The organism is Sessilibacter sp. MAH1, from assembly GCF_054658315.1.
The window spans coordinates 1-168,656 of the sequence record NZ_BAAGIC010000011.1 but is presented as its reverse complement, the minus strand read 5'-3'; the positions used below and the strand labels follow the sequence as shown (position 1 = coordinate 168,656).

132 protein-coding genes and 1 other RNA gene are annotated in these 168,656 nt (G+C 41.2%); 36 read left to right on the top strand and 97 right to left on the bottom strand.

Going from position 1 to position 168,656, the window contains the following annotated elements; genetic code table 11:
• Positions 1–190 (top strand): hypothetical protein (locus ACYQ28_RS12460; protein WP_460164715.1); only part of this gene is annotated, 190 nt, incomplete at its 5' end.
• 656 nt (positions 191–846) lie between these two features.
• Here ACYQ28_RS12460 and ACYQ28_RS12455 read toward each other — a convergent pair.
• Together ACYQ28_RS12455 and ACYQ28_RS12450 are read right to left on the bottom strand one after the other, a co-directional pair.
• Positions 847–1,314, bottom strand: a complete 468-nt coding sequence (locus ACYQ28_RS12455) for a hypothetical protein (protein WP_460050702.1) — start codon at positions 1,312–1,314, stop codon at positions 847–849.
• Positions 1,315–1,790: 476 nt separating this feature from the next.
• Entirely contained in the window at positions 1,791–2,060 is a 270-nt protein-coding gene (locus ACYQ28_RS12450) for a hypothetical protein (RefSeq protein ID WP_460050701.1), read from the bottom strand.
• A gap of 334 nt (positions 2,061–2,394) precedes the next feature.
• Between ACYQ28_RS12450 and ACYQ28_RS12445 the strand changes: the two genes are divergently transcribed.
• Complete coding sequence (locus ACYQ28_RS12445; RefSeq protein WP_460050699.1) at positions 2,395–3,399, top strand: integron integrase; 1,005 nt, start codon at positions 2,395–2,397, stop codon at positions 3,397–3,399.
• Between the two features lie 91 nt (positions 3,400–3,490).
• On the opposite strand, the gene ppc is transcribed toward ACYQ28_RS12445, so the two are convergent.
• Together ppc and ACYQ28_RS12435 are read right to left on the bottom strand one after the other, a co-directional pair.
• Positions 3,491–6,163 (bottom strand): phosphoenolpyruvate carboxylase, encoded by a 2,673-nt coding sequence (gene ppc, locus ACYQ28_RS12440; protein ID WP_460050697.1) that lies wholly within the window; start codon positions 6,161–6,163, stop codon positions 3,491–3,493.
• A 126-nt stretch (positions 6,164–6,289) separates the two neighbouring features.
• A complete protein-coding gene (locus tag ACYQ28_RS12435; protein ID WP_460050695.1) occupies positions 6,290–6,859 on the bottom strand; it encodes a phosphoribosyltransferase in 570 nt (189 codons plus the stop codon).
• 86 nt (positions 6,860–6,945) lie between these two features.
• On the opposite strand from ACYQ28_RS12435, the gene ACYQ28_RS12430 reads away from it, so the two are divergent.
• Together ACYQ28_RS12430 and ACYQ28_RS12425 are read left to right on the top strand one after the other, a co-directional pair.
• Entirely contained in the window at positions 6,946–7,551 is a 606-nt protein-coding gene (locus ACYQ28_RS12430; RefSeq protein WP_460050693.1) for a phosphoribosyltransferase, read from the top strand.
• 16 nt (positions 7,552–7,567) lie between these two features.
• A complete protein-coding gene (locus ACYQ28_RS12425; RefSeq protein WP_460050691.1) occupies positions 7,568–8,371 on the top strand; it encodes an amidohydrolase in 804 nt (267 codons plus the stop codon).
• Between the two features lie 2 nt (positions 8,372–8,373).
• Here the strand turns inward: ACYQ28_RS12425 and ACYQ28_RS12420 are convergent, their stop codons facing one another.
• From ACYQ28_RS12420 to ACYQ28_RS12410, 3 genes are all read right to left on the bottom strand, one after another.
• Positions 8,374–8,931, bottom strand: coding sequence for a rhomboid family intramembrane serine protease (locus ACYQ28_RS12420; RefSeq protein WP_460050689.1), 558 nt, complete (start codon positions 8,929–8,931; stop codon positions 8,374–8,376).
• Between the two features lie 93 nt (positions 8,932–9,024).
• A complete protein-coding gene (locus ACYQ28_RS12415) occupies positions 9,025–9,951 on the bottom strand; it encodes a 5'-nucleotidase (RefSeq protein ID WP_460050687.1) in 927 nt (308 codons plus the stop codon).
• Positions 9,952–10,210: 259 nt separating this feature from the next.
• Positions 10,211–10,579: a hypothetical protein gene (locus tag ACYQ28_RS12410; protein ID WP_460050686.1), complete on the bottom strand. Its 369-nt coding sequence runs from the start codon at positions 10,577–10,579 to the stop codon at positions 10,211–10,213.
• Between the two features lie 161 nt (positions 10,580–10,740).
• Here ACYQ28_RS12410 and ACYQ28_RS12405 point away from each other — a divergent pair, with 161 nt between their 5' ends.
• On the top strand, positions 10,741–11,667 hold the full coding sequence (locus tag ACYQ28_RS12405; protein WP_460050684.1) for a cupin domain-containing protein: 927 nt from the start codon (positions 10,741–10,743) through the stop codon (positions 11,665–11,667).
• A gap of 1,643 nt (positions 11,668–13,310) precedes the next feature.
• Positions 13,311–14,279 carry a glutathione S-transferase family protein gene (locus ACYQ28_RS12400; RefSeq protein WP_460050682.1) on the top strand — a complete coding sequence of 323 codons (969 nt, stop codon included), beginning with the start codon at positions 13,311–13,313 and terminating at the stop codon, positions 14,277–14,279.
• A 104-nt stretch (positions 14,280–14,383) separates the two neighbouring features.
• Here the strand turns inward: ACYQ28_RS12400 and ACYQ28_RS12395 are convergent, their stop codons facing one another.
• The 9 genes from ACYQ28_RS12395 to ACYQ28_RS12355 all read right to left on the bottom strand — a co-directional run bounded on the left by ACYQ28_RS12395 (position 14,384) and on the right by ACYQ28_RS12355 (position 25,628).
• Positions 14,384–16,273: a V-type ATP synthase subunit A gene (locus tag ACYQ28_RS12395; RefSeq protein WP_460050680.1), complete on the bottom strand. Its 1,890-nt coding sequence runs from the start codon at positions 16,271–16,273 to the stop codon at positions 14,384–14,386.
• A gap of 70 nt (positions 16,274–16,343) precedes the next feature.
• Complete coding sequence (locus ACYQ28_RS12390; protein WP_460050678.1) at positions 16,344–17,045, bottom strand: hypothetical protein; 702 nt, start codon at positions 17,043–17,045, stop codon at positions 16,344–16,346.
• 12 nt (positions 17,046–17,057) lie between these two features.
• Positions 17,058–17,744 (bottom strand): hypothetical protein, encoded by a 687-nt coding sequence (locus ACYQ28_RS12385; protein WP_460050676.1) that lies wholly within the window; start codon positions 17,742–17,744, stop codon positions 17,058–17,060.
• Positions 17,745–17,748: 4 nt separating this feature from the next.
• Entirely contained in the window at positions 17,749–18,201 is a 453-nt protein-coding gene (locus ACYQ28_RS12380; RefSeq protein WP_460050674.1) for an ATP synthase subunit C, read from the bottom strand.
• Positions 18,194–20,023, bottom strand: coding sequence for a V-type ATP synthase subunit I (locus tag ACYQ28_RS12375; RefSeq protein ID WP_460050672.1), 1,830 nt, complete (start codon positions 20,021–20,023; stop codon positions 18,194–18,196). Before ACYQ28_RS12375 ends, ACYQ28_RS12380 begins: the two co-directional genes overlap by 8 nt.
• Before the next feature lie 3 nt (positions 20,024–20,026).
• Positions 20,027–20,617: a V-type ATP synthase subunit D gene (locus ACYQ28_RS12370; RefSeq protein WP_460050670.1), complete on the bottom strand. Its 591-nt coding sequence runs from the start codon at positions 20,615–20,617 to the stop codon at positions 20,027–20,029.
• Between the two features lie 18 nt (positions 20,618–20,635).
• Positions 20,636–21,982, bottom strand: a complete 1,347-nt coding sequence (locus ACYQ28_RS12365; protein WP_460050668.1) for a V-type ATP synthase subunit B — start codon at positions 21,980–21,982, stop codon at positions 20,636–20,638.
• Between the two features lie 656 nt (positions 21,983–22,638).
• The gene (gene rlmKL, locus ACYQ28_RS12360; protein ID WP_460050666.1) at positions 22,639–24,786 is read right to left on the bottom strand and encodes a bifunctional 23S rRNA (guanine(2069)-N(7))-methyltransferase RlmK/23S rRNA (guanine(2445)-N(2))-methyltransferase RlmL; all 2,148 of its coding nucleotides are present in this window, start codon (positions 24,784–24,786) and stop codon (positions 22,639–22,641) included.
• Between the two features lie 503 nt (positions 24,787–25,289).
• The gene (locus ACYQ28_RS12355; protein ID WP_460050664.1) at positions 25,290–25,628 is read right to left on the bottom strand and encodes a lipocalin-like domain-containing protein; all 339 of its coding nucleotides are present in this window, start codon (positions 25,626–25,628) and stop codon (positions 25,290–25,292) included.
• 1,146 nt (positions 25,629–26,774) lie between these two features.
• Between ACYQ28_RS12355 and rmf the strand changes: the two genes are divergently transcribed.
• The gene (gene rmf / locus ACYQ28_RS12350; protein ID WP_460050662.1) at positions 26,775–26,978 is read left to right on the top strand and encodes a ribosome modulation factor; all 204 of its coding nucleotides are present in this window, start codon (positions 26,775–26,777) and stop codon (positions 26,976–26,978) included.
• Positions 26,979–27,490: 512 nt separating this feature from the next.
• On the opposite strand, the gene ACYQ28_RS12345 is transcribed toward rmf, so the two are convergent.
• The 3 genes from ACYQ28_RS12345 to ACYQ28_RS12335 form a co-directional block, all read right to left on the bottom strand.
• The gene (locus tag ACYQ28_RS12345) at positions 27,491–28,513 is read right to left on the bottom strand and encodes a quinone-dependent dihydroorotate dehydrogenase (protein ID WP_460050660.1); all 1,023 of its coding nucleotides are present in this window, start codon (positions 28,511–28,513) and stop codon (positions 27,491–27,493) included.
• A gap of 154 nt (positions 28,514–28,667) precedes the next feature.
• Complete coding sequence (locus tag ACYQ28_RS12340) at positions 28,668–28,898, bottom strand: DUF2835 family protein (protein ID WP_460050658.1); 231 nt, start codon at positions 28,896–28,898, stop codon at positions 28,668–28,670.
• Between the two features lie 247 nt (positions 28,899–29,145).
• Positions 29,146–34,113 carry an NAD-glutamate dehydrogenase gene (locus ACYQ28_RS12335; protein ID WP_460050656.1) on the bottom strand — a complete coding sequence of 1,656 codons (4,968 nt, stop codon included), beginning with the start codon at positions 34,111–34,113 and terminating at the stop codon, positions 29,146–29,148.
• A 341-nt stretch (positions 34,114–34,454) separates the two neighbouring features.
• Here ACYQ28_RS12335 and ACYQ28_RS12330 point away from each other — a divergent pair, with 341 nt between their 5' ends.
• From ACYQ28_RS12330 to ACYQ28_RS12305, 6 genes are all read left to right on the top strand, one after another.
• Positions 34,455–35,414: an AAA family ATPase gene (locus ACYQ28_RS12330; RefSeq protein ID WP_460050654.1), complete on the top strand. Its 960-nt coding sequence runs from the start codon at positions 34,455–34,457 to the stop codon at positions 35,412–35,414.
• A gap of 46 nt (positions 35,415–35,460) precedes the next feature.
• Positions 35,461–36,393, top strand: a complete 933-nt coding sequence (locus ACYQ28_RS12325) for a DUF58 domain-containing protein (RefSeq protein WP_460050652.1) — start codon at positions 35,461–35,463, stop codon at positions 36,391–36,393.
• A gap of 185 nt (positions 36,394–36,578) precedes the next feature.
• The gene (locus ACYQ28_RS12320) at positions 36,579–37,172 is read left to right on the top strand and encodes a DUF4381 domain-containing protein (RefSeq protein ID WP_460050650.1); all 594 of its coding nucleotides are present in this window, start codon (positions 36,579–36,581) and stop codon (positions 37,170–37,172) included.
• Positions 37,165–38,256: a vWA domain-containing protein gene (locus tag ACYQ28_RS12315; protein WP_460050646.1), complete on the top strand. Its 1,092-nt coding sequence runs from the start codon at positions 37,165–37,167 to the stop codon at positions 38,254–38,256. Before ACYQ28_RS12320 ends, ACYQ28_RS12315 begins: the two co-directional genes overlap by 8 nt.
• A 74-nt stretch (positions 38,257–38,330) precedes the next feature.
• A complete protein-coding gene (locus ACYQ28_RS12310) occupies positions 38,331–40,214 on the top strand; it encodes a VWA domain-containing protein (RefSeq protein ID WP_460050644.1) in 1,884 nt (627 codons plus the stop codon).
• Between the two features lie 194 nt (positions 40,215–40,408).
• On the top strand, positions 40,409–42,145 hold the full coding sequence (locus ACYQ28_RS12305; protein WP_460050642.1) for a BatD family protein: 1,737 nt from the start codon (positions 40,409–40,411) through the stop codon (positions 42,143–42,145).
• A 240-nt stretch (positions 42,146–42,385) separates the two neighbouring features.
• On the opposite strand, the gene ACYQ28_RS12300 is transcribed toward ACYQ28_RS12305, so the two are convergent.
• Together ACYQ28_RS12300 and ACYQ28_RS12295 are read right to left on the bottom strand one after the other, a co-directional pair.
• The gene (locus tag ACYQ28_RS12300; protein WP_460050640.1) at positions 42,386–44,158 is read right to left on the bottom strand and encodes a hypothetical protein; all 1,773 of its coding nucleotides are present in this window, start codon (positions 44,156–44,158) and stop codon (positions 42,386–42,388) included.
• A gap of 821 nt (positions 44,159–44,979) precedes the next feature.
• Positions 44,980–45,363 carry a hypothetical protein gene (locus ACYQ28_RS12295; protein WP_460050639.1) on the bottom strand — a complete coding sequence of 128 codons (384 nt, stop codon included), beginning with the start codon at positions 45,361–45,363 and terminating at the stop codon, positions 44,980–44,982.
• Between the two features lie 190 nt (positions 45,364–45,553).
• On the opposite strand from ACYQ28_RS12295, the gene ACYQ28_RS12290 reads away from it, so the two are divergent.
• Entirely contained in the window at positions 45,554–46,447 is an 894-nt protein-coding gene (locus ACYQ28_RS12290) for an N-acetylmuramidase family protein (RefSeq protein ID WP_460050637.1), read from the top strand.
• A 6-nt stretch (positions 46,448–46,453) separates the two neighbouring features.
• Positions 46,454–46,945, top strand: coding sequence for a hypothetical protein (locus tag ACYQ28_RS12285; protein ID WP_460050635.1), 492 nt, complete (start codon positions 46,454–46,456; stop codon positions 46,943–46,945).
• 202 nt (positions 46,946–47,147) lie between these two features.
• Here ACYQ28_RS12285 and ACYQ28_RS12280 read toward each other — a convergent pair whose 3' ends face one another.
• The 9 genes from ACYQ28_RS12280 to cydP all read right to left on the bottom strand — a co-directional run bounded on the left by ACYQ28_RS12280 (position 47,148) and on the right by cydP (position 60,143).
• The gene (locus ACYQ28_RS12280) at positions 47,148–51,041 is read right to left on the bottom strand and encodes an alkaline phosphatase PhoX (RefSeq protein ID WP_460050633.1); all 3,894 of its coding nucleotides are present in this window, start codon (positions 51,039–51,041) and stop codon (positions 47,148–47,150) included.
• A 437-nt stretch (positions 51,042–51,478) separates the two neighbouring features.
• Positions 51,479–53,536, bottom strand: coding sequence for an FG-GAP-like repeat-containing protein (locus tag ACYQ28_RS12275; protein ID WP_460050631.1), 2,058 nt, complete (start codon positions 53,534–53,536; stop codon positions 51,479–51,481).
• Between the two features lie 320 nt (positions 53,537–53,856).
• A complete protein-coding gene (locus tag ACYQ28_RS12270; protein ID WP_460050629.1) occupies positions 53,857–54,837 on the bottom strand; it encodes a GGDEF domain-containing protein in 981 nt (326 codons plus the stop codon).
• Between the two features lie 9 nt (positions 54,838–54,846).
• Positions 54,847–55,902, bottom strand: a complete 1,056-nt coding sequence (locus tag ACYQ28_RS12265) for a response regulator (protein WP_460050627.1) — start codon at positions 55,900–55,902, stop codon at positions 54,847–54,849.
• A 651-nt stretch (positions 55,903–56,553) separates the two neighbouring features.
• Positions 56,554–56,913 carry a cyd operon YbgE family protein gene (locus tag ACYQ28_RS12260; protein ID WP_460050625.1) on the bottom strand — a complete coding sequence of 120 codons (360 nt, stop codon included), beginning with the start codon at positions 56,911–56,913 and terminating at the stop codon, positions 56,554–56,556.
• Positions 56,914–56,922: 9 nt separating this feature from the next.
• The gene (gene cydX, locus ACYQ28_RS12255; protein WP_460050623.1) at positions 56,923–57,039 is read right to left on the bottom strand and encodes a cytochrome bd-I oxidase subunit CydX; all 117 of its coding nucleotides are present in this window, start codon (positions 57,037–57,039) and stop codon (positions 56,923–56,925) included.
• A gap of 158 nt (positions 57,040–57,197) precedes the next feature.
• Positions 57,198–58,334, bottom strand: coding sequence for a cytochrome d ubiquinol oxidase subunit II (gene cydB / locus ACYQ28_RS12250; protein ID WP_460050621.1), 1,137 nt, complete (start codon positions 58,332–58,334; stop codon positions 57,198–57,200).
• Between the two features lie 10 nt (positions 58,335–58,344).
• The gene (locus ACYQ28_RS12245) at positions 58,345–59,937 is read right to left on the bottom strand and encodes a cytochrome ubiquinol oxidase subunit I (protein ID WP_460050619.1); all 1,593 of its coding nucleotides are present in this window, start codon (positions 59,935–59,937) and stop codon (positions 58,345–58,347) included.
• A gap of 20 nt (positions 59,938–59,957) precedes the next feature.
• Positions 59,958–60,143, bottom strand: coding sequence for a cytochrome oxidase putative small subunit CydP (gene cydP / locus ACYQ28_RS12240; RefSeq protein ID WP_460050617.1), 186 nt, complete (start codon positions 60,141–60,143; stop codon positions 59,958–59,960).
• Between the two features lie 443 nt (positions 60,144–60,586).
• On the opposite strand from cydP, the gene ACYQ28_RS12235 reads away from it, so the two are divergent.
• A complete protein-coding gene (locus tag ACYQ28_RS12235) occupies positions 60,587–61,972 on the top strand; it encodes a sigma-54 interaction domain-containing protein (protein ID WP_460050615.1) in 1,386 nt (461 codons plus the stop codon).
• 422 nt (positions 61,973–62,394) lie between these two features.
• Here ACYQ28_RS12235 and ACYQ28_RS12230 read toward each other — a convergent pair whose 3' ends face one another.
• The 12 genes from ACYQ28_RS12230 to ffs form a co-directional block, all read right to left on the bottom strand.
• Positions 62,395–62,835 (bottom strand): YqaA family protein, encoded by a 441-nt coding sequence (locus tag ACYQ28_RS12230; RefSeq protein WP_460050613.1) that lies wholly within the window; start codon positions 62,833–62,835, stop codon positions 62,395–62,397.
• Positions 62,836–62,864: 29 nt separating this feature from the next.
• On the bottom strand, positions 62,865–64,265 hold the full coding sequence (der, locus tag ACYQ28_RS12225; protein ID WP_460050611.1) for a ribosome biogenesis GTPase Der: 1,401 nt from the start codon (positions 64,263–64,265) through the stop codon (positions 62,865–62,867).
• 247 nt (positions 64,266–64,512) lie between these two features.
• Entirely contained in the window at positions 64,513–65,652 is a 1,140-nt protein-coding gene (gene bamB, locus ACYQ28_RS12220) for an outer membrane protein assembly factor BamB (RefSeq protein ID WP_460050609.1), read from the bottom strand.
• Between the two features lie 5 nt (positions 65,653–65,657).
• Entirely contained in the window at positions 65,658–66,341 is a 684-nt protein-coding gene (locus ACYQ28_RS12215; protein WP_460050607.1) for a YfgM family protein, read from the bottom strand.
• Between the two features lie 120 nt (positions 66,342–66,461).
• Positions 66,462–67,745 carry a histidine--tRNA ligase gene (gene hisS / locus ACYQ28_RS12210; protein WP_460050605.1) on the bottom strand — a complete coding sequence of 428 codons (1,284 nt, stop codon included), beginning with the start codon at positions 67,743–67,745 and terminating at the stop codon, positions 66,462–66,464.
• A gap of 44 nt (positions 67,746–67,789) precedes the next feature.
• Positions 67,790–68,899, bottom strand: coding sequence for a flavodoxin-dependent (E)-4-hydroxy-3-methylbut-2-enyl-diphosphate synthase (gene ispG / locus ACYQ28_RS12205; protein WP_460050603.1), 1,110 nt, complete (start codon positions 68,897–68,899; stop codon positions 67,790–67,792).
• A gap of 27 nt (positions 68,900–68,926) precedes the next feature.
• The gene (locus ACYQ28_RS12200) at positions 68,927–69,937 is read right to left on the bottom strand and encodes a RodZ domain-containing protein (protein ID WP_460050601.1); all 1,011 of its coding nucleotides are present in this window, start codon (positions 69,935–69,937) and stop codon (positions 68,927–68,929) included.
• Positions 69,930–70,721, bottom strand: coding sequence for a type IV pilus biogenesis/stability protein PilW (pilW, locus tag ACYQ28_RS12195; protein WP_460050599.1), 792 nt, complete (start codon positions 70,719–70,721; stop codon positions 69,930–69,932). Before pilW ends, ACYQ28_RS12200 begins: the two co-directional genes overlap by 8 nt.
• A gap of 199 nt (positions 70,722–70,920) precedes the next feature.
• Complete coding sequence (gene rlmN, locus ACYQ28_RS12190; protein WP_460050597.1) at positions 70,921–72,069, bottom strand: dual-specificity RNA methyltransferase RlmN; 1,149 nt, start codon at positions 72,067–72,069, stop codon at positions 70,921–70,923.
• A gap of 212 nt (positions 72,070–72,281) precedes the next feature.
• Positions 72,282–72,707, bottom strand: a complete 426-nt coding sequence (gene ndk / locus ACYQ28_RS12185; RefSeq protein WP_460050595.1) for a nucleoside-diphosphate kinase — start codon at positions 72,705–72,707, stop codon at positions 72,282–72,284.
• A gap of 205 nt (positions 72,708–72,912) precedes the next feature.
• Complete coding sequence (locus tag ACYQ28_RS12180; protein WP_460050593.1) at positions 72,913–74,064, bottom strand: IscS subfamily cysteine desulfurase; 1,152 nt, start codon at positions 74,062–74,064, stop codon at positions 72,913–72,915.
• A gap of 171 nt (positions 74,065–74,235) precedes the next feature.
• An RNA gene (gene ffs, locus ACYQ28_RS12175) (signal recognition particle sRNA small type) lies at positions 74,236–74,332 on the bottom strand.
• Positions 74,333–74,739: 407 nt separating this feature from the next.
• Here ffs and ACYQ28_RS12170 point away from each other — a divergent pair.
• Both ACYQ28_RS12170 and ACYQ28_RS12165 read left to right on the top strand, forming a co-directional pair.
• Positions 74,740–75,573, top strand: coding sequence for a 6-carboxytetrahydropterin synthase (locus tag ACYQ28_RS12170; protein ID WP_460050591.1), 834 nt, complete (start codon positions 74,740–74,742; stop codon positions 75,571–75,573).
• A gap of 462 nt (positions 75,574–76,035) precedes the next feature.
• Positions 76,036–77,001 carry an AEC family transporter gene (locus tag ACYQ28_RS12165; RefSeq protein ID WP_460050589.1) on the top strand — a complete coding sequence of 322 codons (966 nt, stop codon included), beginning with the start codon at positions 76,036–76,038 and terminating at the stop codon, positions 76,999–77,001.
• A gap of 131 nt (positions 77,002–77,132) precedes the next feature.
• On the opposite strand, the gene ACYQ28_RS12160 is transcribed toward ACYQ28_RS12165, so the two are convergent.
• From ACYQ28_RS12160 to ACYQ28_RS12115, 10 genes are all read right to left on the bottom strand, one after another.
• Positions 77,133–77,582: a YHS domain-containing (seleno)protein gene (locus ACYQ28_RS12160; RefSeq protein ID WP_460050587.1), complete on the bottom strand. Its 450-nt coding sequence runs from the start codon at positions 77,580–77,582 to the stop codon at positions 77,133–77,135.
• 1,209 nt (positions 77,583–78,791) lie between these two features.
• Entirely contained in the window at positions 78,792–79,970 is a 1,179-nt protein-coding gene (gene prpF, locus ACYQ28_RS12155) for a 2-methylaconitate cis-trans isomerase PrpF (protein ID WP_460050585.1), read from the bottom strand.
• Positions 79,971–80,086: 116 nt separating this feature from the next.
• Positions 80,087–82,690 carry a Fe/S-dependent 2-methylisocitrate dehydratase AcnD gene (acnD, locus tag ACYQ28_RS12150; protein WP_460050583.1) on the bottom strand — a complete coding sequence of 868 codons (2,604 nt, stop codon included), beginning with the start codon at positions 82,688–82,690 and terminating at the stop codon, positions 80,087–80,089.
• A 396-nt stretch (positions 82,691–83,086) separates the two neighbouring features.
• Positions 83,087–84,214 carry a bifunctional 2-methylcitrate synthase/citrate synthase gene (prpC, locus tag ACYQ28_RS12145; RefSeq protein ID WP_460050581.1) on the bottom strand — a complete coding sequence of 376 codons (1,128 nt, stop codon included), beginning with the start codon at positions 84,212–84,214 and terminating at the stop codon, positions 83,087–83,089.
• A 48-nt stretch (positions 84,215–84,262) separates the two neighbouring features.
• Positions 84,263–85,138, bottom strand: coding sequence for a methylisocitrate lyase (prpB, locus tag ACYQ28_RS12140; RefSeq protein WP_460050579.1), 876 nt, complete (start codon positions 85,136–85,138; stop codon positions 84,263–84,265).
• Positions 85,139–85,148: 10 nt separating this feature from the next.
• A complete protein-coding gene (locus tag ACYQ28_RS12135) occupies positions 85,149–85,820 on the bottom strand; it encodes a GntR family transcriptional regulator (RefSeq protein WP_460050577.1) in 672 nt (223 codons plus the stop codon).
• Positions 85,821–86,533: 713 nt separating this feature from the next.
• Positions 86,534–87,430 (bottom strand): DUF2167 domain-containing protein, encoded by an 897-nt coding sequence (locus ACYQ28_RS12130; RefSeq protein WP_460050575.1) that lies wholly within the window; start codon positions 87,428–87,430, stop codon positions 86,534–86,536.
• 295 nt (positions 87,431–87,725) lie between these two features.
• The gene (locus ACYQ28_RS12125; RefSeq protein WP_460050573.1) at positions 87,726–88,241 is read right to left on the bottom strand and encodes a metal-dependent hydrolase; all 516 of its coding nucleotides are present in this window, start codon (positions 88,239–88,241) and stop codon (positions 87,726–87,728) included.
• Positions 88,242–88,837: 596 nt separating this feature from the next.
• Positions 88,838–89,455: a hypothetical protein gene (locus tag ACYQ28_RS12120; protein ID WP_460050571.1), complete on the bottom strand. Its 618-nt coding sequence runs from the start codon at positions 89,453–89,455 to the stop codon at positions 88,838–88,840.
• Between the two features lie 1,093 nt (positions 89,456–90,548).
• Positions 90,549–91,031: a GNAT family N-acetyltransferase gene (locus tag ACYQ28_RS12115; RefSeq protein WP_460050569.1), complete on the bottom strand. Its 483-nt coding sequence runs from the start codon at positions 91,029–91,031 to the stop codon at positions 90,549–90,551.
• Positions 91,032–91,744: 713 nt separating this feature from the next.
• Here ACYQ28_RS12115 and ACYQ28_RS12110 point away from each other — a divergent pair.
• Positions 91,745–93,478 (top strand): vanadium-dependent haloperoxidase, encoded by a 1,734-nt coding sequence (locus tag ACYQ28_RS12110; protein ID WP_460050567.1) that lies wholly within the window; start codon positions 91,745–91,747, stop codon positions 93,476–93,478.
• Positions 93,479–93,587: 109 nt separating this feature from the next.
• Here ACYQ28_RS12110 and ACYQ28_RS12105 read toward each other — a convergent pair whose 3' ends face one another.
• The 3 genes from ACYQ28_RS12105 to ACYQ28_RS12095 form a co-directional block, all read right to left on the bottom strand.
• Positions 93,588–95,090, bottom strand: coding sequence for an SLC13 family permease (locus tag ACYQ28_RS12105; protein ID WP_460050565.1), 1,503 nt, complete (start codon positions 95,088–95,090; stop codon positions 93,588–93,590).
• Positions 95,091–95,476: 386 nt separating this feature from the next.
• A complete protein-coding gene (locus ACYQ28_RS12100; RefSeq protein ID WP_460050563.1) occupies positions 95,477–96,832 on the bottom strand; it encodes a sigma-54-dependent transcriptional regulator in 1,356 nt (451 codons plus the stop codon).
• Between the two features lie 22 nt (positions 96,833–96,854).
• On the bottom strand, positions 96,855–98,657 hold the full coding sequence (locus ACYQ28_RS12095) for a sensor histidine kinase (protein ID WP_460050562.1): 1,803 nt from the start codon (positions 98,655–98,657) through the stop codon (positions 96,855–96,857).
• Between the two features lie 615 nt (positions 98,658–99,272).
• On the opposite strand from ACYQ28_RS12095, the gene ACYQ28_RS12090 reads away from it, so the two are divergent.
• Positions 99,273–100,586: an OprD family outer membrane porin gene (locus ACYQ28_RS12090; protein WP_460050560.1), complete on the top strand. Its 1,314-nt coding sequence runs from the start codon at positions 99,273–99,275 to the stop codon at positions 100,584–100,586.
• Positions 100,587–100,670: 84 nt separating this feature from the next.
• Here ACYQ28_RS12090 and ACYQ28_RS12085 read toward each other — a convergent pair whose 3' ends face one another.
• The 31 genes from ACYQ28_RS12085 to fliE all read right to left on the bottom strand — a co-directional run bounded on the left by ACYQ28_RS12085 (position 100,671) and on the right by fliE (position 136,179).
• Positions 100,671–101,240, bottom strand: a complete 570-nt coding sequence (locus ACYQ28_RS12085; protein WP_460050558.1) for a DUF2802 domain-containing protein — start codon at positions 101,238–101,240, stop codon at positions 100,671–100,673.
• 137 nt (positions 101,241–101,377) lie between these two features.
• Positions 101,378–101,866 (bottom strand): chemotaxis protein CheW, encoded by a 489-nt coding sequence (locus ACYQ28_RS12080; RefSeq protein ID WP_460050556.1) that lies wholly within the window; start codon positions 101,864–101,866, stop codon positions 101,378–101,380.
• 401 nt (positions 101,867–102,267) lie between these two features.
• Positions 102,268–104,016, bottom strand: a complete 1,749-nt coding sequence (locus tag ACYQ28_RS12075) for a chemotaxis protein CheW (RefSeq protein ID WP_460050554.1) — start codon at positions 104,014–104,016, stop codon at positions 102,268–102,270.
• Complete coding sequence (locus ACYQ28_RS12070) at positions 104,009–104,824, bottom strand: ParA family protein (protein WP_460050552.1); 816 nt, start codon at positions 104,822–104,824, stop codon at positions 104,009–104,011. The genes ACYQ28_RS12075 and ACYQ28_RS12070 overlap by 8 nt, the downstream gene beginning before the upstream one ends.
• A 487-nt stretch (positions 104,825–105,311) precedes the next feature.
• Positions 105,312–106,514 (bottom strand): flagellar motor protein MotB, encoded by a 1,203-nt coding sequence (locus ACYQ28_RS12065; RefSeq protein WP_460050551.1) that lies wholly within the window; start codon positions 106,512–106,514, stop codon positions 105,312–105,314.
• Positions 106,515–106,697: 183 nt separating this feature from the next.
• The gene (locus ACYQ28_RS12060) at positions 106,698–107,438 is read right to left on the bottom strand and encodes a flagellar motor protein (protein ID WP_460050549.1); all 741 of its coding nucleotides are present in this window, start codon (positions 107,436–107,438) and stop codon (positions 106,698–106,700) included.
• Between the two features lie 97 nt (positions 107,439–107,535).
• Positions 107,536–108,630: a protein-glutamate methylesterase/protein-glutamine glutaminase gene (locus tag ACYQ28_RS12055; protein WP_460050547.1), complete on the bottom strand. Its 1,095-nt coding sequence runs from the start codon at positions 108,628–108,630 to the stop codon at positions 107,536–107,538.
• A 425-nt stretch (positions 108,631–109,055) separates the two neighbouring features.
• Positions 109,056–111,839 carry a chemotaxis protein CheA gene (locus tag ACYQ28_RS12050; RefSeq protein WP_460050545.1) on the bottom strand — a complete coding sequence of 928 codons (2,784 nt, stop codon included), beginning with the start codon at positions 111,837–111,839 and terminating at the stop codon, positions 109,056–109,058.
• A gap of 62 nt (positions 111,840–111,901) precedes the next feature.
• Positions 111,902–112,693 (bottom strand): protein phosphatase CheZ, encoded by a 792-nt coding sequence (locus ACYQ28_RS12045; protein ID WP_460050543.1) that lies wholly within the window; start codon positions 112,691–112,693, stop codon positions 111,902–111,904.
• Between the two features lie 21 nt (positions 112,694–112,714).
• The gene (cheY, locus tag ACYQ28_RS12040) at positions 112,715–113,098 is read right to left on the bottom strand and encodes a chemotaxis response regulator CheY (RefSeq protein ID WP_460050541.1); all 384 of its coding nucleotides are present in this window, start codon (positions 113,096–113,098) and stop codon (positions 112,715–112,717) included.
• Between the two features lie 748 nt (positions 113,099–113,846).
• Positions 113,847–114,590, bottom strand: coding sequence for an RNA polymerase sigma factor FliA (locus ACYQ28_RS12035; RefSeq protein WP_460050539.1), 744 nt, complete (start codon positions 114,588–114,590; stop codon positions 113,847–113,849).
• Positions 114,591–114,592: 2 nt separating this feature from the next.
• Positions 114,593–115,420 carry a MinD/ParA family protein gene (locus tag ACYQ28_RS12030; RefSeq protein ID WP_460050537.1) on the bottom strand — a complete coding sequence of 276 codons (828 nt, stop codon included), beginning with the start codon at positions 115,418–115,420 and terminating at the stop codon, positions 114,593–114,595.
• 247 nt (positions 115,421–115,667) lie between these two features.
• Positions 115,668–117,494 (bottom strand): flagellar biosynthesis protein FlhF, encoded by a 1,827-nt coding sequence (locus ACYQ28_RS12025; protein ID WP_460050535.1) that lies wholly within the window; start codon positions 117,492–117,494, stop codon positions 115,668–115,670.
• A gap of 58 nt (positions 117,495–117,552) precedes the next feature.
• A complete protein-coding gene (gene flhA, locus ACYQ28_RS12020; RefSeq protein WP_460050533.1) occupies positions 117,553–119,781 on the bottom strand; it encodes a flagellar biosynthesis protein FlhA in 2,229 nt (742 codons plus the stop codon).
• Between the two features lie 220 nt (positions 119,782–120,001).
• On the bottom strand, positions 120,002–121,135 hold the full coding sequence (flhB, locus tag ACYQ28_RS12015) for a flagellar biosynthesis protein FlhB (protein WP_460050531.1): 1,134 nt from the start codon (positions 121,133–121,135) through the stop codon (positions 120,002–120,004).
• Between the two features lie 6 nt (positions 121,136–121,141).
• Positions 121,142–121,915 carry a flagellar biosynthetic protein FliR gene (gene fliR / locus ACYQ28_RS12010; protein ID WP_460050529.1) on the bottom strand — a complete coding sequence of 258 codons (774 nt, stop codon included), beginning with the start codon at positions 121,913–121,915 and terminating at the stop codon, positions 121,142–121,144.
• A 43-nt stretch (positions 121,916–121,958) separates the two neighbouring features.
• The gene (gene fliQ, locus ACYQ28_RS12005) at positions 121,959–122,228 is read right to left on the bottom strand and encodes a flagellar biosynthesis protein FliQ (protein WP_460050527.1); all 270 of its coding nucleotides are present in this window, start codon (positions 122,226–122,228) and stop codon (positions 121,959–121,961) included.
• A gap of 30 nt (positions 122,229–122,258) precedes the next feature.
• Entirely contained in the window at positions 122,259–123,131 is an 873-nt protein-coding gene (gene fliP / locus ACYQ28_RS12000) for a flagellar type III secretion system pore protein FliP (protein ID WP_460050525.1), read from the bottom strand.
• A gap of 11 nt (positions 123,132–123,142) precedes the next feature.
• Positions 123,143–123,922, bottom strand: a complete 780-nt coding sequence (gene fliO, locus ACYQ28_RS11995) for a flagellar biosynthetic protein FliO (RefSeq protein WP_460050524.1) — start codon at positions 123,920–123,922, stop codon at positions 123,143–123,145.
• Positions 123,923–123,936: 14 nt separating this feature from the next.
• On the bottom strand, positions 123,937–124,374 hold the full coding sequence (fliN, locus tag ACYQ28_RS11990; RefSeq protein WP_460050522.1) for a flagellar motor switch protein FliN: 438 nt from the start codon (positions 124,372–124,374) through the stop codon (positions 123,937–123,939).
• Entirely contained in the window at positions 124,367–125,413 is a 1,047-nt protein-coding gene (fliM, locus tag ACYQ28_RS11985; RefSeq protein WP_460050520.1) for a flagellar motor switch protein FliM, read from the bottom strand. Before fliM ends, fliN begins: the two co-directional genes overlap by 8 nt.
• A gap of 16 nt (positions 125,414–125,429) precedes the next feature.
• A complete protein-coding gene (locus ACYQ28_RS11980) occupies positions 125,430–125,954 on the bottom strand; it encodes a flagellar basal body-associated FliL family protein (protein WP_460050518.1) in 525 nt (174 codons plus the stop codon).
• Between the two features lie 501 nt (positions 125,955–126,455).
• Complete coding sequence (locus tag ACYQ28_RS11975; RefSeq protein ID WP_460050516.1) at positions 126,456–127,736, bottom strand: flagellar hook-length control protein FliK; 1,281 nt, start codon at positions 127,734–127,736, stop codon at positions 126,456–126,458.
• A 437-nt stretch (positions 127,737–128,173) separates the two neighbouring features.
• A complete protein-coding gene (locus ACYQ28_RS11970; RefSeq protein ID WP_460050514.1) occupies positions 128,174–128,569 on the bottom strand; it encodes an Hpt domain-containing protein in 396 nt (131 codons plus the stop codon).
• Positions 128,570–128,591: 22 nt separating this feature from the next.
• Complete coding sequence (locus ACYQ28_RS11965) at positions 128,592–129,488, bottom strand: TIGR01777 family oxidoreductase (protein WP_460050512.1); 897 nt, start codon at positions 129,486–129,488, stop codon at positions 128,592–128,594.
• Between the two features lie 562 nt (positions 129,489–130,050).
• Positions 130,051–130,488: a flagellar export protein FliJ gene (locus tag ACYQ28_RS11960; protein ID WP_460050510.1), complete on the bottom strand. Its 438-nt coding sequence runs from the start codon at positions 130,486–130,488 to the stop codon at positions 130,051–130,053.
• Positions 130,489–130,826: 338 nt separating this feature from the next.
• On the bottom strand, positions 130,827–132,158 hold the full coding sequence (gene fliI / locus ACYQ28_RS11955) for a flagellar protein export ATPase FliI (RefSeq protein ID WP_460050508.1): 1,332 nt from the start codon (positions 132,156–132,158) through the stop codon (positions 130,827–130,829).
• A gap of 33 nt (positions 132,159–132,191) precedes the next feature.
• A complete protein-coding gene (locus tag ACYQ28_RS11950) occupies positions 132,192–133,085 on the bottom strand; it encodes a FliH/SctL family protein (protein WP_460050507.1) in 894 nt (297 codons plus the stop codon).
• 15 nt (positions 133,086–133,100) lie between these two features.
• On the bottom strand, positions 133,101–134,120 hold the full coding sequence (gene fliG / locus ACYQ28_RS11945) for a flagellar motor switch protein FliG (protein ID WP_460050505.1): 1,020 nt from the start codon (positions 134,118–134,120) through the stop codon (positions 133,101–133,103).
• Positions 134,113–135,771 carry a flagellar basal-body MS-ring/collar protein FliF gene (gene fliF, locus ACYQ28_RS11940; RefSeq protein ID WP_460050503.1) on the bottom strand — a complete coding sequence of 553 codons (1,659 nt, stop codon included), beginning with the start codon at positions 135,769–135,771 and terminating at the stop codon, positions 134,113–134,115. The genes fliG and fliF overlap by 8 nt, the downstream gene beginning before the upstream one ends.
• A gap of 45 nt (positions 135,772–135,816) precedes the next feature.
• Positions 135,817–136,179, bottom strand: coding sequence for a flagellar hook-basal body complex protein FliE (fliE, locus tag ACYQ28_RS11935; RefSeq protein ID WP_460050501.1), 363 nt, complete (start codon positions 136,177–136,179; stop codon positions 135,817–135,819).
• 482 nt (positions 136,180–136,661) lie between these two features.
• Here fliE and ACYQ28_RS11930 point away from each other — a divergent pair, with 482 nt between their 5' ends.
• Positions 136,662–138,869, top strand: coding sequence for a methyl-accepting chemotaxis protein (locus ACYQ28_RS11930; protein ID WP_460050499.1), 2,208 nt, complete (start codon positions 136,662–136,664; stop codon positions 138,867–138,869).
• Between the two features lie 370 nt (positions 138,870–139,239).
• Here ACYQ28_RS11930 and ACYQ28_RS11925 read toward each other — a convergent pair whose 3' ends face one another.
• Together ACYQ28_RS11925 and ppsA are read right to left on the bottom strand one after the other, a co-directional pair.
• Positions 139,240–139,902: an alpha/beta fold hydrolase gene (locus tag ACYQ28_RS11925; RefSeq protein WP_460052722.1), complete on the bottom strand. Its 663-nt coding sequence runs from the start codon at positions 139,900–139,902 to the stop codon at positions 139,240–139,242.
• A 136-nt stretch (positions 139,903–140,038) separates the two neighbouring features.
• Positions 140,039–142,408 (bottom strand): phosphoenolpyruvate synthase, encoded by a 2,370-nt coding sequence (gene ppsA, locus ACYQ28_RS11920; RefSeq protein WP_460052719.1) that lies wholly within the window; start codon positions 142,406–142,408, stop codon positions 140,039–140,041.
• 94 nt (positions 142,409–142,502) lie between these two features.
• Here ppsA and ACYQ28_RS11915 point away from each other — a divergent pair, with 94 nt between their 5' ends.
• The gene (locus tag ACYQ28_RS11915; protein ID WP_460052717.1) at positions 142,503–143,321 is read left to right on the top strand and encodes a pyruvate, water dikinase regulatory protein; all 819 of its coding nucleotides are present in this window, start codon (positions 142,503–142,505) and stop codon (positions 143,319–143,321) included.
• A 1,490-nt stretch (positions 143,322–144,811) separates the two neighbouring features.
• Positions 144,812–146,200, top strand: coding sequence for a leucyl aminopeptidase family protein (locus tag ACYQ28_RS11910; RefSeq protein ID WP_460052714.1), 1,389 nt, complete (start codon positions 144,812–144,814; stop codon positions 146,198–146,200).
• 972 nt (positions 146,201–147,172) lie between these two features.
• Here ACYQ28_RS11910 and ACYQ28_RS11905 read toward each other — a convergent pair.
• Entirely contained in the window at positions 147,173–147,568 is a 396-nt protein-coding gene (locus ACYQ28_RS11905) for a hypothetical protein (protein ID WP_460052712.1), read from the bottom strand.
• Between the two features lie 487 nt (positions 147,569–148,055).
• Between ACYQ28_RS11905 and moaC the strand changes: the two genes are divergently transcribed.
• From moaC to ACYQ28_RS11860, 9 genes are all read left to right on the top strand, one after another.
• Positions 148,056–148,535 carry a cyclic pyranopterin monophosphate synthase MoaC gene (gene moaC / locus ACYQ28_RS11900; protein ID WP_460052709.1) on the top strand — a complete coding sequence of 160 codons (480 nt, stop codon included), beginning with the start codon at positions 148,056–148,058 and terminating at the stop codon, positions 148,533–148,535.
• Positions 148,536–148,546: 11 nt separating this feature from the next.
• Complete coding sequence (gene moaD, locus ACYQ28_RS11895; protein ID WP_460052706.1) at positions 148,547–148,810, top strand: molybdopterin converting factor subunit 1; 264 nt, start codon at positions 148,547–148,549, stop codon at positions 148,808–148,810.
• Between the two features lie 87 nt (positions 148,811–148,897).
• Positions 148,898–149,350 carry a molybdenum cofactor biosynthesis protein MoaE gene (locus ACYQ28_RS11890; protein ID WP_460052704.1) on the top strand — a complete coding sequence of 151 codons (453 nt, stop codon included), beginning with the start codon at positions 148,898–148,900 and terminating at the stop codon, positions 149,348–149,350.
• A gap of 1,383 nt (positions 149,351–150,733) precedes the next feature.
• Entirely contained in the window at positions 150,734–150,805 is a 72-nt protein-coding gene (gene pqqA / locus ACYQ28_RS11885) for a pyrroloquinoline quinone precursor peptide PqqA (RefSeq protein WP_460052724.1), read from the top strand.
• Positions 150,806–151,139: 334 nt separating this feature from the next.
• The gene (pqqB, locus tag ACYQ28_RS11880; protein ID WP_460052701.1) at positions 151,140–152,060 is read left to right on the top strand and encodes a pyrroloquinoline quinone biosynthesis protein PqqB; all 921 of its coding nucleotides are present in this window, start codon (positions 151,140–151,142) and stop codon (positions 152,058–152,060) included.
• Positions 152,061–152,113: 53 nt separating this feature from the next.
• The gene (gene pqqC / locus ACYQ28_RS11875) at positions 152,114–152,875 is read left to right on the top strand and encodes a pyrroloquinoline-quinone synthase PqqC (protein ID WP_460052699.1); all 762 of its coding nucleotides are present in this window, start codon (positions 152,114–152,116) and stop codon (positions 152,873–152,875) included.
• The gene (gene pqqD, locus ACYQ28_RS11870; RefSeq protein WP_460052696.1) at positions 152,872–153,144 is read left to right on the top strand and encodes a pyrroloquinoline quinone biosynthesis peptide chaperone PqqD; all 273 of its coding nucleotides are present in this window, start codon (positions 152,872–152,874) and stop codon (positions 153,142–153,144) included. Before pqqC ends, pqqD begins: the two co-directional genes overlap by 4 nt.
• Positions 153,141–154,331, top strand: coding sequence for a pyrroloquinoline quinone biosynthesis protein PqqE (pqqE, locus tag ACYQ28_RS11865; RefSeq protein ID WP_460052693.1), 1,191 nt, complete (start codon positions 153,141–153,143; stop codon positions 154,329–154,331). Before pqqD ends, pqqE begins: the two co-directional genes overlap by 4 nt.
• A gap of 597 nt (positions 154,332–154,928) precedes the next feature.
• Positions 154,929–155,123, top strand: coding sequence for a hypothetical protein (locus ACYQ28_RS11860; protein ID WP_460164714.1), 195 nt, complete (start codon positions 154,929–154,931; stop codon positions 155,121–155,123).
• A gap of 32 nt (positions 155,124–155,155) precedes the next feature.
• Here the strand turns inward: ACYQ28_RS11860 and ACYQ28_RS11855 are convergent, their stop codons facing one another.
• Positions 155,156–155,971, bottom strand: a complete 816-nt coding sequence (locus ACYQ28_RS11855; protein ID WP_460052688.1) for a class I SAM-dependent methyltransferase — start codon at positions 155,969–155,971, stop codon at positions 155,156–155,158.
• A 117-nt stretch (positions 155,972–156,088) separates the two neighbouring features.
• Between ACYQ28_RS11855 and ACYQ28_RS11850 the strand changes: the two genes are divergently transcribed.
• Positions 156,089–157,435: a substrate-binding domain-containing protein gene (locus ACYQ28_RS11850; RefSeq protein ID WP_460052685.1), complete on the top strand. Its 1,347-nt coding sequence runs from the start codon at positions 156,089–156,091 to the stop codon at positions 157,433–157,435.
• A 240-nt stretch (positions 157,436–157,675) separates the two neighbouring features.
• On the opposite strand, the gene ACYQ28_RS11845 is transcribed toward ACYQ28_RS11850, so the two are convergent.
• Entirely contained in the window at positions 157,676–158,194 is a 519-nt protein-coding gene (locus ACYQ28_RS11845; RefSeq protein WP_460052683.1) for a hypothetical protein, read from the bottom strand.
• A gap of 380 nt (positions 158,195–158,574) precedes the next feature.
• On the opposite strand from ACYQ28_RS11845, the gene ACYQ28_RS11840 reads away from it, so the two are divergent.
• Positions 158,575–159,135, top strand: a complete 561-nt coding sequence (locus ACYQ28_RS11840; RefSeq protein WP_460052680.1) for a leucine-rich repeat domain-containing protein — start codon at positions 158,575–158,577, stop codon at positions 159,133–159,135.
• 221 nt (positions 159,136–159,356) lie between these two features.
• Here the strand turns inward: ACYQ28_RS11840 and ACYQ28_RS11835 are convergent, their stop codons facing one another.
• From ACYQ28_RS11835 to fabV, 6 genes are all read right to left on the bottom strand, one after another.
• Positions 159,357–159,644: a PilZ domain-containing protein gene (locus tag ACYQ28_RS11835; RefSeq protein ID WP_460052677.1), complete on the bottom strand. Its 288-nt coding sequence runs from the start codon at positions 159,642–159,644 to the stop codon at positions 159,357–159,359.
• Positions 159,645–160,411: 767 nt separating this feature from the next.
• Positions 160,412–161,170: an MBL fold metallo-hydrolase gene (locus tag ACYQ28_RS11830; protein WP_460052674.1), complete on the bottom strand. Its 759-nt coding sequence runs from the start codon at positions 161,168–161,170 to the stop codon at positions 160,412–160,414.
• 20 nt (positions 161,171–161,190) lie between these two features.
• Positions 161,191–162,375: an outer membrane protein assembly factor BamC gene (bamC, locus tag ACYQ28_RS11825; protein WP_460052671.1), complete on the bottom strand. Its 1,185-nt coding sequence runs from the start codon at positions 162,373–162,375 to the stop codon at positions 161,191–161,193.
• A 72-nt stretch (positions 162,376–162,447) separates the two neighbouring features.
• Positions 162,448–163,323, bottom strand: a complete 876-nt coding sequence (gene dapA / locus ACYQ28_RS11820) for a 4-hydroxy-tetrahydrodipicolinate synthase (RefSeq protein WP_460052668.1) — start codon at positions 163,321–163,323, stop codon at positions 162,448–162,450.
• Between the two features lie 69 nt (positions 163,324–163,392).
• Positions 163,393–164,331, bottom strand: coding sequence for an LpxL/LpxP family Kdo(2)-lipid IV(A) lauroyl/palmitoleoyl acyltransferase (lpxL, locus tag ACYQ28_RS11815; RefSeq protein ID WP_460052665.1), 939 nt, complete (start codon positions 164,329–164,331; stop codon positions 163,393–163,395).
• Between the two features lie 270 nt (positions 164,332–164,601).
• A complete protein-coding gene (gene fabV, locus ACYQ28_RS11810; protein WP_460052663.1) occupies positions 164,602–165,786 on the bottom strand; it encodes an enoyl-ACP reductase FabV in 1,185 nt (394 codons plus the stop codon).
• Positions 165,787–166,193: 407 nt separating this feature from the next.
• Here fabV and ACYQ28_RS11805 point away from each other — a divergent pair, with 407 nt between their 5' ends.
• Positions 166,194–166,766 carry a MiaE family protein gene (locus ACYQ28_RS11805; RefSeq protein WP_460052660.1) on the top strand — a complete coding sequence of 191 codons (573 nt, stop codon included), beginning with the start codon at positions 166,194–166,196 and terminating at the stop codon, positions 166,764–166,766.
• A gap of 79 nt (positions 166,767–166,845) precedes the next feature.
• Positions 166,846–168,582 carry an arginine--tRNA ligase gene (gene argS / locus ACYQ28_RS11800; RefSeq protein WP_460052658.1) on the top strand — a complete coding sequence of 579 codons (1,737 nt, stop codon included), beginning with the start codon at positions 166,846–166,848 and terminating at the stop codon, positions 168,580–168,582.
• Positions 168,583–168,656: the final 74 nt, after the last annotated feature.

Sequence of the window (168,656 nt, the reverse complement as noted above, 5' to 3'; positions counted from 1 at the left end):
GAACAAGTACAAAAATAGCGATTTTGCAGTGTTAAAGGTGTACCACCAAACATTTAAGTTACCTTACTTTCTGCGACTAAATTTGCCAATTTCAGCCACGAAGAACGAAACTGCACTGCCTTACGCAACCACTTTACTCATTGAAACTAAGAAGAGCAAAACTGCCCAACGTAAACAAACCTTTTACTAAAAATTAGCTGCCACGATTTAGTAGCTGTCAACTTTTTACACCTTACTTAAAAATACCAAGAACCAGAACTTCCAGTTTACATAACACTTAAAATTTACCACTTATGAAACCCCAGAACAGTTCTAACGCTTTGCTTTGCGGCGCGCGTTAGCGCGTCCGGTGGAGGCCACGCTTTTTGTGGCCGGAACGAATAAGAGCAACTTGTTAGAACAACCGCGAAGATAGCTATTTTGCGTTGCTAAAAGTGTACTACTAAACATTTAAACTACCTTACTTTCTGCGACTAAGTTTGCCAATTTCAACCACGAAGAACGAAACTACCAAACGTTACGTGCCACGTTACTAATTGAAACCGCGAAGAACAAAACTGCTCTGCCTCACGCAACCACTTCACTCATTGAAACTAAGAAGAGCAAAACTGCCCAACTCACATCTACCTTTTACTAAAAATTGGCTACCACGATTTTGTAGCTGCCAACCTTTTACACCTTACTTATAAATACCAAGAACCAGAACTTCCAGTTTACGTAACACCTAAATTTACTACTGATAAAACCGCAAAATAGTTCTAACGCCTTGCTAAGGGGCTGACCAAGCGTAGCTTGGGCAGTCCCGCGGAGCCAGCCTTGGCTGGCGGAGTGTACTTGAGCAACTTGTTAGGCCCCACGACCATAACGCACAGTTTGTCCGTTTATGGAATATGGCAAAACATATAGATCTGCGTAGGGCTCTTTATCGGGCTTTCCATCAAAGTCCCACGTCACAGGAACATGCTTACCTAACAGGCAGAGAACTTTATTAGGTTGTAGATTAACTTTAAGTTCATTGCATTCATCATAAGGAGGAGCAACCCAATAGACTTTGCGGCGATTATCGTATGCAACCGTAAATATAAAGAATTTATCTTCACTTATTCGGGTTATGAAAACCTCCGCAGGATATGCTATGTCAGGGGTTGTCTTTGTTTCCCCAACTTCGATCCAGTTGGTTTTGAATGATGGTACTTTGGCATTTGCTTCATACGAAGGATTCATCGAAGCCACAAACGGATATGTAGCGAAAATAACCCCAAGGGTACATAAACCTAGCAGAGAATATTTCAAAAAGGTGCGCATGTTTCTCATAGGCCTAACGCTTTGCTTTGCGGCGCGCGCTAGCGCGTCCGGTGGAGGCCACATTTTGTGGCCGGAACGAATAAGAGCAACTTGTTAGAACAACCACGAAGATAGCTATTTTGCATCGCTAAAAGTGTACCACTAAACATTTAAGCTACCTTAGTTTCTGTGACGACATTTGCCAATGTTAAGCCACGAAGAACGAAACTACCTATCCCTACGCAGCTACATTACTAATTGAAACCACGAAGAGCAAAACTGCCCAACGCAAACCTACCTCTTACTAAAAATTGGCTACCACGATTTTGTAGCTGCCAATATTTTGCACTTTACTTAAAAATACTAAGAACCAGAATTTCCAGTTTACGTAACACCTAAAATTTACCACTGATAAAACCACTGAGCAGTTCTAACGCCCAAAGCAGCGGCGCGCGATAGCGCGTCCAGCCCGCAGGGCGATGCTGCCTTTGCTTGTTAAGTGTTTGCTATATAGTTTCATACAATTCTTGTGAAGATGCATGATGTTTATTAATAGCTTCAATCGCATTTTCAATGTCTGCTACTTTATTGGACTCACAAAAGTACAACGTGTATTTACCTGACTTTTCATCTTCGATCAGGTATTCATAGTCAATATCAAAGTGCTCGACCAATACATCTTCAATGTAATCTCGATGATTCCAGTCATCTAGCTCCAAAACTGGTCCTTGCACTGGATCAATTCGTAGCTCTAATTTTCGTCTTAGATCGCTCATGCTCGATTGACACTTAACAGTTTAATAGATGTCTTAACGACGTATGTTTCCCCAATTTACCGTCGTTGTGACATCTATCTGGGGTGAATTTTTCTCAACGCTATCTCGAAAGCTTTGTCACGTCAATATTTCAGCTAATTTGGCACAAATTTCATCTTTGGATTTTGTATCACAGTGAAATCTATCTCAGAAAAAACCATGTTCAGGTAACTTATTGAATTTAATTAATTTTTGAAACATATTAGAAAACTATTTAGATAAGCATACTTAGGTTGATTTTTATGTTGGGTTATTTTAGATAGGATATTTGAAATTTTCTAACAAGGTTTTTGATGTGGATGATATACCCATTCCTATTCCAAAAAATCCAACACGGTTGATGGATCAGTTACGGGCTTTTATTCGCTCGAAGCGCTTATCTTATAAAACCGAGAAAGTCTATTGCTTTTGGATTTTACGTTATATCCGTTTTCATGACCGTCAGCACCCAAATAATTTAACGGTTGATCACGTAAATCAGTTTTTATCGAGTTTGGTTTTACAAGAAAATGTTTCTGTTAATACGCAGAAAACAGCGTTAAACGCTTTGGCATTTTTATACAATCAATTCTTATCCAAACCGCTAGAAGGCGTTGAATTTACGCCAAGTTCTAAACAACGACATATTCCTACTGTTTTTTCGCATCAAGAGGCGATGTCGATTATCAATGAATTATCCGGTATTTATAAGTTAATTGTATCTCTGATGTACGGCTCTGGATTACGCGTGATGGAGTCGGTTCGTTTACGCGTACAAGATGTGGACTTTAGTAATGGATGTTTAATTGTTCGAGAGGCAAAAGGCAATTATTGGCGAAGAACCCTATTACCCAGTTCTTTAATTGACGATTTACAAAATCAAGTAAATTTCGTTTTAGCTCAGCATCAGAAAGACTTGGCAGATGGTTGCGGCTCGGTTTATTTACCTTTTGCTCTAGAAAGAAAATATCCGAATGCGTCAACCTCACCGGGCTGGCAATATTTATTTCCAGCACCACACTATTCTATTGATCCGAGATCGAATATAAAAAGAAGGCATCACTTAGGTGAACAATCTGTGCAGCGCGCAGTAAAAGCCGCAATTAAGCGTGTGGGCATTCTTAAGAAAGCAGGCTGCTATACTTTTAGGCATTCATTTGCTACGAATTTATTGAGAAACGGAACCGATATTCGTGCCATTCAGGAAATGTTAGGCCACAGAGATATTTCAACCACGCAAATTTACACCCATGTTGTAGGCCTGCATGAAAGAGGTGTTACCAGCCCGTTGGATTTTTCGAACTCAAATTCGTATCAATAAAAAGGCTTTGAATTATCTCAAAGCCTTTTATTTTTTCTTACTCAAAAAATTGTATTAATTTCTTAAGAGTTAATCAGAGGTTTCTACAGCCCTAACCGGTATTTCTTAAACCAGCGGCTACACCAGCAATGGTTACCATAAGTGCTTTTTCGAGTGTCGTGCCGCCACACACTTCACCGCATTCCCGCATACGTTTTAACAATTCAACTTGCAAGATGTTTAGCGGGTCTATGTAGGGGCTGCGCACTTTTATTGATGCTTGAATTTGTGGGTCTGCCTGCATGAGTTTGCTGTGTGGAATTAAATCAACCACTTGTGCAATTGCGTTGGCCAGGTTTGCTCGTAATGTTTCGCCCCAATGTTGCTGTTCAATGGGAACGAGTTTTTCATCATATAAAGCCGCAAGCCACGGATCAGCTTTTGAAAAAACCATTTCGAGCATGGATAAACGCGCTTTAAAAAACGGCCAGTTTTCAAACATTTCTCGCAATGTAGATTCGTGCTCTTTACGCGCAGCTTCTAATGCTTGCCCAGTGCCTAACCAAGCAGGAAGCATCATGCGATTTTGTGACCATGCAAATATCCATGGAATTGCTCGTAGTGTTTCTACGCCACCGCCGGGTTTACGTTTGGTCGGTCTTGAACCTAGCGGTAATTTACCAAGTTCTTGCTCGGGTGTTGCCGCACGAAAATAGGCAACAAAATCTTCGCTTTCACGCACAACACCGCGATAGGCTTTGCACGATACGTCGCTGAGTTTCACCATGGTTTCACGCCAAGCAGGCTTAGGCTTGGGTGGTGGCAATAAATTACCTTCTAAAATGGCCGATGCAAAACGCGACATGGATTGCACGGCGATGTCTGGCAGGCCGTATTTGAAGCGAATCATTTCGCCTTGCTCGGTTACACGTAAGCCACCCTGCAAGCTACCCGGCGGTTGCGATAACAATGCACTGTGCGCAGGAGCACCGCCGCGACCAACGGTACCACCGCGGCCATGGAATAATACTAATTTTAGGCCGTTGGCCTCTGCCAGATTAACCAATGATTCTTGCGCGTGATATTGCGCCCAGCCAGCGGCAAAAAATCCGGCGTCTTTAGCTGAGTCTGAGTAGCCAATCATGACATACTGGCGGCCTTGTAAATAGCCACGATACCAATCGTGCTTGAGCAATTCGCTGATGATACTTTCGGCGTGCTCTAGGTCATCGAGGGTTTCAAATAAAGGAGCAACCGGCATACGATGTTGGCAACCACACTCGCGCAATAATAATTGCACCGCCAATACGTCGGAGGGTTTTCTCGCCATTGAGATAATGTATATACCCAAGGCTTGGGGATCGGTTTTTGCGACTAGGCGGCAGGTATCTAAAACTTCTTGCACGTCGGCACTTGGGCGCCAACTTTGAGGAATTAGCGGTCTTCTTGAGGCTAATTCTGTGAATAAAAAGTTTTGCTTATCGGATTCGGCCCATTGTCCGTAATCCCCTAAACCTAAATAGCGGGTTAATTCCGACCACACCTCGGTATGACGTTCGCTGTCTTGACGAATGTCGAGTTTAACCAGAGGTACACCAAATGCATGCACTCGCCAAATAGTGTCGCGCAATAGGCCATTAGCAATACTTTCTAGGCCAACCTCTACCAATGAGCTGTAGCACATTTCTAAAGGTGCGCGTAATTGCTCTGTATGGGTAATTAAATCTTTTGCGGCATTTGGTTTGCCGGTTAATTCTGCTGTTAAAGCGTCGCGAGTTTCTTCAATTTGATCGCGCAATTGTTTTAACAGAGTTCGGTAGGGTTCGCTGCTATCACCAACAACCGCACGCAATTCATCGCTGCAAGGCGTTACCGAAATTTCTGAGCAGAGTCGATCGAAATCGCGCAAATATAAATCCATGGCTTCCCAGCGACTGGTAAGCAGGACTTCACGAGTTACTTTTGCGGTTACAAATGGATTGCCGTCTCGGTCGCCGCCCATCCAAGATACAAACGACAGCGGCATCCAGTTTAACGGCATGGTGATGTCGGATTCCGTTTTAAGCATTCGATGGAATCGACGCATAAATAACGGCACGGCATGCCAAAGCGATTGCTCGATAACCGCAAAACCCCATTTAGCTTCGTCTACCGGTGTTGGTCGGCGCTCACGAATTTCATCGGTATGCCAAGCTTGCGCGATAAGCTCCTCGATACGTGCCTGAATATCCGAACGCTCATGAGAATCAATGGTTCGATCCATCTCTGCCAAGCTATCGTTCAGTAATTGATGTTTCTGGATCAAGGTGCGGCGAGAGACTTCGGTTGGGTGCGCGGTAAAGACCAATTCAATGGATAATTCATTGAGCGCTTTATGAAAATCTACGGGATTAATCGACGTTTTTGCGGTAGCTAAAAATTCTTTTAACGAACGCTCACCGGCGTGGGCGGTGATTTCACCCGGAGCAACGGTTTGATATTGCTCCGCAATGTTGGCGAGATTTAAAAATTGGTTAAAGGCACGGGCAACAATCAACATTTGTTCGTCGCTTAACGAACTCAATAGTTGCGTTAATTGTGAGCGAGCCTGTTCATTGCCTTTACGTGAATCGCGAGCCATCTTACGAATGGCTTCAACTTGATCGAGTACCTCTTGGCCGTGGGTTTGACTGATGGTGTCCCCCAAAATACGCCCAAGCATGCGAATATTGTCGCGTAATGAGTCGGAAGTACTTTCGTTAAGAGGTTTCGCCTCTTTACTTAGAGTTGGTTCTTTAACCGACATAAAAAACTCCGCAAATGAAAATAATCAGTTCGCGCTACACTAACACTTTAATGCGGAGTTTTTAATTGATATTGCCTATGACAATCAAATAATAATTTCTGATACCTAAAAACTATTTTTAATACATTAATCAGGTATCAAGTCACCGATAATGTCGTGTATTTGGGGACGATTCTTTACCACTTCATCTTTGGTTAATCCCTCTAAAGAGAAGGGAAACTTCAACCATCGTTCGGTTTCGTGCAAATAATAGTCAGGAACACGATCGGTTAGGTTCGATTTAGGCTTGTAGTAAGGCACCGCTACTCGAATATCTTTTGGGCAGTTTTTACGGGCCTTGCTTTGCAATTCTTTAATTAAGGCGTCAATGGTTCGGCCAGTGTCAAAAACGTCGTCCACAATCAATAATGGATCGTCGTAATTAAAGTTTTTGAGCAGATAACTTAAGCCATGAATACGAATGTTATCGGAGCGTTGACCAATGCCCGAATAGGACGAGGTTCGAATCGCAATGTGGTCAGACTGGCAACCACCGTAGTGATCAATAAACTCCTGAACAGCAATCCCGATGGGTGTACCACCGCGCCACAGGGCAATAATAACTTTCGGTCGAAAACCGCTCGCCAGAACCTTAGCGCCGAGTTCAAACGAGTCTTCTAATAATTGTTGAGAAGAGATGTAATACTTGTCTGCCATTAACTGCTACTCAATTTTTGTCTTGTCAGTCAATTATTATATACTGGCAAATCCTATTTCCGCGACCATACATGGCATTTGATTAAATGATCAAAAAATATTTAGATGCAGAAACCGTACTTTTAGATTCATACCGATTAGCCGAAATCATTTATCGCAGTGGTTTTCGCCCTGATTTTATTGTTGGATTGTGGCGCGGTGGTAGTCCTGTAGGTATAGCTGTGCAGGATTGCCTCGAATTTTTAGGCATTAAAACAGATCACATCTCTTTGCGAACCTCTTACCGAGGACTCAGCAGTTACAATTCTATGGTCGAGAAACACGAAAATATTCGTGTTCACGGCACACAGTATCTGTTAGACAATCTTGAGTCACACCATAAACTCTTGATCGTTGATGACGTTTACAGCACGGGCTTAAACGTACAAGCGGTGTTAAATCGTCTGCAAAAAAAGACTCGCCGCAATATGCCAGAAGACGTCAAAATCGCTACGCTTTGGCGTAAACCTTCCCTTGAACGAGTGGAAAGAAAACCGGATTTTTACGTGCATGAAACCGAAGATTGGTTGGTCTTTCCCTACGAATTGGATGGCCTAACAGAGCAAGAAATTGGTCAAGAAAAATCCTTTGTACATAAAATTTGCGAAAAATATAACATTGCCAAAGTCAGTGCGACCGAACCTAAAGCCTAAATTTACGAGCATTTAAATGTCTGAAGATTTGCGTGTTACGTTAATTCAAACCGATTTAGCCTGGCATCAACCTGCGCTAAATCGCGCCAATCTCGCAGACAAAATGGCGCCCCTCAAAGGGCAAACCGATTTGATCGTATTGCCAGAAATGTTCACCTCTGGCTTTACGACCGAACCCGATTCGCTCAGCCTATCAGCGTTAGATTCTACCGGCTCAAATCCAACTTTGGATTGGATGCAGGCTCAAGCAAACGAACTTAATGCAGCCATTTGTGGCAGTACGGTTTTCGATACTGGCGCGGGTCACACCAACAGACTGTGGTTTGTAACACCGTTTAAAGCGCCGGTTTATTACGACAAGGTTCACTTGTTTCGTATGGGTGATGAACACAAGCGCTATTTACCTGGCGATAAGCGCGTTTGTATTGAATATTTAGGCTGGAATATTTTGCTGACCGTCTGCTACGACCTACGCTTTCCTGTGTTTTGTCGTAACCAAAACGATTATGACCTAATGCTCTGCGTGGCCAGCTGGCCAAAACCAAGACGCCTACCCTGGCGCTCTTTGCTTATAGCCCGAGCCATCGAAAATCTCGCCTACGTTGTGGGCGTTAATCGCATTGGTGAAGACGGTAAAGGTTGGCAGTACAGCGGTGATTCGCTTGCTGTTGATTTTAAAGGTCAACTGATGGTTGATGAACCAGAAGACAGCTCGTTTGAGATTACACAAACACTGAGCAAAAGCGATCTTCTGGAGTTCCGTGAAAAGTTTCCAGCATGGATGGATGCGGATTTATTCGAACTTACCTTAAAAAAATAACATTACCGCGCCCAAGACTTTTTACCGAACAAATACGCAAATAAAGCTCCGGCAATTGCACCAAATAAATGAGACTCGTAAGAAATGCGTTTATCGGTAGGTAACACACCAAAAATCATTCCCCCGTAAAAAATCAGCACTAAAATAGCAATGGCAATACTGCCAAATCGGCGATCAAACCAACCCATTAAAATAATCAACGACCAAAGCCCAAATACCCAACCGCTGGCACCCACATGAAGGGTTGCCCTGCCTAAAGACCAGGTTAAAAAGCCACCAAGAGTAATAATAAAAAAGCTTGCGTAGATAAAAAACTTGGTAGAGCGCATTAAACATAAGGTGCTAAAAATTAATAAACCAATCAGATTATTAATTAAATGGCCCCAGCTACCATGAATAAAAGGCGCGGTATAAATGTGCCACAGGGTATTTACGTTTCTGGGTCCGATGCCTAAATACACCAACTGACCATTGGTATAAACGTTGTACGCATGCACGGCCACAAGCGTTAAAGACATAAAGATGAGAAGTTTAAAATGCTGACTTATCTTATGAATCACAAATACACTCTCGCATTAATACTAAAACCGCAAAGATACCGAGATTTAGGATCAATGCAAACGCAGAGTTATCAGTGAGAAACACAGATAATGTTATTGATTGGCAATACCAAATGGAATGTGTACCGAAGGTACATAAGAAGATGCGCGTTCTAAATGCAATTTTTGATCGTCAAAAAAGATATGAGGTTTCATAACTTCTAGAACGGTCGATTTATCAACACCTCCCATAAAATAGGCTTCATTTACCATAATTCCCCAATGACGCATCGTATTAATAACACGCTTATGCGAAGGCGCATTTCTGGCAGTAACAATGGCGACTCTTAAAATAGGCTTATAAGTTGGGTCTTGTTCTTGTTTGATCAGCTCCAACGCTTGAATTGTAGAAATACGCGCTAAAAACTTTTTTAATGGACCTGGACTGTGAGGAATATTGGCTTTCGCAACTTCGTGACCATGAAAATCATCAAGATTATTGGATCGCTTAAAAACAGTTTCTGACTCGTCGTCAGCAATAACGCCGTCAAAGTCGAAGGCAATGCGTAATTGCGAATCTTCGTTATCATCGGTAAAACTGCCTTTTAATATTTGCCCGGCGGGATATCCGGCAATAATGGCCTGTTTTACATCCACTTTATCGGCAGACAAAAACAGTTCGATATCAAAAGCCGGAATATAAACATGTGGAGATGTGCCCTGTAGAAACACCGCGCGAGTAATGGGTAACCCATAGTGCTCTATGGAGTTCATAACTCTAAGACCAGTATCTGGATCATTTCTCGATAATAAAATGACTTCTACGGGAGGGTTTTCGGGATTCATCTTATTAAGAGACAGTAAACGTCGTATAAACGGATAAGCTACACCTTTATTTAGTGGTTTATCTTGGTGTTCAGATTGGTAGCTTCGATATGCTCGTTCACCTTTGGAGCGAAACACCTCGTCTGATTCTTCTAAATCGAATAAAGCACTGGATGCCAAGCCAACAACAAGACGCTCACTAAGATCAAACGACACAACAGTAACCTTTAGTTAAAATCAGAAGTTTAGAAATCTCTCATCAACCTTCTATGGATTCAAGCTAAAAATTGTAAGTCATCTTCAAAATATTTTTATCACTAAATTAATTGATCTGTTGAAAGCGAACATTAAAAAATATTTTTTGTGGCTAAAAAAAGAAAATGCACCGTTCATTGTAATAACAAACGATGCATTTCGTACTTTAAACAGTAGTTAAGAGTAGTACTACAACCTTAACTAACTTGTTTAAAACAACTTACTTGATAACGTCAACATCGTACCAAGGAGTTGGGTTAAGTGGGCAACGGAAACGTACGCCATCTTTACCCACTTCAACTTTAGAAGTACGAGTTTCGCCTGGTTCTAGCGGGAACATATCTAGGTTTTCTTTGCTAGAAAGATTTTGAATTTGGAAACCAACTAATTTGTCTGATTTATTGGTTACAACGAATTCGTAGTCACCTGGTTTTAGGCTCGCTAGAGTTTCGTGTGCAGAGAAATAACCTGAGTATTCATCTAAGTGAATTACAGTAACACCGTCACTATTCTTTTTAGCAACTTCAGCTTGCGCAAAACCTGCAAAAACCACACATAAAGCAATTACAAAATGTTTTAAAGTATTCATTTTTTCCCCCATGAGGACTTCATAAAAAGCTATATCTAATATCCGCAATGATTAGTGTGTATCAAACCAAGGCAGACAAAAAAACTACTGGTGACTCTCAACCAGTGACGATACTATAGTCCACTAACCTAATACTTATAGACTCAATTCGTACAATATTCATGTCCAAACGTACAGAATACTCACTTGAAGAGCCGGATGCGTTAAGTTCGGTCGTTTCTAAACTAGACCTGCGGGCAGAAGTTTATTTAGAAGGCCATTTTTGCGGCAACTGGGCTGTAAATACTTCCGGTTTGCGAAAAATACCCTTTCACTTAATTGCTTACGGAGAGGCGTGGTTGCATTTGGATAATCAGCCACCTAAGCGTATGTCTGCCGGAGATATGGTCATTTTTCCGACTGACGACGAACACATAATCTCCAATGCGATTGAAATTGCACCAAATCAAAAGTTTAATCAGATTCCTGAACCGGTAGAAAACCTCGGAGAAATTCGAGATACCGGCATGATTTGTGGTTTCTTTGAATTTAAACATCAAGTTAGCTGGCCGCTGCTCGATTCTTTAGATCCCGTGATTTTGCTTGGCCTGCAACAATTGAGCGAAACACCATCGTTACGCTTATTGATCGATTTATTACTGAATGAATTAAGGCGCCAAGAGGCCGGATTTCACGCCTGTGTAAATCAAATTTCGTATCTATTGTTTATTGAAATACTTCGCTTACAAATTCAGCAAGGTAAAGTAAAAGAAGGCATGCTTGCAGCACTGTTCGATCCAAAAATCAATGGCACACTCGCGGCGATTCACAATCAACCCGATAAACCTTGGACACTAGAACAACTTGCCAAACATGCACTCATGGGCAGATCAACGTTTGCTCAATATTTTCACGAAAAGGTTGGAATGCCGGCCATGCAATATTTAGCACAATGGCGAATGGCAAGAGCAACCAATTTGCTTAGAACAACAGAATTATCGATCGCTCAAATTGCTGAAGCCGTTGGCTATGAAACGGAGTCTGCATTTAGAAAAGCCTATAAAAATCGAGTGGGTATACCACCGGGACAAGAAAGAAAATCCGGGTAGATAAATCGTTAAAATATAGCAAATAGTAGCTTGAAATCGCTTAAATAAAGCTTTTTAAAATGTTCAAGCGATTAGATGTTTTCAACGACACTAAAATACCAGCAAAAATAAAAACTCACTGTTATGAAAATAATTTAAAGGTAAATGAGATTTGACCAGAATAGAATGTATTCAGTAGAGTGTATTGAGGATTCAAACAATAGTTAATTTCCATCTTTGATATATTCCCGCCAGTACTCTTGTTGTAACACCATAAAATAGAGTGATTAAAATATTTTTCCAAGAATAATTTAGGCAGTGCTAATTTGTAACAGAAACTCGAACATCCTCTATGCTAAATACCAAATTTGTCTAAATTTGAACCTTTCTTATCTTGTTTGTTTATAGAAACTTCGAGCTGATTCTTCCATGATTTAATCAAAGAGCAGAAATTGAAAACAGGACTTATATTTTCTAAATAGTTTCAATCACTTATAACTCTTGCAATCGGCAACAGAGTCTATTATCACCAGAAACACTCGATCAACCAGAGTTTCCTGTATAAGCCTCTTCATCGTCTAACGTTACTTATCCGTCGCCATATAAAACCCGCTGCCGTCATTGATATAAATGTGTGAGTCCTATTCTGCAACTGAGAATAGACCTTCTTAAAAACATAACTGTATGAAATACATAGTAAAAAGTCTTTTCAGAACCAAGTTATACGCTAAAAAAGTCATCTCAAACGCGACAAATAAATACAATTCAGGTGAATGAACACCCAGGGTAAAACTGCCAGCGAACAGTAAAAAATTAAACCTTTATAGCAATTATAAATTTAAATTATTTAGAAGTTTTTCCAAAAAATAATACCTACAAATAACCTTTTTTTTATAAGTTGAATAATGAGAATTAATAACATCCAAGAAATTACAAACTTTCTTACTACTTTTTTCAACTTATTATTTGAATGTGAATTATTTTTCATGACTGTATTTTAACATTCGGTTAATTTGATGAAGTAATTTAAATTATTTAAATTTAATGAATTAACGAGAACCTCTACCTTGTATCCAACGGAAGCAAATCACACTTTGTGGAAGGCAATATTAAACACTTTAGTTGATTTAATATTGGGTCGAAACAAATTTCAGTGTCATGGTCCTTTTGCTTGCGTTTTAGTTTTTTGCTTTAGTATTTCCTTTTTACGTGAATTTTCTCAATCACCGACATTTAGTATGGGTAGTGCTAGATCAAGGTGAGACATTACAGATAGGCACGGATGCCTAATTTTTTCTCATACAACGGATTACCCGTCCTGTAAACCTCCTTCAAAAAACTGTATACATTCAACTCTTATTACTCTTTATCTCATTACAAATTATCTTATTGCAGACCGTTTTATTGCTTTCTTGAGTTCAAAACGCTAGATCAACGTTAAAGCGTCCTTAAATTAAATAAATCTCTGATCACCTCTGCATTTAAATAATAAAACTCAGCTCTTAATATCTCTAAATTAATCAAAACGTCCTTCAGACCGTGTTCCAGTGGTCTGAATCCTAAAAATACAAACATTTTGATGAATTGCATTAAATATTTCAGCTTGGGTCTGGAATTAAAGTTTCTTATAACATCCATTAAATTCAACAAGAAACGAGAACAACATGCTGGTTAATGGAACATGGCAGGCGAACTGGGACCCTGTACAAAAAAAAGACGAACAAGGTAGATTTATACGACAAAGCAGCTCGTTTAGAGATCGCATAAGTCCCGAAGAAATTGAAGCAATAAAAGATAAGCCCACTGCGTTACCTCGCCATTTCTCGCTCTATGTTGCCTATATCTGTCCTTGGGCCACCCGTGTTTTGATCGCTCGGTCATTGTTTGAATTGGAAAATGTTATCGATTTGAAAGTAACTCACCCAAGATTGAGTGATGAAGGTTGGTTTTTTGGAGAATATGCAAACGCAACGGCACCTAGCGACGTTGAATTTTCTCATATGCATCAACTGTATACACAAACTGATGCTAACTATACCGGCAGAGCAACAGTTCCTGTACTTTGGGATAACATTACTGGAAAAATTCGCAACAATGAGTCTTCTGATTTACTGAGAATACTCAATGAAGATTTTCGCCCACTTCACAACAGCTCATACAACATTGCGCCTATTGAGCTCTTACCCGAAATAGATGACTTCAACGAAAAAATATACAACACGTTTAATAATGGCGTTTACCGAGCGGGCTTTGCATCCACACAAGAAGCTTACGAAGAAGCATACAACGAGGTTTTTTCTACCTTAGAATGGCTAGAAACGCATTTGCAAGGCAAGGATTACGTGGTTGGTAATCAATTAACGGAAAGCGATATTAGACTGTTTGTAACCTTGGCACGTTTTGATTGTGCCTATTACGGAATATTCAAAACCAACAAAAAAATGATTCGTGATTACGTAAACGTTTCACGTTATTTTGAACAGCTGCTTGAAATAAAGGCCTTCAATGAGAATACCTTTATCGACCACATCAAAGCCGGTTATTACTCAATTAAAGCCTTGAATCCAACCGGTATTATTCCTAAAGGGCCGTATTTACCTTGGTATGGAAAGCTAAAAAATAAAGATGTTTAAGTGCGAAGCTTTAATTCAAGGACTTTAATTCAGAGACATTAATACCAAAATTCAGGCGTTGGAATTCTATTATCAGAACCAAGTATTTAAACCAACGAAAAAATTCAGTTCAATTTGGACTGAATTTTTTCTTGATACTGAAAATATTTTTCTGAATTTCTAGGTGTGTAGTTCAGATTTTTAAAGAGTCCAGACATTTCTGTATAAAAATTCCTGATTACATTTTTATCGTGTAAGTCGGGCAAATGTTGAATAACTGCTTCTAAAAGCGCTAAAAGCTCTATCTGCCGATCTAAGGGCACAGAAACATCAACCGCATCGAATGCATCTTGTTGAAGATACACCTGATCCAATAACATAGATTTTTGATAGACAATAAAGTCTTCCGTCGTTACACCTTCTTCACCGGTCACCTGCATCATTCTTTCTATTTCGTCGCCGCGGTGTAATAAATGCTTTAATGTTGCTACTTTTTGCGACCAGCCTTCACCAAGATTTTTATCAAACCATTTGTTAAGTTGATCAAAATATCGAGACCAAGATTGCAAAGGATCAACCGCAGGATAGAAACGTCGATAAGCACGTTCAGCAGAAAGACCCAAAAAGGTTTTTACCGTACTCAGGGTTGATTGGGTTACCGGTTCTTCAAAATTACCACCCGCCGGTGATACTGTACCAATCATGGTTAAGGTTCCGGTTAACGAAGATTCGTCTTCGCGAACCAATACTCCAGCACGTTCGTAAATTTCTTTAACCGCAGAGTCTAAATAAGCAGGAAACGCTTCTTCGCCAGGAATTTCTTCTAAGCGTCCAGAGGTTTCACGCATTGCCTGCGCCCAGCGCGACGTAGAATCCGCAATTAACAATACGTCATAACCCATTGCCTGATAATACTCACCAAGTGTAATACCGGTATAAATCGAAGCCTCACGAGCCGCGACAGGCATTGACGATGTATTGCAGATAATAATGGTGCGATCCATGAGCGTACCGCCGGTTTTTGGATCAACCAGTGACGGAAACTCGTGAATGGTTTCTACCACCTCACCCGCCCGCTCGCCGCACGCAACCACAATAACAATATCAACATTCGAATAACGAGAAATTAACCCCTGCAACACCGTCTTGCCAGCACCAAAAGGCCCAGGAATACAACCTGTACCACCTTTGGCAATGGGAAAAAATGTATCAATCAAGCGAATCGTGGTTGATAAAGGCTCACAAGGATAACCTCGTTGCGCCCTATTTTTTGCTGTTAAGGTTTTAGCGATAGAGGTTCGAATGGGCCAACGTTGAGACAGCGTAATTAATCGGCGAGTATTATTGTTGGTAACTTGGTTAAATTCGAGATCAGCATCATTTGTTGAAAGTTGTACCAATTCTATTACCGGCTCTGTAACCGTAAAACTGCCTTGCTGAACCCATTCAACTCGCCACACTCCTTGTAAATCAAACGGTGCCATAATACGGTGTTTAAATTTTGATTCGCTGACAAAACCTAAAATATCACCGGCCCTAACGTTGGTAAGCGTTTTTACGTTGGGCGTAAAAAGCCATTTTTTATCGGATTTAAGTGCGTTTATATCAACACCGCGCGGTAAAAAAGTACCGTAAGTAACTGCGATGTCTTCTAACGGATTTTGTAACCCGTCATAAACCATACCCAAAAGCCCTGGGCCTAGATCTACCGAGAGCATTTGATGCGTTTGCATAATGCCGTCGCCAACACCAACGCCAGAGGTACTTTCGTACACCTGTGCATCGGCCCTAATCCCAGAGATTCGTAAAATTTCGGCCTTAAGAAACTCTTGCCGACCAGAGGCAGTTTTACGAGACGGCAAAATATAAATAACTTCGTTTTTAGTTAACGGTAAAAAACCCTGCGAAGTCTCTACACTCTCTAGCGTGATTAAATCATCTTGTACGGCAACCACCCGAGCACTAACTTCAGATTTTGAGTCAACTTGATGATTATTCAATTCTACAGTTACCATTAACTTAAAACTCTGTATAAAACATTATTGTTTAATTTTGCTTAGAAATGCTGATTAATTCTTATATAACTTAATCAGAGCTTCCAATTAATTCTTCCGCCAACTCTTCGGTTACACTTATATTTGCAAGGTGTTTTTGCACATCCGCTTTTGTGTACTCTTGCCAGCTCGATACGATATTCCACTGAAACACATAGATAATGATGGAAAATAAATTAAATTGATGTCGATTTTCGCATCGATAACAAAGATTCCATTTCAACGACAACCTTAATTTCTCGGCTTCTAGAATTTCATCGTTTTCTAATAATGCTTTTATTTTAGCCAACCATGAAAATCGATTACCTAATCCAAAATTCTCTTCTTGCCAGTGCTTTAAAATTGTCTTTTTTAGGTCATTTTGTTGATCAAAAAACCAATGAATCTTCTCTAAATACGATTGTGGTTCGGGAACGGAATAGTATTTTAGCGATTTGGCTAAAAATAAATAATCGATTGTCCATTGCATGATTAAAAAATCGATTAAAGGCTTATTGGTAAGCGTTTTAAAACTTGAAGCCAAGTCCAAATTCAAAGCAGATGTAAAATCTGCGCCAACGGCTTTATGAAAATAAACACGTTCAAGGTGATAGACCAGCCTTTGTTCTTCTATCGGCAATATAGACAAACGTTTTTCTAAGGTTATTCTAGAGGGTATAAGCTGCGGAATTTCGTACGACGACCTAAACCCGGATAAACTCGACTTAACATAAATATAGGCATGATTCGTCATTGTTTATTACCGTTAATGTATGATGCCTTCGAGCACAGCTCTAAATCTTGGGTTTATGTATTCCATTAAAATTGCTTTAATAGATTCATCGGTTAAATCGACTTGAATTTGTTTTTCGACCAATCGAATTTGAATTCCTGAAGTACCCTTAACACCCTGCTTAAAAGTAATTCCCTTAGATAACATGTCTTTTTGAATGGAGAAGATAAAATCGGCCAACTCCCCTTTAGATGCACTTTCAGGGTCTTTAGTAATATCGTCGAGTTTCAGTAGTTGTTCTGGCAGCAGAATTTCATAGCTATCGTGCAATTCAAATTTATTTTCGCCCAATATTTTGTTGCATGCCGCCTGCACAAAAGATTTTATCATATCGGGATGGACCAGCGTTTCTTTAACCATACGTTCCACGTCGGACGAGAACTGAGTTTTTATATGATTTTTAATATCAATGATGAGATCTCGATAAGCAATCGCCATGGCATCATGAGCCGCGGACTGCTCTTTATCAATGCGCTCTTTTGTATTTTTTAAAATGGTTTCGGCGTTCTTTTTAGCGTCCGCAATTATACGCTCTGCTTCTGATCGAGCATTTGTAATGATACGATTAGATTCATCTTGTGCAGCCTTTACGCCTTCAATTTTAAGGCGCTGAATCAACTCATCAACACCGTTCGAGTTTTTTTCTGATTTATCATTCATAGATTCAACTCGCTGGAGAAAGACTACCAATTAACACCAAGGCGAAAATAAATACAAACACACCAAAACCTTCAACAATTGCTACAGGTGTGATTGATAAGCCAAAAACACTGGGCTTTTCTTTAATGGTATTAATCGCAGAAGCAGCGAGACGCCCCTGCCAAGAAGCGGCGTATAACAGCGATATTCCCGACAAAACACCAATAGCAAACAAGCCGGGTGCCTCTTCAGCGATGGCTACATTTTGTAACGAGAACATAAGCACAATGCCGTAAATAACAAATGTTGAAGGTAATACCGATAATCCAATATAGCGCCCATAACCTGAATCCGTATCAAGCAATGCTCCCACCGCCGCCTGTCCAGCGTAAGAACAGCCAAGTACACTGCCGATTGCTCCAAGTGCTACAGGTGCAAATATTCCTACCCAAGCGAGCAGTTCAAAAAATTCACTCATAATCAATCTCTTTCAAATAAAACGGTTTAAAAACATAGCCTTCTCCGGGATCAGACCAGTTGTAGAACTCGATAAAATTCAGACGTAAACCATGTACAACACCAGACATAACACCCAGCACAATATTAACCAAATGCCCGATAATAAAAATGATCGCGCCAAAGATGTATCCTATACCGGCCTCATTAAAAAATTGTGCCGACAAGTTATTAAAGGTAATTGCCAATGAGGCACTGGCCAAACCTAGGGCAAACAAACGCATATAACTCAAGGCGTCACCGAATAATTTGGTTAAATTACTCAGTGCTACAAACCCCGAAATTAATGACTTTTTAATGTCTTTACCACGAAAACTCTTTAATGGTTCGCTGAACACAAAAATCAATGCAAACCCCGCCGCCATCAACCATGAAAGAGAAGTCAAAAATTCTGTCTGATTCATAAACAGCCAATAGCAATAGCCACCGGTTGCCACCAAACACCAGCCCAGTTTTGACAATAGATTCAGCGAAAACTTTTCAGAATTTGTCAGTGAAGAAACAGCACTGGTAATATTTGCGAGAACGATATGAATAACACCGATACCTACGGATATTTTCATCATCCAATTGTAGTTATTCAAATCAATTATTTTTAAATCAATAACGGTAGATATGGCGCTCATTTCATAGCCGAAAAAACTACCAACCATCAGCCCCCAAATCGACGATGCCAAAAATATCGAAAACATTAATGAGTCAAACTGCTTAACGATGGAGTTTTTTCTATAAATGAAACCAATTGCTAAAAACAAAATACTAAGAACAAGCGCATAACCAACATCGGATAAGATAATGGCAAAGAATACCGAGAAAGACAGATATAAATGTATCGATGGGTCCCAACGGTTGTAATTAGGCGTTTGATAAATAGCCGACAGAATGGCACCTGCCGAAAAGAAAGACTGTGGAGCCAGTAGCGTTGGTGGCGTATCATTATCTGGCGGTGACTCAGCAATGAACGCGAATCCAACCTTGTCAGACAACAACTTAAGCTCGGCGAGCTTTTTAACAGGAATCCACGCTTTTAATACAAAAAATCCCGACTCGTCTTGAATACTCGCCAATGCTTTAGCAAACTGATTACGATTTTGAATTTCAGCGACTTTAGACTTTAGGACGAAAACGTATTTTGAAAGAGCGATTCTTTTTAAATTGCACTCTTCTATTTCTAATGTGATTTTTTCTTTTTGATTATTTAATTCAGACAAAGAAAGGCTGCCAAGATCATCTCTATGAGCCTTATCTATATTGGGCGTTTTCTGATCTTCGGAAATAACGACTACATAATAATATTTATGGGTTTTATTAACCATTTGCCATGGGTATTCAAGTTCATTCAACTGACGTTGGTTTTTCACCGGAAATCGATAAAACCATAACGTAAAATATTGATCGAACTTAGACTCTGGCAGGGTAAAATTACCCCACGGCTCTATCAGTTTGATTTGTTGATTAATTACATCCAACTGATCATTTTTATGCTTTAGATCGGCTTTTAACGTAATAATATCATCAAGAATAGTTTCAATCGTTACACTCGACAAGGTTCTCAATTGCGGCAGCGTTGCGACTGTATTGTGTAAAAACTGTATGGCTTCTTGGTATTTTTTTTCTAAATCACCAGTGTTTAACGAAATATTGGTGTTTAACGAAGTATTGGTTTGTGACGGTTCGGAGTCTATTATGTGCAAGCAACCAAAACGCTGTAGCTCTGCGACAACCGTATTTTTGTTTTCGTGACTGGCCGCGACGGTTAATTTTTTAAGTTTTTCAATAGCCATAATCTACTTATGTCTCGACTTAGCTATTTTAGAAGTCACAACCGCCTCTCTGGCTCGATCACCCAAATAGATTTGAATTTTACGAATATTCTCCACTGCCTCTGGAATGAGAATTTTTTCAAACAAATTAACTCGTTGGGTTACTTTTTTTAAAGCAGCCGTTAATATTAAAATATTCTCTTTTAAAACGCGTAACTCTAGTTGCAGGCGCAGAATAGCTTGTAACTGCTGAAGGTATCGAAAATACCAAAAAAACTCAGCATTTATAGGCGTATTTGGCTGAGAATAACGAATAGAATCAATCATCTTTAATTTACTACCTGCTACAACCCAAGGACGATACTCAACGTCTATCACCCGCAAATTCAGGTCATCGGCCATTGAATATACCGATACCATGGGAATATTGTCGTGCAACCAATTCACAGCTTGATCATAGTCACGATTTACATCATCTATTTTTCGTTCAAGCTCTTTAATGGCTAAGCGTAACTGCTGTCGTTTTAAATCTAACGCCGGTACAAATTTTTTGTACGACGCCAAATTATTTTTTTGTTGTGTTAAGGTCGATTTGGATAACAATAATTTTGTCATTTATGGCTATCGCTTAAGTCAGTGTTTAAGAGGTAAAAAATACTTATTCACCAAATCTTGTTTCATAAGCAGTTGGTGCTCGTCAAAACACTCCGCTAAGATGCTCCAACTTTTATCGAGCGCAGATTCAAGGCTCATGGATATGTCTAGCGACATAAAGTTATCTTTAAAGAGTTTGCCAAACTTAAGCAATTGCCAGTCAAAATCGCTCAGTTCGAAGGCCATGGCTTGTTTTTGTTCGGCTTCAAGACTGCCTGAATAAAATCGAATCATGGTATTCATGATTTGGCTGTGATCTTCTCGGGTTTGCTTGCCAATCACTAACTGTTTCAGTCGTGATAATGACCCGAAAGGATCTAACACACCGTTATGCAGATAAAACTGACCCTCCGTTATGTAACCCGTATTGTCGGGCACCGGATGGGTTACGTCATCACCGGGCATGGTAGTGACCGACAAAATAGTAACCGAACCACCTTTGGCGTAATCGCAGGCTTTTTCGTAACGTTTAGCAAGCTGCGAATACAAATCGCCAAGGTAGCCTCGGTTAGAAGGAACACGTTCGCTGGCGATGCCAATTTCTTTTAGTCCGTCTGCGTAGGCGGTCATATCAGTGAGTAAAACCAACACTCGTTTGTTTTCTTCTAACGCAAAATGTTCTGCTACCGCGAGCACTAGGTCTGGCACCAATAAACGCTCAACAATAGGATCGGACGCCTGATTTACAAACATAACCGATTTGGCAAGCATGCCTGCGTTTTCAAAGGCGGTTCGAAAATAATGGAAATCGTCAAACACCAAACCCATTCCGCCAAAGACAATCATATCGGCATCGGCCTGCACACCAATACGCGCTAAAAATTGATTGTAAGGCTCTCCAGATACCGAAAAAATAGGAATTTTTTGGCTTTCTACCAAACAATTAAACACGTCGATCATGGGCACATTGGTGCGAATAATTTTCGAAGCCAAGGTACGGCGCATGGGATTAACGGTAGGACCGTTGATGTTGATTTTATTGTCGAACTCTAACGATGGGCCTTTATCGATAGGCTGACCTTTACCATTAAAAATACGACCTAAAATGTTGTCAGACGCGGTTACTTGCATGGGATGGTTTAGAAAAGACACTCGCGCATTGGTTGCTAGGCCTTTTGTGGATTCGAAAACCTGTAGAGAAACAATATCGTCGCGAATGTCTAAAACCTGTGCTAAACGTGAGCTTGCATTATCTGAAGTTAAAACCGCTAAATCGTGCAAGCGAACGACGGGATTCTCACCCTTTTCGGGTACTGGAATTCTGACACGAACAATGTCGCCAACAATTTCGACAATAGAACTAAATGAACTACCAGAACCCAACATTCATGCCTCACTTTTGAGGAAAATTAAAAAAACTGTATCGCTCGTCTAAATAAAGATCTGCAATCTACTTAACACCAAGCGTTTCATTCGCGATATGCTTACTGCGAGTGCTCTTTTAGACAAGCCAGTAGACTTGATTTTTATAACATTTGTTCAGTTTACAGAAAAGCCTCTTTCGCAGAGTTTTAATGTATCTCAAATTTTTGGTGGAAAGATGCTCATATACGAAGAAACCACGAGTGCGCCTAGAGTTTCAATGACAAATACATGCAAACTTCGATACAGACCTGTTCTTAAAGGGCAGATTCTTAAAATTGTAAAGATATTGGAAATCGCATTTCCGATTCGCTAATCAACTCAACAATGAGCCAACCAGAGACTCACGGGTGTTGTGACAGGTGACTGGATTACTACTAAGGATTTGAATTGTAGAAACACGTACAGAAAAACGTTGTACATATTTAACAAAATATGAACAACCGGCAGATTAAAACATGAAGATGAAAATCGTCTTTTGATGCGTTTATTAACTCTTTCAGGCTTTAAATATAATAACTGCAATATAATATTGCCCATTCTAACACACATCCTTGTGTGGTTGAGACTTTAGATTCAGCACTTTTTATATGCAATTCTGCGGATATCTATTTACTGAGTTAGTGCTCAATTAACCAACAATGATGAATTTTGCTATTGCGCTTAAAGTCTGGATCGATACTCTCTTCTTTAAAATCGGTAACCTTGTAATGTGCAAGCTCTTCTTGGTTTAACTTAAAGCTTCGCAAATTATTCGAGAAAATTAAAATACCGTCTTTAGTCAATAAATCCATACAACGCTTAATCAGTCCAACGTGATCTCGCTGAATATCCAATATCGATTCGGTCTTCTTAGAGTTAGAAAAAGAAGGCGGATCAAGTAAGATTAAGTCGAAACCTTCACGGCAATTTTTTAACCACTCAAAACAGTCGGCTTGTTCAAAGCGATGTTTATTGCTGACTAATTTGTTTAATTGGAAGTTTCTTTTCGCCCAATTAATATAGGTATTCGATAAATCAACGCTTACCGTTTCGCGCGCGCCACCCAACGCAGCCTGCACACTTGCGGTACCGGTGTAGCAGAATAAATTTAAGAATTTTTTATCTTCCGCAATGTTGTAAATTTCTCGTCTTACAGGCCTGTGATCTAAAAATAACCCAGTGTCCAAATAATCCCACAGGTTTACTTCAAACGTAGCTGCACCTTCTTGAACCAAAATAAGCGGATGCTGGGATTTTTGATCGGTTAATTTTTGATACTGCTGAGTGCCTTTATTACGGCGACGCTGTTTTAGGCTGATTTTTGCTTCGTCGGTCTGAAAATCACATTCAACGGCCGAAACTATTTCTTCAAAGCGTGTTTGGGCTTTTTTCTCATCAACACTTTTTGGCGCTTGGTATTCTTGAATATGGTAATAGTCACCATATACATCAATAGCCGCAGAATATTCTGGAATATCGGCATCATAAAGGCGATAACATTTAATATCGTAATTTTTGATCCATTTACTTAATTGCTTTTTATTTTTATTCAGGCGATTAAGAACCATGGTCGCCCCCTCACTCAATTGGCGGCGGCGGGCCAAGTGCGGATCACGAATGGTATTAACAAAAAACTCTTCTTTAATATCAAACAGCAATAGCTCGGTAGCAAGACTACCGTTATTGAGTTTGTATTTTTTATGGGCCTTTAAACCCATGTTTTTTGCCGCTTCTAGGTTGCCGGTAAAAACACCCGCCTGCCAACCTTTAAAGTCGGCACGCATGGCTGTACCCAGTTCGCGGTATAAACCGCCCAACTCTGCAATTTCACCCAATCGCTCGCCATATGGCGGGTTGGTTAAAATCAAGCCGTGATCAATGTGTGTGTGCGTAGGCTTTTTAAAAGCAGACACAGGTTTTGTTATTACACGAACCTTGTCACCCAGCCCCGCTTTATGAATGTTGTGTTCTGCCGATTCTAATACGTGTTTATTGATGTCATACCCGCGAATTTCTGGAATTTTCTCCAGATCTATTGCCGCCCAAGCTTCTTCACGCAGGTCAAGCCATGCTGCTTTGTCGTAATTTAACCAACGTTCAAAGGCAAATCCCGCGCGACTAATGCCTGGCGCCATATTGGCCGCCATCATTGCACCTTCAATTAAGATGGTGCCCGAGCCACACATAGGATCAAGTAACGCAGCACCTTGTTGTGCCAACTCAGGCCAATTTGCTCGGTACAATAACGCTGCTGCTAGGTTTTCTTTGAGCGGTGCGGCACCTTGTTTTTGACGATAACCTCGCTTGTGTAAGCTTTCACCACACATATCCATATACAAGGTAAGCACACCCTTGTTTAGGCGAGCAATAATTTGCAAATCTGGATTATTTTTTTCAACAGATGGACGCTCAGAAAACAGGTTTCTGAAGCGATCAACAATACCATCTTTAACTTTTAAAGCACCGTATTGGCTGTTGCGAATTAGCTCGTTGGTGCCTTGAAAATCAACCCAAATGGTACCTGTCGGAGACAAATACTGCTCCCAAGCCACATCACGAGCCAAGGTGTAGATGTCGTCATCGGCTTTGATTTTGCCATTGCCAACCGGCTGCAACACCTTATTAGCAATTCTCGACCACAAGCAAACCTTGTAGGCGGTTTTTAGGTCAGCGTCGAACCACACTCCGCCCACGGTCTCGCGCTTAAACTCGGCGCCAATAGCTTTGATTTCTTGGATTAGGAGCTGCTCAAGCCCTTTGGGACAGGTTGCGTAATATTCGATCATCTGATTACTTATAGCGTAGAAAAAGTGGGCGATTCTACCTAAATCATGTACCAATTACGAACAGAAAGAAACACATTAAACACTCAACTCATAAAACCTCACATTGGGATTCGATAAAAGGTTCGGAATTGAGATTTACACATGAGGTAAAGACATGGCGCTCGGTTAAAACTGCAACCCCAGTTAGCTGTAGTGGTTACAGCTAAATAGAAATGTTCTCACTGGAATACATTTAGGAATCTTCGATTAACGCCTTCATATTTTTTATTAGGGTAAACAAATCAGAAATATGAACTTTAATTTCTTCAGACTATAAATCACTTACCGTTCTTAAAAATGGCGACCAATCCTTGTATTGCTGAAAACGTTAGATTGATCAGAGCTTCTTTTACATAAACGTCGATAACAAGATAAAAGCCCATAAACATCTGACAAATAATGACCTGAAAAACAAAAAAAGCCCAGCATTATGCTGGGCTTTTTTATAAGCTTTTAACTATTAATTAGAAGCAACTTTCTTTGCGTAATTTAAGTGTACTATCATTCATAAATACTGCGCGATGATCAGATACTGAAATTACTTTTTGCACGCCAATATCAGAAAGAATTAGGTTGTGCTCATCAACAGACCATGTACCAGATTTTTTGGTAAGGGTATCCATCCAATCGTAGGTACCGTCTTCGTTAAAAGTTAGGTTCACCTGCTGAGACTCTAGTTTACCGGCGCTTTCTTTTTCGTATAAGCACCAAGTTCCTACTAATTCGTCTGACTCAAAAGCAGATGCAGCCATAGAACCACATGCTAATAATCCGGCCAAAGCAAGTTTAGTTACATTTTTCATGAGGCGTTCTCCTTAAATACTATAAATTTTAAACTGGTAGAATTCTTTGGAAGTTGTAGGGTTGTACTCAAGCCTTGCTTTAAGGTAATACCAAAATAATTTGTTATAGTATTACAAGAAAAATAAGCTAAATATCATCAGACAAAAATTCCGAAACTCAAACTTCAACACCTAAATTAATTACTAGTATTAAGCATTTTACGTAGAATAAGTTTTGGCATTTACCTAAAAGCACTTCCGTCTTGCTATGGATGTACTATACCCCTGTGGAAGATTCAAAAATTGATTTAAAACAGATTTTATCTCTGTTTATAAATTTGTATTTATGAATACAAATTTAAAGAACGCTCGTTTTACGAAGTTATATTTTTTGATGAAGAAAACAAACATCTGGAATTTGGTAATTTTGGCGATAAAGCTAGGTGGCAATTTCGTAAAGTTCTTTAGAGCAGGCTCTTTATAAACGACCTTTTATAGAGAGCTCTTTATAAAGAAGAAACTTTAGGTTAAACAGTATTCTCACCACCAAAATCACTATCAATATAGTCACGATTACTAAATAAGCAAGAGAATCAAATCGTCGGTGGTGAGCTGGTTTTATTACAAATACTAATAGAAAACTCCAGTTAACAAGAGTTTGCAACAACTCAGGAAGTAGTTGTTAATTTCAAGAACAGTAAGTGATTGAAATTGAATAGAAATCGGTAATCACAGTGTCATATTTTCTCACTGATTCAATCGCGATCGAGTTAATTGAGCGGTTGCAATAGTTATTGATGCATTTATTTTAAAATATTAAAAACAATAAGGTTATTTGAACAACTTGTTTCTAAATTAATCACCCATGTATTAAACGCGTTTATTTTGCGAAAATAATACACCTACGTTAAACAAGTGATTTAAATTTTTATGGCCTATAGTCATATAACTGCAATCCTTTAGAAACATAAATTCATTCCCAATTGGTCAAATATTTGTTGTACTGGCAATCCGGCTTTCGAAAAGTTTATTTATTACCCTAGGTTAAAGTACCAAAATAAAACATAGCTGATTCGAAACTATTCTCTCATTCGGTTGTATTTTATTAAGCGTAATAAAATAAACGCGTCGGTAGTTACCATAACCAACCATGAGGTATACCAATATATGAAACGTCAGAAGCGCAACCCATCTGAACGAGCATTCATAAAAGGCTACATGGCAGGCTTTGAAGGAAAATCCAGAAGCTTGTGTCCGCATGAAACTCAAAAAACGCGGCACGACTGGTTAAATGGTTGGCGTGAAGGACGAAACGATCAATGGGATGGTTTTAATCGTCAGGCGTCAATGGAAAAAATTAACAACCTCTAAATTAAATACAACCAATTTATCTATTACTCATCGCATACAGCCTTTAAATTTGGCCGATCTGAGGTTTTAGAGCTTACCGATTTATTATAAACCTTGGATTTAAATGAACACTCTCACATTTTAAGGAGGTTCTTGTTATTCAATGGTGATACATATTTAAACCCAGCAGGTCTCGATAGAGACCCATGGAGCAGGTATTCCCTGCTCCAATTCTAGCCAAATGTACTTACAAGAAGTTTGGCGTTCAACCTACCTGCTGTTCAACACATTCAAAACATCTATCGATCAATCAATACATCTACCGTTCAACACATCTGAACATCTGAAAAGTCCCAAAAATTGATACTCAGATTGGAAATTGATAAATCCCTCTCACACTTATTGCTGTTGGCTCTATAGCTGTAAGCTCTTGGCAAAAAAAATCTTTTACAATTTCTAAATGTCTAGTAAGTAGTTGTTATTGACTAAAACCCTAGGTTAATTAGAGTTTTTGTTACAGAATTTGGCTGTGTTTATCTAGGCAGTCGATTTGTAAACTCCACTAACTCTTTTATAAGTTTTGGCCCTTGATAAATAAACGCAGAATAAATTTGTATTAGACTCGCACCAACTTCGAATTTTTCTTCGGCACTGTCTATATCGTGAATGCCGCCAACACCAATGACCGGTATGCTGTCATCAAGGTAGAATTTTAGTATTTTTAAGGTATCGGTAGATTTATCAAAAACCGGAATACCCGATAGACCGCCCGCTTCTTGGCCGTGGGCATCATCATCAACCGTAGATTTATCGATCGTAGTATTCGTAGCAATAACACCATCAATAGCTTGTTCATTAAAAGTTTCAGCAATGTCTTGAATTTCTTCCGGCGTCATATCGGGTGCAATTTTCACCAATATTGGTTTATAAATATTGTGAATTTCGGCAAGCTCTTTTTGCTTGAGTTTAATACCTGACAATAAGGTTTTTAATGCTTCACCAAATTGCAGATTACGCAGCCCCGGAGTATTTGGTGACGAAATATTTACCGTAATGTAATCGGCATAGGGATAAACGCGCTCCAAACAATAAATGTAATCATCCAAGGCGTTTTCTTCAGGGGTAATTTTATTTTTGCCAATATTGACCCCCAAAACTCCGCTATAACGGCGGTTTTTAATGCGTTCAACTAGATAATCAACACCCTTATTATTAAAACCCATTCGATTGATAATGGCTTCGTGGGTAGGTAGACGAAATAACCGAGGCTTATCATTACCTGCTTGAGGTTTTGGTGTAACGGTTCCAACTTCAATAAAACCAAATCCTAAATCACCTAATGCATTGTAATAATCTGCGTTCTTATCAAGACCGGCGGCCAAGCCAACGGCATTGGGGAACTCAATTCCGAACACCTCTACCGGTTGAGTATTTTCAGGTTTTGAAAGAAGCCCGGTAAGCCTTAAACGCTCTGCTGCGCCTAAAAAATCCAGTGATAATTCGTGAGCGTTTTCTGCATCAAGTTTAAACAACAGTTTTCTTACAAGTGAGTACATTGGTTTAGCCAAATTTTTGGGGGTTTTAAGTAAACATCTAAAAGCCTAATACAGCCGCCAGTATAAACTAATTTGGGTAATTTCCTGTGTTTTTGACAGTACGTGAAATGCGCACGTACAGATTAGCGACGAAAAATATTGACTAAGATATCAATTAAGATAGTTTTTGAACGTGTTTCATACGATTATTTTGATCAAAATAAAGTCTAAATTGACCATGAATGCCGGAATGAGTTAACCAGGGTTTTAGAAAAGCAGCGGGAAATTGTACTTTGCGACCATCAGTAGCCGTCGCGATAACAGGCGCCTGCCCACCGGAGGTGTACAGCTTTTGCAACTCTACGGGTGAGATATTGAGATTAAGATCGAGATACGCATCCATCATAGTTAGAGTTAAGCCCTCCAAACCTCAGTTGTCTAGGAGTCAATCCCTAGATACCGAGGCCTAAAGAGCTTAAACAATATCTAGGAACCTCTGATTAACTCATCCGCGGCTCAATCAGAGGGCAGAAATTGAACATGCGATTTCAAATTTCTTGACAATTTCAATGACTTACGGCTCTTGGAAATTGGCGATACATCCTTGTGTCGCAAGAAACTCTAGGTTAATCAGAGTTTCCTCTTGTTGATTATTACTGGTTATTAGCAACCAAAGCCAAAGAGCCGGTACACATTGGCGCGTCGTCGCCCAAACTTTGGCAAAAACTTGAAGCCTGAGCCAAGTCATACAACTCGCGCATAGCCACAGAGAACATAGCAAAGTCTGAAATATTGCTGCTTTGTAACTCTAACATCATAGAAACCCAGCGATCGTGCATTTCTTTGTGTTGTTTTGCCCAAAGGTTGTATGTTTCTTCGAGAGACATGTCATCCGGTCTGAGACGTACAAACGATTCTGTTAGTGAACGAACTTGTACTTCCATATCATCCAAGAAGGACTCTCTCGCCATTGCTTGCCAATAGTTTTCAACGGATACATCGGAAATTTGCTTAGAGAACCAGTTCAAACCGAGTCGATCGCTCAAATAAAAGAAGACATGTGCGACCTGTTGTAAATCAGCGTTGCAGTGTTTTGCCGCTTCAACGACACCTAACCCAGAATAAAGATTTGCAGGCAACGCCGATGCTTTCGCATACTGATCAGACAGCCCCAAGCTTGTTAAACGATCGTAAACTTCTTTCCATCGGTCTAATTCATCGCCCTCTAAAACATTCGGCATAATATCGCCAAGTTTTACCAAAGACCCAGAAAAGTGTTCGATCTCCTCGCTTGGATTTAAACGTGACCGACGATTACGCAAGAACCAACGTGTACCGCGTCTTACTCGGCGCACAAGATTATCTAACTCACCCAATTGAACAGCGGCATTTTGTTTGAAGTCTAGGTTTTCTATTTCTTTGCGTAGCTTCGGCATACTGAAAGCATCACGAGCGGTGATATACGCGCGCGCGATGGTCGTCGCTGGAGCTCCGGTTGATTCTAATAATCGATGGAAAAAGGTAATACCACCATTATTCACCAGATCATTTGCCAACTGAGTTGCAACAATTTCTTTACGTAAAACATGAGCGTAAATTTCGTTAGCAAATTTCTCTCTTAACTGCACCGGGAAAGCGGTTTCAATAATTTTTACGATGTACGGGTCGTTAGCAATTTCATCGTTGGCGAATAACTCTTTCAGAATGACTTTAACGTACGAAATCAGCACTGAAAGTTCGGGACGGGTTAAGCTTTTATTGTGTGTATGTCGCTCTAAAAGGGCTTCTTCATCGGGAAGGAATTCGAGTTTACGATTTAAACGCCCTTCCACTTCGAGTTGACTGATCAAACGTCGATATTCGGCAAATCGCTCCTCTGCGGTAAAATGAGCCAAACTAATGGCCTGCGTCTGTTGGTAATTATTCTCCAAAACTAATTGCGCGACCGAATCGGTCATATCAACCAGAAGCTTGTTGCGCTGCTTTGCGGTCATATCACCCTGAGCAACCAGTTTATCAATTAAAATTTTGATATTAACTTCGTGATCCGAGCAATCAACACCAGCTGCGTTATCGATAAAATCGGTATTACAAGCACCGCCGTTTAAACAAAATTCAACTCGGCCCAACTGTGTCATACCGAGATTGCCACCTTCACCAAATACCTTACAACGAAGATCTCGACCGTCAATGCGTAAGGTGTCATTGGCTTTGTCACCAACGTCTGCATTATTTTCTTCAGAGGATTTAATGTAGGTTCCTATACCGCCATTCCACACCAAATCAACGGGCGATTTTAAAAGCCGGTTAATTAAATCATTGGGCGATAATTTATCTTCGACAATACTAAAGCGCTCTTTCATTTGTGGCGTAATGGTAATGCTTTTTGCCGAACGCGAGAAAATGCCACCACCTTGGGAAATTAATTTAACGTTGTAATCCGACCAACCCAACTGTGGATTTTCAAATAAACGTTGTCGTTCATCAAAACTGGTTGCTGCATCTGGATTTGGATCAATAAAAATTGCTAAATGATTAAAGGCCGCGACCAAACGAATGTGTTTTGACAGCAACATACCGTTGCCAAACACATCACCACTCATATCGCCAATGCCAACAACGGTAAAGTCTTCCTCTTGAATATTAATGCCTTTTTCTTTGAAATGACGTCGCACCGAAACCCAGGCACCTTTGGCGGTGATACCCATGCCTTTGTGGTCGTAACCTTGACTGCCGCCAGAAGCGAATGCATCACCCAACCAATGGTTGTATTCCAGAGAAATTTCATTGGCGATGTCGGAAAATGTCGCCGTTCCTTTATCGGCGGCAACCACCAAATAAGGATCATCGCCATCGTGACGAACGACTTGCTCGGGCGCAATTGTCTCACCACCAACAAGATTATCGGTAATATCTAACAACCCTTTGATAAAGGTTTTATAGCAGCGTACGGCTTCGGCTTGCATTGCCTGGCGAGTTGCTTCTTTGGGCGGTTGTTTAACCACAAAACCACCCTTCGCACCATTTGGAACAATCACCGCATTTTTTACTTGCTGGGCTTTTACTAAGCCTAATACTTCGGTTCGATAATCTTGCAATCGGTCTGACCAGCGCAAGCCACCACGGGCAACTGGGCCGCCGCGAAGATGCACACCTTCAATTTGCGGCGAATACACAAAAATCTCGTACATGGGGCGAGGTTCAGGAATTTCTGCAATTTGGCGAGGCGCAAGTTTGAAAGAAATATAATCTTTAAAATTACCGTTTTTATCTTTTTGATAATAATTGGTGCGCAAGGTACCGCTCATTAGCTCTAAGTAACGGCGAATGATTCGATCGTCATTGAGATTATCAACACATTCTAACGCATCAATAATTTTGCTTTTTAACCGCTCTGTACGCGAACCATCGTGTTTATTCGATTGATTCATTCGCGGATCAAACTTACTCTTGAATAAAGCAATTAAATTACGAGTAATATCAACGTGGGTAGCCAATATATTCGCGATGTAACTGTGACCAAAATTGTTGGCTACTGTTTGTTTCATGTAACGTGAGTACGCACGCAGAATCGCAACTTCACGCCAATTAAGGCGAGCCCCTAAAACGAGTCGATTAAAGGCGTCACTTTCTACCTTACCCAACCAAATGGCTTCAAAAGCTTCCTGGAAAATTCGCTTGGTAGCGCTTACGTCGATATTATTTTTGCCGTCAAAAACCAGCTGAAAATCGTGCAACCAAATCATTTTCGAACCATCAGGCTCAATATCATAGGGAAACTCCCCTAAAACACGAAGGCCAAGATTTTCTAAAACCGGAACAACAGTTGAAAGCTCTAGTGCTTTACCGGCGTGAAACACTTTAAAACGAATTTCGTTAGGTTTAGCGTTGATGGATTGATAAAAACTCATCGCAACTGGAGTTTGCTCGTTCAATAAAGCAATGGTTTCAATATCGGCAACGGCAGAACGTGCATCATAGGATTCGCGATAAGCATCCGAAAATGCATTTTCGTAGACACGATACTCTCGTGTGCCACGCTCTTCACCCAAGGATTCTAATAAAGCGTTGAATAAATTTTCGTCCCAACCGCGGGTAATATCGATAATTTTGAGTTCAAGTTGACGAGCATCGTATTCAACTTTTGTGTTGGGTTTAATTCGGAAAACTAAATGAGCACGGGCGAGTATCGACTCAGAAAAATAGGTATTGAATTCGCATTCTTCTGCTTCAATTTCAGAGGCAATTAATTCTTGAATTTTTAATCGAACTTGCGTACTAAAAATATCGCGCGGTACATAAACTAAACAGTTAACGAATTTTCCATAAGGATCGGTACGCATAAACAAACGCACCTGAGCACGTTCATTAATTTGTGCCACGCCGGTACTGACCTTTAACAAATCTTCGCTAGAAATTTGAAACATTTCATCGCGGGGAAAGGTTTCTAAAATTCTGATGAGTGATTTGCCTTCGTATGAAACCGGGTCTGTTTCGGTCTTTACTAAAACATCGTTAAATTTGGTGCGAATTAACGGAATGGCTGCAACCTTATCGTCATAAACAGTACTGGTATATAAACCAATAAACCGGCGTTCGCCACACACCATTCCCGTAGCATCGTATTTTTTTACAACGACGTAATCTGAATACACGCCACGATGTACTTTTGAACGAGAACTGGATTTTGTAAAAGCAATACATTCAGAAGATTTATAGAACGCATCCATCCCTTGATTAAATTGATCCAGCGGCAAAGGATCAACTTTAGTATTAGATGTTACAAATATCCCTTTGCGACTTTTAGTAACTTCTTGCAAACGAAGAGAACTGGAAGAGTCATCGTTTTTTGAAGTATTGACGATATCGAATTCACTGTAGCCTAAAAAGGTGAAGTGTCCGTCGGCCATCCAAGATAAGAATGCTTGGGATTCTTCCACCAAATTCTTATCGGCGGCACTATTTTTTAGCGCAAAATCTAAATTTTTACGGGCAATTTCAACTTCATCACACATCGGATGATAATCATTTACAACCGCCGTCAAATCACGAATGGTGTTTACAATTGACTCTTTTAAGGCAATTAACTGACTTTGATCGGTATGTAAATTTATTTCGAAATACACTAAAGCAATTTTATCGACGACATTATTTTTTGTACTCGTATCGATTTTTTCATTACGATCGAGAACTTCCAGTAATTCGCCATTCGAATTTCTTACAGTTTGTAATACGTGGCTCTTAAGAAAATGAACTTGTATATTACGTCTATTTAGCTCTAATCGAATTGATTCGGTTAAAAATGGCATATCCTTAATACAAACTTGAATGACCGTATGCCCACACAACCAGCTGTATTCTTCAAGATTTGGGTTATACACAAAGACTTCTTTTTTGCTTTGTTTATACTCTTGAATAATTTTCCACCATCCCATTAAAAAACCGTAAATATCGGTGTAGGGTCGGCCTTGAAATTCATTAAGAGGGAACCGATTAAAATAACGCTTAGAAAAATTGATAAGTGCCACATTGTTGGTGGCAGGGGATTTTTCATTGATGACTTCTTCCAAACGTTGTAAAAACTGCTCCACGGAAGTTGTCATAACGGTATTAATTTCCACAATTTTCTCTCCGGAAAACTTTTTTGATGGGTCAAATGGGGTTTAATATTGTCTGACCGTTTATAAAGAACTTATGTTTTTATAGAACAATGATAGTACAGGTGTAATTTTTCGTATTTTGTAGACTCAATAAAAAAGATTTATCCCTGTTTTACACTGTTCTCTTTAGCAGGTGACGCTCAAAACTGGAACTTTCGCACAATCAATCAGTCCCTCTGGCACTACGAGTGTTGATATAATGGCGACTTTGTCCGTCAAATACTGAAATACCTTAAAAGCGTCAACATGCTTATGAGGACAGTAAAACACCAGCCAGCGTTCAATGTGGTACTTTAGTTTTTATGTTAAATCAGAATTCATTATTTGCTCTTAAAGATTGGCTGAATAAAAGTATTATTGGTCAACCTCATTTAATCGACCGTTTATTAATTGCGTTATTGGCTGACGGTCATTTATTAGTAGAAGGAGCTCCGGGACTTGCTAAGACCAAGGCAATCAAAACCTTATCTGAAGGATTAGAAGCGAGTTTTCATCGAATTCAATTCACTCCCGATTTATTACCCTCCGACGTTACCGGCACTGACATATACCGTCCTGAAAACGGTACCTTTGAATTTCAAAGCGGTCCTATTTTTCACAACCTAGTGTTGGCTGATGAAATTAACCGTGCACCGGCCAAAGTGCAGTCATCACTGTTAGAGGCAATGGCTGAACGCCAAGTGAGCGTGGGTAAAACGACCTATCCTCTGCCAGAGTTATTTTTGGTAATGGCAACCCAAAACCCGGTTGAACAAGAGGGTACTTATCCTCTTCCAGAAGCGCAACTTGATCGATTTCTTCTGCACGTCAATGTCGACTATCCGAACGCCGCTTCTGAGAAAAAAATTCTGCAACTCGCCAGAAGCGAAGCCAAACACGAAAATCTTGAAAAACCAACGCCTATTAGCCAAGAAGAATTATTCGCTGCTCGCAAAGAGGTGTTATCTGTGCACATGGCCGACAGTATTGAAGACTATATTGTTAATCTCACCTGTGCGACACGACGCCCCGCCGCGGTTGATATTGATCTCGCCAACTGGGTGGAATTTGGTGTTAGCCCACGCGGCACTATTGCCCTAGATCGCTGTGCCAGAGCCAATGCATGGTTGAACAGTCGAGACTATGTTAGCCCTGAAGACGTACATGCCGTTATTCACGATGTATTTCGCCATCGCCTAATTTTAAGTTTTGAATCAGAAGCCAGCGGTATTAATACCGATGAGGTTATTGATCATCTATTAGAGCTGATTGCCATCGCGTAATCGCCTACGACAATTTTCTAACAACAAACGTAATAGCGAAGTTATTTTGAGCGCGAGACAAGATTTTATACCTACCGGCGCCTATTCTGATTTACAAGCGCTATTGAATACTCGTTTTTTAGTTTCTGGTTTGAAATTGAAACTCGTCGGCCCGAGCAAAGGTATTGTCAACGGCCCTATTCGCACGCGTTTTCGTGGTCGAGGCATGGAATTCGAAGAAGTTCGAATCTACCAACCCGGTGACGATATTCGTACCATCGATTGGCGAGTGACTGCGCGTACCCGGGTTCCCCACACCAAACTTTTTACGGAAGAACGAGAACGTCCTGTTGTTATTCTGGTTGATCAGCGTTCGAATATGTTCTTTGGTAGCCAGGTGTGTTTTAAGTCGGTATACGCTTCTACATTGGGCGCCATGCTGGGCTGGATTGGACTTTCACAAAATGATCGCATCGGTGCGCTCGTCTTTAACGATAATGAGCAGTGTGACGTTAGGCCAAAGCGCGGCAAACACGCTCAACTAGAATTAGTGCACAGACTCAACGAGTTTAATCACAAACTGACGTCGCCAATTGCGCCTTCAGGCAGTCTTTCACTCTCAAACATGTTCAAAGAAACGCTAAGAATTGCACGACCTGGTTCGTTAGTGTTGATTATCAGCGACTTCCACGACTTTTCTGCGGAATGTGAGCAACAGCTAGGCAGTATTTCTCGTCACAGCGACATTACACTGTTTCATACCTTCGATCCTATCGAAACTCACTGGCCAGAGTCGGAATTAGTAGTCAGCGATGGCAAACAGAAAATGCGTGTTAGCGGTCGAGACAACGCATTCCAAAAGCAATACGAAGCTCAATTTAGAAATAACAAATCTAAGTTAACCCACTTTGCAAATAAGCATGCTATTCCCTTGGTTTCTATGGATATCACCACAGATCCTGCATCAGTGCTGCGAAGTATTTATTCGGGAAGAAAATAGTCTGAACAAAATTCAAACACCTAGATCTTAAATTGTGTTTAAACCTGGGTTTGCGGCAAATGCTTACATTGCAACGTGAACTTAACAAAAACAACGGTAATTTTTATATTTTTCAAGCGCTCATTGAAGATATCGCCACAAAAGCATAGAGCAATAAAAGGAAATACTGAGTACCCACTCTTATCATGGATACACAAAAACCAATCGCACCGACTCTAGACAATCTAACGCAAAATGCGCCTGTGGCTGCGCCTCAAACAGGTCTAGAACAATTAAACGACATTTTAGTCCCACAGACAGTCACGACCTATGTCATTACTCCAGGTTTGGTGATTTGCGCGGTTGCCATAGCCATTATGGTAATGGCTGCGTATTTGTTTTACCGAAAACATAAAAAGTCTAATGCCTATAAAAGTATTGCTATTGTCGAACTGCGCCAATGGATGAGCGAACAATCGCCCGACGCTACCATTAACAGTTCACAATTGAGTTATCTGAACGGATTGCTAAAACGAGTAGCAATGTCTCAAGAGGGTCGCCGAAAAGTAGCATCTTTATACGGCGCTAAATGGCAGGATTATTTGACTAGCACCGGTAATCTACCAGAACCTATTGCCGTAGTTCTAAGCGAAAACCAATACCAAAATAACCATTCAGAACACAAACTCAACGAACTTTGTGTGAGCGTCGAAAAATGGATTAAAAATTATCGACCACCAAAAGAGCTGGCGTCATCTAAAACTGTGCAGTCCGAATCCGCCGAGGTCAGCCATGCTTGAATTTTCTTGGCCTTGGGTGTTTGTTTTATTACCGCTACCGATTGTTGTGCGCTTTTTATTGCCCAAGGCACGGCAGCAACAATCTGCTTTGCTAGTACCATTCTTTGCGAACCTAGCGCCTATGGCAGAAACCCAAACCGCTCTCACTCAAACAAAATACGCAAAAATTGCGTGTTTAACCCTTATTTGGCTTGCAATGGTATGCTCAGCCGCCAAACCACAATGGTTGGGCCAACCCATTACCCTGCCAATATCTGGACGTGACCTACTACTGGCGGTGGATATTTCTGGCAGTATGGATACCCGAGACATGCAAGTGAGCGGGCAAACCTTAGACCGTTTAACTGTGGTGAAATACGTCGTTGGCGACTTCGTGGAAAGACGCAGTCAAGATCGTTTGGGCCTAATCCTATTTGGTACCAACGCCTACCTCCAAGCACCGCTAACCTTTGATCGCAATACGGTAAACACACTGCTGCAAGAAGCCCAGTTAGGTTTCGCTGGAGAAAAAACCGCCATCGGCGAGGCAATTGGTCTTGCTATTAAACGACTACAAGATCGTCCAGAGTCCTCTCGCGTTGTTATTTTATTGACCGACGGCGCCAACACCGCCGGTGCGGTAACGCCGTTGCAAGCCGCCGAGCTTGCTCAACAAGCCAAAGTTAAGGTCTACACCATCGGTGTGGGCGCCGAAGAAGTTACTATGCGTAGCTTATTTGATCCGCGCGGCCGCTCTTTTAATCCATCGAGAGATCTCGACGAAGAAACCTTAACTCAAATTGCCGAGATGACCGGTGGCAAGTATTTCCGAGCGAAGAACCCTCAGGAATTAATTCAAATTTACGAAACGCTCGACGAGCTAGAGCCTATTGAGCAAGACCCAGAAACCTACCGCCCTGTGCAAACATTATTTTACTGGCCTTTGCTCTGCGCTCTTATCATCAGTGTCATTTGGTCGTTGGTATTTTTGGTAATGAATCGCCAGAACTTAAGTTTTCGGTCACCCAGCAACCACGCCCATAACAATGCTTCACCAATAAATGCCCAACAAAAAAGTCGTGTTAAATCGCAAAACGCGGTTTAACCCAACCTATTACGCCCAAATATGCATTGATAATTTATGGTAAATCAATACTCAAACTTGAACAAAAACGTCAAATGATCAGCGAATTTCATTTTGTACGCCCCTATTGGTTGTTTGCACTTGTACCCTTGATCGTGATTGCGGTACTGATTGCTAACGCTCGAGTGAATCAATCGGATTGGAAAAAGTTTATCAATCCTAATTTGCTTAACCATCTACTCGAAGTTCAAGGCCAAAGCCAAGGTCGTTGGCCCTATTACGCCCTGCTCGTTATCTGGCTGACGGCAACGATTGCAGGTGCAGGCCCTACCTGGCAAAAAATTCCCCAGCCAACACTCAAAAAAGACCACTCACTGGTCATTCTTTGGGATATGTCACCGTCCATGCTTGCCGAAGATTTAAAACCCTCTCGGTTAGATCGTTCACGCTTCAAGTTGATTGATCTATTGCACACACGCAAAGAAGGCCAAACGGGTTTGGTGGTGTACGCCGGGGAGTCCTACGTTGTTACGCCTATGTCCGACGATACCAGTACCATCACCAGTCAGCTTTCTGCCTTAGAACCCGGACTCATGCCAATTCGCGGTAGTAATACCGAAATGGCCATCGAAGATGCTCTTAAATTGTTTCGCGACTCCGGTGTCGTAGCCGGTGATATTTTATTGATTACCGACGGTGTTGTGCCTTTAGCTGCTCAAACGGTTTCGAATCTTTTAGAATCAACGCCTCATCGATTATCGGTTTTGGGCGTAGGCACGCCAGAAGGTGCACCGGTGCCGTTTGGCGATGAATTTGCTCAAGACCAAAATGGTCAGGTGATTATCGATAAGCTCGATGTCTCAACACTTGAGACACTTGCCCACGAGAATTCCGGCATTTATGCAAGTTTGTCATCGAACTCAAGCGATATTGATCGCCTGTCAGCATTTTTTAACAACGAGCGCGATTTCAACGGAGACGCAGTGTTAAACGAAGATCGTGAATTCGACAGCTGGTACGAATTTGGCCCATGGGCAGTGTTATGCCTACTACCGTTGGTCGCGGTATCCTTCCGTCGCGGTTGGCTATTCGCCTTTGCAATGGTCATGAGTTCGACACTTTTTGTATCTGCATCCAATCCTGCTCAGGCCGCGTCTTGGAAAGACTTATGGTCTACAAAAGACCAACAAGCAAAAGCATTACTTGATGAAGGTAATGCCGAACAAGCCGCCGAACTGTTTAAAGATCAACAGTGGAAAGCGGTTGCAAATTATCGCAGCGAAAACTTTGAGAACGCCGCCGGTTTATTCAATGGTGACGATGCAGTATCTCATTACAACCGTGGTAACGCCCTAGCAAAAGCAGGGAAATTGGATGAAGCCATCGCTCAATACGATGAAGCACTTAAAATCGATCCAGATTTAACGGTTGCCCAAGAAAACAAAGAAATAGTCGAAAACTTAAAGCGACAACAGCAGCAATCCCAACAATCAGACCAAAACTCCGATCAAAATCAACAGAACAATCAAGATCAGCAAAACCAAGACTCTCAAAACCAAGACTCCCAAAGCCAAGAGTCACAAAATCAAGATTCTCAGAATCAGCAAGCAAACTCAGATCAACAACAGCAAGACGCCTCACAACAAGATTCACAGCAGCAAGATCAACAACAAGCCCAAAACGAGCAGCAAGAGCAAGAATCCAAGGAACAATCCGAACAACAGCAACAAGCTGCCAATGAAGAACAAAGTGACGAGCAGTCTGGCGAAGATGGTGAACAGGAGAGTGTAGCGGAGGTTTCTGAAGGCGATTTATCGGAAGAACAACAACAAGCTCTGGAACAATGGTTGAAACAAATTCCTGACGATCCGTCTGGTTTATTGCGTCGCAAGTTTCAACATGAATATCGGAAACGCGCTCAACAGTATCGTGCCGGACAGTGGCAGCCGCCAAGCAACAATGCGGCTTCAAGACTGTAATCATCAAAAAAAGTCAAACAAGCTCATTTCTTAACGCTTTATTTGAGGCTTTAATACAGAAAAAATAAGGCGAACAAACTTAAAAGTCGTGTAATTCACGGAAAAATACAGACGCATTTACGAGTAACGAAACCTATAGCGGCTGTGAGCGTCAAACCGCTCAGCATTTAGTTTAAGGATTTAACCAGTTCCACATGAATAATCGTCCATTAATATCCACACATGCTTTCTACTGGTTACTGCTATCGCTGGCCTTGTACGCCCTACTCCCTCTACAACTTGCGCACGCACAATCCGTAGAAGCGACGGTTGATCGAAACAGCATCAACCTTGATGAAACCCTGGTTCTTAGAATTCGCCAATCAAATACTACCAATGTCAAACAACCCGACCTTACAAATCTTGAAAAAAATTTCGAGGTACTGTCACAAAGCCAAACAAATCAGTTCATTTCAACCAATGGCCGCACAGAAAGCTCTTTAGAATGGACATTTATTATTGCACCTATTCGAACTGGAACATTGTTAATTCCATCGTTTGAATTGGATGGTCAATACACAACTCCCATCGAAATTAGGGTCAATAAACCCGAGAGCTTAAACATTGAAAAAGGTGAATTAAAAGACGTATTCCTAGAAATGGAAGTGTCTTCTGACAAGGTTTATGTGCAAGAACAATTGCTGGTTACCGTTCGCCTAAATACCAACCTACCCATTTCTAGTCTAGATCGCGGCGATATCGATTTACCAAACACTAAAACCGTTTTAGTCAGCGAAGAGAATCGTCTGCGCACCATTAATGGCAACCAATATTCTGTCGCCGAATGGGTTTATGCCGTTTATCCGCAGCAATCTGGCACCATAGAAATTCCAACATTAAATTGGCAGGTCGGAATTGGCTCCCGTTCGGTGTTTTCAAGAAGTTTCAGAAACCCAAATTCCGTACGCAGATTAACCGTAGAAGGCAAAACCATTGAGGTAGAAGCAAAACCAGACTCTTTCACCGGCACTATGTGGTTGCCCGCCAAGCAAATAGCACTCACAGAAAGTTGGAACGGTGATCTCACCAGTGTTAAACAAGGCGAGCCAATTACTCGCTCAATTATTGTTACCGCTGACGGCCTAACGGCTTCGCAGTTACCTGAAATTACTATCGAATACCCTGATAACTTAAATCACTACCCAGAACCGTTAAAATCGGAAGAACAAAAAACAAAGCAAGGTGTAACAACCATTATGAGCCAACGCCAAGCTGTCTTGGCTACTCAACCTGGTATTTACACATTGCCCGAGGTAAAAGTCAGTTGGTGGAATACCATAGACGACCGCGAAGAATCGGCCATTATTCCCGAGCGGTTAGTAAAGGTATTAGCGGCAGAAAATAGCATCGATAATACCTCGATTACCGATACCGAGAATAACAACCCAGACGAGACAGACAATGCAGAACCGAAAACCCCGACCACTAAATCTAAATCGGGATTAAGTATTTGGTTATTAGCGAGCAATCTAGCTACGGCTTTAATTGCTTTATTTTTTGCTTATCTTTGGTTTAAACGTCAACAACAAGGTACCACCCCAACTGATCAAGCATCACCCAAAGTTGAAAACTCAGTACCCTTAAAAACCCTCGTAAATGATATTTCCTTTGCCTGTGATGCGAACAATCATTTAGGCGTACGCAAGCTATTGCTGCAATGGGCAAAAAACAAATGGAGTACTGGACCTTATACTTTAGAACGCATTAAAAATAATTTGATCAGTGACGAGGCTAAACAAAGTATCGACTCACTGAACGCGCTACTTTTTAGTGACAATAAAGATCAAAAAAGAACGTCTTACGATGCACTTATCAAAGATTTAAAGATTTTAAGTAGCACTCAAAAAACTAAAGAAATGCCAAACAAACTGGCGCCCTTAAACCCTGTTTAATAAAACCTCTAAAAAATTATCGTCTTTACCACGTAAAAAAGCCGTTTTAAAAAACGGCTTTTTTATTATAGGAACCGCTGATTAGCCCGTCCCTAATTTAATCAGAGAACAGAAATTGAAAATACAATTTCCGGTTTCATCACAACGTCAATCACTTACCGTTCTTGAAATTGGTAACACATCCTTGTGCCGTAAGAAACTCCAGGTTAATCAGAGTTGCTTACAGATTTATTTTTGGTGTTATGGCCGTGACTCAACTTTAGGCGAGTTAGAGTTATCACCTGTTACACTCGACCAATCTAAACGAATATCAAACGCAGCTCGATATTCTGGTTCCAATGGTTCAATTTCGGTATCAATACTGCGATAAACATTGACCGCAGGCTTTATATTCGCATCACGGCCGTAAATATAATCTTGATCATCCACAATCGTCTTGTAAGCTTTATTCAAAGCGCGAGCACGCTCTGGTGATGGCGTAATTAATTCATACACATCGCGTACTGCCGCCAACGATGATTCATCAAGCTGACCGTGTTTAAAGTATCGAGCATCAATTTCTTCATTTTCACGAAATTCATTACCACCACCAACGCGCTCTAAATAGTCAAAATTAGCCGATTTATCGCTGCCAAACATGGGTACATTAGGCATACCTTTTAAATTTAGATAACCCCAACCTTTGGCGCCATCAATTTTACGAGCAAAGGCAAAGGTCTGGTCGATGGTAGAGCCAATAGTCGTGTGGCAGCCCATACAGAAAAAGTTTTCTTCAAATTTTTGTTGACGAAGCTCCCCGTTTTTATCTTCAATAAAACCGATTAACTGCCAACCAAATTTATTATCCAAACCTTTTTCGCCAAGACTTGCATAACGCGGCAAGTTGCCTTCAAGTTTATCTTTTTGTTCTTCGGCGTAAAATGCACCTAAGGTCGATTTACGATGCTCTTCGGTTTTTACCATGTAGCGAACTTCTTTCATTCGCGGCGGCGTGTAAATTTCACCATTTTCACGCACACCTACATAGCGAATGGTGTGTAAAAACTCTGTGTAACGTGGATACAAAAAAGACTTTACTTGAACATCTGAAGCGCCACCCAAATAATTACTTGGACGTTTTAATGTTGTTGTTTTCGATAATCGACCATCGCCATTTAAATCAAACCCAACGGTGTTTTCGTCGATTTCTGGAATTGTCAGCTCGGTAAAATTTTTAATCGCTGCCTCAACAATGGTTAAATTGAGCAGATAAATATCGCGATCAAATTCACCTTGTTGATTTTTCTGAAAATTTTCAGCCAAACGAATCATCACATCATCGGTAGCGCCATTGGTCGGCCAAAAAGTACTGGGCAATGGCATATAATTAAAAGCAACCCAACCACTACCATCTTTAGCAAAACCTTGGTCATCAAAGGCAGCTTCACTTAATTGCAGATTTTTTAAATCGGGATACCAAGCATCCCAACCTTGTGCCATTAAGCGATCCGCTAAACTCGAATAATTATCGTAATTTACGTACTCATCGATTTCGGCATCGGAGATTTTTGCCATACGCTCGGTGCGATCTTCAAAAAGATTCAGCCAATGATTGGTTGTACCCAAATCCGAAAATCCGTAATCGTCTTGTAATTCGCCATCGCCCATGCGATTGGCGCGGCCTTGATTGCGCGGCGTAAATTGATGACAGGTATAACAGGGGTTAAAATGGCCTTCGGTTTTGGTGTAACACTGGGGAGGAATCACCGCCTCGCGATTAAACATATCTGATTGACTGCTGACCGAAGACGCCAATAATTGTTGAACAAAGTCAGGATCTTGTTTTAGTACTTCTTCAACATGTGTTTCTGTCTTTTTGAGATCAACGGCTTTGAGATTAATAGCGGCGGTTTTTTCACTGTTATCAACGGCCGAGGCTTGAACATCTAAGTTAGATTCTTGCTTACTGCAAGCCGTTAAAACCGTAACCAGCGCAACCAACACCGGCCACTTCGATAAATTTGTACCAATCATTACACAACTCCCCCAATCAACGCTGAAGCAAAAACCTGCTTAAACAGCCAATAATTATCACTGGTGTATTCTTTTATTGGCCAAGCACAGTAAAGGAGAATTGTTACAATTTGCAGATAGATTCATAAATTAGACGCGAATTTGTCATAATTTATGATCTTAAATAAATGAGACAATAGCGATAAATTAAATACTTCTAATCATTGGAAGCTCTTTAACTTACAATTTTAAACTATAGGAAGCTCTGATTAACCCAGAGTTTACAGCGACACAAAGAAGCGTCGTCAATTTCAAAAATTCCATGTGATTGAAATTATGAAAAACTGGTATTCGGCTTTCAACTTCTGCCTTCTGATTAAATCCTAGATAAGTTAATCAGAGGTTTTTATAAAAAATTTTAATCCTTACGATCAATAAAAGATGTATTAATAGCTTTAGGAGCATCAATAACTTCTACGAATTTATTTTTATAATTAGACCCTATAACGGATATTTTTTGTGCATTAATTATTACAATTCGCATTATAACAGAGTCACTCTTTTGCACTGAACGATAGTATAGAGACATAGGTATTTTTATAGGAAACTCTGATTAACCTAGAGTTTCTCGCGACACAAGGATGTGTCGCCAATTTCAAGAACTGTAAGTGACTGAAATTGTGAAGAAATTGGAAATCGCATTTTCAATTTCTGTCCTCTGATTAAATCATGGATGAGTTAATCAGAGGTTCCTATAGTATCTAACATCACTTTTTTTAATTCTTCAAGGCTCAATTCGATCAAATATAAATTCATTATTTTGACTAAAAACTTAAGTTAATTTAACCTTTTAATCTATCAAAATCATGAGGACATCCAGTGTATTCCCATCCCATATCTTCAAAAGTCTGCTCAATATCATAATAATGGCTTTCTGGGAAATCCCGAGCATTTGGTTGACCATAAACGATATAATAAGCATATTCTGGCCTTTCACAACCAGGTAAAAAACCCAATTTTTCTAGATCTTCAATAACCTTTTTACGTCGCATTTTCGCTATAACTATATGCTCGCCGTCAGCAATAAAACCATTTGGGTTTTCATCTATCTCATTTTGACTCATAAAGTATTGATTATCTAAAAGTAACATGTCGTGAAAATCATCTACTTTTTCAGATTCAACATTATATTTTTCATCAATTGTAAAAAGAACACCTGGTGACATAAAGAACTTCCTAGCTATTAATTACAAATTCAGCTTCATTAATGTGACAAGCCACTAAAAATTTATCTAAAACATTGATCAAGTTAAAAATTTAGATATTACAAGACTTCAAAATAGAATTATTATTACAGTTAATCAAATTTAGATGATTTTCTCCAAAACAAACCAAGAAAGATAAAGGAGTATCACGTTGAAGCAAATTATCCTTCAAGATTCCGTAGGTATTTCAGGAAACAATTCTAATACCGATATAAAGACAGTTCAGGCAGCAATAAACGAACTTTTAGACCTAATTCCACCTACACAAAAGTTGGCAGTAGACGGAACCTTAGGTAAAAACCCTGAAAAATCTAAAACAGTAGCCGCAATCAAACAATTTCAAAAACTAGTGGTAAAAATGGCTGCACCAGATGGTCGTATTGATGCCAACGGTAAATCGCATAAATTACTAAATCAAAAACTTGCAGCTCGCAGTAAAACAATAGTAGGTTCACAACTACCTAAATTAAACGGAAAACTGGATATAGATGAAGAAGCTTATAGAAAAGCAGCAAACTTAATCGGCTGTGAAGTTGCAGCCATAAAGGCAGTTGCCGATGTTGAGGCATCTGGTAGCGGCTTTTTCTCATCTAAACAACCTAAAATATTATTTGAAGCTCATATTTTTTCTAGACAAACTAAACGTATCTATGACAAATCGCACCCACATATTTCATCTAAACGCTGGAATCGAGCACTCTATGCCGGAGATGAAAAAGAATATCCTCGATTGAAAGAGGCAATGAACCTTGACCGAAACGCAGCAATTAAATCAGCATCATGGGGTAAGTTTCAGATAATGGGGTTCAATTACAAAAATGCCGGTTCTAATAACTTAGAATTGTTCTTAACAGATATGTTCGAATCTGAAAGTAAGCAACTGAACGCCTTTGTTGCTTTTCTAAAAAGCCAAAAATTAGACGTGCCACTTAAAAATTTAGAATGGGCCAAGTTTGCACGCGGATATAATGGAGAGCAATATCAAAAAAACAAATACGATGAAAAATTAAACAAAGCCTACCTTAAGTACTCGAATTCAAAGTAATCCAAAATGAAAAAAATTATTTTAATTACCTCAATTCTATTTTCAGTTTCCGCTTGCTCTAGTGAGGTATTAGACCAAAGCGTAACTCAGAACAATACAACAGCTACAACCTCTTCGACGAATGCACAAATCGAAACATGTACAACAACTGCAACAATTTTTAACTGTAACTCAAATAGTGATCGATATTATCTGTGTATAAGCTCTGATGTCGGTTACATTTTTACAAACTTAAACGGCAATCAATCTAAAATTCTCTTCACAACTGATCAAAAATCAGATTTTGAATTTTCCAACTACCACCGTTTTAAGGTTAACCAAAATTCGTTGAGTTTTAGCAGTAAATATAAAAAGTTTGAGTTGTTTGATTATTACGATGAAGAGTCTCAACCGCCGGAGTCTGAGATTGGTATTGTGATTTCGGATTTAAAGGGAAATATTGAGGAAGAGATTTCTTGCGAGGCAGATTCGGTCAGTAATCTGGTTGAATTCGAATAATAAACTCTGATTAACCTAGAGTTTCTAGCGACACAAAGACATGTCGCCAATTTCAAGAACGGTAAGTGATTGAAATTGTGAAGAAATTGGAAATCGCATTTTAAATTTCTGCCTTCTAATTAAATCAGAGTTTCTTTTCTAAAAAAGGGCCTCAATTGAGACCCTTTTTTTGTTTAGCAATTCATTAAAATTGTGTTCACACTTATAAATCGCCAACGGTTGATGATTCGGCAAGTGGTCCTTCGAAGCCGAACAGTGCCGCAGAATTGCTGTGCAGGGTTGCTTCGTTGTTGGTACCAAAGCTTGAGAAATCAACGTTGGTGCTAAAGCCTTCGATGATCAACAGGTCGTCGGTGTCGTTACCGTCTAACAATGCTTCACCGTTTGCGTGTTGCAGTGACAGGTAAGCACGAGTGCCGTCTTGTGAAAAGCTAAAGCCTGTTGGCTCTGCGCCTTGAACCGCAATCGACAACATGCGTACACAGCCGTCGGTTTTTATATCGCGGTCGTCACCATCAGGCAAACACGCCCAAACGTCGCCATCGCTATCGTCTTCAATAACGTAGGCTATGCCGGTAACAGGTTGGAAGGCAAAGTTATCCGGAGCATTGAAGTCTTCGTCGCCTTCAACGAAACGATTCACCGAAACTGTCAAATCGCTACTGGCTGTTAACGGTGCCGAATCGATTCCACAAATAACCTCACCCACCTGACCGGAACCAGTTCGACCAGTGTTGGTCCAGCAGAAGCGAACTGCGTCTGGGTTAGTTGCATCAACGAACATCGGATCACGGTGCATGTCTTCTGGGCGGTAGTAGCCGGTGGCACCACGACCATTCGCTTGCACGCGTGCGTTAGCGGCGTCTACTTCAATCCAAGAGGCGTTACCCACTTCACAACCTTGGCCTGCTTGCTGACGGCTGCTTTGACAACTTACTTGCATTGCATAGGTACTACCGGCAACAAATGGTGAGTCGTTTAGGTTGGTGATTTGCGTATCGAGTGTACGTGGCGTCGCTGGTACAAACTTAAAGATCGCACCACCGTCGGTGTCGCTATTAACTAACAATGCCGAACCGTCGTCTTCGCCAGCAATGGTGCCGTCGGCTAAGAAGAATTGGTCGTAAGAACCTGGACGCAACTCATCACCACCCACAACCACACCGCTGTCGAGTACGAAGAGACCTTCCCAGGCCATGGTTGGCATTGCGGTACGTTTAACCACTAGGTTGCTTGCTTCTACCGAGGTAGGTACGCCGTTAGCGTCACCCTGTTCAATAGTTGCCGCCATTCCTGCATCGCCACGTTCAACAATGACTACGTTGGTGGTGGTTAATGGATCAAGAATTTCATAGGCCGCGCCATCGGCACTTTCTTCGGTAGCAAGCACGGTGCCCCAAGGTGTGGTACGAATACCGTCGCAGCGATCCATACCACGTGCAATGGTTTCAACAACACCAGTGGTTAGATTAACGCGCTGTACGCTCGGTTTGTATTTATTGGCGGTGCCATCATCAACAATACCGCGTGACTCTTCGATACAACCAATTAAATGGGTTGGATTATTTAACGGATAAAGATCGTGCTGATCCCACCATTCTGAGGCGGTGCGCGTTAAGAAGGTCGCCGACAATCCACCTGCTAAAGAGACATAAGCAGAGGCATCTTCACCGTTACCAAAACCGTTGCTCAGATCAGCGCCGTTAAGTGCGGTTGTGATATCGGCTTGGCGATCAACTGTGTTAGCGTTTGATGCTGTAATTGGTGTACCAAACCCAAATAGCGCTTGAGAGTTTTGCTCCGCCAGACTGGTAATGTCAGCTGCAATTGCAGTTGGTGCGCTAAAACCGGTAATGCGAACAATATCGTCGGTGCGATAGTTATTCACCAGTGGGAAAGCGTTATCGGAAGAATGCTGGATAGACACCCAAGCTTCGGTACCGTCGGCATTAAAACCAAAACCGGTTGGTTCGGCAGAGGTATCATTTAACGACAGAACACGAACACAACCGTCTGAGGTTAAACCTTGGTCGTCACCGTCCGGCAAACAGGCCCAAACATCGCCGTGTTGGTTGTCTTCAATTACATACAAAATGCCAGTGCCCGGTTGGAATGCTAGGTTATCAGGCGCATTAAGTTCGCTGTCGCCTTCAACAAAACGCACCAAAGTCACGTTACGGCCGGAGTCAGCCGGATTTGCATCAGTACCACAAATCACTTCACCGAAGTTGTCTGCACCACGATTGCCGGTGTTAGCAAAACAGAAGCGCACTTCATCGGCATTTTCTGGATTGGAAAAATCAGGGTCTAAATGCAAATCTTCTGGACGATAATAACCCGTCGCACCGGCAAGGTTCGCGTCTTCTCGGGCATTAACCGCAGAAACCGGAACCCAAAGCGCATCGCCAATTTCGCACCCTTGGCCGAACTGCACACCGCCGGTACATTGCACTTGCAACGCGAAGCTACTGCCGGAAACCAGCGGCGAGTTAGCAAGATCGGTAATTTCAGTACCATCAGAAAGATTGGTTGGAATAAATTTGAAAATCGCGCCGCCGTCGGTATCGCTACCAAAACTTACCGCAGTAGCGCCGTTATTCAACTCTAATTCATAACTGCCCGGACGCAGTTCATCGCCGCCAACCACCACACCGTTTTCAAGTACGAACAAACCCTCCCAAGCCATGGTTGGCATTGCTGTACGCTTAGCAACCACGCCAGAAGCATCTGCACCCGAAGCGTCGATAATAGTTGCAGCTTCACCGGCGCCACCACGATTAGTTATGGTTATGTTACTGGTAGAAAGCGGATTTAAAATTTCGTACACAGAGCCGTCAACGGTTTCTTCTGTGGCAATCACGGTACCCCAAGGTGTGGCGCGAATACCGTCGCAGCGATCCATACCGCTTAAGATTGTTTCAACGCTACCGTCACTTAAAGAGACACGCTGAACCGCTGGATTACGTTGGCCAGTCGCGGTATCTAGAACCTCAACATTGCCCTCAATACACCAAATTTGATGGGTAGGATTTTCTGCCGGGAACAACGCAAACTGGTCGGCATTGTGCGCGACATTACGCGTTAAAAATTCGGCTTGTAAGCCCGCGGCCAACTCTAAATGTTGCGCGGCCGAATGCAGTGGACTGCGCGAGGCAGTGGCTTGTCCGGCTGGTGTAACGACGTTATCCGCGGCCAAAGTAATAGCAGGAAATGCGTTAAGAATATCTGATGCGCTAGTTCCACCAGAGAACGTTGGCACCACAGAAATAATGGATGGAATTGCGGCATCAATAACGCCATCGGCTGCGTCTAGTGCATACGCCAATAAAATTTCTTCGCGAGAAAAATTCACCGCCGTGTCGCTAGCACCAGTTACCACTGATGCGCCGACACGAACAAATTCACCAAGTTCAGAAGAGGCTTGAGCAAGTAGATCGGAATCCAAACCGGTGATTGGGTTAGAACCTTCTGGCAGATCGCCATCGGTAGCATCAACCACGTTTTGAATCGATGAGTTCAACGCCACTTCGATATCGGCAACCGTGGCATCAGAGGTGGTTTGCGCGATGACCAATTGCGTAATGGCAGAGCTAAATGGGTTGACGTTGATCTGTTGGGTCTGACCAGACTCGGCAACAATGGCAATAGATTCCATGTTGATCGGCAAATCATTGAAGGTCGTATCAATAGCGCCTTCGTTGTCGAAGACTAAAAATACGGCTTGGCCTGCATTTTCTGCCGATAGGTTTAACAAGAAATTTTCACCATCGGCAAGATTGCGATTCTCTAAGGTAGCAATTGGGCTTGCAGCGGCAAGCGCAGCGGCACGAGAGGTGCCGGCAATTTCGGCGGCATCGGCAGCGGCTAGTGCAGCTTCAATGTTGGCGCGATTAAAAACATAAATGCTACCGCCCGCTACCGGGCCATCTTGCACAAAACCTTGCACCGCAACTGCAGCATTGGCTCCGTCTTGGCCATTGGCGCCGTTAGCACCGTCACGTCCGTCGTCGCCATCACAGGCCGCCAACACAAGAGCCGGAAGACCAACCAACAAAGCTTTGCGGATAAAGCTAGAAAGCTTGTTCCTCTCAAACATTCTGTTCTCCTATCGGGATAAGGTATCTGCAAATCACGATCAACTGCTATTTGCTAATTATTTTTTTGAATTAAACAGCACGAGTAATTCTGCGCCAGAGAGTACAAAAGTGAGGTTACGCCACAATGACTTAGTTGTTACGCTTATATGAAAGAAAAATTATAGGAGATATATTTAAAGAAGGGTCAATCAACAATATTTACTGCCAGCAGTATCGGCAATTGCAAGACAACATTTTTTATCTCCAAAATGCCATCGCTGGTTAAATCGAAGAAGAATAAAAAAACCTCCAATTAACGATAAAATTAAATTGGAGGTTTGAAATTTAAAACTCTTAAAAATTACTCAAATAATTTTGATACTTTTATCAGTATCTCATTTTCGAATTACTGAATTTTGATACATTCATAAATAAGTTAATCAAAGGTGTTTAAAGTTTAAAACTGAAAATACGTTAAATTTAAAATCAAACCGTTGGCCGTTACGTTACAAATAAAGCCACCTTCTGTTGAATCACAGCCATCCCAAAAACTGGAAATAAAAGGAATTGCTTCCTCTGGAACTTCTACCACTAAATCAAATGGCGTACCTACAGGAGCAACAACACTGCCTATACATCCGCCTGGATTATCGGCTAAGGTACAAATGAATTCACTCTGCCCATCTATTACAGCAACTAAATCACCCAAACCGATAAAATCACCTAGACCGACATCGTCAAAAAGAACATTGATGGTTGTTACAGAAGGAATATTAGGTGGTACATTTAAAACAGAAAGGTTATCAATGGCGATGTCACCCAAAAAACCACCAGCAGCTTCTGCACGTATGCGCACCTGAATATCACCAATGAATTCCGACAAGTTCACACGCGCGGTAAGCCAAGGATTGGTTTCATCTAATTGTTGTTGACCAGAAACCGACCATACACTTTCAAATAAAGTACCGTTGGCCAAAACATCAACGTGTAAACTGCCAATATCAGCACCATAGGCATGATAATCAAAAACCACATATCGATTTGGAGCCGCAGTTAATACGGGCGATTCTAAAATTGCAGTATTACCCGCAGAATTAGCAGAGCCGGTTGAGGTTTCAAAATAATAATAGGTTCTGCCTGTGGCAGCACGAAATGGACCGGTATTTCCAGAAGACGTCTGTGCTGTTCGTGGTCGCCAATCAATGGTGTCATCTTGCAATTGTGTCCAAACGCCAATTCCATTTTCAAAATTAGTATAAAAATCGTTAGGCAAAGTTATTGCAGAATAAAACTGGTTAGAAACACAACCAAAACAACCTTGACTGAGAGTGAAAGTACCCCCAGCAACATAAATATCTAAGTCACCATCAACATCAAAATCAATAGCATCTATAGTATTCAATTCAAATGCATCACGGTCTGGATCTATCAATTGTTGAGTGAAAAGCGGTAAACCTTCACCATCATTTAACCAAAGCGTTGGACTGCCAAAACTATTTGAAATAGTCGCAATATCAACATCACCATCCGAATCGAAATCTTCTAATTCAACATCATAAGCATTAGAACTGAATCTGTTTGGTAGGCTTGCCACCTGCACAAAATTACCAAGCGCTTGTGGATCATTGATATAAACGTTGGTCACACCGTCGGCACCGATAACAATATCCATTAAGCCGTCGTCGTTGAAATCTTCAGCTTCGCCCGAAAAACCCGCGCTAAAAGAGGTACTTTTTACTTCGGTAAATGCTGGAAGACTTTCGCCAGAATTAAGATACAGCTTTGATGGGCCATTTTCATTCACGACAAATAAATCTTGATGTCCATCATTATTGGCGTCAATAAAAAATACATCGTGAGATGAAACGCCATGATAGGCAACAATTTCAGGAATGCTAGTATTGAAGGTACCATCGCCATTATTTAACAACACATTGGCGCGGCCAGTGCCACTGTCAAAACAAAAACCCAAAACGGTTTGACCGATAGCAAAATCCAAAAAACCATCTTTATTGACATCAACAACATCAATATCAATGGGACAAAATGTTGTTTCTAGTTGATAACTCGGGCTTGATAACGAAAACCACGGTGCTTGCCTTAGATTTAAGTAAACCGATACCTGACGAATATCACCGTCGAACTCGGCTCGAATTAAATCCACATAGCCGTCATTATTTAAATCGGCTAAATCAGCATCAAAGGTACTGAGGCTCGCACCTTCATTAAGAAACTGCTCAGTAAAACCACTACCGTCGCTATTATTAAAGCGAATACTCGGGTTAGGAGCGTCAAATAACGTAGAGTTAGCATCAAATATATCGAGATAACCGTCAAGGTTAATATCGCCTATTGCAGCGTCTCCTGTTGCCTCATTATTTCTACCCAAGAACCCTGAAAGCTCACCACCACCACTATTTATTCGTGTCTCTTCTGTATAGGCAACTTGCGCCGTTGCTATTGAGGAAACTCCAGAACACAGCAATACAAAACTTACACCCAAGGTTTTTTTCATTTTTCATCCCGCCTCATTAGAAGTTACTAATGATAGTACCAAGCAAAAATTGAAAAATGTTTTTCGAATAAATTAAATCGCGGACTAATTCACAAACTCGAATATTAAGTGTTAAAAAATCATCATGTAACAGACTTTTAAATTATAAAAAAGCCAACATTAACACGATTAAAAAATTAGACATTTAATAATTAAGGATTACACAAAAAAGAAGAAGATATTCTTTATAAAAAAATATCTTTAAACAAAGACAGAAAGGATTATTTAATTATAGATAAGTAACCACTCAGACCAGAATAATATTTATTTTTTCAAATCCATCAAGACTCCATACCTTCCACAAAAATTGTCGTACGATTTCTACCACCTCGTTTTGACGCATAAAGTGCTGCATCTGCGCATTTAATCCAATCCGTGTGACATTCTTGTTGAGAGGATATTTCTGCGATTCCGAGGCTAATAGTGAATCGAATTTTATGATCATCAACTTCGATTAAAAGTTCTGAAATATTTTTTCGTAATCGCTCAGCGAAATAATACGCTTTTTCTGCATCGACACCGACAAGAATTACCCCAAACTCTTCACCACCGTAACGACCAGCCACATCGATATCACGTTTACTGTTTAACAATTCCTGCGCCACCGATTTAATGACAACATCACCGGGATGATGACCGTAGGTATCGTTCACTTTTTTAAAATGATCTATATCAAACATTATCAAGCTAGCCATTTCATTGTGGCGAGCATGTCTTTTGAATTCTTGCAGAAGACAATTTTCCCAATGAGATCGATTGTATAACCTAGTCATTTGATCGGTGATGCTAATTTCTTCGAGGGTTTTATTGGCCTTTTTTAAAGCCATTCGGTTTACAGCAATATCGGTTACATCGTAAACAACAATAGCAACATGAGAAGTTTCGCCGGATACCGATTTTAAGGGCAGTAGCGTTGTGTATTGATACATAAAATCGGCGGTACTGGTGATAGGACGATAATTTTTAAATTTAAAAACGTAAGGTCGCTCCTCCCAAATGGTGTAGGCACGGTTATCCAACAAAAACACTGAATCAATTTTGTGTTGAAACCAATCTTTTTGTATTTCTGGAAAAATATCAAATAGCGGACGATTACTAACATCTTGAGCGAGCTTGCCACTGTGATTTTCCATAAAGCTATTCCAAACGCAAATTCGGTAATCTTTATCAACCACCACAAGGCCTACATCGATGGTCTGGAGGATGTACATCATCCAGTGCCAATTTTCCATGCCTTCAGGCATATTTTTATCTTGTTTCATCGGTAATATTTATTCGTCGCTTAAAACGTAAGATAAACGTGAGTTGATAGACGCCATCGATTCCGCGGTAAACAGCAGCAATACATCGCAAATAATGTCGTGACTTTCGATAACGTAAGTAACTTCAATGGTGAGTGTTTTTGTCCACTTTCCGGTATTTGCTGAAATTAAATTACTAATGCTGGAGTGACGTCCTAAAACGGTTGGATAACCCTGACTGAACGACAAATCTAATTGCTCACCTAATCCATTTAGAATAGCGCCTAATAATGCGCCAGATAAATCGGTTAAGACTTCAATTTGTACCGATTCTGATTCACCGGGTTGCTTCATTAATTCGGCCATATTAGCGAAAGAACTGTCGCTGAATAACAGTAATGCTTCACCGGCAATACCTCGACTAATAAACCCCTGACACACAGCCGACACAGAATCATCATCGGCAAAGGCAAGTGCCATCAATAACTCACTGGCCTCAAGCATAGCAACTTTAGGAATGGGTAGACTTACAAACTCGCCGGTTAATCGTGCTAATAAATCTCCGGCCCGGCCCATGGCTACGTTGGTAATTTCTTGATAGCAGTCGAAAATTTCTGCTTGATCGGCAAGACTTAAACTGTCTTTTTTGGCGGTTTTAACGGTAGATGATTTTGACTCTTCCGGCTTTTTAGAAACATTAAGAGCAGCTTTTGGCGCCAACTTGTAGAGCTTATGGTCTAACAGTACTTTCTCAATTTGATCAGGAGTAGACGGCTTACGGATAAAATCCAATGCTCCTAGCTCCATAACCCGTCGTCTGGCCTCCTCTTGAATATCGCCAGACACCACTATCACATCGACGGTGATACATTGCTTTTTAATTTCGGCGAGGGTTCCAAAACCGTCGAGCTCCGGCATGGTTAAATCTAAAAATAGAATGTCACCCAAGCCGTCGTGCATTAAATCAAGAGCTTGTAAGCCATTTTCAGCAAAGTCGATCGACACCTCCCATTCTTTTGGCAAGCAGCGCGCCAGCTGTTTTCTCGCCATGTTAGAGTCGTCACAGATAATGACTGATACGGTCATAGGTTATGTAAAATCATCGTCGAAATTTAATACGGTAAATAGGGATATTCGACTCAATCTTTAATCTCATATTTAACCAAGCCACGCAAAAGTATCCCAATACTTAAATCAGTCTAGTAGATATTTGTAGGTTGACCACGAACTTAAAACACAAATTGTTAATATTTGCGAAACGATATGAAACAAGGGAGGAAGATTCGTTAAATAGTTACTTTAGGAACCTCTGATTAACTCATCCTTGATTTAATCAGAGGGCAGAAATTGAAAATGTGATTTCCAATTTCTTCACAATTTCAATCACTTACAGTTCTTGAAATTGGCGACACATCCTTGTGTCGCGAGAAACTCTAGGTTAATCAGAGTTTCCTTTAGAGAGATTATTAAACGAAGTTTGCGCGTAACAGCAAGAAATTAATCCAGAAATCTTAGCAATAGAAAACTCTGATTAGCACCGAATTTTCAGCAGTAAAAAAGAATTGCCGACTATCTCAAAAACCGTAAGTGATTGAAACTAAAAAAAATAGTACACAGCATTGCGAATTATGCCCTTGGATTAAATCACAAAAGCGTTAATCAGGGTTCCAGCATATGATCAGATATTTGGTAAGTCTCATTAAATTATGAAAACCTTAACCGGTAATGCAGTGCTAGTTAGAACCACCAATAGATGGATAAAAACAAGATAGGCCATGCCACAAATGGGCTGAACAGAGCCCACCAAAACCAGTGTCTTGGAACAAACCCCACTCCATGAATAAAACCGCCGGAAATACCGAGCATACTTAACATCAGTAAACTGTGATTAACTTCGTGGGCTTCTTCGGCAATAAGCTGGGGAACAATCATTGCTACCCCAGCTAATAATATCGCCAATACAAACGATACCAACCGAGCAAATCCGCCATAAAAAAATCGTATAACGTATGACTGATGACCAATTTCTTGGTTATCAGTACCTTGGTTATTAACGGTTTGGTTATCGATTTTTAAACCGCTGTCGGATTCGCTCATACGTTAAACCTAATTTTTTACATCAGAGTCGCGATCTAAGTTTTCGTTAACTTCCAACCAGAGGGCATTGATAATGCCAAAGGAACAAGCCAACAGAACACCTAAAATCCAAGCAAAATACCACATAATATTTACCTGTTTTCTTGCAGTTATTTAAGTTTTCAACCAAGTGAGTGGCACTCATTTCGAAAACTTAATGTTGTGTATTGGTGTATGTTTGTATTCTGGTTAATTCATCAACCCATTAACCAGAAAATTCTTACCCAAAAAAGTTGTACTCAAAGCTAGTAGGTACCAAATTTGTTGTCTTCAACAAACTTGGTTGAAACACGACCCCACATTTTGTAGTAACCCCACAAGGTGTAACTCAACACAATTGGCACAAAAATAATGGCCACCCAAAGCATAATGTTGAGCGTTTTTTGGCTTGAGACAACATCCCACATAGTCAAACTTACCGACGGATTAATGCTTGAAGGCATAATAAACGGAAAGAGACTAAACGCAGCGGTTAAGATAATTCCAGCAATAGCAATAGAGCTAAACGTAAAGGCAAAGCCCGGTTTATTCAGTTTTGATAAAAATGCAGTCGCTAATAAAGAAACTAGAGCGATTACAGGCGCAAGCATAAACAGCGGATATTTACCGTAATTAGCAAACCATCCAGACTCGACCTCAACCACGGTTTTCTGCAAAGGCGTTACCACACCGGCGGTCGTTTTAATATCGACGATATCCATACCGGGCATAAAGTAAACCCAGATACCCGCCAATATAAACAACACAAATGTAGCAAGAGCGGTAATTTGCGCTACCGATCGAGAACGCAAATAAACATCGTCTTCGGTTCGCATTTGCAAAAATACAGCGCCGTGCATTGCTAACATAATAACGCTGACCAATCCGCATAAAATAGCGAAAGGACTTAATAACTGCCAAAAAGAACCTTCGTAATAAGAGCGTAAATCGGCATCAATGGTAAACGGTAATCCTAAAAATAAATTACCAAAGGCAACACCAAACACTAACGCTGGAATTGCACTACCTGCGGTTAATAACCAGTCCCAATTGTTTCGCCAGCGAGCCGTTTCAATTTTTGATCGATACTCAAATCCTACTGGACGGAAAAAGAGCGCGAATAAGACCAACAATAACGCCCAATAAAGTCCACTAAAGGCAACGGCATAAACAATTGGCCAGGCAGCGAAAATTGCACCACCGGCGGTAATAAACCAAACTTGGTTACCGTCCCAGTGCGGGCCAACGGTATTTAGCATGACTCGGCGTTCGTTATCGGTTTTACCAACAATTTTTAGCAGGCTTAAAACGCCCATATCAAAACCGTCGGTAACCGCAAAACCAATCAATAAAACACCCACCAACAGCCACCAAATTATTTTTAATAACTCATAATCAAACATGGCTTACTCCTTAATGTGCGCCCGCGTTAGTTAGTGGTGCACCACCTTCGTGGGATTCAATTTCGTGATGGTAACGTCCGGTGTGTAGCGCACTTGGGCCAAGTCTTGCGAACTTGAACATCAAATACATTTCTACCACGAGCAGCCCAGAATAAAACACGATAAATCCGGTGAGACTCATCCAAATATCTGCCTCTGATCGAGTCGAAGCCGACAAGGCTGTTGGCAACACCTCACCAATTGACCATGGTTGACGACCAAACTCAGCCACAAACCAACCCATCTCACAAGCAATCCAAGGCGCAGGTAAACAAATCAACAAGGCTTTTAACAACCAGGTTTGTTTTTCTGCAGTGTGTCGAGTGGCAAAATAGAACGATAGGCCAATTAAGGTCAGCATTAATACGCCTAAACCCACCATGATTCGGAAGGTCCAGAACATGGGAGCAACTGCTGGAATGGTAGATTTTGCGGCAGCTTTAATTTCTTCGTCAGTCGCATTCTCGATGTCATCACGGATGCGTTTTAACAGCAATCCATAACCAAGATCGTCTTTTACGTCTTCAAAAGCGGCTTTGGTTTCTTCGCTCTCATCGCCAGCACGAAGTTGTTCAAGTAATCCGTAGGCACCAATACCCGAACGAATTCGATCTTCGTGTTCAACAATCAGATCTTTAATACCAGTGACTTCTTCGGTTATCGAACGTGTGGCGATTAATCCCAATAAATAAGGGATTTGAAGGGCGGCATCGGTTGTTTGCGTTTCTTCGTTCGGAAAACCAATTAACGTGAAAGCCGCCGGTGGTTCATGGGTCTCCCACTCAGCCTCAATGGCCGCTAATTTGGTTTTTTGTACGTCGCCAAGCTCGTAGCCCGACTCGTCGCCCAACAAAATTACCGACAAAATCGACGCTAATCCAAAACTGGATGCAATAGCAAACGACCGGCGGGCGAACGGTAAGTCGCGTTTTTTAAGCATGTAGTAGGCAGAAATTGCCAATACAAACATGGCTCCAGTTACATAACCCGCAGATACGGTATGCACGAACTTAACTTGCGCAACAGGATTTAGAATAATCTCGCTGAAGCTCACCATTTCCATGCGCATGGTTTCGTAATTAAACTCTGCGCCCACCGGATTTTGCATCCAACCGTTTGCAATCAAAATCCAAAGTGCCGATAAATTAGAGCCCAAGGCTACCAGCCAAGTCACAATAAGATGCTGAACTTTAGTGAGCCGGTCCCAGCCGAAAAAGAATAAACCAATAAAGGTAGATTCTAAGAAAAACGCCATCAGCCCCTCAATGGCCAGTGGCGCTCCAAAAATATCACCGACGTAATGTGAGTAATAAGCCCAGTTGGTACCAAACTGGAATTCCATGGTTAAGCCTGTAGTAACACCTAACGCAAAATTAATTCCGAACAGTTTTCCCCAGAATTTAACCATGTCCTTATAGATCTGCTTGCCTGTCAAAACGTAAACCGATTCCATAATGGCAAGAATAAACGTCATGCCTAAAGTTAAAGGCACAAATAAAAAATGATAAAACGCGGTAATCGCAAATTGTAGCCGCGATAAGTTAACAACCGATTCTTCAATCATAACTACCCCAATAAAGACACTTACTCAGGCTGACTTTCGGACTTATCTATTCCAAGGTGACTTTCAATCCCCAACTCTTGAGACTTAACATCCACCGGATCAGAAAAAAACATCCACTTAATGGCAAAAATAACAACAAGTTTAATGACTAAAACAACGGCCAACTCTTTAACTAAAGGTTGGGTTAACCAAGAGTTTTTGAACAAGAGAACACCTCTGAAATGCTCGTGACCTAACAGTGCCGAAATTGTCGTTCAATTAGACTTACGTCGTCTGTTAGAGCAATTACCGCTCCAATAAAAGTTGATATAAATCAATAGTTTTGAAGAGAATTTTAATGCATAAAATAAACACATATTCTATTTTTTGAATATCTCGAAAAATAAATAGTTATTTAATTTCAATAAGTTATGTTTTTTAATAAGGTTTCAAAAAAAACTTATCGAGAATCACTTTAAACAACACATTTGGCCTTTTTTGTTTAGCACAAAAAACAGACGTTTGCTTTTTATCAAAACCTTGTCGAATCTGGCAAACTATGTCATTTTTGACATAGCCAGTTCTGGATAGAGATATTTAAAATAACCACTCTTTAACTTATTCAGATTACGATTTTCAATGCGATTAGATTAAGCTCACGGATACACTCATGCCATTGCCGAAAACACCGCAAAAACTACAGCAGCAACTCGACGAACAAGAAACACCAGCTGCGTTGTTAAATAGCCAATACAAAATTATTGCCGTGAATGAATTATACGAGCAAGAATTTGGTACCCAGGCCGTAAACAGGTTTTGTTATGAGGTTTCTCACGGTTACAACAAACCCTGTGACCAGGCCGGTGAAAGCTGCCCGTTAAAATCGGCCATTGGCTCAGGGCAATCGCAACGGGTTCTGCACATTCACCAAACCAAACAAGGGCCAGATCACGTTGATGTCGAAGTCACGCCGGTAAATTCACCACGGCCCGGAAAATTATTTTTAGAAACCATGCGATTCGTAAATCGCGCAGGTGACGAACAACATAAAATTCTTGGCTTAAGCCCAACGTTTACCGAAGCACTCTCATTGCTCAATCGTGCAGCCAAGTCAAATATCAGTGTTTTACTACTGGGCGAATCCGGCACCGGCAAAGAACTCGCGGCGCGCTATTTACACTCACACAGTAAACGCAAAGACAAACCCTTCGTGGTGGTTGAATGCTCGGGATTATCAGAAACTTTGTTTGAGAGTGAATTGTTCGGTCACGAAAAAGGAGCTTTTACTGGCGCTATTCACAAAAAGCACGGACTGGTAGAAGCCGCAAACGGGGGTACGCTGTTTTTAGATGAACTTGGTGATGTGCCTTTGCCCTTACAGGTAAAACTATTGCGTTTAATTGAAACTGGTAGTTATCGCCCAGTGGGATCTATTACTGAGAAGCATGCGGATTTTCGATTAATATGCGCGACCCACCAAAACTTGGAACAATTAATTGCCGAAGGTAAATTTCGCAAAGATTTATTTTATCGCGTCAGTCCTTTTCCGGTAATTTTGCCGCCGTTAAAAGAAAGAACAGATGATATCGAATTACTCAGCAATCATCTTTTATCGCAAATGGAAGAACCATTAAAGCTTTCTCAAGCAGCTTTGAACTATTTAAAAACCCAAAGCTTTCCTGGCAATATTCGCGAGCTTAAAAATATTTTAGCGCGCGCAGCCATTTTATGCGACGGAGATTTAATCGAGGTAAAGCATTTAGACACCAATTTAAAGTCAAAAAAACAATTGGAAGACTTATCCGCACGTGCGACAGCAAATATTAATTTCAACTATGCCGCTAACAAGAATACAACGGGTGTCAATAATGGAATTAATAACCCAACAAACCCCTTTAATAGTGATCAGCTCGTAACCTTAGAAACACTGGAAAAATTATATTTAAAATACGTCAGCAGCCGCTATTCGGGAGACAACAAACACCTAGCAAAAGCGTTGGGTGTAAGTGAAAGAACTCTATATAGAAAACTGAGAGAAGCTCAAGAAAACGAATAAAAACGATGAATTAATACTTAAGAACCTCCGATTAATTCATCCGAAACTTAACCAAAACACATCCTTATGTTACTGGAAACTCCAGGAAACTCTGATTAACCTAGAGTCTCTCGCGACACAAGGATGTGTCGCCAATTTCAAGAACTGTAAGTAATTGAAATTGTGAAGAAATTGGAAATCACATTTTCAATTTCTTCCCTCTGATTAAATCAAGGATGAGTTAATCAGAGGTTCCTCTAGATTAATTAGAGGAAACTCAGATTAACCAGAGTTTCTCGCGACACAAGGATGTATCGCCAATTTCAAGAACTGTAAGTAATTGAAATTGTGAAGAAATTGGAAATCGCATTTTCAATTTCTGTCCTCTGATTAAATCATGGATGAGTTAATCAGAGGTTCCTAGAGTTTCTCTTGTCTTAAGACTAAGTATTACTCGCTATTAAATACGTAATAGCCGCATAGCGAGTAAATTTACCCGCTAACACCAAGATCAAAAATGGCAAAAACTTTATTCTGAGTACACCGGCAACAACGGTAATAGGATCGCCAATGATGGGTACCCATGCAAACAACAAAGACCAGTAACCATATTTTTGATAGCGTTGCTCAGCCTTCTTAAATTGTTCGGGCTTTAAACGTAGAACCTTCTCAACCAAATAATTACCACCGAAATAACCAAGGCCGTAATTTGTACAGGAACCCAATACATTACCCACGGTTGCGAACAACAATAACAACGCTCCACTATAGCCTTTCAGATACAACACCGACAGCAAGCCTTCGGAGCTAAAAGGTAAAATAGTGGCTGCTAAAAATGCGCTAAAAAATAAACCAAGATAAACCCATAAATCAGCTAATATCATGGTTTATGTTACGCAACTCGTACTGTAAATTATTGCTTAGGACGCTTTTTTAAACGAGCCTGAACACGCTCTTTCTGCGTTATTTGTTTGTAATTACGTTTAGTTGCTTTGACCGCATAAGGGTTGTCGCTGGTTTTAAATTCAATGCGTAACGGCGTACCGTGTAAATCAAGAACGCGACGGAAGGTTTTTTCTAGGTATCGCTTGTAGTGCGCGGGAACGGCATCGGTTTGGTTGCCGTGAATAATAATAATCGGTGGATTGTGTCCGCCGGTATGAGCGTAACGCAGTTTTATTCGGCGACCATTAACCAACGGTGGCTGATGAACAGAAACCGCATCTTCGAGGATTCGCGTCAGTTGATTGGTCGAGAATTTATCGGTTGCTGAACGATACGCACGCTCGACCGACTCGTATAAATGGCCGACATTGGTACCGTGCAAGGCAGAAATAAAATGTAGGTCGGCAAAATCAACGAATTGCAATCGACGCTCTAGATCGCGTTTGATTTTCGCTTTGTGTTCAGCGTCAAGGCCATCCCACTTGTTTAAAGCGATCACCACACCACGACCCGCCTCAATCACCTGCCCCAACAAATGCAAATCTTGATCAACAACCCCTTCACTAGCATCCATCAACAAAACAACAACATTTGCGTCGTTAATGGCTTGCAAGGTTTTAACAATGGAAAATTTTTCAACGGTAAGAGAAACGTTTTTACGACGACGAATACCCGCAGTATCGATGATGGTGTATGGAGTTCCTTCGCGCTCGTAACGAATGTAAATACTGTCACGAGTCGTTCCGGGCATATCAAAGACCACGACTCGATCTTCACCGAGCATACGGTTCACAAGTGTTGATTTACCAACATTTGGACGGCCAACAATGGCGATTTTAACGCCGTCGGCTTCATCATCTTCAACTATCTCGTCGGGCTCCGGCAGTTCATCAAGCATGGCCTGCATCAAAGAGCGAACACCTCGACCGTGCGTGGCCGTGGTTGCATGCAGTTCGCCAAGCGCTAACTCATAAAACGGCGCCACGGCAACATCGTGATTGGCACCATCAATTTTATTAGCAACCACCAACACTTTTTTACCGGTTTTACGCAGATGATTTGCGATCATTTCATCGGTATTGGTCAATCCGGCTCGGCAATCCACCACAAATAAGACCAAATCAGATTCATCGATTGCGGCTAAAGATTGGCCTGCCATTAGAGAATCAATGCCCTGCTCTTCGCCACTTAGGCCGCCGGTATCAACAACCATGCATTTGCGGCCCAGTATGTCAGCCTCGCCGTATTTTCGATCACGAGTCAGGCCCGCAAAATCTGCCACCAGCGCGTCTCTGGTTTTAGTGAATTGATTGAAGAGCGTCGATTTACCAACGTTTGGTCGTCCGACCAAGGCGATTACTGGAAGCATTTAATTTGATTTACCGAGAAGGTGTTCTGTTTACAAGAATTTAGAGATGAGTATAGATTCGATTGGGTATTGAAATAAAGTAACTATGACCAGAGGTGGTGCAATTGTCACCTCTGGCAATAGAAATAAGAAGTACTGTGTCCTCAGAAGCTATTTAAGCCCTTAGTAACTGTTTAGGCCTTTAGAAACTGTTTAGTTAGGTCTAAAAACTCATTAGGCCCTTGGAAAAAGTACTTCTAAGTTGCGGTTAGGACTTAGCCTCAACTTCAACGGCATGCAGCGAACCGCCGTTATCAAGCACGTACAAGGTACCACCAAATACAACTAACGGAGAGCGAATGCCTGCACCACTAACATGGGTACGGCCGCGATACTCACCACTTTCGGCGTCTAGAGCGTGCACATAACCGGCGTCATCGCCGATTAAAACAAAGCCGTTAAGAGTCACTGGGCCGGTTAACTTGCGACGCAACATTTGGTCGTTAGTCCAAACATCTTCACCATTGGCGACATTGTAAGCTTTAACTTCGTCGTTATCGGCGGTCATAAAAACCGAGAAGCCGTTGGTTGCCAAGCCGTAATATGTTGATGCGTCTTTAGCCCACAAACCACGACCGGTTGAACGACTGATAGCAACAATGCGTCCTTGGTAGCTGGCAGTAAACAACAAATCACCCAGCATTAAAGGAGTTCCGTCGATATCAACCACACGTTCTAGATCACTGCGACCGCTGGGAATAGCAACACGTACGTCCCATTGGGCGATACCATTACGTGGATTAATACCAACTACCTTACCGCTATCAAATCCAGCGATGACTAGAGTTTCTGTCACCAATGGCGCTGCTTGACCCCGAAAGGTTAGAAGAGGTGCGGTGTTATCATACAACCACAGGCGCTCGCCAGTTTCGATGTCCAGCGCGTGTAAACGACCATCAATGGTATGAACTACAGCAATTTTGCTGTTTAACTGCGGGGCTGATAGCACCTCGGTGCTAACCATGTGCCGCCATTTTTCTTCGCCGGTATCGGCGTTTAAGGCAATCACTTCACCGTCGTAGGTACCCACCACCACGGTAGAGGCGTTTGCGCCAACACCGCCAGATATGCTCTTGGCCACTTTGGTTTGCCAAAGCTTTGTGCCTTTTAAAGCGTCATAAGCACTAACACGACCTTTAGTACCCGCAGTGTAGGCACGACCATTGGCAAGTGCGGGCGTAAGCAAGGTGTAGAGTTTTTTCTGACCTGCGCCGCCGTCTCGGCTCCACAGTTTTTTGAAACTCACAGCGCTTTCGTGCTTAACAAGCGGCGATGGTTTCAATTCTTTTGGAGTACTGGAACATGCGGCCAAAACTAAGGCCGCGAAAAAAATGATTGCAAAACGCATTAAACTTATTCCGCCTCAGCAACTGAACTCGAAGAAACAGCCTGCTCAGACAATTTCATTTCTATAAAACGACGACGATTTGATTGTTGGTCACTTAAGCTCGATAGTGCCAATTGATAAGACTCCGAAGACTTAGCGCTATCACCTTTGGCGGCATAAATATCGCCGCGCAACTCTGCGTAGGAGCTAACCGCCGCAGGTTTAGGCGCCTTAGCTACCAATGCCAAAGCCTCGTCAAATTTTTCTTTGGCGACATACAGGCGAGCCAAACGCGGATCAATAACGATATCAAGTTCTGCGTCGTCGTTGTTTTTCTTTGCCCACTCAAGATAAGTGATGGCTGAATCTAAAGAACCTTTCTCGACATCCAGCTTGGCCATCATTAAAGCACCAGCAACAGAATAATAACTGCCGGAAAATCCTTCTTGAAGTTGCTTACCTAGGCTAATTGCGCGATTGTATTTGTCTTCATCAAGCGTCTCACCCGGTGCCAAGGTAGAGCTATCAAGCATGCTTTGGTACAAACTGGATGCTTCTTGCTTTTGCTGAACCTGATGTTTTGTCCATGCCTGCCAACCAAAATAACCGGCAATTGCAGCTAAAACCACGATTACGGTGAACTTACCGTTTTCGCTCCACCATCGCTTCAGCGACTCAATTTGTTCTTCTTCTGTTAGGTGTGTAGCCACACGTATATCCTCTAATACTTTTTATACTGAGCTGGTCGATTATGGTTAATATTGTTAGGTATTAACTCGACGAAGCAATTACTCGTTCCTAAGTAGCCAAGACAGCTTTTGCGAGACGCGCTATTTTGACGATTGAAACAAGCTTTGCAACCTTTCGGTCACATCTGAGAGATTTAAAGTCAGTTGCTCGCTGTCATCACGCAGACTTTTTAAGACGACCTGAGCAGCACTGGCCTCATTTTCACCCACAATTAGCGCCCATTTAGCACCGCTTTTGTCGGCTTTTTTCAATTGACTCTTAAAGCTGCCGCCACCGCAGTGATTAACCAGTTTTAAACTAGGCAATGCATCACGAATTGATTCGGCCAGACCTAAAACATAACTTTGAACATTACCTACGCCGCACAGATACACGTCGGCACTGATATCCAACTCAGACGGAATCAACTTCAGCTCTTCGAGTAACAGCACCAAACGTTCCGCCCCCATGCCAAAACCAACGGCTGGAGTTTCTTTGCCGCCAAGCTGAGCAGTAAGGCCATCGTATCGACCGCCAGCGCAAACAGTGCCTTGGGCACCCAATTTATCGGTTACCCACTCAAAAACGGTTTTGTTGTAATAATCTAGGCCGCGCACTAATCGCGGATTAATTTCGTAACGAATTCCCAAACCGTCCAAAAGCGTGAGCAACTGTTGAAAGTGCTCGCGACTGTCTTCATCTAGGTAATCGGTGAGAACCGGCGCCTGATCAAGCAAGGCTTGTGTTCTGGCGTCTTTGCTGTCGAGAATGCGTAAAGGGTTGGAATCGAGGCGACGCAAGCTGTCTTCGTCGAGTTGATCTTTGTATTGAGACAAATAATCGACTAATGCCTGCTTGTAGTTGGCTCGCGCCAACAGACTACCGATGCTGTTCAATTGCAGAGTGACAGCGTCGGTCAGGCCGAGTTTTTTCCAAAGACGCGCGGTCATGGCCAACACTTCAACATCTATGTCTGGGCCATCAAATCCAAAAGCCTCAACACCAAATTGGTGGAACTGACGCAAGCGACCTTTTTGAGGTCTTTCATGGCGGAACATTGGCCCAAAGTACCAGAGCTTTTGGGTTTGGTTGTGCAGTAAACCATTTTGCTCACAGGCACGAACGCAAGACGCAGTGTTTTCAGGTCGCAAGGTCAGGCTTGAGCCATCGCGATCTTCAAAGGTGTACATTTCTTTTTCAACAATATCGGTAACTTCACCGATAGATCGTTTGAACAGCTCGGTCTTTTCCAGAATTGGTGTACGAATAAGTCGATAACCGTAGGTTTCGAAAACTTCAGACACTACACGCTCGACGTACTGCCAAGTAGATGATTCACCGGGCAAAAGATCGTTCATGCCGCGAATGGATTGAATTTTACTCACAATTTATTGCTCAATCGGTGTTCAAAAATATCTAAATTTTTAAATTATGCTTTAGCAATCAGCTGATCCAGCTGTGCTTGCTTGCTTTTGGCTTTCTCTCTAATCAAACGCTCTAAATCATCAACAAGATTATCGTTCGCCAACTTAGAATTCGGTTCGCCATCAATGTAGATCAAATTCGGCTGACCACCGGCTAAACCAAGATCAGCTTCTTTCGCTTCACCGGGGCCATTAACTACACAGCCGATAACGGCAACATCCATTGCCGTAGTGATATCTTCGAGACGAGTTTCTAACTCATTCATGGTCTTAATCACATCAAAGTTTTGGCGCGAACAGCTAGGACAGGCGATAAAGTTAATGCCTTTTGAGCGTAATCGTAGACTTCTTAATAAATCCCAACCCACTTTCACTTCTTCAACAGGATCGGCCGCCAGAGAAATACGTATCGTATCGCCAATGCCATCCATTAATAACGCACCAAGGCCAACCGCTGATTTTACCGTTCCGGATCTTAAGCCGCCGGCTTCGGTAATGCCCAAATGCAGTGGCTGCTCAATTTGAGTCGCAAGCTTACGATAAGCCGCAACGGCCATAAAAATATCCGATGCTTTAACGCTGACCTTAAAGTTCTGGAAATCGTATTTATCCAAAAACTCCACATGACGCATGGCGGATTCCACGAGGGCATCAGGCGTTGGCTCGCCGTATTTTTTTTGCAGATCTTTTTCTAAAGAACCTGCATTAACGCCAATGCGAATTGGGATATTTTTGTCTTTTGCTTTTTCAATAACCGCCTGAATGCGCTTTTCACGGCCAATATTACCGGGATTGATACGCAAACAATCAACACCTAAATCAGCAACTCGCAGCGCAATTCGATAGTCAAAATGGATGTCGGCCACCAAAGGTACGGTGACACGTTTGCGAATTTCACCAAAAGCCTCTGCCGCTTCAAGCGAAGGAACCGATACACGAACAATATCTGCTCCAGCGTTTTGAATTCTCTGAATTTGATCGACAGTTGCCAATACATCCGTAGTTTCGGTGTTGGTCATACTTTGAATCGAAATAGGTGCATCACCACCTACGGGAACATCGCCCACCATAATTTGGCGCGACTTGCGTCGAGTAATCGGAGATTGAAACTGCATATTTAGCTCTGGGGTAGGAGTTTCTATTTACTGTCCAACTTGGAGTCGCAACGTATTGCGTCCAGGAACGGGGGTTAGCTCAACGGGCTCACCATTGAGCTGCAATATGGCTGCACGAGCATTACCCAACATCACCGTAAAAGGAGCCTGCCCGGTTAATGTCAGCGTCTCGCCACTGGATTTTAAACCAACGTGGAGTGTACGGCCGTCGGAATCTTTAACATCTAACCAACAGTCTTCTTGAAAAACAAAACTCAGTTTACTGGAGCCACTCGCCAATAAAGACTTAAATGAATCAACGGGATGTTGAACTTGAGCTGTTAAATTATCGTTGCTGGTTGATGCAGAATCACTGATTACAGTATCACTGGACAATTCAGAGTCACCATCGATCGAATCGGGTGTGAGTTCAGGATCTTCATTTGCTTGAGAGAAATCTATAACTCCCGACTGATCCGATGTTTCAAAAGGATTGGGAATGGGCGTGATATCGTCGATCAAATCGCTGTCAACAACCGTGTCGTCAATGACAGAAGGCGCAACCTGAACTTCTGTTTTAGGTATTTGCTGAGACGGGTCGATCATTGCTTTGATTTCGTCACCCCATAATATGTAAGCAACGACTAGAGATAAAATAATAGCGCCAATTACGATTGGCCAGCGCCACTCTGGAAAAGGTTTTTCAACCGGTTCCAAACGCATGGTTTGTTGCGGAATAATGTAATCGTGCTCAGGGGTTTCCGTAGCTAAGCTATCGTAAGCGCGAACCACAAAATCAACGTCTAGATCGAGATAACGACTGTACGCTCGGATATAACCTTTCACAAAGGTAGGTGACGCAAGTTTTGAAAAGTCATCACTCTCCAGTGCGCTGAGTTTTGACTCTGGAATTTTCAGCTCTTCACTGATGCGAGTCAGTTCAAAGCCTTTATCCATCCGAGCAGCGCGAAGTAACTGCCCTGGGCTAATGACAGGGACAGAGGCCGACGAATTTTGTTCATCGGTATTACTTGCTTGGTGTTCGGCAACGTTACTCATCTAATAACCGTTTATATTCCAGGTACTCGGCGGAGTAAGGGTACAAATTTTTCAATGCCAAAGCTAGGCTCGCTTCACGATCGGCATTACCAAAAATACGTTCTAGTCGAATTGCTAACCAAAGTGATCGAGAAGAAGCCTTAGTGACTTTGTTGTATAAATCTAAATACGATTTTGCTTTCGAATATTCCCGATCCTGAAATTCTAAATCGGCTAATTCTATCAGTGGTATTGACGCTCGCGGATCGAGGCGAAAAGCTTGAGAAAAGCTTGCTTTGGCTTTATCTCGTAAACCCAACTTAAGCGCTGTTTGTCCTAAATTGGTTAAGGCCACCTGTCGGCGATCGTATTCTAAATCGTTTGCAGCTATTTGAAATTGCTCAAGAGCTTCTTCGGCGCGCGCTCGACTCGCTAAAAATACACCGTAATTATTGCGTGCCGCTGAAAAATCCGGGGCTTTTCGCAATGCAGCTTTAAATTCTTCTTCTGCACGAGCCGGTTCTCCCTCAAGCTGATAGAGCATCCCAGCCGCGTTATTTACGCGCGGATCATTAGGATTTATGTCGCGAGCTTTATTTAAATTGGTACGTGCAGAATCGCGATTACCTTGGCTGATGTAACCCAAGGTCAATTGAATTCGAGTTTCGAGGGCTTTGTTTTTATCAACCACTGCTTCACTAGGATTGGATTCAGTAACCACACACCCAGTAAAGACTAAAGCGCACAAAACCAGCACTAATTGGGATGAATATTTGGCAAAGCGAGCGTCGATAAGTTTCAGCATAATTCCACAAGCACAGAGTTTGTTCGAAGTTCCATTCGGTTGCTACGACTCTCACACCAATTACGAGGTTTGAATTTCGAGTCAGCCTAAATCTAGGCAGACACTTTAACAACAATGAAGATCACTGCAAAACGTGTGAGTTCAACTTTGAGCAAATATTTGTGGCTATACCGTATATGCACTCATTATTTAACAATAATTAGGCAAACGGAATAATGCGCAAAGGTTCTGGTTGATCTGCTTTGTAGCGTTCACTGCGTCGAGTTTTATCGTTCACACTACCGGCAAGCTGGCCGCAGGCTGCATCAATGTCGTCACCACGAGTGGTTCTAACGGTGGTGATGTAACCTTCTTTCATCAAAATGTCTTTAAATCGATTTAACGCATTATTACTGACTTTTTTGTAATCCGACAAATTAAATGGATTGAAAGGAATTAAATTAATTTTTACCGGAACATCGCGCAGTAGCTCTGCAAGTTCATAGGCATGTTCTGGGCGATCGTTAACGTGATCGATCAAGGTATATTCGATCGTCATTTTGCGATGCGTATCGGGAAGTTTTTCGATGTAACGCTTGGCACTGGCTAACAACATAGCAATAGGATATTTCTTGTTGATAGGAACCAGTTTATTACGCAACTCATCGTTAGGTGCGTGCAAAGAAATTGCGAGACAGGCATCGGTGTAATCGCTCAAGCGATCCAGTGCTGGCACAACACCCGAGGTACTGAGCGTTACCCGGCGCTTAGAAATACCATAAGCGTTGTCTTCCATCATCAAGTGCATGGCATCAACAACGTTATCAAAATTCAATAAAGGTTCACCCATGCCCATTAAAACAACATTGGTGATCTTACGCGGCCCTTTTACCTGCAACTGCCCAAATGATTTTGCCGCAATATGAACCTGACCGATAATTTCGGCCGCGGTTAAGTCGCGGTTAAAGCCTTGTTTTCCTGTTGCACAAAAGCTGCAATCTAACGAACAACCAACTTGAGAAGACACACACAAGGTGCCGCGTTCTCCGTCGGGAATAAAAACCGTTTCAATAGCATTGCCGCCTGAAACCTGAATCAGAAATTTACGGGTACCATCAACAGAATCAAGTTGGCGAAGCACTTCAGGCGCTTCAATAACCGCTAATTCTTTGAGTTTCGATTTTAAACCTTTGCTAATGTTGCTCATTTCATCAAAGTCGGAAACACCCAGCTGGTGAACCCATTTGATTACCTGTGTCGCACGGAACGGTTGTTCGCCGATTTCAGCAAACCAAGCCTTCATCTTGCTAGGCGACATGCCCATCAAGTTAACTTTTTCAGACACAGTGTTGATTTGAGCTTCAGACATTAAAAAATCCAAGAAAAACGGTGAGGAAACGCTGCTTTAACGGTTTTGAGGTTTAATCAGAGTACAGAAAGCGTACTTTCTGCGACTTCATATTCTAGCGAATGCTAGTCATCGAAGATAGCGACACAAACTTGCCCCACGATGAAAGTAAACAACGTGGGAACAAATAACGCTGTGCCGCAAAAAAAGCCCTTACATTAGAGCCTTATTAATTAGCGCTCGCAAATTTCTTCAGCAGAGAAGAAGTAAGCAATTTCACGCTCAGCCGACGCCGCAGAGTCAGAACCGTGAACCGCGTTAGCATCGATAGATTCAGCAAAATCAGCACGAATTGTACCGGCAGCCGCTTCTTTAGGATTGGTAGCACCCATCAATTCACGGTTGGTGGCAATAGCGTTTTCGCCTTTAAGAACTTGAACCACGACTGGGCCAGAAGTCATGAACTCAACAAGCGCAGAGAAAAATGGACGCTCCTTGTGTTCTGCATAGAAGCCACCTGCCTTTTCGTCATCAAGCTTAACCATTTTCATGGCAACGATTTCTAAACCGGCTTTTTCAAAACGAGCGTTAATTTCACCGATCGCGTTTTTTGCTACTGCGTCTGGTTTAATGATCGAAAGAGTTTTTTCAACTGCCATTCTTGTCTCCGTAAAATAATGCAATAAATTCAAGGATAAGGGCAAATATTTGTACAACTTTTGTACATTCTAGGCCATCACCCAAAAAAGAGCGCGGATTATACGCACTCATTTGGCAATTGCCTATTAGTCTATAGAGAGGATTTTTATCGATTAGATCATGAATGATCAATCAAAAGACAACTTAATGCGAATTATCCATCGATCACAGCGATTTAAGCTTAGCCAAACCTTCAGTGACCGATTGCACAGCAACGTCGATATCGTCTTCGGTGGTAAAGCGCCCAAAACTAAAGCGCAAACTAGCATGAGCCTCATCATCGGTCATTCCAATGGCTCTTAGCACATGAGAAGGCTCCAAGCTCGCAGAAGTGCACGCCGAACCTGACGATATCGCCAGCTCTCGAAATACCATCATTAATCGGTCTGACTCAAAACCTTGAAAACAGATATTGGCAATATTAGGAACGGCTTTCACGCCAGAACCGTTGAGCACAACACCCTCTAACTCAAGTACCAGTCCTAAAAATTTTTTCGTCAAGGCGGAAATGCGCTGATCTTCGGATTTCATTTCTTGCACAGCGATTTCAAATGCGGTGCCCATACCTACGCACTGATGAACCGGCAAGGTGCCCGAACGCATCCCTCGTTCGTGACCGCCACCGTGAATTTGAGCGTCGATTGCCAAAGGCGGCTGCCTGCGCACGTACAAAGCGCCAATACCTTTAGGGCCATATATTTTATGCGCACACATCGACATAAGATCGACATTCATAGCGTTCACATCGATGGGTAACTTGCCAACACTCTGTGCCGCATCAACATGAAACAGACTGCCGTTATTTTTGGCACAAGCACCAAGCGCTGCAATATCGTTAACAACACCCAGCTCGTTATTAACGTGCATTAAAGACACTAAAGCAGTGTCTGGCCGTAACGCATCAGATAAAGACTCGGCTGTAATAACTCCCTGACGGGTTGGCTGCAGGTAGGTAACTTCAAAGCCTTGTCGTTCAAGCTCGGCAAAACAATCCAAAACGGCCTTGTGTTCGGTTTGCGAGGTAATAAGATGACGGCCTTTATCTTGATGTGCCGAAGCGGCGCCTTTAATCGCTAGGTTATTCGCTTCTGTTGCGCCACTGGTCCACACAATTGCGCGGGTATCGGCAACAATTAAATCCGCAACTTGACGGCGAGCAGTTTCAACGGCCGATTCGGCTTGCCAACCGTAGATATGACTTCTAGACGCAGGATTAGCAAAGTTGCCATCAAGCGTAAGGCATTCGGTCATGGCTTTTGCAACGCGGGGATCTACCGGTGTTGTGGCAGCATAATCTAAATAAATCGGTTTATTCATAAATACGTAAGATCTTCTTTTTGAATATTCAGCCAATTATGCCATCAATCGAAATAAGGCTGTGCTAACAATTTTTGAAGAATATAAAGACTAAGCCAGTTGATACAAGCAAACTGTGAGGAATAATAAAAGAAAGAAGATTTTTACAGCGAAGAGAATCTGGGTGGCAGCTCTAACCAGCCACACCCCGGCACATGATGTCACCACTACCGTTGCTCCCTTCCGGGCCTGGCGGGGTTCGTAGTTGATCATTGCGAGGGGACCGGAAAGAGCCACCATTGCAGAGGCGCGCATTATGGTGATTTTCTATTAACAATGCAAGTGTACAAACCCCAATGCTATTTTTGCGCGCAATTAGCCAACAAACTGCTCAAACTCTCACAAAAATACGCAAAATTCACACAAATTTGGATGACCCACCGGCGGATCAACAAACATATCTCATCAATACAATACAAATTTTGCACTTAAATCACCGCAGTGCCGCTACGCTATCGAAACAAACGATTGATCATTTGTTATGTGAATCGCGTGTGGGATCAGGTTCGGCCGCTTTTGTGCATTGAACATCTGCTCCGAATCGTCTTCGATCAATACCAACCAAATTACTCAAGATATATTTTTAAGCGCCAGACTGCTAGAATCCGCCCCGAATTTTGACAAGAGATTTTTACAATGCAGTTATTTGTTGATCAGCTCACCAATGTAGATTTTAGTTATCTTGATGAATCTAGAGGTTTAGTGGGCGAAACCTGGCTTGCGAATTTTGCACTTGAAGGTGAGCTTGATCAGCAAAGCATGGTCTGTGACTTTGGCATCGTTAAAAAAACTTTTCGTAAATGGCTCGATGAAACCTTAGACCATAAACTTTTGGTACCCAAACACTCCGCGTCTTTATCGATCACAACATCCAACGGTATCACCCAACTAACATGGCAATCAGTATCTGGTGAGATCACTATGTCTGCGCCCGAAGATGCCATTACTTTGGTGGATGGTGATTGTATTACTCCCGAAACTCTTGCTGCTTGGTGCCAACATCAAGCGTTGCAATTGATGCCCAAAACCGTTCTTGACATCGACGTAAGCTTTGAAACCGAGCACATTCCCGGCTATTTCTACCAATACAGCCACGGCTTAAAAAAACACGACGGCAACTGCCAACGTATTGCCCATGGACACAGATCCACCATTAATATCTGTAAAAATGGTCGCCGGGACTTTGAACTCGAACGAGCTTGGTGTGAGAAGTGGCGCGATATTTATATCGGCACCGAAGAAGATATTATCGATGACATAAACGGTATTTATAAATTCGCCTACGAAGCGCCTCAGGGTAGATTTGAACTTAGCTTACCGAAAAACAATTGTTATATAATCCAAACCGACAGCACGGTAGAGCAAATAGCGCAACATATTGCCCAGGTACTTAAAAGTCAGTTTCCCGAAGATACAATTCAAGTGAAAGCATTTGAGGGAATTGGTAAGGGAGCCCTTGTCTCCCTTTAAAATAATTCGCCAAATTTCCACCAAAACAATTTTTGAATGATAAATTCAGAGCGGCTTTTTAAAGGGTCGCCGAGTTTTTCGAATTAAAATATAGGAAACTCTGATTAACCTAGAGTTTCTCGCGACACAAGGATGTGTCGTCAATTTCAAGAACTGTAAGTGATTGAAATTGTGAAGAAATTGGAAATCACATTTTCAATTTCTGTCCTCTGATTAAATCATGGATGAGTTAATCAGAGGTTCCTATAGGTTGAAATCACACGAATGATGGTTTTTATAAATTGGATGAGAGTAAGTTGCCAACTCACCAAGACCTTGCGACATAGATTGCACCAAACCAAATTGCGAAAATATCTCACCAAACGATAAGCTCCGCGCTTGGTATTAAATTAAAGATTTCTCTGCACCGGCTTTCTTTACGGCACTGTCGTTAAATTATCGCTACGATTTAAGGAAGCACCTTTGTTTGATCCTACCTCAAGCTTAAGCTTTGCGCTTAGCATTACCCTGCCCATATTCATTGTTTTGTTTATTGGAACTTGGCTACGAAAGATTGGATTTATTACCGATGCGTTTGTGGATGTGGGCAGTAAACTGGTTTTTAATGTAACTCTACCGGCGTTGCTATTTGTCAGCATAGTTAATAGCGATATCAATTTCGGCAAAAGTTTAAGCTTGGTGATTTACGGTATTCTTTCAACCATTGTTGTTTATATTTTATTAGAAATTGCCGTCCCGTTTATGTGCAAAGATCGCAGCTCAAGAGGCGTGATGGTACAAGGTGCTTTTCGCGGCAATATGGGCATTATCGGTTTAGCCTATTGTGTAAACGCCTACGGCGACGCCGTGTATTCAACGGCCGCTATTTATATTGCACTGGTTACCATTTTTTATAATATTTTCTCGGTCACGACACTGACGCGATGGTCTAATAAAAACAGCAACAGCAGTAAAATAGCCATGATTAAAAGCGTGCTTTTAGGCGTTGCTAAAAATCCACTGATTATCGCCATTGCCTGTGCACTAATCATTAACCAACTGCACGTACCAATTCCTGAAATTATTCAACAGTCCGGCCAATATTTTGCGCGCATGACTCTACCTTTGGCGTTATTGGTGGCAGGAGCAGGTTTGAGTTTAAAATTTAATGCCGACCTCACCTATGCGGCGATTACAACAACCGCAAAGCTGATTGTTATTCCTGTGGTGGTTACTGCGGTGGCGTGGTTGCTTGACTTTAAAGGTATGGAGTTGGGCGTGATCTTTTTAATGTCTAGCGCACCGAGCGCATCGGCAAGCTTTGTTATGGCGAGATCAATCGGTGGAAACTACACGCTGGCAGCAAATATTATTGTGCTAACAACGGTGCTTTCATTATTTACAACCAGTACCGGTACCGCGTTATTACGTTCGTGGTCACTTATGTAACTTACACATTCGGTTGAGCTTTTAGAATTACGTAAAAACACCTCTATGGTACGTAAACAAGGCATACCTTAAAACAGAAACAAAAAAGACGGGATATTCTCCCGCCTTTTTTACTGGTAACTTATTTAAGTTTACTTTTTGGAAATTTCAACCCAATTAGCATCGCCTTTTTGAATGGACTCGCCACGATCGCGCTGCCAAATTTTATCAGAGGTTGGGTTATTGTTTAGATACAATTTACCATCAACAATGGTCCAGCTGTCTGGACGTGGTGGTGCGGTAAAACCCTTCGCAACAGCAAATGCACAGTAACCACCGTATTGAGGAACGTATTTTTCAGGTTCCAAAATAAATTTGTTACGATTCACTTCATTGGCAAAGTGCCAAGTAACACCGCCCCAATCATAAGTAATGTCATCGGTACCAATAATGGCAGGGTCTCCCGGTTGCAAATCATAGTAAGCAACTACATCGGCACCTTTCAAAGCCCCACGAGTTTTATGCGAATAGAACTTCGACTCCTGCGCATAAGTATTAAAAGCCAACAAAAGAGCCAAAACGGCTACAAATCTAGCCAACATTAGAGCCTCCGCATGTTCATGCAAGAATAATATTTAATTGAAATTCAAAACTGTGCTACTAACAAAAACAGTCATCTGCAACGACAAGAACTGAGTTGTTTAATTCAACAAGAACTAAAGAAAACTCTGACTTATGGCACTAACAACACAAAAATGCGTCGTTTGTTTTAAAATCAACTGTGCAATAAGGTAAGCTTACTTTAGCCCGCGTTAATAACGACATCGGCAGTTGTAGCGTCTGTACCGATATATCATCAATTTTATTTGCGAGATTATGACGAGAAATAATGCACAAAGTTCTTCACATCGAAACGACGTGCTACAACTAAGATCTCTCAAAATATCACACATTTATAACGCTAAAAAATTATATAGCGAGAAATTGTTATTTATTTAAAATGCATATCATCAAACTGAATATCTGTCATAAATACCAGTTATTGAATAAATATTATTGAAATTGTCAGAAAATTAAATTACATCCACTGTTTATAAATCAAAAACTCTATTTTTTACCTAAAAATCACTCGAAAAGAGCAATAAATATTCAAAAAATCTCGGTAAAGAAAGAAACCAGATGAGTTAAGATTAGTTAAAACAGAATTTAATCAAGATTTGTAGAATAAAAAACACGCAAAAATTTAACTTATTAATTTTAAAATTAATACCCACACAATAAATACCGAACCAATATCACCTCTTAAAAGACAAACTTTTGTGATAAACCCTTAAAAGACGCAAGTTTTAAAGGGTTGTATTTAGGTAAAAATTTACAATTAAGAATAAACCCCTGTTAATCGAACGTTTTCTCCGGTGCTTAAAAATTTTCTCCAGCATGTAGAGGTGCCATCAATTTAAAAATTACTAGCACTTGAAATTGGGAGATATTAGAAATCCTCTTACCAATTTCTATTCTCAGCCTAAGAGATAAGCAATTATCCATAACAACATTGAATACACCCTGCAAACGGACTTTATCTGCGTGAACGTTTTTGAAAATTATATTCAACCCATAAAAAAAGCGACCGAAGTCGCTTAAAGGCAATATCCTGGAAATAATTTCAATTCAAAATTACCCGAATCGCTAGTAGGTAATTTCGCTGAAAACTTGGGTAAAAAACACAGAATTTTCGAATTTACGCCCTTGGTATACTTAATTTACTCAGATATTAACAGTAAATACATAGGGTTCGCACAAATCACTGACCATCAAAAACTATCGCCGGGAATACGCACCGAACCTTCCATTAATACACGTGCGCTTCGGCTCATGATGGCTTTAGTTGCAGTCCACTCACCGTTAACAATTTCGGCTTCAGCACCAACACGTAAAGTACCTGACGGATGACCGAAACGAACCGCGTTACGCTCGCCACCGCCAGCGGCCAAATTAACCAAAGTACCCGGTACAGCCGCTGCGGTAGCAATGGCAACCGCGGCAGTGCCCATCATGGCGTGGTGTAATTTACCCATCGACAAAGCGCGTACTAAAAGATCAATTTCGTCGGATTTAATGACTTTACCACTGGATGCCGTGTATTCAGCTGGTTTAGCTACAAATGCAATTTTAGGCGTATGTTGACGAGTTTTGGCTTCTTCAATATCTTTAATTAAACCCATTTTAATGGCGCCGTAAGCTCGCAATTTTTCAAACATGGCTAAGGCTTCTGCGTCATTATTAATGTCGTCTTGCAACTCGGTGCCCTTGTAACCAATGGCTTCGGCATCCACAAAAATGGTAGGAATACCGGAATTAATCATGGTTGCCTTAAAGGTACCAACACCGGGAACCTCAAGATCATCAATTAAATTTCCGGTGGGAAACATAGAGCCTTCGCCGTCGGATGGGTCTAAAAACTCGATTTGAATTTCCGCCGCCGGAAAAGTCACACCGTCTAATTCGAAATCACCGGTTTCTTGAACTTGACCACCGGTCATTGGAATTTTAGCGATAATGGTTTTTTCGATATTCGCCTGCCAAATTTTTACGGTAGCAATACCATCGCTCGGGACCTTATCGGCATCGATCAAACCATTGCTAATGGCAAAAGCACCAACTGCACACGATAGGTTCCCACAGTTACCGCTCCAATCAACAAACGCAGTATCAATAGAAACCTGGCCGAATAAATAATTAACGTCGTGATCTGGTTTGGTACTTTTACTTAGAATCACAATCTTGCTGGTACTCGACGTTGCACCACCCATGCCGTCGATTTGTTTTCCGTACGGATCAGGACTACCAATAACACGCAATAATAACGCATCTCTTTGCGGACCAGGCGTTTGTGCAACTTCGGGTAAATCCGTAAGACTGAAAAACACCCCTTTACTGGTACCACCACGCATGTAGGTTGCGGGGATTTTAATTTGCGGTACGTGAGACATGTTTATTCCTATAAAAACAGTAAGAAAATTTAAACCGTGCGTAAGAATTTTTGCGAACGACAGAAAGCTCTCTATCAACAAGAGCTTTCTGCTCGATTAACTCGCCGAAAAATAAATTACGCGTTTTCCATTTCTAAGAAGTCTTTCGCAAAGCGCTGTAGTACACCACCGGCAGAATAGACATGAACTTCTTCCGCGGTATCTAAACGACAAGTCACAGGTACTTCGGTTACAGAACCGTCTTTGCGATTAATCACTAAAGTTAATTCGGCAAGTGGTGCAAGTTCACCTTTAACGTCGTAGGTTTCAGTACCGTCAATTTCTAAGGTTTTACGAGTTGTACCTTGTTTAAATTCTAACGGTAGAACACCCATACCCACTAGATTGGTTCGATGAATACGCTCAAAACCTTCGGCGGCGATGGCTTCAACACCCGCTAAACGAACACCTTTTGCCGCCCAATCGCGTGAAGAACCTTGTCCGTAATCGGCACCAGCAACAATAATTAACGGTTGCTTGCGCTCCATGTAAGTTTCAATGGCTTCCCACATGCGAACCACTTTACCTTCCGGCTCGATACGCGCAAGAGAACCCTGAATAACCTTGCCGTTTTCATCCAAACACATTTCGTTTAACAGTTTTGGATTCGCCAAGGTTGCACGTTGTGCCGTTAAATGGTCGCCACGGTGCGTTGCGTAGGAGTTAAAGTCTTCCTCAGGCAGACCCATTTTCGCCAAGTATTCACCGGCGGCACTGTTTGCCAAAATAGCGTTCGAAGGCGACAAGTGATCGGTGGTGATGTTGTCTGGCAGTACCGCTAAAGGACGCATACCTTTTAATGTACGCTCACCGGCAAGAGCACCTTCCCAATACGGAGGACGACGAATGTAAGTACTTTGTGGGCGCCAATCGTACAATGGGCTTTCGGCTTCCTCTACCGCACCCAAGTCAAACATGGGAATGTACACTTGATTAAATTGTTCTGGTTTAACCGAACTCGCCACAATCGCATCGATTTCTTCGTCGCTTGGCCACAAATCTTTTAGGGTAATTTCTTTGCCATCAACCACCGCGAGTACATCTTTTTCGATATCAAAGCGCACGGTACCGGCAATTGCATAGGCAACTACTAACGGAGGTGATGCAAGGAATGCTTGTTTGGCATAAGGATGAATACGACCATCAAAGTTACGGTTACCCGACAACACCGCCGTTGCGTATAAATCGCGATCGATAATTTCTTGTTGAATCACCGGATCAAGCGCACCACTCATACCGTTACAGGTGGTACATGCATAGGCGACAATACCAAAACCGAGTTTTTCAAGCTCAGGCAATAAACCCGATTCTTCTAAATACAATCTCGCAACTTTAGAACCCGGCGCAAACGAAGATTTAACCCAAGGCTTACGAACCAAGCCAAGTTCGTTGGCTTTTTTCGCCACCAAACCTGCGGCTACAACGTTGCGTGGGTTACTGGTATTGGTGCACGAAGTAATTGCCGCAATAATAACGGCGCCGTCTGGTAATTTACCGTCGGCTTCTTCGGCTTTGGCTGCGTCTAAATTCACCGCAATGCCACGCTCAGCCAACGCGCTGGTTGGAAGACGACGATGTGGATTTGATGGACCCGCCATGTTGCGCACAACGGTTGATAAATCGAACTCTAAAACACGTTCGTATTCAGCTTCGACCAAATCATCCGCCCACAAGCCGGTGGTTTTCGCGTAGTTTTCAACAAGAGCAACCTGCTCGGCATCACGTCCGGTTAATTTTAAATAATCGATGGTTTGTTCATCGATATAAAATAAACCCGCAGACGCACCAAACTCAGGAGTCATATTCGAAATGGTTGCGCGGTCGCCAATGGTTAAGCTTTTTGCACCGTCACCGAAGAATTCTAAATACGCAGAAACAACACGCTCTTGACGTAAAAATTCGGTAATTGCCAAAACGATATCGGTTGCCGTAATACCAGGATTACGCTTACCAATTAATTTAACCCCAATAATGTCTGGAAGGCGCATCATTGATGGACGACCCAGCATTACGGTTTCGGCTTCTAGACCACCTACACCAATGGCAATTACGCCCAAGGCATCAACGTGTGGCGTGTGCGAATCGGTACCCACACAGGTATCAGGATAAGCAACGCCGTCACGGGCTTGAATAACCGGTGACATTTTTTCTAGGTTAATTTGATGCATAATGCCGTTACCGGCAGGAATCACATCAACATTTTTAAATGCCGTTTTGGTCCACTCAATAAAATGGAAGCGATCTTCGTTACGACGATCTTCTACCGCACGGTTTTTCTCAAACGCTTCCGGATCAAAACCACCAAATTCTACGGCCAGTGAATGGTCCACAATTAATTGTGTTGGTACCACAGGGTTTACTTTTGCAGGATCACCGCCCTGCTCGGCAATAGCATCACGAAGACCGGCCAAATCCACCAACGCGGTTTGACCTAAAATATCGTGACAAACAACACGCGCTGGATACCACGGAAAATCTAAATCGCGCTTGCGACCAATAATTTGTTTTAAAGAATCAGTAAGGCTTTCTGGATCGCATTTACGAACCAATTGCTCAGCCAAAACACGCGAAGTATACGGTAATGTTTTATAAGAACCCGGCTCAATGGCCTCAATGGCTGCACGTGTATCGTAAAAATCGAGATTGCTGCCTGGTAATGATTTTCTAAATTCTGTGTTCATTTGAAATAAATCTCTGCAAACGTTTCAGGCTAATGGTCTTAGAAAAATATAGGAAACTCTGATTAACCTAGAGTTTCTCGCGACACAAGGATGTGTCGCCAATTTCAAGAACTGTAAGTGATTGAAATTGTGAAGAAATTGGAAATCACATTTTCAATTTCTGCCCTCTGATTAAATCATAGATGAGTTAATCAGAGGTTCCTATAGTAGAGAGAAACTCTAATAACGCGTTATTTACCGATTTTATTGATACATGTAATTCTTTAATTTACAGCTAACTACAACTAATTGCGTGGAATACTGGCAAACCACTCTTACTTTTAGTATCTGCGTAAAAATAAAATCCATAAACAGTAAAACCAAAAAGTGGCTCACTAGAGCCACTTCGATTTTTTATTAACGCTCGGTGATTGGAACCACTTTACGTGATCCAGGACCAATGTATTCGGCATTTGGACGAATAATTCGGTTATCGGCACGTTGTTCAAATACGTGTGCAGACCAACCTGTAGTACGAGACATTACGAAAATCGGGGTAAATAATTTGGTTGGAATACCCATGTAGTAGTAAGTAGACGCATGGAAGAAATCGGCGTTACAGAATAATTTCTTTTCTCGCCACATAACTTCTTCACAACGCAAAGACACTTGATACAAAGTATCGTCAGTTGCGTCTTCAGAAAGTTTTTTTGACCATTCTTTAATAACGGTATTACGTGGATCGGACTCGGTATAAACCGCATGACCAAAGCCCATGATTTTTTCTTTGCGCTCAAGTTTACCAAGAATTTCTTTTTCAGCTTCTTCCGCTGATTTCCAATTCTCGATCATATCCATCGCAGCTTCGTTAGCACCACCGTGCAGCGGGCCACGCAAACTACCAATCGCGCCGGTAATACAGCTGTGGTAATCAGAAAGCGTTGACGCACAAACACGAGCGGTAAAAGTAGACGCGTTAAATTCATGCTCTGCGTAAAGAATTAACGACACGTGCATGACTTTTTCGTGCAATTCGCTGGGTGCTGTACCGTGTAATAAATGCAAGAAGTGACCACCAATGGATTTTGCACCGGTATTTAAATCAACACGAACGCCATCGTGACTGTAGCGGTACCAGTAACAAATAATGCTGGGTAATGCCGCCAATAAACGATCTGCGTGTTCTTGTTGTTCAGCAAAGCTTGCTTCGGTTTCTAAGTTGCCCAACATAGAAACGCCGGTACGTAACACATCCATTGGATGAGCGCTGGCAGGAATTCGCTCTAGCACTTCTTTTAATGCCGTAGGCAGCTCACGTTTATCAGCAAGCTTAGCTTTGTAAGCTTCTAACTGATCGGCGTTAGGTAATTCGCCGTTAAATAACAAATAAGCAACTTCTTCAAATTCACAATTTTCGGCAAGGTCTTCAACTTCGTAACCGTAGTAAGTTAAACCCGTGTGGCCCAATGCAGCAACCGTACAAATTGCGGTTTTACCGGCAACCTGTCCGCGCAAACCTGCGCCTTCTAATTTCTTCTGTGCCATGATACAAAAAACTCCGTTACGTTTACTCTTCAGACTTATCGGACTGATTTATTTATTTTTCGCGAATAATTCATCAAGCTTTTCTTCGTAAGCGTGATAACCGAGATAATCGTAAAGCTCCATGCGAGTTTGCATATTATCGATCTGCGCTTTTTGATCGCCGTCAGTCAATAGAGATCTATAAACGGCTTCGGCAGCTTTATTCATTGCACGGAATGCAGATAATGGATAAAGCACCATGTCGGCGCCCCACTCGGCCAATTCTGAGCAGTTATATAAAGGGGTTTTACCAAATTCGGTAATGTTCGCCAAAATAGGCACATCTAGCGCTTCGCGGAAGGCTTGGTAATGTTCTTTTTGATTAATGGCTTCTGCGAAAATACCATCGGCGCCGGCTTCAACGTAGGCTTGTGCGCGCTCAATAGCAGACTCTAAACCTTCTGCTGCGAAAGCATCGGTACGGGCCATAATAAAAAAGCTATCGTCAAATTTAGCGTCGGTAGCGGCTTTAATACGATCACACATTTCTTCTTTAGAAACGCATTCTTTGTTAGGACGATGACCACAACGTTTTTGCGCAACCTGATCTTCAATATGCACGGCCGCGGCGCCACTGCGAATCATATCTTTTACGGTTTTAGAAATATTAAATGCACCACCCCAACCGGTATCAATATCCACCAACAAAGGCAAATTAGTAGCAGCAGTAATGCGGCGCACATCTTCTAAAACATCGTTTAAAGATGTCATACCCAAATCTGGTAAACCGTAAGAAGCATTGGCAATACCACCGCCGGACAAATAAATAGCCTGATGGCCAATACGCTCAGCCATTAATGCAGCATAGGCGTTAATCGTACCGACAATTTGCAACGGCTTGTTGTTCGCGAGCGCTTCGCGAAAACGTGTACCTGGTGTTTTCATCTTAATACTCTCAACTATTTAATAATTGCTGTTCTATGTTTTCACGCGCACGCACAATGTGTTTACGCATAATTAATTCAGCCAATTGCTCATCGCGTTGCTCTAATGCGAGTACCAAATGCTGATGTTCTTTAAATGCTTGTAAAGATCGTGAAGGCTGAAGACTGGATTTGTAGCGATACATTCTTACCAAGTAATACAGCTCTTCACATAAAGTATGAATTAGCATCTGATTATTACTGGCTTGAATGACTCGATAATGAAAATCGATATCGGCGTCTGCCTGAATATAAGCACCGCCGGTTGCGGCCATGTGCTCTTCGGCAATTTTCAATAATCGCTTTAAATTCTCTATGCCTTCATCGGTAATATTTTTCGCCGCCAATGCAGCGGCCTTACCTTCGAGCGCTTCACGAATGTGATAAATCTCAATAACCTGTGGTAAATCCAAAGTAATAACTCTGGCACCACCGTGCGGAACGTACTTCACCAGCTTCATGCTTTCGAGCCTGCGCATGGCTTCGCGAAGCGGCCCACGGCTGATGTTGTATTCCTTAGAAAGCTTAGGCTCACTCAATTTACTGCCCGGTGCTAAATCACCACAGACAATGGCATCTCTAAGTGTGCGAGTGATATTGCTCGCTAAGGTGTTTTCGGTTGTAGCGTTTTCAGATTCGGACATATACAGGTCTCACATCGCAGGCGAGCCATCCGTAAACTGGCCTATCCAGAAAAGCGTTTCTAGGGATAAAACCAGTGACCTCGGCTCAAAATCGTAGACATATTAGATGACGCTATATTAACGCACATAAAAATTGTCAACAATTTTTGCGAAACTCATCTTGATGGGGTCTTAATTTAATCCAACACTCGTTTTTTGTCTACACTTTTACAATATTACCCTGTAAAAAATTCTAAACCACAAAAGATCACCTAAAGATTGTCGACAATATGATATCTAAGCGATCACCTCAGTAAAGAATAATCAGAGACCGAATACAGAACACTGAAACCAACTGGCAGAATCTGCCGTTCATGAAAAATGAGCTGAAAAACACTGAAAGCGGAGATTGATGCGTAGAGATCGGGTAGCGACACTTAAGAACAACAGATGAAAAGCCGAAAACGGCAAGGCAAAACGAGGGCTAAAGACGGGAGTAACAGGTCACTCATGGCCAAATAAAGAACACAACCACAAGAATGTCTAGGACTTCTGATTAATTCATCCATGACATAATCGGACAGCAAAAATTGAGCACGTAATCTCTAATTTCCTGACAATTTCAATCACTTACGATTCTTGAAATTGGCAACACATCCTTGTGTCGCAAGAAACTCTGAGTTAATCGGAGTTTTCGAATAAAGCAGATTTTTTTGTTGATCGCCAAACAGAAATTAGGCAGCTTTTTTACGCTTAAACAACTTAGAAACCAAAGCGCCAACGCCAACAACAATAAATACACCGAATTTTTTCAAGAACACCAAAATAATCGCGAACAAACCCGCTTTTGCTGCAAGTTTACCCGCCACCAAGGCGCCCAAACCATAGGCAGCCACCTCATCAAGATCTGGATCAAAGTCTTGATAACGCGAACCTTGGTTAAATTCGGCCACCGATAAAACCGAGTCAATCTGCGAATCAATCACATCTTTTTGCGCCATGCTAGCAATAAAACTCAACACCAAAACCCCTTTTCGGCCCAACACGCGAATGTCGTAGTTCAGGGTATTAACATCTTGATCGCCAAATTTGATTTCTTTCGCCCAGTGTAAAATGTGTGCGCTTTGATCGTAGTAAGGCTCAGACGCCCAACCCACCAAACTGATCGGCTCATAGCCTTGCTTAACTCGCTCGGCACTGGCATCACGCATTTCACTCTTCATTTGCGAGAGTAAATCAGAGTAATCAATGTCTTCTGCGCCTTCATCCGACACATAACCGTCTTCGGTGTATTCAACGGTCACCGCCCAAGCATCGTCATCAAACGGAGTGAGATCGGCCGGAAAAAGCATGCCTAAGGTTCCGGTGCCAGCACCAGGCACATTACCCCAAAGGTTGACCAAAACAGTTTCAGAATCTTGCGGCGAGAAATAAACAAACTCATCAGGCACATGCAACGTTGCAATTCCATCCGCCAAAGTAATGTCACCGGTTTGTGGCGTTACCGAATCCCAAGCCTGGGTCATTTCGGCAATAAGCTGTTCTTCTTCAGGCGTTAAAGATTCTTGAGCGTTGGCAGCCATTCCTAGGCCCGTCAACACAATTAAAAAAGATGTAATAATAAATTTCATAATAAATATTCCCTAGGTGTAAACCCGGAAGAATACTCATCAGCACATTGGCATTCAATAAAAACTCTGCCACTAAACAAATATTTTTGATCTAACTGGCGCGATTAGATAATTGACAACAAAAAACACCACTTAAGATTTTAAAAATAAACTTAAGTATTATAACTTTTTAACTTCTAAAAAACTCTCAAGCCAAAAAAGTGCTCGGAATTTAGCATTTTAAAACTCAATCCATTAGCTCAAGCTTTTATTAACACATACCCCAAATAGCCTGAGAATTGAATAGCATAAACACCTAATTTAAACGATTCGTATATCGCGAAACCAACCATTGCACTGAGTAAAAAATTACCACCCCCAAAAGCCCGCTATAAAGACAAAACTTATGAAGTGCTGCCACGGAAATAAAACCCAAAAACGGATTTCTCAACACAAAGGGATAAAAAGGCTGTAAATCAGAATGCATAACCGCATCAATTAAAACGTGACTAATACAACCGATAAAGGCGCTCAAAAACGCAACCCACCAAGAAATACAAATGGTCCTACCATTACGACCTTTAAGATCTAATATTTTTAAACCGAATTCCGATAGGTACTTACCGGTTAGCGCAGAAAATACAGCCAACAACACACAACCCACAAACGTATGCGAAAAACCATGCAAATGACCATGACCAACAATCAGCACCCAAAGCGGCTGAACATCCATAATAATTTGCGACCAGCCAAAAACCATTAAACTAAAGCTACCTTGCAACAGTGCTTTAATAAAAATTCCAGGCCCCATATGAAACGGCGTAAAAGGCATATTAAAAACCAATACAATTATTGAGCAATTAAAAACTCAACCACTCTAAACAAGCTTAAAAAACCCAATAAAAAGTCGAGCGTAAGAATCACTAAAAACGCGAATACACATACAACGCAACCAAACCTAAAAACATCAACATTATTGGTGCTAGCGCAATATAAAACCACGTTTTTTATTAAAGGAACCTCTGATTAACTCATCCATGATTTAATCAGAGGTTCCAAAATAATAACATCACAATAAATGTATAAGAATTTAAGTTTTGTAATCAAAAAAGGAACAAACTGAGAATGAGCAAACAATATTTGCATGTCACTGAGAATGGAAAAACTAATTTTTCTTACAAAATTATCGATTTTATTTGAGGAAACTCTGATTACCCTAGCGATTTTCGCAACACAAGGACGTGTCGCCAATTTCAAGAACTGTAATTGATTAAAATTGTGAAAAATCGGGAATCACATTTTCAACGTCTGCCCTCTGATTAAATCATGGCTGAGTTAACCAGAGGCGCCTATAAGAGTTATCAAGTTAAAACATTAAACGCTGTGGTTAATTAAATTGACTTTAATATACAGATAATGCACAGAAGTTTATTCCTTAAAACTGGCTAAGAATTTACTAACACCCGGAGTAAAAGTTCGATTGATTGGCATATTTATCCCAGGGCCCAATATAATTCCATAATAGGTAACCTTCCATTTACCTTCATGACGAACACATATTAACTGATACAAATACGAGAGCCCTGCCCTTGGATTTTCTTCTACGATGGTTTGTCCATAGGGAATTTTCATATATTGATTTGGCTCTATTCTACATAACTGCCTGCCTTGAGGTTGTTTAAGATCACCTAGATACCGATTGTCTGCATCATGATAAAAAATTAAATTGTTACCACTGCGGTTAACCTGGAGCGCACAACCATTCATACCACCTGTTGTTACAATGGTACCATTTGGTTGATTTATAGGCACAGAGACTTCGCCCACACCTCGGTTAACCCAAGGAAAAAAGTAATCGCTACCACCATTTTCAACGGCTAAACGATAAACACCATTTTGCTTTGTTAAATTAAGTGTTGCAGCACCACCAACCTCACACCGATTAGTACCTTCAGGTGTCGTTCTAAAACCTCTAACATCCACAAAAAAGTCGTTTTGTTTGCAAATTGGTTCTGGATTATCACGTAAATTCTGTAAGATCGTCATTGTTATTTCCTTATTAGCTATGCATAACGTCCCGTTAAAGTTCTAACTAAACAACAAAGGAATTACGGATAACGTTATCATTATTAGTAATAAATGTAGTCTCTATTAAATGACCAAGCAAAATAAAAACAGAGAACTCTACAACTTGAGATCAAGGCTCAGCAGGGTGATTTAAAATTTAGCACAAATGAAAAATAACCGAGATACCTTAGCAAACAACTGGATGAACTTTTTGAAATAAAACAATGAGACTGTTAGTGGCTATAGAAATAAGATTTATAAAAAGCAAGATTTTACAACGCTCAAGCATTCCTAAAAGAGAATTATGGGTTATTTTCGAAAATTTTAAATAACTCACCAAACTGCACAATAATAAATTTTGTAAATTCAAATAAGAGAATAACGTTTCAAGTAATCTAAAATAAGTTTTTGTTGATTTTTTGTAAATCTAGACAACTCCACATTCACACTCGACTTTACACTTTTTACGCTTAAATTTTTTGGCAAAAAAACCTGAAAACTTACAGCTTACAATTTCAGAAATAGATAACAATATAAAATCGGAATAAGTTACCAGCTCTATACTCTCATCCGTTAAAATCAGACTATAGGAACCTCTGATTAACTCATTCATGATTTAATCAGAGGACAGAAATTGAAAATGCGATTTCCAATTTCTTCACAATTTCAATCACTTACAGTTCTTGAAATTGGCGACACTTCCTTGTGTCGCGAGAAACTCTAGGTTAATCAGAGTTTCCTATAATCAACGACCTTGGATGAACCGCAATTTAGTATTAAAAGCCATAAAGTACCAACCAAAGGCAACATTGCCAGAATTAATGCGTTAATTAACATCAATTCGCGAAACTGAATAACACCTAAGAAGACCAACGAAATGGTAAAAGCGAAATAAACCAAAACAGACAGCAGCCCCCGAGTTAATCGATATAAAAATCCTTGCCATCGGTTTTGAACTATCTTCACAAAACTATTCGACCTAATGTACAAAATAAATAAACAATGTACAAAAACATAAATACCATAGACTATGATTACCGAACACAACTCAGATGTTATTCAGCACCGATTTCTAATCACCTACACTCATTAACATAAACTGTGCATTTTCACCGTAACATTCGCTCACTTCCTGGTTAACGCTCATAAACTCTTGTTTTAGCCAAAATTCTGTTGAACCTTGCACAGCTACCAACATAATTTGCTGATATCCGTTTAACTTTGCGATTTTTGTAAGATGTGTTATTAGCTTTTTACCAATACCTTTCCCCGTTGAATTTTTATGCACGGCCAAATCATGGACAAAAAGTGTGGAGCCTTTGCAGTTTTCAGGCAAGGGTTTGAATAATTTCGGTGGCATTTCTTGATTCCAAGAATGAGCAAGTAAATAACCCATTAACATGCCTTCTTCGTATAAAACCAAACAACTCTCTGGCGATGTTAGCCATTTACTTTTTAATACATCTAAACTTTCAGGCGCAACTTGCAAATAGACACCCTGCTGCAACTCAAGTATGTCCGCCCAATTGGATTCGGTTATTGCTGTAATCGACATTTTTCCTCTAAACCACCATTCTTCACTAGCACTTATTAATTTTCATTAAATTTATTAAATACGATAATACATAATTTCAATTACTAATAGCAATCACAACAAACCCTCATCAACCAATATTGTTAGCTACCCAGGGTATGTCGCCTATCTCAAGAATGGTAAGCCTTTAACAAAGCAATATAATTAGAGATTGTATTTTTAGCCTCTGCCTTCTGATTAAATGACGAAGGTGACAGTAAAAGATTTCTATACAGTTACAATTCCGTTTAAGCCACTCAATTGTGACGCGCACATCATTTCTGACTCGATATTATTTTTTTAACATTACTTGTCAACGCACCTTAATTTAACTCGTTTCTTCATTTACCAACACGGAATTTATTTGAGCCTGCAATTAAATAAGGTTAATTAAAATCGCTTAAAAATAGAAGGGAGATGCGTGAACATAGGAAATTCTAATTAGTCTAGAGTTTCTAAGCACACAAGGATGTACCGTCAGTTTCCAGAACGGCAAATGATTGAAATAGTGAAAACAATTGGAAGTTGCAGCGTTAATTCTTTCCCTCTGATTAAATTATGAAATAGGTTAATCAGAGGTACCATAGCAGTTTATTACTTGACCAAAGTTAATCTACGGCCAAATTTTTCGTTGGGTGACTAAATTCCTTTTTATTTTTTTGTAATTTTCGATGTAAATAACATGGAGCTTTCTGATGTCAGAAGAATTATCGAATATAAACAGCAATTCTACTTCTCGTCGTGATTTTTTAAAAATAAGTACTTCCGCGGTTGCCGCCGCTGGAGTCGCGGGCACTATTGGCGGTGTTAGTTCAGCTCATGCAGATGATTTTTATGTGGACGATTTTGACGCATCTACAGAATCTGGCAGCCGTCGTATGGATGCGTTAGCTATTCGCGTTAATGCCGCAGAAACAGAATCTAATTTCACTGTAAGTTTAGGCCCACAGTTAGATAACGATGACGAAGCGCGATACAAAGATCAGCGTTATTACGCCAGTTACAGCAAGTCGTTGCCGTGTAATTCTTTAGGGGAAGTAAATCCGGGCGAGTTTAAAAAATTGCAGTTAGCCATGCAAACCGGTGCGCAAGAAGACTTTAACGCAATTGTGTTAGCAACGGATGCAAGACCCTTAACGTCGCCGCAGGCAGCATTTAAATACATTTTAGCCGGTCGTGATAGTCACGCCACTCGAATTAATTCGGCTCACGCCTTTAGAAGCCCTGAAATTGCGGTTGAAATGGGTGAGGTGTACTGGCAAGCCGTATTACGTGATGTGCCGTTTATGGATTATGGGAATCGGCCTATTGTTCAAAGCGCGGTTAATGATTTGAACAGTTTCACCGCACGGCCTAGTCAAAAACCCGTTACCGTGGGTAATTTATTCCGTGGTGAAACTGCTGGTGATTTAAAAGGTCCGTACGTTAGCCAATTATTGTTGCTACCCTTTAGCTACGGTTCTGTGGATGTGGAGCAACGCTATGAAGTAGGCACGGCCAATGTTGACTTTATGTTAACCGAAGGCAATTGGCTCGCGGTACAACGTGGCCGCGTAAACGAAACCGCAACGTTTGAAACTCAGAAAAAATTCATTTATAACGCTCGCTCGATGGCTGAATACGTGCATCGTGATATTACCTTCTCGGCCTATATTCAAGCGGCGTTAATTATGATGCAGTTTGGTCAAGATGCCCTTGACTCTGGATTTCCCTACGGCAATACAATTTTTAATCAACAAGGTTTTACAACCTTTGGTGCTCCATTTATTTTGGATTTGGTCGCTCGTGCTGGCAATTTAGGTTTAGCAACCGCATGGTTCCATAAATGGCGAGTAAATCGCTTTTTAAGACCAGAAGCTTACGCAGGTCGTGTGCATTTTCATGTTACTGGGCAAGCCAATTACGAATTGCACGACGACATTTTAAATTCAAATGTGCTCTCGATACTGTTCAACCAAAACGGCACTTATTTCTGCCCTCAAGCTTTCCCCGAAGGTTCACCAACCCACCCTTCATTCCCAGCTGGCCATGCCTGCTATTCAGGTGCGTGTGCAACCGTATTAAAAGCCTTGTTTAATGAAGATTTTCTGTTCCCTCGAATCATGCAATCTGCCGACGGTTTAACGCTAAATGATGTTTCCAGTCAGTTTTCTGAAGGTGTTACGTTTGGCGGTGAAATTAACAAATTGGCCAATAATATTGCACTTGGTCGTGACGGTGCAGGTGTTCATTATCGCCAAGATGGCATTCAAGGTTTATACGCTGGTGAACAAGTAGCAATTGCGTTATTACAGCAAGAAGCCACAACAGTGAATGAAGATTTTCCAGGATTTAGTTTAACAACTTTTAAAGGTCATAAAATCACCATCAAAAAAGATGGAGTGTTTAATGACGATAACACTGAATACAACCCTATTTATTTGGATTAATGTATTAATCTTTAAAAAAAGGAAACCCCGCTAAACGGGGTTTTTAGAATAAAAAAACCGGCTGATGAACAGCCGGAACAAGGTGCTTGTATTTTTTGAATCGATGGAATTACAGGTCGATTCCGAATATGGTTGGTGCAAGAGTAATAATCGCAATATAAATAATGAAGATACTGACTAGGTTTATCCAAAGACCTGCTTTCATCATGTCTTTAATACGCAAACCTTCGTAGGAGAAAACAATAGCATTTGGCGGAGTAGCCACCGGCATCATAAATGCCATTGATGCTGCCAACGCAGCAGGAATTGCCAATGCTAATGGGCTGTATCCTAGGCCGACAGAAACCGCACCAAGAATCGGTAAGAAGGTTGCTGTGGTTGCGGTGTTAGAGGTAATTTCGGTTAGGAATACGATGGTGATAATGGTTACCAAAATAATCATCGAAATTTCTAACGAATCGAGTGAACCCACAAATTCACCAATAGACATTGCAAGACCGGTGCTCTTAAACGCTGCCGCCAGTGCTAAACCACCACCGAATAATAACAATACGCCCCAAGGCACACCTTTGGCGGCATCCCAGTCAACCGTGAATTGATTGCGTTCAATAGATGCAGGAATCACAAACAAAATACTTGCCGCAAATAATGCAATTGATGTGTCGCTTATATTCAGCCCAGTAAGGCTAATGATAAATTTACGGAAGATCCAAGCAACCACGGTAAAACCAAACACAATTAAGACGATTAATTCACCACGACCGATTTTGCCCATTGCGTTTAATTCGTTAACCACCAGTTGATCGGCACCTTCTAAATCGAGATGACCAACAGGGAAAACCAATTTACACAAAATAAACCAAACAATCGGTAATAAAATTACGGCTACGGGTACACCTATCATCATCCAAGTAGCAAAATCGATGCTTATACCGTAGCTGTCTTGTAAGAAGCTCGCCAATAAGGTGTTTGGTGGTGTACCGATAAGCGTTGCAACTCCACCAATTGACGCGCTGTAAGCGATACCTAACATTAAGGCGATACCAAAGCGACGTACCTGCGCAGGGTCTTTGCCTTTTGAGGCAATGAAATCAATTAATGAAATACCTACGGTAAACATCATTAAGGTTGTTGCTGTGTTGGAGATCCACATCGATAAAAATGCGGTGGACAACATAAAACCTGCAATAATGCTGCTGCCCGAAGTACCCGCAAATTTTACCACCGTCAATGCAATACGCTTATGAAGTCCCCAACGCTGCATGGCGGCGGCAATTAAAAACCCGCCCAAAAATAAATAAATTAATGGATTGCTGTAGCTGGCTGCGACAGTTTTTTGATCGCCAATTCCTAATATCGGCATAAATACAATGGGCAATAACGCCGTTACAGGAACAGGGGCGGCCTCGGTCATCCACCAGATTACCATCCAAGTAGTGAGCGCAACCAATTTCCAAGCGCCCGGAGATAAACCTTCTGGTGCAGGAATAAACGTTAAGATTAAACATACCAAAGGCCCGGCGACAATACTGAATAATCGCAACTTTGACATGGGGGTAGTTGGTGTTGTAACGCTCTCCGACGAGGTATTTGATTCAGCTTGTGCTGTCATAACATCGACTCTCTTTCATTTATGTGCTCTAAATGCATTATTGCTTTTATAGACGAGCACGTTTTTATTATCAGAACGGCTTAAAAATTCTGTCGCCGAGACTTTTGGGTTAATTGTGGGAAAATCTTGTACGATTCGCCTGCGGTTTCTATATGGCAAGAGCAATGCCAATGCTTTTTTTTGATATAACCTTTTGAATTATAATAACTTTTATATTTAATTGAAAAATTAAACAAGGAATTTAAAAAAAAGTAGAGGGGATAAAACCACCCATTTAAATTAACCAATGGGTGGGATGATTACCAACCTAACATTGTGGTAATCATCAATATAAAAACGAGGTTTGAAAGTGCCTATTTACCGCACAAAAGCAACACTACTTTAGTCTAGGCATCTTTAAATTGGCTTTTATCGAGATTGTATTTGCGCATTTTTTCGTACAAGGTTTTTCGGGCAACACCCAAATTATCTTGCACAACTTTTAAACGGCCTTCGCAACGCGTTAGCTCATCGCGAATAATACTTTCTTCAAACCGACTTACTTGCTCGGCGAGCGTTAACGGTGCTCGCGGTCGTTCCGGGCTGGATTCGTCGAATGCCCTAGCCTCACCCAATAAAACAAAACAATTTGCAAGATTACGCAATTCGCGCACACCACCCGGCCAATCGTGGCGCAATAACCACTGACGTTTTTCGGCAGACAGTAAAGGTACCTCAACCTTGTAGTTATTGCCCGCCACCTGAGTGAAATGTTCAAACAATAACGACACATCTTCGATTCGATCGCGCAACGGCGGAATACGCACCTGCAACACATTAAGTCGATAATATAAATCGGCCCTAAATTCGCCTTTATCGCTTAATTCTTTTAAATCCGTTTTTGTTGCAGCTACAACCCGCACATCAACAGGAATGAGTTTATTACTGCCCAGTGGTTGAATAGCTCGCTCTTCTAATACGCGCAGTAATTTAATTTGCAACGATAGCGGCATGCTCTCGATTTCATCGAGTAAAACGGTACCTCCGTTGGCGTATTCAAATTTACCAATGCGTTTACCTTTTGCATCGGTAAAGGCACCGGCTTCGTGACCGAATAATTCACTCTCGATGATCGATTCCGGTAAAGCCCCGCAATTAATGGCTACAAAGGGTTTTTCATGACGAACACTTTGATAATGCAAATAGCGCGAAATTAACTCTTTACCACAACCCGTTTCACCCTCAATTAATACATCGGCAGGCAAATCTTTAATGTCATGAAGCAAACCGCGCAGGCGTTTCATGACAGGCGTATTGCCAACAATTCGAATGCCTGCCGAAGGTTGCGTTTCTAATTCACGCTTTAATTCTAGGTTTTCTAGGGTTAAACGACGTTTTTCTAACGCTCTATCAAGTCGCGTTAACATGGCGTCGCTGGAAAAAGGTTTTTCCAAAAAATCGTAAGCCCCTAAATGCATAGCTTCAACGGCAATGGCAACATTACCCTTGCCGGTTAAAACAATAACGGGAATATTGCTGTCGATTTTCGATATTTCCGACAACAGCTGTAGGCCGTCCATTAACGGCATATCGATATCGGTGATAACAACACCATCAAACCCAGGCTCGACCAAATCCAAGGCTAACTTGCCATTAGCCGCGGTTTGCACTTCGTAATCTTCAAGCTCAAGGGTTTGAGATAATGCTTTTAACACCTGTGGTTCGTCGTCAACCAACAAAACTTTTTTTGAAAAAAAATTCATTCCGGTAAAATTACTCGCGTGATCAGTGATTTTGTTTGGTATGTATAGGCAAAGATATGACCAACCTTAAACCACCCTGCTCTATTAAGTCAGCTTTTATGCTGCCGCCTTGACTTTCAACAATTCTTTTGGCAATTGCCAATCCTAAACCCAGACCGCTATCACGGGTAGTAAAAAATGGCTCAAACAGATTTTCTAAAATATTAGCATCTACTCCCGGACCATTATCGCAGACCTCAAGCCACAGGTATCCGTCTGATTCGTAATTACTTAAAGAAATTTTTGGGCTTTCGGTAGCGTTTAAGGCATGTACTGCATTGCTGACTAGATTAACAATAACCTGCTCAATTAGAACAGGTTCGCAAAATACCAAGCTATCGGTAGTTTGGTTGATTAATTTAACGGATTTTTTTTCAAGTTCTGGTCGCACAATACTTAATGCCGCAGAGATAATTTCTGATAGACCACAAGGTCGCGATTCGGGCTGTGAGCGTCTGGCAAAGATTCGAAACTGCTGAACAATTTTTACCATTGAATCGGTTACTGAAACAATATCGCGCAAAGTTTCTTCCAAAAGCCGGGTTTTTTTCAGTTCCATCATTCGTAAACTGTTGTTGGCGTAACTACGTAACGCCTGTAACGGTTGCGTTAATTCGTGATGTAAACCTGCGGAAAACTCCCCTAACACGGCTAATTTAGCGGTTTGCACCAATTCTGCTTGGGCCTGTTGCAGCGCTTTATGGGCGTGTTCTTGTTCTATGGCAGATTCTTGCAGCTGTTGGTTGCGCACCTGTAAATCTTGCGTCAGCTCATTCACTTGGTTTTCAAGTCGTCGATTCATATCTTGCAAATGAACGCGCAATTCCCGCTTTTTATCCAAATACAACCAATACATATGTAACAATAAAAATAAAACCGTATAAGTAAATAAATACCACACAATGGATAAATATCGATTGGCAAAGGGTACCAACGTGGCCACATTTAAGTCCCAGTTTGGCATAAATGTTTGATTAATTTGCCAATGTTTTTTTACCTCGCCGGAACCTAAAAATATTTCGTTAACAGTGTTCAAATCGTTAGAGGTTGTTTTTGCCACCACCTTTAGCTCGTTCGGACCGTAACGTTGCGTGTCATTTAATGCGCGTAATTTCTCAACGCTGTGGTCAAGCAGCGATTTATACAACCAATCCGATCGAGAACTGAAAAAGACTATGCCATCGCGATCGAACACTAAAAATTCGATGCCCGATTTTTGCCAAATTTCCTCAATGTGATTCAGCGAAATTTTAATGACTATAACCCCAATCGATTTTCCATTATGCGTTACCGAAGAAGAGAAAAAATATCCGCGTTTACCCGAACGTATACCCAATGCCAAATAATGCCCGGCGCCGGTATTTATAGCTTCACGATAATAGGGACGAAAAGAATAATCGTCACTAATAAAACTGTCTGGCTGCTTATGATTACTCGATGCGACCGTAACTCCCTGATCGTCGAGCAAATAGATAACATCACTCCCCAACTCATTATTGAGTCGTTCAAATTCTAAGTTGATTGCTGAAATATTTGCCTCGGTAGGATTAATTAATACCGATAAAACCGATCCCGACTGTTTGAGTAAAGAAGGAACAAACTGATAATAGGTTAGCGATGAACTTAAAGTATCTTCAACCAAAGACCGTTCACGTTGAAGTTGTTCATCAAGCTGTTTTCCGCTTATAAAATAGCCAAAAAAACACACAATGGTAAAACCCATCACATAGGTTACGGCGCTAAGATTTCGTAATCGTTGATAGGAAATTAAATTAAACACTGTCATTTACGTCTATTATCGCTATTTCGCGAAAGCAAAAAATTGAAAATATAATTTCTAATTTCATCATGATTTCACTAAGTTATCGTTATTGCATCGCAGCATGTTTTTTATGACTTATGTCTAATAGCTAAAAACACGTATTAAATCGGCGTTTGTCTGTATAGGAAACTCTGATTAACCTAGAGTTTCTCCCGACACAAGGATGTGTCGCCAATTTCAAGAACTGTAAGTGATTGAAATTGTGAAGAAATTGGAAATCACATTGTCAATTTCTGTCCTCTGATTAAATCAAGGATGAGTTAATCAGAGGTTCCTATAGGTTCTAACACATCTGTAATCGCCGATCATCAATATATCTTTTTACTTGGTAATACAACAAAGATTAAAAGATACCAAATTCACCCACTTTTATCGAAATCGGTGGATTTCCACCCATTTTTCATTCTCTAGTCTTTGGCGAATCTACACATTTCCGTAACTTTAGCCAAAATTTCACATTGGTATGCTTCTCGCTCAGTGTCGCCAGCGTTACATCTAATTGATTTAATTATGAACGATTGTACGCCACATCGAAATAGCATGTGAAATACGAACATAACAATAACAGGCAATTGGACCATGAGAAGACATCACCAAAGTTTATTATTTTTGGCCGTGACAACTGCTGCAACGACACCCTTAGCGAATGCCAGTGAATTACAAGATGCGTTTGTGAAAGACGCTAACTTGAGCCTGCAATCACGTTTTGCCACCATCACTCGCGAATTTAAAGAAGCTCCTCAAACCGATCGCGAGCAGTCTGTATTAGGTTTACGTTTTAAATACGAAACCGGGAAAATTGCAGACAGCATTCGCTTGGTAACGTCTATTTATCACGTAGAAGAAGTTTATACGAGCGGAGCCGCGGCCAATGATTTATTACCGGTAAATCCCGCAGGCGATCAAGAAGAACGTTTCACTAAGTTTGGTGAGGCGTATGTTGAGCTAACACCGTTTAAAAATTTCAGCGCTAAAGTGGGTTATCAGCCCATTAAATCTTTATTAAAAAGCAGCTCTGGACAACGTGCAATTCCAGACACCTACCAAGGTATTTCTGCTGCGTATAAATTGGGCGATGTCACACTTTACAGCCAGTGGTACAACAAATGGTCGCGCCGCCACGATAAAGATTCTGAAAAATTCACCACCGATTTAGGCGCAGAGATTGATCATATATGGATTAACGGCCTGACCTATAAAAAAGATGCGTTAACGGTTGACGCGGAAATTTTAAAATCCGCTAATTTTTTGCAAAAAACCGGTTTACGTGCAAGCTACTACTGGCCCCTAGGTGAAGATCAACGTTTTACCGCGAAAGCCGGTGTATTTACTTCTGACGACGATGGTAGTTTATTTGTGGTAGGTGCAGAAGCTGGCGAACTTGATGATGAAGATGCAGCGGCAGTAGGCTCACCAAGTAACAACAATGGCTTTGGAGCCTATGTTCAAGGTATTTGGGATTACCACGACTGGAAATTTACCACTGCGGTCAGTAAATTTGACGAAACTTGGATTGAAGACAACCACTCCGGCGACCATGGTACTAACCCATTCCCAACGCGTTCAATTATTTTTCCAGACTTTTCAAACAGCAATGAAACCGCTTACCTTGTAGGTGTTGAGTACGACTGGCATAAATGGGTTCCGGGTTTAAGCACTGCATTTAATTATTCTAAAGGCGAAGACATTGAAAACAGTGTTGATAAATCTTTGGGTGAAGGCAGTGAAAATTACCGTGAAATTTTTATTAAATACAATCCCAATTGGTTAAAGGGCTTAGCTTTTCAATGGCGTATTCACGATTACCGTGGCAAAAAGACCGGTAACGTAGATGGTGTAAAAGGCGACGATTTCGACAATCGTATTTTTGTGGATTACACCTACAAGTTTTAATTCTCCTTTTCTATAGATCTTGCAAATCTAATCCTGCTGTCATCTTGACACCCCTATTTCGTACCCTCGAATTAGGGGGATTTTTTAATTCGCCGACGATTCGCTATTAACCAACTGCATTAAATTGGCTTCGGAGCGCGATAATCCACAACGTTCGGCTACCTCTTCTGCACTCACACCCTGTTTTAACAAGTGTAAGGCTTCGTTATAAGAACCCGATTGCAAGCGTTGCTGAAAACTAAATTCGTCAGAAAAATTCAAATACCGTGCGTCGAACTCCTCATTAAAGAAATTGCGCTGTGGCTTATTATCGGGTTTTGATTTGCTCTCAGGCCTAGGTTCTTGAACTGCCGAAGCAGAGGTGTACCTCTCGGGATTCGGCGAATCATTGTGTGAAAAATTAGGCCTTGCCTCAAGTTGCTCTACTTTCTGCTGTAAAGTCTTACCGTGTTGCTCAAGATGAACAAGCACCTTGCCCATAGAAACTTGAGCCTGGTTGATGACTGTTATTTCTCTTTTTACAAAACTGGCGAGTTCTTTATGCTGTTGTGAAACCGTTCGAAGACGCCTAAAAACAACGAACAACAAACTGAAACAGAGAACAGCACCAATGCCCAACACCAGAGAAAGAATAATAAGAAAGGAATTAATCATAGAAGAGCCGCTCTTTACGATTTAACGTATGCTTTTTTCAAAGAATGATTAACACAACAATCATTGAATAAGCTAAGAGCGGCTTAATTGGTATTTGTAATTAATATTACAGCGGCATAAAACCTGAGCGCATAATATTAAACTTCCTCAAGTTCAGCCCACTCTTGATCTGTGAGTAGTTTATTCAATTCTATTAATATTAGAAGCTCATCGTTTTTATGGCAAACGCCTTGGATAAATTTAGCACTTTCTTCGTTGCCAACATTAGGGGCAGTTTCAATTTCGGATTGTCGTAGGTAAACAACCTCGGCAACGCTATCGACCAGAATACCAATGACATGCTGATCTGCTTCTATGATGACAATACGGGTGTTATCGGTAATTTCGCCGGGCTCTAAATTAAATCGATTACGGGTATCAATAACCGTCACCACGTTGCCGCGTAAATTTATAATTCCAATCACGTATCCAGGCGCGCCCGGTACAGCAGCGATTTCAGAATAACGCAGCACCTCTTGCACCTGCATCACATTAACACCATAGGTTTCACCAGCGAGTCGGAAGGTTACCCATTGCAAAATTGGATCTTCGTTAACTTTCGCTTTTGTGTTGGTATTACTTGCCATGATTTATTTTCCTGATACCTATTAAGGTTCAAACACATTCAAATTTCTGATTCATTGAATATAGTAGATATTTAAATTATCGACCATTAAAGCGGTTAAAAATAGCTAGTGAGTATATAAGGCTCTTATTGACTAACGACTTATCGATTCTTGTTAGCGTATATTCCTGTTAACTTATATTTCTACTCATTTATATTGGAATAATTAAATCTATCATTTTGCTATAGAAAACTCTGACTATCTCAGAGCTTCTGGTGACATCAGTACGTATCACCAATTTCACGAACGGTAAGTCATTGAAATGGTGAAGACATTGAAAGTCACGTTTTCAAGTTCTGTTCTCTGATGAATTCATGAATGAGTTAATCAGAGACTCTTATCGCAATATTAGCCATACATAATTAATGAACGGATTTCCGCTCCGAATCTAAGACCTTTTTACCTAAATTTGGAATATCTATAAGAGTGCACATTTTTTCTTTAATCATACCGGCGAACCAAGGTCGTTGTTCGTGCAACGAACGCCAATTGACCGAGGCCGGATCTAAACGAAAAGGTTGATCCACTTTATCAACGGCAAATCCCCAGGGAATTTGATCAATTGTAATGACAAATCGATATCGAGATTTGCAACTTGAATTATAACGCTCGGGCATTAACAACAAAGAGGTATCGATAGTTTTCACCCTCCCCGTCTGGGTTTGCATGATTCCCATCATCCAATTTGCTTGGCCAAAAATAGGCGTTAAATTGTTACCTATTTTATAAATTTGTCCGAGGGTTACCAAGGGCACTGCCATAGTTACACCATTGACTTCAAATAAGAAAATATCGAACTTCTTTTGAGCCCATTTAGGCCGCCCATTTTCGGCCCATTCAAAATATTCTCGTATGTCTGGTCGTGTCTTGGTCTTAGTACCTAATTGATCGGCAATGCTGGTTGTTTCTTTAAGATTTACGCCCAATTTGGCAAGCATTATCTCGGCTTGTCGAACCGCCAATGTGGTTTTATCTTGCGTTTTAAGATCAAGCTTTTCTTGAGTTGTTGTTTTTAAAGCAACTTTTTGCTCAACGTTAACATCAACAACAGGTTCTACTTTTGTAGCGACTACTTGTTCTGTTTCTGTCGCAACATTCTGCTGTAGTAACGTTTGCGTTAATGTTGAAGCTTCGGTATTTACTGGCGTTTGCAAAAAAGACTGGGTTAACAACCTTTGTAAATTCTGATTACGTTCGGCGTAATCGATGGGTAATAATTTGGAATCTGTAACCAACAATTGTGATTTTTCTTGGGTATTATTCCTAGACTCAAGCTCAGTAGTGAAATCTTCGTTAGCTTTAGGAACAGTTTGAGAGTCGTAATTTAGCGAAGAGGTTGTAAGCTCTTTATTAGGTGTTTCTATTAAATAATTATTGGTATAAGAGTTGTGATCAGATGTGTTGTGAGTATCAGTACCGAGAGCAGCACCAGCGTCCACTAGAGAGGAATTGTTAACACTAGAATGAGGCGATAACTCAACGAAAAAGTCGGAATGCAAGGTTAACTCAGCTTTCTGTTCTGGATCACGACAAACAGTAGTAGTAACAGAGCCAGTAGTAGTAACAGAGCCAGTGGTAGCATCAAAAGATTCTTCACTCTGCGAACGCTCACGATTACGGTAATAAAATTTTAAATCTTTATCTAATTCACCCAAACGCTCTACTAACTGCGCGCAATGCCTAGTACATTCAAAATCAAAATTTTGTAACGATCGTATTTTTCTTTGAAGTCTGTTGACGATTATTTGAGAAAAAAGAGCCGTAAAAAATTGTGAATCATTTTTTTCGAACGATTTATTCTGCGTTGTATTGGCACAAGCATCTAAAGAATTTTTATCTGAGCAACCTTCTTCTAAAGAACCCTGTTTTAAAGGGCTCTGTTTTAAAGAACCATGCTTTAAAGAATTCTGCTCTGAAGAATTTTGGTATGAAGAGTGCGACTTCTGATGTACTGATAACTCCGGCTTTTCTGACTGTAACTCTCGATCATTATTATTAGCGTCTGAATCACAGTCATGCGTTTCTTGAACCGCTGTTTCGTTGTCTAGCAGTTGAGAAAAATAAGAGTCTAAGGCTTTTTCCGAGCCCTCAAATTCTTGGGGTTCAACCAACGTTTTGCTCCAAATACTCGGTCGAGTCCTGTTGCGAGTCAGGTACTTTTAACAAAAACTTTAATAGCGAGCGATAGGCTGAAACCGCTCGGCCATTTGGATCAAACACGTGTGGTGCTACACCTGCTTTGCTGGCATCACGCAAACGAGTATCCACCGAAATTTTGCCAGCCCAGGCATGATCTGGATATTGGTTTTTAATCAGCCTTAAACTGGTGGTAGAAGCTTGAGTTCGTCGATCAAACATGGTTGGTACAATGGTGTATTCCAACGGCGTTTTACGCGACTTGCTGAGCATACCTAGAGTATGCACCATTCTTTCCAAACCTTTAATGGCTAAATGCTCGGTTTGTACGGGAATAACTAATCGTTCACAGGCGGCCAGTGCGTTAATCATGAGCACACCCAAAATGGGTGGGCTATCAATCAGTATTAAATCGAAGTCTTGTTCGAGAATTTTAACGGTTTTCGAAATAACCAAACCTAAACCGTCTTTACCAATCGCTTGACGCTCAAGGGTTGCGAGAGCCGTTGATGCAGGAATAAAAAATAAATTTTCGAGATTGGTTTTATGTATCAGTTTATTAATCGTATTTTTATCTAGGGTTTTATGGTGCTCAAAGAGGTTATAGGTAGATTCTGTACAGTAATCAGCGTTTAAACCCCAATAACTGGTGAGTGAGCCATGCGGATCAATGTCCAACATAAGTACTTTTAGCCCAGCTTGTGCAGCTAGCCCACCCAGCGCAATAGTTGTGGTCGTTTTACCGACACCACCCTTTTGATTTGCAACACTCCAAACAAGCATCTCGACCTCGATATTATTAATCTGTTTAGCGTCAAACTATTGCCACCTTAATTTTATTCGGTGCAGTTGCGCAGAATAAAGCAAGTTAAATACCTAACTAAGTGCTGTTCTTTCCTAAAAATTTTATAAAACAAACAAAATCATCGAGCAAAAACGGAACTCACACTCTTTATCGGCAGAAACTCAGCCAAATTAATAACATCATAAAATGCTAATTTAATAACTCTCCGGTTAGCTGAGAGTTATTAAATTATCAAAATATTACTCCTATCGCCAGAAACTCAGAATTTATTATAGGAAACTCTGATTAACCAGAGCTTCTCGCGACACAAGGATGTGTCGCCAATTTCAAGAACGGTAAGTGATTGAAATTGTGCAGAAATTGGAAATCGCATTGTCAATTTCTGTCCTCTGATTAAGTCAGGGATGAGTTTATCAGAGGTTCCTACCGTTCTCGAAAAAGACCTCTAGAACTAGATTTGACTGATTAGCGTCTTGGCGTAATCTCGCTAGATGGCTCTTCATTGGTGATTAGAATATTACCATCGTTCAATTGAATAATATTGAGATCGTTCACGGAGTTAATCTCCTCAGACGACGTGTTAGAACTGGAGTTAGCACGAAATACGTTAGTATTATTTTTGTTAATATAGCGGTTGTTAATATCGCGGTTGTTAATACCTTCGTCAGTTTTGTGCTGAATATCAATGGAGTCGCGAATTGTTTGCAAAGGCGTATCTCCTACCGGCTTGGTCAATTCGATTAAGCGATTATTCTTTTCTCTAGCACTTAGATTTTTGTCGGTTAAAATTTGCTGTCTTTGCTGATAATAACGTTTAAATTCTCTGTCGCTACTGATGACTTCTTCGATAATCCGCTTCGCGACTCTGATAACAATTCTCGGATTTTCAACAGAAGATTGCTCACTACTAAAATCAACAACAGGACGCTGGAAACTGTGGCCCACGGCGGTTAAACGCTGTTGATCGATTCCTGATTGAACCATAATCTCAATGGCAGAAGCAGCCCGTGCAGAAGACAACTCCCAGTGACTGGGATAGAAATCGGAGTTAATAGCTAAATTATCGGTATGCCCTTCAACAGAGATCGGATTTTTATAAACAGCCAACACTTTGGCTATTTCGTCGAGCAAAGTTTCCGCAGCGTAATTAGGTTCTGCGCTAGAAGGTAAAAAATAGTCGTGTGTTTTAAGGGTTATGTCATACCAAAACTTGCCATTTTGCACACTCACGTTGCCGCTATTTAAATAATCGCGCAAAGCTTTTTTTAAATCGTTGTCTAATTGCGCAAATATCTCCGTCTCAAGTTTTTGCTCAAGAGCATCCCAATAACTTTTGTCGGCGTCATTAGTGAATACATTCGATTTAGAAAGCACCGCTGGATCATCTTGAGCATCGGAGCTAATCGAGGAGTTGTATTCTGAATTAACGGGAGCCGCAGACGTGGATACACTCGGATCACCGACTTGAATAGGATTCAGTGATTTTTCAGGTTGATTGAATATTGCCTGTAAAACCTGATTGAGCTGTTGATATTTATCTTGATTAACCTGAGAAATAGAATACATCACCACAAAGAAGGCAAAGAGTAGCGTAATAAAATCGGCATAGGAAACCAGCCAGCGCTCGTGATTAACACTTAATTCGGTTTTAGCACGCGATTTAATCATGAGACGCCATACAGATTAAGACTATAAAAACCTCTGAGTAACGCATCCTTGATTTAATCAGAGAGCAAAAATTGAATATACGATCTCCAATTTTTTCAAAACATCAATCACCGTCACTCTTAAAACTACAAACATATTCTCGTACCACTAGAAACTCCAGTGTATTTGGAGCTTTCTATACGATTATTTAATATAACCATTGAGTTTTATTTCAATAAATTTGGGGTTCTCACCTTCAGAAATTGCAATTAAACCGTCGATCATCAATTCTTTAAAGCGCGATTCATGGCCTACACACTGCTTTAGCTTATTTGCAATCGGCAATAGTAATAAATTAGCAAAGGCTACACCGTAGATGGTTGCTACGAAAGCAACGGCAATGCCAGGCCCTAATAACTCCGGATCAGCTAAATTTTGCATAACATGAATTAAACCAATAACGGCGCCAATAATACCAATGGTAGGCGAGTAACCACCCATACTTTCATAAAATTGCACCGCTTGCAGATCGAGTTGTTCTTTTTGAATGAGATCGTTTTCGAGCACCTGACGAATCGATTCAGATTGAGCACCATCGGCCAATAGCATTAGACCTTTTTTTGAGAACATGTCTTTTTCGTGATCGGCTATGGTCTCTAATCCTAACAATCCCTCTTTACGTGCTGTGGCTGCCCAATAGACAATTTTTTTTACTTCGTCGTGAAAATAATATTGCGGCGGTTTAAATACCCAGACAAATACCGACAGCGCCCGTTTTAGGCTTTGCCAAGGTGTCTGTAAAATCGCAGCGCCAAGGGTTCCACCAATAACAATTAATGCCGCCGATTCATTGATCAGTGATTTCCAGCTACCGCCTTCTAAAAAGTTACCGCCAATCAGTGCCGTAAAACCGATAATGACGCCGATGAAACTGAGTTTGTCCAAGATAGTTTACCCGTAATTTTTTGATTGCAGGTGACGAGTTAGGCAATCCACCGTTATTAACGGGATCAGCTAATGAGGATTTTTAAGGTAGGACGCGTTAATAATTAAACGCTTTTTGTAATTGCTCTGGAATTTCGTTTAACGATACCACTTTGTCAGTAAGATTGGCGCGAGCCACAGCCATTGGCATTCCATAAATCACACTGCTGCGCTGATCTTGCGACCAAATAACACCACCTTTTTCCTTCACAATCCGACTGCCTTCGCAGCCATCTGACCCCATTCCCGTTAAAATCATTGCCATAAAACTTGAGCCCCAGGTATTTGCAGCTGAGGCTAAGGTAATATCAACTGATGGTTTATAATTTAATCGGTCGTCACCCGGAAATACATTAATTCGGGTTCGATCTCTAGGGTTTATCATCATCTGTTGACCGCCCGGAGCAAGATAGGCTGTGCCTGGCCGCAACACCATCCCATCTTCTGCAAGAACTACGCGAATGCGACAAGTACTGTTTAAACGCTCGGCAAAAGCACGCGTAAAATTCTCTGGCATATGCTGAATTAATAATATTGGCAGTGAAAAATTCTCCGGCAAACATTTTAATATTTCCGATAACGCCACCGGGCCACCCGTAGACGCTCCCATTGCAATGAGTTTTATTTTACCGTTAAGTTTTTGCGAGCAATGGGGAAATGTTCTGGGTGGTACGATAACTTCGCAATTACGCTCATAATGGTTTTCTAATGCAACCTTGGTTGCCGACTCGGGACGAGTAGCCGGTATAATATTTCGTCGTCGAGCAATTAGTAATAAGCGTTGATGTAATTTGCGTTTTAATTCTTGCGGGTTTTTCGAAATTTCCGAAAAGCTTTTCGGCATAAAATCAACCGCCCCAGCATCGAGGGCATCTAGAGTTAATTTTGCACCTTCGTAGGTTAACGCAGATAGCATTAAAATCGGAGTTGGACGCTGTGCCATAATTTTACGAACGGCCTTTAACCCGTCCATTAATGGCATTTCGTAGTCCATGGTGATAACGTCGGGCTTTTTTTCAAGCGTCAAAGCAAGGGCCTGTTTGCCATTACCCGCGATACCAATAACTTTTAATTGAGGATGCTCGTCAATAATGGCGGCAAGTCTATTTTGAAAAAATAAAGAGTCATCGACAATTAAAACATTAATAGCCATATACCTAGACACCTGATGAGCTCTATCAGCGTAATTGGGATGCACCTTCTCACGACACCGTTATTATTCACACACAATTTCGTAACATTACAACCAATGAGCGAATACAAGACTATGGAATTTCTGATCAACTCACCCATAATTTAATCAGAGGGAAAATATTGAAAATGCCCCTACCAATGTCTTCACAACTTTAGGAACCTCTGATTAACTCATCCCTGATTTAATCAGAGGGCAGAAATTGAAAATGCGATTTCCAATTTCTTCACAATTTCAATCACTTACCGTTCTTGAAATTGGCGACACATCCTTGTGTCGCTGGAAACTTTAGGTTCATCAGAGTTTCCTTTAAATTAGCCATTCTAGAAAATTAAGATGCACCCTTGCGTCGCAAGAAACTCTGGATTAATCAAAGTCTCTTGAAACTAAGCAGCATTACCAGCGTAGCGTTTCAACATACTTGGAACATCTAAAATTAATGCGATTCTTCCATCACCGGTAATTGTCGCACCGGCCATACCCGGTGTGCCATGCAACATTTTGCCAAGCGGTTTAATTACTACTTCTTCTTGACCAATTAACTGATCAACAACAAAACCGACTCGCTGAGTACCCACCGAAACAATGACAATGTGACCTTCTTTTGGTGGTGTCGCGTAAGCTGCGCTACGAATTAACCAACGTTTTAAGTGAAATAACGGTATCGCTTTTTCGCGAATGGTGACACATTCTTGGCCATCAACAATGTTGGTGCGACTTAAATCCATATGGAAGATTTCATCAACATTAACTAAGGGTAATGCGAATGTTTGATCGTCCAACATAATCATCAGCGTTGGCATAATGGCCAAGGTTAAAGGCACTTTAATATAAAGTTTAGTACCTTCGTCAACGACCGAATCAATTTCTATGGTGCCATTGAGTTGGGTGATTTTGGTTTTCACCACATCCATACCAACACCACGGCCGGATACATCAGATATTTCTTGTTTGGTCGAAAAGCCGGGAGCAAAAATTAACGCAAAAGCCTCTTGATCGGATAAACGCGCTGCCGCGTCTTCATCCAATACACCCTTGGCCACAGCAATGGATTTAAGTTTATTCGGGTCCATACCACCGCCATCATCGGTGATGGCTAATAAAATATGGTCACCCTCTTGCTGGGCAGACAATACAACTCGGCCAACGCGTGGTTTACCTTTTTGCTCGCGCACATCCGGTAATTCAATACCATGATCCACCGAGTTTCGAACCAAATGCACCAAGGGATCAGCCAAAGCTTCTACCAGGTTTTTATCGAGATCGGTTTCTTCACCGACAAGCTCAAGACTAATTTCTTTTCCTAAACTGCGTGCAAGATCGCGCACAACCCGTGGGAAACGCCCAAACACTTTCTTAATGGGCTGCATTCGGGTTTTCATAACCGCGGTTTGTAAATCGGCGGTAACAACATCTAAATTAGAAACGGCTTTTGATAATACCTCATCGCCTTTTTCATCACCCAAGCGAACCAACCGATTGCGCACCAATACCAACTCGCCGACCATATTCATAATATCGTCGAGACGTTGCGTATCAACACGCACCGTGGTTTCGGCAGCCGGCGCAGCCGCTTCTTTGGGTGCGGCCGCCGGTGGCGATGCCGGTTTAGCTGCACTCGCTTTAGCACCACCGGGAACGGCAACAAGCTCAGGTTTTGCAGCGGCGGTGCTGGGTTTTCCGGTACCAGGAACCGCCTTAATAGCGGCACTCTTATCTGGCTCGGAGGCTTTGGTAGTTGCTGGTTTTTTCGGTGCAGCAGGTGCTTTTGCGGCGGTTTTTACGGGTTCTTTTTTCGGCTCTGACTTTTCTGCTTTAACGTCTGATTTCTCAGATACAGTCTCTTTCGATTCTGTTGCTTTTGGTGCAGTTGTATTTTTCGGCGGTGATGAGGCGGCCTTAGTACTAGCGACCTTGGTATCTGAACTACCAGCGCCTGGTCCTTTGCCAGCACCGTGCAATTGATCTAATAACGCCTCAAACTCATCTTCGGTAATGGTATCGTCGTTGGCTTTCGCTTTAGCTTTTGGAGATTCGGATTTTGGTTTTGCAGCTTTGGGCGCAGGCGCTTTTACCTCTTCTGCTTTTACATCTTCGGTTTTTTCTTCTTTTGGATTGGCGTTTTCGACCTTTTCTGCCTCAGCCGCAGGAGCTGCCTTAGCCGATGAATTAGATTTATCTTGACCACCCGGGCCTTTGCCTTGACCGTGAATTTGATCTAAGAGTTTTTCAAATTCGTCTTCGGTAATTAAATCAGAGTTTCCACCCGCGGATTTTTTAGACTTGGCCTTTTCACCGGATTTGTCATCGGCAGGCGCAGCTTCTGATTTTTCTGGTGCAGCTTTTTTAGATTCGCCAACACTTGGACCTTTACCTTCGCCGTGCAACTGATCAAGAAGCGCTTCAAACTCATCGTCGGTGATTTCGTCGGATTCAGTTTTCTTTACAACCGGAGAATTCTTAGCAGTGGTAGATTTTACGGCGGGTTTAGCTGCCCCGTCTTCATCTTCGTCGGCGATTGCATCCAACAAGTTAGCTATTGCACTGTCAGAAAAATCGTCACTACTCGCTGAGGGCTGCGAGTCTTGTGCATCGAGTTCTACTTCATCAATATCGGCTTGTGCATTGAACTCGGAGTCTTGAGGTTCGTCTTCTGAAATATCTTGCTCTGATACGTCTTCATCTACAACGACGTCTTCTTCGTAGGCTTCTTCGTCAACGGATTCTTCTTCGACAACTTCTTCATCAACAACTTCTTCATCGGAAGCTTCGAGTAAATCCTCGCAGGCGACTAATCTTTCGAGTGATTCAATTAAAGACTCATCTGCGGGTGATGGTTCAACACGATTTTGAACCTGATCAAATTGTGAATTAACAGCATCCAGCGCTTGCAGCACCACGTCCATCAATTCGGAAGTTACTTCGCGTTTACCATTGCGTAAAATATCGAATAAATTTTCCGTTACATGGCAGCATTCAACCATTGGCGCAATTTGCAGGAAGCCAGCACCGCCTTTGACCGTATGAAAACCACGGAATATCGCGTTTAATAAATCACGATCATCTGGACGTTGCTCAAGCTCTACCAGTTGCTCGGAAAGCGTCTCGAGGATTTCGCCAGCTTCTACTAAGAAGTCTTGCAAAATCTCTTCATCATCGCCGAACCCCATTCACTGCTCCTCTCGCCAAAACGATTTATTCAGTCGTTTTTATTCTTAAAATATCAAATCTATTAAAAGCCTAAACTTGATAATAAATCGTCAACTTCATCTTGACTGGCCATAACATCTGGACGATGTTTTGCCTGAATTTGCGGGCCTTCGCCGTTTGCCGATTTCTTCTCGGCAGCTTCTTTATCTGCTTTTGATCGAAACCCAGCAACATCTTCTACTTGTCCGGCAATACGAACTAGCTGCACCAGTTCGCCTTCAACATCAGAAATAAGACCAATTACTTTTTTCAGAACTTGGCCGGTTAAATCTTGGTAGCCCTGTTCCAAAATAATATCTTGTAAATTTAAACCCAGTTGCTCTGCGCCTGTACCAATACGCGCAAGAAATTCATCCATGCGATAGTACAATTGCCGAAATTCATCTGGGCCCATTTCACGACGCTTAAAGCGTTTCCACTCTTCTCGCAATTGCGCCGACTCAGTAATGATTTCGGCAGCAATAGGCGCTGAAGCTTCAACGCGATCCATCGTTTTATCAGCGGCGTCTTGAGTTAATTTAAGAACGTAGTTAAGCCGGTCTGATGCATCGCTGATATGAGATTTATCCGACAACGTGGAGTCATTATCCGAATTTGCATCAACGTTAAAATTAACAATAGCGTTATGCAAAGCACGAGTTAATTTACCGACACTGTTAAAAATTAAGCTGTCGCGTTGTTGATTTAATTTCGATATCACTTCGCTTGCATCGTGATAATCTTCGTTCTGTAATTTCTCAAGCAACATTTGCGCAGCTTCACGAAGATCTTCGACTGCTCGATTCGGGTCTTTCGAGAATTGATTAGAATCCATAACTAAACCTGTGGAAATGAGTTAACCGACGCGATCAAAAATCTTTTCGATTTTTTCCTTTAGAGCTTGAGCTGTAAACGGTTTTACAACATAACCATTCACACCGCTTTGGGCCGCTTCAATAATTTGTTCCCGCTTTGCTTCGGCGGTCACCATCAACACCGGTAAACTGCTAAGACGTTCATCTGCTCTGACTTGCCTGAGCAACTCAATACCGGTCATTCCCGGCATATTCCAGTCCGTCACCAAAAAATCGAAATCGCCGTTTTTAAGCATCGGCAACGCCGTTTGGCCATCATCAGCTTCTTGCGTATTAGTGAACCCTAAATCACGCAATAGATTTTTAATGATCCGCCGCATAGTAGAAAAATCATCGACTATGAGGATTTTCATATTTTTATCCAATGTAACCTCCATAGGCCCTGGTCGAGGGAAACCGATTCAATACAAAGTCTAGTAGCAGTTTGTGCGGTATCCAGTTTTTTAAGGATAGCGATTACCAATATTCGGGTATTGATCAACCGCGGACATAATCTGTAGGGTTTAATGAAATCAAATACCTAAATCTTGTACAAAAAAAGCGTAATAACACTCAATCTGAATTTTTACTAAATAAATCTCTTTTCAATAAAAACCCGATTGTTAAAATAAATTAGAATAAAGAAGCTCTGATTAACCTCGGCCTAGTCACCGCACCAGGTGCATTGATAACCGCGACACGATAAGCAATTGAAATGATAAAGAAATTACACATTACATTTTCAATTTCGTTCTTCAGTAAAAATTGCGACCGGGTTAATCAGAGATTCCTAAATATTCCTAGCTATAAATGTCACGCTCGTTCTATAAAACTGTTTCTATAGGATAGTTTCGGCTTTAAACGACTTTTTTTTAGAATAAAGCAAAAAAATTATCTTAATTATTCACAAGATTGGGAAAGCTACAAAATATTTAATTTGAATGGGATTTTGTTCAAGAAAAAAAGTCACGGTAAATTTGGCAAAAAATTAGAGGGGTCTGTCGTTATTCAGAATTGCCATTGAATAAAAGAGATTCGCAGAGAACCATGAAAGGCACAAACGGGTCACTATCTTTTGTCAGCGATTTAATTTAACCGAATAAATCGTTACTTATTTTTATGAATTCGTAATTATCACTCCGAAATTACCCAATCTTGAAGACGACCACGTAAACGCAGTGCAGCCTGACTGTGAATTTGACTGACTCGCGATTCACTTACGCCTAATATCTGCCCAATTTCTTTAAGATTCAACTCTTCATCGTAATATAGCGCTAAAACCAGCTGTTCGCGCTCTGGCAGCGATTTAATCGCCTCGGCCAAGCATTTACGCAGATTATCTTTTTGCAGGCCTACAAATGGACTGAGATTACCATCGCTGGCACTGTCGTGCTCAATACGGCTGTCGTCTTCGCCTACGGCCTCTTCATAACTGAACAAGCGTGTACTGGTGCTATCTTGCAAAATCGCGTGATATTCTTCTAAGCTCACTTCCAATTCGTCGGCCACTTCTTTATCAGTCGCATCGCGGCCTGTGCGTGCTTCAATTTGCGCAATGGCGTCTTGAACGCGTCTGGCATTACGATGCACCGAACGCGGCGCCCAATCACCTCTGCGCATTTCATCCACAATGGCGCCACGAATGCGAATTCCTGCGTAGGTTTCAAAACTCGCACCCTTACTGGCATCGTATTTTTGCGATGCTTCAATTAAGCCAATCATTCCAGCTTGAATTAAATCTTCAACTTGCACACTCGCCGGCATTCTCATCATCATGTGATGGGCAATACGTTTTACCAAACTCGCATACTGTTCTATGTCGATCGCCGGTTGAAGTTGCGCTTGATCATACATTGCTAATCCGTCCACAGCAGCCATAGTTAAACCTCCACATGTGCAGTATGCAAAAGCCGTTCAACGAAAAACTCCAAGTGCCCTCTTGGGCCACTTGGCAGCGGCCAACTTATAACTTTTTGAGCAATACCTTTAATTGCCTGGGAAGCACGACTGCGTGGCAGAGCGGTCATTAACGGCGTTTGCTTTTGTACGGCTTTACGTACGCTTTCATCAAAAGGAATATGGCCGAGATACTGTAATGTGACATCTAAAAAGCGATCACATACGGTTTGTAATTTATTAAACAGGTTTTGCCCTTCGTTAACGGTGCGCGTCATATTAGCAACCACCCGAAAACGCGATTGTTGATATTCACTGTTAAGTAACTTAATTAACGCGTAGGCATCGGTAATGGATGAAGGCTCATCACACACGACAACAATGACTTCGTTGGACGCATTTACAAAGCTGACAACCGTATCTGAAATTCCCGCTGCGGTATCGATAACCAAAATATCCAATTGCTGATCAAGCGTATTAAATGCATTAATTAATGCGGCATGTTGCTGGGCGCTTAATTGCGTCATGTTTTGAACACCGGATGAGGCCGGAACAATTTTTATTCCTCCAGGGCCGGTCAACAAAATATCTTGCAGATCACATACGCCATTTAATACATCCGCTATGTTGTGCTTAGCTCTCAAACCCAACAGCACATCTACATTAGCCAATCCTAAATCAGCATCGAGCAATACCACTCGTCTTTGCATTTCGGCCAAGGCAATGCTCAAATTCACTGAAAGGTTGGTTTTACCAACACCACCCTTTCCACCAGTTACGGCTATGACTTGAACAGGACGAGAGTAGCTCATAGAAACTCCAAATAACTCAATATAATTATTGCTAAATATAAATGAAATCTAATCTATCTACAGGAAACACCGATCAACCTAGGGTCTCCCGGTGGCATAAAAAGATGTACCACCAATACCAACACAAACTATCTACAAATAAATACCGAAGCAGAAAACCCATTAAACTGTGTAAAACAACAAGCAGTATTTTTAAATTTAGCACAGACTTAACTAAGCACACGCTCTTGAGCGCCGATAAACACAGTTAGGCTTGGACTTTTTCGTAATTATTTACGTCTTCAGTAATCCCAAAATTAGCAGGGGCTAATTGAGCGGATTTTTTCGCCGGCGCAATTGCTTCTAATGCTTTGGCGATAAGTTTTTTGTGAACGGGGAACTCAATGTCTTTTGGCACATTTTGTCCATTTGTCAAATAAGCAATGGGTAATTTTGATTCTATGACACAATCTAAACTATCACCCAAACTGCAACACTCATCTAATTTGGTCAGTACCAACGCTTGCGCATCAAGATCGTTAGCAACACTTAATATGTTTTTTTGAAAAGCCTTTTGCGAATTTGTGGTCATGACAAATATTTTGGCAACAAAATCATGGTTTTTAAATTCGTTAAACCAAAGATTATTGTCCAAGTCACGAATATTAATTCCTGGGGAATCAATTAAAATCAAATCGCAATAGGTTAGCGAAAACAATGCTTCGTTCAACTGCCGGCCCGTAGTGACAACATGCAGAGGAATTTGCAATATATGCGATAAACTCTTTAACTGGCTTTGCGAACCCAAACGTTCATTATCGGTAGAAATAATAGCGATACCGTGGCGGCCGTGCTCCAAAATATGTTGGGTTGCGAGTTTAGCGATGGTGGTGGTTTTACCGGCTCCGGTAGGGCCAATAAAGGCATAGCGACCGCCTTGTTTAACAATATCAATAGTGCTTAACGGTAAATTTGATTTTAAATATTTTAGCGCTTTAAGCCAAACATCGCGGCCCGTTTCACCAGCTTTCATAACAACATGGTTTAACAGCTGGGTAATAAATTCTTCACCAAAACCCATCTTAGAAAAACGTTTTTCCAAAATCATTTGATAGCTTTTTAACGATCTCCCGTTACTCTGTTTAAGCTGCAACTCCAGAAGCTCACGCATATCATTAAGTTCAGATTGCAAGTTTTTAATATCACCCGAGTTATCAATAACCGTTGCCGTACGAACGGACTCCGGCGATCTGCTTGGCTTAGTTAAACTGTTTTCATTCTGCTGCGATAATTGCTGTATTGCGCGTTGTAGATTCTGATTAGATGGCGAATTCACATCTGCACTTTTTTCGTCTCGATGAATGACCGAATTGTTTAGGGAATTTTGTACCTCATCAGTACTAGGGTTTTGACGAGATTTAACCGCATCGTGACTATTGTTAATCGTCGCCCGGTTTCTATTAACCGTTTCTTGATTGCTGATATTGCCTTGCGGATTAGTATTTTCTTGACGATTAGCGTTTTCTTGACGATTAGATTTGGCTTTTTCCAAAAAAGAGACAACATCTGCCATCGACGGCGTACCTTTTGAAAATAATTCGTCGATAATTTCATCGGCTTCACTACGATGTTTTGTGTTGCGTGATAAATTAACAACAGCGGCGGAACTTTTATAGCTAGAACGTTTCTGCACGGGATTAGAAGAATAACGTTGTGCTTGTTGTTTTTTCTGAGCATCTAATTGGCGAGATAAATAGGAGACATTTTCTTCTGCCTTGTTTGCAAGGTTATCTGCACCGGTTATTTTTCGCCCTGACTCAGGTTTTTTACCGGAGGTTACATAACCTTCTGATTCGGTTAAAAAGGTAAATTCTCCAGTATCGGCTAAACCTTCGTATTTAGAAAAAACACTCTGATGGGACTCAGCATTGTCCTTAACGTCTAACCATTGCGTGCAATCATCAGCGGTCGCAAGTATTTCAACATATTTGCCTTGTTTAGTGTTCGATAAAATAACAGCATCTTCACCCAGTTCAGCGCGCACCATTTCAAGCGCCCTTCGCATATCAGCCGCTTTAAACCGTTTAACTTGCATAGATACCGCCTATTTATAGTGAAAACATCGAACAATTGCTAAAAATCTAGCGACTATGTTAATGCTGTGAATTACCGTTATTGCCAGATATTCCGATTATGGTTCCCGAAACCGTTATGGATTTATTTTCTGGAATTTCTGCATAGGCTAAAACTGTTGCATCTACCGCTAAAGATCGACAGAGTTTTAAAAGTAAACTTCTGAGAACACCTGCCACGAGAATAATTGCCGGTTTATTGGCAATTTCCTGCCGTTGTAGATTCTCGCGAATTGATCTCTGCATTGCTTCTATTAACGCGGGCTCGATAAAACCTGTTTCATCAGCGCCAGTTTTTTGTGCCTGTTGATTAGCTTTGAGCAAAAGCTGTTCCAGCTCCGGTTGAAGGGTAATTACCGGCAATGCTTCATCACTTTTAACCAGTGCATAAATAATTTGACGACACAAGGCCACACGTGCAGCCGAGGTCAATTGTTCACTGTCGGTAGTTTTTTCACTGGCAGCCAACAAGGCTTCGCAGATGGAACGAAAATCTTTTATGGCAACGCCTTCTCGCAATAAATTTTGACACACCTTTAAAACGGCATTTAGCGAGAGTTTATCGGGTACCAATTCTGATACGAGTTTGGGCGATGTTTTGGCGAGTTGGTCTAGCAGTTTTTGAACGTCTTCGTGACCAATTAATTCATGGGTGTGTTTCAGTAAAATCTGATTTAAATGCGTTGCGACAACAGTACTAGCGTCAACAACGGTGTAACCTAAGGTCTGAGCTTCGTCTTTTTTGGTCAGATCAATCCATATTGCTGGCAAACCAAAAGCCGGATCTTTGGTGGCAATGCCGTCAATTTCACCAATGGTTTGACCGGGGTTAATAGCCAGGTCACGATCTGAAAAAATTTCGGCCTCACCCAAACAAACACCCATTAACAAGATCCGGTAACTGCTCGGCGAGAGATCGAGATTATCTTTGATATGAACACTTGGAATTAAAAAGCCTTTTTCCTGAGACAGCTTTTTTCGAATGCCTTTTATGCGTTTTAAAAGCTCTCCACCCTGAGGTTTATTCACCAGCGGAATTAAACGATAGCCGACTTCTAAACCAATTAAATCCACCGGCTGCACATCGTCCCAGCTTAACTCTGTATTTTCTGGTCGAGCGTCAATTATTTCGCCGCCTTCTTGATTGGGAAGTGAAGGACGATTACCGGGTGCACCCGAAGAAGGATTATAACTACCGTCGGCAACTTCAAGTGTCTGCTTGTCTTTTTTATAAATAAAATACGCTAACACGCCACAAACAATAGCAAGCCCAATAAATGGCACATGAGGCATACCGGGAATAACACCCATTAAAAATAACACACCTGCTGAAACGGCCAAGGCTTTGGGAGAGTCAAACATCTGACTCAATACCTGCGAGCGCACATCCTCTGAACTGTTAACACGCGTAACCATAATGGCGGCGGCGGTTGATAACAATAACGACGGAATTTGAGCAACTAAACCATCACCTATGGTTAATAAAATGTATTTTTCCAGCGCGTCGGTGAAGGTTAAACCGTGTTGGGCCATGCCTATGCCCAATCCACCGATAATATTTATAAGCAGAATTAAAATACCGGCAACGGCGTCACCACGCACAAACTTACTAGCACCGTCCATGGCACCGTAAAAGTCTGCCTCGTTGGAAACTTCTTCGCGTCGAGTTTTTGCTTCTTCTTGATCAATTAAACCGGCGTTTAAGTCGGCGTCGATTGCCATTTGTTTACCAGGCATTGCATCTAAGGTAAAGCGTGCGCTGACCTCCGAAATTCGGCCAGCACCTTTGGTTACCACCACAAAGTTAATAATCATTAAAATAATGAAAACAACCAAACCAACCGCGTAATTACCACCAATAACCACTTCACCGAATGCCTGAATCACTTTACCGGCCGCATCGCCGCCCTCGTGACCATTGAGTAAAACAACACGGGTTGAGGCAACGTTTAACCCAAGCCTTAATAAAGTTGCTATTAATAATATGGTTGGAAAAACCGCGAACTCTAGTGGACGTAAGCTGTAAACGCTGACCAAAAGAACCACAATCGACAAGGCAATATTAAACGAGAAGAAGACATCCAATAAAAATGATGGTAATGGCAAAGTCATCATGCCAAGCATCATTAACAGTAAAATAGGTACGCCTAAATTACCGTTAATTATTGAACGGCCGTTAACATAAGCTCGATTAATAGAACTTCTGGTAATTTTCGGACGATTAACGCTTAAAAAACGGGGTAGCTGCATAGATTCTGACAATCAAAATATTGACGGTTTTAAAATAACAACAGCAATGCGCAATTAAAATACCAAGTGCAAAATTGTGATGACAATATTAACGCAGTTATTTTGAACAACAGGTCAGATACGCAAGAGGTTTAACCTTTAAAAAAGGCAGAACGTAAATACGATTTAGTCCGCAATTTTTAGTGGTATAAAAAGGCATTAGTATGGTGATGGTAAAAGGTTATTTATCGAACGTGTATTCTTTGGGTATGGGATACTTTTTGGGAGCTTTGGGCCGCTTGGCCTTACCGCGGCGATACTGCCGCAATTGAAAAATATACGCTAATACCTGTGCGACAGCCAAATACAAACCCGCGGGTATTTCTTTATCGACTTCTGTGGTGTAAAAAATGGCGCGCGTTAATGCTGGAGCTTGTAAAATTTCAACCGAATGAGCGTTGGCTATTTCTCTGATTTTAAGCGCAATAAAATCTCCACCTTTAGCAACGACTAGCGGTGTTTTCATGGTGGCAGGATCGTACTTAAGCGCTACCGAAAAATGCGTTGGATTGGTAAGTATGACATCCGCGGTAGGAACCTCTTGCATCATTCTATTATTCGCCAGATCTCTTTGCAGACGCCGAATTCTTCCTTTAACTTCAGGGCGACCTTCAGAATCTTTCATCTCGTCTCTAACTTCTTGCATCGACATTTTTAGGTTTTTATTGTTTTCCCATAATTGAAATGGAATATCGATGGCTGCGATGATAAGTGTCGAGCAAGATAACAACAGGGCCGAAATAATTAAAATAAAAATAGAATCGTGAATCGCAACATTGAAGGGTAGATCAGACAAGTGAACAATATCATTGCGGCGTTGATATAACACGATGATTGCAATTGCGACCACCAAACCCACTTTGCCCAAGGATTTTACCAATTCAACCAATGCTTTTACGGAGAACATGCGTTTTAAGCCAGACAGCGGATTCATTCGGCTGCCTTTAGGCATTAACGATTTAGAGCTAAACAACCATCCACCCAAACCCAGAGGAGCAGCAAATGCGATAATCAACAAAATAATAAAAATGGGAATTAATGAAAACAAACCTTCTTTTACTGCCGAAGAAAGCGCAACAAACATATAATTAGTGTCAAAACTGCTTTCGCGCCCAAAGGTAAAACCACGAATAAAAATGCCGTTAATCCGCACACTAAGATAACTGCCAAAGAAATATAAGGCCGCGGTAGCACCAATTAAAATGGCGCTGGTAGCTAATTCTTTGGATCTGGGAACCTGACCTTCATCGCGAGCTTTTTCTAGGCGTTTTGCGGTTGGTTCCTGCGACTTTTCTTGACTATCGTCTTCTGCCACGATAACTCACCCTAACAGATTTTCGGCGAATAAAATCAGCTCGGTTAACGACTGCTGAAACTGTGGTAAAAAATTACTTAAACCAAACCAAATGATAAACAGACCAAATACCAAGGTAATTGGAAAACCTACGGCAAAAATGTTCATCTGTGGCGCCGCACGTGACATTACACCAAAAGCAATATTAACCAATAAAATCGCCGTGGTAACCGGTAAAGCTAACACCATAGCGCCTGCAAACATCCAACTTCCCAGACCAACAACCTCTTTGAAATAACCAGCATTTAACTGAAAACTGGTAAACGACCAAAACATAAAACTTTTACTGATTAATTCTAACAATACCAAGTGACCGTTCACCGCTAAAAACAACAATGTCGCCAAGGTTAGATAATATTGCGACAAAACCGTAACCACCACACCGTTGGCCGGATCATTCAGTGAGGCAAAACCCAAACCCATGTTCATAGCAATTATTTGCCCGGCTACTACAAACATTTGAATAAATAGCTGGAAGATAAATCCCAATAAAAATCCAATAATGGCTTGTTCTATAGCAACTAAAAATCCCTGCACAGAAAGCAGTTCTACGTCGGGTATATTATTAACTAGCGGGCTTACGACAAGCGTTATAGGTATGGCAAGTGCTATACGTGCTCGGGCTGGAAGGGTGCGGGCTCCAAATATAGGAACAGCCAATAAGAAAGCGGATATGCGAATCATTACCCAAAGATATTGGGCTAACCAAGCAGATATCTGTTGGTCACTTAAGCTAAACATTGTACTTTTGGGTGATGAGCAACCTATTAATGCGCATGTATCGTTAACCAATTAAATTAGGTACATCGGTAATTAACCGTACAAATAAATCCATTATTTTTGTTAATAACCAAGCACCGGCAAACATAATGGTTAATAGCGTTACCACCAATCTAGGTAAAAAACTTAATGTTTGTTCGTTAATTTGCGTTGCCGCTTGAAAAACACTAACGATCAACCCAACAATCAAACTCGGGCCAACAATTACCGTAATCATTAACACAGTTAGTAAAAAAGCATTCGCGAATAAATCCATAACAACTTCAGGAGTCATAATCACCTCATCGAGTATCTAGAAACTTGGTCAAAGACCAAAACTGGCCGCCAAACTACCAATAATTAATGCCCAACCATCAACTAATACAAACAGCATAATTTTAAAGGGTAACGAAATAATCAATGGTGACAACATCATCATACCCATGGCCATTAATACAGAGGCGACCACCAAATCAATAACCAAGAATGGTATAAATATAACAAAGCCAATTTGGAACGCAGTTTTTAACTCACTGGTTACAAAAGCGGGAACCAACACAGTAAAAGGAATCTCTTCCGGTGAAGCAACCGATTCGTAGCCGCCAATATCTAAAAATAATTTGATGTCCGACTCTCTAGTTTGAGACATCATAAATTTATGCATGGGCTCCGCAATGTTGGTTACCGCTTGACGAGAACCGATTTCTTCGTTGATGTAAGGTTGAATGGCATTGATATGAATTTCTTCAAATACCGGAGACATGATAAAAAATGTCATAAATAGTGATAAACCAATCAATATTTGATTCGACGGTGATTGTTGTAAACCCAGTGCTTGTCTTAAAATTGCAAAAACAATAATGATGCGCGTAAATGAGGTCATCATCATTAAGATTGCAGGGATAAAGGTAAATGCGGTCATTATTGCTAAAATTTGCAATGTGACCGTATATTCTTGGCTTCCGTCAGGTTGAGTGGTAACGGTTAAGGCAGGTAAACCCGGTATGCCGTTAATCGGAATAAGATTTTCTTTTTCTGTTGATGAATTTGATGCTTCTCTGGAGCTATCGCTGGTTTCTGGGTTGGCCGCAGGCTCGGCCTGAGCGTACGCGGATTCAATGTTTAATAATGATATCGTGCAAACGAATATCATTAAAATAAAACATCGACCTAGCCCCCCAATTATTAAATTCATCATTAATTACAGCTCTAATCTTTATTAGAATCTTTATTTTTATTGAGCTCAAAGGCATAGATATTATTAAAGCTAAACGACTGGGTATTTGTGGGCTCAACGGTGGGTTTAAGAACTGTTTTTGTCTCTTTCTCGCTCATAGGGCCCTTAACCAACGGCGACTTATTTTTTGCAACCCATGACATGGCGCACCGGAGAATATTTTTTGCACTGAACAAATCGTCGTCGGGTTTATTTTGGGTCGCGGTGTTCGACAAATTAGGAACGATTATTTTTTTTATGTTACCCGAATCTAAAGATTCTTCTCTAGCAAGTTTATTCAGTTCGAAAACATGCAAGGTATTGATACTGTGTGGAGTAATGCCGAGCAGCAGTTGTTTGTTGTCGACTTCCACAACGGCTATACGCTCTTTAATTCCAACAGACAAATGGCTGAGTAGCTTTATTGATTCATTATGTTTTGAAATACCCGCCAAATTGTATTTTTTGGCGAACTTAGCCAGTAAAAAAATAAGCACTACAACCAATAACAACCCCATAAGAACCTGAGCCACCCATGTTTTTGTGGGTATTGCTGAGATTGGTTGGCTAGATATTTTAGGTACACTATTACCGACTGCGACAATTTCTTGAGATTCTTTTGATACGGTTTGAATGTCGGCATGAGCGTCGATCACAGGCTGCACAAACAAAAACAACAATATCAAGACCGATTTTAAGGTTACCATTTTAACAAAAAAATCTGTAAAGCGGTTTTTTTCAAAATAATGTTTTAACAAAATAGCGACATTCATGATGAATACCTTTGTTATTTTAAGCGTTTAATTCTTTCAGATGCGCTAATGACATCTGTCATACGAATACCGAATTTTTCGTTCACAACCACCACTTCGCCGTGCGCAATTAAGGTACCATTAACCAATACATCCAACGGCTCACCGGCTAGGCGATCAAGCTCAATGACAGACCCCTGATTGAGTTGCAGTAGATTTCGGATGCTGATTGAAGTACTGCCAACTTGCATAGAAATGGTTACCGGAATATCGAGAATGACGTCTAGGTCTGGATTTTTTAAAGCCGGATTTGGTGGTGGCTGAAATTCATCGAGAGCCATTTTTTCGGCGTCGGTGTCGCCCTCACCTTGGCCGTCAACAATTTCTTGCTCGGCCATGGCAGCGGCCCATTCATCTGCCATTGCGTCCTGGTCGAGACCATCTTCGTTTTCGTTGTTGTCTTCATCAGCCATGTTGATTTACCTCAGTTTCTTTTGGGTCTTTTCCTGCGAATAATCCTGGATGATTTAATTTCGATTTCTCTTGTATTATGGATCGATCAATAAAGCCGAGAATTTGCAAAGCCATGTTGCCGTCACATTGACCCAGTTTTGATCGAAACATGGGAACTCTGTTGGCGGTAACAACATGATGAGGCGGCATTTCTATGGGAATAACATCGCCAACTTTGAGTTTGACAATATCTCCTAGTCGTATTTTGGCGTTGGCAATTTCGCACTCCAGTTGCACATCCGCTTCTAAAACATCTTCTCGCAATGCAACTATCCAACGATCGTCTCGTTCATCACTATCGCTTTGCAAGCCTGCATCGAGCATTTCGCGTATGGGTTCGATTGTGGAGTAAGGAATGGTAATTTGCAGTTCTCCACCACCGCCGTCTAATTCCACGTGAAAGGTACTGACAACCACGACCTCACTGGGGCTAACAATATTGGCCATTGAAGGGTTAACCTCGGAATTTATAAATTCAAATTCCAACGGCATAACCGCTTTCCAAGCTTCGGTGAGATCGGTAAAGGCTTGTTGCAATACCATTTGTACAACACGTAATTCGGTGGGCGTAAATTCACGGCCTTCGATTTTTGCGTGCCGACCATCGCCACCAAAAAAATTGTCCACTAATTTAAAAACCAGTTTTGCATCTAAAATAATCAGCGCTGTACCTCTTAAAGGCCGAAATTTCACCATATTTAAACTGGTTGGCACGTACAAGGTGTGTACGTATTCGCCGAATTTTATAATCTGTACGCCACCGACTGAGACATCGGCTGTGCGGCGTAATAAATTAAACATGCTAATTCGGGTATAGCGCGCAAATCGTTCGTTAATCATTTCGAGCGTTGGCATTCGCCCGCGAACGATTCGATCTTGGCTGGTTAGGTCATAACCTCTAGCTTTACCGGGCTCGTTGTCGTTTTCGACCTCGATATCGCCATCGTCGACACCGTGTAATAAAGCATCGATTTCGTCTTGTGATAGTAAGTCTTGCAAGGTTTACAGACCTCAGTTATTGCATGACAAAATTAGTAAATAGTATTTGTTCCACTCCCGGCTCGCCGATCTCTTCATTCATGATCGTTTGAACAACCGTAAGAGCTGTTTGTCGCATTAACTCTTTGCCTTCTGGGGTTTGAATTTCTTCGTATTCCATGCCCGAGAACGCCAAGATTAGGTCGTTTCTTACCCGCGAGCTGTGTAATTCAATTTCGGTTACCACCGTGTCTGACCGTGTCATTAATGTAATATCAATTTGTGCGTAACGCTGGCGACCACGAACGTTATAGGTCATTAATAATGATGGATTTAATGGAAAATATACCGCTGGCATTTTCGTTTCCTCCATGGACTTTTCTTCCATGGCGGCATCATCAGCCTCTTCAACAGCCGGAGGATCTTCCTTGAATATAGTCAATACTGCGACGGTTCCGCCAACAGAAACCGAAATTAAAATTAAAGCGCCAACAATTAATAGAATGAGTTTCTTTTTTCCACCGCCGCTGGATTCTTCTGCTGCCTGTTCTTCGTCAGCCATGTCAAGATCTCGTCATTTTTTTGTAGTTAATGCTGTAGATTTAGAATCAGCAAAGGCTATGCCTGAATAACACGATGCTGAATAATCGCGCCTTCACTGGTGTAGCACAGGTTTGAGGATTTTCAAGAATTGTTAAATAGAAACGTCTGATGAATTCGTTCGTGAATAATGCAGAAAAAGTAAAAAAAGAAAAAAACAATTAAAAGCGCGATTTGAAATTTTTCGCACGCTCAAACACTTACCCTACTCAGAACAGACGACACATTCTTGTGCCGCCGAGCGTTTTAAATGAATTTAGGTTTTGAATACAGTATTTTTAATGGCGGTTAGAGCAAAATATGTTTAGCCAACAACACCAAAATCGCAAGAAAAAACTATTTAGTTACAGAGCCAATAGTTAATGGCTTAAAAAGATATCGTTCTATTAAGCAGTCGTAAGAAAGCCCTGATTAATTCTTCCATAATTTAATCAGAGCTATTCAAAAGTGATTAAAACGCAAATTAAGCGTAGCTATCTACCAAACGGGTATGAGTATTCACAGGTGTTACGTGGGTGACTTCCGTATTTTCTTCAATACCGCCAGAATTCACTAGATTGTCATTTTCTGCCCGGTTATTACTCTCTTGACGTTGCTCCTGATTAGACTGACCAGAAATATTAACATCCACTAAGTTTAAACCTTCCTGGGAAAAAAGTTCTCTCAAGCGGTTAGCCGTTTGATCCAATGTATCGCGTACTTGCGAAGAGTGACTGTTAAAACTGACTTGAGCTTGATCGTTATGTACAACAATTCTAGCTTGTAATGGGCCTAGCTCCGGTGGATCCAGTTGAATTTCGGCCTCTGATAATCCTTGGCTCGCCAACCATAAAACTTTTTCGGCAACATCCGCTCCCCAAGCGGGAGAAGTTATGCCATGCCCAATAAATAAACCGGTTGTCGTGGGTGTTGATCTAAGCGCATCTGACGGATTTAATACACCACTGATCTGACCGTTAATATATTGGCTTACTTTATTGTCAATTGGATTAAGCGTATCGATTTCCGTAGAGTTATTCAAACCCGCAAGATTAAGCAGACTATCAAATTTTGCAGAAAACTTGCTGTTTTGCGCATTATTATCCAATACATCTGCATTTAAATCTGAATCTAACGCTAGGCCGTTTAATTCATAGTCACCTTGACTTACGTTCAACAACGCAGATTTATTCAAACCATTTGAGGCATTTAGACTATTTTTAGATATCAAGCTTTCTGATTGCAATAAGTTTGAATATGCAGACAATCCACCAAACCCAGACTGCTCAAGCAATTCCGCACCGGTTGTTAATTGGCCTAAACCGCCTGTGCTTGATGTCGCTATTAATAATGGCGATTGGCCCTCAAGTTCACCATCTAGATGTAAATCTGAAATAAACGCTTCTACCAGTGGTGATTGCGACGTTGCCAAAGTTGACGATGTTGGCTCCAATGAATTCTCTTCGCTTAGCTCAGAGCTAGTATCGCTCGTGTTTTGAAAGCCGTCTGCGCGCGAATTATTTTCGGTATTTTCAGACGTTGCCGAATCTCGATCAGCACTGTTGTTTTTGCTGGAAATTCTTTCGTCGGTGGAATCCTTATTGTTAGAGGATAATTTTTTGGTTTCGTTATTTCGATTTGTTTCGTCAAAAACCTGCTCAAACGATTTATCGTCATTTGAACGGAGCTCTGATCGAGAATTACTATTGGCAGATACCTCAAATTTATCGGATTTAACGACCAGAGCATTGATTCCAGATGTCATACGGCCACCTATGTTAAGAGAGGCAATTGTTTGCCTCTAAATTTAATACGCAAGTGATAAGTAAATTCATGGAGGACACTAAGCAAATGAGGAGCCAAACTCACACTCAGTGATTAAAAATGATCAGCCAGCGAAAATTTGCGCGTTTTGTTAATTGCAGATAGATAACTATTATGGCAAGAAGCCTATTTATTGAGACGCATACAACAAGCCGATGTAATCACTAGAATTACAGGGATCTTTGAATTTAGAAAAAATCAGAGTGAGTTCGACGAAATCTAAAGTTTTCAGCGAAACAGAGATGTGATCAATTTCAACCACTGTGAGTGTTTAAAATTGCAAAGGAATCAGAAATTGCATTTTTAATTGCAATGGTCTGATTAAAACATGACAAGATTAATCAGAGTTCCCTAAATATATTGGGAGATTATTCAACATTAAATGGGATTGTTTGCAAGCAAGAGATCTATTTCTTTAAGCAGTGGTTCTTTCAATTCTAATAACGCACTCAAATAAAACGTTACCCTATCTTCTAACTGACGCAACGAATGTGCATCGGCATCAACAGATTCAAGACGACGTACACACAGTTCTTCAATATGCTGGCATATATCAATAAGGCGCATAACACCAACATTGCCGCTACTACCTTTTAAGCTGTGCACGGTTTTTTTCAATAATAAGGTTTCGCCAGCTGCTTTTGATGATTCGATAGTTTGGAATTTATCAAGAACATCGTCACGATAGGTTTGTAAAAGTGCCGGAAAATCTTCCTCCATAATTTCGCGAAGACTGGCTAGTGTATATTGATCAAAAAATTGCAAAGCATTCATAGCAAATGTTATAACCCAAAGCTCATGACTTTTTACCCACCAGCGCCTGAAGGGCAGTTTTTATATAAGGGTAATCAAATTTAAAGCCCTGTTGTTGTAATCGGGCTGGTAAAATGTTCTGACTGTCAAATAATAGCTGATGAGCTTCACCAAGGGTAAATTTCATTACAATTTTAGGAACTCGTAAAAACCCCGGACGCTTTAGGGTAACCGCCAGAGATTGTGAAAACTCTGAATTTGTCACCGGATTTGGAGCAACCATATTGAATGGACCTTCGCTCTGACTCGAATTGAGCAAGAAGTCTATCGCTTTAACCATGTCGGATACATGAATCCAAGACATGTATTGTTGACCATCACCAAGAGGCCCGCCCAAACCTAACTTAAATGCCGGTAGCATTTGTTGTAAGGCGCCGCCGTCGCGACCCAGTACAATACCGGTACGTAATAAAATCAAACGTGTATCGGTAATGGTACGAGCGATTTTTTCCCAATCAAGGCACAACTGTTGCGCAAAATCGTCTTCGCGAATACTCAACTCGTTACTTTCGTCTATTTTACCAACGCCGGTATCGCCGTATATGCCGATTGCTGACCCAGACAGAAAAACCTTAGGTTTATTCGTAGTAACGGTAAATAAAGTACAAAGCTGTTGTGTGGTATTTAATCGACTGGTACGAATTTTTTGCTTGTACTCTTCAGTCCAGCGTTTGCCAACAATGGGCGCTCCGGCTAGGTTTATTACCGCATCAAAATTATTTAGGTCAGTTAACTTGCTAAGATCGGTAATGGTTTGAACATTGTCAGGCAAATGTTTAGGTGGACGATTATGGATAAGTACTGTGTATTGGTATTGAGTGTATTGCTGTATAAAATGTCGGCCAATAAAGCCGGTGCCACCAGTGATTAATATATTCATACTGTCAGTTATCTACCACTCATTATAATTGTGCCGAGAATATCAAACTCTTCATTTATATCTTATTAAAATAGGCATTAACAGTTAAAAAATTGAGAACTTCGTAAAAAAATATGCGCAACAGGAAGATATACGTAAAAAAACGACATTTAGTTTGATGGTTTTGGGAATTAAAAATGGTTCACGCGTGAGATAATAGAAAACGCTCGGTTAATCGGAATTTTCTATAGGAAACTCTGAATAACCGAGAGTTTCTAGCAACACAAGCAAGGATGCGTCGCCAATTTCAAGAACGGTAAGTGATTGAAATTGTAAATAGATTGGAAAGAATTTGGAAATTGTACGTTCAATTTCTTTTCTTTGATTAAATTATGGATGCGTTAATCGGAGGTTCTTATAGGAAACTCTGATTAACCTAGAGTTTCTCGCGACACAAGGATGTGTCGCCAATTTCAAGAACGGTAAGTGATTGAAATGGTGAAGAAATTGGAAATCGCATTTTCTATTTCTGCCCTCTGATTAAATCATGGATGAGTTAATTAGAGGTTCCTATAGTACAAAATTAAGAGTTTTTATCGTGGTAACGTATTCCAGAAAGCTCATCTAACAATTTTTGCGTTCTAAGATCATCGGCTTTAGTTAGATCTTGTTTGATAGACTCAATCAGCTCTTCAATTTTAAGGCGTTTATGATGAAGTTTTGACCAATGACGCTCAGCCTTTACGGTCTGTTGTTCAATAATGGTTAAGTTTGCCTGCTGAGAATCCCGTAAATCAGTGAGCTGTTTTAAATAAGCGCGTTTGTTGACCAAATCCTGAATTGAGCCACCAGTGGTATTATCTAATTGATTGCGAAAATTTAAATAATAAGCTTCTATGGTCTTTTGTTGGTTTAAGTGACTCATAAGATGTTTTTTTTGCTCGTTATAAAGTTGCGCCGCTTTATTTTCGGCCTGTTCTGCCATTTTCAATAATAGAATAAATCGATCTAATTTTGACATAAATAACAACTAAATACGCGTGCAAAAAACTTGTTTATTGTGAATTATGTATCAAGAATACATTAATGAAAACTTTGATTAATTTCATAATAAGCTAGTGAAAGCCTGCTTATCTAAGTATCAGTTTCTGTAGATAACTTAAAAAATAAATCATTTAAAAAACGGAACAATTTAGAGTAGGAAACTCTGATTAACCAGAATTTCTCGCCACACAAGGACCTGTCGCCAATTTCAAGAACGGTAAGTGATTGAAATTGAGAAGAAATTGGAAATCGCATTGTCAATTTCTGTTCTCTAATTAAATCATGGATGAGTTAATCAGAGGTGCCAATAATAGGTCAGGACGCCATTAACTGCGATAACATTGTCATTGAATGTTCATAAGTAATATTAGTCTGAACAGTTTGAATAATAAATTCTCTTAGTTGTGGTCGAATTTTAATGGCTAAATCAATGGTTGCGTCGGCGCCATGGGTGTATGCACCAATGCTGATTAAATCTTTATTTTGTCGATACACAGATAATAAATGCTTAAATTTTTGCGCCGCCGCTAATTGAGATTGTGTAACAATGTTTGGCATAACTCGGCTAATGGATGCTTCGATATCAATCGCCGGATATTGTCCTTCTTCGGCTAAAGATCGCGATAACACAATATGTCCATCCAAAATTGCTCTGGCGCTATCCGCTATGGGGTCTTGTAAATCATCGCCTTCTGTTAAAACCGTGTAGATTGCGGTAATAGAACCTCCACCTTCGTCGGCATTACCGGCCCGCTCAACCAATTGTGGTAGTTTCGAAAATACCGACGGTGGATAGCCTTTGGTAGCAGGAGGTTCTCCCGTTGCTAAACCAATTTCACGCTGTGCTTGCGCGTAGCGCGTCAATGAATCCATAAGCAATAATACATTTTTACCTTGATCGCGATAATATTCGGCAACCCGAGTGGCTAATTGCGTGGCTCTTAATCGCATTAACGGTGGATCATCTGCCGGAGACGCAACTACCACAGAACGTGCTTTACCCACTTCACCCAAATTGTTCTCAATAAATTCTTTTACTTCACGACCGCGTTCGCCGATTAAACCAACCACAACGACATCGGCTTGTGTAAATCGTGTCATCATGCCAAGCAGAACACTTTTACCAACGCCACTGCCAGCAAATAAACCAATACGTTGACCTCTACCAATGGTTAGTAATGCATTAATGGCTTTTATACCAACGTCTAAAGGATCTTTAATGACTGCGCGCGATAGAGGATTAATTAATTTCGCCTCAAAATCAACGTATTCCGATACCGGCCACATGGGTTTACCGTCTAAAGGCTGACCGAGTCCATTAATGACTCTGCCTAGTATTTCTGGGCCAATTTTGATTCCCATTCGGTGAGGTAAAGGCACAACTTTAGCACCCGGTTTTAATCCCGAGAGACTGTCTATGGGCATTAAAAATGTTTTACCTTCAGAAAAGCCTACAACTTCTGCTTCTATTTTACGATTTTCATCAACAATAATTTCACATTGTTGACCGAGATTAGCACTAATGCCAACGGCTTCAATGGTGGTGCCAACAACGCGAATTAATTTACCAACCGCAACGGGTATTCTCGGTGCGATGTGTTTGGGTTGAAACGATTGGAGTTGATTTAAAAGCGTTGAATATACCATCTTAAACACCATCACTTTTTAACATAAAACCACTTAATGACTGGCAAATTCTTTATTCAGAAATTTTTCGATGGTATCGTTAATACGGGTTTCCACCGTTGAATCCACACTACTGTCTTCGGTTATTATACGGCAGCCGCCCGCTGTTATTTTTTCATCGGCGACTAAATTCCAAGATTTATGCTCACTCCGCTCGGCAATAAACGTTAAATCACCCGGATTAACTAATATTGTTTTAGCTTGTTTACTGTCGCCAATAATTTGTAGCGACTCCTCAATTAAATCGGTAAGTGCAGTATTTGGTATGCTAAGTTCTTTGCGAGTTATATTGGTTACCAGTGTAACAACCGTATTTAGCAGTGTTTGTAATATAGCGTCTTCTTGTTGACTTAAAGATTGGGAGAGATTTTCGGTAAGAGTTTTTAGCGCATTACAGCTTTTTTCAATGTCTGGTTGGTATTGGTCGTCGATTTGTTTTTTTCCACTTTCTAAACCGTGTGCTTCGCCTTTTTCAAATCCTTTTTGATACGCATCCAACTCTACGCTGCGTCTTAATTCCTCCAACTCTTGAGCGCTGGGAATTTTCAACTCGTTGTCGTCAACGTCTTCAACAGATTCTTCTACTTCGTCACCATCTTCAACCAATTCGTCCTGTGAAGAAATTAGAGAATCTTCGGAATTATCGAGTTTTTCGTCGCCGGGCGCTTTGACTTCAGAGTTAGGGGCAAGCCCACCTTTTTTCTCTGATAATGAAGATTTTTTTGCAGATTCTTTTTTATTAATTCTTTGCTTAACTTTTTGCAAGTTATAAATTACATGATGTGTTTCGGAATCAAACTCAGGAGCATTCCACGCATCCCATACCGCACTGTTTGTTTCAAGTGAAACAACTTCTTTACTGGCCTTGGACTTATCACTGTTTGGCACTGGTATTTTTCATCCTTACAACATTTGCTCACCGCCAGCGCCAAGATTAATTTCTCCCGCGTCGGCCATGCGTCTTGCAATGATTAAAATTTCTTTTTGTGCATTTTCAACTTCTGATAATTTAACAGGACCCTTAGCGTCTAAATCGTCACGCAGTAGTTCTGCGGCGCGTTTTGACATGTTATTGAATATTTTCTCTTTAAGTACATCATCTGCACCTTTAAGAGCAATAATAAGAATATCCGACGACACTTCTCGCAACAAAGATTGAATACCTTTGTCATCGACATCTACAAGATTATCGAAGACAAACATTAAATCTTGAATTTGTGTACCTAAGTCTTCATCAACCTCGGTGATAGATTCAAGTAGTTCGTTAGCCATGCTACTGTCAAGATTGTTAACAATTTCTGCGGCAACTTTAACGCCACCCATGGTTTTAGTTTGCGAACCGGCGCTACCGGAAAATTGTTTTTCGAGAATATTATTTAATTCTTGCAAGGCGCTGGGTTGTACCGTATCTAATGCCGCCACACGCATCATGATATCCATACGCACATTTTCTTTAAAATACGACAAGATTTCGGCGGATTGGTCAGCGTCTAAATACGCTATAACAATGGCTTGAATTTGTGGATGCTCGTTGCGAATAATATCGGCAACGGAGCGTGCTTCCATCCATTTTAAAGTATCTAAACCGGTGGTATTACCACCTAATAAAATCCGATCAATTAAACCGTTGGCTTTGTCTTCGCCTAAAGCCGTCACCAACATATTGCGAATATAACCATCGGCACCCATACCAAGTCCGGTTAGGGTTCTTACTTCGGTAAGAAAATTCGATAATACTGCTTCAACTTCTGCCTGTTGAACATTACTTAGTTGGCTCATTGCTGTGCCAAGTTTTTGTACTTCTTTAGGACCCAGGTGTTTTAAAATTTCTGCGGCATCGGCCTCGCCTAAGCTCATCAATAAAACGGCAGCCTGTTCTAGTTTGGTTCGGTTACTTTCCGCTGGGACTTTGGCATCAGCCATCTTCGTTAATCCAACCTTTAATTACTAAGGCAACACGTCCGGCATCTTCGGCAATAATTCCACGAATTGCGTTGAGTTGTTGTTCAAAATTCTCATCGGGACTGGGTAATGCCAGAGCATCACCACCGGTTAAAGTCACGGTTTCATCAGACAATGCGTCAAAGGCTTCAAGACCGGAGGCTTCGAGCGCAGCTAATTCTCTCGCCTCTTCTTCTTGTTTGGCTTTTAGACCAGAACCGGCCAAACTTTTTAATACAGGTCGTAATAATCCTAATAATAAAGCAAGAATAATTAATAACCCGACGACTTGTTTCGCAATACCCAGGAACCAAGGTTGCTCCCATATGGGAAGTTCATAACTCACTTCGTCGCGAATACCGGAGAAGGGACTGTTAATTACATTAACGCTATCGCCTCGTACCGCCGAAAAACCAATGCTATCGCGTACCAGTATAGTTAATCTTTCCAGTTCTTCTTGAGTCCAAGGTTGTGATTGCACTTCTCCAGTTTCTGCGTTAACAATATTTTTATCGTCAACAACCACGGCTACTGTTAAGCGCTTTACCTTGCCTAATTGATGTCGGGTGTAGCTTATGGTCCGATCTAATTCAAAATTACGCGTTGCTTGTTTACGAGTATTACTGGGTGGCGTTTGTTGGGTTGGGTCTTGTGGATTTGCTTGCTCTGGCGCTTGGGCATCGCCCGGCGGTTGATTACTTAATGCCCCCGGAATTCCAGCAATAATTTCTGAGCCAACACGCTGTTCATCAAGTGTTTGTTCACTGCGTACTGCACCTAAGTCTGGGTTGTAAATTTCATCGGCTTGTTCAATTTCGGTAAAATCAACGTCTGCGCTAATTTCTGCACGATAATTTCCGCTACCCACCAACGGATTTAAAATACCATTAACGCGGGCAATTAAATCGTTTTCAAGCTCACGGGTGTATTCCCGTTGACGAGCAGCCTCAACCAGTTCTGCCATTTCTTCACCGGTTGTTAATAAATTACCCTTTTGATCAACAACAGTTACGTCATCTAATTGTAATTCCGGAATGCTCGAAGCAACTAAATTAGCAATGGCTTTTACTTGTTCGTGTTTTAATCCTCTGCCCGGAAATAGCTCCAAAAAGACCGACGCCGTCGGTTTTCTGGCGTTGCGAACAAAGACCGATTCTTTAGGAATGGCTAAATGGACACGCGCAGCCCTAACGCTGTTAATGCTGGTGATTGTTTTCGCAAGTTCACCTTCTAGGCTGCGTTTGTAGCGAGCACCTTCCATAAATTGGCTAGTGCCCAAAGGTTGTTCTTGATCCAATAATTCAAAGCCAACCGATGCTTCACCGGGAATGCCCGCCTCGGCGAGTTTTAAACGTGCTTTGTGTACATCGTCTGCCGCAACCAACAGGGCGCTGGTGTTGGGATCGACCTTAAAGCGAATGTCGTTATATTCTAATATTTCCACCACTTCCGCAGAGTCTAAGCGATCTAAACTGCCATACAGCGGGCGAAAATCTTCTTTTTGCGTCCACAATACCACCGCAAAACCAATGGCGACGCTTGCCGCCAAGCCGACCATAAGACCAGCTTGGCGAATTAAATTTAAATTATTGAACCCTTCTAATAAATTATTAGATGCGGGCGAACTGTTCATTGACGCGCTTGTAGTTTCTGCCATTTCAAATACTCACATCACCGCTTAAATGGCCATATTCATAATTTCTTGATAAGCCTCAACAACCTTATTACGAACTTGTAAGGTTGCCTGAAAACCGATTTTAGCCTTTTCGCTTGCGATCATTACATCGGCAATGTCTACCGACTCGTCACCCATTGCATAAGCGTTTGATAAGGCTCCTGATTGATGTTGTAAACTGTTTACAGAATCAATTGCTTGGGCAAAAAGCTCATTAAATGCAGGGGCCTGTGCTTGATTAACCGAAGTGACACTGTCTTTAACGTCTAAGGCTACGTGATTAATATCTGGGACTTGCACCTGTGAGCGCATGTCTCGCATGTTAACCAGCAACTGTTGAATATCAGGTCGATTAGAAACATTCACAGTAAAAACCTTCCTCGTAAGTATCACTAAAATGATCAATTCATTGACGTGAATCTGCCAATAAACTGTCAATTCACCACTACTGACAGAAAGAGCACAATTTGGGCCATTCAAATGATCGATGTTTCTCTCTTAGAAGGGCTTATTAATTTGAAGCCATCAACAACTCGAATGGCAGAGTTAAAGAATTAAATAACGGTTAGAAATTAAAAATGTAATACCTCGAAAATGGTAATATCCGTTTTTGCCCGCCGACCAAACCAGAAATACAGTAATGGAATATGCCATGATTTCTTTATGGCAACCAATACGAATATAAATAATCAATCTACACTTAATTGAATGGCTATAGACAGCATGGACTATAGAAATCTAATAAAAAATTAATAATAAATATTCGCCTATAAAGCGGCACATAGATTGGTTTTATTACGAGTAAAATAATGATTCTTAAAAAACGATTGATGTTGTGGAGTTGTTTAATGGGCATAGTGCCCTGTTTTGTTATTGGCTTTACTGCTTTATGGATAAGTAGCCAAGCTCTTGAAGAAACGTCGTTCGCACACTTAGAAGCTGTGCGTGAAGAGAAAAAATCTTCAGTAAATCGATATTTAAACTCGATATTTTCTCAAGTTTCTTTAATGACCAAAGACCCATTTATTATAGAAGAATCGGCTCATATTATTGAGGCCTACAATCGTTTCATTAACGATTTAGATAACAAGGCCGGGAGTATTGACGAAGCTCGGCGACGTCTCGAAAAAAACTATCAAGATAATTTTTTGCCAGAATTTAAACGTCAAAACCCTTCAGAAATATTGCCAAAAGTCAGCGATTTACTTGGTAAACTTGACGATAAAGGCATTCTGCTCCAAGACGCTTATATAGCGCAAAATTCAAATCCACTCGGTCATAAAGATCTTTTAGCTAAAAGTGCTCTTTATCCTGTGTACGATCAGGTTCATGCTCGCCTTCATCCTAGTTTGAGTGAAGTACGTGCGGAATTGGAGTACTACGATATTTTTATCGTTCATCCAAAATCTGGCGACATTGTTTATACGGTCTTTAAAGAAATTGACTTTGCAACTTCGCTAAAATCAGGTCCCTATGCGCAAAGTGGTCTTGGAGACGCTTTTCGTCTAGCAATGAACAATAAACGCGATCAAAATCCTGTAATTCAAGACTTTTCTCATTATTTACCATCTTATAACGCACCGACTGGATTTGTTGCGCAACCAATATTTAATCAATCCGAAATGGTTGCAGTATTAATTGTTCAATTTCCGCTCAGTAGACTTAATGCCATTATGCAAGAACGGCCAGGTATGGGAGAGACGGGTGAAAGCTATCTGGTGGGTTCTGACAGACTCATGCGTTCGGATTCTTATTTTGATCCTAAAAGCCATTCGGTTATTGCGTCGTTCGCGAATCCAACATTAGGCTCTGTAAATACCGATGCGGTTACGCGAGCAATCAACGGCGAAACCGGATTGGATATCATCATTGACTACAACGGTAACCTGGTATTATCGGCCTACTCGCCTTTAAACGTTGCAGGCTTAAATTGGGTTATTTTATCGGAAATAGATAAATCCGAAGCTTTTGCTCATAGCTATTTACTGACTAACATTTCTGTGGCTATTTTAGCAATAGCACTTGTGGTAATTATTATTGCTTCTAATTTTTTAGCAAAATCAATTACCAAACCCTTGGGAGGCGAACCCGAAGAATTGGTAAAAATCGCAGACTTGGTTGCACGAGGTAACTTAGCCTATGCCTTTGATAAAAATGCTGCACCCAACAGTATATACAGCTCTATGGCAACCATGAGTAACCATTTAAGAGAGTTAGTGGGCAAAATATTAGATTCCGCAACCGGGCAAGCAGCCGCATCCGATCAACTCGCGCAAATTACGGTATCAACAACATCTAATTTTCATGCCCAAAATAAAGGTACCGCGCAAATAGCAGATGCTATTGGAAAAATGAATGAAACTGTGGTTGAAGTTTCGGACAATACACAAAAAGCGGTTACTATTGTTCGTGATGCAAAACAAGAATTAGAACACAGTGTTGATGAAGTTTTTCAAACCACGCGCGATATGCGCGAAGTGGCTAATTTTTTAAATCAAACACAAGCGACTTCAAGCCAGCTCACAGAACGCGTCAACAATATTACTGTGGTTGTGAATACCATTAGAGGCATTGCCGAACAAACCAATTTATTGGCGTTAAATGCGGCCATAGAAGCAGCCCGAGCCGGTGAACAAGGCCGAGGATTTGCGGTGGTTGCCGATGAAGTTCGAAGCCTTGCCAAAAACACTCGCGAAGAAACAGAAACCATTGCCAGTATTGTGGAGGCGTTACAAAAAGTCTCGTCTCAAACCGGGCAAGTGGTATCTAGTAGTGTGACACAAGCAAATGCAGTATCGGAACGAGCACAGCATACGGTAGAAAGTTTACGCAAAGTAGTTTCATCGGTTGAACACATAAATTCGATGATTTCGCAAATTGCCACAGCAACTGAACAACAATCTACAGTATCTGAAAATATCAGCCAAAGTGTAAATACCGTGCATAGTAAATCCGCCGAAGCAAGCCAAGCAATTGATGAAATTTCTTCGGCAACGGAAGAATTAGCCGAAAGAGCTAATTTACTTCAGGAATTAACCAAACGTTTTAAGCTGTAGGAATCTCTGAGTAAGTCATTCTTAATTTAATTAATGAGTCTACATCGGTAAAGCAACTTAATGTTTATACGTGCTTTTATTTATTAAGATTGGAATTAGCAACATATTTTTGTTTTTATGTCTTATGTCGTAAAAACCATTTAAATCGCAGTTAACTTTTTAATAGTAATGATTTTTCAACCGAGTAAACTGCACATAAAATCTAAAATACTACTTTAGGAACCTCTGATTAACTCATCCATGATTTAATCAGAGGACAGAAATTGAAAATGCGATTTCCAATTTCTTCACAATTTCAATCACTTACCGTTCTTGAAATTGGCGACACATCCTTGTGTCGCGAGAAACTCTAGGTTAATCAGAGTTTCCTTTAGCTTTTCTGGTGCTTAAAACTTCCGGTTTTTAAAAAAGCTAGAACCTGCTCAATAACCATAGGTTTGTTCATCATAAAACCGTGACTTACGGGTAAACAAATATGATCCGCTTCACCTGTAATTCGTGTGCTTGCAACCGTTACTTTACCGTCGTTAGGTTCTGGCAAAAATTTTTCTAGATACCAACCTTTATTAAGAGTTCCGGCAACAATACCCAGTTTAAAATTTACCGGGCCAAGTTGCGCTAAGTATCCATCAGGCTTAGTTTCTAGCTGTAAACCAGCAGGCCCATTTATAAAGGTAAAAGCGGGTAACCAACCGAGTTTATCGACTATTTCGCTGCCATGATTTGGCGGGCCAAGCATCACTACCCTATCAAGATTCTCGATGGTGTGTTTGCGCAAATATTCTCTGACTAAAATACCGCCCAATGAATGGGTTACAAAACTGATTGGTGCGTCTTTTGGGCATTCTTTTAACGCGTTAGGAATTGCGATTTCTGCTAAATCTTCAATTTTATAATGACGAGAAGGATAACTCTGATTAATAACCCGATATCCTTCTTGCTTAAGATGTTTTTCTAATAATTTAAAACAACGCGCGGTTCGCCCTAAGCCATGCAATAAAATAACAACGCGCTGTAACTCTAAGTTTTCCATAAGTTTGTGTTTTTAATCGATTAACTGATAATTATGAACATACCACTTAGAATTAGTGTTCTTCAATTATTAAATGACTCGCCAAAAACTAAAAAACCCGCACAAGGCGGGTTTTTTTAAGCTTATTAAACAACAATTACTTGCTGTTTTCGGCTAGGAACATCCAAGTTTCTTGAACGGTATCTGGTGTTAAAGAAACAGAAGTAATTTTTTGTTCCATTAACCATTTGGCAAGATCTGGATGGTCTGATGGGCCTTGACCACAAATACCTACGTATTTGCCCTGTGCACGACACGCATCAATAGCCATTTTAAGCATTTTCTTAACGGCTTCGTTACGTTCATCGAACAAGTGTGCAATCAAGCCAGAATCACGATCAAGACCAAGGGTTAGCTGAGTCATGTCGTTTGAACCGATTGAGAAACCATCGAAGTACTCAAGGAATTGATCGGCTAACAAGGCGTTAGAAGGCAATTCACACATCATGATGAGTTTTAAGCCATCTTCACCGCGCTTCAAACCGTTATCAGCAAGAATTTGCTCAACGGCTTGGGCTTCGCTCAAGGTACGTACGAATGGAATCATCAACCATACGTTTTCAAGACCGAGTTCGTTACGAACTTTTTTCATGGCTTTGCATTCAAGCTCGAAACAATCGCGGAAGCTTTCTGCAACGTAGCGTGAAGCACCACGGAAACCGATCATTGGGTTTTCTTCTTCTGGCTCGTACTGACGACCACCAACAAGGTTTGCGTATTCGTTCGATTTAAAGTCAGACATACGAACGATAACTTTGTTGGGGTAGAAAGACGCGGCAATAGTTGCAACGCCTTCGACGATTTTCTCGATGTAGAAATCAACCGGCGATGGATAACCAGAGGTCATTGCATCGATGGTTTTCTTCAATTCATCGGTTTGAGCATCGTAATTTAATAACGCTTTAGGGTGAATGCCGATTTGACGGTTAATGATGAACTCTAAACGCGCCAAGCCAACACCTTTGTTTGGCAACATCGCAAAGCTCATGGCGCGATCTGGGTTAGCAACGTTCATCATGACATCCATTTCAAGCTCTGGCATGTCGGTGGTATCGGTAGAAATCACTTCGAATTCTAATAAACCTGCCCAGATATTACCGGTGTCACCCTCAGCACAGCTAACGGTTACTTCGGTGCCGCTGGTTAAGCTGCTGGTTGCGTCTTCACAACCAACAACGGCAGGAATACCTAATTCACGCGCAATAATTGCTGCGTGACAAGTACGGCCACCACGATTGGTTACGATAGCCGCACAACGCTTCATTACCGGTTCCCAATCCGGATCGGTCATATCGGTAACCAATACGTCGCCTTCTTGAACCTGATCCATTTCTTCAAGGCCAGATACAACGCGTACTTTACCAGCACCAATTTTGTCGCCAATTGCACGACCAGAAGCCAACAGTTCGCTGGTTTCTTTAATGCGGTAGCGCTCCATTTTTTGGGTGCTCATTTGGCTGCGAACAGTTTCTGGACGCGCTTGAAGGATGTAGATTTTCTGATCATCGCCATCTTTACCCCACTCGATATCCATCGGACGACCGTAGTGTTTTTCGATGATCATCGCTTGCTTGGCAAGCTCTAGTATGTCTTCATCAGAGATGGAAAACTGAGTGCGTAGATCTTCTGGTACCGGTACAACTTCAACAGACTTACCTGCTTCCGCTTTGGCGCCATAAACCATTTTCGCTTTTTTAGAACCTAGAGTACGGCGAATAACGCTTTTAAAGCCTTTCTCTAACGTTGGTTTGTGTACGTAAAATTCGTCTGGGTTAACCGCACCCTGAACAACCATTTCACCCAAACCATAAGAAGAGGTAATGAACACCATATCACGGTGGCCAGATTCGGTATCAATAGTGAACATAACACCCGAGGCGCCGGTCTCACTGCGACACATGCGCTGAATACCCGCCGATAGCGCCACTTCTTTGTGATCGAAACCTTGGTGTACTCGATAAGAAATCGCACGGTCGTTAAACAACGACGCAAATACTTCTTTTACGGAGTGAAGTACGTTTTCAATACCTCTGATGTTCAAGAAGGTTTCTTGCTGACCTGCGAATGAGGCATCTGGTAAATCTTCTGCGGTTGCTGAAGATCGGACGGCAACAGCAACGTCACCAATGTCGCCACACATTTCGGTGTAGGCGGCACGAATTGCTTGTTCAAGCTCAGGTGTTAACGGCGTTTCAACGACCCATTGACGGATTTGCTTGCCAGCTGCGGCTAAGGCGTTAACATCTTCAATATCGAGTTCATCCAGAACTTTGTGAATGCGATCGTCGATACCGCTTTGGCTTAAAAATGTTCGGAAAGCCTCCGCAGTGGTCGCAAAGCCGGTTGGTACTGAAACGCCCAAATCGGTTAGGTTACTGATCATTTCACCGAGTGAAGCATTTTTACCGCCGACTTTTTCAACGTCGTTCATACCCAACTTTTCGAAGGGAATTATCTGATCGATCACGTTATCTCCTCGTGTATATATTGCCAATAGGCGCAATAATAACAACTTAATTACTATTAACGAACTTTTTCAGACTTCACCAAGAGATTTACTCATGAGTACCCGATACGCCTTCTTTATTTCAGACAGCACCGGAATCACCTCTCAAACTCTTGGCAACGCCTTGTTACCGTTGTTTCAAGAAACAAAATTTCACAAAGTGCACCTGCCCTATACCGATAGCTTAGAAAAAGCTGATCAAGCAGTGCAACAAATCAACGAAGCCGCAGCCAAATCTGGCGAAAAACCGTTGATCTTCGATACTATCATGAACCCAGAAATTCGTGATCGAATTGCAGGGTCCGAAGGCTTTTTAATGGACATTATTGGCACCTTTTTACCTTCATTAGAAAAGGAACTAGGAGCAGTTTCGTCCTATCAAGCCGGCCAAAGTCATGAAAGCCCCTATGGCGAACGAGGCTTGATTCGGATGGACGCTGTTAATTTCGCCTTAGATAATGACGATGGCGCCAAAACAAAATATTACCCGTCCGCCGATGTTATTTTGATCGGTGTCTCGCGCAGTGCTAAAACACCAACTTGTTTATATATAGCCATGCAGCACGGCATTTTCGCAGCAAACTACCCTATTACGGAAGAGGATTTACGGAAAAACGAACTTCCAAAAATACTGCGTGAGCATAAAAATAAATTATTTGGCTTAAGTATCGATCCCGAACGCTTATCAAACATTCGCCATCAGCGCCGTGCTGATTCTCGTTATTCGTCCATAAAACAGTGTGAATGGGAAGTCAAAGAAGCGTTATACATGTATCGCGCTCTTGGTATTCCATGGATTGACACAACTGCAATTTCGGTTGAAGAAATCGCCACCCGAATAATTATGGAAAAAAATCTACAACGTCGCGTTTAACAATATGTTTTTATAACTTGCGTTTACTTATATTGAAAGAACCGCTTGCGCTTAGCTACTGGCTCGATTAAAGCGGTTTTTTGATCGATAAATCTGACTTGCTCACTTAAATTTAATGTCAGCAGTCTTAAACATAAAAACTAGTTGCTGATATTCTTAATTTTGGAATAACCGTTTGCTTAACGTAAATCAACTTACAAGCTGACAATAGAAAACTCTCAATAGAAAACTCTCAATAGAAAACTCTGATTAACACGGAGTTTTCAACGACACCAATGGTTCACCATCAATTTCAATCACAACCAGTGCTTGAAATTGTATAAAAATTGGAAATCGTATTTTCAATTTCTGCCCTAGCTTCAATCACAAAAGAGTTAATGAGAAGTTCCTATAGGTTTAATTTGACTGTATTTACATTACCGTTTTTCTGTTTATAAACCTAGTAGTCAAACCCTGTTATCTCTCTATTTTGAGCACAAAATAAAACAATCTCAGCAATAAAAATTATTAAAACATCAACATAAACGATGAAATTTCACCAATAAATTTATCGCAAATTAACATCAACTTTCCAAGAATGAATTATTCAAAGATTTTAGCGTTAAACTTACTAACATACGAAAAACCCGCCTAACATACGAAAAACCTGAATCGTTAAAATCACCATTACAACGTTGATAAGCACAAAAATTTAACAGGTCTCAATTTTTTGTTACAAATTTTTGTTTTTCTGTTGCCAAGTTCGTAACCACCATAGTTTGTATTTAGCGTAGCTAGCAACAACCAGTTTGCTGTCGCAAAACGGCGCCTTGTTTTATGTATGCGTAGATTTATAAAATTTTGTAAAAAACACACAATCATTTATTTTTTTACAATTTTATTTTAAATAAATAACCATCATAAATATTTATTGTTACCAATACGCATAACCCAAAATCACTTAGTACAGCGGAAGATTATCTGACTTTATATACGTAAAATGCGCCCGTTTTAAGGTGTAACACCGCATTCCTTTGATTATATTTCAAACACTGCCCAAGCTAATTTTTGCGACTGAAGCTTTAATATTCAAAATGTTTACCAACTTTTAACAATTCTAATTTTGGGAAATTTTTTAAACAGTTGACGTTGAGTTGATGTGATATTTGCAAACAGATCATTGAAAGGATTGGGATTAGGGTTGAGATTGTGTTGCTCGTTCCCAACGGGTTTTCCCATCAGGTTAACAGAACAATGCTCGAAGCCACTAATCATATAACGTAAGACCAATATGATTAGAGCGACTACTTATTAACTACTATTGTTTTATTAACGACTGTTGTTATCAACGACTGTTGTTATCAACAACTATTGCTGGTCACTAATTACTGCTGCCAGGTAGTAAAACAGGGATTGTGATACAAAATAGAGGTTGATTTCTAATCGCATTACCCCAATGCTTAGTAAATTCGCTTAATTTATTGAAATCAATTCTCAAGTGGCACTCAAGCATGACAAATCTGCACCCAACAAAACTGCCTGTATTAAACGCCTCAGCAAACGGAACACCGCTTTTCGTCGTCCATAAAAAGAACTATCCATCGTGGCTCGAAGAACAAAAAAGCTTCACAAAGAATTGGATAAAATCGACGGGTTATAAAGGCGACGGCTTAGTAGTAATTCCTAACGCCAATGGTGAGTTAGATAAAGCCTTACTCAGCACCGATACCGATGATCAATTCTGCGCCGGGGAGTTGTATAATCTTCTGCCTGAGGGCGAGTTTAACGCGCTTAGCGACTCGAAATCGGTACTTGAAAAAGTCGCCTTTGGTTTTTTACTGGGTGGTTACCAGTTTTCAAAATTCAAATCCAAAGATAAAACCAGTAAGGCTGTTACCTTAAATATCGATGACGCCGATGTCGTATCTGTAGCGAAAACTTATGCGCAATCGGTATTTATCACCCGAGATCTGATTAATACGCCAGCCGATAGCATGATGCCCGAGCACTTAGCGGCAACCTCAAATGCGTTGGCCACCGAATACGGCGGCGCCTGCCGACAAATTGTTGGGGAAGATCTTCTGGATGAAAACTACCCAACCATTTATACCGTTGGCAGAGCCAGCTCCCACCCATCTCAGCTAATTGATTTACACTGGGGCAGTGTTAACAATCCTAAGGTTACCTTGATTGGTAAAGGTGTGTGTTTCGACAGTGGCGGTTTGGATATTAAACCGTCATCAGCCATGCGTTTTATGAAAAAAGACATGGGTGGTGCCGCTCACGTTTTAGGATTAGCCAATCTTATCATGGCGGCGAAATTACCGATTCACCTGCGAGTTATGGTACCTGCGGTCGAAAATGCGGTTTCCGGTAACGCATTTCGACCGGGCGATGTAATTACCACGCGCAAAGGCATTACCGTAGAAATCGATAATACCGACGCCGAAGGCAGACTGGTCCTGTGTGACGCACTCGCAGAAGCTAATAACGATCAACCCGAGCTCATTATTGATTTTGCAACTTTAACAGGTGCCTGTCGTGTAGCATTGGGGACAGAACTGCCCGGCATGTTTTCAACTTCCAGCAATGTTGCTAATGGCATAAAAGAAGCCGGTGAAAACTGTGGCGACCCAGTTTGGGAATTGCCACTGCACAAACCCTACAAGGCATTACTCAACAGTGAAGTGGCAGATATTACTAATTGCGCAACCTCGCCGTTTGGCGGCGCAATTACGGCGGCGCTATTCCTTCAAGAGTTTGTTGACGAGAATATAGACTGGGTTCACTTTGATGTAATGGCGTGGAACAACCGCAAATTACCGGGAAGACCCACCGGCGGCGAAGCAATGGGTATAAGAGCAGTTTTCGAATACCTCAAAGCTCGTTTTCAACCATAATGTAGCGGTTAAGAAAGTATTCAATACCAAAAGGAGTCGATACAAGGCTCCTTTCTAGTGTTGATAGTTTTTAACGTATCAATAAAAAAATGTTCGTTTCTAGACGTGTCTAAAACACAATTTTAAAATCACTGTCGGATTTTAAACACTACTCTTTATAAGATTACTTAACAGTTAACAACCCAACTACTATAAACTCGCTGAATTACTCTCAACAAAACTATAGGAACCTCTGATTAACTCATCCATGATTTAATCAGAGGACAGAAATTGAAAATGCGATTTCCAATTTCTTCACAATTTCAATCACTTACCGCTCTTGAAATTGGCGACACATCCTTGTGTCGCGAGAAACTCTAGGTTAATCAGAGTTTCCTATAAATTTGTTCTTATATTTCAATAAGTTAAATTGATAATCACAAATGTAGGACACTATTTATTCATCATTTATTCATCTAGTTCATCTTATTTATTAACTGTAGATAAACCTTCAAAATTAAAATTCGCTAAAAACTATTTAACCAAAACTTCTTAAGTTCATGTATTTATCCAAGCAGAATTATTTAAACGTAATAAAAATAGTGTTTTTATTTTAGAGGTTGTTCAATCAAAATCGTTAGTGTTACTAAAAATTCACACCTCAAAATACATGCAACCCTATGTTTTTATTGAACTTTTAATAAAATACAGACGATAAATAGAATTTTGCAAAAAAGAAAAATAAATTATCAAATATGATAACTATCAACAAAAAAAGTAGAGCCAAAGATTGAATGGAAGATTACAAAAAGTGATGTAAAAGCGTGTAAATTTTTAGTAATGCAACTGAAACAAAGAATATCAGCAAGCCAAATTACAATTATTGCTACATAACTTAAAAAATTAAGTCAATAGCAGAAATCCCCAGAGTTATGATTTAACTCCAGGGATTAAAATAAGCGCCGTGTATTTTGAGTTAGTTTTTAAAAGATATTAAGCGGCAGAATCTAGCTGGTAGCCAATTTTTCGAGACTGATCTTTAATTTTAAACTCTTCAGCCAAGCCTGCACTCGCGTCAAAATAACGCAGACCACTCATATGGCGAAAGCTTTCTTTCTTTTGCTCAAACCAGTCACTTTCAAACACTACTTCAACTTCGTTAAGTGGTGCGTAGTGGCTAATTGGATGATCATCGTCGATTTGAAACCAATACAAATCGCAGCCATCAACTGTGTATTCTAGACCGCGATTGATTAATCCTTCAACCAAGTTTTTTAAAGCTGGATCACGTTTTTCAATTGCCGCATTGATGACAGTAGAATTATTTAAATCAAAAGCCAACTGACCGTGATGAAACTTACGCAAACGTACAGCAATATGTTTTAGCATTGATTTCTCTTACACTATTTTTAATCAATTTATTTTATTTAGCGGGAATATTCCCACCCATTCGAATTGATAATTCGTGAAAATACATTCACTTAAATTGCATTTAAATAAAACACGCAACAAGGAAAAATAATCGTCGATTGGTAACCAATGAAAGGTTAAAGCGTAGAATCGCCTGAAAAACCAACCGCTTGATCTAGAAAGACCGAAACTGTAGAACTCGTAAACGAGAAATATACGCAATTATTGAATTCATAGCCAAAAGATTGATGACAAAAGATGAAGGCAGAGTAGTATTCAAGCGCATACTTGCTTTATTATAACCAAATAACATCAAGAAGGAAGAGTTTAATCTCAATTAAATGGCCCTAACTTGATAAATTTTTCGTTTATATAAGAAAATATATCTGCAAACGGTCAAATTGCCAGCAGACAAACGTAAATTTCGATTCACAAGATAAATATAGTAAACAGTTTGATAACACTTATGTCCAAATTGACGCATTTAAATAATCAAGGCGAAGCTCACATGGTTGATGTGAGTGAAAAACAAAATTCAAAACGCACTGCAATTGCACAAAGCATCGTGAATACAACTGAAGAGGTTATAAACCTCATCGAAACTAACAGTTTAAAAAAAGGGGATGTATTAGCCGTTGCAAGAATTGCCGGTATTCAAGCGGCAAAAAAGACATCCGAGCTTATTCCGTTATGCCACCCTCTTATGATTTCCTCCACCGAAATTCACACAGAAATTTTACGAGAAACATACCAAATAAAGATCACTGCCACGTGTAAAATAAACGGACAAACTGGCGTAGAAATGGAAGCATTGACCGCTGCCAGCATTGCCGCGCTTACCGTTTACGATATGTGCAAAGCTGTTGATAAATCTATGACCATTAGCGATACCAAATTACTTGAAAAACACGGCGGTAAATCTGGAAGCTGGAATGCTGCTAACTGAGAATTTCTTTGATGATTAAAATTTTATTCTTCGCTCGGCTTAAAGACCAATTAAATTGCTCAGGACTCAACTTAGAAATAAACGATCTTGATAATCAAAGTTCTATAACCATCCGCAAGCTACTGGACTATTTATTCAATAAAAATCCGTCTTGGCAATCAACTTTTGAACACCAACAGGTGTTTATAGCTGTCAATCAAGAAATTGTTGGACGCGAAACAACAATAAAAGATGGTGATGAAGTTGCTTTTTTCCCACCGGTAACCGGCGGGTAAAATATCAAAAGCTACTTTAAAAAATATAATGTTTTGACATTCTACTGAGATAAACTCTCTAACTTACCCAACTACCACTAAATTGACATGATTAATATACACATTCAAGAAGCTGACTTTGATCACTCCGAATTATATAACGGTTTACGATCAGCAAACACGCCGCCAGGAGCTGTAGTCACCTTCACGGGTTTAGTTAGAGATTTTTCTAGCCATGGCGATGTTCAGGCTATTTATCTTGAACATTACCCAGCAATGACTGAGAAGACACTGCACAAAATTGCCGTGACCGCTCAAGAACGTTGGCAATTAGAAAATATCGTTATTGTACACAGAGTCGGGAAAATTACCGCCAGAGAGCAAATTGTATTTGTGGGTGTTGCAAGTTTACATCGCAAAGAAGCATTCCAAGCCTGCGAGTACATCATGGACTACCTGAAAAACGACGCCCCCTTCTGGAAAAAAGAAATTACGCCAACCCACGAACTTTGGGTAGAAAATAAAAAGAGTGACAGTGAAGCGTTGGATAAATGGCGTTAAATTTACAACGAATTTCGAACAATCTAACTCCAACAAATCAAACTACAACAAGTCAAACCCTGAGACATTTAAAACTCTTAATAAATTATTTACTAATGCTTTAGTAGTGCAAAATAGTAGCACATAAAATAAAAGTGTAAAAACAGCAACATAAAATAATTAACAAAAAGCTAGGCAAAAAACTCTTATGCTACGCTCTTTTATTTTTAATAAAAAACCAACTTCTCATGAAACAAGTTAATGGTATCAGCTGTTAGTACAAACCAGAAAGATAAGATCCAGAAAAATAAGATGTCTAGACACTACGCTTTAGCAGCTTTAAAAAACAAAAGTATTAGCTTAGAAAATTCTACTCTGTAGAAAAACCTAGTCCTTTACCTAAAATACATCCCATTACTTTAATAACACAACCAGGGTCAGGCCATCTCACCCTCGATATAAACTTAATAATTAAGCATCTAATAAAAGTCGATTATCAGTCAGGTATTTTTTTATTAACGCACTTTTCAATTAATTAGATATAAAACACTGCTTCTTATAAGTTGATGACCAGCTGAAAATAATTTACAAAAATAAAAAAAACGTATCCAAATGTTTAAATCATTCACAAACAATGACTTCTGTAGAACCACCAGCAGTTCACATAAAAACAGACATAAAGCTTTTAGACATTAGGTTTTCAGACACCAACTCTTGCAAATGCATCAGATATTGTCATTCAGTAAATTTCTTAAAAAACTTGTTTTATAATTATTTTAAGATTAATAAGTCTTGTATCATCGTCGATTCACTTATCTTTCATTTAATCAGAAAATGAAAGTGAACAAAGAAGTCATCGGTTTCTTGAAAACCTCATTCCCTGATAGTCACCAACATTGATAACTTTTTCCTCAGTTGCCAAATACTCGAAGCAAATAATGACTATCTTAGCGATTACAGCCTATGAAGATTACCGTTTGCTTCGATAAAATGAGAAACATTATCGTCAGTTTTATGATGAAGTGATCCAAGAATAGGCAACTTAAGAATAAGGACAATATAACCTTTTATCGTTCAGTGTAGTCGAAAATGCTCTAGAAAATACTGTGATAGAGAGCCTCTAACGCGCTTATTTATAATGACTAATTAGGGATAATTTTCATGAAAACACAGACTTTGTTGAAAAGAACTTTTTATTAACTGCAAAGTCAAAATTTGTGGGCTATTATAGCTCTCAGGCCATGGTTCTGGTTGAGGTTAATTATCTTTGTCTGTTTTAGTCCTAATTCGGGTTAACAGACACTGATTTTTCATCCTAAAGTACCATGTTTTTAGTGAATTCACTTTCCTATTATTGTGATGTCTTCGGACTTCATTTATATAACAAAAAACGAGGTAATTATCATGTGGACTAAACCAGCTTTCCAAGATATGCGCATCGGCTTCGAAGTTACTATGTACTTCGCAAACCGTTAATAAACCGAACTTGGTTTAGGTGGTGGTGTTTTGAGCAGTAATACCACCACTGATCCTTTTCAAAAAATACTGCCCTATCAGTCTCGTCAATTCGGTATCTTTAAAACACAGATGTTTAACGATACACGGTTACTTAACTCAGCATTTTATTTCACGATGACTGAGAATAAATAACAACTCTACCGATGAGCTCTTCTATAAAAACTACAATAATTAACATTGAGCTATTTCAAATCAGATTTCCCAATTTTCTTGCGCTTAGAATCTCTATATTCTCTGTTACTTCTATGAATAAGAAAACCGAAATTAACGTACAAATGTTTGGTCTGTATTTATGAAAATTCATGTTCTTGGGTCCGCAGCCGGCGGAGGCTTCCCTCAATGGAATTGCAATTGCGCGAACTGTAAAGGCTATCGCGACGGTACTTTGAATGCGAAAGCACGAACTCAGTCTTCCATTGCCATCAGTGACGACGGTATCGACTGGATTCTATTTAATACCTCCCCAGACATTCTTACTCAACTTGCAAATTTTAAAGCCATGCAACCTGCTCGCGCGATTCGCGATACGGGTATTGCGGGAATTGTGTTAATGGACAGTCAAATAGACCATACCACTGGCCTATTAATGTTGCGAGAAGGTTGCCCACATGAGTTGTGGTGTACCGACATGGTCTATCAAGACCTAACCACAGGATTCCCTGTTTTCAATATGCTTAAACACTGGAACGGTGGTTTAAACAGACACACCATCAATATTGAAGACGGCAAAAACAGTTTTGAAGTGTCTAAAGTACCTAATGTACGCATGACGGCAATTCCACTGCTAAGCAGCGCGCCGCCCTATTCACCGCATCGTGGCAATCCACATCCGGGTGATAACATTGGTATTTTGGTTGAAAATCTGCGTAACAATAAAACGCTTTTCTACGCACCGGGTCTTGGCAAAATTGAAGATCATTTAAAGCCAATCATGGAAAACGCTGATTGTTTATTAGTGGATGGAACACTCTGGCAAGAAGACGAAATGATTGTTGCAGGTGTTGGCGATAAGCTCGGCGTTACCATGGGTCATTTACCGCAATTCGGTGAAAATGGCATGCTTAATTATTTAGATACTTTAAATAAGCCTCGTAAAATTTTGATCCATATAAACAACACCAACCCAATTCTCGATGAAGATTCGCACCAGCGACAAATTTTAAAAGAACATAATGTTGAAGTCGCTTTTGACGGCTTAGAGTTTGAACTTTAAGTTTGCTCTTAGCTATTAGAATCCAACTTATTTAGAGATAAAAAGAGGCTAATATGACTGATCAAAGCCCAGCGCCCATGAGCACAGAAGAATTTGAGCAAGCGCTAAAAGCGAAAGGTGCCTTCTATCATACTCAACACCCTTACCATATCGCCATGTACGACGGCAGTTGTACGCCCGAACAAATTCGTGGTTGGGTAGCAAACCGATTTTATTACCAAGTACGAATTCCGGTAAAAGACGCGGCAATTCTTGCCAACTGTAATGATCGTGATACCCGAAGAGAGTGGATTCAACGCATTCTCGACCACGACGGCCACGGTGGCGCCATCGGCGGTATTGAAGCTTGGCTGCGTTTAGGTGAAGCGGTCGGCTTAAAGCGAGAGGAAATTCTCTCTCACGAGCATGTATTACCCGGCGTTCGTTTTGCGGTAGATGCCTATGTGAATTTCGCACGTCGCGCCTGCTGGCAAGAAGCGGCTGCGTCATCGCTTACCGAATTGTTCGCCCCAACCATTCACCAAAATCGTTTAGATACCTGGCCTAAGCACTATCCTTGGATTAAAGCAGAAGGTTATCAATACTTTCGCCAGCGCTTAAGCGAAGCTCGCCGCGATGTGGAACACGGTTTACGTATTACCCTAGATTATTTTAAGACTCGTGAGCAGCAAGAACGTATTCTTGAAATTTTGCAGTTTAAGTTAGATGTTTTGTGGACCATGCTCGACGCCATGACCATGGCCTATGAATACAATCGTCCGCCCTATCACACGGTGACATCCGAGCGTGTTTATCACAAAGGTTTAGGACAATGATTGATCAAATTCCAGCGCTTGAAACGCTTTTTCGTTTTCAGTGGGAAGAAGCTCAGCAGGCTTACGTTCTGCTTTACCCAGAAGGCATGGTAAAGCTCAACGGCCCCGCCGGTGAGGTTTTATCGATGGTTGACGGCCAGCGAACCACCCAAGAAATCATCCATTTATTGAACGAAAAATATCCTGATGCAGGAGGCGTCGATAACGACGTTATGGAGTTCATCAAAGAAGCACAGAGCCAACACTGGATTCGGTGGATTGAGTCATGAGCGGCTCTTGCACCACCAAACCAACACCGCCCCAAACCCATGGGGCGCCCTTCTGGCTGCTGGCGGAACTAACCTATCGCTGCCCACTTCAGTGCCCTTATTGCTCTAACCCCAAAGACTTTGCCGGTTACACCAACCGCGAGCTAACCACCGATCAATGGATTTCCGTGTTTGAGCAAGCGCGAAAGCTTGGGGCGGTACAATTGGGCTTTTCAGGTGGCGAGCCTTTGGTACGCCAAGACTTAAGCGAATTAATCTCCGCCGCACGAGGCATGGGTTATTACACAAACCTAATTACCTCGGGCGTGGGTTTAAACGAAACCAAAATAGAATCGTTTAAAAAAGCTGGATTAGATCATATTCAAGTAAGTTTTCAGGCCAGCGACGAAAGCGTTAACAACATGCTGGCAGGCTCGCACAAAGCCTTCCAACAAAAGCTCGCCATGGCAAAAGAAGTGAAAGCCAATGGCTATCCCATGGTTTTAAATTTTGTCACCCACCGCCACAATATCGACAAAATTGATCGAATTATCGAGCTGTGTATTGAGCTGCAAGCCGATTACGTAGAATTGGCGACCTGCCAATATTATGGATGGGCCTTTGAAAACCGCCAAAGCTTAATGCCAACCAAAGCGCAATTAGAACGTGCTGAAGCCATTACCAATCAATACCGCGAAAAGCTTATTCAAGAAAAAAATCCAATGAAGCTTATTTTCGTGACTCCAGATTATTACGAAGAGCGGCCCAAAGCGTGTATGAATGGTTGGGGACAAATATTTTTAACGGTTGCACCCGACGGCCAAGCATTACCTTGCCACAGCGCGAGAATGCTACCCATTGAATATCCAAACGTTTTAGATCATTCCCTTGAATACATCTGGAACGAATCACCGGGCTTTAACAAGTTCCGCGGCTATTCTTGGATGAAAGAGCCTTGTGCGTCTTGCGACGAAAAAGAAAAAGACTTTGGTGGCTGTCGTTGCCAAGCGTATATGTTGACAGGAGAAGCAGAGAATACGGACCCTGTTTGCGCAAAATCACCAGAACACAAACAAATTATTGCCGCGCGTAACGAGGCAGAATTACCGGTACAAAACAAGTTTATTTATCGTAACGAGAGAAACTCGAAAGACTACGTGACTGAAAATAATCTTCTGATCGCTACCGACTCATCATTGGATGAGTAATTATCAAGTTAAAAGTCTGTTGATTCTGATCGACAGACTTTTAACTCACCGCTTTCCGCTTTATTCTTTTTATTCTTTCAATTCCCTTCATTCTTCTAACTCTTCAAGATCACATACACGGCGATATTGACTCTTCAAAAATACTGTTTAGGAACCTCTGATTAACTCTTCCATGATTTAGTCGTAGGACAAAAATTGAACATGCGATTTCTAATTTCTTCATAACTTCAATTACTTACCGTTCTTGAAATTAGCGACATCAATAATATGTAAATTTGTCAGGCGTCAATAAACGTTTCAATTTAACATCAGACATCTGAAACAGTTTTAGAAACCGATAACGAAAAAGATGCTTATTTAATATTGAAGCGTATTTATCAGAAACTGCTAAAACAAAAAATCAGCTGAAATTTCACTTAAGAATTCTGTATTACAGCCGATAAAAGACTTGCAAGAGTGGGATCAAGACACCAACGTAAAATCTTAACAAGCCAAACATTCTTATTAAAAATGTTGAGAAAATATCTAAGAACGATAAAGACCGCGTTATTTATACACTACAATGCGCCTTTGTCTGAGATATTTAAGCAATTCCGCTTGGGTGCTAGTATTTTTTTTGTTGGCATGGTTGGCGTATACGCAGCCAAACAAATTCCTTCGTCATTAACCCAAGAAGCTCTCTTGGCAATTTCACTTCTTACCGTTTCAATCGGTTTTTTAATCGCAATTTTGGCTCATATCAGAATGACGATTTCTAGAATTTTGCGTTTTATTACCGGAGGCTCTGATTAACTCATCCTTGATTTAATCAGATATTTTTAAGGTTAATCCGGCAATTTTTTTAAACTGTAAATATCGTATCGACTAGACCGCCCCAGCTGTTGAGTATTGGGTTTTACGCTCGCCAAAAACGGGGCAATTTTAGGTCTTTTCACCACCACGCGATATAACGCGGCTTGTAAAGCAAGCTCTAGCAGTTGATCGCTATCTTCATCGTTTCCCACTAACGAATGGAAAAATTGCATTTCTTTTTTTACCGAGGCACTTTTTTTTCGCTCAGGAAACATTGGGTCCAAATAAACGACATCGTATTTTTCATTGCAACTGATCTTAGCTGTGAGTATTTCGATGGCATTTCCAGTCTGTAATGAAATTCTCCGGGCAATTTCAGCAACCTCAAAAGAATCACTGCAACGCGCTCGCTCAAGACCATCGTTTAATAATTCAAAGACTACAGGATGGCGCTCTATTAACGTTAAAGAGGCTCCAAGACTTGCCAACACGAATGCGTCACCACCAAGACCTGCCGTGCAATCACAAATGTGTATATCGGATTTTGTTTTATTAAAACCAACCGCTTTAGCAATTAACTGCCCTTTTCCACCACCAAAAAGTCTACGGTGATTGGCAGCCCCCACTTCAAAATTCACAATGACAGGATTTACTTTTTTAGCGGCTAAATTCTCTAATACCAAGCCTTGCTCGGTATATCTTAATAAAAAGTCGGTCTCTTCTGAAAACGCGCCTAGGTCTTTTTCTTCTATTAAAGAAACTTTTAATCGTGCAGCAAGCGCTTCAGACTCAGAAAGAAAAGCCTTATTTGCTAAAACCTTATAATCGCTAAAACCTCGAACGTTCAACCAATGCTCCAATTTTATACATTTAGTAAAAAAACTATGTTTTTGTAACCATTTTGCAACAATAATCTTGAAAAATTTACCTATGCCTACCTATTTTTTATTTCATCTCTAAATATCATGCTCAAAAAAATTCTTGCAGTTCTGCTCGCAACATTAAGCCTATGCGCATCGCTTGTACCTTATCAAGCACTGGCGCAAACACAAAGCTCAAAACCCAATCTACTCTTTAAAATGACTGGCTCCAATACCATTGGCGCTCAATTGGCTCCAGAATTGGTTAAGGCTTTTTTGGAAGAAAAAGAATTCATCCAAGTTCGAATCGAACCCAGTAAGATCGATAACGAATATACTGTTTTAGCCCTGAATCCTTCGACCGGTCAATATTCATCGGTTGAAATTGCTGCCCATGGTTCTAGCACGGGTTTTAAAGCTCTACAGAATTTAAAAACCGATATCGCAATGGCTTCGCGCAGCATTAAAGAGTCTGAACTACAAGCTTTACGCGTGTTAGGTGATCTGGAAAGCTTCGAGTCCGAGCACGTTATTGCCATTGACGGTTTGGCGATCATCGTTCATCCCAAAAACCCAATAAATGAATTAACCATTACGCAAATCGCCGAAATTTTCAGCGGAAAAATTAACAATTGGTCACAAGTTGGCGGTAAAGATCAACCTATTTCAATACACGCTCGTGACAATCAATCTGGTACCTGGGACACCTTTAAATCACTGGTGTTAATGGACGATTATACCTTGTCAAACAATGCATTACGGTATGAGTCGAACGATCAACTGTCTGCCATGGTAGCTCGCAACGAATACGCCATTGGCTTTGTTGGATTAGCCTCCGTGAATAAGGCTAAGGCCTTGGGGGTATCGGATCATGAAACTAATTCGATACCACCACAACAAATCACCGTTGCAACAGAAGATTATCCCTTGTCACGGCGCTTGTTCTTATACACTCCACAAACTCAGCAAAAATCTATCGTCAAAGAGTTTTTAAATTTTGTGCAAAGCACTCGCGGACAACTCATTGTGGGGGATATAGGTTTCGTTTCGCAAACCCCCATTGCGATTCACGTAGATAAACATCAAGGACCGGACGATTACCTGAAAATTACCGAAAATGCACAACGCCTTTCCGTTAATATTCGATTTAACGAAGGCAGCTCACTGTTGGATAATAAAGCGAAACACGACATTCAGAGACTGGTCGATTTAATGTCACTGCCAGAATATCAAAATAAAGAACTCTTACTGGTGGGGTTTGGTGACGCAAAGCAAACGCCAACGCGTGCAACGGTGTTGTCCAAACTCAGAGCAATTGCGGTAAAGTCAAGGCTGCACGAAAACGGGATTCAAGTTGCGCCCGTAACCGGATTTGGCCACTTTAATCCTGTGGTTTCAAACGATGGCGAAAGAAAATTAAAAAATCAAAGAGTTGAAGTTTGGCTGATTTAATTTCTCTATTCTCTGATGAATTCTAACCTCTGATTAATTCTAGGATGCGTTAATCAGAGATTACTCTGGTTTTTCAGCAAGCTACCCATAAGGAATTTGAGGCTTCAAAGAAGAAATTGTTTTTATTTCGATCAAATTTACCTTTCAGTTCTCGTTAACGAGCCAATCCGAGTTCTCAATCCAAGCTCTATAGCCATAGATTTTTCTCTGAGCAAGAAGCCGAAAAGTCGATTTTGTAGACTAACTTTGAGGTGTGGCAGCGTGACTTTCTGGCTCTGCTTGCAATTCAAAGTTTTGACACGAGCTAACCACAAAAAACTTGTCGTACTGTTGATCTGCATTCAGCTGTAACTTGACAAGGTATCGGTTATTTTTACGGAGGATAATCGGGCAGACCGAAAAAGGCACATCGATAATAAAATTCTCCGGCACCTGTTCAATCCTGCCATCAACCAGAGCTAAACGGGTGAAATAATAACGAACCGCCTCAGCGGCAAACACGCCACTGGACGATAACGAGGTATTGACCTGATTGATGGCGTTATCAAGCTCGGCAAGAATAACGGTGTTATAGGCCTCTAAAGGCTCAGGTGACTGCTGGTCAACTGAGTTAGAATCACCCTGCGCAGACGTTATATCCGCGGAATTTTCCGTATCATTATCTTGAGCCTTCACCGTTGCAAGTGGACTTAAAGCCACGCAACCGACGATAAACACTATTCCCAGCTGAACGAAAGATTGTTTAACCCGTGTCTTCAAGTGGTACATCCCTAAGTACATAAAACTCTCTCGAATCTCTCAAAAGATAACTGGATAAAGACCATAGACTCCATGATCTACGCTTAAGTTTAAAATTCACATCATTGAACCGGTCAATAATACCAAAGCGTCTTATCAAACAAGCATAGGTTGTTATTTTTATTCCCATAAATCGTAGAAAATATGAGCAATCTAGAGCCCATCCAGCGTATCTATTTAAACTCTCGTTGAAATATAGGTAGCCGCAGAAAATACAATTGTTGCTGTCATAAATCAAAGTAAACTAAAGCGAGCTCAATCAAAAAGACGAGTGTCTTTACTTTTGTTGGAACCCTAACTTTAGTAGGATTACTTAACAGCATTCGAGAAAAGGCGAGTTTATGATCAATTCATGCATCGGTTTATGCCAACAATACCTAAAGCGCAAAATTGCTCTCGTATATAGGCCAGTCATAGGCTTTGCCGTAATCGCCGCGATGGCTCTTTCTGGTTGCCAGAATTACGAAGTAACCCTAAATGAAAAAGAGGTTTACACGCCGCCGCAAGTTATTACCGCTCTAGAATTTGACGATGCAGCCTTAGAAAACTGTATTAGCCTATTTATTGAAGAAAATGGCGTAACCGAATATGGACAGTTAAGTAACTTGGTGTGTACACACGCAGGCATTGAAAACTTGAAAGGAATTAATCGCTTCAGAAAACTTAAGCAAATTAATTTAGCCGATAATCAAATTAAAGACCTAGCGCCATTGCAAGGTTTGAGCAGTCTCGAAAAACTTTCGATTAAAAATAATCAAATTAAAGATGTACAAACCTTATTAAACTTACCCAAATTGCAGTACTTAGACTTATCCGGTAACGATCAGGTATTGTGCGAAGATGTGAAATTACTAGAGCGTGTGGCGGGTATAGTAGTGATTGCGCCGGAGCATTGCCAATAAACACACTGGCAAAAAAATTTAAGTTATCGGGTCATTTAAGATCAAGCAAGGCGAAAATTCAGCAAAGAATCAATTGCTAACATTAAAAAGCGCTTCCAGCTGAGCGCTTTTTAATGTGTTAATCCGAGTACATCAGTTCGTGAACTCGTAATTCCAAGAACAACTCATTGCACACAAAGGATGAATAAACCAATCCGACTAAAAATTAAATAAAGGTATTACTAAAAAATTTGAGTATCTAAAGAACCGGTAAACATTAAACCTACGATATTGCGTTGCTGATGCATTACCTTCATCTTTACCGGATTATCGTTAACAACCCCAGATACTTTTCTGAAGACGACACTAACTTCTGTTCCTACCGGTGGCTTGACATCGACATCGAGCATTACAGAAGCGCCGCCATCGGAGATATCTTTAGCGTAGCCAACCATGGTGCCAAACGTTGGATGCGTCAACTCAACCCGAATTGACGTAGGACGTCTTTCAAACCGACGACGTTCGTCCATTCATTAACTCCTTCTATCTTGTATTCACGGACATCAGATTCAAAAAAAGAAAAGCGGTAGCAAATGCTTTATGAATCGACGTTAAATAATAACATGTTGAATGAGTAATTTCGCTGTAAGAACTAAAGAGAATAAATTTTTTAAAAAAATACCAACACTCTAGCGACTAAAACCCACAATAAGCATAGCAAAAGACCTATAAACCGCGTGTTAGATCATCGATTTAATCACTATTTATTTGGAAAGGGTTTTTGTTTAACGCTTATTTACTACTGTTGGCTCCAGTTTTACGATTATTTATAAAAGGATTAACCCTGAGCTTCTAACACCCAACGGTGTTTATTAATCTCGAAAACGATAAGTAATTGAAATTACAACAAAATCAGAACCAGTATTTACTATTTCTATCTTGAATTAAATCGTTAGAAAGTTAATCGCTGTTTTTTAAAAATACATCGATCAATTCTTGGAGCCATTATCAACATCTACGAACCCAACAGGATGACGTTTATAACTCGCATACTAGGAAGCCAATATTCAAAATATTCTGAATACGCCATAAAATATTGTGAAATGCAGAGAAATATCGATTAACTCAAGAACCTCTGATTAACTCTGCCATGATTTAATCAGAGAGCAGAAATTGATAATGTAATTTCCAATTTTTTCACGATTTCAACCACTTACCGTACGTAGATTTGGTATTTTTAAAGCAGCTCGCAGACCTTCTCGTTCGAAAATAGATTGTGGCGAACAAAGAATAAACGTTAGTTCAAGTCTAACCAGTGAAAACCCTGATCTTGGCAGGCGTAATAAAGTGTTTCGAGTTGATTTTGCCAAGCACTAAACTGCTGCTCGACAATATCTAGCGAATTATTTTGCTGAGAAATGTGTGCAATAACCACATGACGGAGCTGATCTGAAAAAATACGCGCCAAAAAGTTCTCAGCCTGCGCATTACTCAAATGCCCCCAATTACCCGCAACGCGCTTTTTTAAACTGTAAGGATAAGGGCCTTGGGCCAACATCTGTGGATCATGATTGGCCTCTAAGACCAGTGCATGGCAATTCTGATAATGAAAGATCACATGCTCGGAAATACTGCCAAGATCGGTTAGAACACCTAACCGAAAATCTTGGTATTGAAAAATAAACTGAGCAGGCTCTCTGGCATCATGGGGCACGGCAACGGGAGTGACAAATACGTCACCTATTTGGAACGACTGATAACCCTCAATCGTTTGAACCGTTGGAACCTCGCCAAGCTTGCCGGTAACGAGAGTACCGGGGGTTAAATAGACGGGTAATTTGTACTTGCGAGCTAAGGGGCCAACACCTTTGATATGGTCACCATGTTCATGAGTAACCAGAACCGCGGTAAGATCAGAGGGTTTTAAGTCCAAGCGCTCTAAGCGAGCTACCGTTTCTTTAACGGTAAAGCCACAGTCTATGAGCAGTTTGGTTTCGCCTGCGGTAACAACAAGGCCATTGCCTTTGCTACCGCTGCCTAAGCTTGCAAATCTCAAGAATCTATCCTTAGAGATCGTTAAATAAGGTTATTCCTAATGGCGCTTAACAACTGCTTGGCCTGTGCTTCGTCGATTCTGCGAGCGTAACCGTCACGAATGAAGACGTGAACTTCGTCGGCAGATTCACGAACAACCACTAAATACCCAGGAACATTTTTAAGCGGTGTTGTTTCTCTTGAGATGACATCTTTAAACAAAGAATCTCTTTCATTGGAGGCAGGTAAATTCTCCAGCACCTCAACAACGGTATAGGGCGAGGTCGGTCCGGCGTTTTTATCTACGCCAGAGAATAAACCGCCAACAGCGCGAATGCCGTTGCCAATCCATGAGCCTTTATTATCTTTAGGTTTTTGATATTGAGAGTAGAAAACACCCTTGTTACTGTCACGTCCCCAAAGATAGAAGCCTTCCTCTTCTAGCGCATGGTTCACACTGGCCCAGGCGCGTAGGTAGCTAATTTTCATCTTTAAGATAGGTTCTTCTGACTCGGTATAGCCAAGAACCACTTTATGTTCACCACCAATGGTTTGCGCTAGTAACGAAGACGAAGAACGCTCTAAATTACTGGCCAATACACTCGAAAGCTCGTCAATCATCCATGCTTCTCGGGAATCGTCGGTAGAGGATTTCGGCCAAGGTAAGTTTGCTTCTGGCGTTTGGTTAGAAGGGACTTGGCTGTGCAACACATGAATTTCAGCACTTTCTGGCTGAATACCGGTTTCGATGCGCAACTGAAAACGGTCGAAATGCTCTTTATCGTCGGAAAACTGCAACCACGTAGTTTCTATTAAACCATCAGTGGCATCTGTATAGGCAACAGGAAGATCTTTATCACCCAAAAATTCACGTACCTGCGGCCAAACTTCCGATGGTGAATTTGAAACGAAAATCCACTGCCGACCGGAGAGCTTTTGAATCTTTACGGTATCTTCAAGAACAGAACTTGATAGTGGAATTGGGCGAGGCGCTACAAAGACTTGGGTGTAATCGTAGGTTGAATCTTCAATATTGGGAACCACATAAATTTCGGACAATCTTGGGTTTTTCTGATCGTGGTCTGGTGCAAGTGGAGGAATCTCTTCCGCTTTTAGATATTCGTCACCGCGATTACGAAAAAACCCATCTTTGCCAAAGAAGGTTCCACAACCAGTGAGAAGACAGAGAGATGACGCAAGAACTACAACAGGAAAAGACTTAACCATGAAAGTACAAACAACGTGAAATTAATAGAGCTGGATGTATGACACCCAGCATGCAAAAAAACTCAATGAGATTTATAACGCGCCAGCGTTTTTAAGAGCATCGCGTAACGGCTGATGGAACTGATCAGCAAGATTGGTTAATGGTAGACGAATACCGTGACCAATTTTACCCATTTCGGCAACGGCCCACTTAACAGGAATTGGGTTAGACTCAAGGAATAAAGCCTGATGCAATGGCATTAAACTTTCGTTCAGTGCCCGCGCTTGCTCGGCCTGCCCTGACATCGCGAGAGCGCACAACTTTGCCATCTGATCAGGCACTACGTTGGCGGTAACACTAATGTTACCGTGACCACCAGCAATCATTAACTCAACCGCGGTTGCATCGTCACCGGAATACACCAAAAAGTCTTTACCAACCTGCGCCATAAGGTCGATCGCGCGAGGCACATCGCCAGTCGCTTCTTTAATACCAATAATGTTGGCCACTTTTGACAAGCGAACAACCGTTTCGGTTTTCATATCAACAGCGGTACGACCAGGAACGTTGTACAGAATTTGTGGAATCGCCACAGACTTAGCAATCATTGAATAATGCTGAAATAAACCTTCTTGAGTAGGTTTATTGTAGTAAGGCGTTACCGATAAACACGCATCTGCACCAGCTTCTTTAGCGGCTTTGCTCAACTCGATGGCTTCAGCGGTAGCATTTGCACCGGTACCAGCAATAACAGGAATGCGACCGTTTACTTGATTAACAATCTTAGCGATAACTTCACCGTGCTCTGCAACAGTTAAGGTTGCAGACTCACCGGTAGTGCCCACAGCAACAATGGAATCAGTGCCCTTTTCTACATGCCACTCAACCAACTCTTGCAACGATTTCCAATCTACTTGGCCATCGGCGGTCATGGGAGTAACTAGGGCTACAATGCTTCCTTTAATCATTACTGTGTCTCACTTAACTTGAAAAGTCGCTAATGGTACTTAGCTCATAAACCGGGCACAAGTTCTAACTCAAGAATTTTTTTTCACACCCTTGCTGTATGTTCCATACAAAGGCTCTGCTCCGGGCGGGCGAGTTTTAAACCGGCGATGAACCCACAAATATTGCTCTGGATATTTTCTAACTTGCGCTTCAATAAGATCGTTGACGCGCTGAATATCAGCCATTTCATCGTCGCTCGGGAAGTTTTCTAACGGCGGTGAGATCTCAACTTGGCAACGGCCGTCATCATCACGGCGATGAAAAATAGGCACAACCGGTACCTTGCCTAAATGCGCCAAGCGCGGCGTGGCGGTAATGGTTGCCGCCGGGATGCCAAAAAATGTGGCGAACACACCCTGTTTTATGCCGTAATCTTGATCGGGTGCGTACCAAAGAATTCTGCCAGAACGCATCACTTTAACCGCACCGCGAAGATCAGAACGATCAATCATTTTGCAATCGGAATTATGGCGACCGCGCGCTTTGCGTTGCACATGATCAAATACCGGATTTTTGTGGGCTCGGTACATCATATCGATTTTGGTGAAATACGGATTCACCACGGCACTCATGGTTTCAATGGTGGTATTGTGCATACTCAGCATCAAGGCACCACCCTCAAGGTTTTCGAGATATTCTAAGCCCGTAACATCACCAACATTTTTCAATCGCCAATGGGGTTGAAACCAACACATGCCCATTTCAAGACCGTTCATAGCGGTATGGAACAGGTTTTTTCTAAGCAACTGTTCGATTTCTTCGGGGCTTTTCTCAGGAAAGCACAACTGCAAATTTCTTTGCGCAATAAAACAACGACGCTTGGCAAATTTACGCGTAAAAAACGCCATAACATGGCCAATGCCTCTTAAAACCGGCAGCGGCAATTGTGAAAATAATTTCCACAATCCAATAAGAAACCATGTTTTCCAATATTTGGGGTGCGATAAAGAAGCTGTTTTATCTGTCATTACAGGTCTATAAAGAAAGTTACGAAGCTATGAAGTTACGAATCAATTAATTAAATGCGAGCAAATAATGCTAAATATAAAAGCGCCCTATCGACCAAAAGCACACTATCGACCAAAAGCACTCTATCGACCAAAAGCACCTTTTGCCAAATTACGAATAGAAAAGGTCTTTAAATAGAAAAAGTCTTTAAATAGAAAAGGTGGTTAACATTAACCACCTTCTTAGGTTACAGAATTTCATCTGTGCAACACGGCTTGAACCGAACGCGATTAAAAATTCGCTGTTACGAGCGGTGAAACTTCTTCGTCGTAATCAACGCCTTTAACACCAAAGCCAAACAACTTCAAGAATTCTGCGTTGTAGCTTTTGTAGTCGGTAAGTTCAAAGAGGTTTTCTTCGGTAACTTCCGGCCAAATGGCTTCCACCTTGGCTTGAGTTTCTGGTTTTAACTCACGGTCATCCATACGCAAGCGCTTTTGATTATCCAATCGCGGTGTATCGGTGTACAAACCTTCGGTAAATAAGCGATACGCTTGCTCGATACAACCCTCGTGGGTTCCCTCTTCTTTCATAACCTTGTACAAAATCGAAATGTACAAAGGCATTACCGGAATGGCAGAACTCGCTTGGGTAACCAAAGCTTTTAATACCGAAACATGCGCCTTACCGTTTAAGCCTTGGAACTTGCTCGACATTTGCGCCGCAGCACGATCCAAATCTTCTTTGGCTTTACCAATGGTTGCTTTGCCGTAAATTGGCCACGTTAATTTTTCACCCAAATAGGTGTAAGCGGTGGTTTGGAAGTTCTCAGCCAACAAATCGGCTTCTGCCAAGACATCAATCCAAAGCTCCCAATCTTCGCCGCCCATAACCTTAACGGTTGCTGCAATTTCTTCTTCGCTGGCAGGCTCAACGGTAACGTCAGAGATTTTTAAGGTATCAGTATTTAAGTTTTTAGCGGTATACGACTCGCCAATGGGCTTAAGCACAGAACTGTAGACTTCGTCAGATTGGGGATCTTTTCTGCGCGGCGCTGCTAGGCTATACACCACAAGATCGATTTTACCCATCTCTTGCTTGATGGTTTCAATCACCTGAGCTTTAGATTCTGAAGAGAAGGCATCTAAATTTAAGCTTTTAGAATACAAACCTTCTGCCTTGGCGGCTTCTTCAAACGCGGCAACGTTGTAGTAACCGGCTGAGGCTGTTTTTCTGTCGGTCGGGGGTTTTTCGAAGAAAACACCCAAGGTTTTTGCACCGCAACCAAAAGCGGCGGTAATGCGTGAGGCTAAACCGTAGCCAGTAGAAGCACCTAATACCAAAACGTTTTGTGGGCCATTGCTGACTTTGCCCTGAGCTTTCACATACTCAATTTGTTCTTTCACGTTCGCCGCACAACCCGTTGGGTGAGCATTAGTACAGATGAAACCACGAACTTTAGGTTTTATGATCATAATGTAGCCTTATTGTAGTTGTTCATGAATGCAGCAAAAGGCTCTGCTACAGTCAGTGAATAAGAAACCGAGACTTGGTCAAAAAGCACGGAACCTTGCCGCGCATCCAATCAAGTGGCGAGATTATAAAGATGGCAGCGCCAATCGCCCACGACTTCTTTAACAGAAACCAATGGATAAGCCATCTCGGTAATCATTTAACATTGTTTCGAAGTATTCAGAGCACGCACAATAAACCAACGCGAACTGGTGAAACCTCAAATTAGCACTCTATCTGTGGGCTAAAAACCGAATTGCAATCCATTCCAACATTACTTTTCGAATCCGTTATAATGCGCGCCCAACAGAGCCATATCCTGCTTAACCGCCAGGCTCACAACAACACGTGCCGAGACTTGATTGATTCAATGAGTTTTTTACGATTTAAAACCCCACACGCATGGACCCAAACGGTAGTTGAAGATTTTGATACGTTTCTTCAAGACCACGCCGCCGCCGAGAAAAAAGCCTCGGGCATGGCGGTGTCTATGCTGTCGCACTACCCCGATCGCATCGAGCTGGTTAAGGCCATGACCGATTTGGCTCTAGAAGAAATGTCGCATTTTAAAGAAGTGATAAAAATCATCTACGCGCGCGGCAAAATTCTGGGTGATGACCAGAAAGATCCCTACATCAACGACTTTCGTAAGGCGTACCGGCGCGGTACCGACGAATATTTAATCGATCGATTGTTGATTGCAGGTATCATTGAAGCCCGCGGTTGCGAGCGTTTTGCATTGATTGGCGAAGCGCTAGACGCTGGCCCAATGAAAGCGTTTTACCAAGCGATTGCCGAATCTGAAGGCCGTCATCATGAGCTATTCATCAATCTTGCCGAGTTATACTTTCCCAAAGAAATTATCGCGCAACGACTGGATGAACTGTTAAACATCGAAGCCAACATTGTTGAAGGTTTGCCGCTAAGAGCAGCGCTACACTGAATATAAAAAGCCGCCGCAAGCCGATTTCGCCAATCAACCCTATTTCTGAGTGATAAACACTTTTCATTAAAGAGACACAATGAACATCAAAGAATTTTTAAGCGCCCAATTCAAAGCGGCGATGACCCAATCTGGAATTCCAGACTCGTTTGAGCCACACCTAGCGCAACCGAAAAAAGCTGGTTTTGGTGACTATCAAGCCAACGGCGCCATGGCGGCAGCAAAAGCCATGAAGACCAACCCTCGCGCCCTTGCCGAGCAAATTGTTGCCAATTTAAAGCTTGAAGACATCGCCGAAAAAACCGAAATCGCAGGCCCTGGCTTTATCAACCTTTATTTAAAACCTGAATGGCTAACACAGCAGTTAAGTGCCGCGCTCACCCTACCCGCATTAACTGTTGAGAAAACCGACCTACCACAAACCGTGGTTATGGATTACTCGGCGCCAAACCTTGCCAAAGAAATGCACGTGGGTCATTTGCGCTCAACCATTATTGGCGACGCCATGGCACGCACCATGGAGTTTTTAGGCCACAAGGTTATTCGCCAAAACCACGTCGGCGACTGGGGTACTCAGTTCGGAATGTTGATTGCTGAGCTAGAAGAACAACAAAGCAACACCAACGCCGAAATTGCCTTAAGCGATTTAGAAGTTTTTTATCAGCAAGCCAAAAAACACTTTGATGCCGACGAAGACTTCGCCAATACCGCACGCGAGTACGTAGTGAAATTACAATCCGGCGACGAGCGCGTGCTGGCGTTGTGGGAACAATTTCGTGAAATCTCTTTTAGTCACGGCGAAGACATCTACGAAAAATTAAACGTCACCTTAACTCGCGATGACGTTATGGGCGAAAGTGCTTACAACACAGACTTACCGGTTGTTGTTCAAGACCTAATCGACAAAGGTATGGCCGTTGAAGACCAAGGCGCCATCGTAGTATTTTTGGATGAATTCGCCGATAAAGACGGCAACCCAAGCCCGGTTATTATTCGCAAACGCGAAGGTGCGTACCTTTACGCCACGACGGATTTGTCGTGTTTGCGTTACCGAGTGGGTACCTTAAAAGGTGATCGCTTGATGTACTTTATCGACGCGCGTCAAAGTCTGCACATGCAACAGGTTTTCACCATCGGACGAAAAGCGGGTTACGTGCCTGATAGCGTAAGTCTAGAGCATCTTGGTTTTGGCACCATGAACGGCGAAGACGGCACACCTTTTAAAACCAGAAGCGGTGGCACCGTTAAACTCGCGCAATTACTGGATGAAGCCGTAACCCGAGCACGAGCCTTAATTGAAGAGAAAAACCCAACATTAACCGATGCCGAGAAAGATGAAATTTCTCGCAAAGTGGGTATTGGTGCCGTTAAGTACGCCGATCTCTCTAAAACCCGTACCACCGACTACATCTTTAGCTGGAACTCCATGCTGGCGTTCGAAGGCAACACTGCTCCCTACTTGCAATACGCTTACACGCGAATTCGCAGTATTTTCAGAAAAGCAGACATTAATTTCGACGAATTCCACGCACCAATTACATTAAGCGAAGAATTAGAAAAAACACTAACCTTAAAACTCTTACAATTACCCGAAACCCTAGAACACGTTGCCCGCGAAGCCTTCCCCCACGTGCTTTGTACCTATTTATTCGAGTTAACCAGCTTATTTATGAGCTTCTACGAAGCTTGCCCAATTTTAAAAGACGGCATCGACGAACCAACACGCAACAGCCGTTTAGGCTTATCCAAAGGTGTTGCCAAAACTCTAGAATTAGGACTTGGCTTGTTGGGTATTGAAGTGATGGAAAAAATGTAAAGGAAACTCTGATTAACCTAGAGTTTCTCGCGACACAAGGATGTGTCGCCAATTTCAAGAACTGTAAGTGATTG

Bases quoted from the DNA above. Each gene is read 5' to 3' on its own strand.
- ACYQ28_RS12455 (WP_460050702.1), bottom strand. From the start codon at position 1,314: ATGAGAAACATGCGCACCTTTTTGAAATATTCTCTGCTAGGTTTATGT.
- ACYQ28_RS12450 (WP_460050701.1), bottom strand. From the start codon at position 2,060: ATGAGCGATCTAAGACGAAAATTAGAGCTACGAATTGATCCAGTGCAA.
- ppc (WP_460050697.1), bottom strand. From the start codon at position 6,163: ATGTCGGTTAAAGAACCAACTCTAAGTAAAGAGGCGAAACCTCTTAAC.
- ACYQ28_RS12435 (WP_460050695.1), bottom strand. From the start codon at position 6,859: ATGGCAGACAAGTATTACATCTCTTCTCAACAATTATTAGAAGACTCG.
- ACYQ28_RS12430 (WP_460050693.1), top strand. From the start codon at position 6,946: ATGATCAAAAAATATTTAGATGCAGAAACCGTACTTTTAGATTCATAC.
- ACYQ28_RS12425 (WP_460050691.1), top strand. From the start codon at position 7,568: ATGTCTGAAGATTTGCGTGTTACGTTAATTCAAACCGATTTAGCCTGG.
- ACYQ28_RS12410 (WP_460050686.1), bottom strand. From the start codon at position 10,579: ATGAATACTTTAAAACATTTTGTAATTGCTTTATGTGTGGTTTTTGCA.
- ACYQ28_RS12405 (WP_460050684.1), top strand. From the start codon at position 10,741: ATGTCCAAACGTACAGAATACTCACTTGAAGAGCCGGATGCGTTAAGT.
- ACYQ28_RS12400 (WP_460050682.1), top strand. From the start codon at position 13,311: ATGCTGGTTAATGGAACATGGCAGGCGAACTGGGACCCTGTACAAAAA.
- ACYQ28_RS12395 (WP_460050680.1), bottom strand. From the start codon at position 16,273: ATGGTAACTGTAGAATTGAATAATCATCAAGTTGACTCAAAATCTGAA.
- ACYQ28_RS12390 (WP_460050678.1), bottom strand. From the start codon at position 17,045: ATGACGAATCATGCCTATATTTATGTTAAGTCGAGTTTATCCGGGTTT.
- ACYQ28_RS12385 (WP_460050676.1), bottom strand. From the start codon at position 17,744: ATGAATGATAAATCAGAAAAAAACTCGAACGGTGTTGATGAGTTGATT.
- ACYQ28_RS12380 (WP_460050674.1), bottom strand. From the start codon at position 18,201: ATGAGTGAATTTTTTGAACTGCTCGCTTGGGTAGGAATATTTGCACCT.
- ACYQ28_RS12375 (WP_460050672.1), bottom strand. From the start codon at position 20,023: ATGGCTATTGAAAAACTTAAAAAATTAACCGTCGCGGCCAGTCACGAA.
- ACYQ28_RS12370 (WP_460050670.1), bottom strand. From the start codon at position 20,617: ATGACAAAATTATTGTTATCCAAATCGACCTTAACACAACAAAAAAAT.
- ACYQ28_RS12365 (WP_460050668.1), bottom strand. From the start codon at position 21,982: ATGTTGGGTTCTGGTAGTTCATTTAGTTCTATTGTCGAAATTGTTGGC.
- rlmKL (WP_460050666.1), bottom strand. From the start codon at position 24,786: ATGATCGAATATTACGCAACCTGTCCCAAAGGGCTTGAGCAGCTCCTA.
- ACYQ28_RS12355 (WP_460050664.1), bottom strand. From the start codon at position 25,628: ATGAAAAATGTAACTAAACTTGCTTTGGCCGGATTATTAGCATGTGGT.
- rmf (WP_460050662.1), top strand. From the start codon at position 26,775: ATGAAACGTCAGAAGCGCAACCCATCTGAACGAGCATTCATAAAAGGC.
- ACYQ28_RS12345 (WP_460050660.1), bottom strand. From the start codon at position 28,513: ATGTACTCACTTGTAAGAAAACTGTTGTTTAAACTTGATGCAGAAAAC.
- ACYQ28_RS12340 (WP_460050658.1), bottom strand. From the start codon at position 28,898: ATGATGGATGCGTATCTCGATCTTAATCTCAATATCTCACCCGTAGAG.
- ACYQ28_RS12330 (WP_460050654.1), top strand. From the start codon at position 34,455: ATGTTAAATCAGAATTCATTATTTGCTCTTAAAGATTGGCTGAATAAA.
- ACYQ28_RS12320 (WP_460050650.1), top strand. From the start codon at position 36,579: ATGGATACACAAAAACCAATCGCACCGACTCTAGACAATCTAACGCAA.
- ACYQ28_RS12315 (WP_460050646.1), top strand. From the start codon at position 37,165: ATGCTTGAATTTTCTTGGCCTTGGGTGTTTGTTTTATTACCGCTACCG.
- ACYQ28_RS12310 (WP_460050644.1), top strand. From the start codon at position 38,331: ATGATCAGCGAATTTCATTTTGTACGCCCCTATTGGTTGTTTGCACTT.
- ACYQ28_RS12305 (WP_460050642.1), top strand. From the start codon at position 40,409: ATGAATAATCGTCCATTAATATCCACACATGCTTTCTACTGGTTACTG.
- ACYQ28_RS12300 (WP_460050640.1), bottom strand. From the start codon at position 44,158: ATGATTGGTACAAATTTATCGAAGTGGCCGGTGTTGGTTGCGCTGGTT.
- ACYQ28_RS12295 (WP_460050639.1), bottom strand. From the start codon at position 45,363: ATGTCACCAGGTGTTCTTTTTACAATTGATGAAAAATATAATGTTGAA.
- ACYQ28_RS12285 (WP_460050635.1), top strand. From the start codon at position 46,454: ATGAAAAAAATTATTTTAATTACCTCAATTCTATTTTCAGTTTCCGCT.
- ACYQ28_RS12280 (WP_460050633.1), bottom strand. From the start codon at position 51,041: ATGTTTGAGAGGAACAAGCTTTCTAGCTTTATCCGCAAAGCTTTGTTG.
- ACYQ28_RS12275 (WP_460050631.1), bottom strand. From the start codon at position 53,536: ATGAAAAAAACCTTGGGTGTAAGTTTTGTATTGCTGTGTTCTGGAGTT.
- ACYQ28_RS12270 (WP_460050629.1), bottom strand. From the start codon at position 54,837: ATGAAACAAGATAAAAATATGCCTGAAGGCATGGAAAATTGGCACTGG.
- ACYQ28_RS12265 (WP_460050627.1), bottom strand. From the start codon at position 55,902: ATGACCGTATCAGTCATTATCTGTGACGACTCTAACATGGCGAGAAAA.
- ACYQ28_RS12260 (WP_460050625.1), bottom strand. From the start codon at position 56,913: ATGAGCGAATCCGACAGCGGTTTAAAAATCGATAACCAAACCGTTAAT.
- cydX (WP_460050623.1), bottom strand. From the start codon at position 57,039: ATGTGGTATTTTGCTTGGATTTTAGGTGTTCTGTTGGCTTGTTCCTTT.
- cydB (WP_460050621.1), bottom strand. From the start codon at position 58,334: ATGTTTGATTATGAGTTATTAAAAATAATTTGGTGGCTGTTGGTGGGT.
- ACYQ28_RS12245 (WP_460050619.1), bottom strand. From the start codon at position 59,937: ATGATTGAAGAATCGGTTGTTAACTTATCGCGGCTACAATTTGCGATT.
- ACYQ28_RS12235 (WP_460050615.1), top strand. From the start codon at position 60,587: ATGCCATTGCCGAAAACACCGCAAAAACTACAGCAGCAACTCGACGAA.
- ACYQ28_RS12230 (WP_460050613.1), bottom strand. From the start codon at position 62,835: ATGATATTAGCTGATTTATGGGTTTATCTTGGTTTATTTTTTAGCGCA.
- der (WP_460050611.1), bottom strand. From the start codon at position 64,265: ATGCTTCCAGTAATCGCCTTGGTCGGACGACCAAACGTTGGTAAATCG.
- bamB (WP_460050609.1), bottom strand. From the start codon at position 65,652: ATGCGTTTTGCAATCATTTTTTTCGCGGCCTTAGTTTTGGCCGCATGT.
- ispG (WP_460050603.1), bottom strand. From the start codon at position 68,899: ATGCAGTTTCAATCTCCGATTACTCGACGCAAGTCGCGCCAAATTATG.
- ACYQ28_RS12200 (WP_460050601.1), bottom strand. From the start codon at position 69,937: ATGAGTAACGTTGCCGAACACCAAGCAAGTAATACCGATGAACAAAAT.
- pilW (WP_460050599.1), bottom strand. From the start codon at position 70,721: ATGCTGAAACTTATCGACGCTCGCTTTGCCAAATATTCATCCCAATTA.
- rlmN (WP_460050597.1), bottom strand. From the start codon at position 72,069: ATGTCTGAAGCTCAAATCAACACTGTGTCTGAAAAAGTTAACTTGATG.
- ndk (WP_460050595.1), bottom strand. From the start codon at position 72,707: ATGGCAGTTGAAAAAACTCTTTCGATCATTAAACCAGACGCAGTAGCA.
- ACYQ28_RS12180 (WP_460050593.1), bottom strand. From the start codon at position 74,064: ATGAATAAACCGATTTATTTAGATTATGCTGCCACAACACCGGTAGAT.
- ACYQ28_RS12170 (WP_460050591.1), top strand. From the start codon at position 74,740: ATGCAGTTATTTGTTGATCAGCTCACCAATGTAGATTTTAGTTATCTT.
- ACYQ28_RS12160 (WP_460050587.1), bottom strand. From the start codon at position 77,582: ATGTTGGCTAGATTTGTAGCCGTTTTGGCTCTTTTGTTGGCTTTTAAT.
- prpF (WP_460050585.1), bottom strand. From the start codon at position 79,970: ATGTCTCACGTACCGCAAATTAAAATCCCCGCAACCTACATGCGTGGT.
- acnD (WP_460050583.1), bottom strand. From the start codon at position 82,690: ATGAACACAGAATTTAGAAAATCATTACCAGGCAGCAATCTCGATTTT.
- prpC (WP_460050581.1), bottom strand. From the start codon at position 84,214: ATGGCACAGAAGAAATTAGAAGGCGCAGGTTTGCGCGGACAGGTTGCC.
- prpB (WP_460050579.1), bottom strand. From the start codon at position 85,138: ATGAAAACACCAGGTACACGTTTTCGCGAAGCGCTCGCGAACAACAAG.
- ACYQ28_RS12135 (WP_460050577.1), bottom strand. From the start codon at position 85,820: ATGTCCGAATCTGAAAACGCTACAACCGAAAACACCTTAGCGAGCAAT.
- ACYQ28_RS12130 (WP_460050575.1), bottom strand. From the start codon at position 87,430: ATGAAATTTATTATTACATCTTTTTTAATTGTGTTGACGGGCCTAGGA.
- ACYQ28_RS12125 (WP_460050573.1), bottom strand. From the start codon at position 88,241: ATGCCTTTTACGCCGTTTCATATGGGGCCTGGAATTTTTATTAAAGCA.
- ACYQ28_RS12120 (WP_460050571.1), bottom strand. From the start codon at position 89,455: ATGACGATCTTACAGAATTTACGTGATAATCCAGAACCAATTTGCAAA.
- ACYQ28_RS12115 (WP_460050569.1), bottom strand. From the start codon at position 91,031: ATGTCGATTACAGCAATAACCGAATCCAATTGGGCGGACATACTTGAG.
- ACYQ28_RS12110 (WP_460050567.1), top strand. From the start codon at position 91,745: ATGTCAGAAGAATTATCGAATATAAACAGCAATTCTACTTCTCGTCGT.
- ACYQ28_RS12105 (WP_460050565.1), bottom strand. From the start codon at position 95,090: ATGACAGCACAAGCTGAATCAAATACCTCGTCGGAGAGCGTTACAACA.
- ACYQ28_RS12100 (WP_460050563.1), bottom strand. From the start codon at position 96,832: ATGAATTTTTTTTCAAAAAAAGTTTTGTTGGTTGACGACGAACCACAG.
- ACYQ28_RS12095 (WP_460050562.1), bottom strand. From the start codon at position 98,657: ATGACAGTGTTTAATTTAATTTCCTATCAACGATTACGAAATCTTAGC.
- ACYQ28_RS12090 (WP_460050560.1), top strand. From the start codon at position 99,273: ATGAGAAGACATCACCAAAGTTTATTATTTTTGGCCGTGACAACTGCT.
- ACYQ28_RS12085 (WP_460050558.1), bottom strand. From the start codon at position 101,240: ATGATTAATTCCTTTCTTATTATTCTTTCTCTGGTGTTGGGCATTGGT.
- ACYQ28_RS12080 (WP_460050556.1), bottom strand. From the start codon at position 101,866: ATGGCAAGTAATACCAACACAAAAGCGAAAGTTAACGAAGATCCAATT.
- ACYQ28_RS12070 (WP_460050552.1), bottom strand. From the start codon at position 104,824: ATGCTTGTTTGGAGTGTTGCAAATCAAAAGGGTGGTGTCGGTAAAACG.
- ACYQ28_RS12065 (WP_460050551.1), bottom strand. From the start codon at position 106,514: ATGATTAAATCGCGTGCTAAAACCGAATTAAGTGTTAATCACGAGCGC.
- ACYQ28_RS12055 (WP_460050547.1), bottom strand. From the start codon at position 108,630: ATGGCTATTAATGTTTTAATTGTCGATGACTCTTTATTTTTTCAAAAT.
- ACYQ28_RS12050 (WP_460050545.1), bottom strand. From the start codon at position 111,839: ATGGGGTTCGGCGATGATGAAGAGATTTTGCAAGACTTCTTAGTAGAA.
- ACYQ28_RS12045 (WP_460050543.1), bottom strand. From the start codon at position 112,693: ATGGATTCTAATCAATTCTCGAAAGACCCGAATCGAGCAGTCGAAGAT.
- ACYQ28_RS12035 (WP_460050539.1), bottom strand. From the start codon at position 114,590: ATGGCTGCTGTGGACGGATTAGCAATGTATGATCAAGCGCAACTTCAA.
- ACYQ28_RS12030 (WP_460050537.1), bottom strand. From the start codon at position 115,420: ATGAGCTACTCTCGTCCTGTTCAAGTCATAGCCGTAACTGGTGGAAAG.
- ACYQ28_RS12025 (WP_460050535.1), bottom strand. From the start codon at position 117,494: ATGCAAGTTAAACGGTTTAAAGCGGCTGATATGCGAAGGGCGCTTGAA.
- flhA (WP_460050533.1), bottom strand. From the start codon at position 119,781: ATGCAGCTACCCCGTTTTTTAAGCGTTAATCGTCCGAAAATTACCAGA.
- fliR (WP_460050529.1), bottom strand. From the start codon at position 121,915: ATGTTTAGCTTAAGTGACCAACAGATATCTGCTTGGTTAGCCCAATAT.
- fliQ (WP_460050527.1), bottom strand. From the start codon at position 122,228: ATGACTCCTGAAGTTGTTATGGATTTATTCGCGAATGCTTTTTTACTA.
- fliP (WP_460050525.1), bottom strand. From the start codon at position 123,131: ATGATGAATTTAATAATTGGGGGGCTAGGTCGATGTTTTATTTTAATG.
- fliO (WP_460050524.1), bottom strand. From the start codon at position 123,922: ATGAATGTCGCTATTTTGTTAAAACATTATTTTGAAAAAAACCGCTTT.
- fliN (WP_460050522.1), bottom strand. From the start codon at position 124,374: ATGGCTGATGAAGACAACAACGAAAACGAAGATGGTCTCGACCAGGAC.
- ACYQ28_RS11980 (WP_460050518.1), bottom strand. From the start codon at position 125,954: ATGGCTGACGAAGAACAGGCAGCAGAAGAATCCAGCGGCGGTGGAAAA.
- ACYQ28_RS11975 (WP_460050516.1), bottom strand. From the start codon at position 127,736: ATGACATCTGGAATCAATGCTCTGGTCGTTAAATCCGATAAATTTGAG.
- ACYQ28_RS11970 (WP_460050514.1), bottom strand. From the start codon at position 128,569: ATGAATGCTTTGCAATTTTTTGATCAATATACACTAGCCAGTCTTCGC.
- ACYQ28_RS11965 (WP_460050512.1), bottom strand. From the start codon at position 129,488: ATGAATATATTAATCACTGGTGGCACCGGCTTTATTGGCCGACATTTT.
- ACYQ28_RS11960 (WP_460050510.1), bottom strand. From the start codon at position 130,488: ATGTCAAAATTAGATCGATTTATTCTATTATTGAAAATGGCAGAACAG.
- fliI (WP_460050508.1), bottom strand. From the start codon at position 132,158: ATGGTATATTCAACGCTTTTAAATCAACTCCAATCGTTTCAACCCAAA.
- fliG (WP_460050505.1), bottom strand. From the start codon at position 134,120: ATGGCTGATGCCAAAGTCCCAGCGGAAAGTAACCGAACCAAACTAGAA.
- fliF (WP_460050503.1), bottom strand. From the start codon at position 135,771: ATGAACAGTTCGCCCGCATCTAATAATTTATTAGAAGGGTTCAATAAT.
- ACYQ28_RS11930 (WP_460050499.1), top strand. From the start codon at position 136,662: ATGGGCATAGTGCCCTGTTTTGTTATTGGCTTTACTGCTTTATGGATA.
- ACYQ28_RS11925 (WP_460052722.1), bottom strand. From the start codon at position 139,902: ATGGAAAACTTAGAGTTACAGCGCGTTGTTATTTTATTGCATGGCTTA.
- ACYQ28_RS11915 (WP_460052717.1), top strand. From the start codon at position 142,503: ATGAGTACCCGATACGCCTTCTTTATTTCAGACAGCACCGGAATCACC.
- ACYQ28_RS11910 (WP_460052714.1), top strand. From the start codon at position 144,812: ATGACAAATCTGCACCCAACAAAACTGCCTGTATTAAACGCCTCAGCA.
- ACYQ28_RS11905 (WP_460052712.1), bottom strand. From the start codon at position 147,568: ATGCTAAAACATATTGCTGTACGTTTGCGTAAGTTTCATCACGGTCAG.
- moaC (WP_460052709.1), top strand. From the start codon at position 148,056: ATGTCCAAATTGACGCATTTAAATAATCAAGGCGAAGCTCACATGGTT.
- moaD (WP_460052706.1), top strand. From the start codon at position 148,547: ATGATTAAAATTTTATTCTTCGCTCGGCTTAAAGACCAATTAAATTGC.
- ACYQ28_RS11890 (WP_460052704.1), top strand. From the start codon at position 148,898: ATGATTAATATACACATTCAAGAAGCTGACTTTGATCACTCCGAATTA.
- pqqB (WP_460052701.1), top strand. From the start codon at position 151,140: ATGAAAATTCATGTTCTTGGGTCCGCAGCCGGCGGAGGCTTCCCTCAA.
- pqqC (WP_460052699.1), top strand. From the start codon at position 152,114: ATGACTGATCAAAGCCCAGCGCCCATGAGCACAGAAGAATTTGAGCAA.
- pqqD (WP_460052696.1), top strand. From the start codon at position 152,872: ATGATTGATCAAATTCCAGCGCTTGAAACGCTTTTTCGTTTTCAGTGG.
- pqqE (WP_460052693.1), top strand. From the start codon at position 153,141: ATGAGCGGCTCTTGCACCACCAAACCAACACCGCCCCAAACCCATGGG.
- ACYQ28_RS11850 (WP_460052685.1), top strand. From the start codon at position 156,089: ATGCTCAAAAAAATTCTTGCAGTTCTGCTCGCAACATTAAGCCTATGC.
- ACYQ28_RS11840 (WP_460052680.1), top strand. From the start codon at position 158,575: ATGATCAATTCATGCATCGGTTTATGCCAACAATACCTAAAGCGCAAA.
- ACYQ28_RS11835 (WP_460052677.1), bottom strand. From the start codon at position 159,644: ATGGACGAACGTCGTCGGTTTGAAAGACGTCCTACGTCAATTCGGGTT.
- bamC (WP_460052671.1), bottom strand. From the start codon at position 162,375: ATGGTTAAGTCTTTTCCTGTTGTAGTTCTTGCGTCATCTCTCTGTCTT.
- dapA (WP_460052668.1), bottom strand. From the start codon at position 163,323: ATGATTAAAGGAAGCATTGTAGCCCTAGTTACTCCCATGACCGCCGAT.
- lpxL (WP_460052665.1), bottom strand. From the start codon at position 164,331: ATGACAGATAAAACAGCTTCTTTATCGCACCCCAAATATTGGAAAACA.
- fabV (WP_460052663.1), bottom strand. From the start codon at position 165,786: ATGATCATAAAACCTAAAGTTCGTGGTTTCATCTGTACTAATGCTCAC.
- ACYQ28_RS11805 (WP_460052660.1), top strand. From the start codon at position 166,194: ATGAGTTTTTTACGATTTAAAACCCCACACGCATGGACCCAAACGGTA.
- argS (WP_460052658.1), top strand. From the start codon at position 166,846: ATGAACATCAAAGAATTTTTAAGCGCCCAATTCAAAGCGGCGATGACC.